Here is a 228,350-nt window from a genome sequence, read left to right as displayed (position 1 = left end):
CGGTCCTCGCAGGGCTGGGGCACCCCGAAGCAGATCCTGGACCCGGCCTACGCGGCGGGCATGTTCTACGCCCATCTGGCCAAGGTGCGCGACTACGAGACCCTGCCGCTGACGGTGGCCGCGCAGCGCGTGCAGCGCAGCGGTTACCCGGAGGCGTACGCCAAGCACGAGACCGACGCCACGCTGCTCGCGGCGGCCCTGACCGGGCAGGCGGCGGCCACGCTGACGTGCGACGGGCGCCCGGCGGCCACCACCGAGGCGGCGGCGACGGGCCCGGACGCGGTACGGACCGCGCTGGTACGGGACTTCGGGCGGGATGCGGTCGAGGAGGCCGGCGCCGAGGTGAGCCGGTCGGCCGCGCCGACTCCCACTCCCAGCGTGACCGCCACGGCGCACGGGCGGACCGTGACCGTGCCGGTGCCGGAGGGGAAGAAGACCGACAAGTCGGGGCGCACCGAGAGCGAGCGCGGCTGGCAGCTGGCGCACTGGGCGGTGGCCAACTCGTCGGCGCTGCACATCCAGCGGGTGTCGTACGCGGGCCGGGAGTGGGACGCCGGCAGCACGGACAGCCAGTGGCAGCCGGCGTCCGGCGCGCAGGGCGCGGGCGGCGCGGAGCAGTCCGCGGGCTCGGTGCGGATCGTGACCGGGCAGTAGTTCGGGGATTCCCTCCGGCGGGTCAGCCGGGACGCGAGGCGTGCGCGGTGTGCTCACGTTTTCGCACGGTCACTCGCGCATGCGTGAAATCCCTTGGGAGCGCTGGGACGTAAGGATTCCGCGGCGCCTTCGACAGGAGACCGTTTGCCCGTTTTTATCCACACCCGATAATGCGATGCGTTATCAATTCTTTACCTTGGGCCTCCGCAACCTTCGCGGCCTTCGAGCGGTAGTCACGGCGATCACGTTCCCTCCCGTCGAATGGAGCACCATGTCCCTCCCTCTGACCCGCCGGATCGCCCGTGCCGCGCTGCTCGTCGCAGCGGGGGCGGCTGCCGGGGTCGGTGCGGCCGGCTCCGCCGGCGCGGCCCCGAGCCTGCCGGCCACCCCGAACCTGGGCGGCCTGACCGCCCTGGACGGGGCGAACGTCGGCAACACCGCCGACGGTGCGGCGCAGACCGTCACCGGGGCTGTGGGCCACACCGGCGGCAAGGCCGTCGAGTCGGCGGTGCCGGCCGCGGGCAAGACCGGCGGCAAGACCGCCAAGAAGGCGGCGCCGGTGGTGCAGCACACCGCGGGCGACGCGGCGGGCTCCGCCGGTGGGCTGCTGGGTGACACGGCGTCCACCGCGACGAAGGGTGGGCTGCCGACGGGTGGGCTCGCCAAGGGGGGCCTGCCCGTCAAGGGTCTGCCGCTGGGGTGACTTGCCTGACCGGCAGCTGAAAGGGACCCGGGGTTTTCCCTGGGTCCCTTCCGTTGTGCTTCGGCTGCGGGTTGTGGGGGTCGTTCGCGCAGTTCCCCGCGCCCCTGAAGGGGCGCTCCAGCTGAGGCGCGTTTCAGGCGAGCCTCTCCACCGCCGCCCGCACCCGCTCGTCCGTCGCCGTGAGTGCCACGCGTACGAAGTTCTCGCCCGCCGCGCCGTAGAAGTCGCCGGGGGCCACCAGGATGCCCAGGTCCGCCAGGTGGGACACCGTCTGCCAGCAGGACTCGTCCCTTGTCGCCCACAGGTAGAGGCTTGCCTCGCTGTGCTCGATGCGGAAGCCGTGGGAGAGGAGGGCCTCGCGCAGGAGGCCGCGCCGGGCTGCGTAGCGCTCTCGCTGCTCGTGGACGTGGGTGTCGTCGGAGAGGGCCGCCACCACGGCCGCCTGGGTCGGGGCCGACGTCATCATGCCGCCGTGCTTGCGGATCTCCAGGAGGGGGCCGAGCACCGCTGGATCGCCGGCCAGGAAGGCCGCGCGGTAACCGGCGAGGTTGGATCGCTTGGAGAGGGAGTGGACGGCCACGATGCCGTCGTACGAGCCGCCGTTGACGTCCGGGTGCAGGACCGAGACCGGGTCGGCCTCCCAGCCGAGTTCCAGGTAGCACTCGTCGGAGAAGAGCAGGACGCCGTTGGCGCGGGCCCACGCGACGATCTCCGTGAGTTCCCGCTTCGACAGGACCTTGCCGGTCGGGTTGGACGGGGAGTTCAGCCAGAGCAGCTTCAGGCCGGCCGGGTCCAGGTCGCGCGGGTCGTCGTAGACCTCGTGGCCGGCGCGGGCGAGGCGGGCGCCGACCTCGTAGGTGGGGTAGGCGAGGCGCGGGTGGGCGACCCGGTCACCGGGGCCGAGGCCGAGCTGGGTGGGGAGCCAGGCGACGAGTTCCTTGGAGCCGACGATAGGCAGGACGTGGCGGTGGGTGACGTCCCGGGCGCCGAGGCGGCGCGTGACCCAGCCGGTGATCGCGTCGCGCAGCGCCGGGGTGCCCCAGACCGTGGGGTAGCCGGGCGAGTCGGCCGCGTCGATCAGGGCCTTCTGGATCAGGTCGGGGACCGGGTCCACCGGGGTGCCGACCGACAGGTCGACGATGCCGTCCGGGTGCGCCGCTGCCGTCTTCTTGTACGGTTCCAGCTTGTCCCAGGGAAAGGTGGGCAGACGGTCGGAGACTGCGGACACGGTTGCTTGCTCACTTTCTTCGGTACGACCGGTACGGCAAACGCCTCGGCCCCGTACGGCGCCGATCGGGCGTGATCAGGCCGTACGGGACCGAGGCGGCACGGTGGTGCGGCGGGCCGCCGGTGCGGACTACTCGGCCTGCGGGGGCAGCGCGGCGATGAACGGGTGGTCCCGCTCGATCAGGCCCAGCTTGCTGGCGCCGCCCGGGGAGCCGAGGTCGTCGAAGAACTCGACGTTGGCCTTGTAGTAGTCCTTCCACTCCTCCGGGGTGTCGTCCTCGTAGAAGATCGCCTCGACCGGGCAGACCGGCTCACAGGCTCCGCAGTCGACGCATTCGTCCGGGTGGATGTACAAGGACCGCTGGCCCTCGTAGATGCAGTCGACCGGGCACTCTTCGATGCACGCCTTGTCCTTCACGTCGACACAAGGCTGCGCGATGACGTAGGTCACGCTGTCGTTCCTCCTCGATTGGGCGCTGGCGGGCCTCCGTAGGCTCCGCCGCCTGGCGCGCGGGGGCGCGGCGTCGTCGATGCCCGCCCCTAGTATCTCCGTTCCTGGGCATGATCCGAACAGGAGGGGTGAACTGACCAGTGGAAATCTCGGCCGCAGGACGCTTCGAGGTCCGTATCACCACTGCTGACGTGGGTAAACGAGTATCGGTGCGCCGTTTGACCGGAAATGGTGTCGGCGCGGAGAAGTTCACCGACACGGTGGGTGTTCTCACATCATGGGACGACGACGGCATGCTGACGATCACACGGCGGGACGGGGAGATCGTCCGGATACCGGAGTCCACGCTGGTGGCGGCGAAGGTGGTGCCGGCCGCTCCGGCACGTCGGCGGGGGCCCGCGGCCTCGTACCCGGAACTCGCGCGGGTCGCGTCGCGCGGCTGGCGGCCGGTGGAGAGCGAGCGGCTCGGCGAGTGGGAGTTGCGGGCGGCCGCCGGGTTCACCCGGCGGGCGAACAGCGTTCTGCCGCTCGGTGATCCCGGGCTGCCGCTGGACGCGGCGCTGACGGCCGTACGGCGGTGGTACGGCGCACGGGGGCTGCCCGCCTACGTGCAGACCGCGACCGGCGCCGAGGGCACGCAGGAGCCGTTGTGCGCGGAGCTGGAGCGGCGCGGATGGGTGCGTGAGGTGAGCTCGGAGCTGTGGACCGGGGGGCTGGCGCCGGTGGCGGACCGGGCGGCGGGGGCCGGGGTGGTGCTCTCCCGGGAGGCGGGCGAGGACTGGCTGGCGCGGTACCAGCGCAAGGGCGTGAGCGAGATCGCGCTCAAGGTGCTGGGGGGAGGGCCGTCGGTGTGGTTCGCGACCGTGCCCGGCGAGCCCTCGGGAGCCACCCCCGCGGCCATCGGGCGGCTGGTGGTGGACGGCCGGTGGGCCGGGTTCGCCGCCGTCGAGGTGGATCCGGGGCTGCGGCGGCGGGGGCTGGCCACCGAGGTCATGGCCGCGCTCGCGCGGCGGGCGCTGGAGGAGGGCGCGTCGGCGGCCTGGCTCCAGGTGGAGACCGGCAACGAGGGGGCGCGGGCGCTCTACCGGCGGCTGGGCTTCGCGGCGCATCACGCGTACCACCACTACCGGGCACCGGAGGCGGACGGCTCCTGAATCCGGGAGCCGAGGCGGTACCGATCATTCCGAAGGGGCACGAAACAGCTATGGCTTCCGCTCAGCCGCATCCACGTCCGCCGTCGTCGGGTCGCGCCGCCGAGGTACGGCGGCGGTTCGCCGAGGAGGCGCGGTCCGAGCGGCCCGACCTGGCGACGCTGTGCCTGCTGCTGGGCGCGGTGGCGGACGGCTCGCTGGACGAGGCCGGGATCGACGCGGCGCAGATGGGCCTGGACCGGCTGGCCGGGCAGCTGCCGTACCGGCCGGGCGGGCCGCACGCCTGGGCGACGGCGGCGCACCGGCTGCTGGGCGAACGGTTCGGGTTCCGGGGGGCCGCCGCGGACTACCAGCGGCTGGAGTCCTCGCTGCTGCACGAGGTGCTGCGGCGCCGGCGCGGGCTGCCGATCCTGCTGTCCGTGGTGTGGCTGGAGGTCACGCGGCGGGCGGGGGCGCCGGTGTACGGGGTCGCGCTGCCGGGACACTTCGTGGTCGGGTTCGGGACGGCGGAGGAGCAGGTGCTGGCCGACCCGTTCGACGGCGGGCGGGTGCTGACCGGGGCGGACGCCGAGCTGCTGGTGGTGGGGGCGGCCGGGGTGCCGCTGGAGCCGGCGATGCTGGAACCGGCGGATCCCCTGGACGTCGTACGGCGGATTCTCAACAACGTGCGGTCGTGGGCGGCGGCTCGTCCGGAACGGTCGGATGTGGGCCTGTGGGCGGTGGACCTGTCCCTGCTGCTGCCGTCGCATCCCGCCCGACTGCGGTACGAGCGGGCACGGTTGCTGGTCGAGCGGGGTGACTTCGTCGACGGGGCCGAGGAGTTGGAGGAGTACGCCGAGCTGATCGACGTGGTCGACGAAGGTGCGGCGGAGAAGGTCCGGGGGGAGGCTCGCGCGGCGCGGGCCCGTCTCAACTGAGGCAGTTCGTGAGCCGGTTCGCCGTAGCGATGGCGGTGCATGGGCGGCCGCGGCTGTGTGGGGGCTCGTCGCGCGGTTCCCCGCGCCCCCCCCGGGGCGGCTGCCGGGGCCGGGGCCTGCAGGGCACCGCCGGGCTCTCCGGTCCGCCGCGACGCCGATCAGCCGAGCCGGCGTGGTCCGGCGGTGTCCGGCCGGCCGCACCTCCTGACCGGCTACAGCCAGCCCTTCTCCCGCGCGATCCGCACCGCTTCCGCCCTGTTGCGTACCGCGAGCTTCTGGATGGCCGTCGAGAGGTAGTTGCGGACCGTCCCCTGGGAGAGGTGCAGTGCTGCCGCCAGCTCCGCGTTCGTCGAGCCGTCGGCTGCCGCGCGCAGGACCTCGCGCTCGCGGTCGGTGAGGGGGTTGGCGCCCTCGGCGAGAGCGGCTGCCGCGAGGGTGGGGTCGATGACGCGTTCGCCGGCGAGGACCTTGCGGACGGCCTCGGCGAGCTGGGCGGCGGGGGCGTCCTTGACGAGGAAGGCGTCGGCACCCGCCTCCATCGCGCTGCGCAGATAGCCGGGGCGGCCGAAGGTGGTGAGGACGACCAGCTTCACGGCGGGCAGCGCCTTGTGGAGCTGCGCCGCCGCCTCGATGCCCGTGCAGCCCGGCATCTCGATGTCGAGCAGGGCCACGTCGACGGCGTTCGCCCGAGCCGCGGCCAGCACCTCGTCGCCGCGCGCGACCTGGGCCACGACCTCGATGTCGTCCTCCAGGCCCAGCAGGGCGGCCAGCGCCTCACGGACCATCGACTGGTCCTCGGCGAGGAGGACCTTGATCGTGCTGCTCATGCCCCGGATCCTACGGCCACGCCGGAGCCGAGCGGGACCCGGGCGACCAGCCGGAAACCACGCTTCACACGACCCGCCTCCAGCGTGCCGCCCGCCTTCTCCAGGCGCTCGGTGAGCCCGGTGAGCCCGTTGCCGGGGCCCTTGCCGGAGCCGCCCGAACCGTTGTCCTCGACGGCGAGTTCGAGGACCGGCCCGTCCAGGGTCTGACGGCGCAGCAGCTCCACCGTGCAGACGCCGGCCCCGCTGTGCCGCACGACGTTGGTGATCGCCTCCCGCAGCGCCCACGCGAGGGCCGCCTCGCCGTCGTCGGACACGCCGGCGAGGTCGGGGTCGGCCGGGACCTCGGCGGTGACCGCGGCGGCGGTCAGGGCCACCTGGGCGCCCGCGAGTTCGGCGGCGAGCCGGGGCCGCCGGTAGCCGGTGACCGCCTCCCGGACGTCCACCAGGGCCTGGCGGCTGACCTGTTCGATGTCGGAGACCTGCTGAGCCGCCTTGTCGGGGTGGTCCGGGAGCATCCGGCCCGCCAGCTCGCTCTTCAGCGTGATCAGGGAGAGCGAATGGCCCAGCAGGTCGTGCAGGTCGCGGGCGAGCCGCAACCGCTCCTCGTTCGCGGCCAGTTGGGCGACGGTGGCCCTGGCCTTGCGCAACTCGACAGTGGTGGCGACGAGTTGCCGGATGCCGGTCATGGAGTAGCCGACCAGGAGCACCACCAGGAACAGGCCCCAGGCCTCGTCCAGGTCGCGGGCGTGCCACCCCGCCAGCATCATGGCGGCCGTGGTGGCGGGGATCGTCCAGTAGGCGACGCGCAGCGGGAAGGTGACCCCGCACATCACGGAGACGTACACGAACAGGCCGAGCCAGGAGCTGCCGAGGCTGAAGGCGAGGACGACCGCGAGCACCCACTGCACGGCGACCGCGACGCTGACGATCCCGCCGCGGAACGGCCGGCCCATCTGGCGGAAGACGATGGTCAGGTAGATCCCGACGAAGGCCGCCAGGCCGGCCCAGCCGGCCACCGTGGCACCGGTGGTGTGGTGGCCGGCGGTCAGGTCGCCGACCGGGGAGGCCAGAAAGACCAGCCAGGGCAGGACCCACACCAGCTTGCGCAGCGCCTCGCCCCGGTTGCGGGGCGGCCGGCCGATGCGCACCAGCCGGTCCGCCCGTGCTTCCTCGTCGGGCCGCAGGTCTTCCGTCATCGCGCTCACGCCTTCAGCGTGTCCTTCCGGTACAGCCACGCCGCGCCGCCGACGAAGAGGGCGAAGAAGACGACGAGGATGGCGATGTCCTGGGCTTTGGGGGCCTGGCTCTGTTCGATGGCCCGCCCGAGTGCAGCGTACGCGTGCGTGGGCAGCCACTTCGCGATGTCCTGGAGCCAGGCCGGGAAGGAGGAGGACGGCCACCACAGGCCGCCGAGGATCGACAGGCCGAAGTAGGTGATCATCGTGATCGGGCGGACCGCGTCACCACTCGCCAGGTACCCGATGGCGACGCCGAGCGCGGCGAAGACCAGGCTGCCGGCCCAGATCGCGCCGGTGAGCGCGAACCACTGCCAGGCGTCGAGACGTACGTGCTTCACGGACGCGGCGACCAGGAAGACGACCACGATGGACGGCAGGCTCACCACGGCGGCGCTGGCGGTCTTGGCGAGGACGTAGCCGCGCCCGGGCAGGGTGGTCAGCCGCAGCTGCCGTACCCAGCCGCTCTCGCGCTCCTTGGCGATGCGTTCGCTGTTGCCCATCAGGACGGCGGTCAGGGCACCGAAGGAGGCCATCGACACCATGACGTAGGCGGCGACGGACAGGCCGGAGTTGTCGACGGTCCGGCTGGTGCCGCCCTGGCCGGCGACCAGCAGGAAGATGATCGAGGGGTAGATCACCGAGAAGAACAGGAACTTGCGGTTGCGCAGGGCGCGGGCGAGCTCCAGCCTGATCAGGGCGTTCATGACTGCGTGACCTCCTTGGCCTCCTCGGCCTCCGTGATGGCGACGAACGCCTGCTCCAGGCCGAGCCCGGCGACTTCGAGGTTGCGGGGGTAGACGCCGAGGCCGTACAGCGCGTGGACGGTGGCGTCGGCGTCGGACGACTGCATGCGGACGGTCTGGCCGCTTACGTCGACGACGGTGAGGAAGGGCAGCGCCCGCAGCGCGGCCTCGTCGATCTCGCCCTCCAGGTCGAAGGAGATCCGCCGCGCGCCCGCCTTGGCCTTGATCTCGGCGGCCGTGCCGTCGGCGAGCAGCCGGCCCCGGTGCAGCACCAGCACCCGGTCGGCGATGGCGTCGGCCTCTTCGAGGTAGTGGGTGGCGAACAGGACGGTACGGCCCTGGTCGGCCTGTTCGCGCATGGTGGCCCAGAACGCCTGGCGGGCGGAGACGTCCATGCCGGTGGTCGGCTCGTCCAGGACGATCAGGTCGCTGTCACCGGCGGTGGCGAGGGCGAAACGGACCCGCTGGGACTGGCCGCCGGAGAGCTTGTTGACCTTGCGGTCGGCGATCTGCGAGATGCCCGCGCGGGCGAGGACGTCGGTGACCTTGTACGGCTTCGGGTGCAGATCGCAGGCCAGCTTGACCAGTTCCTGGACGGTGACCTCGTCCATCAGGCCGCCGCTCTGCAGCATCGCGCCGACGCGCCCGGCGACGATGGCCTCCCGCGGGCTCAGGCCGAAGACGCTGACCGTGCCGGCGTCGGCCTGCTTGAGGCCGAGCAGCAGGTCGAGCGTGGTCGACTTGCCCGCGCCGTTGGGCCCGAGCAGGGCCACGGTCTCCCCCGGGTGCAGCCGCAGCGAGAGCCCGTCGACGGCCCGCACGTTCCCGTAGGTCTTGCTCACTTGGTCGAACCCGACCACCACCGGGGTCCCGGTGGCCGTCGTCGCCGCTGTCGTTGTCATGCGTCCATGCTGGCCGGGCGGGCGGGGGCACGGGCAGTGTCGGGCGTCCGGAGAGCCGCATGACAGATGTCATGAACAGCGCCTGACAAGCGCGAGGGGGCACCCGGTGATCGCCGGGCGCCCCGCTGCGGGCTCAGGTCAGCTGGGGTTGGTGTCGATGACTCCGATGCGCTGCGCCGCCGTCTTGCCGACCAGCGCCTTGCGCAGCGCAGAAGCGACATCCTGCGGGGTGACAGCCGTCTTCTGGCCGGTGCCGCGGGTGATCAGCACGCCGTCGAAGGTGCTGCCGTACGCCTCCTTGAGCGCCTCCAGGTTGTACGTCTCCACCAACTTGCCGTCGACGGCCTTGAAGCCGAGGATCTTGGGCAGTGAAAGGGAGCCGAACTGGATGCTGTGCACCGCGTCGGTCTGGATGGTGACCCGTTCTGACATCGCCGGCTCCGCGAAGGCCTTCATCTCGCGGTCGACCTCCGCGTTGGAGACCGTCGGCTGCACGGTGGTCGTCGGCACGCTCACCGCGGAGGCGGTGCCGGTCTCGACCATCGTCTCGTACGCCTGCTCGACCGCCTTCATCGAGCCGGCCGCGTCGATGCCCTTGCCCGCCTTGCCGTACACCGCGACGGCCTTGCCGGAGGTGAACTTGATCGTGCCCTCGGTGACCGAGCCGGAGCTGCCGCCGAGGTCCTTGAGGGCGGCCTGGAGCTTCTCCTCGTCGACCGGCATGACAGGGGCGACGACCCGCTTCTGGCCGAACAGGGAGCCGACCACGGAGACCGGGTTGTAGTCGCTCTTGGCGGCCGCCTCGACGGTGTTCTGCATGTCGAACTGCAGACCTGCCTGGTCCGGCGGCAGCGAGACGGTCTTGCCGTCGACCGACAGCTTCAGCGGCTTGTGCACGTTCTTGCCGAACGCGTCGTCGAGCTTCTTGACCGCGTCGTCACGGGTGCCGCCGCCGATGTCGACGCCGAGCACGGTGGTGCCCTTGGGCACGTCGGAGTGGTTCATGAGCAGCCCGGCGCCGTAGAGGCCGACACCGGCGACCACCACGACACCGCCGAGCAGCGGCAGCTTGCCACGCTTCTTCTTGGCCTTCGCCTTGCCCTTGCCCTTGGCCTCGGCCGGGGGCGGCGAGACCGGCTCGGGCAGCTTCGGGGGCGTGTGCGGCAGCGGCCCGTCGGTGCGGGTACCCGGCGCGAACGGGGACTTGGCGCCCGGCGGCACGACCGGGACGCCGCTGGTGACGGTGTGCCCGGACACGTTCTCGGCCGGGGTGCCGTAGCCGGGCATGCCCGGTTCGGGGGCGGGCTTCTGCGGGGTGAGGATCGCGGTGTCGTCGCTCAGACCGCCGCCGGGGACGGCGAGTCCGGGACCGCCGGGGGTGGTGCTCGCGCCGGGTCGGCCGTGGCCGCCGCGGGCGCGCGGGCCACCGGGACCGCCGGGGCCGGCCGGGCCGCCGCCGGGACCCGCGGGGCCGTTCGGGGTGCCGAACGGCTCGCCGCCGTTGAAGGCCCCGCCCGCCGGGCCGCCGGGGCCGCCCTGGCCGCCGAAGGGTTCGCCGCCGTTGGCCGGCGGGACGAACGGGCCGTCACCGGTGACCGGGCCGCCGGTGGGGCCCGCCGGGCCCTGTGGGCCGCCGAGGCCGCCCGGACCGCCCGGCCCGTTGAAGCCGCCGGGGCCGTTGAAGCCGCTGGGGCCGGCCGGGCCGCCGCCGGGCGCGCCGGGTCCGGCCTGGGCGCCGTTCTGGCCGCCGTTGTCGGAGAAGTAGGGCAGGTCGTCGCGGCCGCCCTTCGCGCCGCCCCGGGAGCCGCCGAGCGGGCCCGCGGCGAGCGCCTCGGTCACGTCGAAGGAGCCGGTGCCGCCACCGTGGCCGGGAGCCACCGGCCCGCCGGTCGCACCCGTGGGCAGCCCCGCGCCGTTGGTCGCGCCGGGCCGGGACCCGCCGGGCACGCTCATGGAGCCGACGACACCGCCCGGACGGCCGCCGCCCGCACGCGCACCGCCCTGGGTCGCCGGGCCGCCGGACGGCGGGCCGGCCGGCGTCGCGCCGTTGCCCGCCGCGGCGGGCGAACCGGTGGGCGTTCCGGCGCCGTTGGTGGCGCCGCCGCGCGGACCGCCCTTGGCGGGGGCGGACTTGCGTGGCGCGAACCACTCGCTGGCCTTCTCCTCGGCGGCCGGCGTGGCCGCCTGCTCGGGAGCGGGCGGTTCGACGGTGCCGGTGGACATGGCGGTACCCGCCGGCCGTGCGTGCGTGCCGGTCTCCTCGCCCGCGCCGCCGACGCCGGCCGCGGCGCCCTCGACATCCGCGACGGGGGTACGGACGACCACGGGCGGAATCGGCCGGGAACCGGGGATGTTGATCCGGATCCGAGTCGTCAGCGTGGTCTCGGTCTTGCGTTCCTCCGGCTGCGCGGCCGAACGGGCCGCGCCCGTGGCGTCGTCGGAAGCCATGGGGGTCCCGTACGGCGGCGTGCCGGAGGGGTATGCGGATCCACCGCGCCCGTTGGGCCCGGAGGACGGAGTGTCAGTTTCACGACTCAAGGCAGGTTCTCCCGGTTGGCTCCACCGCCCGTGACGACCTTGCTCGGGCGGTTCGGCGGCGCGCACCACCATACTGGCCACTTCTGACGCTTATCCCATGACCGCTGGGGAAACCCACACCGGACTCGCACGGGCGCCCCACGGCGAAGCGGTACGTCACTTGCCAAGTCGGGCGTCGTCCGCTTGAGGTTGCCGCCCCAAACCCATTGTGGCGCAGATCACAGCCAACGCCATGCCGCCGAGCAGGAAGAGGTACGAGCCGCCTCCCGCGCCGAACAGGAAGTCACCTTCCGGCCTGCTGGCGGTGAGAAAGATGACGGCGACGACCCAGCCGAAGGCGGGTGCGACGGCCCCGGAGCGGCTCGCCACGGCCCTGGCCCCGCCGAGGAAGAGCCCGGCGGCGCCGGCCAGGGCGAGCAGGAGCCCGCCCGGGAACCAGCCGGCCTGGACGAGGGCCCCGGCGATCCCGACCACGGCTCCGAGCACGACCAGCCCGAGGAGGGCCGCGACCCGCCCGGCCGAGGGTGCCTGCAACGGTTGCGCGAGCATCGCCCCGCGGCCACCGGAACTCATGACGCCTCCCCGAGGCCCGCGAAGAGATCGGTCTCGCGCGGCGCACCGGGCTCGCCGCCCACCAACTCGTAGTACTCCGTGGTGAACACGGGCTGCGCCAGCTCGTTGGAGAGCGCGAAGTAGCGGGCGCCGTGCGGTGCCACCTCGACCTGGGTGGCGTGGGCGGCCATCGCGGCTGTCTTCGCACCGGCGTACGCGGCGCCGTCGATCTCGGTGGTGATCCGGCCGTCCGCGACCACGCCCGGCACGTCGTCGACGGCGGCGGACTTGGCGAAGGGCAGCGCCGGCAGGTCCTCCTGGAGGCGGGCGAAGGCGGCCTCGGCGACCGTGCGCGGGACGCGGTTCCAGTACACCTTGGCGACGCGGTGGCCGGCGTCGGCGGCGAGCTCGACGGCTCTCATGGCGACACGGTGGGCCTGGATGTGGTCCGGGTGGCCATACCCGCCGTTGTCGTCGTAGGTGACGAGGACCTGGGGGCGGGTCTCCAGGATCACCTCGGCCAGGTGCCCGGCGGCCTCGTCGAGGTCGGCCTGCCAGAAGCAGTCGGGTGTGTCGTTGTCGGGCAGACCCATCATTCCGGAGTCGCGGTAGCGGCCGGCGCCGCCGAGCAGCCGGAAGTCGCCGACGCCGAGCTCGCGCAGGGCGGCGGTGAGCTCGCCCAGCCGGTACTCGCCCAGCGCGGGGCCGGTGAGATGCCGCAGCTCGGGCGGGATCACCTCGCCGCCCTCGCCGAGGGTGCAGGTGACCAGCGTCACATGGGCACCCTGGGCCGCGTAGCGGGCCATGGTGACGCCGTTGTTGATCGACTCGTCGTCCGGGTGCGCGTGCACGAGCAACAGACGCCGGGAGGGCAGTTCCGTCATGTGCCCACCCTACGAAACGCCGCCGACAGTGCCGCGCAGCCCCGGTCTCGACGGGGTCAGAACTTGATGCTGCCGATCATGCTGGCGACATTGGTCGTCAGGTCGCTGATCGTCGGTGCGACGGTAGAGGAGGCGAGATAGAAACCGAGCAGCATGCACACCACGGCATGACCGCCCTTCAGACCCGACTTCTTGATCAACAAGAAGACGATGATCGCCAGCAGCACCACCGCCGAAATCGAGAGTGCCACGGCGGCTCACCTCCAAAGATCCCAGGGACGCGGGGGGTTCGGACTATGGGGGTTGTAGATCGGTACAGCAACTCCATGCGCAAGCCAGCAGGTTCATACCCACCTGGCGGTAGTGATCATAACTATGCGTGCTCGCGCATCGCTCGGCGCACGGCCGCACAAGGGGGCGCATGGCCAATATGGTCGGGGCATGACGACCGAGGCTGTCTCATTCCCCCGCCGGCACGCCCGCACCCTGCGTTTCACGCTCGGCGCGCCGCGCGCGTTCACCGTGGCCCCCGACGGCTCCCGCGTGGCGTTTCTGCGCTCCGGTTCCGGCACCGACCGCGCCAACTCCCTCTGGGTTCTCGATGTGCCGAGCGGCGAGGAGCGCCTCGCGGCGGACCCGCGCACCCTGCTCAGCGGCGCCGAGGAGCATCTCTCGCCCCAGGAGCGGGCCCGTCGTGAACGCAGCCGTGAGGGCGGCGCCGGCATCGTCGGCTACGCCGCCGACGGGGCCCTGGAGCTGGCGTCTTTCGCCTTGTCAGGGCGGCTTTTCACGGCCGAGCTCAGGGCCGGCACGGCACGCGAACTCACCGTCCCCGGACCGGTGATCGACCCGCGCCCGTCCCCCGACGGCCGGCATGTCGCGTACGTCACGGAGGGCGCCCTGCGCGTGGTGGGCGCCGAGGGTGAGGGCGACCGGGCGCTCGCGGAGCCGGAGTCGGAACAGGTCACCTACGGATTGGCCGAGTTCATCGCGGCCGAGGAGATGGGGCGCACCCGCGGCTTCTGGTGGTCGCCGGCCTCCGACCGGCTGCTCGTCGCGCGCGTGGACGACACGCCGGTACAGCGGTGGTGGATCGCCGACCCCGCCCACCCGGAGCGTGAGCCACATCATGTCGCCTACCCGGCAGCGGGCACCGGGAACGCGGACGTACGCCTGTTCGTGCACGACCTCGACGGGAAGCGCACCGAGGTCTCCTGGGACCGGGCGCGCTATCCGTACGTGGCGCATGTGCACTGGTCAGAAGCGGGTGCACCGCTGCTGCTCGTACAGGCGCGCGACCAGCGCAGCCAGCTGTTCCTGGCCGTGGATCCGGGGTCGGGGGCGACCCGGATGGTGCACGCCGACGAAGATCCAACATGGCTGGAACTGTTCGGTGGAGTGCCCTGCTGGAGCCCCTCCGGACAGCTGGTCCGGATCGCCGACGAGGGTGGCGCCCGGGTCCTCGCGGTGGGTGAACGGCCGCTCACGGGACCCCAGTTGCACATCCGTGCGGTTCTCGATGTCACCACCGATGACGTGCTGGTTTCCGCGTCCGCCGGCGAGGAGGCCGAGTCCCCCGAGATCGGCGAGGTACACGTCTACCGCGTGAACGAGCTCGGCGTGGAGCGCGTGTCGCAGGAGCCCGGCGTGCACACGGCGGTGCGCGCCGGGGGCGTGACCGTACTGGTCTCCGCCACGCCGGACAGCCCGGGCACCCGCACGCAGGTACTGCGCGAGGGAAAGCGCCTGGCGACTGTCACCTCGTACGCCGAAGACCCCGGTTTGTCCCCGCGCGTGACGCTCACCGAGGGGGGCGCACGCCGAATTCCGTGCGCCGTGCTTATGCCACGGGACTACCACGGCGACACTCCCCTTCCGGTTCTGCTCGACCCCTACGGCGGTCCGCACGGCCAGCGGGTGGTCGCCGCACACAACGCCCACCTGACCTCCCAGTGGTTCGCCGACCAGGGCTTCGCGGTGATCGTCGCCGACGGCCGGGGCACCCCGGGCCGCTCCCCCGCCTGGGAGAAGTCCATCAAGGACGACGTCGCGGCGACCGTCCTCCAGGACCAGGTGGACGCCCTCCAGGCGCTCGCCGCCGACTTCCCTCTCGACCTGACCAAGGTGGCCATCCGCGGCTGGTCCTTCGGCGGCTACCTCGCCGCCCTCGCGGCCCTGCGCCGCCCCGACGTCTTCCACACGGCGGTGGTCGGCGCCCCGGTGACCGACCTGCGCCTGTACGACACCCACTACCAGGAGCGCTACCTCGGCGACCCCGGCGAGCAGCCGGAGGTCTACCGCCGCAACTCGGTGATCGACGACGCGGGCCTGGTCGACGCGGCCGAACCCCACCGCCCGATGATGATCATCCACGGCCTGGCGGACGACAACGTGGTGGTCGCCCACTCCCTGCGCCTGTCCAGCGCCCTGCTGGCCGCGGGCCGCCCGCACGAGGTCCTCCCGCTGTCGGGCGTGACCCACATGACTCCGCAGGAACAGGTGGCGGAGAACCTCCTGCTGCTCCAACTGGACTTCCTGAAGAGGACGTTGGGCCTGGCGCCCCTTTAGGGGCGCGGGGAACTGCGCGTCAAGCCCCCACCGGCCCGCAGATCCCCTTCGGCCGCACCCAGCGGAGCGAACGGCAACGGGCCGGGACGACATGGCGCGTCCCGGCCCGTTTACGGCACCCGCACGGCCGTACGCTGAAAAGCGTGCCGCGTCCGTATATCGAGACCGGGTCAGAGAAGTTGCCTATGTGTTAACGCAATTGGCCCACATATGCCCCGCTACGCACCCCCGTTACCAAGATCGTCCACCGTCTCCCCGGCCGGCTCCTCCGGAGGAACCACCCGCTTCTCCTCCGCGAAGTGGCAGGCGGAGTCATGGGCGGCCGGCCCCGGCGCGAGCCGGAAGACGGCCGGCACCGCGAGCAACGGCACCTCCAGCGCGCACCGCTCCTCGGCCTTCCAGCACCGCGTGCGGAACCGGCACCCCGACGGAATGTTCGTCGGCGACGGGACGTCCCCGCTCAGGATGATCCGCTCCCGGTGCTCCCGCGCCTCCGGGTCCGGTACCGGCACCGCGGAGAGCAGTGCCTGGGTGTAGGGGTGGGTCGGGTGCTCGTAGATCTCCTCGTCCGTGCCGATCTCCACGATCCGCCCGAGGTACATCACCCCGACCCGGTCCGAGATGTGCCGCACGATCGACAGGTCGTGGGCGATGAAGACGTACGACAGGTCGAAGTCGTTCTGGAGCCGGTCGAGCAGGTTGATCACCTGGGCCTGCACGGAGACGTCGAGCGCGGACACCGGTTCGTCGGCGACGATCACCTCGGGACGCAGCGCGAGCCCCCGCGCGATGCCGATGCGCTGCCGCTGGCCGCCGGAGAACTGGTGCGGATAGCGGTTGATGTACTCGGGGTTGAGCCCCACCACGTCCAGCAGCTCCCGCACCCGCTGGCGCCGGTCGCCCTTGGGAGCCGCCTCGGGATGGATCTCGTACGGCTCCCCGATGATGTCGCCGACGGTCATCCGGGGGTTGAGGGAGGTGTAGGGGTCCTGGAAGACCATCTGGATGTTGCGGCGGACCGCTTTGAGCGCACGGCCGCTCAGCTTCGTGATGTCCTCGCCCTTGTACTTGATCAACCCCGCCGTCGGCCGCTCAAGGTTGACGAGCATCTTGGCAACTGTTGACTTGCCGCAGCCGGACTCCCCGACGATACCGAGGGTCTCCCCTTTGTTGAGCACGAAGTCGACACCGTCAACAGCCTTGACGGCACCGATCTGCTTCTTGATCAAGATGCCCCGGGTCAGGGGGTAGTACTTGACCAGTCCACTGACTTCCAGGATCGGCTCAACCACCCTGTCAACCATTGAGGCACTCCCTCCAGAAGTGGCAGGCGCTGCCCCGGTGCTGATCCACCTCGTACAACGGTGGTTCGTCGGTGCGGCAGACGTCCTGGGCCATCGGGCAGCGCGGGTTGAAGGCGCACCCCGGAGGGATGTTCATCAGGTTGGGCGGCAGGCCCTTGATGGCGTAGAGCTCCTGGCCCTTCTGGTCGAGGCGCGGGATGGAGTCGAGGAGCCCGCGCGTATAGGGGTGGGCCGGCGCCTTGTAGATGTCGTGCACGGGCGCGGACTCGACGATCCGCCCCGCGTACATCACGGCGATACGGTCCGCCACGTCCGCGACCACGCCCAGGTCGTGGGTGATCAGGATCAGCCCCATGTGGTACTCGCGCTGCAGCTCCGCGAGCAGGTCCATGACCTGGGCCTGCACGGTCACGTCCAGGGCGGTCGTCGGTTCGTCGGCGATGATGAGCGCCGGTTCCAGGGCCAGCGCCATGGCGATCATGATGCGCTGGCGCATGCCCCCGGAGAACTGGTGCGGATAGTCCCGGACCCGCTGGGCGGCGCCCGGGATCCGCACCCGGTCCATCAGCTCGACCGCCCTGGCCCGCGCGTCCTTCTTCGACATCCCCCGGTGCACGACGAACATCTCGCCGAGCTGGTCGCCCACGCTCAGCACCGGGTTCAGCGCCGACAGCGCGTCCTGGAAGATCATCGCCATCTCGGCGCCCCGGATGCTCCTTCTCTCCTCTTCTTTCAGTTTCAGCAGGTCGCGGCCCCTGAAGAGGATCTCGCCCCCGCCGATCCGCCCGGGCGGCGTGTCGAGGATCCCCATCACGGCCTGCGCGGTCACGGACTTCCCGGACCCCGACTCGCCCAGCACGGCCAGCGTCTCGCCGGCGTCGACGGCGTACGAGACGCCGTTGACCGCCTTCGCCACCCCGTCCCGGGTCCGGAACTCCACATGCAGATCGCGTACTTCGAGCAGCATGTCGCCGGCTCACCTCAGCTTCGGGTCGAGGGCGTCGCGCACCGCGTCGCCGAGCATGATGAAGGCCAGGACGGTGAGCGCGAGCGCCCCGGAGGGCCACAGCAGCGCGTGCGGGGCGTTGCGGATGTAGGGCGAGGCGGCGGAGATGTCGATGCCCCAGGAGACGCTGGGCGGCTTCAGGCCGACGCCGAGGTACGACAGGGTCGCCTCCAGGGCGATGTAGGTGCCGAGCGCGATGGTCGCCACGACGATCACGGGGGCGACGGCGTTCGGCGCGATGTGCCGCAGCAGGATGCGGGAGTTGGAGGCGCCGAGGGCGCGGGCGGCCTGGACGTAGTCGTTCTGCCGGGCGGTGATCACCGAGCCGCGGGCGATCCGGGAGATCTGGGGCCAGCCGAGCAGCACCATGAACCCGATGACCGGCCAGACCGTATTGCTCGTCACCACCGAGAGGAGGACGAGACCGCCGAGGACGACCGGGATCGCGAAGAAGACGTCGGTGATCCGGGACAGCACCGAGTCCCAGAACCCGCCGAAGAACCCGGCGAGCCCGCCGAGCACCGACCCGAGCAACGCGACCCCGAGCGTGGCGCAGACTCCCACCGTGACGGACGTACGGGCGCCGTACACGGTCCGCGTGTAGACGTTGCAGCCCTGGCCGTCGTACCCGAAGGGAGCGCCCGGCTGGGAGCCCTCCTGGGCCTTGGCGAGGTCGCACGAGAGGGGGCTGCCGGAGGCGATCAGGGACGGCCACAGGGAGATGACGACGAGGAAGAGGATGACGAGGGCGGAGACGATGAAGACCGGGTTGCGGCGCAGGTCCCGCCAGGCGTCGGACCAGAGCGAGCGAGGCTTGGCCGCCGGGCCGGTGCCCAGCGGTCCGCCCGGTGTCCTCTCCAGCGTCTGCGCCTCGCTCGTCGCGAGGTCCATCGCCCCGCCCGCACCGGTCCCCGCGATCGCCCGGTCGGGCTCGAACGGCTGCTCAGGCATAGCGGATCCTCGGGTCGAGTACGGCGTAGAGCAGGTCCACCAGGAGGTTGGCCACCAGGAACACCAGGACCAGCACGGTCACGAACCCCACCACGGTCTGGGTGTTCTGCCGCAGGATCCCCTGGTAGAGCTGGTAGCCGACGCCGTGGATGTTGAAGATCCGCTCGGTGACGATCGCGCCGCCCATGAGCGCGCCGATGTCGGTGCCGATGAAGGTGACGACGGGGATGAGGGAGTTGCGCAGCAGGTGCCGGGTGATGACCCGGCTGCGGGGCAGGCCCTTGGCGACCGCCGTACGGACGTAGTCGCTCCGTTTGTTCTCGGCGATGGAGGTGCGGGTCAGCCGTGTGACATAGGCGAGCGACACGGAGGCGAGCACCAGCCCGGGCACGATCAGCTCGCCGAAGGTGGCCTCCGGGGAGACGGAGGGTTTGATCCAGCCCCATTCCACTCCCAGGAGGAGCTGGAGCAGCAGGCCGGTGACGAAGGTCGGTACGGAGATGACGACCAGGGTGGCGAGCAGCACCCCCGTGTCGACGGGCCGCCCGCGCCGCAGCCCGGTCACCACGCCCAGCGTGATGCCGATGACGATCTCGAAGACGATGGCCACGACGGTCAGCCGGATGGTGACGGGGAACGCGGTGGACATCAGCTCGGTGACCGGCTGCCCGTTGAACGCCGTACCGAAGTCCCCGGTGAAGACGTTCCCCATATAGGTGAGATATTGCTGCCACACCGGCTTGTCGAGGCCGAACTCCTTCTTCAGCTGGGCGGCGGTCGCGGGGTCGCAGGCCCGCTCGCCGCACAGGCCGGCGATCGGGTCGCCCATGACATTGACCATGAGGAAGATCAGCAGCGTGGCCCCGACGAACACCGGGATCATCTGGAGCAGCCGCCGGACGACGTAGCGCCCCATGCCGGTTCAGCCGACCTTGATCTCGTTGTAGACAGGGACGCTGAACGGGTTGAGGGCCACGTTCGACAGCCGCGTGGAGTACCCGGCGCTGCCGTTCTGGTACCAGAGCGGAATGGCGGCCATGTTGTCGCGGACGACTTCCTCGGCCTGCTGGAAGGTGGACACGGCCTTGGCGGTGTCGGTCTGGGCGTTGGCCTGGTCGACGAGTCTGTCGAAGTCCTGGTTGGACCACTTGCCGTCGTTGGAGGAGGCGTTGGTGTAGTAGAGCGGCTGGAGGAAGTTCTGGATGAGCGGATAGTCCATCTGCCAGCCCGCGCGGAACGGCCCGGTCATCTTGTGCTGCCCGATCTGGTTGCGGAAGTCGGCGAAGGTGCCGATCGGATTCCCGACGCATGCCTTGTCGTTGCCCAGTGCGTTGTTGATGGAGTTGCACACGGCGTCCACCCACATCCTGTGCGAGCCGGTGTCGGCGTTGTACGTGATCTTGAGCTGTCCGCCGGGCAGCCCGCCGCCCTCCTGGATCAGCCGTTTGGCCTCGGTGGGGTTGTAGTCACAGGCGCTCCCGCACAGCCCCTCCTTGAAGCCGCCGTCCGCGCCGAGCACCGGCGAGGTCCAGTCGGTGGCCGGGGTGCGGGTGTTCTGGAAGATGGTGTCGGTGATCTGCTTCCGGTTGATGGCCATGGACAGGCCGGTGCGGACCTTCTCCGCGCCGCTCTTGCTCCAGGCGCTGTCGTAGTAGGGGAAGGCGAGCGCCTGGATGATGCCGGCCGGGGTGTTGATGTAACGGTCACCGAGGTCGCTCTTGACGTTCTTCAACTGGGACGCGGGAACGTCGTCGACCAGGTCGAGGTTGCCGGCGATGAGGTCGGTGTAGGCGGTGTCGCTGTCCGTGTAGACCTTGAGGGTCACTCCGGCGTTCTGCGCCTTGTCGCTGCCGGGATAGCCGTCCCACGTCCTCAGGGCCATCTGCGAGCCCTTGGTGTACGACTGGATGCGGTACGGCCCGTCGCCGACCGGTTGCTCCAGCCAGCCGGCGTGGTCGGTGAAGAAGGACTGCGGGAGCGGGGCGAAGGCCGCGTAGCCGAGGGTGTCGGGGAAGCTGGAGAACTTCTGGTTGAGCTGGACGGTGAAGGTTCTGTCGTCGACGACCTTCAGGCCGGAGAGCGTGTCGGCGCTCTGCGAGCCGCCGGCCGGGTGGACCTTGTCGTAGCCCTGGATGTAGCCGAAGAAGTAGGCGTTCTTCTGGTTGTTCTTGAGGCTCGCTCCGTAGTTCCACGCGTCGACGAACGACTTGGCGGTCACCTTCTCGCCGTTGCTGAACGTCCAGCCGTCCTTGATCGTGATCGTGAAGTTCTGCGAGTCGCTCGTGTCGATCTTCTGGGCGAGCATGTCCGTCGCCTTGCCGGTCTTCGGGTCGTACTTCTTCAGGCCCCGGAAGATCATGTCGAGGACCTTGCCACCCTGGACCTCGTTGGTGTTGGCCGGCTCCAGGGGGTTCTGCGGGTCGCCCCAGGAGGAGCTGAGCACGCCGCTCTCGCCTCCGCCGCCCCCGCTGCCCCCGCCACCCCCACAGGCCGTGGCGGCGAGCGCCACCACCACCGCGCAGACCGCCCCTGGGGCGTGCGTGGCTGAACGCATGGCGTGCCTCCTCCGTGAAGGGTGATCGGCGGATCCGCAGATGATCCGCTATCGGTCAATATCGACCAAACAGGTCGATATCGCTCACCCACTGCCCCGAACGGAGGCCCCGCGGGGACCCCATGGGGACCTTTAGAGGGACACGTCACCCGATTGCGGACGACCCCCCGGGAGCCTCTGGAGGATCTTGCGACGACGGCGCAATGGATCTCCGCGCAACGATGCCGAAACGTTGGATTACGGACCGCCGATGTACGCATTTCGGCACCCACGCGTCCGCATAACGAACTCCTTGCCCGTTTCGCGCAGTTCGCCCGAACTAAAGCACGGTGCGATTACGAGGCGCTACCCGCGTAGCTACGGAACGGTCAAGCCCGAGTAAAGAAGGTAAAGACAAAACCAAGGCGCCCGAGAATTTATTGACCTTGAATGAATTGCGTTGAAAAAGTCCGGCGTAGCCCGTAGGGGAGTGTGCCCTGCGGAGTCATCAGACCCTCCCTTGGGCCAGGAGCACCATGACCCCCCCAACTCCATCCGCGGCTGCCCCGCTTGAGGTGACCGACGAGAGCGCCGAGAAGTCGATCACTTCTCCCGACTCGAAGGCCAGCGAGAGCAGGTCCCCGGGCCAGCTCGCGTGGCGCCGCTTCAAACGCGACCGTACGGGCGTCATATCCGCGGTCATCGTGATCTTCTTCTTCGTGATCGCGCTGGCCGCGCCGCTGATCTCCAAGCTGTACGGGAAGGATCCGTACACGACGTACGCGAGCCAGGACCCGAGCCTGCTGGACGCCTTCTCGTACCCGGCGGGCGCGAACGGCGGCATGAGCTCGCAGTTCTGGTTCGGCATCGAGCCGCAGCTGGGTCGTGACGTCTTCACCTTCCTGCTCTACGGCATCCGGACCTCGCTGGGCATCGCCCTGGCCGCCACCCTGATCACCACCGTCGTCGGCGTTGTGATCGGTGTGACCGCGGGCTACCTGGGCGGCAAGACGGACTACCTTGTCGGCCGGATCATCGACGTCGTGCTGTCGATCCCCTCGACGCTGTTCATCATCGCCTTCATGCCGGTGGTGTTCGGCCTGTTCGTCGCCGCCGACGACAACATCCCGACCTGGCTGCGGGCCGTCACGCTCATCTTCATGATGTCCTTCTTCGGCTGGGCGTCGATCGCCCGCCTGCTGCGCGGCCAGGTACTCGGTCTGCGCGAGCGGGAGTTCGTCGAGGCCGCCAAGGTGACCGGGGCGTCACCGGCGCGCATCGTGTTCAAGGAACTGCTGCCGAACCTGTGGACCCCGATCCTCATCCAGTCCACGCTCATGCTCCCGGCCTACGTGACCGCGGAGGCGGGCTTCGCCTTCCTCGGTGTCGGCATGATCGACCCGACTCCCGACTGGGGCGTCATGATCCAGCGAGGCGCCCAGTTCTACACCCAGGACTTCACCTTCATGCTCTTCCCGGGCCTGTCCATGGTGATCTTCGTCCTGGCGTTCAACCTGCTCGGCGACTCGGCGCGCGACGCGCTCGACCCGAAGTCCAAGCGCTGACCCATCTCTCATCTGCCGGTCCGGTCAACGTCGTCCGGCTGGTCCCGTCCCACCCATAAGGCAGGGTTGCTGTGTCTTTTTCCCGCAGAAACTTCATGATCGCCACCGGCGTGGTCGCCGCGTCGAGCACGGTGCTGACCGCGTGCGGCGGCGGCGGCAGCAAGTCGTCGGACAACAAGATCCCCTCGGTCAGCAAGGCCAAGCAGAGCAAGATCGCGGTCGGTACTAAGGCCGACTCGACCGGCCCGGCCCCCGAGGTCGCCGGCGCGGTCAAGGGCGGGACGATCTACGGGCTCGACCAGTTCGACATGGACCACCTCGACCCGGCCCAGATCTACGTCTCCACCGAGATCCTCATCACCACGCCGATCATGCGCGGCCTGACCGGCTACAAGCTCGACTCCAAGGGCGGCGCCACCCTCGTCGGCGACGTGGCCACGGACGCGGGCACCGCCAAGGACGGCGGCAAGACCTGGTCGTTCACGATCAAGGACGGCATCAAGTGGGAGGACGGCTCCGACCTCACCATGGATGACGTCCGCCACACCTTCGAGCGCCTCTTCGCCTCGTTCGTGACCGAGGGCCCGCGCTATGTCCAGCAGTTCCTGGTGGGTGGCGACAAGTACAAGGGCCCCTACGAGGGCAAGCACCTCGACTCCATCGAGATCGACGGCAAGACCATCACCTTCCGCCTGAACCAGGCTCGTGGTGACTTCAACTTCACGCTCGCCGAGCGCGCGTACTCCTTCGTGAAGAAGTCGAAGGACACCAAGGAGAAGTACGACAAGCAGCCGTTCTCCTGCGGCCCGTACAAGATCTCCGCCCGTGACATCGGCAAGTCCCTGACGTACACCCGCAACGAGCACTGGGACGCGGCGACGGACCCGATCCGCAACGCCTACCCGGACAAGTACCTCTTCCAGTTCGGCTTCGAGCTGCTGGCCTCGACCGACCGCTACATCGCGGACAAGGGCAACGACCAGTACACGATGTCGATCTTCAACGAGATCGCCCCGGAGCGGATCGCCACGGTCCTCACCAACGCGAAGCTCAAGCAGCAGGTGCTCACCGCGGTCGACACGGTCACCTACTACTGGCCGATCAACACCACCCGGATCACGGACGTCAAGGTCCGCCAGGCCATCAACTACGCCTGGCCGAACCAGCAGCTGCAGACCATCCGCGGCGGCGCGTCCACCAGCGAGATCGCCACCACGATCTTCAGCCCGGTGACGCCCGGTTACACCGACTTCGACCTCTACGGCAAGAAGACGAAGCCCGGCGGCGACCCGGCCAAGGCCAAGGCCCTCCTCAAGGAGGCCGGCAAGCTCGGGCAGAAGCTGGTCATCGCCTACCAGACGTCGGACAACGCGGTGAAGCAGGCCGTCGCGATCAAGAACGCACTGGAGGCCGCCGGCTTCACAGTCGTCAACAAGCAGATCGACAAGTCGACCTTCTACACCCAGATCGGCAAGATCGACAACACCTACGACCTGTTCGCGGCCGGCTGGAGCCCGGACTGGCCGGGCGGCTACTCGGTCTTCTACCCCTGCTGGGACGGCGACAACATCGGTGACGGGCGCAGCAACTACGCCCAGCTGAAGAACGCGAGCGTCGACAAGGCCATCGCGGCCGCCTCCCTGATCACCGACGCGGACGAGGCCAACAAGGCCTGGGGCGCGATCGACAAGCAGGTCATGGAGCTCGCGGCCTGCGTCCCGGACTACCACGCCATCCGCAACTGGATGCACGGTTCGAAGGTCGGCGGCTTCGTCTACGACGCGGGCAACACCGGCATCGCGCTCACGAGGCTCTACGTCAAGGCGTAGGCGCCACACGGCATCAGGGGGCGGCCCCACCGGGCCGCCCCCACCACCGGCTCCACACCCCTCACGCCCCGGCAACGGCGCCCCGTCCGGAAAGTCCTGACCCCATGTTCCGCTTCCTTGTCCGCCGTACGGTCGGCGCGCTGGTCATTCTGCTGATCATCAGCGCCATCACGTTCTGGCTCTTCTACGCCGTCCCGCGTGACCCGGCCATGATGTCCTGCGGCAAGAACTGCACGCCGGCCTCGCTGGCACAGATCCGGCACAACCTGGGCATCGACCATCCGATCCCGGTCCAGTACTGGTCCTGGCTCAAGGGCATCTTCGTCGGGCGTGACTACAGCGGCTTCGGGCACTGCAACGCGCCGTGCCTCGGCTACTCCTTCGCCAACAACGAGCCCGTCTTCGGCACAATCATGGACCGGCTGCCGCTGACCCTCTCGCTCGCCTTCGGCTCGGCCGTCATCTTCCTGACCTTCGGTGTGGGCACCGGCATGATCGCCGCGCTCAAGCAGGGCAAGTTCCTGGACAAGTTCGCGAGTTCGGCGTCGCTGCTCGGCTCCTCGCTGCAGATCTACTTCGTCGGCTACATCGCGCTGTACTTCCTGACCTTCAAGACGGGCATCCTCGACCAGCCCTCGTACACGGCGCTGACCGACAACCCCGTCCAGTGGTTCTCGGGCCTGCTGCTGCCGTGGATCGTGCTGTCGATCATCTTCACGGCCAACTACACCCGTATGGCCCGCTCCCAGCTGGTCGAGCAGCTCAGTGAGGACTACGTCCGCACCGCCCGCGCCAAGGGCCTCTCGGGTACGAACGTGTTCCTGCGCTTCGCCTGGCGCGGCGCGATGGGTCCGATCGTCACGCTGTTCGGCATCGACCTGGGCACGCTGATCGGCGGCGCGATCATCACCGAGCAGGTCTTCAGCCTCCAGGGCATCGGCCGCCTCGCGGTGACCTCTGTCAACCAGAGCGACCTGCCGATGCTGCTCGGCGTCACGGTGCTGTCCGCGGCCGCGATCGTGTTCTTCAACATCATCGTCGACGCCGCCTACGCCTTCATCGACCCGCGGATCCGGCTCGCCTGACCTCCGCCCCCACTCCCTACCTCTCGCATCACCCCCAGGAGCGTCCCCGTGACGAGCACCGATCAACAGCCGTTCCTCTCCGTCAAGGACCTCAAAGTCCACTTCTCCACCGAGGACGGCATCGTCAAGGCCGTCGACGGGCTCAGCTTCGACCTCGCCAAGGGCAAGACGCTCGGCATCGTGGGCGAGTCGGGCTCCGGCAAGTCCGTCACCAACCTGACGATCCTGGGTCTCCATGACCGCGACCGTACGGCGATCGACGGCGAGATCCTGCTCGACGGCCAGGAGCTCCTCACGGCCTCCGAGCGGACGCTGGAGAAGCTCCGCGGCAACAAGATGTCGATGATCTTCCAGGACGCGCTGGCCTCGCTGTCGCCCTACCACACCATCGGCACCCAGATCTCCGAGGTGTACCGCAAGCACACCGGCGCCTCCAAGAAGGACTCGCGGGCGCGGGCGATCGAGATGCTGAAGCGGGTCGGGATCCCGCAGCCGGACGTCCGGGTCGACGACTACCCGCACCAGTTCTCCGGCGGCATGCGCCAGCGCGCGATGATCGCGATGGCCCTCGTCTGCGACCCCGAGCTCCTGATCGCCGACGAGCCGACCACCGCGCTCGACGTGACGGTCCAGGCCCAGATCATGGACCTTCTCAAGGACCTCCAGCAGGAGTTCGGCACGGCGATCGTCTTCATCACCCACGACCTCGGAGTCATCGCCGACATCGCGGACGACGTCCTGGTGATGTACGGCGGCCGGTGCGTGGAACGGGGCACCAAGAAGCAGGTGCTCGGCAATCCGCAGCACCCGTACACGCTTGGCCTGCTCAACTCCATGCCGGCTCTGGACGGACCGGTCGACGTGCCGTTGTCGCCGATTCCCGGCTCCCCGCCCTCGCTGCTCAACCCGCCGTCCGGCTGCCGCTTCCACCCGCGCTGCGCGTTCGCGGAGAAGGTCCCGGGCGGCAAGTGCTCCAGCGTGAGCCCGGTACTCGAACTGACCGAAGGCCGCGGCTCCGCCTGCCACCTGGAACTGAGCAAGCGCGACGAGCTCTTCGCCGACTACGCGGCCATCGCCGGCCACAACTGACGGACACGAGACGGGACTTCACGACCATGAGCAACACCAACCCCCTCCTGGACGTCTCCGGGCTGACCAAACACTTCCCGATCAAGGGCGGCTTCCCGATCAAGCGGACCGTCGGCGCGGTGCAGGCGGTGGACGGCCTCGACTTCCAGGTCGCCGAGAGCGAGAGCCTGGGCCTGGTCGGCGAGTCCGGCTGCGGCAAGTCGACGACCGGCCGTCTGATCACCCGTCTGCTGGAGCCGTCGGGTGGCAAGATCACCTACCGCGGCCAGGACATCACGCACGCCAACCGCCGGCAGCTGGCGCCGATCCGGTCCGAGATCCAGATGATCTTCCAGGACCCGTACGCCTCGCTGAACCCCCGCCAGACGGTCGGCAAGATCGTCGCGGGCCCGATGGAGATCAACGACATCAACCCGGCCGGCGGTCGCGAGAAGCGCGTCAGGGAACTGCTGGAGATCGTCGGTCTCAACCCGGAGCACTTCAACCGCTTCCCGCACGAGTTCTCCGGCGGCCAGCGCCAGCGCATCGGGGTGGCCCGCGCCCTGGCCCTGGAGCCGAAGCTGATCGTCGCCGACGAGCCGGTCTCCGCCCTGGACGTCTCCATCCAGGCCCAGGTGGTGAACCTGCTCCAGAAGGTCCAGCGGGAGCTGGGCATCGCCTTCGTCTTCATCGCGCACGACCTCGCGATCGTGCGGCACTTCTCACAGCGCGTCGCGGTCATGTACCTCGGTAAGATCGTGGAGATCGCCGACCGCGAGGACCTGTACGACAACCCGCGTCACCCCTACACGCGGGCGCTGCTGTCCGCCGTACCCGAGGCGACGGTGGAGGTGGAGCCGCGCGAGCGCATCCGCCTGGTCGGTGACGTCCCGTCCCCGATCAACCCGCCGTCCGGCTGCCGCTTCCGCACCCGCTGCTGGAAGGCGACCGAGAAGTGCGCGACCGAGGCACCGCCGCTGGTCCAGGCCGACGGCAACAAGCCCGGCCACCTCACCGCGTGCCACTACCCTGAGGTGCGCGACGCGATTCCTGCCCCGCGCCTTGCCAAGGACCCCGAGGCAGCGGCCTGACACACCCCTTTCCGTCAGCCGCCGCCTACGGACGGACTTTCACCGGCCCATTGACCCGAGCCCTGAACGTCCGCTCCAGGGGAGCAAGGGCCCGCACCTCCCCAGGTGCGGGCCCTTCTCATTGCCGTTCGGCATCCTCAGGAAGCGGCAGTGGCTTCGAGGAGCTCGGGCCGGTCCGCATCCGGCGCGGCCCGCAGCGACCGCACCCCGGGAGACAGGAGCGCGGCGAGGGTGGCCGCGACGATCAGGATCGCGCAGACGATCAGCATCCGGTCGGTGCCGAAGGTGTCGGCGGCGGGTCCTGCCAGCGCGAGGCCGAGCGGAGCGAGGGCGAGCGAGCCGAACCAGTCGTAGGAGCTCACCCGGGACAGGGCTTCCTCGGGGACCTCACGCTGCATGGTGGTGGCCCACAGCACGCCGAAGAAGTCCAGGCTGACACCGGCGGTGAAAGCACCCGCGGCGACAGCCCACAGCGGCGCTCCGGCCCCGAGGAGGGCAGGCGGCAAGGCGGACGGGAGGGTGAACAGGACCGCCGCCAGGATCGGCCGGGTGACGCGCGCACGGGCCGCGATCCCGGCGCCCGCCACGGCCCCCAGCGCCTGCGCGGCCACCACCACCGACCACGCGCGGGCCCCGCCGAAGTGGGCACGCGCGGCCAGCGGCCCCAGTACGCCGGCGTTGGCGTTCGTGGCGGCCATCACCAGGGCGAACTGGACGACGACCACCCACAGCCACTGCCGGGAGGCGAACTCCCGCCAGCCCTCGCGCAGATCGGCCCAGCCCGAGGCGGACTTCCGTTGCCGACGCGGCAGCCGCAGGGAGGAGGTGAGCGCGGCGCTGACCACGAATGAAAGACCGTTGATGGCGAGCGCCCAGCCCGCGCCGACCCACGCGACCGTCACGCCCGACAGGGCCAGCCCCAGCAGGAGGGAGGTGTTGGTGCCGACCCGCAACAGGCCGTTGGCCCGCTGGAGGGCCCCGGACGGCACCAGCTGCGGGATGACCCCGTCCATCGCCGGCGAGAAGAGAGCGGTCGCGGTGCCCGCCGTGACGGCGAGCGCGCAGAGCGCGGCGACGGGGGCGTGGCCGCTGAGCACCATGGCCGCGAGTCCGCCGTAGGAAAGGGCGCCGAGCACGTCCGACACGGCCATCAGCGCGGAGCGGGAGACCCGGTCCGCGATCACTCCGCCCACCAGCACCAGCGCGAGCTGCGGGACCGCCTGGCAGGCGACGACGAGCGAGAGGCCGCCCGGGGTCGCGCCGGGCAGCGAGAGCACCGCGAAGGCCAGCGCGATCCGGGCGAACCCGTTGCCGAGGACGGAGATGATCCGGGCGCACGCGAGGCGCACGAAACCGGTGTTGCGCAACAGGGAAGGGGGGTGCTCAGCGGCAGACATGGACGCGCACCCTACGCCCTTGCCGCCTCGGGCCGGTCACCGTCACGCGCCCTTCCCGCCAAGTACGGATCACGGGTCAGGCTCCCCCGACCCGCGCCCAAGCCCCGCCGTTCACTCCCCGACGAACAACTCCGCAGCGTCCGTGACGTGCACCGCCCGCTGGGCCCAGGTTTCGAGCTGGTCCAGATCGGTACAGGCGCCCACCCGCTCGCGCACAGGGTCACTCACCGCGATCCCCCGCCACTCCAGAACACGCAACACCATCTCCGCACGCTCCTGAACACGCCCCTCCTCGCGCCCCTCCTCCCGCACCTGCTCCGCCAGCGGGTGCCGCCAGAAGTACTGCATCGCCGTCATCAGGTCCCTCCACATCTGCTTCGCCTGGGGATCGACCAGGCACGAGTCGACGAACTGCACGAACACCGCGGCACTGTCGCGGTCGATGGTCTTCAGGGCGGCTGCCAGCGACTCCAGTATGGCCGCAGCGTTCCGGCCCCGCCCGTGTGTCATGGCCGAAAGCACCGCAAGGGGTACGTCCTGTACCGCCTCCCGCTCATCCGCGATCACCGGCACGCTCTCCGGCCCCAGCACCAGCGGCCGCACGGTCAGCGACTCCCACCCCCGCAGGCCGAGCCTGATCGGCTGCGAGGCCCACCGCGCGGTCGCACTGCTCTGCGTGATCACGATGAGCACCGGCTCACACCGGTACTTCTCATACAGATACGACAGGTAGTACGGCCAGCTCCCTCGCTTACGGCCGTCTACCTCCCCCTGCGACTCGACCACCAGGCCGTGATCCACGAAAGCGGCCCTACGCCTCAAGGTGGCCGGACGCGACGCCTCCAGGGCCCAACTGACGCGCATCCTGGACATGTCCGAGGCCGACCATGTGATCGTTCGGGTCGTCCCGTTCGCCCTCGACGACTTCGCCGGCGCCGGCAGCAGCATGGTGCACCCGGGAGGAGCGGTCCCCCGGCTTTGGAGTCGCGGACGGATATGTGGGTCCCCCGGTGGGCAACTTCTACGCAGTCGTTTCCCTCGCCTCCGCCGGAGAATGACGACTTCTTCCACGCGGTGGGGGTGATCATGCCGATCCTCACAGCTCCTTGGCCAACTGATGAATGCATTCGCGCGATTGCAAAGCCCCCGCCAGAGCCACCCTCACCTTCCGCCGACGCGCCTTCGTCGCCTTCGTCGGCGCCCTGCAGGCCGTGGTCCGGGCCCCGGCGAACGGATGGCGGTCCGGGAACAGCAATGTCCACCCGTGCGCCGGAGCCGCTCCCGTCAGCGTGTCGACCGTCGTCCGGCCCGGTGCGTGGAACGCCAGGTGGTTCAGGCCCGGCCGCATACGGTCGTACCCGGCGCCGCCGCCCCGCATCGCCGGTGGTCGCTCGACCACCACGTACGTCTCCCCCAGCCGCCGGCTCCGCCCGTCCGGCCAGTTCTGGTACGGCGTCCAGCCCAGGCTTCCCAGCAGCCAGCCCCAGGAGCCCGTCGCCCGGTCCAGGTCCGGCACCCACAGCTCTATGTGATCAAGCACCTGCAGTCCGATGGAAGTTGATAGAAGTTCAAGAAGAAGGCCGTTCCTGACCCTGTGTTCAACATCATGTGGCACACTGCCGCGGTGGTCGATCATTCGTACGCGGATCTCTCGCTCGCCGCGCTCTACGACAGCCTCAACCCGTGGGGGCCGGGTGACGACTTCTACCTGGACCAGGTGATGTCCGCATCGTCCGTACTCGATGTCGGCTGCGGTACCGGGCGGTTGCTGCGCGGGGCGCGGGCCGAAGGGCACGAGGGGCGGCTGATGGGGCTGGAGCCGGCCGCGGCGATGCTCGTGCAGGCGCGTCGGGCCGAACCCGGTGTCGAGTGGGTGCTCGGTGATCTGCGTACCCGCCGCTGGGAGGGCCACGGCTTCGATCTCGTCGTGATGACCGGTCACGCCTTTCAGGAGCTGCTCGGCGACGAGGAGTTGCGCGCCGCGCTGACCGCCGTACGCACCGCCCTCTCGCCCACCGGGCGGTTCGTCTTCGAGACGCGTAATCCCACCGCGCGGACCTGGGAGACATGGACGCCGGACCGCGTGCACCACGCCACCGCCCCGGACGGCCGTCAGGTCCGCGTCTGGCACGAGGTCGACGGTTCTCCGGTCGGGGACCGGGTGACCTTCACGGAGACGTACGAGGGTGGAGCCTTCGCGCACCCCCAGGTATGCCGCTCCACCCTCCGTTTCCTCGCCCCCGACGCCCTCGCCGGCTTCCTGGACGCTGCCGGTCTGGAGGTCGTCGAACAGTACGGCGACTGGGCGCGCGGGCCGGTCACCTCGGGGAGCCCGGAGATCATCACCGTCGCGCGGCAGGGGTAGGACGGTTACGGCGGTCCGGCGGCCGCCGCGGTGAAGCGTGCCCCGAGTGCCGCGACCGCGGTGCGCAGTTCCTCGCCGCCCTCGACCCGGAAGGCGAACGGCACCCTCGCCAGCCACTCCTGTGCGTACATGTCAGGGTTGCGGGTGCTGCCGACCAGCACACACCGGTCGTCCCCGAGGGTCTCGACCCGTCCCATGGGCGGCCGGATCCACGGGGCCACCTCGGCCAGGGGGGCGTCGAAGACCACGCGGGTGGAGAGCTCCCAGCCCAGGCCGAGGTTCTCCTCCAGCACCGCGACCGGGTCGAGCCCCTCGGGTGGATCGAATCCGTGTGGGGTCGGCCGGACCTCGCGGACCCGGTCGACCCGGTAGGTGCGGATCCCGTTCACGCGGTGGGAGTGGCACAGCAGGTACCAGCGCCCGTAGCGGACGACGAGGGACCAGGGATCCACTTCCTCCTCCCACTCGTCGCCGGCCTCGCTGCGGTACCCGACCGAGATCCGGCGCCGGGCCGCGACGGCGTCGACGAGTTCGCTGGTGACGGCCGGGTCCGGACGCGTCGCATACGGGTCGGGCGCGGCCGACGCGTGCTCCCGCAGCAGGGCCGCCTGGTGGCCGACGCTCTCCGGCAGTGCCTTGACGACCTTGTCCAGGGCGGTGCCGACCAGATCACCGGAGTCGTCGGCGTCGGTCACGGCCGGCTGGCGGCCGAGCACCGTCATCACCAGTCCCAGCGCCTCGGCCTGTGTGAAGTGCACCGGTGGCAGTCGTGTCCCGCGCCCCAGCCGGTACCCGCCGTGCGGCCCGCGGGTCGACTCCACGGGGATGCCCGCCTCCCGCAGGATCCCGACGTACCGGCGCGCGGCCCGCTCCGTGACGCCGAGCCGCACGGCGAGTTCACCGGCCGTCGTACCGGGGCGGGCCCGGAGTATCTCCAGGGTGCGTATCGCTCGCGCGGTGGGGCTGAGGTCGTTCGGCACGGGAGCAGGCTAAGCGCTCCGCTGGAAGTGCCGCGATGCGCCGTCGTTCGTCCACGGCATCGTCGTGGCTGGTCGCGCGGTTCCTCCCCCAGCCTTCGGCCGGGGATACCCCCAGCGCCTCTTCGGGGTGCCGCCGAGCGGCAGCGGGCTCACCCGACCCGCTTGGTCCGCGCCGCCGGAGCCCGGCCGACGACGGAAGGACAATCCGGCAGTGGATCGTCCGGATCTCCTTCTACGGTGAGGCTCCTGAAGCCGGAGAAGGGGAACTGACCATGGATATTCTGCTCGTCGGCGGCCTGTGGCTGGACGGATCCGTGTGGGGCGGCGTCGCGTCCGCGCTGGAGCCGCTGGGGCACCGCCCGGTGCCGATCACACTCCCCGGTCAGGGGGACGGCTCCGCGTCCGCGACGCTCGACGACCAGGTGGCCGCGGTGCTCGCCGCGGTCGACGCGGCGCCCGGCAGGGCCGTGGTGGTGGGCCACTCCGCCGCCTGCACCCTGGCCTGGCTGGCCGCCGACCGGCGGCCGGAACGGCTGGCCGGGGTCGTCCTCATCGGTGGCTTCCCGTCCGCCGACGGTCAGCCGTACGCCGACTTCTTCGAGGTACGCGACGGGGTCATGCCGTTCCCGGGCTGGGAGCCGTTCGAGGGGCCGGACGCCGCGGACCTCGACGAAGCCGCCCGGCGTGAGTTCGCGGCTGCCGCGATCCCGGTGCCCGTGGGCGTGTCCAGGGGTGTGGTGCGGCTGACCGACGAACGGCGGTTCGACGTCCCGGTGGTCGTCGTGTGCCCGGAGTTCACGCCCGCGCAGGCACAGGAGTGGATCAAGGGCGGAGACGTCCCGGAGCTCGCCCAGGCCAAGCACGTCGATTTCGCCGACATCGACTCGGGTCACTGGCCCATGGTCACCCGGCCCACCGAGCTGGCCCGGATCCTGGCCGCGGCGGCGGGCACGGACTGACCGGCCCGCCACCGTCCGGCAGGAGAGGGCTACTCCCCCTCCAGCGCCACCAGCGCCGGATCCAGCACGATGTCCTCGTCGCGGGCCTCCGTCGTCGGGTCCTCCGGGAAGTGACAGGCCGTGAGGTGGCCCTCGTGGTTGCCGGAGAGCTGGATCAGCGGGGGTTCCTCCGCCGCGCACTTGTCCTGGGCCTTCCAGCAGCGCGTGCGGAAGCGGCAGCCGGACGGCGGGGAGATCGGGGACGGGACGTCGCCGGCCAGGCGGATGCGTTCGCGGCCGACCGCGTCCGGCTCGTCCGTGAGGTTGACCTCCGGTACCGCCGAGAGCAGGGCGTGGGTGTAGGGGTGGCGGGGGCGGCTGTAGATCGCCTCCCGGTCGCCCACCTCGATGATCTTGCCGAGGTACATCACCGCGACGCGCTGCGAGAAGTGCCGCACGATCGCGAGGTCGTGCGCGATGAAGAGGAACGCGATGCCCAGCTCCCGCTGGACCTTCTGGAGCAGGTTCACCACCTGGGCCTGGATGGAGACGTCCAGGGCGGAGACCGGCTCGTCGGCGACGATCAGCTTCGGCTCCAGGGCCAGGGCGCGGGCCACCCCGATGCGCTGCCGCTGGCCACCGGAGAACTCGTGCGGGAAGCGGTTGTAGTGCTCGGGGTTGAGGCCGACGATCTCCAGCAGTTCCCTGACGCGCTTCTCACGGCCGCCGTCCGGCTCGATCCCGTTGATCTCCATCGGGCCCGAGATGATCTTGCCGACGGTCTGGCGGGGGTTCAGCGACGAGTACGGGTCCTGGAAGATCATCTGTATCTCGGAGCGGATCGGCGCCAGCTGCCTGCGTGAGGCGTGACCGATCTCCTGGCCGCGGTAGCTGATCGTGCCGCTCGTCGGTTCCAGCAGGCGGGTGATCAGCCGGCCGGTCGTGGACTTGCCGCAGCCGGACTCGCCGACCAGGCCGAAGCTCTCGCCCACCCCAACGGTCAGGTCGATGCCGTCCACGGCCTGGACGTGCCCGACCGTGCGCCGGATCGGGAAGCCGCCCTTGACCGGGAAGTACTTGGTCAGGCCGGAGACCTCCAGCAGCGGTTCGCCGGCAGTCGCCTCGCGCGGGGCGGGAAGGACCATGTCCTGGGTCATGACGTGTCGTCTCCTAGCCCAGACGGGGCTTGATCTCTTCGATGAAGATGGTGCGTTTCTGGTCCGCCGTGAGGTGGCAGGCCGAGGATCGGTCGGGGCCCAGCAGCGGGCGTTCGGTGACGCAGCGGGTGCCGCCGACCCGGTCCTGGAAGGTGCAGCGGGGGTGGAAGCGGCAGCCTGAAGGCGGGGTCAGCAGGGAGGGCGGGGTGCCGGGGATCGGGTGCAGCGGCGTGTCCAGGTCGGAGTCCAGGCGCGGCATCGAGTTCAGCAGGCCCCAGGTGTACGGGTGCTGGGGCGCGCGCAGGACCTCGTCCGTCGTGCCGCGCTCCACCGCGCTGCCCGCGTACATCACCATGATGTCGTCGGCCATGTCGGCGATCACCCCCAGGTCGTGGGTGATGAAGATGATGCCCGATCCGAACTCCTGTTGCAGGTCCTTGAGCAGGTCCAGGATCTGCGCCTGGACGGTCACGTCCAGGGCGGTGGTCGGCTCGTCGGCGATGAGCAGGTCGGGGTCGCAGACCAGGGCCATCGCGATCATCGCGCGTTGCCGCATACCGCCGGAGAACTGGTGAGGGTAGTCCCTCGCCCGCTCCTTCGGGTTGGGGATGCCGACCTTCGCCAGCATCTCGACGGCCCGGTCCCAGGCCGCCCGCTTGGAGGCGCCCCGGTGTTTCATGAACGGCTCGGCGATCTGCCGGCCGACGGTGTAGTACGGCGACAGCGCGGTGAGCGGGTCCTGGAAGATCATGGCGGCCTTGTTGCCGCGCACCTTCTCCAGCTCGGACTCCCGGGCGGTGATCAACTCCTGGCCGTCCAGCAGGATCTCGCCCTCGACCGTGGTGAACTGGGGGTTGTGCAGGCCGAGAATGGTCAGGTTGGTGACCGATTTCCCGGACCCCGACTCGCCGACGATCCCGAGCGTCCTGCCCCGCGCCACGTCGAACGACAGCCCGTCCACGGCCCGTATCACGCCGTCCTCGGTCTTGAAGCTGACGTGCAGGTCCCGCACCGAGAGGAAGGCACCCGCGTCGGCCGGTGCGGGGGTGCCGGCGTCCTTGGTCAGAGTGGTCACGACAGTTCTCCTCTTACCCGGCCTAGGCCAGCCGGACGCGCGGGTCGATGAACGCGTAGGCCGCGTCGACGATGATGTTGAACAGCAGGATCATGGCGGCTGAGAACAGCATCACGCCGAGGAGCAAGGGCAGGTCGCTGAAGAACACGGACTGTACGGCGAGTTGGCCGAGACCCGGCAGACCGAAGGTGTTCTCGGTGATGATGGCGCCGCCGAGCAGGGAGCCGAGGTCGATACCGAAGATGGTGACGATCGGGATCAGCGAGCCGCGCCAGGCGTAACGGAAGAAGACGTACTGCCGGGACATGCCCTTCGCGCGGGCCGTGCGGACGTGCTCCTCCTGGAGCTGCTCGATCATCGACGAGCGCGCCATACGGGTGTACTGCGCTGCGAAGATCGTGGACAGCACCACCCAGGGGATGATCAGCCCGGTGAACCAGGTGACGGGATCTCCGGTGAAGTTGTTGTACGCCGGTTTGTCGAACCAGTGGGTCTGGTAGACGAGGACGGCGAGCGCGAGCGGGCCGAGGAAGTAGATCTGCATGGAGCTGAGCACCATGGCTCCGGCCGTGGCGGTCTTGTCGATCAGCGTGCCGCGCTTCCAGGCGGCCAGGAGACCGGTGCCGAGACCGATGATCAGGAAGCAGACCGCACCGCCCAGCGTGAGGGAGACCGTGGTGGGCAGCCGGTCCATGAGCGTCTGCCAGACGAGGTCGTTGGTGTGGTACGAGTACCCGAAACAGGGGGCGGGGCAGGGGCCCTGGTCGAACTGGTTGCTGCCCAGTACCAGGTTGTGCAGGAAGATCCAGTACTGCTCGGGGATCGGCTTGTCCAGGCCGAGCACATGGTGGATGTTCGCGAGCGACGTCGGGTTGCACGTCTTGCCGCACATCAGCAGGGCCGGGTCCCGGGGCATCCCGAAGAACAGCAGGAACGTGACGATGCTCAGCAGGAACAGGATGACGATCGCACCGAGGGTCCGGCGGACGAGGAAACGCAGCATGACAGGGGCAGCTCTCTCGCGTCTGCGGGCCGGGCGGTACCCGGTACGTCCTGAACCGCGCGGGGCGGACGGACGTACCGGGTACCGGACCGACGGCGGCGGTTACTTGATGTAGAGGCGACGCGGGTCGATGCCGCCGATCACGTTGTCGTAGACGAGCCCGCCGACCTTGGAACCGGCGATCTGGACCTGCTTGTAGTACGCGGTCGGGACGACGTTGACGACGTCGGTGAGCAGGTACTTGTCGATCTTCTCCCAGGCCGCGGCCGACTTCGCCGGGTCGGTGATCGCGTTGGCGGCGTCGATGTCGGCGTCGACCTTGGGGTCGTTGACGTGCGAGTAGTTCGCCGAGCCGTCGGCGACCGCCCGGCCGTCGTACAGCGGCGGGATCACGGTCGAGGCGGACGGCCAGTCGGCACCCCACGCGGAGTGGTAGATGTCGTAGTTGTTGTTGACCTTGCCGATCTGGTCGTAGTACGTCTCGGCCGGGATCTCCTGGCGCTGGACGTTGAAACCCGCCTTCTTCAGGCCCGCCGCCATGGCGGTGGAGTACTGCTGGCCCTCGGGGGTGTTGATGTAGCCGAAGGTCAGCTTCATGCCGACCTTGCCGGCCTCCTGGAGGAGCTTCTTGGCCTTGACGGGGTCACCGGCGGGCTTCGCCTTCTTGCCGAACGGGTCGAACGAGGAGTCGTACCCGGTGACGGTCGGGGAGATCAGACCGCCGGCCACCTCCATGGCGTCGCTGCCGCCGTAGGCGCGGATGAACGGCGTGATCGGCAGCGCGTACGCGATGGCCTGGCGGATCTTCTTGTCCTTGATGTGGTTCATGTTGATGTTCATCTGGCCCACGTACGGCTGGTAGCCGGCGACCGTGCGGGACTTCAGGGTCGCGTCGCTGAGGACCTTGGAGAGGTTGCCCGCGTCGACCTGGTTGTTGAAGCTGACGCCGGCCTGGTCGGCGCCGCTGTCCGCGAGCAGTGCCTTGGTGGACGTCTCGAACTGCTGGTTGAAGGTGAAGTCCATCTCGTCGACGTACTGGTTGCGGATCGGGTCCGTCTTCGGGTCCCAGTTGGTGTTCTTCACGAGCACCATCGACTTGCCGGACTTGAACGACTGGATCTTGTAGGGGCCGCTCGTGACCGGGTTCTTGTCGTACTTCGCCTGGGTGTCGCCCTTCTTGGACACCACCGCGTAGCCCGCCATGGCGAGCGCGTAGGGCAGGTCCGGGTGGGGGGTCTTGAAGTGGAAGACGATGGTCTTGGCGTCGGGCGTTTCGAGGACGCTGTCGGGCAGGTGCTTGCCCTTGTACGGGCCGTCCGGCAGCAGCTTGCGGTAGTCGGCGCCCGTGGTGCCGGCGAGCCACTGCTGGAGGTAGGTCGGGCCCTGGTTGATGAACGGTGCGAAGAGCCGCTCGAAGGTCTGCCGGAAGTCCGCCGACGTGATGGGCGTGCCGTCGGCGAACTTGATGCCGTCCTTCAGGGTGTACTTCCAGGTCTTGCCGCCGTCGGTGGTGGTGCCGGAGTCGGTCGCGAGGTCACCGACGACCTCGTGGCCCACGCCCTTGGCGTCGGTCGACTTGTAGCCCGTGAGTCCTCTGTGGATCAGCGTGGCCAGCGATCCCTCGTCGGAGACGTAGATCTGGGCCGGGTCGAGGTGCGCGTAGCTGTCACGCTGGAGCACCTCCAGCTTGCCGCCGGTCTTGGCACCCGGCACCGCCTTCGCGGGCCCCGTGGAGTCCGCCGCGTCGCCGAACTTGATGGCCGCCTGCTGTGCCTTGGCGTTCTTCTGGTCCTGCTTGTTGTTGTCGCTCGCATCGCTGCCCCCCTTGCTGCAACCGGTGAGCACGAGAGCTCCGGCCGCGAGCGCTGAGACCGCCGTGTATACGTGGCGTCCGCCCCTACTCATCACTGAAATTTCCACCTATCTCCGTGTCACCGGTACACAAACGGGAATTGCCGTGCGGTATCCGGGCGAGGACGCCCACGATCAGTCGGTCAGCGCGCCGTCTTGGGGTCGAAGGCGTCGCGGACCGAGTCCCCGAGCAGGTTGAAGGCCACGATGAAGATGATCATCGAGACGCCGGGGAAGAACATGTAGGTGATGTCGTTCTGCAGAACGAGCTCGGTCGATGCCTTGGAGAACATCTGGCCCCAGTCGGGGGTCGGTTCGACCACGCCGACGCCCAGGTAGGACAGGCCCGCCTCGATGGTCACGAAGCTCGGCAGGAGGTATGTGGCCTGCACCAGCAGGGGCGTGACCACGTTGGGCAGGATCTCCCTGCGGATGATCCGCCACGCGGACGCCCCGCTGACCCGGGCCGCCTCGATGAACTCCCGTTCCCTGATGGACAGAGTCGTACCGCGCAGGATGCGGGCGAGACTCATCCAGCCGAGCACCCACTGGACGACGATCAGTGCGACCACACGCACATAGGTCGGCGTCTCGTCACGCGGGCTGACGAAGAGCGAGACCACGACCGGCATGCTGGCGATGAAGAACAACTGCGAGGGGAAGGCGAGCAGGAAGTCGATCAGCCGGCCGATCCAGTAGTCGGTCCTGCCGCCGAGGTAGCCGGCCGTGACGCCGAGGAGGATGCCGGTGAGGACCACCGCGACGGTCACCGCGAGGGAGATGAACAGCGAGGTCCGGATGCCGTAGATCAGCTTGGTGAACACGTCGTAGCCGTTGCCGGGTTCGAGGCCGAACCAGAACTCGCTGCTGATGCCGCCGTTGGGCTGCACCGGCACACCCGCGCTGTCGAAGAGTTCGGGGCGTTCGTCTGCGTACACGGTGTACGGGTTCTTGCCGTACAGCTTCGAGATGAGCGGGGCGAACAGGGCGATCAGGAAGAAGAAGCCCACGACGTAGGCGGAGATGACGCCGGTGCGGTCGCGCTTGAAGCGCAGCCACATCAACTGGCCCGGGGACCGGCCGGCAAGCTGTTTGGCCTCGGCCTTCGTGTCGGGCTCCGGTCCGCCGTCCATGACGACCGACCGTCCGCCACCCTCAATGTCCGTAGGACTTGTCACAGTTCGTCCAATTCACAGGTGTGGGTGTGCCGAACCGGCGGCCGGCACGGGTGCGCGACCGCTGTGGCATGATCCGATGAGGCGTGATCCGATGAGGCGTCAGGGCATGACCGCATGAGCGGCAATGCCGCAGCCGGACGCGCGTAGGCGAGCGACGGCGCTACGCGGCCGGCCGCCGCCTCAGGACCAACCGCCGGACGAACAAGGGCAGTCGGACGCAACGGCCGGGACGCACGGCGCGGACGACGATGGAACCCACCTGGTGCCTGTGACACTGCACATGGGACTTCTCCTCATGACTTCACGTGTTCGCCAACAGGAGGTTTCCGTCCATACCCTCCGACACCCCTGACGGAGGGTCAGACACCCCCTGATGCTCGTGAGTCGGGCGCTGTCCCCACAGCGCGAGACCCATTGACCCGAGCGCTACGCGGCTAACTATCTGCCATGAGCCAGGTGCCGACCACTGTCTTTAAATCTCAATTCAGTCACAGCTGGCGCGTAGTTCTTCCGAAAAATGGACAAAGCGTTCGACGGGAGAAGGCCGCGAAACGGACTTGTTACATGGCTATCGGGCGCGGATCTCCGCATTTCGGACACCGGTCCGACGGTGGCCGACTCCCGCTCGCTCGAAAAAGGGTTGCAAAAAACCCGGGCACCCCCATCATGGGGGCACCCGGGCTCGGATGTCCGGCGATCAGGCCCGATCAGCCGTGCTTGGCGCGGCTCGCGGCGCGGGCCCGCTCACGGGCGTCCAGGTTCACCTTGCGGATGCGAACGGCCTCCGGGGTCACCTCGACGCACTCGTCGTCACGGCAGAACTCCAGCGACTGCTCCAGCGAGAGCTTGCGCGGCGGCACGATCGCCTCGAACGAGTCGGCCGAGGACGACCGCATGTTCGTGAGCTTCTTCTCCTTGGTGATGTTGACGTCCATGTCGTCGGAGCGGGAGTTCTCGCCGACGATCATGCCCTCGTACACCTCGGTGCCCGGCTCGGTGAAGAGCACGCCACGCTCCTGGAGGTTCGTCATCGCGAACGCGGTGACGGCACCGGCGCGGTCGGCGACCAGCGAGCCGTTGTTACGGGTCTGCAGCTGGCCGAACCAGGGCTCGTGGCCCTCGTGGATGGAGTGGCCGATGCCCGTGCCGCGCGTCTGCGTCAGGAACTCGGTGCGGAAGCCGATGAGGCCGCGGGACGGCACCACGAACTCCATGCGGACCCAGCCCGAGCCGTGGTTGGACATGTTGTCCATCCGGCCCTTGCGGACACCCATGAGCTGCGTGACCGCGCCCATGTGCTCCTCGGGCACGTCGATCGTCATGCGCTCGACCGGCTCGTACGTCTTGCCGTCGACGACCTTGGTGACGACCTGCGGCTTGCCGATGGTCAGCTCGAAGCCCTCGCGGCGCATCTGCTCGACCAGGATGGCGAGCGCCAGCTCGCCACGGCCCTGGACCTCCCAGGCGTCCGGACGCTCGGTGTCGAGCACCCGGAGGGAGACGTTACCGATCAGCTCGCGGTCCAGGCGGTCCTTGACCTGACGGGCGGTGACCTTGCGGTCCTTGACCGCGGCCTTGTTGTCGGCACCCTTGCCGGTACCGCCACGGCCGACCAGCGGCGAGGTGTTGGTGCCGATGGTCATCGAGATCGCCGGCTCGTCGACCGTGATCAGCGGCAGCGGGATCGGGTTCTCGGGGTCGGCGAGGGTCTCACCGATCATGATGTCCGAGATACCGGCGACGGCGCAGATGTCACCCGGGCCGGCCATCTCGGCGGGCCTGCGGGTGAGCGCCTCGGTCATCAGGAGCTCGGTGATGCGCACGTTGGACATGGTGCCGTCACGCTTGATCCAGGTGACGGTCTGGCCCTTGCGCAGCTCACCCTGCTCGACGCGGAGCAGCGCGATACGGCCGAGGAAGTTGTCGGCGTCCAGGTTGGTGACGTGCGCCTGGAGCGGGGCCGCCTCGTCGTACTCCGGAGCCGGGACGTGGGAGAGGATCGTGGAGAAGAACGGCTCCAGGCTGTCGCTGTCGGCCGGGACCGTGCCGTCCTCCGGCTTGGTCAGCGAGGCCACACCGTCACGCGCACACGCGTAGACGATCGGGAACTCGATCTGGTCCTCGTCCGCGTCCAGGTCGAGGAAGAGGTCGTAGGTCTCGTTGACGACCTCGTCGATCCGGGAGTCCGGGCGGTCCGTCTTGTTGATGCACAGGATGACGGGCAGGCGCTGCTGGAGGGCCTTGCGCAGCACGAAACGGGTCTGCGGCAGCGGGCCCTCGGAGGCGTCGACCAGCAGGACCACCGCGTCCACCATCGACAGACCGCGCTCGACCTCGCCACCGAAGTCGGCGTGGCCCGGGGTGTCGATGATGTTGATGGTGATGACGTCGCCGCCATCCTTCGGGTGGTACTTCACGGCCGTGTTCTTGGCCAGGATCGTGATGCCCTTCTCACGCTCCAGGTCGTTCGAGTCCATCATTCGGTCGTCGAGCGACTCGGCGGCGTGCGCCGCGAAGGCACCGGCCTGCTTCAGCATGGCGTCGACGAGGGTCGTCTTGCCGTGGTCGACGTGGGCGACGATGGCGACGTTGCGGATGTCGTGGCGCGTGGCCATAGTGCGGCGTACTCCCGGGGTGTTGAGAAGGCCCTCTTCGTACGTCCGTGTGACGCGGGCCTGCCGGGCTGAACACGCCACGGCCTTACCCCCATGGTACGTGCACCGCCCAGCAGGGGCTCGCCCGGCCGACGCAAAGGGCCCGACCAGCCACGACCGGCCCGCGCCCGGCAGCGCACCGCTCCCCTACCCCTTGGTCGGGCTCGGCGACACCTTCGCCCCCTTCTTCAGGAAGCCCATGTCCTGGTAGACCGGCGTCTGGAAGCCGAAGGCGCCCACGTTCACCAGCCCCTTCCGGGCGCCCACGATCTGCGGCCGCTGGTACAGCGGCAGCGACCCGGCCGACGCCCAGATCCTGGAGTCCGCCTTGCGCAGCAGCCCGTCCGCCTCGTCCTCGTCCAGCGTGCCCAGCGCCTGGTCGAAGAGCTGGTCCACCTGGTCGGTGCCGACCCGCGTGTAGTTCTGCTCGACGTTCAGCGAGCCGTCGGCCGCCACCACCGGCTTCGCGTAGATCGGCCGCGCGTCCGTCGCCGGGAACGCGGACGACGGCCACGAGTACAGCGCGAGGTCGTACTGCCCGGACGCGACGTGGTCCTTGAAGTAGCTGTCGTCCGGCACCTTGTGGATCTCGGTGGCGATGCCCACCCGGTCCAGCATCTTCGAGATCTGGTCGGCGACCGACTGGAGCGTCTCCGAGCCCGGCCCCGACGGCACCACGAACCGCAGCGAGAGCGCCTTCCCGTCCTTGGCCAGCGGCCCGGCCGGAGCCCCCGCGCCCCTGGGTGCCGCCGTGCCCTTCGGCGCGTACGCCCCGGGCGCCCCGTGGGCGTGGTCCTTCTGGTGGTCGCGGGTGTCCCTGTCGTCCGTACCCTTGTCGTCCTCGCCGACGATGTACTGCCCGTCGTGCCCGCCGTCCGACTCGTCGCCCTGCTCGCTGTCGTCCTTCTTCTTGTCGCCCTTCTTCTCGTCCTCCGCGCCGGCCGCCTTGCCGGGGTTCTTGACCGGGCCGCCGGCCACCCAGCCCGCGTCGGCGAGGAGCGCCTGCGCCTCGTGGGTGTCGAGGCCGCCGATCGCCCCGCTGCCGTCCGTGTAGGCGGCCTGGCCGGACAGGGCGACATGGCTGCCGACCGGGACGGCGGGCAGCCCGAGCGGGGTCAGCACCAGCTTGGCGAGCGCCTGCCGGTCGAGGGCGCGGGCGACGGCCCGGCGCACCCGCTCGTCGGCGAGCGGGCCCTCGGAGCCGTTGAGGGCGAGCTGGGTGTAGGCGGGCTCCAGCGACTTGCGGACGGCGAAGTCGCGCAGCTCGTGCTGCTGCTCCAGCCACTTGGCGATGCTCCTGCGGAGCTTCTTCGGCCCCTCGGGCAGCTTCTCCTCGTCCATGCCGAGGGTCAGCGCCCAGGACCGGAGCTTCTTGGCGGAGGTCTTCCCGGCGCCCTGCAGCGGCAGCCCGGTGCCCTTCTCACGGCCGGCGATGGTGATCCGCTCGGCCTCGGCGGCGTCGATGTCGGCGACGTCGACCGTGCCGTCGGCGAGCGCGGACGCCCGCTTCGCGCGGTCCACGGCGTGCAGGTCGATCTCGTCGAGCTTGGCCGGGCGGCCCCACCAGCGCGGGTTGCGGGTGAGGACGACGTCCTTCTTGGCGGTGTCGACCCTGTCGACCCGGAAGGGGCCCGCGGTCACGGTGAGCTTACGGCGAGCGCCGTCGTTGAAGGCGTCCGGGGTGCCCATGACGTCCTTCGGGTACAGCGGCGAGAACAGCGACTTCCAGTCGGCGTACGGCCGCTCGAAGGTGACCCGGACCTCCAGGTCGTTGGCGCCGCGCTCGATCTGGGCGATGCGGTCGTAGCCGGCGTTGCGGGCGGTCCAGTAGGCGGAGTCCTTGCCGGACAGGGCGCGCCACTGGGCGGCGAAGTCGGCGGCGCCGATCTCCCGGCCGTCGCTCCAGACGGCCTGCTGGTTGAGCTTGTAGAGGACGACCTGGCGGGGCTCGGTCTCGATGACCTTCGCGGACTCCAGGTAGTCGGGGTTGCGGACCGGCTTCCCGGTGGCGTCGATGGTGAACATCGACGGCAGGACGGCCTGGGCGACCCGGGTGGTGCCGGCGTCGGCGTCGGCCTGGAAGGTGTTGAGGGTCTCCGGTACGGCGTCCACGGCCATCTTCAGGGTGCCGCCCTCGGCGACCGCGTTCCGGGCGACCGGCACGATGTCCTGCCCGGCCAGCGGCTTGCTGCCCTCGTCGTCGGAGCCGCAGCCCGCGAGGAGGGGCACGGCCAGCGTGCCCGCGGCGAGGAAGGCGAGGCTCCGCCGGTAGCGCCGTGACGTGCCGCCGTCGTTCGGCCGACGCGCCGTCGTGGCTGGTCGCGCCCCGCTGCGGAGCCGCATATCGACAGGGCCCTGCGCCCCTTCGGGGCGCTGCTCAGCGCCGACGCCATGGTGCGACATCTCTGCTACCTCCGAAGGCCCGATCACACGGGTGCGGTCTGTTCACATTTGGGGGTATTTTGGAGTTGATCACATGTACGTCAGAAGTACGGACCCCACTGAAATGGACGGGGTCCGTCGGCCGGGTACGACACGGCGGCGGGGACTGTCAAAGGCCACCCGTGCGGCGCAATGTCCCGGCGCACACAGAGCGCGTGCGGGCGTGCGACTCAGGCGCGCAATCCGCCAATCGCTGCACATGGCTTCACATCAGTAGGTGTGACGCGCAACACTCGCAGGCGCATGAACGTCGCCGTCCTGGACCATCAGGTCCGCGGAAGAGAGGTCACGTCATGTCCGTGCACGACGACCTGACGTCAGTCCAGCGTTGCCTAGCCGACCTGACCCGGTCCGTCGGCCGCCTGGAGCAGCAGCTCGGGAGCGGCGGACTGGAGATGCGCCGCGTCCGTGCCGACGCCGATCACCTGCGCGAGAGCGTGGCACTGCTGCGGGAGACGGCCAGCGCCGGCACCCCGAGCAAGCGCCCCGAGCTCGTGACCATCTCCGACGATCCGTACGACATCAACCTGTGGACGGACTCGGACGACGAGGGTCTCGGCGCCCGCGACCGGCACGCCCCCTAGGAGCGCTGACCGCAGGCCACCTCCCCCGACCCCGACCGGAGTCATCCATTGGCCACTGGTACGGAACCACATCCGAACAGCGGCGGCGTACGCACCGGTACGCGCGCCGCGATCTCCGCCCCGCACCTGCGGACCGACCGCTGGTGGCTGGCGCCCGCCGTCACCGCGGCCGGTCTGTTCGCGTTCGTCGTCTACTCGACCTGGCGGGCCTTCGCGAACGCGCACTACTACTCGGCGCCCTACGTCTCGCCGTTCTACTCGCCCTGTCTGGCCGAGAACTGCAAGACCATGCCGTCCGGCCCGAACGCCGACGTCTTCGGCAGCTGGTGGGCGATCTCCCCGGCGATCATCATCCTGATCTTCCCGCTGGGCTTCCGCCTGACCTGCTACTACTACCGCAAGGCGTACTACCGCAGCTTCTGGGCCTCCCCGCCCGCCTGCGCGGTGGCCGAGCCGCACGCGAAGTACACCGGTGAGACCCGCTTCCCGCTGATCCTGCAGAACGTCCACCGGTACTTCTTCTACTTCGCCCTGCTGGTCGCCTGCGTACTGACCTACGACACGGTCCTCTCCTTCCGGGACCCGCACGAGCACTGGGGCCACATGGGCCTCGGCACTCTCGTCTTCCTGGTCAACATCGTGCTGATCTGGGCGTACACGCTGTCCTGCCACTCCTGCCGGCACATCGTCGGCGGCAAGCTCAAGCACTTCTCCAAACACCCCGTGCGCTACAAGGCATGGCAGTTCGTGGGCCGGCTCAACGCCCGGCACATGCTGCTCGCCTGGGCGTCGTTGGTGAGCGTGGCGCTCGCCGACTTCTACGTCTATCTGCTCGCGTCCGGTGTCTTCGACGATCCGAGGTTCTTCTGATGGCAGCGGTGGAGCGGCAGCAGTGGGACGTCGTGGTCGTCGGCGCCGGCGGGGCGGGCCTGCGCGCCGCGATCGAGGCGCGCGAGCGGGGCGCCCGTACGGCGGTGATCTGCAAGTCGCTGTTCGGCAAGGCCCACACGGTGATGGCCGAGGGCGGCATCGCGGCGGCGATGGCCAACGTCAACGAGCACGACAACTGGCAGGTCCACTTCCGCGACACCCTGCGCGGCGGCAAGTTCCTCAACCAGTGGCGGATGGCCGAACTGCACGCCAAGGAGGCGCCGGACCGGGTCTGGGAGCTGGAGACCTGGGGCGCCCTCTTCGACCGCACGAAGGACGGGAAGATCTCCCAGCGCAACTTCGGCGGCCACGAGTACCCGCGCCTCGCCCACGTCGGCGACCGCACCGGGCTCGAACTGATCCGCACCCTCCAGCAGAAGATCGTCTCGCTCCAGCAGGAGGACGAGAAGGAGACCGGCGACTACGAGTCCCGGCTCAAGGTCTTCCAGGAGTGCACGGTCACCCGGATCCTCAAGGACGGCTCACGCGTGAGCGGCGTCTTCGCGTACGAGCGGGAGACCGGCCGTTTCTTCGTCCTCGAAGCGCCCTCCGTGGTCGTCGCGACCGGGGGCATCGGCAAGTCCTTCAAGGTGACGTCGAACTCGTGGGAGTACACCGGCGACGGGCACGCGCTCGCCCTGCTGGCCGGGGCGCCGCTGCTCAACATGGAGTTCGTGCAGTTCCACCCGACCGGCATGGTCTGGCCTCCCTCGGTGAAGGGGATCCTGGTCACCGAGTCGGTGCGCGGCGACGGCGGGGTGCTCAGGAACTCCGAGGGCAAGCGGTTCATGTTCGACTACATCCCGGACGTCTTCAAGGAGAAGTACGCCGAGTCCGAGGAGGAGGGCGACCGCTGGTACGAGGACCCGGACCACAACCGGCGTCCCCCCGAGCTGCTCCCCCGCGACGAGGTCGCCCGCGCGATCAACTCCGAGGTGAAGGCGGGCCGCGGCTCCCCGCACGGCGGGGTCTTCCTGGACGTGTCGACGCGGATGCCGGCCGAGGTGATCCGGCGCCGGCTGCCCTCCATGTACCACCAGTTCAAGGAGCTGGCCGACGTCGACATCACGGCGGAGGCGATGGAGGTCGGGCCGACCTGCCACTACGTGATGGGCGGGGTCGCGGTGGACTCCGACACCGCCGCCGCCCGCGGGGTGCCGGGACTGTTCGCGGCCGGTGAGGTGGCCGGCGGCATGCACGGCTCCAACCGGCTCGGCGGCAACTCGCTCTCCGACCTCCTGGTGTTCGGGCGCCGGGCGGGCTGGCACGCGGCCGACCACGCGGCGGACCTCGACGAGCGGCCGACGGTGGACGACGAGCAGATCGACGCGGCGGCGGCCGAGGCGCTGCGGCCCTTCTCCGCGGAGAGCCAGGAGCCGGACTCCGGCCCGCCGGAGAACCCGTACACCCTCCACCAGGAGCTCCAGCAGGCCATGAACGACCTGGTCGGCATCATCCGCCGGGAGGGCGAGATGGAGCAGGCGCTGGAGCGGCTCGCCGCGCTGCGGGTGCGGGCCCGCCGGGCCGGGGTCGAGGGGCACCGGCAGTTCAACCCCGGCTGGCACCTCGCCCTGGACCTCAGGAACATGCTGCTGGTCAGCGAGTGCGTGGCCCGGGCGGCGCTGGAACGCACCGAGTCGCGCGGCGGGCACACCCGCGAGGACCACCCGACGATGGACCGCCGCTGGCGCCCCGTGAACCTGCTCTGCCGGCTGGCCGATCCCACCGGCGGGCTCGCGGCCACCGACCCGGAGCGCGGCCAGATCGACCTCACCCGCGAGACCACCGACCCCATCCGAGCCGACCTGCTCGCCCTCTTCGAGAAGGAGGAGCTGGTCAAGTACCTCGCCGAAGAGGAGCTGTACGAATGAGCGGCTACACAGCCCACTTCCGGGTGTGGCGGGGCGACGTCGAGGGTGGCGGCCTGGAGGACTTCAAGGTCGAGGTGAACGACGGCGAGGTGGTCCTCGACATCATCCACCGCATCCAGGCCACCCAGGCCGCCGACCTGGCCGTCCGCTGGAACTGCAAGGCCGGCAAGTGCGGTTCGTGCTCGGCGGAGATCAACGGCCGCCCGCGCCTGATGTGCATGACCCGCATGTCCGTCTTCGAACAGGACGAGACCATCACGGTCACCCCGCTGCGCGCCTTCCCGGTGATCCGCGACCTGGTCACGGACGTCGGCTTCAACTACCAGAAGGCCAGGGAGGTCCCGGCGTTCGTACCGCCGGCCGACCTCGGCCCCGGCGAGTACCGGATGTTCCAGGAGGACGTGGACCGCTCGCAGGAGTTCCGCAAGTGCATCGAGTGCTTCCTGTGCCAGGACACCTGCCATGTCGTGCGCGACCACGAGGAGAACAAGACGGCCTTCGCCGGCCCGCGTTTCCTCATGCGGGTGGCCGAACTGGACATGCACCCGCTGGACGCGGCCGAGAGCTCCGGCCTGGACCGCAAGCGCACGGCCCAGGACGAACACGGCCTCGGCTACTGCAACATCACCAAGTGCTGCACGGAGGTGTGCCCGGAGGGCATCCACATCACGGACAACGCCCTGATCCCGTTGAAGGAACGGGCGGTCGACCGCAAGTACGACCCCCTGGTCTGGCTCGGCTCGAAGATCAGGAGGCGCCCCGCAGGAGGCTGAGCACCTGCCGGAGGTTGAACTCGGCGATGTCCTGCATGGGTTCGCGCTCGGGGAAGTCGCCGTCGAGCAGCCTGAGCGGCCCGGCGACGAGGTTGAGGTGCATCGCCAGCCGGTACAGCTCCGTCCGGTCCTCGTCGAGGTCGGCGGTGCGCAGCACGTCGTAGGCGGGCCCGAAGCGGAGCTGGAGGAAGACGTGCTCCCATTCGGCGTCGAAGTACATCAGGCCTTCGATGTCGATGAGTGCGGGATCGCCCTCCTCGGTCACCAGGACGTGGTCCGGGCCGAGTTCACCGTGCACGAGGGAGGCGTGGTCGCGCGGTTCGACCGCGTCGTAGAGCTGGTGCACGCGCTCGGCCAGCGCCTGCCGCACCCGGCGCAGGCGGGGGTCCCGCTCGGCCACCTCCGCGATGTCGCGCATCGCGCGGTCCGCGACGACCTGCTCGCAGGAGCTGCCGAGCGGTTTGCCGCCCTCCTCCACGAGGGCGGCCTTGCCGTACCCCGAGGAGACGCACTCCCGGAGTACGCCGAGGGTGCCTGCGAGCCGGGCCAGCGGCACCCGGGCCGCGCCCGGGTCGCTGCGCAGCAGCATCTCCAGGCTGCCGCCGCGGACGTCCTCGACCACCGCGGCGTAGGCGGGCAGGTGTTCGGCGTCCTCGTCGGCGAAGAGCAGGCGCGGGGTGCGCACGCCGAGTTCGGTCAGCAGGTCGTGGGCGGACAGGAAGAGGCCGAGACCGGACGCGTGCGCGAAGGGGTCACGGATGTCGGCGTCGGCGGGCCCCCAGTAGTCCTCCTCCGGGGACCAGACGTACGCGATCGCGCTCCGGCCGTTGTCGAGGGCGAGCCGGTAGACGCCTTTCTTGCTCCCTCCGCGCAGGCGGGTGACGGCAGCGGGAACACGGCCGAGGGCCTCGCGGGAGAGCGACGCGAGGTCGTCACGGGTGAGGTGGGCACGAGCGGTTGTCATGGCGTACGAACCCAGTCCTTCCGATAAGAGGTCCAGTCATCCTCGGTGGCGGCGAAGTCGACGTACAGGGCGACGCCGAAGGTAGCGCGATCCGGGTCCGTCCGTGACAGTCCCAGCCGAACCCCTCGCACGGCCGCCGGCACGGTCTCGGCGTGCGCCCAGTGCCCGAAGCGGTTCTCGTGGTAGAAGGGCAGCCCCATGAGGAGATCGGTGTCCGGCGGTGTGACCTCCAGCGCAAGGCTGGTCTGCTGCGCGACATACCCGCCGTACAGGCTCTGCAGGGGCTGCATGGTGTCGTACGACATCACCGCGACCTGATCCACCCGACGGGCGACTTGCCCGAAATACTCCTGCGACCACCATTTGGGATGACCGGTGACAGTACCCCAGAAGGAGTGAAAGGCCGGCAGCGGGTCGATCTGGTGTGCGGCGACGGAGAGCAGCGGAGTGGCGGGGCGCAGGGCGTCGAGGAGGGCGAGGTAGTTCCGGTCGCCGGAGTGCAGAGGCTCCAGGTCGAAGTGGACCCCGTCGAACCCGACGGCGACGACCTGCCGGGCCGACGCGACGACGGCGTCCCGCGTCTCCTTCTTCTCCAGATGCATGGCATACGGCTTCTCGGGCGCGACCTCGTCCCCGAGCCAGGCCTGCACCCGGACCCCGGGGAGTTTTCGATGCACGGCTGTTATCAGCCAACGGGCCTTGGGACAGGCCGATTTGGGCAGCGTGCCGTTGTGTTCCAGTGGTCCCGCATGGACGTAGAGGTCGCGTATGCCGGTGTCCGCGAGCCGGGCGGCGAGGGCGGTGACGTCGGCGTCGGTCCTACGACCGTCGACCCATGCGTGACCGAGCCACAGGGCGTCCCGGTTCCGGCTGTGCGTACCGGCCTTCGGGTCGCCGGCGTAGTTGATGCGGAGGGCGGTCTCGGCGATGAGGAGGGGGAGCAGCAGCACGAGGGTGACGCGTAGCGTCCAGATGCCGAGTTTCCTCTTCTTCCCGCCCGCCCGACCCGTGCGACGTCCGCCGTCGGGTGCGGGTGGCCCCTGCGCGGGCTCGGACGCGTCGGCGACTGCGGGTCGGACCGGCAGGGGATCCGGTACGTCGGCCGGTCCGGGTGGGACCGGCAGGGGATCCGATGCGTCGGCCGGTGCGGGTGGGACCGGGGTGGGTGCGGGTGGTGGTGTTGCGGGGTCCGGGTCGGTGGCCGGTGTCGGGTCGTTCTCCGGGTTCGGGCTCCGTTTCATGTTCTGTCCCCCTTTTCTCGTCGTCCCCCGGCTGTCTCCGCCCCGGTCGCGAGGCCGCCTGGCTGCCCATACGCTCCGAAATGTGACGTCATCCTTGATCCGGGGTCGGCCGAGGCATGCCACCGGGCACATAGGTGTGCGGGTGGGGCATGCGGTGCTGGGCGGGGTCACCGGGGTGGTCTGGCTGGTGTTGCCGGTGATGACGAGCACCGCTCAAGATCCGGTTCCCGTGGCGGGGGGTGGCACGGTCGCCGCGGCCGAGGCGGCGGACGGGGGGTCGGCCACCGATTACGTCCTGCCGCTCGTCGCCGTCGCGGCGGCCGGCGCGCTGGGCGGCTACGGATACGTACGGCGGATACGGCGGGCCCGCTCACGCACCACACCGGGGATCGTCTCCCCCGCGCCGCCGGCGCCGTCGGCCGTCGACGTCGAGCGGCAGGCCCGGTCCTCCCTGGTCCTCGCCGACGACTGCGTACGCGCCGGCCGGGAGGCCCTCGGATATGTCGACGGGGGCGAGCCCGTCGTACGGGCCCTGCGGGCGGCCGAGACCGAGCTGGCGGCCGCGTTCGCGATATGGCGCCGGTACGAGGAGGGGGTGCCCGGGGATGCCGTCGGCCGGCGGCAGGCACTGGTGGGGGTGGTCGGGCGGTGCGCCGAGGCGGGGCGGCGACTGGACGCGGAGGCGTCGGTCTTCGACGCCGAGTGGGACGCGGGGGACGCGCTGGCGGTGGCCGAGGGGCGGTTCCGGGAGCTGGCGGCACGCACCGGTGGGGTGGCGGGCGCACTGGCCGAGGCGGGAGCGCGGTACGGGGCAGCCGCGGTCTCCTCTGTCGTCGGTTACGTCGAACAGGCCAAGGACCGGCTGGTGTTCGCGACGACATGGCTCAACCAGGCTCGTCAGGACCGGGATTCGGGTGACGATGCGGGGTCCCGGCGGGGGGTGCGGGCCGCCGAGGGGGCCGTGGCGCAGGCCGGGGTGCTGCTGGGCGGGGTACAGCGGCTGACCCAGGAGCTGCGGACGGCGGCGGGGCTGCTGCCGGCCGCCCTGACGGGTGCGGAGGCGGAGCTGGCGGGGGTGCGGGCGACGGCCCTGCCGCCGCGGCGGGCGCATGCCGACGCGGTGCTGGCCGCCGTACGGGAGGAGGTGACCGGTGGGCCGTACGACCCGCTGGACGCCCTGCGCCGGGTCGTGCGGGCGGTGGAGGGGACGGGGGGCGGGCGGTCCGGGGTGATCGCGGCGGGGGCGGAGCTGGTGGCGCGGAGCGCACTGGGGGCAGCGGATGACTTCGTGGGGACGCATCGGGGGGCGGTGGGGGTGGAGGCACGGGCGTTGCTGGCGGAGGCGGGGCGGGCCGCGCCCGCGGACGCCGACAGGCTCGCGCGGAAGGCGCGGGAACTGGCGGAGCGGGACGTACGGGCGCACGGGAACCCGTTCGCCGGGGACGCCGCCCATGGGAGCGGGGTGGCGGGGGCGGTGCTCGGGGGTGTGCTGCTGGGTGAGGAGGGGGACGGGGGGCCGGTGGTGGCCTTCGGGGGGCCGGAGAGTCGGGGGCGGTTGGGGTAGCGCGTCAGGGAGTGGGGCGGTAGGTGTGTCGGGCGGCTGCGGGTGCGTGGGGGGTGGTCGCGCAGTTCCCCGCGCCCCTGTGGGGCGCGTTCTTCTGGACGTCAGCCGTAGCGCCCCGTAGGGGCGCGGGACTGTGTCTGATATGCGGCTCCGCCGCGTGGGCGCGATCAGCCCCCCGCGGCGGCGCGGCGGACCACCGGGCGGAGGGCCCCTCCTCAGAACAGGCTGAGCAGAGCCTCCGCGGGGTCGGTGAGGCCCGTCTCGCCGTCCGGCAGCGGGAGTTCGAACCACACCGTCTTGCCGCGCGGCGTCCGGCGTGAGCCCCACGCCGCGCTGAGGAGGCCGACCAGTTGGAGGCCACGGCCGCCCTCGTCGGTGTCACGGGCGCGTCGACGCCTCGGCTGGACCAGGCCGGAGTCCCAGACCTCGCACACCAGGGTGCGGTCGAGCAGGAGGCGCAGCCGTATCTCGCCCTCGCCGTACCGCAGCGCGTTGGTGACCAGCTCGCTGACCAGGAGTTCCGCCGTGTCGACCAGCGGCTCCAGGTCCCATGTGAGGAGCTGGCCGCGGGCGTACTCGCGGGCGCGGCCCACACTGCGCGGCTCGCGCGGCAGCGTCCAGTCGCCGACCGACTCGGCCGGCAGCCCCTGGACACGCGCCATCAGCAGCGCGATGTCGTCCTCTCCGTGATGCGTGTCGAGGGTGTTGAGGACGTGGTCGCAGACGTCCTCCAGGGGCTGGGACGGGTCGGTGAGGGCTCCTACGAAGGCCTGGAGGCCCTCGTCGAGGGGGTGGTCGCGGGATTCGACCAGGCCGTCGGTGTAGAGCGCGAGGAGGGAGCCCTCGGGAAGGTCCACCTCCACCTCCTCGAAGGGCTCGCCGCCGACGCCGAGCGGCATGCCGGGCGGCACGTCGAGCATCAGAGCGGCTTCACCGGGTTCCACGAGGACAGGCGGCAGGTGGCCCGCGTTGGCGAACGTACAGCGCCTGGTGACGGAGTCGTAGACGGCGTACACGCAGGTCGCGAGGTAGACCTCGGAGAGGTCGGCGTCGCGGGGCTGGCGGGCCGTGCGGGTGGCCTGCTGGACCCCGCCGGGGGTGCCCAGGCCGCGGGCGATCTCGTCCAGCGCGGAGAGCACCTCGGCCGGTTCGAGGTCGAGCAGGGCCAGCGTCCGGACGGCCGTGCGGAGTTCGCCCATCGCGACCGCCGCGCGCAGCCCCCGGCCCATCACGTCGCCCACCACCAGCGCCGTGCGGTGGCCGGGGAGTTCTATGACGTCGAACCAGTCGCCGCCGACCTCGGTGGCCGCGTTGCCCGGCAGGTAGCGGCAGGCGATGTCCAGGCCGGAGGCCTCCGGGTCGCCGGGCGGGAGCAGGGACCGTTGCAGTATCAACGCGCGTTCGTGTTCGCGCCGGTAGAGGCGGGCGTTGTCGATGCAGACGGCGGCGCGGGCGGCCAGCTCGACGGCGAGGTCCCGGTCGCGGTCGCCGAACGGCTCGCTGCCCTTGGTGCGGGCGAACTGGGCGAGGCCGACGACCGTGTCGTGGGCGACCATGGGCACGGCCAGCGTGGACTGGACGAGGCCGCCCTCCTCCGCCGGCACGTGCTGCGGGCGGGCGGTGCGCAGGGCGTCCGCGCACGGGGAGTTGAAGGGGTAGTGGTGGACCGCGCCGACGGCGACCGGGGCGCCGCCACCGACGAAGGGCGCGTCGGAGACCGCGCTGGCGAAGGCGACCCGGCGCAGTTCGGCGCTGCCGTCGGCCAGTCCGGGCGGGGTCTCGTCGCCGGCCAGCAGGCCCTGGTAGAGGTCGACGGTGGCGAGGTCGCAGAAGCCGGGGACGACCACGTCGAGAAGTTCGCGGGCGGTGGTCTCCAGGTCGAGGGAGTTGCCTATGCGGGCGCCGGCCTCGTTGAGGAGGGCGAGATTGCGCCGGGCCGCGGCGGCCTCGCGGGCGGCGGCACGGCGGGCGGTGATGTCGAGGCCGAGCCAGGCGATTCCGATCGGGCGGCCGGTGCCGCTGTGCACGCGATAGAGGTTGATGGACCAGTGCCGGCGCTCCTCGGAGCCCGGTACGAAACCCGTGACGTGCATGTCCGTGATGGAGTTGCCGGTCTCCAGGACCCGCCGCAGGGTGGCCGCGACCCGCTCGGCCTCGGAGCGCGGCAGATAGTCGTGGACACCCTTGCCGCGGTGGTCCTCGGGGGTGCCGCCGAAGATGGAGGAGAACCGTACGTTGGCGCGGCGGATCCGCAGGTCGGTGTCGATCAGCAGGAAGCCGAACGGAGATTGACCGAATATCGACTGCGAGGCAGCGAGGTCGGTCTCGATGCTGCGCAGGGTGCGGACGTCGACCACGATGCACACGGCCGCGTTCTCGCCCTCGGCGGTGCGGGTGGGCATGACGTAGACCTCGGCGATGCCCTCCTCACCACGCTCGCCGTCCGCCGTGTCGGGCATCCGGAACGGGACCACGCCGGTCCACTCCCGCCCGTCCAGGATCTCGGCCATCTTCCGCTGGCCGCGTTCGCGCAGGTCCGGGTCGACGAACGCCTCGATGGGGTCCATGCCGACGGCGCGCTCGGCGGGGATGCCGAAGATCTGCTCGGCGCGCAGGCTCCACTGGTCGACCAGGCCGCCGGCGCCGATGGAGAACGAGGCGACCTTGATGTAGTCGTAGATCGAGCCGGGCGGGCTGCTCTGCCACATGGCGTCGCCAGGGGCCGCGGCTGTCTCCGCGGTCCCCGCCCTCACGCCGTCCGACGGGTCCTCGGACTCCGTGGCCCTAGCTGGTATCTCGCTCACGCGAACCGTCCCCTCCAGCTCACCGCGCCCGGCACCGGTCACCGGGTGCGGCTGCCCGCAGTATCCAGCACTACGGCGCCGCCTGACACGGTGTTCACGATCACAGCACGGTCCCGACGATTTCCGGACCGGACCGTGACAACACTTCCAGTCTTCTAACCAGGGAACACGCCGTCGAACCACGTACTCCGGCACGCGTTGATCAGCCACTCTCGCGGGTGGACCGCGCGGCGTCCCGTGTACACCCCGTTCACCCGGGTACGGCCAGCTCGAACCAGACCGTCTTGCCGTTGTCACCGGGCCGGGTGCCCCAGCTGCGCGAGGAACCTGCCACCAGTTGGAGACCGCGGCCGCTCTCGTCGTCGGGGCTGGCGGCGCGTTCGCGCGGCGGGTCCGGCAGCGGGTCGGAGACCTCGACGCGCAGGGGGGCGCCGAGCTGTGGCGGGCGGAAGAGGCGGACGCCGATGGGGCCGGTGGCGTGCCGCAGCGAGTTGGTGACCAGTTCGCTGACGAGCAGGGCGGCGAGGTCGGCGAGGCCGTCGAGGCCCCAGCCGCGCAGTTGGTCACGGACCGCGGTCCGGGCGGTGCGCACGGCGCCCGGTTCCGCGGGGAAGGTCCACTCGACGGTGTCACCTTCGGTGTCGATCACACCGATCACTTCCCGTGCAGCGTGCCCACCCATGCCCGGTTTCATGGGGTTAATGGGCACATACCCGATTACTCGGGGGCAGTACCGCGAGAGAGGGCGCACTGTGGTGCGGATGGCTTACGCCGGGGGCCGTGCGCCCAGGAGCTCGGGGCGTGCGGGTGTGTGGGGCGGGTGCGGCGCCGTGGGGGCTTGTCGCGCAGTTCCCCGCGCCCCTTTCGTCGGGGCTGCGCCCCGCACTCAAGCAGCCCGCCGCGCCCGCGCGGCGGTAGCCGCATGTTCGGCACAGCCCCGCGCCCCCTTCGTCGGGGCTGCGCCCCGCACTCAAACAGCCCGCCGCGCCCGCGCGGCGGTAGCCGCATGTTCGGCACAGCCTCGTGCTCAATCGGGTTGCCGGGTCCATCCCGCGGCTACCTCGCGTACCGCCGGTACGTCCTGGTCGAGCCAGGGCACGTGCCAGAGTTCCTCCGGCGTCAGCCAGCGCAGTTCGTCGTGGTCCTGGAGGGGCTTGGGTTGCGGGGAGGCGGGGTGGAGGCGGGCCGTCCACACCTGGAGGACGTACGGGGGGCGCAGCGGCCACTCCCCCGGCACCCGGGTCAGCGTCTGCGGCTCCACGCCCAACTCCTCGCGCAGTTCGCGCACCAGGGCCTGCTCGGGGGTCTCGCCGGGCTCGACCTTGCCGCCGGGGAGTTCCCAGCGGCCGGCCAGTTCGGGGGGTGCGCTGCGGCGGGCCGCGAGGAGGCGGCCGGCGTCGAGCAGGGCGGCTGCGACCACCACGATCCGTTCGCTCATGGGCCGGAGCCTACGGGAGGCTCAGTTACGGGTGCCGCCGTCCCCGTTGCCGTTGCTGAGGCCGATGCGCTCGACCCAGTAGAGCTGCCTGTGCCCGCGGTCGTCGAGGCTGTCGGCGATTTTCTGCGCCTCGGCCCGGGTCGCGTACCGGCCGACGCGGTAGCGATTGCCGTTGTCGTCCTGCCGTATGACGAGCCAGGGGAGAGAGACCGTGCCTTCCGTCATCGCGCCCCTCCGCATCTCCCGGCCCCCGCCCGTCCCCGCCCCGCTAAGGAAACCGCACTCCGCATATGCCCGAGCGTACGCCTAACCTTTACGCAGCGAATACGCCTTTTCACAAAGAGGTACGCAACCAGCCAGAACGGCGGGGGCGCACGACAGCGAACGCGCCGTTCGCGCGCCTGCTGTTCGGGGTCGCGGGCATGGCGAGAAGAGCCGGGTCACCTGGGAGAACGGCCGGATTGCGGCGGCCGTGCGGAGGTCAGGACCTGAGTGGTGAAGGCGTCAACCATCGCAAGGGTGTGCGCTACTTCACGCAGAGGTGGTACGGACGCTACTTCACCGGCAGATGGTAGGAGACCTGGTAGCGGTCGGCCGGGATGACGACGTCCGCGGTCTCCACCGGTCGACCCGAGGCGTAGTACGTCCGCTGGATCACCAGGACGACATGGCCGGGGACCCCGCCCAGGACGAGCAGCTCCTCGGCGAGGCCGGGGCGGGCGCCGACCTCCTCGGTGACGTTGTCCACGACGACGTCGATGGCGCGCATCCGCTCGACCACGCCCATTCCGCCGAGCGGGCCCTCCTCCGGCAGCATCACGGGGGTGCGGCCGGTGACGGCGAGGGGCTCCCAGGAGGTGGAGAGCATCATCGGGTCGCCCGCGTCCCGGAACAGGTACCGGGTGCGCATCACGCGGTCGCCGAGGTGGATGCCGAGCCGGTCGGCGACGGCCGCGCCGGCCTCGGTCTGCTCGCTGCTGGACTCCCAGGTGCCGCGCGCGGCCGCGTCGCACTGCTCCTGCCGGAACGGGGTGGCACCGCCGGCCGGGCGGAACCCGGAGCGGGCCACCCGCCGGGGCACGGGCCGCTCACGCACGTAGGTCCCGGAGCCGGACCGGCCCTCGACCAGCCCCTCGGCCATCAGCACCTTGCGGGCCTCCAGGGCGACCGTGTCCGAGACGCCGTACTCCTCACGGATGCGGGCCTGGGAAGGAAGCCGGGTGTGAGGCGGCAGCGAGCCGTCGACGATCTTCTTGCGGAGATCACCCGCGACACGCAGATACGCCGGCTGCTCACCGAAAGTCACTGGCCGCTCCCATCAGGTTGTACAGACAGCAACAGCGTGGCAACCGTGGGTTGAGCAGTGCAAGCAAAGGCCAGAGAATCACTCGATGTGATGACATGCGGCCCGGGGAGGCTTTACGCAGGCACTTTCTCCCCGTTATGGCCGTGATCACACCTCCACGCCGGAGCCGCTTCCTCCGCTGCCGGAGCCGCCGCCCCCGCCGTCGTCCGAGGGCGGGGTCGTGGCCAGGCCCAGAGCCTTGCGCGCGGTGACGGTCCGCTTCGGGTCGAGCAGCGTCGAAGCCTTGTCGTAGTGGGCGTAGTACGTGTCCGCGTCCGTGGCCCGCGCGGCCTTCGCCCACTCCGCCCGCGCCTTGTCGAGGTCCGCGACCAGGTCGTTCACCGGCTGCTTCGCGTCCGGGCCCCAGCCGTGCGCGCGGAGCATCGCGGTCTGCCTGGCGAGGGCGTTGGTCACCCGGGCCGCCCACTTCCGGTAGCCGGGCAGGTCGTCCTCGACGTACCGCGCCTCGGGGACGCTGCCGAGGGCGGAGTTGAGGACGTGCGCGGCGTCGAGGTAGGCGACCTGGTCGGCGTCCAGCACGCTCTCGTCGTTGCGCAGCGAGCCGGACAGGGTCCTGCCCTCGGTCGTGTTGCCGAAGACGCAGGCCACCTCCCGGTCGCCGTACTGCCAGCTGTCCTCGCTGGGCGTGAAGTAGTACACGTCGACGTCGCCGGGGATCGCCCAGCCGTCCATCGCGTAGCCGTCCTCCAGCGCGTAGCAGCGCTGGTCGGCGGTGTCGCCGACGCGGTCGTCGCCCGGGTAGGACGAACCCTTGAGCTGGTACGTGGCGAAGACCTCGCCGTCGTGCGCCTTGGCGCAGTCCACGACGTCGACGTCGGAGACCAGGTCGCCGGTGAGCGTGCCGTCGGGGGTGTCGAAGCAGTCGCCGGTGGAGAGGGAGAGGCTGGAGCTGTCGTTCACGCCCTCCTTGACGCCGTCCCAGAACTCGCCCGCCCCGCCGGAGGCCAGCACCAGCACCCACAGGGCCAGCCCGATCGACGAGAACACCGACCCGATGACCGCCATCGCCGTGCCGCGCTCACCGCGCCTGCGGATCTGGCTCAGCCCGATCAGCCCCAGCACCAGCCCGACCCCCGGCAGGCAGCACAGCAGCCCGAGCACGAGGGAGGCGATGGCGAGCCCGTTGACGGGCGGCTGGGGGGTGTAGGGCCCGTAGCCCTGCCCCCAGGGCTGGTACGGCCCCGGGTACGGCCCCGGCGGCTGCTGCCCGTACGGTCCCTGCGGGTACTGCGGGTACTGCGGCTGGCCCGACTGGGGCGGTTGGTAGGGCCCTTGTGGCTGGTGGGGGCCGGGGGGCGGAGGTATGGACACCGGTACCGTGCTCCTGAGGGGGCGTCGGGCCGCGTGGAAACGCACGGCTGAACTGATGTACGACTGCGCGCATCGTAAGCGCGCCGTGAACGGGGGCGGAATGAGGGTGGGGAAGGCGGCCGTGCGCGCGGCGAACGGCCTGACCGCGCGCTGGGCTTCCAGGCGGCGGCGGTGACGGCCTTCGGGACGGTGGCCGCAGGTCCCCCGCCCGAGCGGCGTCACGTCACCGCCCGGCTCGGCGCCGCCGTCGACCGCCCCTTCGGCTTCCTCGCCCCGCACCGCCACACCCGGCTCGTCCTCGCGGCGGGCCGGGCGACGGATCCCCCGCCCTTCCCCGAACACCCCTGGGAGCACTCCGAATGAACGACACCGTCCGCGCCGTCAACGCGCTCACCGCACGCTGGGCCCTGCAGACCAGGCAGGGCACGGTCTTCTCGGCGGCCGGTGTCTGGCCGCTGCTGGCCTTCCTCGCCGACGGCGCCACGGGTCCGGCGCGGGACGAGCTGACCCGGGCCGTGGGGCTGCAGGCGGACCAAGCAGCCGCCGGTGCACGGGAGTTACTCACGGGGCTCGATGCGATGTCGGGCGTCGGGTCGGCTCTGGGGCTGTGGACCGACCCGGCGCTGGAGCTGCGCGAGCAGTGGGCGGCGGGGCTGCCCGCCGACGCGCACGGGGTGCTCGGCGCCGATGTCGCGGCCTCCCGGGAGGCGCTGGACGCGTGGGCGGCGAAGCGCACCGAGGGGCTGGTCGAACGGCTGCCGGTCCGGCTCACCGAGGGCGCCCGGATGGTGCTGGCGACCGCGCTGGCGCTGGGTACGAAGTGGCAGCACCCGTTCCGGGAGACGGTGCTGCGGCCCGGCTCCGGGCCCTGGCAGGGCCGTACGCTGGCCGGTCTGCACCGCAGCAGCGTCCGCCCGGACCGGATCGGCGTGACCGCGGGCCCGGACGGGCACGTCACCACCCTGAAGGTCCTCGGCGACAACGGCCTCGACGTGCACCTGGTGCTCGGCGCGGAGGGGATGGCTCCGGGGCAGGTGCTGCACACCGGCATCGGCGTCCTGGAGCGGACCCTGCCGGTGACGACCGGCGGGCAGCTCCCCTACGGGCCCGCCGGACCCGGCGTGGTCGTCGAACGGCAGCCGTCCGTCACTCCGGACCCGGTCCGGCTCGACGTGACCACCCCGGGCTTCACGGTCCGCGCCGACCACGATCTCCTCCAGCACCACGGCCTGTTCGGGCTCTCCACGGCCGCGGACGCCCGCGAGGGGCACTTCCCCGGGATCAGTCCCGCGCCGCTCGCCATCGGGGCGGCCGGGCAGTCCGCGGTCGCGGAGTTCGGGCCGCTGGGCTTCCGGGCCGCCGCCGTGACGGCGGTGGTGGCGGCACCGGGCGGCGGCCCGCCGCAGTACCGGCACGAGTCGACCGTGGTCCGGGCCGGCTTCGACCGCCCGTTCGGCTTCCTCGCCGTGCACCGCGGGACACGGCTGGTCCTGGCGGCGGGCTGGGTGACGGAGCCGACAGTGGTGGGCTGAGCACTCCGGAAGTACCGCGGTGCGCCGCCGTTCGTCCAGCCGACCGCCGTCAGCCGTCAGCCGTAGGGGAGTTCACGTCCGATGGGTTTCCGGAGCGGGTTCACCGTCGGCCTCCCCCGCCCAGACGTTGTCGAGGAGTTCCGCCCGGCCGAGGACCCGGCCGGTGTGCCGCATGAGGTAGCGCAGCAGCTCGAACTCCCGGGCGGTGAGCCGGACCTGGGCGCCGGCCCGGTGCGCCTGCCGGGTCTCCTCGTCGAGGGTCAGGTCGTCGAGGACCAGCGGCGAGGCGTCCGGCCGTAACACGTCGCAGCGGCGCAGCAGGGCGCGCAGCCGGACCACGACCTCGTCGAGGTCGAAGGGTTTGGGCACGTGGTCGTCGGCGCCCGCGCACAGGCCGGCGACCCGGTCCTCGACGCTCTCGCGGGCGGTGAGGAAGAGCACCGGCAGGTCGGGCCGCCGGGCCCGGAGCCGCCGCAGCACCTCCAGGCCCTCCAGGTCGGGCAGCCCGCGGTCCAGGACCACCGCGTCGGGCCGGAAGCCGCGGGCCGCCCGCAGCGCCGTGGTGCCGTCCGGCGCCGGCTCGGTCCGCCGGCCCTCGGCCCGCTCCACCGTCACCAGCAGGCCGTCAGGTCTTCCTCGTCGTCCACCACCAGGATGCGTGGGGTACCGGTGGACAACTTCATGGCCGGTGACCGTCCGCCTCCCGGCCGTGAGACGCGCGGGTGCGGACTTGAAAGACCTGTCGGGTCCTGCCGGCTCAGGCGTCCGCTCGCTCAGGCACCTGCTCGCTCAGGCGCCTGCCGTGATGCGCAGCCTGAGGGTGCGGGCTTCGGGGCGCAGCGCGAACTCCGGCCACACGTCCGGCCCGCAGGCCCGGGAGCCGAGGCCGTGCTGGGCCGCGTCGATGATGAGGTGGCTGGTGGTGGACTCCGGGAGTTCGTGGGGGTGGGCGGCCCGGGCGAGCTGCTGCGGGGTGTGGCGGGCGAGGGTGAAGCCGGGGCGCCGCCCGCGGGTGTCGGGGAGGGCCTCGATGCGCAGGGCCCCGGTGCCGCCGCTGGTCAGTGTGAGGTGGCGGACCTGGGAGCGGTGGCCGGTCTCCTGGGGGCGCGCGTACTGCACCGACAGCTCGTGGACGGTGGCCGAGTAGCGGCCGGTGCGGGCCGCCCGCATGCTGTCCGGGTAGGACTCCAGCGGGCCCGGGCCGAACCACTCCGCGCCGTCCACGGGGGCTGCCCCGTCGGGCAGTTCGAAGCGGACCCCGGTCCGCGGCCACACCGTCGACCAGCCGCGCGAGGGCTCGATCTCGACGCGCAGTTCCAGCTCGCCGTCCTCGACCGACCAGACCGACTCCACCGTCACCGAGAGCGCGGAGTCCGCGGCGGAGACCCGGTCGACGGTGCGCAGGGCGTCCGTGGCGTGCTCCACACTGATCCGCCGGGTGGTGAGGCGGTCGAGTCCGTCCCGGCGCCACAGTTCGGCGCTGGAGACCCCGGCGGCGCTGGCGTCGCTGCCCTCCAGCCGGTCGGCCGTGCCCTCGTCGTTGTCGGTCGGGGCGCGGAACAGCTCCAGCCGCGGCCCGGTCACGGCCCGCCCGGCGAGCCCGGTGAGAGAGCCGCCGGTGAACTCGGCGATGCCGAGGGTGCGCGTCCCCTCGCCCGGCCGCCAGCCGGTCCGGGGCCGGACGGCGGGCACCGGCCGCCGTACCGAGCGGTCCAGTTGGGCGGTGGCGACCTCGTGTCCGGCCGGGGCCCAGGCCGTGTCCGCCGCCAGCACCGCCTCGACCGTCAGCCAGGTCTCGGCGTCCTCGGCCACCGCGACCGGCGGCAGCGGCACCCGTCCGGACTCGCCCGCCGCGAGGAGGGGTGTCTTCAGCTCCCCCGCCGCCGTGGGGATCCCGTCGAACTCGACGCGCCAGCGGAAGCTCAGGTCGGAGGTGTCGGCCGAGTGCCGCAGGTTGGTGATCACGAGCTCGTCGCTGTCGAAGGCGAACCGGATCGGCTGGACGACCGCCTTGAACTCGTGGAGGCCGGGCGTCGGCACGTCGTCGCTGAGCACCATCCCGTCCATCACGAAGTTGCCGTCGTGCACGACCTCCCCGAAGTCGCCGCCGTAGGCGTAGTACGGCGTCCCGTCCGGGGCGGTGGCCAGGATGCCGTGGTCGCGCCACTCCCAGACGAAGCCGCCGTGCAGCCGCGGGTACTGATGGACCAGGGCCTCGTACTGGTCGAGGGCGCCCGGTCCGTTGCCCATCGCGTGCGCGTACTCGCACAGCAGGAACGGCTTGGTGCGCTGCCGGGCGCCCTGGGCGGGCGTGCAGCCGAGCAACGGCGTCCGGGAGCCGTCGGTGCCGATCTGCTCGGTCTCCGGCACGGTCGCGTACATGCGTGAGTAGACGTCGGTGTAGTCGCCGGTGTAGTCGCCCTCGTAGTGCACGGGCCGCTCGGGGTCGCGGGCGTGCACCCAGGCGGACATGGCGGCGAGGTTGGCTCCGGTGCCGGCCTCGTTGCCGAGCGACCACATCACGACGCCCGGGTGGTTCTTGTCCCGCTCGACGGTGCGCTCGACGCGGTCCAGGCAGGCCGCGCGCCATGCGGGGTCGTCGGTCGGGTTGCCGGCCCAGCCGCCCTTCTCGAAGCCGTGGGTCTCCAGGTCGCATTCGAGGACGACCCAGAAGCCGAGTTCGTCGGCGAGGTCGAGCAGCCGGGGGTGCGGCGGGTAGTGGCTGGTGCGGATGGCGTTCACGTTGAACCGCTTCATCCGGGCGAGGTCCGCGCGGGCGTGCGCCTCGTCGAAGACCCGGCCGCGCTCGGGGTGGGCCTCGTGGCGGTTCATGCCGTGGAAGACGACCCGGCGGCCGTTCACGAGGAACTGGTCGCCGCGGATCTCGACCGTGCGGAAGCCGACCCTGAGGGCGATGCTCTCCGCGGCGGAGGAGACGGTGGCGTCGTACAGCCGGGGCAGCTCGGCCGACCACGGCTCCACCTCCGGGAGGTCGACGGGCGCCACGTCGGCCGCCGTCTCCCAGACCCGCTCCACGCCCAGTTCGGGGATGCGCAGCGTGACCGGGAACGCGGCCGCGCCTGCGGTGACCTCCGTCTCGACGCGACCGCGCCCGCCGTCGTACCCGGTGCGCAGCCAGACGTCCTCGATGCCCCCGGCCGGGCGGGCGAGCAGGGTGACGTCCCGGAAGATGCCGGGCAGCCACCACTGGTCCTGGTCCTCCAGGTAACTGGCCGCCGACCACTGGTGCACGCGCACCGCGACGACGTTGTCGCCGGGGCGCACGGCGGAGGTCACGTCGAACTCGTGGGCCAGCCGGCTGCCGCTCGCGCCGCCGATCTCCACGCCGTTCACCCACACCCGGAACAGCGACTCGACGCCGTCGAACCGCAGGACGACCCGCTCGGCGTCCCGCCACCCGGCGGGCAGGTCGAAGTGGCGGCGGTAGTCGCCGGTGGGGTTCTCGTCGGGGACGTGCGGCGGGTCGATCGGGAACGGGAACTGCACGTTCGTGTAGATCGGCCGGCCGTGCGCGCCGTCGCCTTCCAGCACCCAGTGCGCGGGCACCGGGATGCCGTCCCAGCCCTGGTCGTCGAAGTCCTCCGCCGCGAAATCCTCGGCCACGGCGGCCGTGGGCGACAGCCGGAAGCGCCAGGGGCCGTTCAGCGAGAGGGACGGGGCGTCGGAGTGCAGCCAGGAGCGGGCCGGGCGCAGGGCGCCGTGCCAGGGGGCGGGGTCCGATACGTACGCGGGGAGCTCGGAGGGCAAGACGTCACAACTTTCTCTGTGCTGGGGCGTTGTTTTCCGGCGTCGGGGGCGTGGTCGGCCAACGGAGGACCATCGGGCCGTGAGCGCTCACGGGAGCGGTAACGGGAAGCGATTGGGAGTGTGTGCCGCCGAACGCCGGAGTGTCAAGGTTTCTCCGCATCGGGGCATACTCGGTGTCCCTGCGACGCTGGCGCGTCGGCAACAACGCGGAGGTGAGTGATGGCGTCGTCGGGGACCGGACCCCGTAGGGTCACGATCGACGATGTGGCCCAGGCCGCGGGCGTGTCCCGGCAGACCGTGTCACGGGCGCTCAACGACAAGGGCGAGATCGGCGTCTCCACCAAGCAGCGCGTTCTCGACACCGCCCTCGCGCTCGGCTACCGGCCCAGCCGGTTCGCCCGGGGGCTGGTGCGGCAGGACACCGTCAGCGTCGGACTCGTGATCCCCGACCTGCTCAACCCGTTCTTCACCGAGGTCGCCGCGGCCGCGCTGGAGGCGGCCCGGGACCGCGGCTGGCACGTCGTCGTGTACGACACCGGCGACCGGACCGAGGAGGAGCGGGGCACGCTGGAGGTGATCGCCACCCAGGTCGACGCCGTCGTGGGCTATCTCAGCCTGCCCGAGGACGAGATCGACAAGCTGACCCGGGGACTCCCCGTGGTGCTCATCGACCGCGAGCACCACACCCAGCGGTTCAGCTCGATCCGGATCGACGGCGAGAGCGGTGTGTACGCGGCGGTCAGGCACCTGACCGAGGCGGGACACCGGCGCATCGGCATGCTCGACCACGCCGAACGATCCGAACCGAGCACCCGGCACCGGTGGTTCGACGCGGCGATGTCCGCGTGCGGACTGGACGCGAGCTCCGTGGCCCGCGCCGAACAGAGCGTCGAGGGCGGCGAGAGCGCGCTCCAGGAACTCCTCGGCCTGCACCCCGAGATCACCGCCGTGTTCGCGTTCAACGACATCATCGCCATCGGAGCTCTGCGCGCCGCGCGCCGGACCGGCAGGCACGTCCCCCGGGACCTCGCCGTGATCGGCTTCGACGGTGTGCGGCTGGGCACGCTCGTCGAACCCCCGCTGACCACGGTGGCCCTGGACACCCGCCGCCTCGGCGCGCTCACCGTCGAACACGCGGCCCGGCTGCTGACCGGCGGCGGCCCCGTGCCCGCCGGCGAGCTGACGGTGGGAGCGGAACTGCGGCTTCGCGAGTCGGCGTAGGGGGTCGGGGACCGGCGTAAGAGGTCGGGCGTCGGCGTGGGAGGTCCGGGGGGGTCGAGGCGCCGACGGTGGTCAAGGTCGGGTAGGGGACCCCTTGAGAACCATTGGAGGTACGGCCCTGCGCCGGGGGCGCCCTGGCACTCCGGCCGCCGTTGTTGGCAGACTTGGGGCTCCGACGAGATGCCCGTGGTGAACGCCGCGTTCGACGACGCGGAGGCAGGGAAGCCGTTCGCCGGCGAACCGCGGTCCTGGCGCGCGCCGGACGGCGGCCTGCCCCTCACCCCGGCCCGGACCCCCTGCTGGAAGGCAGCTGTCTGTGAACGCGTTCCTCTACGTGCTGACCGTGTTGATCTGGGGTTCCACCTGGCTGGCCATCAAGGGCCAGCTCGGGGACGTGCACCCCACGGCGTCGATCGCGTACCGGTTCGCCCTGGCGGCCGTGATCCTGCTCGCGTGGGCGCGGCTGCGCGGGCTGCCGCTGCGCTATCCGGCGCGGGTGCACGGTCAGTTCGTCCTCATGGGCGCGACGATGTTCTCCACGAACTTCGTCTGCTTCTACTTCGCCGAGCAGCATCTGGCCACCGGCCTGACCTCGATCATCTTCGCCATGTCGCTGGTGGTGAACATGGTGTTCGCCCGGCTGTTCTTCAAGCGTGTGGTCGCCAGGAAGATGCTGGTCGGCGCGGCGATCGGGCTGCTCGGGATCGTCACCGTGTTCTGGCCCCAGTTCCGGGAGTTCAGCCTCACCTCCGGCTCGGGGCGGGGCATCGTGCTCTCGGCGCTCGGCACCCTGGTCTTCTGCCTGGGCAACGTGGTCTCCGCCAAGACGCAGGCCGCGGGGGTCCCGGTGGTCCAGGGCACCGGGTACTCGATGGCGTACGGGACGCTGATCATGGCCCCGTTCGCGGCGGTCCTCAGCCGACACGACCTGTTCGACGCCACGCCGAAGTACGTCGGCTCACTCCTCTACCTGGCGATCTTCGGGTCGGTGATCGGGTTCGGGGCGTATCTGACCCTGCTCGGCCGGATCGGCGGCGAGCGGGCGGCCTACGCGATGGTGCTCTTCCCCATCGTCGCGCTCCTGCTGTCCACCGTCTTCGAGGACTTCCACTGGACCGCGCGGGATCTGCTGGGCGTGGTCCTGATCCTGGCCGGCAACGCGGTCATGCTGACCAGCCCGGCCCTCCTGCGCCGCCTCACCGGCCGTCGCCCCGCCACCCCCGCGGAACCGGCCCCCGACCACCCGGCCCCGACCACCGAACCCGGGGCACGCCACAGCGGCAACTGAGGCTTTCTGCCCTGTTCCGGCCGCGCCTCCGATCAGGACTGCGGTCAGGACTGCGGTCGGGCATGCCGGATGGGCCCCCGCACCCCGGTGACCGGTGCGAACGCGGTCGCGGCGACCCGGAAGCGCGGATCCAGCGCCGCCCACAGGTCCGTCAGCAGCGCATCGGCGTCCTGGGCCGAGGTGTTCAGGTCGAGGTGGTGCCGTGCGGTCGACACGGAGTCGCCGTCCGAGTGGTAGGTGCTGAGCAGGACCGCCTGCCCGGGAGCGAGCTCGCCCAGCGCGACGACCGTGACGTCCGTGCTCTGCCGGCCGCCTTCGGGCCGGCGTGCCGCACCGAGCCAGGACCGCCGGCCGGTCCGGTCCACAACGGCGGTGATCCGGGGTGTGCAGATCGGCGGATCCGGCTCGTAGTCGAGATCCTCCAGCGCGCTGGGCGGCGCGAGCCCCTTCGCCAGCCGTCCGGCGACCTCCGCCACCTGTTCGCCGTTGCCGTAGACGGTCCAGCGCCGGTCGGCGGTCGCGGCGACGTAGTGCCGGAGGGCGTCGTGCCCGGCGACGCCACCGGATACGGCGGACACGGCGGACACGACGGGTACGACGGGTACGACGGGTACGACGGCCAGTTCACCGGCCGGAGTGGCCTCGATCCGGCGGGCACGGGAGGCCTCGCTCCGCCCGGTGAGCGCGTACCCGGCGGTCAGGTCCCCGTCCAGCGTGCGGGCCAGCAGGATCAGCCGACCCGGGTAGGGGTTGTCCCGCAGGGCTTCCAGGATCGAGGTCATGCGTCGGCGCCTTCCTGATGTCCGCTCGGTACGAGATCATCCAAGCCGAAGTCCGAGGTGCCGGGAAGCCGGGGCGGACCAGGGACGCGGTCACGCCGCCCGCGCCCGGGACGACGCATGCCGCGCACGAGTTGAACGGCCCCACCTTTGCCCATGCCGTCTCCGCCGCGGACGAGGACGGCGCCTGAGAACGCGTCAGCCACTGGCCCCGGGGACCGGCACCGTGCCGTTGAGGATCGCGTCGAGGGCCTGGCGGACCTCGCGGCCCGGCCCGACCGCGAGTCCCTCCCCCAGCCGATGGGCGAGACGCGCGTATACCGCGTGGGCGTCACGTGTCCGGCCCTCGCCGTGCAACGCCGTCATCAGAAGTGCGACTCCGCGCTCCCGGAGCGGGTGCTCCCCGACGTGCCGCAGAAGGCGCGGGATCACCCCGCTCCCGCGACCGGCTGCGATCGACAGGGCGAAGCACTCCTCGGCCGCGATCATCCGCTGCTCCTCCAGCGCCGCCGCATGCGAGGCGAAACTCGGTACATCGAGCCCGTCGTACACGCCGCCGCGCCACAACGCGAGTGCGCGCTCATACAGCACGAGGCTGGACTCGACCCGGCCGAGCACCTTCGCCGACTCCGCCTCGACGTAGAGCCGGGAGAACACGACATGGTCGATCCGTTCGGCGTCGATGCCTAAAGCGTACCCGTCTCGAACCCGGTCGAGACGCACATCGGCGGCACCCGACGCAGCGATCGCCCGCCGAATGGAGCCGAGGCAGTTCATCACCTGCACGCGTGCCGTCCGCGGCGGATCGGCATCCCACATCGCGTCGACAAGCGCATTCGTGGAAATGAATGCGTTCGGCCGCGTCATCAGAGCCGAGAGAATGACCCATTCCCGCCTGCGATTCGCGCCGATGCTGGACTGGAGAGGCTCGGCGTACGGCTGTCCGAGAATCCCGAAGTCGGGCATCGGCCGTCCTTTCGGCAGGTGACAGGACCAGGAAGGTGCGCACAACGCCATACAAAATCACGCGATCGCGTGTTCGAAAGTATAGATGCAGCGGAATCCACTGCCGTGCCCGAGTGCGACTATTTATTATTTTTTAAGACTGTCCCGACATCCACCCCGCCCCCTCTGGCAAATTCAGTCAATCCAGGCGCATTGGACGATTTCACGAGCCCTGGCCTGTGCGACTGCACGGCCCACGCGACCCGCAACCGCCTTTCGGCGGTGCGGCGATGATCCGGCGATGGAGCCGCGATGAAGCGAGCTGCCATCTTCGTGCGCATCGGGTCACCGGCATCGAGAAGGACCACCCTATGGATCAGATGGTTCTCAAGGCGCAGCAATGGGTCAATGCGACATACACAGGTATATCTGGGTACAACCCGTGCACCGAGAACGGAATAACCGGCTGGGCGACGATCTACTGTCTCACCCGAGCACTCCAGCACGAACTCGGCATCACCGCGCTGTCCGACAACTTCGGGCCGACGACATGGACGGATCTGAACGCGTACGGCCCGGTCGGGCGGGATTCCGCCAACATAAACATGCGGACCATCGCAGAGGCGGCTCTCTACTGCAAGGGTTACAGCGGCGGCGACATCGACGGCGGCTTCAACGTGGACACCGGCGCCGGCCTGACCGCCCTGGTGGCGGACATGGGCCTGCCGGGTCCGCCGCCGGACACCCAGCTCTACGACGTGGAACCCAAGGTCTTCAAAGCACTGCTGACCATGGACGCGTACGTGAAGACGGCCGGCGGCTCCGACGCGATCCGTACCTGCCAGCAGTGGCTCAACAGCGCGTACTACCAGAAGGGCCAGTTCTTCATCGGCCCGTGCGACGGGCACTTCTCCCGCAACGTCCAGCAGGCCCTGGTGCTGGGCATCCAGTACCAGATGGGCCTGACGGACAGTCAAGTGACGGGCTCCATCGGACCGACCACCGAAGGGGCGCTCAAGACGGTCGCGAATGTGTCCAGCGGCTCACAGGACTCGGGGTCGGCCGGCTGGGTCCGTTTGTTCCAGTGTGCCGTCGCGTTCAACAACTACGACGCGCACTGGGGGGACGACGGCGGGACATTCACCTCTGACCTGGCCTACACGGTGACGCGCTTCCAGCAGTTCTGCTCGCTCGACACCACCGGGGCCGCCGATTACGAGACGTGGATGTCGCTGCTGGTCTCGACCGGGGACCCGGACCGCCAGGGCACCGCGTTCGACTGCATGTATCCGCTGAACGCGACGACGATCCAGACGGTGAAGGACAACGGGTACTCGACAGTCGGCCGCTACCTCATCGGCGGCACGAGCAAGGTGCTGACCAACTCCGAGATCGCGCTCATCTTCGACAACGGCCTGTCCCTCTTCCCGATCTATCAGGACGAGGGGAACGTGATCACCGACTTCGGCCCCGAACTGGGGGTCGCGGCCGGAAACGACGCGGCCGGAGCCGCGATGGCCTTCGGTATCCCGTACGGCACGGTCATCTATTTCTCGGTCGACTTCGACGCGACCGACGACGACATCACCAGCGTGATCATTCCGCACTTCCAGGGCATCAACGACGGAGTGAGCGCGTACGGCAGCCAGTACGCGATCGGTGTGTACGGGTGCCGCAACACCTGCATCCGTCTGGCGGCCGAGGGCCTCACCACCCGGAGCTTCGTCAGCGGTATGTCGACCGGCTACAGCGGCAATCTCGGCTATCCGCTCCCGGACAACTGGGCCTTCGACCAGATCAAGGACTTCACACTGGCCCCCGGCACCAGTGGCGCGGTGGAGATCGACAACGACATGGTCTCCGGCCGGGACCTGGGCATCAACAGCGTGACCCGGCCGCGCGACGCCAACGACGGCTTCTACACCTACCTGATCTGGCTCGAAGCCAGGGCCGGCCAGTGGATCGACCAGGGACACACCGACCGGTCCGCACCCGTACTGGTCGCGCAGTACCTCCGGGCCCGCGACGGGCTCTACAAGTTCACGGGTGCCGACACCACCTTCGGCTCGCTCGACCAGGATTTCGTCGACTTCGTGAACGCCTATCCCGACGAACCGTTCGCGAGCCCGCTGCGCGACCCCGACCTGCTGTGGGATTCCGACGTCGCTCACTTCGGTGCGTCGTTCGGCGCCGTCATCACCACCGGCCTTGACGACGACCTCACATCGGCCAACCTGGCGGACTTCGGGACCTGGGGCGGCGATCTCGTCAGCGTGCTGGGGCAGTTCCACCAGAGCGGGCTCTCCGACGACCAGGCATACGATTTCGCCGCCGGTTTGATCGCCGGCAAAGCCGACGGCACGTACTTCTCGCTCGGCGACGTCCTCGCCGATATCGACGCCTGGGTCCTGGGCCACGCCGCCCTGCAGGACTCCAGCCAGAAGCTGTCGGCGGGATTCCAGGCGAACTACGCGACGCCGGCCGATTCCGTCGCCCGGCGCAAGGCGTTCTACGCGCTCCGGTTCGGCAGTTCGAGCGACACACTCGGATCGGCGGCCGTGAGTGCGATGGTCCGCGGCACCGACGAGATGGCCGCCATCCGAGGAGCCTTCTGGTTCGATCAGTTCGGATCGGTGACCTGCCCCTCCCCTGAGTTCATGTCCGCCGACGCACTTGGCGGTGTGGCGGCGGCATTCCGCGACGCCATCCTCCAGTACTGCTCATGACGAATCGAGGACGTGACATGAACGACCCGAAGGTCACCCGTCGGCAGGTCCTGGCCCTCGGAGGTCTGACGCTGGGCGTCGCCGCCGTCACCGTCGCCGGTGTGGGCGGCCCGGCGTGGGCCGATTCCGCCACCGACGTGGTGCTGGTGCCGGTCGGCGCGAGCCCGGTCGCGGTCCTTCCGGGAGTCGGTGTCCAACCGGCGGCGTTCCCCAGACAGTTGGCCGTGCAGGTCCAGCACACGGGCGCGGCTCTTCCGGCCGGGACCGAGGTGGCCGTCACCTACGACCCTCGGCTCTACTCCCCGCTGCCCGCCGCGGTGGCCACCGTCGACGACCGTCGGCTGCGCACGACGAGCACGATCACCACCGACCCCAGGACGACGCTCGCGACCTGCACGGTCACCCTGTCCGAAACCGTCGCCGCGGGCAGTGATCCGGTGGTCGTCGTGGGAACCGCGTACCCCGTGCTCTATCCGCGCGACCTCGTCGTCGCGCCCGCGGACGCGACCGCCGCCGTGAGCCGGAAGAACGCGAAGGCGAGCGGCCGGCGGAGCCTTCAGCCGCACCGGCCGAGCACGTTCGGCGGTGTCGCCACACCGTGGGGCCTTGAGGTCAGCGGTGTGTGGGGCCGCCACGAGTGGGCGAACGGAAAGCGGTGGTACTACTATCCGGTACAGGTCACGGTGCACAGCGTCGGACCGGGCCCGGCCCCCGCGGCCGCGTCCTTCTCCGTCGCACTGGACCCCCAGATCGTGAGCGACGTCAAAGTCGCCACCGCCCGGCTCAATCACAAGGTCCACGACGCCGGTGTACGACTCCTTTCGCGTACCCGGACCGCGTCGCTGTTCGAAACCCACTGGAGCACAACGGTGAAGCTCAAGCCCGGTGACCGGCTCGATCTGGGCCTGGAGGTGACGACGCGGAAGCCGGCGGGCGATCTGGCGACCATCAAGCACCCCTTGGTAGGGCTGATCGACATGGGCAACCACGTCACCCAACGGCAGACCGGCCGGAACTCGATGTCGCGGACCGATGCAGTGTGGCGATGATCAGTGGCTACGTGTGGATCCTGCCGGCGGTGACCATCGTCGGCTGGATCCTGTCGTGGTGGGGAACACGACGGATCCGGTGGTGCCTGCTGGCCACCGCGACCGTCATCTCCGTGTCCTGCCTCGTCATCGGGGACCGTGAGAAGGGGCCGCAGATCAGCCCGGGAACCGTCGGCTGCTCACCGGCCCTTGAGTGCATGGACTGGCATGGGATCTACTGGCTGGAGGCCGGACTGATCGGCTTCGTATGCTGCCTGGCGCTGCTGATCGTGACCACCGTGGCCGAACTGGTGCTCTGGTTCGATCGTCGCGGGGCGGCCTCCGCGGAGTCACCGGGCTGACCTGACGACCGACGCGCGGTGCCGCCGCGCCGACCGCGTCGGCCTCGAAACCGCCGAAGCCGCAGGCGCTCTCTGCGGCAATCGAGGAACGTCCGGAGCCGGCCAAGGCGCTCACCCTGGCGCGCGGGATCAAGGCGGCAGCGCCCGGCCAGCCGGTCATCCTGACCGTGGTCGAGATGAAGCGCTTGGCACGCAACGCGGCTGAACTGATGACGCTGTCCGGCCCTCTCCAAGAGGTCTACGACCCGCACGGCGCGGGTGAAGCCGTCGAACAGATCGCCCTGGACCACGATGCTTTTCTTCTCGGTGCGGTACACGTTCGGGCAGTCGCCCTGGCCGCACTCCCCGCTTCCGTCGCCGTTCTTGTCGTCTCCGCCCGTCAGCCGGGTCGATCCAGTGTGCTCGGACACGTGAACCCCAAGTCCGCAGCCTCCTGCCGGATCCGCCCAGAGCGACGGTACGGACGCCATGCACGGCCGTCGCCGCTGAGGGCTTCGGCCCTCCTCGCCTCGCCAGGGCCATCCCGGCGCCCTCGCTGCCCCCTCGAAGCCCAGGTCGTCGCCGGCCCAACCCCCTCCGCAGGGTCAGCACCAAGTCAGCACACGACCCGGAAAAGGGCTGATCCACCGGAGAAACAGGAAGGGGCCATACCCGAAGATCTGGCCCCTGACCTGGGGTTTCCTCCCTGACGAGCCACTTTCGGCGATCAAGGAATCAGGCACTACACGTTGAAACGGAACTCCACCACGTCCCCGTCCTGCATCACGTAGTCCTTGCCCTCCATGCGGGCCTTGCCCTTCGCGCGGGCCTCGGCGACCGAGCCGGTCTGCACCAGGTCGGCGAAGGAGATGACCTCTGCCTTGATGAAGCCCTTCTGGAAGTCGGTGTGGATGACACCGGCCGCCTCGGGGGCCGTGGCGCCCTTCTTGATGGTCCAGGCGCGGGATTCCTTGGGGCCGGCCGTGAGGTAGGTCTGCAGGCCGAGGGTGTTGAAGCCGACACGGGCGAGGGTGGCGAGGCCGGGCTCCGCGGCGCCGACCGACTCCAGGAGCTCCAGGGCGTCCTCCTCGTCGAGTTCGGCGAGGTCCGCCTCCAGCTTGGCGTTGAGGAAGATCGCCTCGGCGGGGGCGACCAGGGCGCGCTGCTCGGTCTTGAAGTCCTCGTCGAGCAGTTCGTCCTCGTCGACGTTGAACACGTAGAGGAAGGGCTTGGTGGTGAGAAGGTGCAGGTCGTGCAGGAGCTCGGCGCGGTCCGAGCCCTGGACGATGCCGTGGGCGAAGAGCGTGTCGCCCTTCTCCAGGATCTCCTTGGCCTCCTCGACGGCCTTGACCTTGGGCGCCACGTCCTTCTTGATCCGCGACTCCTTCTGGAGGCGCGGCAGGACCTTCTCGATGGTCTGGAGGTCGGCCAGGATCAGCTCGGTGTTGATCGTCTCGATGTCGTCCTTCGGCGAGACCTTGCCGTCGACGTGCACGACGTTCTCGTCCTTGAAGGCGCGGATGACCTGGCAGATCGCGTCGGACTCACGGATGTTCGCGAGGAACTTGTTGCCCAGGCCCTCACCCTCGGAGGCGCCGCGCACGATGCCCGCGATGTCCACGAAGTCGACCGTCGCGGGGAGGATGCGCTCCGACTTGAAGATCGACGCCAGCTCGGCCAGGCGGCCGTCGGGGACGCCGACGACACCCACGTTGGGCTCGATCGTGGCGAACGGGTAGTTGGCCGCCAGCACGTCGTTCTTGGTCAGGGCGTTGAACAGGGTCGACTTGCCGACATTGGGCAGGCCGACGATTCCGATCGTGAGCGACACGTTGCGACTTCCCGTAGTGAGAGGGTGAGCGGGCCAGGGGCTGCCCGTACCGGCGGGCCGGCCGATCCACCAGTTTACGGGGTTCGGGCCCCTGGCCGGCGGCCGCGTCGAACACCTGGACAAGCTCTGCTCTTCGGCTTGGTTTCGGCGTGTCTGGGCCGCGATTGGGCACATAAACCGACCTAGGTTGGTCCGATGGAGCATCACCGGACCCGTCCCCGAAAGCCCGGACCGCGCCGAGGCGCCCCCCGCGCGCCGCTGCCGCCGCAGGCGAGACGGCGGCCGGGGACGGCCGAGCGCCGGCCCGCCGCGGGGAGGCCGCGTCCGGCACCGGCGGCGGGGCCCGCGCGGCTGCCGAACCCACGGCTCACGGGGCTCGGCTGCGGCCTCTTCTGCATGGCCGTGATGTTCCTGCTCGGCTTCCTGGACGACCTGCTCCTCGGGGCGTCCCTGACCGCGTACGGCGTGCTCTTCCTGCCGGCGTCCGCGCTGACCGCGCTGTGGGTGCGCGGGGGCGATCTGCTGACCGCCCCCGTCGTCGTCCCGATCGCCTTCGCCGTCGGTCTGCCGACCGTCGCCGACGACGGTGGCGGCGGTTTCCTGGGCGCGGTGATGGGTCTGGTGACGGCCCTGTCGACGCAGGCGGGCTGGCTCTACGGCGGGACGCTGATCGCCGGGGTGATCGTCATCGTCCGCCGGATGCGGCTGATCCGGCGCCGCCGCAGAGCCTGATCCGGCCTACCTGGCGTGGTGCGCCGCGCGCATCGCCGCGCCCACGATCCCCGCGTTGTTCTGCAACTGGGCCGGGACGATCTCGGCCTTGATGCCCTCGATGTACGGCAGGAACTTCTCGGCCTTGCGGCTCACCCCGCCGCCGATGATGAACAGGTTCGGGGTGAAGAGCATCTCGACGTGCGCCAGGTACTTGTTGACCCGGCGGGCCCAGTGCTCCCAGCTCAGGTCGCCGTCTTCCTTGGCCTTGCTGGAGGCCTTCTTCTCGGCGTCGTGGCCGTCCAGCTCCAGGTGGCCCAGCTCGGTGTTGGGGACCAGCTCGCCGTCGGTGAACAGGGCGCTGCCGATGCCGGTGCCGAAGGTGAGCAGGATGACGACACCCTTGCGGTCCCGGCCGGCGCCGAACTCCATCTCGGCCACGCCCGCCGCGTCCGCGTCGTTGACCACGGTCACCGGGAGTCCGCCGAGCCGCTCGCTGAACAGCTTGCGCGCGTCGGTGTCGATCCAGCTCTTGTCGACGTTCGCCGCCGTACGGATGTGGGTGCCGTCGGAGATCACCCCGGGGAAGGTGAGCCCGACCGGGCCGCTCCACCCGAAGTGGTCGACGACCTGCTTGACCCCGTCGGCGACGCCGTCCGGCGTCGCCGGGTGCGGGGTGAGCACCTTGCACCGCTCCTGGGCCAGGTCGCCCTTGTCCAGGTCCACGGGAGCGCCCTTGATCCCGGAACCACCGATGTCCACGCCGAAGATCTGCATGGCTCCACGTTACGTGGTACGACTGACAGTCACGACGTCGGACGGCCGCCGGTCATACGGCCGTACGACGGAGGCTCACGCCTCGGCGCCGCTGCCGCCGCGCTCGGCGACCAGGGTGGCGGCCTCCTCACGCAGGTCGCGGCGGAGTTCCTTGGGGAGCGAGAAGGTGATGGACTCCTCGGCCGCCTTGACGATCTCGACGTCGCCGTAGCCGCGCTCGGCGAGCCACTCCAGGACCTCCTCGACCAGGACCTCGGGCACGGAGGCACCGGAGGTGACGCCGACGGTCGTCACGCCCTCCAGCCATGCCGCGTCGATCTCGGCGGCGAAGTCGACCAGGTAGGCGGCCCGGGAGCCGGCCAGCTTGGCGACCTCCACCAGCCGCTTGGAGTTGGAGGAGTTGCGGGAGCCGACCACGATGACCAGCTCGGCCTCGGCGCCCATCTGCTTCACGGCGAGCTGACGGTTCTGCGTGGCGTAGCAGATGTCGTCGCTGGGCGGGGAGATGAGCTGGGGGAACTTCTCCTTGAGCGCGTCGACGGTCTCCATGGTCTCGTCGACGCTCAGCGTGGTCTGGGAGAGCCAGACGACCTTGGACTCGTCGCGGACCTCGACCTTGGCCACGTCCGCCGGGCCGTCGACCAGCTGGATGTGGTCGGGGGCCTCGCCGGAGGTGCCGATGACCTCCTCGTGGCCCTCGTGGCCGATCAGGAGGATGTCGTAGTCCTCGTTGGCGAAGCGGACGGCTTCCTTGTGGACCTTGGTGACCAGTGGGCAGGTCGCGTCGATGGTGGCGAGGCGGCCGCGCTCGGCCTCCTCGTGGACGACGGGGGCGACGCCGTGCGCGGAGAACATCACGATGTTCCCCGGCGGGACCTCCTCGGTCCGCTCGACGAAGATCGCGCCCTTCCTCTCCAGGGTCTGTACGACGTACTTGTTGTGGACGATCTCGTGCCGGACATAGATCGGGGCCCCGTACTGCTCCAGGGCCTTCTCGACGGCGATCACGGCGCGGTCCACACCCGCGCAGTAGCCACGGGGGGCGGCGAGCAGGACACGGCGGCCAGGCGAAGCGGTCATGGGTCCCATCGTAAGGCCGTGTTCGGGGGGTCGAAGATCGCGTCCGGGTGACGATCCGGGGGCGACCGGTGGTGGCGGCAGTGGCGTGCGCCCCCGCCGCCCCTACCCGTCCCGTCCTCCAGGGGTGGGCCCCCTTCGACCGCCCGTTCCGGGGGCTGCCGCCCCCGGACCCCCGCATCGGCCTGAACGGCCTCGTCATCACACGCAGGACGGGCTGGAGGGTGGGGGTGAGAACCGGTCTTCGTCCTCAGGCGTAGGAGGGCTGGAGAGTGGGAGGTGCCGGCCGGTCTTCGTCCTCACACGCAGGACGGGCTGGAGGGTGGGGGGTGCCGGCCGGTCGTCGTTCTCGTATACCGGACGAGTGGAGGGGGCCGGCCGGTCTTCGTCCTCGCGCACCGGACGGGTGGAGGGGCGGGCCTGCCGGTCTTCGTTGTCGGGTGCCGGATGGGATGGTGGGGGCCTGTCGGTGGGCGCCGTTACGCTCGCGGCATGGCTTTGAACACGTCCGCCGAGACACCTGTGCCCGTCGGTGAGATCTCCCGGCTCATCGGGGGGTGGATCGACCGGCTCGGGGCCGTGTGGGTCGAGGGGCAGATCACTCAGCTCTCGCGGCGGCCGGGGGCCGGGGTGGTGTTTCTGACGTTGCGGGATCCGTCGTACGACATCTCGATCGGCGTCACCTGCTATCGGCAGGTGTTCGACGCCGTGGCCGATGTGGTCGGCGAGGGGGCGCGGGTCGTCGTACACGCGAAGCCGGAGTGGTACGCGCCGCGTGGGCAGTTGTCCCTGCGGGCTGCCGAGATAAGGCCGGTCGGGGTCGGGGAGCTGCTGGCTCGGCTGGAGATGCTCAAGAAGGCGCTGGCCGCGGAGGGACTGTTCGCCGCCGGGCGCAAGAAGCCGTTGCCGTTTCTGCCGCAGTTGATCGGGCTGGTGTGCGGGCGGGCCTCGGCCGCCGAGCGGGACGTGCTGGAGAACGCCCGGCACCGGTGGCCGGCGGTGCGGTTCGAGGTGCGGAACGTACCGGTGCAGGGCGTGCACGCGGTCCCGCAGGTCGTGCAGGCCGTGAAGGAGCTCGACGCGATGGAGGAGGTGGATGTGATCATCGTCGCGCGCGGCGGCGGCAGCGTGGAGGATCTGCTGCCGTTCTCCGACGAGCAGCTGGTGCGGGCGGTCTCCGAGTGCCGTACGCCGGTCGTCTCCGCCATCGGCCACGAGCCCGACAATCCGCTGCTCGACCATGTCGCCGACCTGCGTGCGTCCACCCCTACCGACGCCGCCAAGAAGGTCGTCCCGGACGTGGGGGAAGAGGCGGAGCGGGTGCGGATGCTGCGGGACCGGGGGCGGCGGTGTGTCGAGGCGCTGGTGGCGCGGGAGGAGCGGGGGCTGGCGCACGCGCTGGCACGTCCGGCCATGGAGGATCCGCACCGGATGGTCGACGAGCGGGCCGATCACGTCGCCTCGCTGGTCGATCGTTCGCGGCGCTGTCTCGGCCATCTGCTCGACCGCGCCGACTCCGAGCTGACGCACACCCACGCGCGCGTGGTGGCCCTCTCCCCCGCCGCCACGCTGAAGCGCGGTTACGCCGTGCTGCAGAAGAGCGACGGCCACGTGGTGCGCGACGGCGCGGAGGTCGAGCCGGGCGAGGCCCTGCGGGCGCGGGTCGCGGACGGGGAGTTCACGGTACGGGTGGACGGCTAGAGCCATGTCCTACGGGCGGATGAGAAAGGTGGACGCATGAGCGGCAAGGCGGAGGAGACGCTCTCCTACGAGCAGGCGCGGGACGAGCTGATCGAGACCGTACGGCGGCTGGAGGCCGGCGGAACGAGCCTGGAGGAGTCCCTCGCGCTCTGGGAGCGGGGCGAGGAGCTGGCCAAGGTGTGCCGGCGCTGGCTGGAGGGGGCCCGGGCCCGGCTGGACGCGGCGCTGGCCGAGGAGGAAGCGGGAGAAAAGGCCGAGGAGGAGGACTGAGCAAGGGGGGCGATGTGAGGCGGATCACCACGGTCCGGTTTTTGTTGAAGCTTGAATCTTCTCTGTCGTATGGTCGTGCCGTCAGCCTATCCGGACCGCGGTCCGGATTTAAACCGGGACGCGACCTCTAGGAAGATCAACCATGTCTCTCGTTCTCGACCCCACCGCTCAGGACCTGCTGTTCCGCGAGGCCCGCACCGCCAACACCTTCACCGACGAGCCGGTGACCGACGAGCAGGTGCAGGCGATCTACGACCTGGTCAAGTACGGCCCGACCTCCATGAACCAGTCGCCGCTGCGCGTGGTCCTGGTCCGCTCCCCGGAGGCCCGCGCGCGCCTGGTGCAGCACATGGCGGAGGGCAACCAGAAGAAGACCGCCACCGCCCCGCTGGTCGCGATCCTCGCCGCGGACAACGAGTTCCACGAGGAGCTGCCGCAGCTCTTCCCGCACTTCCCGCAGGCCAAGGACCTCTTCGCCGGCAGCCGGGAAGCCCGTGAGAAGAACGCCACCCTGAACGCCGCCCTCCAGGCCGCCTACTTCATCATCGGCGTCCGCGCCGCCGGTCTCGCCGCCGGCCCGATGACGGGCCTCGACCTCGCGGGCGTCCAGAAGGAGTTCCTGGACGACGACCACACCCCGCTGATGGTCGTCAACATCGGCCGTCCGGGCCCGGACGCCTGGTTCCCGCGCTCCCCGCGTCTGGCCTACGACGACGTCGTCACCACTGTCTGACAACCCCCCGCACGCGAAAGAGGCCCCCGGCAACGGCGCCGGGGGCCTCTCGCGTGCGCGTCCGACGCTCCGGGTCACGCCGCTCGGGTCAGGACATCTTCAGTGCCGCCGCCATCTTCGTCAGCTCGGTGAAGGAGGCCGTGCCGGCCACCACCGTGGTGGAGGCGGTGGCGCCGTCCATCACCAGCGCGCGGTAGCGGCCGCCGGTGTAGTGCGTCCAGGTGCGGTCGCCGATCTTCTCGGTCGTCTTCGTGGCCGACGCGCCCTGACTGGCGTCGTCGATGAAGTCCGCGCGCTTCTGAGTGGACTGCTCGACCTGGACGTACTGTCCGTCGGGGGTCTGGTAACCGAGGTGCCAGCGGTCGCCGTTCTCCCCCTGGAAGCGGACAGAGGTGGCCTTCCAGGTGCTGGGCAGGCCCTGCGGCGCGGCCACCGGATAGCTCGCCGCGCGCCGTGCCGTCAGCAGCTCGACCCGGTAGTCGACCCGCTGGATGTCGGGAGCGTGATCGTCATGCGGGACGAGCAGGTAGATGAAGCCCGCCGCGAGGCCGATCAGGGCCAGGGAGAGAATCATGTCCCGGACCGTCTTCTGCTTGCCGTTCGTGCCTGCCACGCCCCCTATCGTCGCAGGTGCCCATCGCGCTCATCCGTGGGGTCCCCTGCTCATTTTGTCAGCCTGGCGATAGAGTCGACGGGAAACCCTCATCCGGCCGTCGTCGTATCAGAAAGGTGCGCTCCGATGACCGAGAATCATCATCATCTGCCGTCCGAACTCGATGTTCCCTCCGAGGCCCCCGACCGTAACCTCGCCCTGGAGCTCGTCCGGGTGACCGAGGCCGCCGCGATGGCCGCCGGTCGCTGGGTGGGCCGCGGCGACAAGAACGGCGCCGACGGCGCCGCGGTGCGCGCCATGCGAACCCTCGTCTCCACCGTGTCGATGAACGGCGTGGTCGTCATCGGCGAGGGCGAGAAGGACGAGGCCCCGATGCTCTTCAACGGAGAGCGCATCGGGGACGGCACCGGGCCCGAGGTCGACATCGCCGTCGACCCGATCGACGGGACGACGCTCACCGCGAAGGGCATGCCCAACGCGATCGCCGTGCTGGCCGCGGCCGAGCGCGGGGCCATGTTCGACCCGTCCGCCGTGTTCTACATGGACAAGCTGGTCACCGGCCCGGAGGCGGCGGACTTCGTCGACATCGACGCGCCCGTCTCCGTGAACATCCGGCGGGTCGCCAAGGCGAAGCGGGCCACGCCGGAGGACGTGACCGTCGTCATCCTCGACCGGCCTCGACACGAAGGGATCATCAAGGAGATCCGGGAGGCCGGCGCGCGCATCAAGCTGATCTCCGACGGTGACGTCGCCGGGTCGATCTACGCACTGCGCGAGGGCACGGGCGTCGACATGCTGCTCGGGATCGGCGGCACGCCCGAGGGCATCATCTCGGCGTGCGCGGTGAAGTGCCTGGGCGGGACCATCCAGGGCAAGCTGTGGCCCAAGGACGACGAGGAGCGGCAGCGGGCGATCGACGCCGGGCACGATCTGGACCGGGTACTGACGACCGAGGACCTGGTGACCGGGGAGAACGTGTTCTTCGTCGCCACCGGGATCACGGACGGGGAGCTGCTGCGGGGCGTGCGGTACCGGTCGGAGACCGCGCTGACCGAGTCCATCGTGATGCGGTCCAAGTCGGGCACGGTGCGGCGGATCGACTCCGAGCACCGGCTGCGCAAGCTTCGGGCGTACAGCACGGTTGATTTCGACAGGCCGAAGTAGCGGGTCGGGGGCTGCCGACCGTACCCGAGCACGGGTGCGTTGCGGCTGGTCGCGCCCACGCGGCGGCAGCCGCACATCGGCACAGCCCCGCACCCCTGGGGGGTGGGGTTGCGCCTGCGGCGCTGCGAAGTGCCGTCGGTCGCACCCGCGCGGCAGCCGCATGTCGGCACCGCCACGTGCCCCTGAAGGGCGCGCTGCCCCTCAGGCCGATCAGAAAGGCGCCCTCTGTGCGGAGAGGGCGCCTTCTCGTCAGCCTGCCTGGGGTATGCGGTTCGCCGCTGCCGCCCTCGCCGCCTTCTTCAGTTCCATGTCGCGGCGCCTGCGGCGGGCCAGGACCACGCGGCGTTCCGCGGCCGTGAGGCCGCCCCAGACGCCGTAGGGCTCGGGCTGGAGCAGCGCGTGTTCGCGGCACTCGACCATCACCGGACAGCGGGCGCAGACCCGCTTGGCCGCCTCCTCCCGGGACAGCCGGGCGGCGGTGGGCTCCTTGGAGGGTGCGAAGAACAGGCCTGCCTCGTCGCGCCGGCACACCGCCTCGGTGTGCCAGGGTGCGTCTTGGTCCCTGTCGCGCGCTGGCACCCGCTGGGCCGGAACGGCGGCTACCTGCAGGGACGAATGCGGCGGTTGCAGCACGGGTCTACTCCTGACGACGGCTTCGCGAGCGAGAGACGATGCAGCAAGGCCTACCCGCTGTGCGCGGGCCTATGCACAGCGTTCTCAACAGCCGTAGTACCGCGGCCTGTTCACGACCCCTGGTGCCGCTGTGCCGGGAGTGATTCGCGACCGTCAACGGTCCAGGTGTTTGCGCAACTTCCTGTCGACCTTGTCCTGAACCCGGTCCAGGATGTCCTCGATGAGCTTTCCGCGCTTCGGCCGCGCCTCCACGTTGCCGAGGACGGCCCAGCCGTCGATGTAGACGACCGGCGCGTCGGAGTCGACCGAATCCAGCGTGTCCGCCTCGAAGTTGCCCAGCACGCCACCGCCGGTGCCGCGCAGCGACACGTTCTCCGGGACGCGGATCTGGATGTCGCCGAAGACCGAGATCGCCTTGATGACGACCTGCTGGTACTCGAAGACCGCCTCGGTGAGGTCCAGTTCGACGGAGCCGAAGACCGCGTAGGCGTGCAGCCGACGGCCGGCCCGCCAGCGGCCCCGGCGGCGGGCGCTGCTGAAGACGGCCACCACGTTGCTGTCCGCCTCCACGGGGATCGCGCCGGGCGTCGGCCGGGGCGGCACCGGCGTGTAGGCCGGGCCGGCCTGGCGGGCGTGGGCCGCGGGCAGGTCCCGTATGAAGACCTCCAGCTCGCCGACCGTCTTGGCGTTCAGCACCCCCTCCACGCGCTCGGCGTGCTCGTCGGCGGTCAGGCGCCCCTCGGCGAGGGCCTCCCGCAGGATGTCGGCGATGCGGTCACGGTCGGCGTCCGAGGCGCGCAGCTCGGCCACCGGCGCTCCGGCGTGCTCCTGAGGGGTGTGCTTCTGAAGGTCCACGGCAGCAGAGTACCGAAACGCGATAGATCGCGACTAGGGGTAGGGGCCGGTCCGGGCGTGTCGAACTGAGCCTTACCTCACAGGTTCCCTGTCAGCGGCAGGTTCTACGCTGGACAACGCCCGCCAGCGTCGGCGGGCGGCCGTCCGTCAGAGTGAGGAATGGGCTGAGATGCCTGAGTTCGCGTACACCGATCTGCTCCCCCAGGGCGAGGACACCACCCCGTACCGGCTGGTGACCTCGGAGGGTGTGTCCACCGTCGAGGGACCGGACGGGCGGACGTTCCTCAAGGTGGAGCCGGAGGCGCTGCGCAAGCTGGCCGAGGAGGCGATCCACGACATCCAGCACTACCTGCGGCCCGCCCACCTCGCCCAGCTGCGGCGGATCATCGACGACCCGGAGGCGTCGAGCAACGACAAGTTCGTCGCGCTCGACCTGCTGAAGAACGCCAACATCGCGGCGGCCGGCGTGCTCCCCATGTGCCAGGACACCGGCACGGCGATCGTGATGGGCAAGCGCGGCCAGCACGTGCTGACCGAGGGCGGCGACGAGGCGGCGCTGAGCCGCGGCATCTACGACGCGTACCTGAACCTCAACCTGCGCTACTCGCAGATGGCTCCGCTCACCATGTGGGAGGAGAAGAACACCGGGTCGAACCTGCCGGCCCAGATCGAGCTCTACGCGACCGACGGCGGCGCCTACAAGTTCCTCTTCATGGCGAAGGGCGGCGGCTCGGCCAACAAGTCGTTCCTCTACCAGGAGACGAAGGCCGTCCTCAACGAGGCCTCCATGATGAAGTTCCTGGAGGAGAAGATCCGTTCGCTCGGTACGGCCGCCTGCCCGCCGTACCACCTCGCGATCGTCGTCGGCGGTACGAGCGCCGAGTACGCGCTGAAGACCGCGAAGTACGCCTCCGCGCACTACCTGGACGAGATCCCGGCCGAGGGCTCGGAGCTCGGGCACGGGTTCCGGGACAAGGACCTGGAGCAGAAGGTCTTCGAGCTGACGCAGAAGATCGGCATCGGCGCGCAGTTCGGCGGCAAGTACTTCTGCCACGACGTGCGCGTGGTGCGGCTGCCGCGGCACGGCGCGTCCTGCCCGGTCGCCATCGCCGTGTCCTGCTCCGCGGACCGTCAGGCCGTCGCGAAGATCACCGCCGAGGGCGTCTTCCTTGAGCAGCTGGAGACGGACCCGGCGCGGTTCCTGCCGGAGACCACGGACGAGCACCTCGACGAGTCCTCGGACGTCGTCAAGATCGACCTGAACCAGCCGATGGACACGATCCTCGCCGAGCTGACCAAGTACCCGGTCAAGACCCGGCTCTCCCTCACCGGCCCGCTGGTCGTGGCCCGTGACATCGCGCACGCCAAGATCAAGGAGCGGCTCGACGCGGGTGAGGAGATGCCGCAGTACCTGAAGGACCACCCGGTGTACTACGCGGGCCCGGCCAAGACCCCCGAGGGCTACGCCTCCGGTTCCTTCGGTCCGACCACGGCCGGGCGCATGGACTCCTACGTCGAGCAGTTCCAGGCCGCCGGCGGTTCCAAGGTGATGCTGGCCAAGGGCAACCGCAGCAAGCAGGTCACCGACGCGTGCGATGCGCACGGCGGCTTCTACCTGGGCTCCATCGGCGGTCCGGCCGCGCGCCTCGCCCAGGACTGCATCAAGAAGGTCGAGGTCGTCGAGTACGAGGAGCTCGGCATGGAGGCCGTCTGGAAGATCGAGGTCGAGGACTTCCCGGCGTTCATCGTCGTCGACGACAAGGGCAACGACTTCTTCCAGGACCCTGCCCCGGCTCCGACGTTCACCTCGATCCCGGTCCGGGGCCCCGGGCTGGCGTAGCACGCCTGGCGCGGCGGGGACGGATGCCGCCCCCGCCGCCCCTACCCGTCCCGTCCTCCAGGGGGTGGGCCCCCTTCGACCGCCCGTTCCGGGGGCTGCCACCCCCGGACCCCCGCATCGGCCTGAACGGCCTCGTCCTCACACGCAGGACGGGCTGAAAGTGGGGGTGGCGACCGGACTTCGTCCTTAGACGCCGGGCAGGCTGGAGGGTGGGTGCCGACCGGACTTCGTCCTCAGACGCCGGACAGGCTGGAGGGTGGGTGCCGACCGGACTTCGTCCTCGGAGGCCGGAAGGGCTGGAGGGTGGGGAGTGCGGACCTGCCCTCGCCCTCAGGCGCAGGACGGGCCGGTGAGGGTGTGGACCGGCCTCGTCCTCGGCCGTCGGACAGGCCAGTGAGAGGCAGACCCGCCTTCGCCCTCGAACGCCGGGCAGGCCAGTGGGAGGCAGACCCGCCTTCGGTCTCAAACGCCGGGCAGGCCAGTGAGAGGCAGACCCGCCTCCGCCCTCGAACGCCGGGCAGGCCAGTGGGAGGCAGACCCGCCTTCGGTCTCAAACGCCGGGCAGGCCAGTGAGAGGCAGACCCGCCTCCGCCCTCGAACGCCGGGCAGGCCAGTGGGGGCTGGTCCGCCTTCGGTCTCGGACTCCCGGCCGGCTGGTGGGCGTGGGTCAGTGGGGTGTGCAGCCGAACCAGTTCAGGGTGTCGCCGTCGGTGGTGTAGCCCATGCACCTGATGGTTCTGTCGTGCAGGGTCTCGGTTCGGTCGACCGGGCCGTTCAGGTACTCCGTCGTGTGCTCGGGCTGTACGAGGTCGTCCACCTCGACGCGGTACCAGCGGCGCTCGCCGGACGGCACGCTGCAGCCGTGGCCGGTCACGTTGCGGCTGGGGTCGCCGCTCCAGACGGGCCGTTCGGCGCGGTCGCAGTGGGCGCGGCCGGCCGCGGCGGCGGTGCCGGTGCCCACGCCCAGCAGGGTCGTCGCGCCTATGGAGACCGCCGCGACGGCGCCGAGCACGCCCTTTGGAGTGAAGTTCATCGATTGGCCCTCCTGCCAGCAGTGGTGACGGCGGGGAGTCGCCCTGTCACCTTGGGGCGATCGTCACATCTGTCCGTGCTGTTCGGCTCGGCGGCCGGGGGCGCGGTCCCCCGACCCGGTGACGTCGGTGGTGCCAATGCAGCAGGCGGCCGGAACAACCACCGCTCCCCGATCGCTGACAACGACATGAGCGACTACCGCATCGAACACGACTCCATGGGCGAGGTCCGGGTCCCCGCCCACGCCAAGTGGCGGGCCCAGACACAGCGGGCCGTCGAGAACTTCCCCGTCTCCGGGCAGCGCATCGAGCGCGCGCACATCGAGGCGCTGGCCCGGATCAAGGGCGCGGCGGCCAAGGTGAACGCCGAGCTGGGGGTGGTCGACAAGGACATCGCGCAGGCGATCCAGGAGGCGGCGGCGGAGGTGGCCCGGGGTGACTGGGACGAGCACTTCCCCGTCGACGTGTTCCAGACGGGGTCCGGCACCTCCTCGAACATGAACACCAACGAGGTCGTCGCGACGCTGGCCACGGAGCGGCTCGGGCGGGACGTGCATCCCAACGATCACGTCAACGCCTCGCAGTCCTCGAACGACGTCTTCCCCTCGTCCATCCACATCGCCGCCACCGCCGCCGTCACCCACGACCTGATCCCCGCCCTCGACCACCTCGCCGCGGCCCTCACCCGCAAGTCCGGGGAGTTCGCCGACGTCGTGAAGTCCGGGCGGACGCATCTGATGGACGCCACGCCGGTCACGCTGGGGCAGGAGTTCGGCGGGTACGCGGCGCAGGTGCGGTACGGCGTCGAGCGGCTGCGGGCCTCGCTGCCCCGGCTCGCGGAGCTGCCGCTCGGCGGGACGGCGGTGGGCACCGGGATCAACACGCCGCCCGGGTTCTCCGCCGCGGTGATCGAGGAGGTCGCCCGGGTCACCGGACTGCCGTTCACGGAGGCGCGCGACCACTTCGAGGCGCAGGGCGCCCGGGACGGGATCGTGGAGACCAGCGGGCAGCTGCGGACCATCGCGGTCGGACTGACGAAGATCGCCAACGACCTGCGGTGGATGTCCTCGGGGCCGCGCACCGGGCTCGCCGAGATCGCGCTGCCGGATCTGCAGCCTGGTTCCTCGATCATGCCAGGGAAGGTCAACCCGGTCGTCCCCGAGGCCGTGTTGATGGTGGCCGCACAGGTCATCGGGAACGACCAGACCATCGCCGTGGCCGGCGCGGCCGGGAACTTCGAGCTCAACGTGATGCTGCCGGTCATCGGGAAGAACGTGCTGGAGTCCGTCCGGCTGCTGGCCAACGTCTCGCGGCTGCTCGCCGACCGGACCGTGGACGGGATCACCGCGCACCGGGAGCGGGCGCGGGAGTACGCCGAGTCGTCGCCGTCCGTGGTCACGCCGCTCAACAAGTACATCGGGTACGAGGAGGCCGCCAAGGTCGCCAAGAAGGCGCTGGCGGAGCGGAAGACGATCCGCCAGGTGGTCCTGGAGGGCGGGTACGTCGAGCGGGGCGATCTGACGGTCGAACAGCTGGACGAGGGGCTGGATGTCCTGCGGATGACACGGCCGTAACCGCCCGCGAACGATTCGCACCGCCCGGCCAGAACCGTGACGTCCGCCGCAGCGTCGTATGCCTGTGGCACCTAATATCTGTGCATGGCAGACGGTGGAGCGGTGAGACGCGTGATGCGCGGGGAAACGGGCGGTGCGACCGGTGACCGGACCGGTTTCTGGACACCCGGAAGCCAGATCCTGTGGCGGTACCGGGAGAACGCCGGAGAGGGCTTCCACATCGCGCGCCCCGTCACCGTCGTCCGGGACGACGAGGAGCTGCTCGCCGTCTGGCTGGCCCCCGGCACCGAGTGCGTCAGGCCCGTGCTCGCCGACGGCTCGTCGGTCGGTGAGGAGCCGCTGGAGTCCCGCTACACCAAGCCTCGGTCCGTCACACACGGCCACTGGCGCGGCACGGGCGTGCTGAAGCTGGCCCGGCCCGGTCAGCCCTGGTCGGTGTGGCTGTTCTGGGAGCCGGGCTGGCGGTTCAAGAACTGGTACGTCAACCTTGAGCGCCCGCTGGTCCGTTGGGGCGGCGGAGTGGACTCGGAGGACCACTTTCTGGACATCTCCGTGCACCCGGACCGCAGTTGGCACTGGCTCGACGAGGACGAGTTCGCGCAGGCCCAGCGGGACGGGCTGATGGACGCGGGGACGGCCGCGGCGGCCCGGACGGCTGGCCTGGCCGCGGTGGCCGCCGTGGAGGCCTGGGAGCCGCCCTTCTCGGACGGCTGGCAGCACTGGCGCCCCGACCCGTCCTGGGGAGTACCGTCGCTGCCGAAGGACTGGGACCGTACACCCGCGCACGTGTCCTCATGAGACCCTTGATGCGCCCCCGGCCCACAACCGTAGGATCGTCCTCCGCAAGGAAGCGTGCGCACAACTCCCGGAGCATGTGCCGGGCTTGACCGAACGTCACCGAGGGGCGGCAGGACGTGAGCGAGGGGTACGACGGCAACACCGGCGAGCGGTGCGCGGGCCGCAGATCGTTCGCCGGTGGCACAGGAACAGCCTCCAGCCACGCCGAAAATCCGTTCCTGGGACACGTAATCCGGGTATCGGCACTTCGGCGGGACCACCTGCGCGCCCGGCGCGCAGCCCCGGACGGACGGATTCGACACGCGTGACGGAGCACCCCACCTCCTACGAACGCCCACAGCCGGGCGTCGACCCCGCGGAGGACCGCGGGGCGCTCCTGCGTTCCCCGCAACCGCAGCCCTGTCCGCGCGGCGGCACCGCCTTACCGGCACAGGCCCGCGCCGGCGAGACGCCCTCCGGCCCCGGTACCAGCACGTCCAAGGAGCACTCCGTCAACGGCCCCGAGCACGCCCAGCCCACCAGCGCTGAGCCCGATCCGCACCGGCCGCGCCCCACCCCGGAGGGCATCCCGCCGCAGCCCGGCACCGAGCCGGAGCGGGCGGTGAGCGCCCAGGAGCGCCGTACCGGACGCGGGCTGCCGCCGGGCAGGCCGATGCCGATGCGGCGCGACGGCGACCGGCTGCGCTTCGTGGGCGCCGCCACCCGGCGGATCGCCCGCGGCATCGACCTGGACGAGATCGTGATGGGGCTGTGCCGGGCGACCGTGCCGACCTTCTCCGACGCCATCCTGGTCTACCTGCGCGACCCGTTGCCGGTCGGCGACGAGCGGCCCGTCGGCCCGGTGGTGCTGCGACTGCGCCGCACCGACCGGATCCCGGAGGAGCGGGACACCGAGGGCGGCTTCCTGCCGGTGCCGGTCCCGGAGCCGGATCCGGCCGACATCGGCCTGGCCGTGCTCACCGCGGAGCTGTGCGAGGTACGGCCGGGCGGGGCGCTCAACGAGGTGCTGCGCGGCGTACGACCGGTCTTCGCCGACTCCCCCGCCGCCCGCGCCGCCCTCCCCGAACTCCTCGGCGAGGGCAACGAATCACACGTCCCCGGCGCCCAGCACGCGATCCTCGCCCCGCTGCGCGGCCGGCGCCGGGTGATCGGCGCGGCCCTGTTCCTGCGCCGTCCGGAGCGGCTGGCGTTCGAGGCCGACGACCTGCTGGTCGCCGCCCAACTGGCCACGCACAGCGCGCTCGGCATCGACAAGGCGGTGCTGTACGGCCGGGAGGCCTACATCGCCGACGAGCTGCAGCGGACCATGCTCCCGGAGAACCTGCCGAGCGCGACCGGCGTGCGGCTGGCGTCCCGCTACCTGCCCGCCGCCGAGACCGCGCGCGTGGGCGGCGACTGGTACGACGCGATCCCGCTGCCCGGCAGCCGGGTGGCGCTGGTCGTCGGTGACGTCATGGGGCACTCGATGACGTCGGCGGCCATCATGGGCCAGCTGCGGACGACCGCGCAGACACTGGCGGGCCTTGATCTGCCGCCCCAGGAGGTCCTGCACCACCTCGACGAGCAGGCCCAGCGGCTGGGCACCGACCGCATGGCGACCTGCCTGTACGCCGTCTACGACCCGGTGTCGCATCGCATCACCATCGCCAACGCCGGCCATCCGCCGCCGGTGCTGCTGCACCTGGGCGGTCACGCGGAGGTGCTGCGGGTGCCGGCCGGGGCGCCGATCGGCGTCGGCGGGGTCGACTTCGAGGCGGTCGAGCTGGACGCGCCGGCCGGAGCGACGCTCCTCCTCTACACCGACGGGCTGGTGGAGTCCCGGCTGCGGGACGTGTGGACCGGCATAGAGCAACTGCGCGAGAAGCTCGCCGCGACCGCGCAGTTGACGGGGCCGGACCATCCCCCGCCCCTTGAGGCGCTGTGCGACGAGGTGCTCGACATGCTCGGGCCGGGTGACCGGGACGACGACATCGCGCTGCTCGCGGCCCGGTTCGACGGGATCGCGCCGAGCGATGTGGCGTACTGGTTCCTGGAGCCGGAGGACGCGGCGCCGGGCCGGGCCCGGCGGCTGGCGCGCAGGGCGCTGGCCCGCTGGGGGCTGGAGGAACTGACCGACTCCGTCGAGTTGTTGGTCAGCGAGGTCGTCACGAACGCGGTGCGGTACGCGTCGCGGCCGGTGACGCTGCGGTTGCTGCGGACCGACGTGCTGCGGTGCGAGGTCGGGGACGACGTGCCCCAGCTGCCGCGCCTGCGGCAGGCCCGGGCGACGGACGAGGGCGGCCGGGGACTGTACCTGGTGAACCGGCTGGCCCGCCGGTGGGGAGCGACCCGGCTCAGCACCGGGAAGGTCGTCTGGTTCGAGCTGAACAGGTAGCGCCGCAGGACTTGGGGTCGTCGGGGAGCTGCTGGCCGGTGGGGGCGGCGCCCCGTAAGGGGCGCGGGGAACCGCGCGATCAGCCACGACGCTGCCGCACCCGGCGAAGTACCGGGGTGCGGCAGCGGCTTTGTTACTGGTCGTCGGCCGGGTCCAGCGGGTTGTTCGTGTCGCCGACTGTTGGCGTGTCCACCGGGGTCGACGGGGCGCTGGTGGTCGGGGCGGGGGACTTCGTGGGGGTCGAGCTCGGGGTCTGGGACGGGGTCTGGGACGGCGTCGCGGACTTCGTCGGGGTCGAGCTCGGAGTCTCGGACGGGGTCTCGGACGGGGTCGAGCTGGGAGTCGGCGTGCTCGTCGGCTGGACGGCCGCGCCCAGCTCGGTGTCCAGGTCGAACTTGGCCTTCTTCGTGACGCCGAAGGTGTACGCCGCCCAGATCTGCGCCGGGTAACCACCACCGTTGATACGGCCGGTACCGGGGATCAGGCCGGTGGCACCGGTGAGGGACACCTGGGCGTGGGACTTGGCGTCCTCACCGAACAGGCCGACCGAGGTCACCAGGTCGGGCGTGTACCCCGTGAACCAGGCCGACTTGTTGTTGTCGGACGTACCCGTCTTGCCCGCCACCTGCTGGCCCTTGCGCAACGGGTTCTGGGCCACCGACACCTTGGCCGTACCGTCGTCCACCACACCGGTCAGCACCGACGTCACCTGGTCGGCCGCCTCACGGCTGATCACCTGGTCGCCGATCGGGTCCGGCAGGTCGACCTTGCGGCCGGTCTTCTCCGCCGACGCGAGGAGCGTCGGGGTGACCTTCTGGCCGTGGTTGTCGAGGGTGGCGTACACCGAGGCCATCTCCAGCGGGCTCGCGCCCATGCTGCCCAGGGTCATCGCGGGCACCGCCTGCAGGCCCTCGGTGTCCAGACCGAGCTCGTCGGCGGTCTTCAGCACGTTCTTCATGCCGACGTCCACGCCCATCTGCGCGAACACCGAGTTGACGGACTTGTTCATCGCCGTCTGCACGGTGATGTTGCCGTAGTCCGCGTCGTCCTCGTTCGGCGGCGAGAAGGCGATGTCGCTGCCCTTCACCGCACGGCCGCTGGTGCCGTCGTAGATGGTGTTGGCATTGATGTCCTTGCCGTCCTGGGTCTTGGCGTCCTGGTCCAGCGCGGCGGCGAGGATGATCGGCTTGAAGGTGGACGCCGGCTGGTAGTCGGCGCGGGTGGCGTTGTCGGTGTAGTGCTTGTAGTAGTCCACACCGCCGTACAGGGCGAGGATCTTGCCGGTCTTGGGGTCGACGGAGACGGCGCCGGCCTGGACGTTCTTGTCGACCTTGCGCTTCTTGCCGTCCAGCTTGCTGGTGAGCTGGCTCTTGACGGCCGCCTCCAGCTTCGCCTGCTTCTTCGGGTCGATGTTCAGGGTGATCGTCCAGCCCTGGTCGACGACCTGGGCCTCGGCCTCGGACCGGGTGATGCCCTGTGACTTCATCAGCTGGTTCTCCAGCTGGGTGTTGGCCAGTTCGACCAGGTAGCCCTTCTGGCCCTCCAGACCGGACGCGGCCTTGGGCGCCTTGGGCACCGGGAACGTCAGGGAGTCACGCTTGGACTTGTCCAGCCAGCCCTGCTTGACCATGTTGTCCAGGACGTAGTTCCAGCGTTCCTTCACCAGCTTCTTGCCGATGGGCCCCGCCACCGCCCAGTCGTACTGGCTGGGCGCCTGGAGCAGCGCGGCCAGATAGGCGCCCTGCTGGACGTTGAGCTTCTCGGCGTCGACGCGGTAGTAGGCCTGGGCGGCGGCCTGGATGCCGTACGCGCCGCGGCCGTAGTAGCTGGTGTTGATGTAGCCCGCGAGGATGTAGTCCTTGGACTTCTCGCGGTCCACCTTCAGGGAGATGACCAGTTCCTTCAGCTTGCGGGTGACCGTCTGGTCCTGGTCGAGGTAGTAGTTCTTGACGTACTGCTGGGTGATCGTCGAACCGCCCTGGGTGCCGCGGCCCCGCGCCGTGTTGTAGAGGCCGCGGGCCATGCCCTTGAGGTCGATGCCGTTGTCGTTGTAGAAGGTCTTGTTCTCCGCCGCGACGAAGGTGTGCTGGACTTCCTTCGGGACCTTGGAGAGGTCGACGATCTCGCGGTTGACGGTGCCCTTGCGGGCCAGGAGCGAGCCGTCGCTGTACTCGTAGACGTTGCTCTGCGTCTGCGCCAGCGCGTTGCCCTCGGGGACGCTCACCATCATGTACAGCGCGATGAAGGCGCCGATGCCCAGCAGGCAGAAGGTGAAGAAGGCGCCGAGCATCTTCTTCCAGGTGAACAGCCTGCGTATCCGGCCCTTGGCGGGCTTGCCCGGCGCACCCGGATTTCCGGGCGGACCGGGCTTGCCCGGCTTCCGGGCGGCGGCCCGGCGGCGCTCCGCGCGGGTGGCACCCTCGGCGGCCGGACCGGCCGGTCCGGCCGGTGACTCGACCGTCGTCGTGGTGCCGCGCTCCGCCGTCGTCGGCGTCTCGGGCTCGGCCTGCTGGGACGTGCGGTTCCGGGGCGCGGCGCGGCGGCCGCCACGCTGTCGCGCTCTTCTCTCGTCCGCTCGTCCCATGAGTCCGTCTGCTCCGCTTCGTCTCGGCTGTCACACGTGTGTACGGGTGTCACACAGGTACGTGGCTCAGGTCAGTCCAGAAAGCTAACACCGCTCTCTATGACAAACGACGCACGATCTGCCCTTTTTCGGACGTGACAATCAGCACCCCCACCCGACGGAACCGACGAACGGAGGAGGCGGAGGGTTGCCCGGCGCCGCAAGTGATATCACTTTGATATAACAAACCCGGCCAGAACATGGACAATCGGCGCGGGCAGGTGCCGCCGCGGCCGGTGCTCACGCCAGCTCCTCCTTGAACCCCTGCCGCCACGAGGGGTACCGCGGCTCCCAGCCCAGCCCAGCTCGCGTCGATGTCGAACACGCCCCGCGCTTGCCGCTCCACCGCGAGGACGGTCGCGCCCGCCGCGTCGTCGAGGTGGATCCAGCTGCCGTGCCCCCTCGGCCGGGCCGGCCGGCGGGCGCTGGCGCCTGCGGATCAGTTCCACCTGGTCGTCGACGGCGCCGGGGCCGTAGCAGGCGCCGTAGCGCAGGGCCGCGCCGCCGGTCCGCAGGACCGCGTCCTCCAGGTGGCGCAGCGCCGGCATCCCGCCGTGCGCGGGCGTCCCCTCCATCAGGTCCAGCGGATCCTCCTCCGTCTTCACCCAGCCGCCCTCGCGGACACCGTTCCAGCTGGCGTGGCTCTGCGCGACGACGTGCCGTACGCCGGTCGCCCCGGCGGCGGCGAGCAGATGGTCCGTGCCCTCGGTGCGCAGCCGGCTGGTGAGAGCGAACCAGCGGCCGGGGGGCCTGATGTCGGGCTTGCCGGCGTGCGCCACGGAGATCTCGGTCAGCTGATGGACGATCACGTCCGGGCGGGCGGCAAACGACCGCCGCACCGACCGACAGCGCGTCCAGGCCGTCCATCACGACCTCGTCCGCGCCCAGTTCCCTCAGCAGCCCGAGCCTGGCCGCGCCGGTCGTGGTGACCGTCGCCCGATGCCCCCGCGCCACCAGCTGCGGTACCAGCCGCCGTCCCAGAACCCCGCTGCCCCCTGCCACGAACACCCGCACGGCCGTCCCCTTCCTGAGCCGGGAAACCCTTTCCGCAGCCGAGACCGGACGGACCCCCGCCGCTGTGACATCGCGCTGTCGCAGAACCGTGACATTCGGCCCCCACCTGCGCCTGCGCACAGCGGACGCACAGCGGGCCATGGGCTGCACACGGTGCGTATACACACTGCGTATACACCGTGTGTAGAGTGCTCGGCATGTCCATCGGTCACACCCTCCTGGGACTCCTGGAGTCCGGCCCGCGCCACGGTTACGACCTGAAGCGGGCCTTCGACGAGAAGTTCGGTCACGACCGGCCGCTGCACTACGGCCAGGTCTACTCGACGATGTCCCGGCTGCTGAAGAACGGGCTCGTGGAAGTCGACGGCATCGAGGCCGGCGGCGGACCCGAGCGGAAGCGGTACGCCATCACCGACGCCGGGGTCACCGACGTCGAGCAGTGGCTGGCGACGCCCGAGAAGCCGGCGGAGTACCTCCAGTCGACTCTGTACACCAAGGTCGTGCTCGCGCTGCTGACGCACCGGAACGCCGGCGACATCCTCGACAGCCAGCGCTCCGAGCACCTGCGCAGCATGCGCATCCTCACCGACCGCAAGCGCCACGGCGACCTCGCGGACCAGCTCATCTGCGACCACGCCCTCTTCCACCTGGAGGCGGACCTGCGCTGGCTGGAGCTGACCACGGCTCGGCTCGACAAGCTCCGTGCGGAGGTGGCCAAGTGAACGCCCCCGCCGGTTCGCTGCTCACGGCCGAGGGACTGCGCAAGGCGTACGGCCCGACCGTCGCGCTCGACGGCGCCGAGTTCTCCATACACCCGGGCGAGGTCGTCGCCGTGATGGGCCCGTCCGGGTCCGGCAAGTCGACGCTGCTGCACTGCCTCGCCGGGATCGTGCCGCCCGACGCCGGTTCGATCATGTACGCGGGCCGGGAGATGGCCACCATGAACGACGCCGAGCGCAGCGCGCTGCGGCGCAGCGAGTTCGGGTTCGTCTTCCAGTTCGGGCAGCTGGTGCCCGAGTTGACCTGCGTGGAGAACGTCGCGCTGCCGCTGCGGCTGAACGGCACCTCCCGCAAGGAGGCCGAGAGGACCGCACTGGGCTGGATGCAGCGCCTGGAGGTCGACGACCTCGCGAAGAAGCGTCCCGGCGAGGTCTCGGGCGGTCAGGGGCAGCGGGTCGCGGTGGCCCGCTCGCTGGTGACCGGGCCGCGGGTGCTGTTCGCGGACGAGCCGACCGGTGCGCTCGACTCGCTCAACGGCGAGCGGGTGATGGAGCTGCTGACGGACGCCGCCCGCTCCACCAACGCGGCCGTCGTCCTCGTCACCCACGAGGCCCGGGTGGCCGCCTACTCCGACCGCGAGATCGTCGTACGGGACGGGAAGTCCCGGGACATGGAGCGGGCGGTATGAACGTCAGAAGGGGGCACCGCCCGCGCGAGCGAAGCCGAGCGTGGGGGAGGTCGAGGGATCTGGCCATGGGGGTCCGGTTCGCCTTCGCGGGCGGGCGCGAGGGCTGGTTCCGGGCCGCGATGACCGCGGTCGGCGTGGGCCTGGGGGTGGCGCTGCTGCTGCTCACCACGGCCATCCCGAACGCGCTGGCCGTGCGCCACCAGCGCGACGTGGCACGGGCGGACTACACGTACGTCTTCGGCCACCCCATGAAGGCCGGCGAGAAGACGTTCGTCATCGCGGACATCGACACGCCCTACCGCGGCAACGACATACGCGGCCGGCTCATCCAGCGGGAGGGCGCGAAGGCGCCGGTGCCGCCCGGGCTCACCGCGTACCCGGCGCCCGGTGAGATGGCCGTCTCGCCCGCGCTGAAGCGGCTGCTCGGCTCCCCCGACGGTGCGCTGCTGCGCGCCCGGCTGCCGTACCGGGTCACCGCCACCATCGTGGAGAAGGGGCTGACCGGCTCCCAGGAACTCGCCTACTACGCGGGCTCCGACGACCTCGCCGGCCACATCGACCCGCCGAACGTCGCCCGGATCGACCATTTCGGCAGCCCCCGGTCGCCGGACGCGGAGAGCGACCCGGTCCTCACGCTGCTCGTCCTCGTGGTCTTCCTGATCCTGCTCATGCCGGTCGCCGTGTTCGTCGCGGCCGCCGTCCGCTTCGGCGGTGAGCGCCGCGACCGGCGGCTGGCCGCGCTGCGGCTGGTCGGCTCCGACGGCCGGATGGTACGGCGGATCGCGGCCGGCGAGGCGATGGCGGGCGCCCTGCTCGGCCTTGTCCTCGGCCTCGGCTTCTTCCTGGTCGGCCGTCAGCTCGCGGGCACCGCCGAGGTGTTCGGTATCAGTGTGTTCCCGAGCTATCTCAACCCCTCCCCCGTGCTGGCCCTGCTGGTGGCGGTCACCGTGCCGGCGGCGGCCGTGCTGGTGACCATGTTCACGCTGCGTGGGGTGGTCATCGAGCCGCTCGGCGTGGTGCGTACGGCGAAGCCCGCCCGCCGCCGGCTGTGGTGGCGGCTGCTGCTCCCGGTCGCCGGTCTGGCGGCGCTCTACCCGATGATCGGGCAGGGCCGCGGCGACGGCGACTTCAACCAGTACCTGGTGACCGGCGGCGTCCTGCTCCTCCTGGTCGGCGTCACGGCTCTGCTGCCGTGGGTCGTGGAGACGGTCGTCGGCCGGCTCGGCAGGGGGGCGGTGGCCTGGCAGCTGGCAGTCAGACGACTCCAGTTGAGCAGCGGTACGGCGGCCCGCATGGTCAACGGCATCGCGGTGGCGGTGTCCGGGGCGATCGCGCTCCAGATGGTCTTCGCCGGTGTCGAGGCCGACTACACCAAGCGGACCACCAACGACCTCGACCGCGCGCAGATGTCGGTCCAGGTGCCGAACGGCGTGTCGGTGCCCGAGGTGGCCCGGGCCATGACCGCCACCAAGGGCGTGCTGAAGGTGGTCTCGATCGCCGACGGCGAGGCCGGCGACCGGAGCAAGGATCCGAGCCGGACCGCTTCGGTGAGCGTCGGCGGTTGCGCCTCGCTGCGGGAGATCGCGACCCTCCCGTCCTGCCATGACGGCGACGCCTTCGTGCTGATGGGCTCCGACTCCGACTCCGAGACGACGAAACTGCTGACCGCCGGGGAGAAGCACAGCCGGACGCTCTACCTCGACCCCGCCTACAGCGGTGACGACGACGGCCCGGCGAGCCGCTGGACGGTACCGGCGGGGCTGAAGCAGGCCGAGACCCGCGAGGACCCCACCGGCTACAAGCGCGGCGGCTTCCTGCTCACCCCGGGCGCCCTGCCGAAGGGCGCCAGTACGGCGGTGCAGGGCGTGGTCTATCTGTCCATCGACTCCGGGGTGCGCGACGTCCACGAGTACGTGATCAACACGGCGGTCCGGATCAACCCGCTGATGCACGCGGAGACGCTGACCTCGATCGAACGGGACAGCCAGTTCGAGTCCATCCGCACCGGGCTGTTCGTCGGCGCGGCCGCCGTACTGGCGCTGATCGGGGCAAGTCTGCTGGTCGGCCAGCTGGAGCAGCTGCGCGAGCGCAAGAAGCTGCTGTCGGTCCTGGTCGCCTTCGGCACCCGGCGCCGCACGCTGAGCCTGTCGGTGCTGTGGCAGACGGCGATCCCGGTCGGACTCGGCCTGCTGCTGGCCGGGGTGGTGGGGCTGACGCTGGGCACGGTGCTGCTGAAGATGGTCGGCTCCACGGTGCGCGTGGACTGGGCGGGCGTGCTGGCGATGACCGGCTTCGGCGCGGCGGTCGTCCTCGCGGTGACCCTGCTCAGCCTGCCGCCCCTGCTGCGGCTTATGCGTCCGGACGGCCTGCGCACCGAATGACCGGACCGGGGTCAGGCCCCGGCGCCGAGGCCCCGGACGGGCAGCGGCCGCAGCGCCTCGCGCAGCGCGGCCGCCAGCTCCCGGTACTCGACGCCGCGCGCCGCCCCGGCGCGCATCGCGAGGGCGATCCGGCGGCTCGGGGCCGGCTCCGCGAAGGAGCCGGTGAGGAGCTGCTCGCTGCGTCCGGCCTCACGCCCGAGGCGTACCGGGCGGCCAAGTCCGCCGCCGCCGTCATGGCGATGAACAACGTCTTCCGCCGCACCCGCCATCTGCTCTCCGACCACGAGTACGGCACCCTGCGCGCGGGTCTGCGGATGAACGTCATCGCCAACCCCGGTGTCGACAAGGTCGACTTCGAGCTGTGGTCGTTCGCGGTGTCCGCGATCAACGGCTGCGGGATGTGCCTGGACTCCCACGAGCAGGTGCCGCGCAGGGCCGGGGTCGACCGCGAGGTGGTCCAGGAGGCGTTCAAGATCGCCTCGGTGGTCCAGGCCGTGGGCTCCGCCCTGGAGGCCGAGGCCGTACTGGCCGGGTTCGAGTAGGCGCTGTCGCTCTGTGGACCCCGCTCACCGCCGGTGGGCGGGGTCTTCCGCGTCTTCGGGGGCTGCGCCCCCGGACCCCCCTTCGGCCTGAACGGCCTCGTCCTCAAACGCCGGACGGGCTGAATTGGGTGGCTGAGCGCCGTCGTCGGGCGCCGGGTGGGCTGAATTGGGTGGCTGGTCGCCGTCGTCAGGCGCCGGACGGGCTGAATTGGATGGCCGGTCGCCGTCGTCAAGCGCCGGACGGGCTGAATTGCGTGGCCGGTCGCCGTCGTCAGGCGCCGGGTGGGGTGGCTGGTCGCCGTCGCCGGGGCCGGTGCCCTCGTAGCGTTCGTGCGAGTACTGGTGCAGATAGCTGACCACCGTGTTCGTCACCGCCACCAGCGGTACGGCCACCACCGCGCCGCCGATGCCCGCGACCATTCCGCCGGCCGCGACCGTGAGGACCACCGCGAGGGGGTGGACCCGGACCGCACGGCCGAGGATGAACGGCTGCAGGATGTGGCCCTCGATCTGCTGGACCGCGAGGACCACGGCCAGGGTCATCACCGCGGCGAAGACGCCCTGGGTGACCAGTGCCACGATCACCGCCAGCGCGCCGGAGGCGACGGCGCCGACGAGCGGGATGAACGAGAACAGGAAGATGAAGACGGCCAGCGGCACCGCCATCGGGACATCCAGGAAGTAGATGCCGATGCCGATGAAGATGGCGTCGATGAGGGCGACCAGCACCGTGCCCCGGACATAGGCGGTGAGTGTCCGCCAGGCCCGCGGGCCGGCCCCGGCCACCCCCTCGCGGGCGGCGGAGGGCACGAGCTTCAGGAACCACTGCCAGATGCGCGCGCCGTCGTACAGCAGGAAGAGCGTCGAGAAGAAGACCAGCAGGATGCCGGTCAGGGCCTCCACGATCACCTGGACGCCTTCCAGGCCGAACGAGGTGATCTGGTCGGTGTTGGCGCCGATCGCCTCGCGGAGGTTCTTGGCGATCTGGTTGATCTGTTTGTCGGTGACGTGGAAGGGGCTCTTCAGCAGCCAGTTGCGCAGGTCGTCGATGCCGTTCTGGACCTGGTCGGAGAGCGTGTCGATGTTCTCCATGACCTGCCACGTCACGAACCAGCCCATCAGGCCGATCACCACGAAGCCCAAGATGGCGGTGAGCGCGGTGGCCGGGCCGCGGGGCATGCCGTAGCGGCACAGCCGGGCGACCGTCGGCTGGAGCAGGGCGGTGATCAGCAGCGCGATGACGAAGGCGAACACGACGAGTTGTACGGCGCTGATGACCCGCATCAGGATCCAGACCGTGCCGGCCAGCACCAGCAGCCGCCAGCCGGCCTCGGCGGCGACCCGCACACCCCAGGGGATGGCCGTCACCGGGTCGGGACGCGGCGGCACCGGCTTCCGGACGGGCGCGGGAGCCTGCGGGGCCGGGGGCGGGGCGGGTGCCGGAACGGACCCGGCCGGAGCGGGCGGCTCCGGCTCGGCGTGCTCCCGCTCCACCTCGGACCGGCGCTCGTCCAACCGCTCGCCCATCTCGGTCAGTCCGGCACCGATGCGACCGAGCCACTCAGGCACGCGCGACATGATCCGCCCTCTCCCCACCGCTCCCCCCTGGAGTCGTCCGCAACGACCGTACAGGGCAACAGCCCCTCCCCCTAGGACGGGGAGGGGCTGTCGAAGGTTGAGAGGAGCCTCGCTGCAGCGAGCGCCCCTGAAGGGCGCGGGACCGTGTCGACTTGCGGATCCGCCGCGTGGGCGCGACAAGCCCCCGCCGGTCCGCGGACGCCTACGAACCGCAGCGCCGTTCGTCGGCCGAACCCCGGCGGAGCGCCTAGTACCAGTGGTTCGCCTGCCAGAACGACCAAGCCTCACAAGGGCTGCCGTACCGGGAGTTCATGTAGTTCAGGCCCCACTTGATCTGCGTGGCCGGGTTGGTCTGCCAGTCGGCGCCGACGGAGGACATCTTGGAGCCGGGCAGCGCCTGGAAGAGGCCGTACGCGCCGGAGGAGGCGTTGACCGCCTGGTAGTTCCAGCTGGACTCGTGGTCCACGATGTTGCTGAAGCACTGGAACTGGCCGCTGGCCACCATCTGCTGCGCCATCGCCTGGATCTGCGCCACGGTGTACGAGCTCTGGACCGGGAAGCTGGACGCGGAGGAACGGCTGGCCGCTTCCTTCGCCTCGGCGCGCTCCTTGGCCTCCTTCGCCGCCTTCTCCGCCTCGGCCTTCTTGGCCTCGGCGGTCTTGGCCGCGGCCACCCGGGCGGCCTGCTCGGCGTCCTTCTTGGCGGTCGCGTCCGCCTGGATCGCCACGGCGTCGGCCTGCTGCGTCAGGGACGCGGTCTGCACCTGGGCCTGCTGGCCCGCGGGCAGATCCGCGAGGAGCGTGGTGTCGGCTGCCGTAGCCTCAGCGTCGTTGTTCGGCTGGGCGACACTGCCCGAGGCGACGCCTACGACGCTTCCGACGGCGGTGACCGCGGTGGCCGAGGCCACTGCGAATCCCCGGACCGAGATCCGGCTCACACGGTTTCCTTCCAGCATCGCCCGCTTCGGTGACCCTGGCGGACGCAATCTTGCCCCTGAACACTGGTCTCCTCACTACTGGGTCACGGGAGACACGGGCCCGGTGGGCAACTCCCTGCTGGGAGCGCCGCGTGGTCCTCGGGCGGCATACGACGTCGCTATGGAATTAGCAGTGATGCTTATGTTGTTCCGTACCGCTGGGGGTACAGGTGTGTCGTATGCGGGGCCTGACAGGAGTGAGACTCTGCCGTAACCCGACGCCGGGTGGCAATTCAGAGTTGCGTGTGAAAGCTCACATCCGGTTTCTCCCCGGGGATTTCAGGAAACCGCCACGCACGAAGGCGCCGCCCGGCTAGGCTCGGGGCCTTTGCCGGACGGCGCCAACGGATGGGTAGTCAACCCAAGTTGGACACTCCGATCAGATGGTTCAGATGTGCCCGTCCTCCAGCATTTCGGTCACAAGGGCGGCGATCTGGGACCTCTCGGACCGGGTGAGGGTGACATGCGCGAAAAGCGGATGCCCCTTCAGCTTCTCCACGACAGCGACCACACCGTCGTACCGTCCCACTCGCAGATTGTCCCTTTGCGCCACATCGTGGGTCAGAACCACCCGTGAATTCGCCCCGATCCGGGACAGAACGGTCAGCAGGACGTTCCGTTCCAGCGACTGGGCCTCGTCCACGATCACGAACGCGTCGTGCAGGGAGCGGCCGCGGATGTGGGTGAGCGGCAGCACCTCCAGCATCCCGCGGGCGGTGACCTCCTCGATGACCTCGCGACTGGTGACCGCCGAGAGGGTGTCGAAGACCGCCTGCGCCCAGGGGCTCATCTTCTCCGCCTCGGAGCCCGGCAGATAGCCCAGTTCCTGCCCGCCGACCGCGTACAGCGGACGGAAGACCATCACCTTCTGGTGCTGCCGGCGCTCCAGGACCGCCTCCAGCCCCGCGCACAGCGCCAGCGCGCTCTTGCCGGTGCCGGCCCGGCCACCCATCGACACGATCCCGACGTCCGGGTCGAGCAGCAGGTCGAGCGCGATGCGCTGCTCGGCACTGCGGCCCTTGATGCCGAACGCCTCGCGGTCACCGCGCACCAGCCGGACGTTGCCCTCGGCCGTGACCCGGCCGAGCGCCTTGCCCCGCTCCGACTGGATGGTCAGGCCGGTGTGCACGGGAAGGTCGGCGACCTCGGGGACGTACGCGTGGCCTTCCTCGAAGAGGATGTCCACCTGCTCGCCGGACAGGTTCAGTTCGGACATTCCGGTCCAGCCGGAGGAGTCCGTGATGGCGAGTTCGGCGCGGTACTCCTCGGCGAGGAGGCCGACCGACGAGGCCTTGATCCTGAGCGGCAGGTCCTTCGAGACGACGGTGACGTCGTACCCCTCGGCCTGCAGGTTGCGGGCGACCGCGAGGATGCGGGAGTCGTTGTCCCCAAGGCGGTAGCCGGTGGGCAGCACGCTGGGGTCCGAGTGGTTGAGCTCGACACGGATGGTGCCGCCGAGTTCGCCGATCGGAATGGGGGCATCGAGGCGGCCGTGCCGGACCCGGTAGTCGTCGAGCAGGCGCAGCGCCTGCCGGGCGAAGTAACCGAGTTCGGGATGGTGCCGCTTGGCCTCCAGTTCCGTGACCACGACGATCGGAAGCACGACCTCGTGCTCCTCGAAGCGGGCCATGGCGTTCGGGTCGGCCAGCAGGACGCTGGTGTCGAGAACATAGGTGCGCCGGTCGGACTTGCGGCGCGTTGTGCTGGTCACCACGGAAGGACGTACCCCCTCGGATGAGGTCGGGGAGCGACGAAGGCGAGCTGGACCGGTTGACGGCCGCCTTGCACGGGCCGAAAACCGGCCCCCCGCGGCTTCTTCCGTGCCGTGACCGCACGGTCGGGCTGGTGCAAAGGGCCTCCCGGGCGGACGGCCCCGAGCCGCCCGCTGAGAACCGATGCCCGTGGTTCGGGCATCGACCTGCTTGGCTTATGCCCTCGAACATGCGCCGCCATGCAACGGTCTGCAACGACGCGCAGGTGAACTCCGCGTTACTCACGCCCCGAAATGGGTGATTTACGCCTCATGGGTGAGGTGGGGTTATCCAGCGTAACGAGGCGGTTATCCAGCGTGGCGACGGTGGCATGGGTCGTATGCCGTGTTGACGTCCGTCGTCACGAAGACGTCACCCCCCGTAGCGGCGGTGGCGGGCGGCGTAGTCACGCAGGGCGCGCAGGAAGTCGACCTTGCGGAACGCGGGCCAGAAGACCTCGCAGAAGTAGTACTCGGAGTGGGCGGTCTGCCAGAGCATGAATCCGGACAGCCGCTGCTCGCCGCTGGTGCGGATCACCAGGTCCGGGTCGGGCTGGGCGCCGGTGTAGAGGTGCCGGCCGATCATGTCGACGTCGACGGAGTCGGCGAGGTCCTCCATCGCGACGCCCTTGTCGTGGGCGTCCAGGATCATCGAGCGGACGGCGTCGGCGATCTCCTGGCGGCCGCCGTAGCCGATGGCGACGTTCACCAGTATTCCGTCGACGTGCGCGGTGGCCTCCTCGGCCTCCTTCAGCGCGGTCTGCATCGGGGAGGGCAGCAGGTCGGGGGTGCCGACGTGGTGGACGCGCCAGCGGCCGTCGGCGGCGAGGGTGCGCACCACGTCCTCGATGATGCCGAGGAGCGGGACGAGTTCCTCCGGCGGGCGGTTGAAGTTGTCCGTCGAGAGCAGCCAGAGGGTGACGACTTCGACGTCCGTCTCGGTGCACCAGCCGAGAAACTCCTCGATCTTCTCGGCACCGGCACGGTGGCCGTCGACGGGGGTGGAGCCGGCGGCCTTCGCCCAGCGGCGGCTCCCGTCCACGATGACACCGATGTGCTTGGGCACCTGGGCGTGGTCCAGGTGGCCTTCCACCCGGCGTGCGTAGAGCCTGACGAGCAGGCCGCGCAGCTTGTCGCGCAGGTTCACTTGAAGTCCGCCCCTCGTGATTCGGATGCGGGAGTCCGCGTGGAGTCCGCGTGCTTGGGGATGCGGGAGTCCGCGGGCCGAAGCCTACCCCGCTGGGAGTTGACGGAGGGTCGGCGGGGACCGCGCCCACGGGAGGGTGGCTTGGGCCGGCCGGCGGGTGCGGGCGGCCGGTGGCCCTCGGGGCGCCCGGAAAGCGGGTGAGGACTGCGGACAGAAAAACGGGCCGGTCCGTGGGGGGGAGACGGACCGGCCCGAGGGGGGGGTTCCACCATAACCCTTCGTAAGTGATGCTGCGCGCATCAGCACGCATCAACTACTCTCCGGAGTCGGCCGACGACGCCCCGGTGGGCCTGAAACGCTCGATCCAAGCGTCCCGGATGGCCGATTCACAGCGGAATCCCAGGGAAAGTGACCGCCCACGGGGAGATCAAGAGGGTTTGGGCCGTCCTGGGGACGCCTCGGCGAGTTGCGCGCCCGTCCCCCCGACGGGCTACCCCGGGCGCGAACGATGACTTGACGCGAACGGGAGGGGCGTTACGGCACCGCGCAGCCCCCTCCACTGCGCGGTACCGCCCGCGCAGCTTTGCTCACGCGAATTGCCTTGGTCTGAACTTACGTGAGCCAACCGGGTGATACGAAGCAAAAAAGGTAACGATGTGGGAACGCTGTGAAAATAAGAGATGAACAGTGAAGTTTTGCGTTCGCTTATGCGCAGATCCATCCCCTAAGACGGAAGTTGACCGTATTGATGCGAGGCGTCATGAGATGCCCCACCTTGATCATTTGACTGTCTCTCCGGCCCGGCGGGGGTCCGGAAGCCAGGACGGCAGTTCTTGGCCATTCTTCGCCGCCTGGCATTGCAAGGCGGGTGGATCAGGGCCGGCGCACCGGCTTGCGGGCCTCGAACAGGTGCCGGGAGCTGTGCGCGACGAACGGACCGTCCGTCTCGATCCGCCGGTGCAGGGCGCGGAGTTGGGGCTCGTACTCCTCGGCCGAGAAGCCGGGTACCAGCCACACGACCTTCCGCAGGAAGTGCACGACGGCCGCGATGTCGTGGAACTCCATCCGCAGCCGCTCCGCCCGCAGATCCACGATGTCCAGGCCGGCCGCCTGAGCCGCGGCACGCTCGCCGTCGGGGTGGCGGCCGCCGCGGACGGCCTCCGGCTGCGGGCCGAGGAAGAACTCGACGAGTTCGAAGACGCTGGCGGGCCCCACGTGCTGCGCGAAGTACGTGCCGCCGGGCCGCAGCACGCGCGCGATCTCGGCCCAGTGGGCCCGCACCGGGTGCCGGCTGAGTACCAGGTCGAAGGTCTCGTCGGCGAACGGCAGCGGGGCGTCCTCGGGTGCGGCCACGACCACGACACCGTGAGCACTGAGCAGGTCGCTCGCCTTCGTGACGTTCGGCGGCCAGCCCTCGGTGGCGGCGAGCAGCCGGGGCCGGTCCGGGGTCTCCGCCCGAAGGGCCTGGGACCGGCCCGAGGCCGCCGCACCGAGGGCGAAGTCGAGCACCTCGCCGCCGCCTGTCTGGATGTCGAGCGCAGCGGTGGCGCGGGCCAGGCGGCCGCCGGCCGCACGGGCGTACCCCCAGGAGGGACGGGCCTCGGTGGCCCGGCCCTCGAACCAGGAGAAGTCCCACCCCGCGGTCGGCACGGCGGCGCCCTCGGCGACGAGGTCCTCGAACGTGCGGTGCGTCTGCTCTGCCATGTCCCGCATGGTCGCAGCGGATTGTCAGTGCCCGCTGATATTTTCGGCCGCCATGACGACCGATGAGACGTACACCGCCGCCGAGAAGGAAACCCTGCACGCGAGCCTGGACCGGCACCGGGACGCGGTCCTGTGGAAGCTGCAGGGCCTGGACGACGAACGGCTGCGCCGCCCGATGACCCCGTCGGGGACGAACCTCCTGGGGCTGGTGAAGCATCTGGCGTCGGTGGAGTACGGCTGGTTCGTCTCGACCTTCGGCGGCGAGGTGGAGCCGCTGTGGTTCGACCCCTACACCGACGAGGACCTGACCGTCGGCCCCGGCGAGACGACCCGGCAGATCACCGACTTCTACGGCCGTGCGCGGGCCGCGGCCGACGCGGTGATCACCGGGCATCCACTGGACGCGCTGGGCCGCCCGGACTGGCGGGACCACCCGGTCTCGCTCCGCTGGGTCCTCGTCCACATGATCGAGGAGACGGCACGGCACGCCGGGCACATGGACATCGTGCGGGAGCTGATCGACGGGGCGACGGGGGACCATCCACGCGGCACGGAACCGGCGTGACGAGGCCTCAGGCCCGGGGCCGAGGTGGCGCAGGCGCCCCCTCGGCGTCATCGCCCAGGACGAGCAGCACATACCCCTCGTCCACGGGGTGCTCCGGGTCGTCGTACGGCACGAAGCCGCTCTTCTCCAGCAGGCGTACGGAGGCGGTGTTCTCGGCGAAGGGGTCGGCGAACAGCGGCCGTACGGTCTCCTCCTGGAGGAAGAGGGCGAGGGCGCGGCTGCCGACGCCTCTCCCCCAGTAGGCCCGCCCGAGCCAGTACCCGGTGAACCGGCGCTCGCCGTCCCACCAGGCGACGATGTTCCCCGCGACCTGACCGTCCACGTCGACGGTCCGCACCAGACCGCTCGGATCGCCGAGCACGCGCTCTCTCCAGTGCCGCAGGAAGGCCTCCCGCGGCCGGGGTGTGAACCTCGACCGCCGGACGGCTTCCGCGTCGTGCTCGTAGGCGAGGAAGAACTCCAGGTCGTCGTCCCGAACGGGCCGCAGCCGAACGTCATTGGTCGTCATACCGGCGAGTGTGGCACCCGCCACTGACAACGCCGGGCGGCCGACGCTCACCGACGGCCCTACGGCACCAGCGGCCGGACCTCCTCCGCCGTGAACCGTACGAAGCCCTCGGGGTCGGGTTCGTCCGCCGTCGGCTGGAGGATGACGGTGTCGGCGCCGGCCTCCACGAGCCGCCGCACGGCCTTGGCGACGGCGCCCGCGTCACCGGCGACACCGAGGTCGGGGACCGACTCAAGCCCCTCCGCGGCGAGTTCGGCACGGAGCCGGGCGGGGGCGTCGGGCCCGGTGGCGGTGAGCAGATAGACGACGACCTTGTGCGGCTCGCCCGCGTCGCGCCCCGCGGCCAGCCGCCCCTCCTCGATGAGCCGCAGGGCCCGGCGGACGCGGTCGGGTGAGGTGGCGGCGGTGAGCACGGTCCCGTCGGCGGCGGCGCCGGACAGACGGAGGGTGCGGGGGCCTTCGGCGCCGGCGAGAACCTCCGCCGGGCCGGCGGGCGGCCAGTCGAGCGCGACGTCGTCGAGCCGCACGTACCGCCCACCGACCGTGACCCGCTCCCCGCGCAACAGCGCGCGCAGCGCGTCGAGATGCTCGCGCAGCAGGGTCAACGGGGACTCGGCTCGGGCGCCTACCTGGCCCATCCAGTCCTGCACGCCGTGTCCGACGCCGACGATCGCGCGCCCCGGGAACATCCGGTGCAGCGCGGCGACCTCCATCGCGGTGACGGCGACGTTCCGCAACGGCACGGGCAACAGCCCGACCCCGACCCGCACCCGCTCCGACCAGGCGAGCGCGGCCGCGGCAGCGGAGATCCCACCCTCCCGAAAGCAGTCCTCCCACAACCACAACTCTTCAAGCCCCACCCCGTCAGCAACCCGAACAAGACCCCGCAACCGCTCGGGGGGAAGCTGGGGACGGAAAACGGCGCCGAGTGATGTCATGGGGGAGGTCTTACCCGGGGGCCGCGGCCGCGACAACTCCATTGGCCACCAGAACGTTCACCCGGTCGCCGAGTTCGCGTCCGGTAGCCGCACTCCGGCACAGCGAGCGCGTTCAAGAGCGGCCGGACTTGCGTCACGGGGGTCGGCGACGCCTCGTCTGTTCATCGGACGCTGCTGGACGACATGGAAGCGACGAGGACCGGGAGCAGCGATGACGGCGGCGAAGCGTGGGTCGCCAGCGAACCACACTTCCCTGATCTGCCTGGTCTTCTCGGTGGTGTAGCCCCGCCCGAGACGCCGCCTCCACCACATGGACCGAACGTGCACCTTCAGGATCATCGGCAGCTTCTCGTCCAGGCGCTCCGGGTTGGGGAAGCTCAGCCAGACATCCCCGGCGGTGGCTCCCGGGACCTTGCCGATCCCGTTTTCCGGTTCCTCGAACACCTGCCATGGGTACGCGCGCAGCAGACGCCGCGTGTGGAAGGCCCAGGAGATGTAGGACGGCTGGAGAAACGCCCGGTAGAACGAGTACAGCAAGGGAACGAAGAAGAGCCACAGCGTCCAGGTCAGCGACATGGTCACGTACCAGACCAGCAGCCCCAACCACGCGGCGAGCCACAGGATCTGCCCCAAGAGCGCGCAGGTGACCAGCTTTACCCAGGCGCGGCGGGTCGCTGGATCGTCCCAGGCCGTGGGGTGGTGCGTGGGGGGCATGTCAGTCCTTGTCGGATACATCGTCGGATACTTCTGAAAGTGGATCTTCGAAACTGACCGTACTGGCGATGTCCCGGAGCAGGGCGCGGTAATGCTGGGCACGCTCGACCGCCGTTGTGGCCAGTGAGAGGATCGCGATACGTCGGCCGTCGAGGCACGGAACGTATGCCGTGACCTGGAGCAGTCCGCTCGGGGCGCCGAGTCCCAGCTCTGGCGGCTCGTTGAGACGCGTCTGAACGAGCGAGGCCGGACCGCACGGCAGGTCCAGCGTTTCGATGTGGTCGGCCCCTTGCGCACCGACGGCCGCCCGGCCCGCGAGGACACTGCGGGGAGCCCAGTCGGTGCCGCGCCAGGCAAGCGTGAAAAGAGACAGCAGCGGTCCGCAGTCCCCCTCGTCGTCCGCGTGCAGACCAAGGCAGCAGTGCACGGCGTCGGTTTCCAGAAGCAGTTGGGCGAGTCGGAGCACCGGGCCGCTCCCGGTCATCGGATCCTCCGTCTGTGCCGTATCACGCGCTGCCGCCGCCAGTTCGTTGAGCGGAAGTGACACGAATCCCGGGGGCAACGCGAACCAGACATCGGCGTCCTCGCTCCGGGCGGAGTCGTCGATCACGTAGGCGGCACCGCTCATGACGCTTCACCCGCCCCACGCAACAGGAAGTGCAACGCACCCGCTGTCGCCGGGACGTCGACTCCCACGGTTCGCGGTCCGTCGAGGAGGTTGCTGACCGTCTTGGCCGTGCCGGTGTCCAGGGCATCGACGAGGCTGCTCGCGACGCCGTAGACGGCCGTGCCGGCCCCCAGGATCGTCGCTGGTTTGTCGACCTTTTCGACGATCGGTGCCAGCCGGCCACCGAATACGCGGGGATGAAACAGGAGACTCACAGCTCCCTCTGCCGCCGCGGCCTCTGTCCGGATCGAGACGCTCACCACCTTGATCGAAGTCCCCGCCCTGACCCCGGCCTTGGCGATCTTCTGCCCGAGGGTCAGCACTTCCTCGGCCTCGCTGGCCAATCCGGCCGTGGCGGCCAGCAACTCGGGGGCTTTCATGGCTCCCTTGGCCACCGCCCCCAACCCCGGCAGCATCCCGAGGAAGTCTCCGGCGACTCCCAGCAGGTTGCCCCAGAAGTCGATGTCCAGTTCGCCCTTGGTGAAGCCGTCCTCCAGTGATGCCAGGACTTCCGGGTCACTGACCCGCAGGCCGAAGGCCATTCCGCTGAGCAGGCCCGCCGCCAGGAACAGCATCCAGGGTGCGATGGCCGTGAGGCCCAGCAGGGCGATCACGCCCAGTACGGCGGCGCACGTGCTGAGGATGTCAGGGAGGTTGTCACCGAGCCAATCGGTGAACTTTTCCCACGCGTTCGGTTCGTGCGGCACCAGCTTGTGCGTGGCGTCGGTGATGCGCCGGGCGCGCGTGCGCGCAGTCTCCTCGTGCTCACCAGCGAGGGAGCGGGCGCGCTTCAGTACGTCGTCCAGGTCCCCCTGCGCCGCCGTGACCTGGCTGTTCGCCTTGTGCAGAGCGGAGGCGGCGCCGTCGTGTGCCTTGCCCTCGTCCAGGTGTCCCTGAGCCCGCTGCAACGCCTCGCGGGCGTCCTTGGCCTCGCCGTCGAGCTTCCTCGCGCGTCGCTGGAACTCCTCCAGCTCGGTGCACCAGAGGCCCAGTTGCCTCGCCGCCTTGTCGACGGAGTGCGCGCCGTTCTTCAGGTTGAGCGGCAGCGGGCCGCCCTCCAGCTGTTCCCGGAAGGCGACGGCCGCGTCTCCCTCCCAGTAGCTGCCGTCCATCAACTTCGTGACCTTGGAGCGCGCCTTCTCCATCTCCCTGACGCAGTCGGACAGCTTGCGGTGGATCTCCCGCACCAGGTCGGTGCTGCCGGGCACCGGGTCGTACCCAAGGTGGGGGTAGGGGTCCGCGACCGTCACTTGCCCCCGCCCTTGCTCCGTGCCTTCGCCAGCGCCTTCTCCAGGGCCACGTCCACCTCGTGGAAGTCGTCCTTCGCCTTCTTCGTGATGTCCGTGAGCTCCCCGATCTGCTCGGCGATCTCCTTCGCCCCGTAGTGCCAGTCCTCCTGGAACCGGTCGCACGCCTTGTCCAGGTCGTCGGTGCCGAGCCCGCTCACCCCCGGGTCGTGCAACACCTTCTGCAAGGCGGTGAACGACTGCTGTGCCTTCTTCAAGTCCTTGTAGAAGCGGTCAAGTTCGGTGCCGTCGACCTTCAGCCGGTCAGCCATGTGCATCCCTCGTCAGAGCGGTTCACTGGGAACTCCAGGTGGGGGCTGGAGGTCTCTTGATCCACTCAACGATTGCCACGCGCTCGGGTGACACGTGTCCAGGCCCGGACGGCAGAAAACTGCCGAGCGGACGGCTGTCACCCGCATGGTGGATACGGTCAGTACGAGTAACTGCGGCGGAGCCAGGATGAAAGGGGTGGGGTGTGGGGCGCTGGCGGGACGGGCGTGGGACGTTGCTCGTGCACGGTGTCGGGGGTGAGGTGAAGGCTGTGCCGTTGGAGATCGCTGCCTCGTATCGGGCCCGCACGAGAGGGTTGCTCGGGCGTGATGGGCTTGACGGGGCGATTCTGCTGTCGCCCGCGAGCGGGATCCACACCTTCCGGATGCGGATGGCGATCGATGTCGCCTATCTGGACCGCCGGCTGAACGTCATCGCCGTGCGGACGATGCCGCCGGGCCGTCTCGGCAGGCCACGGCTGCGGTCGCGGCACGTGCTGGAGGCGGAGGCCGGGGCCATGGCCGGGTGGGGGGTGAGGACCGGCGCGCGGGTGACCGTCGAGGTGGAGTAGGGCTTGCCGACCCGCGGTGCAGGAGCGGTCACCGCCGCCTCGGTCCTCCGTCAGCGGGTCAGGTCCATGACCCCGACTCCGAGACCGGCGTAGGCCTCCGGTGCGACCGTCGCCACCAGCGCCCCCTCGGGGAGCATCGGGTTCGGCCGCGCGACATGTGCGGCAGCCGCAACGCCGAAGTCGACGTCGGCTCGACGCAACTCGGCGACCGTCACTGCTGTCGCGTAGTCGTCGTCGACGAAACGGAGGGCGTCCAACAGCACCCCGGCGTGAGCGGCGATCCCCGAACGCCCCCGCTCGGCCTCCAAGCTGGCGGCACTCAGCTCCCCGTCCGCGGGAACGTCACCTCCACCCGGCGGTTCTTCTTCCTTCCCTCCTCCGTCGAGTTGTCCGCGATCGGGTACTGCTCGCCGTAGCCGCGGACGTCGAAGGTGATGTTCGGGTCGTTCAGGTCCTGGTCCAGGACGCCCTGTACGGCGTTGGCGCGCTGGCGGGAGAGAACGTCGCCGTGGGCCGAGGAGCCCAGGTTGTCGGTGAAGCCGAAGACGCGGACCTGGGTCGCGTTCTGCTTCCTGATCTCGTCCGCGATCGCCCCGATCCGCGCCTTCGCCGCCTCGCTCAGCTTCGCGCTGTCCTTGCTGAACAGCACCTCGGCCTGGAGGGCGAACGTCACGTCCGCGTTGGTGTCCGTACGGCGCTCGTCACCGCTCTGGTCCTCCACGACCGACTTGATGTCCAGGACCTTGGGGTCGGCGAGGGTGGCGCCCTCGGGGAGCTTCAGGTCGGGGTCGGTGGGGTCGATCTTCACGGGGGCACTGGCCGAGGGCTCCGTGCCCGGGGGGACGCTCGGGTCGGTGCCGTCCGCGTGGGCGGCCGTCGCGCCGTAGAGATTGGTGACGAGGAGGAGCGTGGCGGCGCCCAGGGTGAGGGGCAGGCGTGGTGTGGTCACTTCCGCCTCACCCGGAGATCTTGATGGTGCCGCTGGCGAAGGTGGGGAGCTGCAGGGTCACTTCGGTGGTGCTCGCGGGTGGGGCCGGGAACTGCATGAAGACGGGGATGGTCTGGCCGGCGTCCACATTCGTGATGCCGGTGCTGGTGAGCGGTCGGCCGTCCGTGTCACGCAGGACGTAGTAGCGCTTCTTGCCCTTGGAGTCCACCAAGGTGGCCCCGCCGAGGGAGAAACCGTGTTTGGTGATCTCCGTTTCGTCACCGCTGACCTGGGCGGGGATGACGACCGAGTTGGTGCCGTCGTTCTTGATGTCACCGTTGACAGTGACGAAGCCACCTGAGTCCCGCTGAGCAGATGTGACCTGAAGGAGCAGGCCGTCTGTTCCCTGGAGTTCGGCCATCGGCGCCTCCGACTGGCCTTCCTGAGCACTCGGGTTCGATCCGCCGCCCTTCGAGACGGAGGCCGAGGCCTGGGGCTTGTCCGACTTGCCGTCGCCTCCACCACCGCAGCCGGTTGCCGCGGCCAGACCGGCCGCGACCAGCAACGCGACCGTCCCCCTGCGAGCCATCGCAGTGAACCGAATGCTCATCGCACCGCTTCCTTCTTCGCTCGTCGATTCGCTTGTCAGTCGGCCAGATGGACGTCGAAGAGGTCCTCGGGGCCCGGGAGATCCGTGAGGTCGCCAGGGTCCAGGGTCCAGTTCCGGTCCTTGCAGGTGAGTTCGGGCAGTATGCCGTCCGCCCCGGACAGCGTGAACGTGCAGAGCGGCTCGATCACGGCGGTGGCGTGGGCCGTCGACCTGATGTTCTCGGTGCCGGGCACGACAGAGTCGCCCACGGTCTTGTTCGTCTGGGCATCGACCTTGTACCTCAGGGGCGGTTCGGATGTGCACTGTGCCGTCGCGTCGTTCTGGGCCGCCAGTTGGGCAGCCCGCCAGCAGGAGTCCGCGACGTCCACTTTGCCGTCGAAGATGTCCTGCCACTTCGTCGGGTCGAGCACGTCCCGTACCCACAGGTCCGCCAGCTCGTCACGCGTGTTCACGGCCGCGGCGAGCGCCGACGCGTCGGCGGCCGTCTGGGCACCGTTCCGGTTCACCGCGGCCTGGCCGACCGCGAAGTACGCGAACGCGAGAAAGAGCAGGCCTCCCACTACCGTGATGTAGATAGGGAAGGCCTGCCCCGAATCGCCGTAACGGCGAACACGCATCACGTGATCTTGTTGATTTCCGCAGTGATCTTGGTGAGGATCGTCTGGCCGATGCTCGTACCCGTGACCGCCAGCACGATAGCCACCACCACCGCGATGATCCCCAGATACTCGACCGCGGTCTGGCCCCGGTCGTCGGCACGGCGCTGCATTGCGACAAGCATCCTCAGCATCAGGTCGCTCATGGTGCTCCCCTCCGGGTTCGGTTCCGATCCTGGCAACGTATGACGGAACATACCCATCGGCGGAGGGTCCCAGGACCCAAATCCGGACCCAGTTCACCCGGTTCATCTCAGGCCACCCCCAGCCACTTGGCCGTCGCCTGGGCGCGGGTGGTGGTGTGGAGCTTGGCGAAGATGCGGTTGATGTGGTTCTTGACCGTCTTCTCGCTGATGAAGCAGACGGCGGCGATCTGCTGGTTGTTCATGCCGGACGCGATGAGGTTCATGATCTCCGCCTCCCTGCTGCTCAGTTGAAACCGGGACTGGGATGACTGTCCCATGGGTGATTGCAGTTGCGAAAGTCCTATGGGGGAAGATTTCCTTGGGAGAGCGTACAGTTCGGGTTTTGTGTGTGCAGTTGCGTTGCCTCTGACGTGGTCCAGCAACGCGTTCGTCGCCGTGGGGGTGAAGTGCGGACGGCCTCGGCCCACGTCCCGTACGGCCTGGGTCAACTGCTGTGTCGTGAACTCGCCGTGGACCAGGTAGCCGCCGGCGCCCAGCCGGACCGCCTCCTGTACGAGGTCCGCCTCGTCGCTGTACGTCAGCATCATGACCGGGGCGACGCGGACCAGGTGGGGCAGTGCCGCCATGCCGTCCACGCCGGGCATGCGGACGTCCAGGAGGATGACGTCGGGGCGATGGCGCAGCGCTGCCTCGCAGGCCGCGCGGCCGTCCTCGGCCTCCGCCACCACGGTGAGGTCGTCCGACGCGGAAAGGACGGTCGTCAGGCCCGCGCGGATCACCGGGTTGTCGTCGGCGACCAGGACGCGCAGGACGCGCGGGGCGCTCGGGGCGCTCGAGGCGCTCGGAGCGCTCGGAGCGCTCGGGGCGCGTGTCTTCTCGGTCATGTCAGCGGCACCTCCACTCGGACCTCCGTGCCCTTGTCGGTGATCAGCTGGATGCGGGCGCCCACCGCCGCCGCCCGTTCCGTCATGCCGAGCAGGCCGAAGTGGCCGGTGCGGCGCAGGTCTTCGAGCGTCGTGTCCGGGGGGAGGCCCCGGCCGTCGTCGTGGATCGTCACCACCAGGTGGGTGGGGGTGGCGGCGGCCCGTACGTCGACCCTCGTCGCCCGCGCGTGGCGGTGCGCGTTCTCCAGGGCCTCCGCCGCGATGCTCAGCAGCTGCCGGACGGTCGGGGGCGGGAGCGGGACCGGGGTGGCGGGGCCGTCGTACCGGGCGGGGAGGGCCGTGCGAGCGGTGAAGCCGGTCGTCAGTGACTCCAGTCGGGACAGTACGTCGGTCTCGGTTCCGCCGCGCAGGTCCGTCAGGAGTTCGCGGGACTCCGCCGCCGCCCTGCGGGCCGCGCTCGCCAGCAGTTCCGCCTGCTGTCTGATCAGGGCCGGGTCCAGGCGGTCCGGGGCCGCGGCCGCCGACTGTGCGAGGCCGTCGGCGACCAGTGCCACGCCGTACAGCGTCTTGGTCACCGAGTCGTGCATCTCACGGGCCAGCCGGGCCCGTTCGGCGCTCGCCGCCTCGGTCGCGGCCAGGCGGGCCCGGGTCTCGGTCAGGGCCTCGGTGGCGGCGCCGAAGCGGAGCATCAGGTTGCGCAGGGTCGAGCCCATCGCGCCGGTGATGACGCAGAGCCCTGGGAGGAGGAGGGATTCGGCCAGCAGTGAGTGGTGCTTCAGCGTCTCCTGCACCACGAGGAGGATCAGCGACTGGAGGGAGGCGAACACGGCCGCTCCGCGCCAGCTGTAGAGGAGACCGGCGAGGAGGGGGGTGCAGACGCTGACGTAGGCGAGGGTGGTGTCGGGGCCCGCCGAGATCAGCAGGAAGGAGCCGAAGAGGGTGTCGGCGGCCAGCAGGGTCGGGTGGCGGAGCAGGAGGGGGCCGAAGCGCTGCCAGTCGCGGAAGAGGACGTACGAGATCATGAACGTGACGACCACCGCCGAGCCGACCAGGCGGGTGCCGAGGCCGGGGGTGGCGTTGAGGAGGGCGGCGGGGGTCGCCACGGCGATCATCGCCAGGCGCAGGCCGAAGACCTGGCGGCACAGCGCCTGGAGGGCCCGGATCTCGACCTTCTCACGCACCTGGCCGACTTGGCCGGCCTCTTCCGCTTCGGCGGCCACTCCGACCTCTCCCGCCGCTCCGGCCTCGCCGACCGCTCCCGCCTCGCCGACCACTCCGGCCTCGTCGACCTCTCCAGCCGCTCCCGAATCGCCGACCACTCCGGCCTTATCGACCACTCCGGCCTCGTCGACCTCTCCAGCCGCTCCCGAATCGCCGACCGCTCCCGACTCGCCGGCCGCTCCGGCCTCCCTCATCGTCACGGTCGTCACCTCCGCCTACTTCCCCGTGACCGACCCGAAGTCGATCCCCGAGCCCAGCAGCAGGCCCGCGGCCAGCAGCAGCATCGTCGCCGGGACCATGAACGTGGTGATCATCAGCGTGGCCTTCGGTACCGCCCGGGCCGCCTTGCGTCGCGCGTTCTGGGCGTCGGTGCGCCGCATGTCCCTGGCCAGCGCGACCAGGGTGTCGACGATCGGCGCGCCGAGTTCCTCGCCCTGCTGCAACGCCGTCACGAACATGGCGACCTGTTCGGAGTCGTTGCGGCGGCGGAGTTCCGCGAAGGCCTGGCGGCGGCTCATGCCCAGGTCCATCTGGCGCAGGGTGATACGGAGTTCGTCGGCCCAGGGGCCCTCGTAGTGGGTGGCCACCCGGTCCAGGGCCTGCCGGAAGCCGAGGCCGGCGCCGACCACCACCGCGAGGACGTCGAGGAAGTCCGGCAGGGTGCGTTCGATGACGTCCTTGCGGATGCGGATCGCCGACCAGATGCCGACCTCCGTCCAGAACGCGCCGAAGAGGAGGAGCAGTACGGCCACCAGCCACTGACCGCGCAGCAGGAAGACCAGGAAGCCGGTGCCGCCCAGGGCGCCGTAGACAGCGCGGCGGGCCGCGTAGCGGTCGATGGTCAGGCCGCCGGGGTTGCCCGCCAGGTCGATCTTCCGGCGGTACCTCGCCACCTGGCGCGGGCCCATCAGGCGCAGCACGGCGGGGGCGTACCGCATGCCCATGCGGTCGATGAGGGAGTTGGCGGCGCCGGTGCGGGTGGCGCCCACCTCCAGGGCGATCGCCAGGTCGGAGGGGAGCTTGGCGTCCGCGCGGTACATGCGGACGCCCGCGAAGACGCCGTAGACGGCGAGGGCCATGAGAAGGGCCAGGAGGAGTGTCATGCGACCTGCCACCTCTCCCTATACGTCGATGCGGCTGAGGCGGCGGATGAGGACGAACCCGATGACGTACAGCCCGAAGGCGATGACCACGGCCGCCTGGCCGAGGCCGGTGCCCGTCATGCGGTCCAGCGTGCCGTCCTTGACGCTGTTCATCAGCAACAGGGCGCCGATGCCGAGCACCGGGACGGCGTACGACGTCATCGTCACCTGGGAGAGCTGGGTGCGGATCTCCCGGCGGGTCTCCTTGCGCTCCTCCAGGGTCTCGGTCAGGTTGCGCAGCGCGGACACCACGTGGCCGCCCGCCCGGTTGGAGAGGACGAGCGTGGTGACGAGGACGACCAGCTCGCGGGAGGGGAGCCGGTCGGCCAGCTCGCCGAGCGCCTCGTCCATGGAGTGGCCGATCGCCAACTGGTCGGCGACCTTGGACAGTTCCTCGCCCGCCGGGGCTTCCAGCTCTTCCGCGGCCATGCCGACGGCGGTGCGCAGGGCGAGGCCCGCGTGGGTGGCGTTGGCCAGGATGCGGGCCAGTTCGGGGAGTTGGCCGATGAACCGCTCGATGCGTCTCTGCCGCTGCCAGTTGAGGAACTGGACGGCGGCGAAGACGCCGAGCAGGCCGGCGATCGGGCCGAAGAAGGGGGCCAGGGCGGCATCGCCGATGAGCCAGAGGGCCGCGACCGTGGCGAGCATGTAGACGAAGAACTCACCGGGTGTGACGTCCAGGCCCGTTGCCGCCAGGCGGAGTTCGAGACGGCGGCCGATCGACGTGCCGCGCAGCCGGCGGTCGAGATTGCGGAACCGGCGGCGGCGGCCGGTGAGCCGGGCCGGGCCGGTGTAGGAGAGGCGGTCCACCAGGGCGGCGCGCTGGGCCCGGCCGGAGGCGTAGGTGTGCAGGCCGACCACGGCCAGGAGACAGGTCAGCAGGGTGACGCCGGTGGTGAGCGTGACGAGATCGTGGAGGGACATGGGCCGCCTACCGGGCTTCTCGGGTGGTGAGCTGGTCGAAGTGCTGGGCCACGCCGAAGGCCTGCGGGATCGGCTGGCTCGCCATGTAGAGGCGGTCGGCGGTGCGGCGCGGGAGCGGGAAGTACTGGAAGGCGCCGTGGACCCGGCCGTCGTGGGTCATGGGCTGGGCTTCGAAGCGGGCCACGGTCGCCAGCCGGTACGGCTCGCTGCCATGGCTGTCGAGCATCGCGATCTCGGTGATCCGGCGGGCGCCGTCGGCGAACCGGGTCAGCTGGACGATCACCTCGACCGCGCTGTTGATCTGGTCGTGCAGGGCGACGAAGGGGACCTCGACGTCCGACATCGAGGCCAGGGTCTGGAGCCGGGTCAGGGCGTCCTCGGCGCTGTTCGCGTGGACGGTGGCGAGCGAGCCGTCGTGGCCCGTGGACATCGCCTGCAGCATGTCGAGGGACTCGCCGCCGCGGACCTCACCGACCACGATCCGGTCGGGCCGCATCCGCAGCGAGTTGCGGACCAGGTCGCGGATGGTCACCTGGCCCTTGCCCTCGACGTTCGCCGGGCGGGACTCCAGGCGGACCACATGGGTCTGCTGGAGCTGGAGTTCGGCGGAGTCCTCGATGGTGATGATGCGTTCGTGGGCCGGGATCAGGCCGGAGAGGGCGTTCAGCAGGGTCGTCTTCCCGGTGCCGGTGGCGCCGGAGACGATGATGTTGAACTTCGCCTGCACCAGGCCGGCCAGCAGGAACACCATGTGCTCGTCGAGCGAGCCGAAGCCGATCAGCTCCTGGAGGGTGAAGGAGCGCGGGAAGCGGCGGATGGTGAGGGTGGGGCCGGTCAGGGAGAGCGGCGGGATGATGACGTTGACGCGTTCGCCGGAGGGGAGGCGGGCGTCGACCATCGGGTTCGACTCGTCGACCCGGCGGTTGACCGTGGAGACGATGCGTTCGATGGTCTGCATCAGCTGGTCCGCCGAGACGAAGCGGAGCGGCAACTGCTCGACCCGGCCGCCGCGTTCGACGAAGATCGCGTCGGGGCCGTTCACCATGATCTCGGTGATCGACGCGTCTTCGAGGAGCGGTTCCAGGATGCCGAGGCCGAGGGCCTCGTCGACGACCCGGCGAATCAGCTGGGAGCGTTCGACGGTCGACAGGACCGGGCCCTCGCGGCTGAGGATGTGGCCGAGGACGCGTTCGAGTCGGGCCCGGCGCTCGGCGGCGGCCAGCGCGCTCATCTCCGCGAGGTCGATCTCCTCCAGGAGTTTGGCCCGGTACGAGGAGACCAGGTGGCCGTCCTCGCCCCGGCTGCCGTTCTCCTCGGGGGAGTTGATGCGTGCCCGCAGGCTCATGTTTGCCGTGCTCCTCGTTCAGTGGTCGACGGGCATCGTGGCGGACTTGGTGGCGTTGCCGAGGTCCCACAGGATCTTCGGGATGTGGACCGTGGCGGTGACGGTGACCGAGTCGCCGCCGCCGGAGGACGCACAGCTCACGTCCATTCCGCTGCTGACCGCGGACGAGCAGGCGGCGCCGACGTCCTCCTCCAGCGAGGCGGCGCGGGCCCCCGCGCGGGCCGCCGTGCCGGCCTGCTCGGCGGCGTAGGCGACGGCGCCGAGCTGGATTCCTGCCAGGCCGACGACGAGGAGGACCGGGAGGAAGCCGAGGTACTCGACGGCGACCTGGCCGCGGTCGCGGTGCTGCCGACGGGAGGGCATCTCAGTTCTTCACCTCCTCGACCGTGCCGGCGTGGCCGTGCACGGTGACGGGGAAGTCGATCGAGCCGGGGAAGAGGACCGGGACGCGCAGGGAGACGTCCGCGGTCACCATGCCGGTGCCGCCGCACTCCACCGTGGCCCCCTCCCGCCAGGCGTCGGAGAGGTCCTCCAGCGCGGCGCGCTCGCAGACGCCGGAGCGTTCCCCCCGGGGGACGGCCGTGCCCGCCCGTACGCCCTCGTCGGCAGCGTTCCCCGCGAGGGTGAAGGCGTACCCCACGAGGACGGCCTGCCACATGAGCACGAGGGTGAGGATGATGACCGGGGTCATGCCGAGGAGCTCTATGGAGACCTGGCCGCGGTCGTGGGCGGGCCGGGCGGGGGCACCGGGTCGTCGGTCGCGTGCGGCCCGGTGGGGGCTGGTCACGCCCGCGCGGCGGTAGCCGCATATCCAATACAGCCCCGCGCCCCTTTGGGGCGCTTTCCTGCGGGGCGTTTCAAGGACGCGTTTCGCTGAGGCGCGCCCAAGGGGCGCGGGGAACTGCGCGCTCAGCCCCCACGCACCGGCACCCGACCGACGACCCGGTGCCCCCGAACCCGACCCACGGCCCCTCATGGAAGTTCCCTCCGCCGCCGGAACCCGACCGCCGCCCGCTCCCCACTCCGCCCACGCCGCGCAGGTGCCGGTCCGCCCTCTGCCGTCCGCACCAGCCCCAACTCCCCCGCCAGTGCCCACAGCGCCTGCTTCACCGTGCTCCGCGAGTCCAGCTCGTGCATCCGTCCCGCGTCCACCGCGCCCTGAAGCTCCTTGAAATTGGCCGGAATCGGCGTCCGCGCCATCGCCGTCCCGGTGATGCGGGCGATCAGCGCCGGCTGGATCTCCGTGCCGCGCGTGTGCCGGTTGACCACCACCGTCGTCTCCTCGGCCTTGCGGATCTGCAGCCGGTCCCACATCCGCACCGTCCGCTTCGCCGCGCGTACGGCGACCACGTCCGGCGTGGTGACCAGCAGGGCCAGGCCGGCGGTCTCGACGGCCGCCGCGCCCGCTCCGCCGAGCTGGGCGCCGCAGTCGACGACCACCACCTCGTAGCGGGAGCGCAGGGCGCTGAGGATCTGGCGGGCGGCGCGGTCGGTGACCTCCTCGCCGCGTTCGCCCTCGGCCGGAGCCAGCAGCAGCGCCAGCCCGGAGTCGTGCCGGAAGACGGCCTCGGCCATCACCCGCGGGGAGATGTCGTTGACCGCGGCGAGGTCGGCGACCGAGCGGCGGAACTGGACGTCCAGGTAGGAGGCGACGTCCCCGGTCTGGAGGTCGAGGTCGACCAGGGCGGTGGAGTGGCCGGATGCCTGCGCGGCGAGGGCGATCTGGACGGCGACGAGGGTCGCGCCGGTCCCGCCCTTCGCGCCGCTGACGGTGACGACGGTGCCGCCGACGCCGGCGAACACGTCGGCGCCGTGGCCGAGATGGCGTCGTACGCCGGTGGACCACTGGGCGACGGCCTGGACCCGGGCGGCCAGCTCCTCGTAGCTCAGCGGGAGGGCCACCAGGCCGCGGGCGCCGGAGTCCATCGCGGCGGCGAACAGGCCGGGGCTGGTGTCGGTGGTGACGAGGACGACGCCCACGGCGGGGAAGCGCAGGGCGACCTCGCGGATCAGTTCGAGGGCGGGGACGGGGCCGATGCGTTCGTGGACGACGACGACCTCGGGGAGTTCGTCGACGGACTCGGCGGCGGCCCGGGCGAGGGTGTCGACGAGCCCGGTGGAGTCGACGACGGGGGCCAGCGGTTCGGCGTCCGGGAGCTGGCTGAGCAGGGAGACCAGGGAGCGGACGGCGTCCGCGTCACCGACGGCGGGGAGGATCCTGATGGGCATGGAAGGCGCCTCTCACTTGTCCGTCGCGAGTTCGTAGGTGCGGTCCTTGTCCGGCACGGTGGTCGTCGTACCGGGGGCGACCAGGGCGAGCCGGACCCGCTGGGCGAAGGACTCCGCGTAGGTGAGGCGCTGGGCGTCGAGCGTGGACAGCGCGAAGGTGATGGGGACGGCGTCGGTGGGCTGCTGGTTCTTGTTGTCCGGTTCCAGCGAGGTGAGTTTGCCTACGTCCAGGACCTGGGCGTTGGTCACGATGATCTTCGACTGGTCGGGGTCGCTCTGCTGCTTGCCCTCGAAGGTGGCGTAGACGTTGACCCGGGAACCTGGGGTGATCTTGCCGGCGACCCCGGTGGCGGCGTCGATCATGATCGCGACCTCCTGCTCGCCCGGCTTCAGCTCGGGCTGGTCGACGATCATGTCGGTCTGGAGCAGCGAGCCCTTCTTCAGCGTGGTGATCGCGATCTTGCCCTGGATCTGGCTGAGGCTGGTGACGGCGTTGGCGGACAGCCACCGCTCGGGCATCGAGATCTTCTTGAACTGGCTCGCGCTCAACGTGGTGTACGGCGTGACATCGGACCGCAGTTCGTACGCGGTGACCTTGGGACCGACCTCGGACTTCGCGTTGTCGATGACCGAGAGCACACCGGCGAACGCGACGAGCGCGCAGATCACCGACAGGATCAGGAGTATCACGCCGCGGCGCTGACGGGAGTTCATGGACCGTGCGACCTCATCGGGGAAGCGGGAGAGTGGGGGAACCGAGCGGTGGTGAGAGGTACGGGTCAGGCGGGCGTCCGCTGTTCCAGCGCGCGGGGCGCGGGCGGGTCGTAGTCGGGCGGGGTGGCGGAGCAGAAGACGCAGCGGTCGCCGATGACGTCGACGCCGCACCAGTGGCAGCTGTTCTGCCGTACCGAGGTGACCAGTTGGTAGAGGACCGACAGGTCGGCGAGGTAGCTGGTGAACTCGATCATCCGGCCGGTGCCCCACCACACGGACGACTCGGCGGGCAGCGGGGTCTCGCGCAGGCCGTGCGCGCCCCAGGCCTTGGCGAGGCCGCCGATCCAGTCCGACTGGAGCTGCCCCTTGGCGACCAGCATCCAGGTGCTGAACTCGGGGCCGTTCAGGACGGCCTCGGGAGCGACCCGGACGAGCTGCGGCTCGGGGTGGGCGACGACCGCGAACTGGGTGCCGGGCATCCAGGACTTGGCGTGCGCCTTGAGGCCGACCGGGACGCGGTCCAGCTTGGCGACGGAGCCGAGGACGGCGCCGGAGTGGATGTAGTGGGTGAGCAGCCGGCCGGCCGACGCGAGCACGCCGGGGCTGAGGTCGCAGGAGGCCAGCTGCCGCAACTGCCGGGCCAGCACGGCGATGCCGAGCGGCGGCAGGTCGGGGCAAAAGAGCGCGATCCGGTCGCTCTCAAGGAGGGAGCGGAGGGTGTGCAGCCGCCGGACGACGGCCTGCGGTACGGCGTCCGAGTACACGACGATCACATGTCCGTGCTGCTCGATGAGGGCCACGAACTCGGCGACGGTCTGGTCGAGCGGACGCTGGTCGAGGTCCCGGAGCACGACCGCGGGCATGGTCCGCTCGTCCTGGATCGGCAGCGCCATGTCGGCACTGGTCACGGCAATGGCAGTTGGCACGCGCAGCTCCCCGCTCTTCACACCCGGCGGCCCACCGGCGTTACTCCAATGAGCCGGGACGACTTCATTGCGTGACTTCCTCAGCACTGTATCCACGCCTCTGTGACCGGAGAACAGCGTTTGTGCAGCTGTCTGGGATCCGTGACCGCACAAGTAGCGTCAAATCAGGACAGGTTGAGCATATGACCGAGGCTTGTTCAGCCCCGGGGAGGCTTCCACCGGCCCTAAATTTGGTCTGGACCTATTGACACGTGAATTGGTCTGGACCAACTTGTTGTCATGCCCAGACTCATCCCCCGGCTCGTGTCCCGGCATGCCGGACAGCGACGCATCCGCACCTGGTCGGCCGTGGCCACTCTCGCCACGGCACTCGCGATGGCGGGCCTGGCCTCCGCACCGGCCTCCGCCGCCGACGTCAACAACGCGAAGAACCCCGGCTTCGAATCGGGCCTGTCCAACTGGACCTGCTCCGCGAGCAGCGGTACGACCGTCTCCTCCCCCGTCCACTCGGGCGCCGCCGCGCTGAAGGCGACCCCGGCCGGGCAGGACTACGCCCAGTGCAGCCAGACGGTGGCGGTGAAGGCCAACTCGGCCTACACGCTGAGCGCGTGGGTGCAGGGCTCCTACACCTACCTCGGTGTGACCGGCACCGGCACCACGGACGTGTCGACCTGGACCCCGAACACGTCCTGGACGCAGCTGTCGACGACCTTCACCACCGGCGCCTCGACCACCTCGGTGACGGTCTGGACCCACGGCTGGTACGGCCAGGCCGCCTACTACGCCGACGACGTCTCGGTCTACGGCCCCGACGGCGGGGGCGGCTCCGACCCGGCCCCGACCGTCCCCGCGACCCCGACGGGCCTCGCGGTCTCCGGTACGACGTCGTCCTCCGCGTCCCTGTCCTGGTCCGCGGTGTCGGGCGCGACCGGCTACAACGTCTACCAGAACGGCACCAAGGTCTCGGCGGTCACCGGCGCGTCGGCGACGATCACCGGGCTCGCGGCCTCGACGTCGTACTCCTTCCAGGTCACCGCGACCAACTCGGCGGGTGAGTCGGCGAAGTCGTCGGCGGTGACGGCGACCACGACCGCGTCCGGCGGCACCGGCGGCGGCACCCTGCCCAAGCACGCGGTGACGGGCTACTGGCAGAACTTCAACAACGGCGCGACCGTCCAGAAGATCTCGGACGTGCCGTCCGCGTACGACATCATCGCCGTCGCCTTCGCGGACGCGACCGGCACACCGGGCGCGGTGAGCTTCACCCTCGACTCCGCCGGGCTCGGCGGGTACACGGTCGACCAGTTCAAGGCCGACATCAAGGCCAAGCAGGCGGCAGGCAAGAAGGTCATCATCTCGATCGGCGGCCAGAACGGCACGATCTCGGTGAGCGACTCGGCGTCCGCGACGAACTTCGCCAACTCCGTGTACGCGCTGATGCAGACGTACGGCTTCGACGGCGTCGACATCGACCTGGAGAACGGCATCAACGCCACCTACATGACCCAGGCGCTGCGCTCGCTGTCGGCGAAGGCCGGCTCGTCGCTGATCATCACGATGGCCCCGCAGACCATCGACATGCAGTCGACGTCCAACGCGTACTTCCAGACGGCCCTGAACATCAAGGACATCCTCACGGTCGTCAACATGCAGTACTACAACAGCGGTTCGATGCTGGGCTGCGACGGAAAGGTGTACAGCCAGGGCTCGGTGGACTTCCTCACCGCGCTGGCCTGCATCCAGCTCCAGGGCGGCCTGAGCCCGTCCCAGGTGGGCCTCGGCCTGCCGGCCTCGACCAGCGCGGCCGGCAGCGGCTACGTCTCGCCGACCGTGGTGAACAACGCCCTGGACTGCCTGACCAAGGCCACCAACTGCGGCTCCTTCAAGCCGTCGACGACGTACCCCGGCCTGCGGGGCGCGATGACCTGGTCGACGAACTGGGACGCTGCGGCCGGGAACGCGTGGTCGTCCTCGGTGGGCGCCCACGTGCACGCACTGCCGTAACGGCAGTGCCGGCGCACGGGTGGTGGACTCCGGCGGCTGGGCAGGCCGCCGGAGTCCGGGCTGCGGGGTGCTATGGCTGTCGCCGACCGCAGCCGTCGCACCCGCAGGTACCGAACTCGAACCACACGGTCTTGCCCGGCCCGTCCTGTTGGCAGCCCCAGCGCCGGGCAAGCGCATCCACCAGGTACATCCCTCGGAATACCTGATCCCGTACCCGCGTATGCGCCGCGACGGGAGTACGCGCGTACGGCATCTCGCTCACGCGTACTGGACGCGGATCTTCGCCCCGTCCCCCGGCGCCCCGTCCCGGACATCGACGTACGCGCACACCTGGCGCGTGAACCACAGCCCCTGTCCCGGCTCCGGCTCCTCGCCGGGCGGCGGCACGAACCCGGCCAGCGGATCCGCCACCGCCCGGTACAACCGCAGCTCGCAGACGCAGGCCGGGGCCTGGCCCCAGGCGAGGATCTCGACCACCGGCCCGTGCGCGGCCGCCGCCACCTCGACGGCCCGGCCGAACCGCCCGGCGTCCACGGCCGGGAGCCCGCGCCCGGCGGCCCAGGCCCGGACCGCCTCCGGCGCGGGCAGCCGGGCCGCCGACTGCGGCGGCGGACGCAGCGGTACGGCGTCCAGCTCGCGCACCAGGACCGACGGCTGTTCGTACACCCCGGAACCCGGGTGGGCGCGGCGGGCCGCGTCGACGACGGCCGGGCCCGCGGTCCGGGTGTCGTACGCGCACAGGGCGGTGGTGGCGAAGGGCGCGAACAACAGGTTGGCGAGGGACTCGTAGCGGATCCACTCGGTGCTCTCCCGCGCCGAACGGCCCGCGCGGCCCGCCCAGTCGGGCTCCATGAGGAGGTGGATCCGGCCGCCGGGCCCGGCGTTCGCGGCGAGGTAACCGGCGCCCTGGGCGACGGCGTTGGCGGCCGTGCCGGTGTACCAGTCGGTGTGGTCGATGAAGCCGACGTCCCGGGCGTCGGAGCCGAGCGCGTCACGCAGAGCGGCCAGCAGGCCTGGGGCGGCGATGGCGACGGGCGGCGGCTCGTCGGGGGCGGCGAGGCCCTCGGCGAGGAAGGGCAGGGCGGCGGCGACGAACGCGTCGTCCGAGCCGAACACGGCCATCCGGTGGTCGAACTGCCCCTGGGCCGCGGCGGTGCGCGCGCCCGTACTGGTACTCATCGGGTCTCCTGTGCGTCAGCGCCGGGCGGTCACCCAGGCGGCGATCTGGCTGCGGTTGCTGAAGCCGAGCTTGCCGAGGACGCGTTCCAGATGGCCCTCGGCGGTGCGGCGGGCGATGACCAGGCGGTCGGCGATCTGCTGGTTGCCCAGCCCTTCGGCGACGAGCTCGGCGACCTCGGTCTCGCGACGGGTGAGCCGGACGGGTGCCGTCCGCGACTCCGCCTGCCCGGACGGCGGTTGCGCCTGCTCGTCGAGGGCGTACGCCACCAGGTCCGCCAGGCCGAACGCCCCGCCCCGGCCGTACGCCCGCTCGTACGCCCCCTGGCCCAGAGCCGCGCGGGCGTGCGTCGCAGCCGCGGCCGGCCGAGTTGAGGGTGGTGGAGCCCCGGCGGTCGCGGAGCCGCTCCACCAGCGTGGCCAGGGGCGGCCGGTCAAAGTGGTCGTGCAGGCCCAGGGCGTCGGCGGCGGCGGGCGCGACGCGTGCCGGATCGGGCAGGCCGGCGAGGGCGACGTAGCGGACGCCGTCGGGGAAGGCGCACTCGACGCGGGCCGCGACATGGGCGGCGAGCCGGGTCCTGCCGGCCCCGCCGGGGCCGGTGAACGTGACGAGGCGCGCCTTTGCCAACGGCTCGCGGCCCGCGGCCTGTTCCTCTCTCCGGTCGACGAAGCCGGTCGTCGCGACCGGCAGATGGCAGCCCCCGCGCGGCGCCGGTCCGCCCATGATCAGCCAGCCCTCCTCTTGGCCGTCCGACCACGGTCTCCCGGCGGACCGGGAGAACGCATCCCGACGTCACGCTGGGGAGTGCACTTCGGCAGGGGTGACTTGCGGGGACAGGTACGCGCGTACACTGCGCGGCCGGTTCGCGCGGCCGGTTTTACCGTCTTGACCTGTCCATGCCATTCCGTGGACGATGAGCGGCACTCGCACAGCAGACCCACAGGTACGCAGCACGTCGCACTGAACCACCCCCACCTCTCCCCCAGGAGACTTCATGCGACTTCGCACCCGCGGCTCCGGTGCCCGCGCCGGCAGACGGACCGCCGCGCTCGGCGCCCTGCTGGCCCTCGCCCTCGCGGCCCCCGCGCCGGTGACGGCGACCCACGCGAGAGCCGACAGCGCCCGCCCGTCCGCCCCCTCGGCCGACGACGTCCGGCAGTACGAGATCCACCAGAGCACCACCCCGGTGACCCGCGCGGCGATCCAGCGGACCGGCGTCTCCGTGGACGAGGCCGACGAGGAGACGGTGGTGGTCTCCGGACGGCCGGCGCAGATCGCCGCGCTGCGGCGCCTCGGCTACGACGTCACACCGCTCGGCGCGGCCCCGGACCGGTCCTCCGCCGCCGACCAGCTGCGCCTGTTCGACTTCCCGACGGCCGACTCGAAGTACCACAACTACGCCGAGACGAACGCCGAGATCGACCAGCGGCTCGCCGCCTACCCCTCGATCATGAGCCGGCAGGTGATCGGCAAGTCCTACCAGGGCCGGGACATCGTCGCGATCAAGGTCAGCGACAACGTGGCGACGGACGAGAACGAACCCGAGGTCCTTCTCACCTTCCACCAGCACGCGCGCGAGCACCTCACGGTGGAGATGGCGCTGTACCTGCTGCGTGAGCTGGGCGCCGGATACGGAACGGACTCCCGGGTCACGAACATCGTCAACAGCCGCGAGATCTGGATCGTCCCCGACCTCAACCCCGACGGCGGCGAGTACGACATCGCCACCGGCTCGTACCGCTCCTGGCGCAAGAACCGGCAGCCCAACTCCGGTTCCTCGTACGTCGGTACGGACCTGAACCGGAACTGGAACTACAAGTGGGGCTGCTGCGGCGGCTCCTCGGGCTCCACGTCCTCCGAGACCTACCGGGGCTCGGCCGCCGAGTCGGCGCCTGAGGTCAAGGTGGTCGCCGACTTCGTGCGCGGGCGGGTCGTCGGCGGCAAGCAGCAGATCAAGGCCGGGATCGACTTCCACACGTACAGCGAGCTGGTGCTGTGGCCGTTCGGCTACACGACGGCCGACACCGCAACCGGGATGACCGCGGACGACGCCGCCGCGTTCAAGGCGGTCGGGCAGAAGATGGCGGCGAGCAACGGCTACACGCCGGAGCAGTCGAGCGACCTGTACATCACCGACGGCTCGATCGACGACTATCTGTGGGGCACCCAGAAGATCTTCGACTACACCTTCGAGATGTATCCGACGTCCAGCTCCGGGGGCGGCTTCTACCCGCCCGACGAGGTGATCGAGCGGGAGACCTCCCGGAACCGGGACGCGGTGTTCCAACTGCTGGAGAACGCGGACTGCATGTACCGGTCGATCGGGAAGGAAGCGCAGTACTGCGGCTAGCCGGTTCGCGGGAGCCCTCCGGCCGTGGGGCAGCCACCAGGGCCGGAGCGGCTCCGATGCGAACGGGACGGACTACTGGGCGTCGAGGCCCTTGCCCTTGGCCTCGGCCTTGTCCTCGGCCTCGGTTTCGTCCGCGGCGGTGTCCTCGGCCTCAACCTCCGACTCCGCCTTCAGGGCGTCTTCTTCCTCTTCCTCGCCGTCGTCGAAGTAGGCGTCGAGGACCGCGTCCAGCTGCTCCTCCCACTCCTTGAAGCGGGAGCGGGACGCCGCCTCGATCTCGATCGGGTACCAGCGGCGTTCCGGGGTGTGGACGGTGATCGTGAAGCGCTTGCCGAAGCGCGGGGTCTCGGTCTCGACCGCGCCGATCTCGTCCCAGCGGAACTCGCACTTCTCCTCGTCGAGGCTGAGGCGCACGCCCTGGTGGTCGGCGACTATCCGGGCGCGACGGTCGGCCGCCTCGAAGACGGGACCCTCGGGGGCCTCCTCCTCGTCCGCGGCACCTTCGGCGTCCTCGGCCACGGTGTCCGCGACCTCGGCCTTCGCCTCGGCCTCGGCAACCGGTTCCGCCACCGCCGCCACGTCCTCGGCCTCCTCCGGCCGGGCGTCCTGCGGCTGGGCGGACGCGGGTGAGGTGAGCCCGGGGATGAAGGCCGGGTCGAATCCGGCGCCCTCCAGGGGCTGGCTGTTGGCTCCTATGCGCTGCTCCACAGCGGGCAGTATGGTCCAAGAACCTGTGCCGGACACAGCCAGCCCCGACTTCGTTATCAGACGCCTACACGAAGACGCCGAGCACACCCGCCACCCCGAACCCCACCACCGACAACACCGACTCCGGCACGGTCCACGTCCTCAGCGTGTCGCGCTCGCTGATGCCGAAGTACTTGGCGACCATCCAGCCGCATCCACCGGCGCCCTCCGGGCGCGGGCACCGTCGTCGACGTGCGAGGCGAAGACGGAGCCCGCCGAGACGAAGACCAAGCCCGCGCACCAGCCACCCACCCCGCACAACCCCCTACACGAACACGCTCAGCACACCCGCCACCCCGAACCCCACCACCGACAACACCGACTCCAGCACGGTCCACGTCCTCAGCGTGTCGCGCTCGCTGATGCCGAAGTACTTGGCGACCATCCAGAATCCACCGTCGTTGACGTGCGAGGCGAAGATGGAGCCGGCCGAGATGGCCATGATGACGAGGGCGACGAAGGCCTGGGAGTGGTGGCCCTCGGTGAGGAGGGGGGCGACGATGCCGGCCGTCGTCACGATCGCCACCGTCGCCGAGCCCTGGGCGACCCGCAGGACCACCGAGATCAGGTACGAGAGGACGATCACCGGGAGGCCCACGCCGTTGAAGGTGTCGGAGAGGGCCTGGGCGACACCGCTCGCCTTCAGGACCGCGCCGAAGATCCCGCCCGCGCCGACCACCAGCAGGATGTTGCCGACCGGCTTGAGGGACGCGGTGGACACGGTCTCCAGGGACTTGCGGGACCAGCCGCGCCGGATGCCGAGCAGGTAGTAGGCGAGGACCAGGGCGATGGTGAGGGCGACCATCGGCGTGCCGAAGAATTCGAGCACCGAGCGGCCGGTGGAGGGGTCAAGGGCGATCGAGGAGAAGGTCGCGGCGAGGATGAGGACGAGGGGCGTGCCGATGATGGCCAGGACGGTGCCGAGCGGTACCGGCTTCTCCTGCGGCTCGACCCCGGCCGCCCGCTGCTCGGCCACCACCGCCTGCCTGGCCTCCTCCGCCGCCTCGACCATGTCCTGCGGTACGGCGACGAAGATCCGCCCGCCGATCCACGCCGAGTACGCCCATGCGGCCAGCACCGCCGGGATGCCGCAGACGACGCCCATGAGGATGACCCAGCCGAGCTGGACGTGCAGCAGCGCGGCGGCGGCCACCGGGCCGGGGTGCGGCGGCAGGAAGGCGTGGGTCATGGAGAGGCCGGCGAGGAGGGGAAGGCAGTAGAGGAGGATCGACCTGCCGCCCCGCTTGGCCGCCGCGTAGACGAGGGGGGCCAGGACGAAGATGCCGACGTCGAAGAAGACGGGGATGCCGAAGATCAGGCCGGTGAGGCCCATGGCGAGCGGTGCCCGCCGCTCCCCGAAGGCGTCGAGGAGCCGGGTGGCCAGCACCTCCGCCCCGCCGCTGACTTCGAGGATCGCGCCGAGCATGGTGCCGAGGCCGATGATGATCGCGACATGGCCGAGGATGCCGCCCATGCCGGACTCGACGGTGGAGACGGCGTCGGAGCGCTGGACCGTGCCGAAGAGTTCGGTGACGGACAGCCCGGCGAGCAGGCCGACGGCTATGGAGACGGCGAGGAGGGCCACGAAGGGCTGGAGCCTCGCCTTGATGATGAGGAAGAGGAGCAGGGCGATGCCGATGGCGGCGACGGTGAGGAGACCGGCGGTGCCGTCGAAGAGGAGGAGCAGTCCGCCGGTGTGGGGTGGGGCGGCGGGGGTGGCGGCGGACGCGGCGAGCGGTAGGGACATGTGGGGGGTCCTCTGCGTAGGAACATGGTCCGTGGGGTTGGGAGGTGTCCCCCCTGAGGGCACAGCCGGGCAGGGGGGATCGCGGCACGGCATCCGAGGGGTGCCGTGCCGTGACTGGTGTGCGGTGTGCGGGAGTTGCGGGCCGTCAGCCGAGGACGGCGAGGGCGTCGATCTCGATGAGGAGACCGGCGGGCAGACCGACGTACACGGTCGTGCGGGCGGCGGGCGGGGCGGTGAGGCCCTGCTCCTCGAAGTAGGCGTTGTAGATGCCGTTCATCTCCGCGAAGTGGTCCACGTCCGTCAGATAGACGCGGATCATCACGGCGTCGTCCCAGGAGGCGCCGCCCTCCTCCAGGATCGCCTTGACGTTGGCGAGGGTCTGGAGGGTCTGCTCGCGCAGGGTGGGGCCGGCCGGGGTCGGGGGCCTGCCCTCCTCGGCGGGCAGGAAGCCGACCTGGCCGGCGACCTGGAGGATGTTGCCCTTGCGGATGCCGTGCGAGAACCTGGCGGGCGGGGTGGTGTGGGTCGTGGGGGTGAGCGCGGTCTTCTCGGTCATCGGTTGCCGGCTTCCTTGATCGGTGTTCTGCCTGAGTACTCGCCGCTGATCGCGTCCGCCGTACGGCGCACCTGCGGGAGCAGGGTGAGGAGTTCGTCGGCGGTGACGACGACGTTGGGCGCGGAGACCGACATCGCGGCGACGACGCGCCCGTCGGCACCGCGGATCGGTGCGGCCACGCAGTTGATGGACTCCTCGTGGCCGCCGAGGTCGGTGGCCCAGCCCTGTTCGCGCACCTTGGCCAGTTCCCTGCGGAACGCCTCCGCGTTCGGCGTCGAACGGGCCGTGTACATGGGGTAGTCGAGCTTGTCGGCGAGGGCCCGCCGCTCGGGCTCGGGCAGATCGGCGAGGAGCAGCTTGGCGACGGCGGCGACGGTGATCGCGACGGGCTTGCCGATCCGCGAGTACATGCGCACCGGGTAGCGGCTCTCGACCTTGTCGATGTAGAGGACCTCGCCCTCCTCGAACACGGCGAGGTGCACGGTGTGGCCGCAGGCCGCGTTGAGGCGGGCCAGGTGGGGGTGGGCGATCTCGCGGACGTCGAGGTTCTCCATCGCCTCCTGGGCGAGGGCGAAGAGGCGGGCGCCGAGGCGGTAGCGCTGGTCGGACTGGCGGTAGACGAGCCCGTGTTCGTGGAGAGTGCGCAGCAGCCGCAGTGCGGTCGACTTGTGCACGCCGAGGCGGTCGGCGACCTGGCCGAGGTCGGCGGGGCCCTCGGCGAGCAGGGGCAGGATGCTGAGCGCTCGGTCGACGGTCTGGCTCATGGGGTGCGTACCTCCTCTTCGGCCGCGTCGGCTTGCGTCCAGCCGGGGCCGAGTCGAAGTCTCTCCCACCCGGTGGAGTCGAGGGCGCCCAGCCGGTCCGTGGTGTCGCGGTCGGGAGGCGGTGCGAGGTCGGCGGGGGTGGTGAGGGCGGCGGCGGCGAAGAGGTGTCCGAGCCGCAGCCTCTGCCGTACGGGCAGTCCGCGCAGGGTGCCGGAGAGGAAGCCGGCGGCGAAGGCGTCCCCCGCGCCGACGGTCGCCACGACGTCCACGGCGAGGGCGGGTTCGAAGGTGCCGGGGACGGGGGCCGGGGGCGGGGTTTCACTCACCCGCGCTCGCGGGGTGCCTCCCCCGCAGCTGAGTGAGTCCGCCGCGCCGGAGGAGTCCGCGGCGCGGGAGGAGTCCGCCGCGGCTGTGTGAGACACGGCTGAGGAGCGCCCCGTAAGGGGCGCGGGGAACTGCGCGCCCAGCCCCCACGCACCCGCGGCCGAGGAACCGTCCGCGCCGCCCCGCTGAAACGCCGTCGCCCCCTTCGCGCCGTCCTTCACCACCAGCACCTCCGGCTCGGGCAGCAGCTCCCGAACGGCCGTCGGTCCGCCCGCCACCCCCCACGCCAGCTCCGCCTCGTCCTCCCCCACAAAAACGATGTCGGCCCGGCGCGCCAGCTCCAGCAGCACCTCCGCGCCCCCGGAGCCGGTCCACAGCCCCGGACGGTAGTTGACGTCGAACGACACCAGCGGCGGCCGTACCCCGGCGGGAGCCGTCAGCTCGCGCAGCAGCCCGAGACAGCCCTCCGACAGCGCAGCGGTGATCCCCGACAGGTGCAGGATCCGGCCCGCGCGCGCCGCCGCCAGGTCCACCGTCGCCGCCGACATCGCGGACGCCGCCGATCCCGCCCGGTAGTAGGCGACCTCGTGGGCGTCGGTCGCCCGGTCCCCCGCCGTACGGAAGTAGACCCCCGTCCGCCGCACCGGATCCCGGCCCACGCACGAGACGTCCACGCCGTACGAGGCCACGCTCTCCACCAGATGGTCGCCGAACCCGTCCGCCCCGACCCGGCTGACCCACCGCACGGTGTGCCCGGCGGCGGCCAGCGCACACGCGACGTTGGACTCCGCGCCGCCGATCGCGCGGTCGAAGGACGGTACGTCCGCGAGCCGCCCCGGCCGGGTGGGCAGGAACGTCACCATGGACTCGCCGAGCGCGACGACGTCCACCACATCCTTGGCGTCAACGGCGTCCGTGGCGTTCACGATGGTGGTGGCTCCTCGTCGTCCCGGGTCGCTGCGGGCTCCATTGACCCGGCGTTGGCGTGGATGTTAGACAGCGGTAAGCGATATACGCAATGGACGTTGCACACAATGCAACCCACCTGATCAGGGAGGCTCCGTGTCCCTCGACACCGGCACCGAAGCGCTCGCCCGGCTCGCGGAGGAACGCGTCGACCACCGTTTCAAGGGCCTCCCTCCGGACGCCGAAGGGCTGACCGTCGGCGAACTGGCCGCCCAGCGCCGAAACCTCTTCGAGGACGGCTTCGCGACCCCGGTACTGGCCCTCTCAGCCGAGCGCCTGGAGCACAACCTCGCGCTGATGGAGACGTACACCGAACGGCACGGCCTCGCCTTCGCCCCGCACGGCAAGACCTCCATGGCCCCGCAGCTCTTCCGGCGGCAGACCGAGCGCGGGGCGTGGGGCATCACCCTGGCCGTGCCCCATCAGGTGCGGGTGGCGCGGGCGTTCGGCACCCGGCGGGTCTTCCTCGCGAACGAGCTCGTGGACGCCCCGGCGCTCCGCTGGATCGCCGCCGAACTGGAGCGCGACGCGGACTTCCACTTCGTCTGTTACGTCGACTCCGTGCGCGGGGTCGAGCTGATGGACGCGGCGCTGAGGACGACGGGGACCCCGCGCCCCGTGGAGGTCGTGGTCGAGCTCGCCGCCGGGGAGAGTGCCCGTACCGGCGTCCGTACGGAGGCGGAGTGTGCGGCGGTCGCGGACGCGGTGGCCCGGACGGGGACCCTGCGGCTGGTGGGGGTGGCCGGGTACGAGGGCGAGGTCCCGCAGGCGGACCCGGACCGGGTGCACGCCTATCTGCGCCGGCTGACCGCCCTCGCCGTCGAGTTCGACAAGGCGGGCCGGTTCGCGGGCTTGACGGAGATCGTGGTGAGCGCGGGCGGCAGCGCCTGGTTCGACGCGGTCGCCGACGTCTTCGCCGACCTACCGGAACTCTCGCTCCCTACGCTGAGGTTGCTCCGCTCGGGCGCGTACGTCTCGCACGACGACGGCCGCTACCGGGCGGTCACCCCCTTCAACCGGGTACCCGAGGAGGGCGCCCTGGAGCCCGCCTTCCGGCTCTGGGCGCAGATCGTCTCCCGCCCCTCACCGGAGCAGGCCTTCGCCAACGCGGGCAAGCGGGACGCGGCCTACGACCTCGACCTCCCCTTCGCCCAGGTGATCCGCCGGGCGGGCACCGAGCGTCCGGCGACCGGGGTCTCGGTCACCGGCCTGTCCGACCAGCACGCCTGGCTGCGCACCGGTCCCGAGGCGGATGTGGAGGTCGGGGACTGGATCGGCCTCGGCCTCTCCCACCCGTGCACGTCGTTCGACAAGTGGCAGCTGATCCCGGTCGCCGAGGCGGACGGGACGGTCGTCGACTACATCCGCACGTTCTTCTAGGGGGGGTCGTGGAGCAGCTCGTCATCCGGGACGCGGACGTCGTCGACGGCAGCGGGGAACCCTCCTACCGGGCCGACGTGGTGGTCGACGGCGGCCGGATCGTGTCGATCGTCAAGGAGGCCGCGGCGGCGGGCTGCCAGCGCCCGCGCGCGATGCGCGAGCTGGACGCGGAGGGCCTGGTCCTCTCCCCGGGCTTCATCGACATGCACGCCCACAGCGACCTCGCCCTGCTGCGCGACCCCGACCACAGCGCCAAGGCCGCGCAGGGGGTGACTCTGGAAGTGCTGGGCCAGGACGGCCTTTCGTACGCCCCGGTCGACGACCGCACGCTGGCCCAGGTCCGCCGGGCGATCGCCGGCTGGAACGGCCACGGGGACGACATCGACTTCGACTGGCGGTCGGTCGGCGAGTACCTGGACCGCCTCGACCGTGGCATCGCCGTCAACGCGGCCTATCTGATCCCGCAGGGCACGGTGCGCGCGCTCGCCGTCGGCTGGGAGGACCGCGCGGCGACCCCGGCCGAACTGGACCACATGCGCCGGCTGGTGGCCGAGGGCATGGCTCAGGGCGCGGTCGGCCTGTCCTCCGGTCTCACCTACACCCCCGGCATGTACGCGGCGGACGCCGAACTGACCGAGCTGTGCCGGGTGGTGGCCCGGTACGGCGGCTACTACTGCCCGCACCACCGCACGTACGGGGCCGGCGCGCTGGAGGCGTACGCGGAGATGGTGGCCCTGGCCCGGGAGGCGGACTGCCCCCTCCACCTGGCCCACGCGACGATGAACTTCGGCGTGAACGAGGGCCGGGCCCCCGAGCTGCTGGCCCTCCTCGACGAGGCCCTCGCCGCCGGCGCCGAGATCACCCTCGACACCTACCCCTACACCCCCGGCAGCACGACCCTCGCGGCGATGCTCCCGAGCTGGGCGCACGAGGGCGGCCCCGAGGCGGTCCTGACCCGGTTGGCCGACGACGAGACGGCCGACCGCATCCGCCACCACCTGGAGACCCTCGGCTCCGACGGCTGTCACGGCGTCCCCATCGAGTGGGACACCATCGAGATCTCGGGCGTCGCCGACCCGACCCTGGCCGGCTTCGTCGGCCGCACGGTCGAGGACTCGGCGCGTCTGCGCGGCGAGCCCCCGTGGGCGACGGCCCGCCACCTGCTGCTGGCGGACCGGCTGGCGCCCGCCATCCTCCAGCACGTCGGCCACGAGGAGAACGTCCGCACGATCATGCGCCACCGCGTCCACACCGGCGGCTCGGACGGCATCCTCCAGGGCGCCAAGCCCCACCCCCGGGCCTACGGCACGTTCCCGCACTACCTCGGCCACTACGTACGGGAGCTGGGCGTCCTCTCCCTGGAGGAGTGCGTCGCCCACCTCACCGCCCGCCCCGCGGCCCGGCTGCGCCTGCCGGACCGCGGCCTCGTACGCGAGGGCTACCGGGCCGACGTCGTCCTCTTCGACCCGCGGACGGTGGCGGCGGGCTCGACTTTCGAGAACCCACGCCAGCTGCCGACGGGCATCCCGCACGTCCTGATCGACGGCCGTTTCGTCATCGAGGACGGCCGACGGACGGACGTCCTGGCGGGTCGGGCGATCCGGCGTACGAAATGATCGCCCCGAGCAGGAGCGCCCCGTAAGGGGCGCGGGGCTGTGTGCGATGTGCGGCTGCCGCCGCGTGGGCGCGACCAGCCCCGCGGCGCCGCACCCGAGAACGGCGCCCCCAGCGGAGCGCTACGGCTTGGGCAAGGTGCAACCACTCGCACTCAGGTTCAGCACGTTCCCCGTCGTGAAGCACGCCGGAATGATGTACGTCTCCTCGGCGTAGTTGATCCCCTGCCGCACCGTCACGTTCCCGTTCTCGTCCACCTCGCACGGGTTGTCGACGGTGCACTGCTCCCCGTCCTCGTTGCCCGTGTTGTTGACGGCGACGACCTGGCCCGTGCTGGTGTCGATCACCGGCGACCCCGACGTCCCCCCGATCGTGTTGCACGCGGAGGTGTAGCGGACGGAGTCCTTCCAGGTCCAGTCGCCCTCCTTCAGCCGGTACACGAACCCGTCGATGTTGCAGCTGTAGATCGTCTTCCAGTAGCCGGAGACGACCTTGATGGCGCTCCCGGCGACGGGGTGCGCGGCGCTGACGGTGAGCGGGCTGATGCCGTAGGAGCTCTTGATCGCGGCGTACGTCGTGGTGGTGCGGTAGATCGTGATGTCCGTGTCGGTCATCGTCGAGTAGACGACCTGGTTGGCACGGAGCGTGGCGACCCTGGTGCCGGAGGAGTTGAGCAGGCCGAAGGTCCGGCTGGAGGACTGGCCGGTGATGACCTCGCCGGGCTCCGGGAAGCCGGTCTCCAGGCAGTGGCCGTTGGTGAGGACCAGTGCGGGGTCGCTGTCCGCGGAGTTCGGGAAGCGGATGACGGAGCCGGAGCAGTTGCTCAGCGAGACGGTGCCCGCGAAGTTGACGGTCACCGCCGCGGCCTTGGCCGTCTGCGGCGCGGCGACCGCCGGTGCCACGCCCATCCCGGTGATGGCCAGGGAGGCGAGCGCGGCGACGAGAGGCTTGTTCATGTGGGGGTCCCCTCTATACGACGAGGTGACCGGAGATCTTCCGGTCACCCGCTTTTTGTCATGCACATTTTTACCGCAGAGGCGCACGCGGGCAAGGAGTTGTTTCAGGAACGCCGTTGGCGGATTTCCGCACAGGCGGCGTCGATGTGCTGGAAGAGAACCGAAGAGCCGGACGTGATGCGCGCGCCGAGTTCCCGGCTGCGCTGCTCGCGGGCGGGAGTGACGCGGCCGACGAAGAACACGACGGGGCCGTCGAAGAGGCCCCTGGTCCGCCAGGCGGCCAGGTCGGCGAACCCCGCGTCCCGTTCCGTGCCGCGCGTGACATCGGAGATCACCAGGTCCACGGGGTGGGTGGAGAGGATCCGGTCGGCGGTCGGACCGCTCTGCGCCACCAGAACATCCGCTCCGTGCGCCCGGAGGTGGCGCACGTGGGTCGCGTTCTGCTCCGGGTAGTCGTCCACCCACAGGACGCTGACGTCCCGGTACTCGTCCCGCCCGTCCTCCTGACCGGTCGGCGGGTCCTCCTCCGGGCGCCCGGCGACAGGCGCCGCGCCGCCCTCCTGCAGACGCCTCACCAGCGCGTCCACCTGCGGCAGCCGCATCCACTCCTCGACGAGGTGCACGAACCCGTGGTCCCGCGCCAGCACCGGAAACGCCGTGGGCAACTCCTCCTCCAGCCGGGCCAGTACGGTCTCCCACTTCTCCGGGTCCCCGGACTCCGGCGCCGCGAGCCCGTGCCCGGTCACCGACGCCACCGTCGTATGCCATGCCTCCTCGTCGGCATGGGCCACCCGGCTCAGCACCCGCCGTGCCGTGCGGTACTCCAGGAACTCCCGGGCCGCGTGCGCATACGTGCCGTCGCCGGAGACGAGCAGGCGGTAGAAGTCGCCGTACAGGTGCTGCAGCAGAAGTGTCCGGACGACGGCCTCCGGCGCGAACCTCGCCCATACCGGGTTGAGCGCGCACTCCAGGCCGAAGCCGTTGATGAGCCGTTTGATCCGGCGCGGATTGCGGGCCGAACGGGCGGCGATCAGCCGTACCAGGCCGTCGTCCAGCAGCTCGCGCAGACCCGAGCGCTCGGCGCAGTGCCGGACGTACGCCTCCAGGTGCTCACCGGCCGCCACCGGCAGCCGGTAGCTCGTCTGGAATATCTTCTCCATGAACGCCGAACCGGCCGGCCGCAGATCGCGCAGCAGACCCGACGGTCCGAGCGCCGACCGGTCGCAGCCGATCACGAAGGCGAGGCCCGGCACGTCCAGATAGACCTTCACCGCCTCGCACACCGCGAGGACCGTCTCCTCGGCACAGCGGTCGAGGTCGTCGACGAAGACGACCAGCATGCGGCGGGGCCGGTCACCCGTCTCCTCCGCCCAGGCCGTGGCGACCTTTCGCAGCTCGTCCCGCAAGTCGTTACGGGCCTTCGCGTCGACCGACAGCTCCTCCCAGAACCGGTCGACCAGGCCCGCCAACCCGACCGTCGCGCCGGCCACGGTCAGCGTCGCCCGCGCGGCCGCGAGCCAGGGCTTCTTCCCGGTGAGCCCGGCCACCGCGCGCCGCATCACCCGCTCGTCCAGTTTCATCAGGACGGTCTTGATGAGCCCTTCGAGGGCGTCAGTGCCGGTGGAGGTCCAGGCGTTGTACCAGACGGTCTCGACGCCCTTCTGCCGCAGCTCCACCTCGACCAGCCGCATCAGGCTGCTCTTGCCCATGCCCCAGCCGGCGTCCACGGCCAACGTCAGCGGAGTCGCGGCCCGGGAGTCGTGCAGCAGCCTGGCCAGCTGCCGGGCGGCCTGCCCGGCGCCGAGCAGATCGGCCGAAGGGCCGGTCACGGGCTCGTCGTTGAGCAGCGAGAATTCCATGAGGCCCCCTTCACTCAGGGGGCCAAACTATATATTTCCGCGGCGACTTGGGGCCGAGTACACCGCCCGTCCGCTGGGCTCGCCGCTAACGGCCCCTGCCGCCGCCCTTCCCGTACCCCCACCCGTGGCCACCCCAGGAGGCAGGGGGCGTGGTCGGTGTCGTGGTGATCGGCGAAGGTGTCGCGCTCGCGCCGCGCACCGGGGTGGTACTCGACGAGGGGGCCGCCGACGCCGGTGCCCCGGCCGTGGACGTAGCGCGGGCCGACGGCGACTCGGCGTTCGGCGCGGCCGACTTCACCGAGGGCCTGACGGACGCACTGCTCGGGCTCTCCCCCGGCGCCTGCGCCAGCGCCGACGACTCACCGACCGTGTGCTTCGTACGGTCCTGCTCCACCTGACCGCCGCCGGACGACGAGGAGAAGGCGAAACCGGCGACCAGCGCGGCCACTGACGCGGCGCCCACCGCACCCACGGCGACCACCACGTGCTTCATCCGCACGCCACTCGCGCCACGGGCCGCCCGCCGTCGCTCCGCCCGGCCCGGCCCCGGTGCGCCGTGCGCGATGCGGGGCAGCTCGCGCGTCTCGTCGTACGCGTTGAGCCAGCCGTGCGCGGACGCCGGATCCCGGTACCGCTCGTACACCGGGGCCGGTCCGCCCTGGTTCTGGTAAACGCTGGGCGCCCCTGTTTCGTCCTCGGCAGGTCTCGGCATGGACGCGAATTCTAGGGAGAGGACAGCCTTTGAGACAGCTACCGGCGATAACAGGCCAAATCGATCCCCCGCACCGAGCCCCAGAAGGACGGCCGCTTCACCGACCAAGGAAGCCCTCGTCGACGGCGTGGGCGACTGGTACGCGTCGTCCGTCGCGCCTGGCCGGGTCGAGCCCCTGCCCGCCACCGGACCGTCGCCCGGTGTGGACTGGGGCGTCAAGGAGATCGCGACCACCACCAGCGACACCCACGATCCCGTCCACTCCGAGCACGGCAAGAAGGCCAGAGCCGAGCTGTCCCGGTACGACCGCATGATGGCCCGCCGCAGGCCCAGGAAGGGCCAGCTGCGTCAAAGGGCTGGAGGCAAAGCGGTGGCGGGCGAGGGCTTACCGAAAGATCGCCCGGCAGCGGCAGGCCCCCGCTCGAAAGTGGGCGAAGAAGGTCGTCCGAGATCATGACGCGATCGCGGGAGAGGACTTCCGGCGCACGGGCGTGACGTACGCCTGGTCCATCCCGCGCACACCACCATGGACCGCGGACGCTGCGGTGCGAGAACCAGGCACGCGCTCCCGCTGCCGGAACGTCCCTGCACCTGCACCGCATGCGGAGCCGCCTCCCCAAGGGACAAGAACGCCTGAGCCAGAAATCCCCTCCCACCAGGGACGAGAGCAGCCAAGTGGTGGAAAACACGACCCCGTGAGCGGCACCGCGCCGTAAGCTCACCACCATGCAGGTGATCCAGTCGACCAAGCTCGCCAACGTCTGTTACGAGATCCGGGGTCCGGTTCTCGAGGAGGCGATGCGGCTTGAGGCGGCGGGGCACCGCATCCTCAAGCTCAACACCGGCAACCCGGCCGCCTTCGGCTTCGAGTGCCCGCCGGAGATCCTGGAGGACATCCTCCGCAACGTCTCCACGGCGCACGGCTACGGCGACGCGAAGGGTCTGCTGGCCGCCCGGCGCGCGGTCGTCATGCACAACCAGACCATCGGCATCGAGACCGACGTCGAACACGTCTTCGTCGGCAACGGCGTCTCCGAGCTGATCGTGATGGCGATGCAGGGGCTTCTGGACGACGGCGACGAGGTGCTGGTCCCCGCGCCGGACTACCCGCTGTGGACCGCGGCCGTCTCGCTCTCCGGCGGCACGGCCGTGCACTACCGCTGCGACGAGCAGTCGGACTGGATGCCCGACCTCGCCGACATCGAGCGCAAGGTCAGCGACCGCACCAAGGCGATCGTCATCATCAACCCGAACAACCCGACGGGCGCGGTGTACGACGAGGCGATGCTGCGCGGGCTGACCGACATCGCCCGCCGCCACAACCTGCTCGTCTGCTCGGACGAGATCTACGACAAGATCCTCTACGACGGCGCCACGCACACCCCGACCGCCGCGGTCGCCCCGGATCTGCTGACGCTCACCTTCAACGGCATGTCGAAGGCGTACCGGGTGGCCGGCTACCGGGTCGGCTGGATGTCCATCTCCGGGCCCCGGGCGCACGCCGACTCCTACATCGAGGGCCTGACGATCCTCGCGAACATGCGGCTGTGCGCGAACATGCCCGGTCAGCACGGTGTGGTGGCGGCGCTCAGCGGGCGCCAGACGATCAACGACCTGGTCCTGCCGGGCGGGCGGCTGAAGGAGCAGGTGGACCTCGCCTACGACCTGCTCACCCAGATCCCGGGCGTGAGCTGTGTCCGCCCCAAGGGTGCGCTGTATCTCTTCCCGCGGCTCGACCCGCAGGTCTTCAAGATCAAGGACGACCGGCAGATGGTCCTGGACCTGCTCCGGCAGGAGAAGATCATGGTCGTGCAGGGCAGCGGCTTCAACTGGCCGGAGCCGGACCACTTCCGGGTGGTGACCCTGCCGACGGTCGGGGATCTGCGGGACGCGATCACCCGGATCGGACGGTTCCTGGACGGGTACGGCCAGCCATAGGTAGCCGCCGGGCCACCGTCCGTGACCCGGGTCAACTTTAGACGAAATCTAAGCTAGGATGGCTTCCTGCCAGAACACTGGAGGCCATCTCCCATGTACGAACCGATCCGCACCAAGTCGGTCCACAGCACGATGGCCGGCACGCCTTCCGACTTCCCCCACCGGACGCGCGAGGAGGAGCTGGACATCCAGCTCGCCGGACACCTCGCGGCGCTGCTCGCCGTCACCGACGAGCTGCGCGCGCTCACGCCGTCCACCGACCTCGACGCCGCCGCGACCCGGCTGGCCGAGCAGGTGGCCCGGCTGCGGGGCGGACGTACACCGGTCCGCGCGTCGGTGACGGCGGTCCAGGAGCCGGCCGCGCTCCACGAGCGTGCGCACGCACTCGCCGGCCGGGCCCTGGTGGTGGCGGCGTCCCGGGCGGACACCGCGGCGGCGATCCTCGCGGCGGAACGCATGGACGCGCACGCCGCCCTCACCCCGGCGAGCTGACCCGCCACCCCCCGACGGCCCCGGTCCGCGCGCTCCCGCAGCGACGCGCGGACCGGGTTGCCACAACGGGCTACCGCCGAAGAGCCGCAACCTCCCCCTCCGCACCTTCCCCCACCGCACCCTTCCCCGACGCGGCCACCCCTTCCTCGCGCACCCCTTCGCCGCCCCGCTCTTTCCGCCGCGACGGCGACCAGCCACGACGGCGTGATCCGGCGGTGCCACTCCGCCCGATGTCCGGCACCGCCGAAATGCGCCGCAGGGGCTGAGCGCCGTCGCGGCGGGTTGAGCAGTGGACGTCGGCCCCCACCATCGCCGCACCGGCCACCTGAAGCCAGCCCGCACAGCCGCCCCCTGGCCTGATCCCCGCCGCGGCGGACCGGGTAGTGGGGGGCGGCCCCCGCAGTCGGCGCTGTCGGGTGCGCTTGGCCGGTGGCGTACCGCTGAGCGGTTTTCGGCCGCCAGTTGCAATCCGGGACGCCCGATTCACCCCCCGTTCATCCAGGTCGCCCAGGAACGTGGGGTTCCGCGAGCACGCTCCCCTGCGTGAGACGTATCGCGGGAATCGTCCTCGCGGTGCTGCTGATCGGTGGCGTGGTGGCTGCCGTCGTCGCAGGCCGGCAGGGGGACGACAAGGGCACGGCAACGAAGACCGTGCGTGGTGTGATCGGTTCGGAGAAGTCGGACTTCTTCGCCGATCCCGATGTGGTGAAGGCCCTCGCCGCCAAGGGCTACACCGTGAAGACGGAGGCGTCGGGCTCCTGGGCCATGGACGGCCTGGACCTGAAGGGCTATGACTTCGCCTTCCCGTCCAGTTCGGCGCCCGCCGACGAGCTGGCCGAGAAGTACCACGCCCGCCAGCCCCTCCCCCGCCCCTTCTACTCGCCGCTGGTCGTCGTGGCCCACCGCAGCGCCGCCGAGGTACTGGCCGCCAACGGGCTCGCCGTGCTCGACGGGAAGGGCAGCAAGGGCACCCTGAAGATGGCCGCCTACCTGGACGCCGCCCGGCACGACCGGACCTGGCAGCAGCTCAAGGGGGCCAAGGCGCACGGGGAGTTGTCGGGGACGCTGTTCATCACCAGCACCGATCCGGAGACCTCCAACTCCGGCGCCCTCTACCTCGCCGCCGCCTCCTATGTCGCCAACGGCGGCCGGGTGGTGGCGAGTGACGCCGACATCGCGAGGACCGCGCCGCTGCTCAAGAAGCTGGTCAGCGTGCAGGGTGCGCAACAGCCCAGCAGCGACTCGGTGTTCCGCGACTTCATCAGCGGCGCCGGCAACCCTCTGGTGTGCCTGTACGAGTCGCAGGTCGTGTCGCTGCTCGCGGACACGCACGGCACGGACGACCTCGTGGTCCTCTACCCGGACACCACGGTCAACAGCGACCACACCATCGTGCCGCTCGACGACGCCGGCCGGGAGCTCGGCGAACTCCTCAGCACCGACCCGGCCCTGCGCAAGCTCGCCGTCAAGCACGGCTTCCGGCCCCAGGGCGACTCCGCCGAGTTCGTCACGGCCACCGCGGACCGCGCCGCCTACCTCAACCAGACACTGACCGGCGTCCGGCAGGCGCCCGTGCCCACCTCCGCGGTGCTGCACGAGATGGCCCGCCGGGCGCGCGGCTGACGGGGGGATCCTGTGAGCAACTTCGACAAGATGGTGCCGAGCGGCGGTGAGCCCACGCCCACGCTCAGCGGCGACGACGTCTTCACGCTGACCCCGCCGGAGGCGGTCGCGCCCGTGCCGCGGGAGAAGGCCGGCGGACTCGTGCCGGTCGACGACAGCGTCCGTACGGACATGGCGCAGAAGGCCACCGCGTACGTCCGGGGACTGGCCTCCCTGGACGCGCGGTCACCGGAGTTCGCGAGCAAGGTCGGCGAGATCACCGGCCTGGGCGCCGGCGAGATGCGCACCGCCGCCGCGCAGTCCAACCGCATGCTGGAGCGTGCCGTGCGCAGCCTGCCCGACAAGGGCGGTGACGCCCAGGCCAAGGTGGCCGGCTCGCTGGTCGAACTCCGCAGGGTCGTCGAGGACCTGGACCCGCGCGACCTGCCCGCGAGCAAGGGCCGCAAGTTCCTCTCCCGGCTGCCCGGTGGCAACAAACTCCGCGATCATGTCGCCAAGTACGCCTCCGCGCAGGGGACGCTGAACAGGATCGTGGGGTCGCTGCGCGGTGGGCAGGACGAACTGCGGCGCGACAACGCGGCGTTGCAGACGGAGCGGGTGCGGCTCTGGGAGACCATGGGCAAGCTCCAGGAGTACGTCGTCCTGACCCAGGCCCTGGACACCGCCGTCGAGCAGCACGCCGGCCGGCTCACGGACCCCCAGGAGGCCGACGCCGTGCGCGCGGACGTGCTCTTCCCGGTCCGGCAGAAGCACCAGGACCTGCTCACCCAGCTCGCGGTGGCCGCGCAGGGCTACCTCGCGATGGACGTCGTACGGCGCAACAACGACGAGCTGATCAAGGGGGTCGAACGCGCCGCCACCACCACGGTCTCGGCGCTGCGGATCTCGGTGATGCTGGCGTCCGCGCTCGACACCCAGAAGAAGGTGATCGAGCAGGTCGACGCGTTGCGCGGGACGACCGAGGAGCTGATCCGGGGCAACGCCGAGATGCTCGCGAGCCAGAGCGGGGAGATCCAGCGCATCGCCGCCGACCCGGCCGTGGGCGCCGAGACGCTGCGCGCCGCGTTCCAGCAGATCTACCGGACCCTCGACGCCATCGACACGTACAAGGTGCAGGCGACCGAGACGATGGCGAACACCGTGCAGTCCCTCACGGACGAACTCCAGCAGGCGAGCGCCTACCTGGAGCGCAGCCGGGCGAAGGGTGCGCTGGAGGGCGGCCTCGCATGAGCAGACGCCCGCTCCTCGCCCTCCTAGCGGTGGCGGCCGTCGTGCTGGCCGGCTGCACATCCGAGGACCACGGCGACGACTCCACGGCCCCTGAGCCCGGCACTCTGCGGGTCCTCGCCTCCTCCGAACTCAGCGACATGACGCCCGTCTTCGACCGGGTCCGCAAGGACACCGGCGTCACGATCCGCCCGACCTACATGGGCACCCTGGACGCCGTCGACCTGCTGGCCAGGGGGAAGGCCGACGGCAGGTACGACGCGCTGTGGCTGTCCTCCGACGACTATCTGCGGCTGCGCCCGGAGGCGGCGAAGAAGGTCGTCTCCGAGACCTCGGTCATGTCCAGCCCGGTCGCGATCGGCGTGAAGACGGCCACCGTCAAGGCGCTCGGCTGGAAGCCGGACGCGGTCACCTGGTCACAGATCGAACGGGCCGTGGTGGCGGGCAGGCTGAGCTACGGCATGACGGATCCTGCCCGCTCCAACTCCGGGTTCTCCACGCTGATATCGGTCGCGTCCGCTCTCTCCGGCGCCCAGTCGGCGCTCACCGACGCGGACGTGGCCAAGGCGACCCCGAAGCTGAAGGAGTTCTTCAAGGGCCAGAAGCTGACGTCCGGTTCCTCGGGCTGGCTGGCCTCGGCGTACCGGCGGCGCGGTGACGTCGAAGCGCTGCTCAACTACGAGTCCGTGCTCAAGGGCATCCCGGGTCTCACGGTGATCCGTCCCAGCGACGGCGTGGTCACCGCCGACTACCCGTTCTCCTCCCTCGCCGGCACCTCCGCGGCAACCCGCGAGGACGTCCGCAAGGTCACCGAGGACCTGCGCACCACGGCCGTGCAGAAACTCATCACCGACACCACCCACCGCCGCCCGGTGGTCGCCTCCGTCCCGCCGGCCGCCGGTCTCGACACCGCCCGTCGCCGCGAACTTCCGTTCCCCGGGAGCCAGTCGGTGGCCGACGGGCTGATCTCGGCGTACGAGAACGAACTGCGCCGCCCCTCCCGCACGGTCTACGTCCTGGACACCTCGGGCTCGATGGACGGTGACCGGCTGGACCGGCTGAAGAAGGCCCTGACCGAACTCACCGGCGACTTCCGCGACCGCGAGGAGGTCACCCTGATGCCGTTCGGCTCGGCGGTGAAGAGCGTCAGCACCCACGTCGTCGACCCGGCGGACCCCAAGGACGGTCTGGACGCCATCCGCAAGGACACCGAGGCCCTGCGCGCCGACGGCAACACGGCGATCTACACCTCACTGGAGAAGGCGTACGACCATCTGGGCAACGGCGCGGACACCTTCACCTCGATCGTGCTGATGACGGACGGCGAGAACACCACGGGCGCCAAGGTCGGCGACTTCGACGACTTCTACCGCCGGCTGTCCCCCGGGCAGCAGAACATCCCGGTCTTCCCCATCCTCTTCGGCGACTCCTCCCGTGCCGAACTGCAGCACATCGCCACCCTGACCGGCGGCCGTCTCTTCGACGGCCGGGAGGGTTCCCTGGACGGCGCCTTCGAGGAGATCCGTGGCTACCAGTAAGGCACTCGCCTATCTCGAATCCCGTAAGAACCTCACCGGTTCGGCGGGCGGCCTCCTCGGCCTGGTGCTGACGTTCACGGGCGTGGCAGGCCCGTACTGGCCGGTGGTGGTGGCGGGCCTGTACGGCGCGGGTGCCCTGATCGCCCCGCCGGAACGCCCGCCGCTGCCGGACTTCCCGACTCCCTCGGCCCAGCTGGAGGAGGTGCGGGCCGACTTCGGCCGCCTGGAGACCTACCTGGCGGAGGTCGGGTTGCCGGCCTCGGCGGCGGCACGGCTCGCCGAACTCACCGATCTGCTCACGGCGTTGCTGGATCCGGGCTGGGCGGCCGAGCTGCTGGCAGAGGACCCGGAGGGCGTCCACGTCCTCTCGCGGACGGTACGGCAGGACATCCCGGAGGCGGTCGACAGCTTCGTACGCACCCGGTGGTGGACGCGTCTGGCACCCGGACAGGAGCCGCCCGAGCGGCACCTTGAGCGTCAGCTGGCCGTGCTCAGGGAGGAGGCGGAGCAGTTGGCGGCCGCCCTCAGGGACGCCGAGGCCAGGCGTCAGGAGACGCACACCCGCTATCTGGAGGACCGCAACAGCTGAGGCCGGAGCGGAGGGCTCAGAGGCAGCTGACGCGGCCGCCGCCCGGGCCGGTGGCGCAGGTGCCGAAGCCGAGGCCGCCATGGGCCGTGTCGTTGCCGGAGACACCGTCGGTGGTGATCACCCGGTCGTTGCCGGCAGACCAGACCCGTTCACGGTGTCGTCGCCGGGACCGCCGTACAGCGTGTCGTTGCCGGCGCCGCCGTCGATGGTGTCGGTGCCGTAGTCGCCGTGGACGGTGTCGGCGCCGCCGTTCCCGTCGAGGGTGTCGTTGTCTCCCGGGCCGCAGCTCACGGCGTTGCCGAACGTGCCGTTGAGGGGGTCGCCTCCGAAGTCGGTGAGGACCGTGCCGGTGCCGCCGAAGCCGGTGTCCAGGCCGCCGGGGGCTGCGACCGCGGTGCCGGGCAGGGCCAGGACGAGCGCCAGGAGGGTGGCTGAACACGGTTCCGGCCCGGACCGCGAGCGGTCGAACACCAGGTGCGCTCGATCAGGCCGACGCGGCACGAGTCGCCTTGCGCTCACCGGCCGCAGTAAAGCAGTCCGGCGGGCGACCGGGGCCCGCCCACACAGGCGAAGGCCTGCCGCCCCCGCGTCCGTCGGGGCAGACGGAGGCGGCTGACGGCAGGCCGTCGGCCGCACACGCCGTTGTGCGCGGCCTCGCCGGTTCACACCGCGGCCGGTGGTGACGATCGCTGGTCAGGGCTCATCCCCCAACCGGCCGCGGAGCCTTGCCGGAGGCGTCTCAGCCCAGCCGCTCCACCAGCGCCCGGTACTCGGCCCACAGCTCCTTCGGCGTCTGCTCGCCGAAAGTGTTGAGGTGGTCGGGGACGAGCGCCGCCTCCTCCCGCCAGACCTCCTTGTCGACGGTCAGCAGGAAGTCGAGGTCGCTGTCGGCGAGGTCGAGCCCGTCGGTGTCGAGGGCGTCACGCGTCGGCAGCACGCCGATCGGCGTCTCCACCCCGTCCGCCTTGCCGTCGAGCCGCTCCACGATCCACTTCAGGACCCGGGAGTTCTCGCCGAAGCCCGGCCAGACGAACTTGCCCTCGTCGTTCTTGCGGAACCAGTTGACGTAGTAGATCTTCGGCAGTTTGGACTGGTCCTTGTCCTTGGCCACGTCGATCCAGTGGGCCATGTAGTCGCCCATGTTGTAGCCGCAGAAGGGCAGCATCGCGAACGGGTCCCGGCGCAGCTCGCCGACCTTGCCCTCGGCGGCGGCGGTCTTCTCGGAGGCCACGTTGGCGCCCAGGAAGACACCGTGGTTCCAGTCGAAGGACTCGGTCACCAGCGGGACCGCGGTGGCGCGGCGGCCGCCGAAGAGGATCGCCGAGATCGGCACGCCCTTCGGGTCCTCCCACTCCGGCGCGATGATCGGGCACTGCGCGGCGGGGACGGTGAACCGGGCGTTGGGGTGGGCGGCGGGCTCCGCGGACTCCGGCGTCCAGTCGCGGCCCTTCCAGTCGGTGAGATGGGCCGGGGTCTCCTCCGTCATGCCCTCCCACCAGATGTCGTCGTCATCGGTGAGCGCCACGTTGGTGAAGACGGCGTTGCCCCACAGCGTCTTCATCGCGTTGGCGTTGGTGTGCTCACCGGTGCCGGGCGCGACGCCGAAGAATCCGGCCTCGGGGTTGATGGCGTAGAGGCGGCCGTCCGCGCCGAACCGCATCCAGGCGATGTCGTCGCCGATCGTCTCGACGGTCCAGCCGGAGACGGTGGGCTCCAGCATGGCGAGGTTCGTCTTGCCGCAGGCGCTCGGGAAGGCGGCGGCGACGTACTTGGACGCGCCCTGCGGGGGCGTGAGCTTGAGGATCAGCATGTGCTCGGCGAGCCAGCCCTCGTCGCGCGCCATGACGGAGGCGATGCGCAGGGCGTAGCACTTCTTGCCGAGCAGGGCGTTGCCGCCGTAGCCGGAGCCGTAGGACCAGATCTCGCGCGACTCGGGGAAGTGCGAGATGTACTTGGTCTTGTTGCACGGCCAGGGGACGTCGGCCTGGCCCGGCTCCAGCGGGGCGCCGAGGGTGTGGACGGCCTTCACGAAGAAGCCGTCGTCGCCGAGTTCGTCGAGGACGGCCTGGCCCATGCGCGTCATGGTGCGCATGGAGACGGCGACGTACGCGGAGTCCGTGATCTCCACGCCGAGGGCGGAGAGCGGCGAGCCGAGGGGGCCCATGCAGAACGGGACGACGTACATCGTCCGGCCCTTCATCGAGCCGCGGAACAGGCCCTTCTCGCCCGCGAAGATCTCCCGCATCTCGGCGGGGGCCTTCCAGTGGTTGGTCGGGCCGGCGTCCTTCTCCTGCTCGGAGCAGATGAACGTGCGGTCCTCGACCCGGGCGACATCGGTCGGGTCGGAGGCCGCGTGGTACGAGTGGGGGCGCTTGATCGGGTCGAGCTTCTTGAAGGTGCCCTTCGCCACGAGCTCTTCGCACAGTCGCTCGTACTCTGCCTCGGATCCGTCACACCAGACCACGCTGTCCGGTTGCGTCAGTTCGGCGATCTCGTTGACCCACGAGACCAGTTCCTGATGGTGGGTGGGGATGACGGTGGGAGCCGCGATGTCGCGCGCCACGATTGCTCCTAAATGAGGGATTTTTGATCTTGTGGCCCTGTTTCAGGCCTTGCTGCCCCGTGGGGGCCGCGACCCGGATGCTTCGTAGCCGCTCATCCGGTGCCGACCGCACTCATTTGATCCTGCGACGCGATCACCCATCTGTCCAGAGGGAGTCACAGATGAGCGACGTGAGGAAGGCCACGGTTTCTGCGTCGACCTGCGTTTCTTTGCGTCCACATTGAGTTCGCCTCAAGGTCTTTTTGCACACCGCTGCGCACGTGACCGAGGCCCGTGAGACGATGGCCACTCCGCGACGCCCGTCGAGCGAGACTGATCCGTAACTTACGGTTCCGTAGGTACGATGGCCCTCATGACTGCGTCCGCCCCCGACGCGCCCACGGAACCGCCGGCCGCCGGCCGCGGTTCCGCCGCGCTCTCCTCCCTGTCGCAACAGGTCAAGCCCAAGCTGCGCGGCTGGCTGCACCTGGGCATGTTCCCGGCCGTACTCATCGCGGGCCTCGTCCTCACCGCTCTCGCCGACTCGCCGCGCGGCCGCATCGCCTGCGGGATCTACGCCCTGACGGCATGCCTGCTGTTCGGCGTGAGCGCGCTGTACCACCGGGGCGACTGGAGCCCGCGCATGGACGGCATCCTGCGCAGACTCGACCACGCCAACATCTTCCTGATCATCGCGGGCACGTACACCCCGCTGACCCTGCTGCTCCTGCCGGGCACCAAGGGCCAGTGGCTGCTGTGGGGCATCTGGGCCGCGGCGGCCGCCGGCATCGCCTTCCGGGTCTTCTGGGTCGGCGCACCGCGCTGGCTGTACACGCCCTGCTACATAGCGATGGGCTGGGCGGCGGTCTTCTACCTGCCCGACTTCATGCGCACCGGCGGTATCGCGGTCCTGGTCCTGGTCATCGTCGGCGGCCTCCTCTACAGCGCGGGCGGCGTGATCTACGGCATCAAGCGCCCGAACCCGTCACCGCGCTACTTCGGGTTCCACGAGGTGTTCCACTCCTTCACGCTGGCCGCGTTCGTCGTCCACTACGTCGGCATCTCCCTGGTGGCCTACCAGCACGCGTGACCCCACCGCCGCTTCTTCGAGTGGCCACGGCTTCCGAGCCGTGGCCACTTTTTTCATGCCCTCACCCATATTACGACATCGACTCGCTATTGACAGCTACTAGATTTTGAGAGTTACTCTCATTTCATGGCTACTGTCACTCACCTTGAAGAGACGCACCAGAACCCCCGCCGCTGGTGGGCCCTGGGTGCCCTGGTCGCGAGCATGCTGGTGCTCGGCTTCGACACGACGATCCTCAACGTGGCGCTCCCGACGATGGCCCGGGAGCTCGGCGCCACCACCAGCCAGCAGCAGTGGATGGCGGACGCGTACGTCATCGTCTTCGCGTCGCTGATGCTCCCCGCCGGACTCCTCGGCGACCGCTTCGGCCGCCGCCGGATGCTCGTCGTCGGCCTGCTCGTCTTCCTGGCCGGCTCGGTGGCGGGCTCACTGGCCGGCGACGTGAACTGGGTGATCGCCGCCCGCACGGTGATGGGCGTCGGCGCCGCGCTGGTGATGCCGCTCGCGATGTCCGTGCTGCCCTCGCTGTTCGGACCCGCCGAGCGCACCCGGGCCGTCGGCATCGTCTCGGCCACCTCGGCGCTGGGCCTCCCGCTCGGCCCGATCATCGGCGGCTTCCTGCTCAACCACTTCTGGTGGGGCTCGGTCTTCCTGATCAACGTGCCGATGGCCGCCATCGGTGTCGCCGCCTGCGTCTTCCTGCTCCCCGAGACCAGCGACCCCGCCTCCCCCAAGGTGGACGCGCTCTCCACCGCGCTCACCGCGATCGGCCTCGGCGCCCTGGTCTACGCGATCATCGAGGCCCCCGACCGCGGCTGGGGCGACCCGCTGGTGCTGGCCCTGCTGGCGATCGCCGTCGTCCTCGTCGCGGCCCTGGTGCTGCGCGAACGCAAGGCCGACCGCCCCATGCTCGACATGGAGCTGCTCACCCACCGCGGCTTCCTGCTCAACGCCGTCGCGGCGACGCTCGTGATGTTCGTGCTGTCCGGCCTGATGTTCGTGCTGCCGCAGTACCTCCAGGCGGTCCTCGGCAACGACGCCTTCGGCACCGGCCTGCGCCTGCTGCCGATGATGGGCGGCCTGATGGTCGCCGCGCGGACCGCCCAGCCGGTCGTCGCCCGCTTCGGCGCCCGCGCCGTGGTCACCGCGGGCCTGGTCGTCCTCGCCTTCGCCGCCCTGCTCGGCAGCCGTACGTCGGTGAGCGACGGCTACGGCTTCACCGCCCTGTGGCTGTCCATCACGGGCCTCGGCTTCGGCTTCTCGGTGGTCCCGTCGATGGACGGCGCCCTCGCCGCCCTGCCCGCGGACCGGGCCGGCAGCGGCTCCGGGCTGCTGATGACCCTGCGCCAGGTCGGCGGCGCGATCGGCATCGCCCTGCTCGGCAGCCTGCTGGCGGGCGCCTTCCGCGACCGCCTGGACGTGACCGGCCTGCCCGCCCCGCTCGGCCACACGGCCGGCGAGTCGGTGGTCGCCGCCCACCTGGTCGCCGCGAGGACCGGTTCCACCCACCTCGTCGACTCCGCGAACGCCTCGTACGTGCACGGCATGGACCTCGTCCTGATGGTGTGCGGCATCGCCGGACTCGCCACCGCCCTGCTGGCCGCCGCGCTCCTGCCCAACACGCCCACCGAGCACCGTGCCGAGGGGAACGAGATCCCGGACGTGGCCCCCACCACCGCCGATGCCGGACAATGACCAGCATGACGGCACCGCGCACCTCCCCCCAGCCCGGCCTCCGCGAACGGAAGAAGATCAAGACCCGCGAGGCGATCCGCGCGGCCACGTACGCGCTGGTCGAGGAGCAGGGCTGGGATGCCACGACGATCGAGCAGATCGCCGAGCGTGCCGAGGTGTCGCCGTCGACGGTCTTCCGGTACTTCCCGACCAAGGAGGACATCGTCCTCACGGACGAGTACGACCTGTTGATCATGGAAGAGCTCCGGTCGCGGCCCGCCGACGAGCCGTGGCCGGAGTCCCTCCGCTTGGTGATGCACCGGGCGATCCGGATGGGCGTCAAGGACGATCCGGTGGTCTCCCGGCTGCGCACCCGGCTGATGGTCGAGGTCCCCTCGGTGCGCTCCCGGATGATGGAGAGCATGTCGTCCACCGGGCGCCTGCTCTGCCAGGCCATCGGGGAGCGCACCGGCCGCGCCCCGGACAGCCTGGAGGTCCGGGTCTACGCGATGTCCTTCATCGGCGGGCTGATGGAGGTCTCGATGTTCTGGGCGGAGAACGAGCACGAGGGCGACTTCGAGGCCCTCGTCGACCGCGCCCTGGACGTCATCGAGCACGGCCTGCCCCCGGAAAACCACTGAGGCCGGGGCCGTCCCCCGTGCCATCCTGACCAGGTGAACGCTGCCGAGATCCACGTCGAAGTCGCTCCCGAGCTGGCGCTGTTCGTCCCGCACGCCCGCCGCGCCGGCAGCCATCCGCTCGCCGTCGACGGCGTCTCGACCCTCGGTCACGTCATCGAGTCCCTGGGCGTCCCCCTCACCGAGGTCGGCGCCCTGGTGGTGGACGGCCGCGAGGTCCCCGTGGCCCACATCCCGGCGGACGGCGAGCGGGTGACCGTACGCCCGGTCACCCGCCCCCAGCAGATCCCCGGCGCTCCGCTCCGCTTCCTCCTCGACGTCCACCTCGGCACCCTCGCCCGCCGCCTGCGCCTCCTCGGCGTGGACACGGCGTACGAGTCGACGGACATCGGCGACCCGGCCCTCGCCGCCCGCTCGGCGGCCGAGAAGCGCGTGCTGCTGAGCCGCGACCGGGGCCTGCTGCGCCGCCGCGAACTCTGGGCGGGAGGCTATGTCTACAGCACCGGCCCCGACGACCAGCTCCGCGACGTCCTCGACCGGTTCGCCCCCGACCTGCGCCCCTGGACCCGCTGCACCGCCTGCAACGGCCTGCTCAGGGAGGCGACCAAGGACGAGGTGGCGGACCAGCTGAAGGGCGGGACGCAGAAGTCGTACGACGTCTTCGCGCAGTGCGCGGAGTGCGGCCGGGCGTACTGGAAGGGCGCGCACCACCAGCAGCTGGAGGCCATCGTGGCGCGCGCCCTCGCCGAGTTCGCCTGACCCCGGACGGGCTTGGGTCCGCGGTCAGTTGCGGCCCAGTGCCCGGTACTCCCAGCCGGCCGCACGCCACTGGGCGGGGTCGAGGGCGTGCCGGCCGTCCACGACCCGGCGCCGGTTCACCACGGCGCCCATGGCCTCCGGGTCGATCTCCCGGAACTGCGTCCACTCGGTGAGCAGGACCACGACATCCGCGCCCGTGGCGGCCTGCAGCGCGTCGGTCCCGTACGCCAGCTCGGGGTGGGCGCGGCGGGCGTTGTCCATCGCCACCGGGTCGTAGACCGTCACCTGGGCGCCGGCCCGGTGCAGGGCGGCGGCGACGTCCAGCGCGGGCGCGTCCCGGATGTCGTCGGAGTTGGGCTTGAAGGCCGCCCCGAGCGCGGCCACCTTCGTCCCGGCGAGATCGCCGCCGACCAGCTCGCGGACCAGGTCCACGGTGCGGGCCCGGCGGCGCTGGTTGATGGCGTCCACCTCGCGCAGGAAGGCGACCGCCTGGGCGACGTCCAGTTCCTCGGCGCGGTGGATGAAGGCCCGGATGTCCTTGGGCAGGCAGCCACCGCCGAAGCCCAGCCCCGGCTTGAGGAACCGGCCCCCGATCCGGTCGTCGTAGGCCAGCGCCTCCGCGAGCCGGTGCACGTCGGCGCCGGTCGCCTCGCAGACCTCCGCCATGGCGTTGATGTACGAGATCTTCGTGGCCAGGAAGGAGTTGGCGGCGACCTTGACCAGTTCGGCGGTCGGCAGGTCGGCCACCACCACCGGGGTGCCCTCGGCGATGACGGGCGCGAACGCGGCGCGCAGCTGCTGCTCCGCCCACGCCGACTCGGTGCCGAACACCAGCCGGTCGGGGTGCAGGGTGTCCTCCACGGCGAAGCCCTCGCGCAGGAACTCCGGGTTCCAGGCCAGCTCCACGGCGTCCCCGGCCGGGGCGGTGCTCCGTACCAGCTCGGCCAGCCGGGCCGCGGTGCCCACCGGCACCGTCGACTTTCCGACCACCAGGGCCCGGCGGTTCAGGTGCCGGGCCAGCTCGGTCACCGCGCCCTCCACATGGCGCAGGTCGGCGGCGTAGGAACCGGACTGCTGCGGGGTGCCCACGCAGACGAAGTGGATGTCGCCGAACTCCGCGGCCTCGGCGAGGCTGGTCGTGAAGTGCAGCCGGCCCGAGTCCTGGGCCTTGACCAGGAGTTCGGGCAGCCCTGGCTCGAAGAACGGCACCTGCCCGGCTCTCAGCAGCTCGATCTTGCCGGGATCCACGTCGACGCCGAGCACCTCGAAGCCGAGGGCCGCCATGCACACGGCGTGCGTGGCGCCCAGGTAGCCGGTGCCTATGACGGTCAGGCGGGGAGCTTCGGCGCCGGCGGCGCCGACAGTGCCGTCGACGCCGTGGGGAAGAGTGTCCATGATGCCTCCGAGGAGATGCCGATATGCGGATGAAAGGTGCATGCCGGTGCGTGCTTGACGCAGAGCGGTGGAGGTGGGGCGAGCGAGCGGGGCCCGGGGTGGACCGGGCCCCGTCGCGTCAGGAGGAGCAGGCGACGTTGGCGAGGCCCTTCGCCGCGTCGGTGACCTTGTTGTCGCAGGTGACCTTGTTGTCCTCGGCGGGCGCGAAGTGGAAGCCGTAGCCGGGCCCGTCCACCTGCGCGGTGTTGTCCTGGAACACGTTTCCGGTGCCCCAGCCGTCGAGGATCCGGTGGGTCTGGAAGCCGTCCTCGCGGGAGTGGCTGCCGACGTTGCCCTTGATCAGCCAGTCGTTGCCCTTGACGTCGACCCAGGAGTCGTTGTGACCTCCGCTGAGGCCGGCGCCGTCGAAGGTGTTGCCGATCAGGGAGCCCCCGGTGGTGCCCTCCTTGATGTCGACGGACTCCGCGGTGGTGTCGCTGATGTGGTTGCCGCGGATCACGTTGTCGTCGCTCTTGTCGGGCTTGCAGCCGGTGACGGTGCACCAGTTGGACTGGGCGGACCCGACGTAGATCCCCTCGCCGAACGTCTCCTTGCGCTTGCCGGTGGCGCGGACGGTGTTGTCCTCGACCACGTTGCCGGAGCTGAAGTCGCGCAGGTGGATGCCCTCGTCGCCGATGTTCTCGACGGTCAGGCCCTGGATGACGGTGCCCTGGACGCCGTCGGCCATGACCCCCTTCTGGCCGTCGCGCACGGTGAAGCCGATCAGCCGCCAGTGGCTGGCGCCGTCCAGGTGGAAGGCGTAGCCGCCGTCGACGTCACCCGCGTCGATCACCGCGCCCGGGCCGCCGCACAGGAAGATCGGACGGTCCGCCGTACCGGGGGTGGTGGCGGTGAAGCGGTCCGCGTAGACGCCGTCCTGCATCTGGATGACGGCACCGGGCTGGGCCTGCTCCAGCGCCTTCTTCAGGGACTTGGCGTCGCTGACGGTGACGGTGGCGGCCGGGCACTTCACCGGCCCGGAGGCCGCGGCCGAGCCTGACCCGGTGGGTGCGGCCGTCCCGTCGGTGGCCGCCGTGTCGCCCGGGGCCGGGTCGGAGGCCGTGGCGCCGGAGCCGGCGCTGTCGTCCCCGTCGTCCGTGGCTCCGGCGACCGGGATGGTGGGACCGGCGGTGGGACCGGCGCCGTACACGACGGACCGGTCGTCGCCTGCGGAGACCCCTGCCACGATCAGTGCCACCACCGAGATCAGCAGGGCGGCCGAGGCCACCCACAGCGGCGGACCGCCGGAGACCCAGATCCGGCGCAGCCGCTCCGCGGCGGGCTCGCCCGCCGGAGAGCCGCCGCCGGGCCCGTCAGCACCGGGCCCGCCGTCACCGGGCGCCCCAGGGAGGTCGTCGCTCATTCGCTCATCACCGGCTCCCGTCGGCGGCCTGCCACGGCGATCTCGTCCGGCGGCGGGGCGGGCAGCGGCGCCTTGTCGGAGTACGGGTGGACGATGCCGGTACCCCGTCCGTTCGCCCGCCGCCGGCGTCTGCCCATGACGGCCGAGAACAGGATGAGCAGCAGGATGCCCGTCCACAGCAGGGTCATCGGACTGGCGTAGTGCTTGACCTTGACCCAGAAGGAACTGGTGTCGTACCAGGCGAAGGTCTGGTTCTCCTTGATGTCGGCACCGCCGTGGGAGCGGCTGGAGTCCAGCGCGCTGGGGCCGACCCCGCCGATCACGTTGAACGAGACCGTCGTGCCGGACACGCCGCCGACCAGGCTGACCCCGTGGTTGCTGGCGTCCTGGACGGTGTTGCCGCGTATCTCGGCGGCCGAGTCGCGCACGTACACACCGGTCTCGGGCCCGTCGATGATGTTGCCGGTGACGGTGGCACCGGTGACCCCGTCGCGCACCGAGATGCCCTGCCGGTTCTGGCCGGTCAGGCGGTTGCCGGTGATGGACACCTTGTCCGCCGCCAGGCGGGCCACGATGCCCATGTCACCGCCCTCGATGCGGTTGTTCTGCACCCCGACGTCGAAACCGCCCAGCACCTCGACGCCGTACCGGCCGTTGTCCTTGGCCACGCTGTTGGCGACCGAGTTGGAGCCGTAGCTGTCGACGGTCTGCCCGGAGGCGGAGGGGCCGTCCGCGAGGGGCTTGCCGCTGAGCGTGTAGCCGTTGCCGCCGTTGCCCTCGGCCGTGGAGCCGCTGATGCGCACCTGCTGGGTGGCCCGGGAGAGGATGAACCCGTCGCCGCCGTTGTCCTTGGCGACCGTGCGCTGCACCAGCGAGCTGGAGACGAAGCGGTGCAGCACCACCCCGTCCTCCAGGCTGTTCTCCACGGTCGTGTCGCTGATCTCGATCCCCGTCGCGCTGGAGATGAAGATCCCGAAGGCGTTGCCGGTGATGGTCGAGTGGGTGATCGACCCGGAGACGTAGGAGAGCCCGGCGGTCGAGAACCGTGCGTCGGGGGTGGTCAGGGCGCCCGAGGGCATGGCCGTGATGTCCCCGCTGCTGGTGTTCTGGTCGTCCTGCGCGTTGCCCTGCGCGTCGGCCCGCTCGCGCGCGGTCTTGCCGTGCACCTGGCCGGTGTCCTCCAGCGAGCCGGTGTTCGGCCGGTCGGTGCCGGTGAGGCTGAGCCCGCCGGTGCGGCCGCTCCAGAAGCCCAGGTTCGCGAGTTTCGTGTGTGTCATCTCGAACTGGCCGCCGATGGTGCGGATATAGGCGCGGCCGTCCCCGACGTCGGTGTCGGCCTTGTTGGCCTGCGGGTCCCAGCTGGTGATGGTCAGCGGCGCCTGGGCGGTGCCCTGGAGGGACAGTTCGCCGCCGAAGGAGACGATGGAGACGAAGCCGCTGCGGTTGCTGGCCATGCGCAGGGTGAGGCCGCCCGGGTTGGACAGCTTCAGCTTGGCACCGACGTTGAGGTAGATGTTCTCGGTCAGCACGTACGAGCCGTCCTTGCGCCGCACGAAGGTCTGCGGGGCGAGCTTCAGCAGGTCGGCGATGGTGTAGGCGTTGCTGCGCTCGGTGAGGACCAGGGTGTACCCGTTGTCGGTGTCCAGCCGGAACGGCACGGTCCACTTGGTGCTCTGCAGGGGCGCCACCGACGTGAACGCCCGTACCTGGTTCAGGCGGTGGTCCTCGTCGGCGACCAGCGCCGCCTGGGTCTCCGCGTCCTCGGAGGCCAGTTTCTGCTTCTTGTCGGCGTCCCCGTCGGCGTGGGCCGTGGCCGAGGCGCCGAGCAGCAGCGTCGCCGCCACCGCGAAGGCTCCCAGCAGGGCCGCCGTCCTGGCGCCGGCCCGGCGCAGCCGGGTGCCGGGGCCGGGTCTTCTCTTCGTCATGGGATGCGTCATGAGGGGGGTGGCCATGGCGTCAGATCACCTCTGGCTGGAGGGCGGAGTGGCTCTGGCCGCCTCCGGCGGATCCGGAGAGCGTGGCCGCGCTCTGGCCCTCGCCTCCGATGCTGGTGCTGGTGCGCGTGAGCCAGCCCTGCTTGTTCATGGTGGCGAAGGCGTACAGCTTGATCGGCAGCGAGATCATGATGACCACGAGGGCCGTCAGCGGCAGCAGGAGGATCTCCTGCGGGTGCCTGCGCAGATGCGAGTAGCCGCGGACGGCACGGCCGAGCAGCAGCCAGATCAGGGTGAGGACGATGCCTCGGACGCTGAGGTCCAGCCGGCTCGTCAGCAGATAGCCGAGGGCCATGCCCATGGTCACCGGGGTCAGCAGGATCTGCAGCACCGTGATCTTGGTGACCAGCGGGACCCGCCACAGCCAGCCCTTGTACAGCGCGGTCAGGTAGCACCGGTAGGAGTTGCGGCTCCACCGGACGCGCTGCTTCACGAAGGCCCTGAAGGACGACGGGAACATGGAGATCGCCCGCGCCGAGGACTGGTGCACGGTCTTGTAGCCCGAGGCGAGCACCAGCCAGGTCAGCCTGCCGTCGTCGCCCGCCACACAGCGGCGGCCGAGGAAGAACTCGTTCTCCAGGTTCTCCAGCACGGGCAGGACGGCCGCGCGACGGTAGGCGGCGGTACGGCCGGACAGGCAGGCCACGGCACCGGCCCGGCCCATGGCCGGAACGTAGTCGTAGTAACGGAGGTTGACCAGCCAGTCGGCGATACGGCGCCAGACGCTCGTGGTGCGCTGGTAGACGTTCTGCTGGGTGCCCACCCCGCCGACCGCGGGGTCCTCGAAGGGCATCTGCACGGCGGCCAGCAGCCCCGGCTCCCAGCGGGTGTCGGAGTCCACCAGGACGAGGATCTCACTGGTGGCGGCCCGTATGCCGACCCCCAAGGCGGAACGTTTCCCCCTGTGCTCGAAGGCGAGCACCCGGACCCGGGGGTCCTCCACCAGCGACAGCCGGTGCAGTACCTCGTGGTCCTCCACGTCGGGGACGATGATGATCTCAGCGGGATCCTGGGCGAGCCAGGTCTCCAGGCATTCCAGCAGGATCTCCGGGTCCTCCCGGTAGGCCGGGACCACCACGGAGACGCTGGTACGGAAGTCGTTGACGACCGGCTTGGCGAACCGCGAGAGCACTGCCCGGTACAGCCAGAGCGCCCAGACGAACAGTCCGGCAAGCCCCAGCGGCATCAGCTCTCGCCACGAGGTTTCCCCCACAGCCTCGACGATCCACGACCAGACCTGGTCGAAGAACTCGGACAATGTTGCGCTCTCCCCCCACATGACACGTCTGCCACGGTCCGAAATCAGACAGAACCGGGCACTGCTCCAGCGATGCTAGGGGCTCTCGGGTGAACGGCGATCACACAAAGCGCAAACTTCACTTACAAAGTCTTCACACCTATCCCGCCCCAACCGTGACGGCAGGTCACACCAGTCACGGCATGGGGCGGATCTTATGAGGGAGATGTGAAGAACGCGAACTCCCCCGATAAATGGCATGTTTCAAGACAACGCGGAAACGACGGAGCGAAGGAGCTTCAGCCTCCCAGCGCCGCCTTCAGCCGTTCCGGGTCGGTGGTCGGTGCGTCGCAGGTGAAGTGGCGGCACACGTACGCGGCCGCCTCCCCACCGACGAGCGGACGGTCGGCGAGCAACGGGAACTCGTCACTCTCCAGAGTGCCCACGGCCACGACCGCACCGGGCGCCGTGCCCAGGAGCGCGATGCGATGCAAGGCCGCCGTGCGCGGATCCGCCGCGTCCGGTCCGACCACCGCGACCTCGCGCGGACCGTCCAGCAGCGCCTCGGCGACGGCGAGCCCCCAGCCGATGAAACGGGGCACGCGCGGTCCGAGCGTCCCCACGATCCCCAACGCCCTCTCCGCGGCCGTGCGATGAGGCTCGGCGCCGGTGTGGGCCGCATAGCCGAGCAGGGCGCCGGCCGCGGCGGTCCAGCCGGAGGGGGTGGCGTTGTCGGTCGGGTCCTGCGGCCTGCGGATGAGCTGTTCGGCGTCGGCGGCGGTGTCGTAGAGGGCGCCGGACTCCGGGTTCTCCTGGTCGGTGAAGCGGGCCAGGACGTGGTCGAGGAGGAGCCCGGCGAACTCCAGCCAGACACCCTCGCCGGTCACGGACGCGAGCGCCAGGAAGCCCTCGGCGACATTCCCGTAGTCCTCCAGCACACCCGCGTTGGCGCCGGCCCGGCCGGCCCGGCTGGTGCGCGCGAGCCGCGCGTGGTCGTCGAGATGGAGCCGTACGAGGAGATCGGCGGCGCCGACGGCGGCCTCGACCAGGTCGGGGCGGTCGAAGTAGGCGCCGGTCTCGGCGAGCGCGGCGACCGCGAGGCCGTTCCAGGCGGCGACGACCTTGTCGTCACGGCCCGGGGCGGGGCGCCCGGCCCGGGCGGCGAGCAGGCGCCGCTTGACGGAGGCGATCCGCTCGGCGTCGAACACACCTTCCTGCTGCGGAAGTTGCAGAACCGACTGCCCCTCCTCGAAGGTGCCGTCCTCGGTGACGCCGAAGTACTGGGCGGCCAGGTCCGCGTCCTCGCCCAGTACCTCGCGCAGCTGCGCGGGCGTCCACACGTAGTACGCGCCCTCGACGTGCCGTCCGCTCCCGTCGTCGCTGTCGGCGTCGAGCGCGGAGGCGAACCCTCCCTCACCGGTGCGCAGTTCGCGGACCATGAAGTCGGCGGTCTCCAGCGCGACCCGGCGGGCCAGGCCGGAGCCCGTGGCCCGCCACAGGTGCGCGTACACCCGGCAGAGCAGGGCGTTGTCGTAGAGCATCTTCTCGAAGTGCGGGACGGTCCAGTCGCGGTCGACGGAGTAGCGGGCGAAGCCGCCGCCGAGCTGGTCGTAGAGGCCGCCGCGGGCCATCCGCTCGCAGGTGTCCACGGCCATCTGCAGGGCGCCCTCGGCGCCGGTGCGGGCGTGGTGGCGCAGCAGGAACTCGATGACCATGGACGGCGGGAACTTGGGGGCGCCGCCGAACCCGCCGCGCTGCGGGTCGTACTCGCGGGTGAGCCCGAGCAGCGCCTGCGCGAGTTCCTGTTCGCCGGGCGGCCGGCCGCCCTGGTGGCCGAGCTCCCGCTGGGCGAGGTCGCGGACGACCTTCCCGGCGACCTCGGCGACCTCGTCCCGCCGGTCGGCCCACGCGGCCCGGACGCCCTCCAGGACCTGCCGGAAGGAGGGCATGCCGTGGCGGGGGGCGGGCGGGAAGTACGTGCCGAAGTAGAAGGGTTCGGCGTCGGGGGTGAGGAAGACGGTCATGGGCCAGCCGCCCTGCCCGGTGGCGGCCTGTACGGCCTCCATGTAGACGGCGTCCACGTCCGGCCGCTCCTCGCGGTCGACCTTGACGCTGACGAAGTGCTCGTTGAGGAAGTCGGCGGTGGCCCGGTCCTCGAAGGACTCGTGGGCCATGACATGGCACCAGTGGCAGGAGCTGTACCCGACGCTCAGCAGGACGGGCTTGTTCGCGGTCCGCGCCGCCTCGAAGGCTTCGGCCGACCACGGCCACCAGTCGACGGGGTTGTCGGCGTGCTGGAGGAGGTACGGGGACGTCTCATGGGCCAGTCGGTTCACCCTCCCACTCTCCCACGGGGTCGGGAGCCGCGTAGAAGCGCAGATTCACCCGGCGCGCCCCCTCGGGGACGGCGTCGTCGGGGTGGCCGTAGCGATCGAGGAGTTCCTGGTAGGCGCGCACGAAGTCGTGCAGGTCGCCCTTGGTCATCCAGGTGCCGGTGCGCTGCACCTGCGCCCAGCCCTGCGGGCCCCGGTACTCCTCGTGGGCGCGGCGGAAGAGCCTGGTGTCGACCTCGATCTTCAGGAGGGCGAGGTGCTCGGCCGCCGCGTACTCCTCCGTCGTCATCGTGGCCGGGTCGGGTGTGGTGTGACTGAAGGGCAGGTTCCGCCACCAGCGCTCCCGGCCGCCCGACTTCTCCGGGATCTCCTCGATGAGCTTCTGCTCGGCGAGTTTGCGCAGGTGGTAGCTGGTGGTGCCGGAGCTCTCGCCGAGTTCACGGGCGAGCACGGTGGAGTTCGCCTCGCCGTGCCGGCCGAGGTAGTCGAGGATCCGGCGGCGCAGGGGGTTGCCGAGGGACTTGTAGAGAGCGGTGCGCTCCAGGCTGGTCAGCTCGGCGGGTGCGGTGGACGGGTCGGCGGGTACGGCGGACCGGTCCGCGGGAGCGGCGGGCGTGTCCCCGGATGCGGCGGGCGTCCCGGCGTCTGAGGCGGGCGTACCCGCGGGAGCGGCGGGCGTCCCGGCGTCTGAGGCGGGCGTCTCGGTGGGCGCGGCGGGCTCGGGGGCTCCAGCCGTCCGGGGCGTGCCGTCGGTCATGCGGCCACCGTAACCCTGAGAACCCTGAGACATCCCTGACCCTCCCCCGATGTCCGCCGAATTTTCTTTGCAGAATTTTCTCTGCGGTCTAGCGTGAAGGCAATGGCGCGGGAGCCGGGCGATTCACAGGTTCCACAGCCACGGATCCGGAACAAGGCGAGGGGGACCAGGTGTTGAACGGGTTGACGGTGAAGCGGACCCGAAGGACGAAGCGGATGAGGCAGCTGAAGCGGTGGGCACTGATCCTTCTCGGATCGTCCTCCGTGCTGCTCGTGCCGTGGATGGTGGTGCTGGCGCTGACGCTGCCCACCAGCACCGAGGTGCACAACTGGTCGCTGGCCTGGATCGGCCTGGACGTCCTGATGGCGGCGGGCTGCGCGGCGACGGCGGTGCTGGGGCTGCGCGGCGATGCCCGGGCCCGCCTCACGGCGTCCGCGACGGCCTCGGTCGCCGTCCTGGACGCGTGGTTCGACATAACGACGTCGGCGGTGGGCACGGCGTTGCTGGAGGCGCTGGCGAGCGCCGTGGCGGAGGCGGGGCTGGCGGCTGCCTGCGTGTACCTGGCCCTGTCCAAGGGGTGGGGCCGGATGACCGCCCAGCCCGGCCGGGCCGCCCGATAGCCGCGACCACCACGGAACTCTCACGGATCGCCTGATCGTCGCCCCCTCGCCATCGCGACCCTTCACAAGGACACTCGTACACAACGGAGTTGCCGCTGGAGGGGGACGGGACATGCGGGACGCCCATCGGGCGGAAGCCGATCGGCTGCTGGTGCGGGCCGTGGAGGAGGAGGTCCGCCGTTCGGGCGGCCGCGTCGACGGACAGGTGCTGCTGTCCCGCGCGCGCGGCGGGCTGGAGGAGATGGAGCGGACGGCCGCCGAGGAGTACACGGCCTACACCCACGCCCTCGACGAGACGGAGGCGGGCCGCCCGAGCTTCGGCCGCCGCTACGCCAAGGAGGGCTCTGGAACTCCCCTGCTGGTCGCGGCCGTCGCGGCGGTCGCCGCCACCGTCGCCGACCTCTCGCTGGGCACCGGGGTGGCCACGGCGCTCGGCGCGGGCGTGGCCGTCGGGGTGGTCGGGGCGGCTGCCACGGTCGTCAAGGTCGCCGGTTCCCATCTGCCCGCCGCGCATCACCACGCCGGCGCGGCTGGTCAGCCCGGCGGTCCGGAGCAGTTGCGGCTGCAGTGGCTGACCGCGCTTGAGGTGCGGGGCATCCGGCCGTTCCTCGATCAGCAGCGGGTGCTCAGCGCCTCCACGGGACCGAAGAAGCAGGGTCCCGGGCTGCGCGGCGCGGACAAGAGCGCGGCCGCCCGCAGGCGTACGGTGCTGGAGCAGTCGTTCGGTCAACTGCCCACTCGGGACGGCCCGTTCGCCGGACGGCAGCAGGAGCTGGCGCGGATCCGGCAGTGGGCGCAGGCGGCCCGGGCGGCCACCGAGACCCGGCCGACGGTCGTGGTCCTGCACGGGGAGCCCGGTTCCGGCCGCACCGCCCTCGCGGTCCGGGCCACCCACGAGCTGCGGGACCTCTTCCGGGGCGCCGTCGTCGTGGACCTGCGCGGCGCCACCCAGGACGAGCCGCCGCTGCCCACCCGGGACGCCCTGCTGCACCTGCTCAACCGGCTGGGCGCGCCGCGTGAGCAACTGCTGTTCCGTGAGCGCTCCTCCGCCGACCAGCAGGTCAAGCGGCTGAGCGAGCTGTACCACCAGCACCTGACAGGTCTTCCGGTGACGATCGTGCTGGACGACGCCTCGGACCCCGAGCAGGTGCGCACCCTGGTGCCGGAGCGCTCCGACAGCCTGGTCCTGGTCACCTCCCGGGACCAGCTCGACCTGCCCGCCGACCTGCCGGCCTGGGTGCACCAGCTGCCGGTCACCGCGCTGGACGCGGCCGGCGCGGAGGAACTGCTGGACGCGGCGGCCGAGGACGCGTCGGGGCCGTACGACGCGCAGTCCGCGGACCGGATCAGGGAGTTGTGCGGCGGGCTGCCGCTGGCACTGCGGGTGGCGGGTTCCTCGCTGGGCTCGCGGTCACCGCTCCAGCTCGCCACCGACCTGGGCGCCTACGGTCCGGTCGGGCCGGTGGAGCGGGTCCTGTGGCTGCGGTACACCGACCAGCCGGAGACCGGGCGCCGGCTGCTGAGAAGGCTGGCCCTGGCGGGCCGCGCCTCGATGGGCGCTGCGGCCGCGGCCGCCCTGCTGGGCGCGGACGAGGCCGAGGCGACCCGCCATCTGGTCACGCTCGCCCGGGCCGGCCTCATCGACCACGTCCGCGGCAGCCGCTACCGCCTGCACGACCTGGTCCGCTCCTTCGCCCAGGCCCGTCTCCTGGACGAGGAGACCCCGGCCGACCGCACGGCGGCGCAGGAGCGGCTGATCGTGAACTACGCGGAGCTCGCCGATTCAGTGCTGCGCCTGGTCGACGGCAACATGTCGACCCGTTCGGACCGGTTCAGCCCGCACGGCTTCACCTCTCTCGACGAGGCGCTGCGCTGGCTGGACGACGAGTCGAGCTTCATCACGGCGGCCCTGCGGCACGCGGAGGGCGTCGACCAGACGGCCGTGCAGAACCTGCTGGGCGCACTGTGCGACTACTGCCTGCTGCGCGGCGACCTCTACCGGCTCGGTGAGATCAGCGAGCTGGCCCAGGCCGTGGACCAGGGCCTCCTTGTCCGCTCGGTGCAGTGGCGTACCGGTATCGCGGCCCGTCAGCTGGGTGAGCTGGACAAGGCCCGCACCACCCTGACCTCCGTCGTCGACCTCTATCTGGAGGCGCATCACGACGCCGGTGCGGCCCGTGCGCTGTGCTCGCTCGGGATCACCCTGCACCACCAGGGCAACCTCACCGAGGCGGCGGCCAGGCTGCAGGAGGCGCTGGACCTCCAGGCGGCTCCTGGGCTGGCCACCGACCGGGCGTGGACGATGCACGCCCTGGCGGCGGTGCAGCGGGACCGCGCCCGGCTGCCGGAGGCCCTCGACCTGCTCACCCGCTCGCTCGTCCTGCACCGGGAGGGTGGTTCGGTGCACGGTGAGGCCTGGGCGCACTTCCAGCTCGGCCAGCTGGCGCTGCGCATGGGCGACGTACCGCGGGCGGAGCGGGAGCTCGGGGCCGCCCTGGACCGCTACGGCCGTACCCGCGACGCCCGTGGCGAGGCCTGGGCGCTGACGCAGCTGGCCCGGGCCCGGCTGGTGGACGGCGACGCGTCCCCCGCGGTCGACGGACTGCGCGCGGCGGCGGCCCGGCACCGCGAGAACGAGGACGCGCGCGGCGAGGCCTGGACGGTGTACTACCTGGGCCAGGCTCTGGAGGAGGCCGGCACCCTGGACCAGGCCGTCCGTGAGCTGGAGCGCTCGCGGACGATGTTCTCCCGGATGCGGGACGTCTACGGCCTGGCCTGCGCCCGCCACCACTCGGCCCGGGTCACCCGCGACCAGCGGGCGGCCCAGACCGGCTCGCTGCGCAACTCGGGCTTCGCCCGCCAGCTCCTGGTCGACGCCCGCGCCGACTTCCAGCGCATCGGCGTGGTCCACGGCGAGGCCTGGACCTGCCTGGAGCTGGCAGTCGTCGACGCCGGGAACAGCCGGACCCCGCAGGCCCTCGCCCTGTGCGACGAGGCGGTCACGCTGTTCACGTCGTGCGGCGACCGGCGCGGCGAGGACTGGGCCCGCTTCCTGCGCTGCACCATGCTCCCCTACGCCGCGCCCGGCGGCGTGGAGGTGGGCACCGCCGTCGCCCAGGAGGACCTGGCGCAGCTCGCCCGCGGCGCCCACCCACTGCGCGACGAGAAGCTGACCGAGTACGTCACCGCGTACGGCCTGCTCCTGGAGCGCGGGGTGCACCTGGAGTCGGGCTGGCAGGCCTGGCGTCTGGGCATGGTCCCCAGCCGGCACTCCCGTGAGGTGATGGGAGTGCCGGTGCCGGCCCGGGCGTGACGCCGGTCAGCTCTTGGGTTCGGCGGCCGGCGCCTTGGAGTCCGCCCCGGTCTGGGCGGACTCCTTGAAGTCGACCTTCTGCATGTGCTTGTTCATGGACTTCATCAGGCCCCAGACCGCCAGGGCCATCACCGCGAAGACGATGAAGCCGAGGACGCCGGGGGTGACCTTGTTCTCGTCGACCTCCTTGGCGAGGGGGACGAGGTGCGTCAGTGCCAGGCTTGCGCTCATGTCAGGCATTGTCGCGGATGCCCGCAAAGAGGTCGTCCTCGGGGAGGGAGGTATCGACGAGCGACTTCGCGAGCTCGTACTCCTCGGTCGGCCAGACCTCCTTCTGGAGGTCCATCGGCACCTTGAACCAGCCGCCGTCCGGGTCGATCTGCGTGGCGTGCGCGATGAGCGCCTTGTCGCGGATCTCGTAGAAGTCCGCGCACGGAATGTGCGTGGTCAGGGTGCGCTCGGCGCGCTCGAACTCGCTCCACCGCTTCAGCCAGTCCCCGTACGGCGACTCCAGGCCGCGCTCCAGCATGGCGTTGTGCAGCGCCTCGGTGCGCGGGCGGTTGAAGCCCTGGTTGTAGTACAGCTTCCCCGGCTGGAAGACCGGCCCGAACTCGGCCTCGGGGTACTTCTCGGCGTCCGCCGCGCCCTCGAACGCCACCATCGAGATCTTGTGGGTCATGATGTGGTCGGGGTGCGGGTAGCCGCCGTTCTCGTCGTAGGTGGTGATCACCTGCGGGCGGAACGCGCGGATCCTGCGCACCAGCTCACCGGCCGCCTTGTCGACGTCCTCCAGGGCGAAGCAGCCCTCGGGCAGCGGCGGCAGCGGGTCGCCCTCGGGCAGGCCGGAGTCGACGAAGCCGAGCCACTCCTGCTTGACGCCGAGGATCTCGCGGGCCTCGTCCATCTCCTTCTTGCGCACCTCGTGGATGTGCTCCTCGATGTACTTGTCGCCCTGCAGCTTGGGATTGAGGATGGAGCCGCGCTCCCCGCCGGTGCAGGTCACGACCAGCACGTCCACCCCCTCGGACACGTACTTCGCCATGGTGGCCGCGCCCTTGCTCGACTCGTCGTCGGGGTGGGCGTGGACGGCCATCAGTCGCAGCTGGTCAGTCAAGACTCAATCCTTGGTAAGTCGGCGCCCCGGTAGCTCGGGGGCAATCGGCGGCTTCTATAGTGACCGAATCGGAGGGCGAATAATTCCAGGGTCCGGAGGACGATCATGAGTACCGCGAGCACGCGGCTGCCCGAGGGCCGTTACGGCAGCTCCTCGGACGAGCGCGCCGACCGCAGACTCAAGGTCGCAGGCGCGGTGCTGGGCGCGCTGCTGCTCGTCCTGGTGGGCTACTGGGCCTACCACTACGTGGTGCAGAACAAGATCAGCGCCCAGGTCGTCACCTTCGACGCCTCGGACAGCGCGGTCAAGGTGCATCTGGAGGTCCACAAGGACGCCGGCGCCTCCGGCTACTGCACGCTGCGTTCCCAGGCGGCGGACGGCTCAGAGGTGGGCCGGGCGGACTTCCACTTCACCGGTTCCGCGACCGAGATCGACCGGGTGGTCACGCTGCGCACGACGGCCCGGGGCACCACGGCGGAGCTGCTCGGCTGCCACGCCGACTGACATCAGCCGGAATACGTAGGCACTGACCTGCGTTGACGTGATTCTGATGGCTTATGTCCTCCCCCTTCTGCCGTTGAATTGTTAGGCTCGTGGTTTCGCCCTTCCATGAAGGAACATGCTTCTGGGTAGGGCGATGCTTTGTATTCCCAGTACCGACGAGGAGCACCTGTGACCCAGACCAGCGAGAACGTCACCTGGCTGACCCAGGAGGCGTACAACCAGCTCAGGGCCGAGCTGGAGTACCTGTCTGGTCCTGCGCGCACGGAGATCGCCGCCAAGATCGCGGCCGCGCGCGAGGAGGGCGACCTGCGCGAGAACGGCGGGTACCACGCGGCCAAGGAGGAGCAGGGCAAGCAGGAGCTCCGTGTGCGCCAGCTGACCCAGCTGCTGGAGAACGCCAAGGTCGGCGAGGCCCCGGCGTCCGCGGACGGCGCCGTCGCGCCCGGCATGGTGGTGACCATCGCCTTCGACGGCGACGAGGACGACACCATGACCTTCCTGCTGGCCTCGCGCGAGTACGCCAGCGCCGACGTCGAGACCTACTCCCCGCAGTCCCCCCTGGGCACCGGCGTGATCGGCCACAAGGTGGGCGAGGACGCGGAGTACGAGCTGCCGAACGGCAAGAAGGCCTCGGTGAGGATCCTGAAGGCGGAGCCCTACTCGGGCTGACGCGAACAGACACCTGCCCCCGGCGTCCCGCGGACGCCGGGGGCCTTTGTCGTCCCGGGCGTCAGGCGGTGGCGGAGCGGTACTTGCGGACCGCCAGCGTCCGGAATATCGCGATGATCAGGACCGAGTAGATCAGCGAAGCCCATACCGGGTGCTGCATCGGCCAGGCGTTTGACAGGGACTGGCCGGGGTTGCCGAAGAGGACCCGGCAGGCCTGCACGGTGGCACTGAACGGGTTCCACTCGGCGATGTGCCGCAGCCACGGGGTCATGTGGCTGGTGTCCACGAACGCGTTCGAGATGAAGGTGACCGGGAACAGCCAGATCAGTCCGCTGGAGGTGGCCGCCTCGGGGGTGCGGACGGACATCCCGATCAGGGCGCCGATCCAGGTGAACGCGTAACCGAGCAGGAGCAGCAGGCCGAAGGCGGCGAGGACCTTGCCGGCGTTGGTGTCACCGTCGGTGCCCACCCGCCAGCCGACGATCAGGGCGACCACGGCGAGGACCACCAGGGTCAGGGCAGTCTGCACCAGGTCGGCGAGGGTCCGCCCGGTCAGCACCGCGCCCCGCGCCATGGGCAGCGAGCGGAAGCGGTCGATGAGGCCCTTGTGCATGTCGTCGGCGATGCCGGCTCCGGAGCTGGCCGTCGCGAAGGTGACGGTCTGCGCGAAGATGCCGGCCATCAGGAAGTTCTTGTAGTCGGTGGCGCTGGTGCTGCCGCCGATCTGCATGGAACCGCCAAAGACGTAGGTGAACAGCACCACGAACATGATGGGCTGAATAAGCCCATAGATAATCATCTCGGGAATCCGGGACATCCGGATCAGGTTTCTCTTCGCCACCACCATCGAGTCGCGGAACGACTGGGTCACGGCGTTGCCGGGGGCGGCCGGCACCCGTGCGGTGTCGCTGACGGCACTCACTTCGCGGCCTCCTTGCGGCTGTCCTTGCGGGTGTTCTTCTTGTTCCCCTGCTCGCCGCCGCCCTCGGGCTTCTCCTCGGCCATGTGTCCGGTCAGGGACAGGAAGACGTCGTCGAGGGTGGGGCGGCGCAGGGCGATGTCGTCGATCTCGATGCCCCGGGAGTCCAGCTCGCGGATGACCTCGGCGAGCAGCTTGGCGCCGCCGGTGACGGGCACCGTCAGCTTGCGGGTGTGCTCCTCGACGGTGGTGTCGCCCTTGCCGAAGCCGTGCAGCACCTCCGAGGCGGTCCCGATGTGCTCCCGCTCGTGCACCACGACCTCGACGCGCTCGCCGCCGGTGCGGGCCTTGAGTTCGTCGGAGGTGCCCTTGGCGATCACCTTGCCGTGGTCGACGACCGCGATGTCGTGGGCGAGGTGGTCGGCCTCCTCCAGGTACTGGGTGGTGAGCAGCAGGGTCGTACCGCCCAGGACCAGCTGCTGGATGACCTCCCACAGCTGCTGGCGGTTGCGGGGGTCGAGGCCGGTGGTCGGCTCGTCCATGAACATCACCGGCGGGGAGACGACGAGGGCGGCGGCCAGGTCGAGGCGGCGGCGCATGCCGCCGGAGTAGGTCTTGGTGGGGCGGTCGGCGGCGTCGGTGAGATTGAACTGCTCCAGCAGCTCGACCGCGCGGGCCTTCGCCTGCCGGGCCCGCATCTGGTAGAGCTGGCCGACCATCTGCAGGTTCTCGCGGCCGGTGAGGTACTCGTCGACCGCCGCGAACTGTCCGGACAGGCCGATGGAGCGGCGTACGGCGTCCGGCTGCTTGAGCACGTCCACACCTGCGACGACCGCCTTGCCGCTGTCGGGGCGCAGCAGGGTCGTCAGACAGCGGACGGCCGTCGTCTTGCCCGCGCCGTTCGGCCCGAGCAGGCCCAGGACCGTGCCTTCGGGGACGTCCAGGTCGACGCCGTCCAAAGCCCTTACGTCACCGAAGGTCTTGACCAGACCCTCGGCATAGATGGCGCCTGGCATATGGGTCTCCACGTCGTCGGGGATGCTGCGGAAAAGGCTAGGTATGCGGCGCTCGGTCCGCCTATGGTTTTCGCCGGTGCGACGGCGGGCGGGGGCAACGGCGGCCACGCGACACACCATAACGCGATGTATCGCGTTCGTCGACAGATTTCCCCGAACGAGTGAATGAATGGGCACTGACCTGGGGTTTTCCGGCCGAGAACGGCAGCCGCGCTCAGTCGATGACCGTGTAACCGGCCTCGCGCAGGGAGTGGCCGACCTCGGTGCAGTGGGCGGGGCCCTTGGTCTCCAGGTGGAGTTCGACCTCCGCCTCCGCGAGCCCGAGCCTGGGGTCGGTGCGGACGTGGCTCACGTCGAGCACGTTGGCGTCGACCGCCGACAGCACCCCCAGCAGGGTGGCGAGGGCGCCCGGCCGGTCGGTCAGCCGCAGCCGTACGGCCAGGTAGCGGCCCTGCGCGGCCATGCCGTGCCGCAGCACCCGCTGCATCAGCACCGGGTCGACGTTCCCGCCGGACAGCACGGCGACCACCGGTCCGGCGAAGGCACCCGGCTCGCCCAGCAGCGCCGCGACCGGACTGGCCCCGGCCGGTTCCACGACCATCTTGGCCCGCTCCAGGCACAGCAGCAGCGCGGCGGACAGCTGGTCCTCGCTGACCGTGCGGACCTCGTCGACCAGTTCCTCCACGATCGCGAACGGCACGTCACCGGGCCGTCCGACCCTGATGCCGTCGGCCATCGTCGCCGGGTTCGCCACCGTGACCGGGTGCCCGGCCGCCAGCGAGGGCGGATACGCGGCCGCACCCGCCGCCTGGACGCCGACGATCCGCACGTCCGGCCGGACCGCCTTCACCGCGACCGCGATCCCGGCCGCGAGCCCGCCGCCGCCGACCCCGACGACGATCGTGCCGACCTCGGGGCACTGGTCCAGGATCTCCAGCCCGACCGTGCCCTGACCGGCGATGATGTCCGGATGGTCGAAGGGGTGGATGAACACCGCGCCCGTCCGGGCCGCGTACTCCTCGGCGGCGGCCAGCGTCTCGTCGACCACCTGACCGTGCAGCCGCACCTCCGCGCCGTACTCCCGGGTGGCGCTGATCTTGGGCAGCGGGGCGCCGTTGGGCATGAACACCGTGGAGTGCACCCCGAGCAGCGACGAAGCCAGCGCCACGCCCTGCGCGTGGTTGCCGGCGCTCGCCGCCACGACCCCGGCGGCGCGCTCCTCCGGCAGCAGCCCCGCGATCCGGACGTAGGCGCCGCGCAGCTTGAACGAACCGGTCCGCTGGAGGTTCTCGCACTTGAGGTGCACCGGCGAGCCGACCAGCTGGGACAGATGCCTGCTGCCCTCCATCGCGGTCGCCCGCGCCACGCCCGTGAGCATCTTCTGGGCGCCGCGTACGTCGTCGAGGGTGACATGGCGCAAGGAGTCAGCCGTGCTGTAGCTCATGACTCAAGTCTCGCAGTTCACAGGCCGAGGGCGCGGGTGTGACCAACCTCCGAGACCGCTTTGCGCAGCGCCGGTACGGCCCGCCCCCTGTCCGCGTACTCTGTCCCCCACCACAGCACTCTTCATGAAGTGAGCCCCCCGCCATGCCCACAACACCTGAAATGTCGATGGACATGACGACCGTCGGTGACAGCGGTCTTCTCGACACGCTGCAGCACGAGGTGGCGGTGTTCGCCCGCCGTGCCGAACAGACCCGGCTCGGCGGCGTCGGCCAGGTGCGCAACTCCATGGACCGCGCCGCGTACCTGCTGCTCAACCGCCTCGACAAGGAAGGCCCCATGGGGGTCAAGGCGCTCGCCGCGAGCATGGGGATCGACTCGTCCACGGTCACCCGGCAGGTGGCTCCGCTGGTCGACACCGGGCTCGTCAAGCGCACCTCGCACCCAGAGGACGGCCGGGCCGTGGTGCTCCAGCTGTCCCCGCGCGGGCTGTCGCGGCTGGAGGAAGTGCGGTCGTCGCGGCGTCAGTTGATGGCGGAGCTGACGCAGGACTGGGAGCCGGAGGAGCGCGAGACGTTCTGCGCGCTGCTCACCCGCTTCAACAGCGCGCTGTCCGCGCGCATGGCCGTAGCGCCGGGCACGGACACCTCGCCGGCCACCTGAAGATCCGGACGAGGACTCCCCCAGGCTCCCGGACATCCGGATGCGGATTCCCCGCGGCTTCCTCGGCATCCGGCACGCGCGTGTGCCGCGTGGCTCTTGACCGTGGGCCCGCCCCTGGCCTCATATGAGACCGGGCCCCGCCGTACCCGTGTACGGGGCCCCGCAGTCGGGGAGGCACGGTGCACGATCGGCAGGCGCTGCGGGACGCTCGCCGGGCCCGGGAGTTCGAGGCGTTCGTCGCGGGCGCGGCAGGACGGCTGCTGCATGCCGCCACCCTGCTGACCGCCGAGGCGCCGGACGCCAATCCCCGTGCGCGACGCCTGCTGGCCCTCGCGCTCGCGCACACGTACGCGTACTGGGACGGGCTGCGCGGCGAGGACCCGTACGACCGGGCCCGTCAGTACCTCGCCCTGCGCTTCGCGAACTCCGCCTGGCACCAGTACGGCGGCCCGCTCAGCCGGACGCGTCCGCACCCCGCCAGCGCCCTCGCGGTGCTCACGCCCCGGGAGCGTCTGATCCTGGTGCTGCGGCTGTACGAGGGGGTCGCCGAGGAGCAGACGGCGGCACTGCTCGGCATGCCCACGGAGCGCGTGCACGCCCTGTGCGACCGGGCGACGGCGACCCTGCTGCATCCGCCGCGGAAGACGGCGGCCCCGGTGCTGGGAGCGAAGGTGGCCCCGTCGTGAACCGTGTCGAACGCGAGGCCGCGGCCCGGCGGATCATGGAACGGACGCCGCCCCCGGTCCCGCCCGACCTCTACGGCGAGGTCCTGCGCCGGGGCGGCCGGATGCTGCGGCGCAGACAGCGGGCCCGCCGCCTGCTGTGGCTGCTGCTGTGCGCGGCGGCCGTGGCGTTCACGGTCTGGGCGGCGACGGTGCATCCATGGGTGGAGCCGCCGTCCACGACGACTCCGCCCATCGTCGGCTGGTGAAACGCTCAGCCGAGGGCCTGCTGGAGGTCTTCCAGCAGGTCGTCGACGTTCTCGATGCCCACGGACAGCCGCACCAGGTCGGCGGGCACCTCCAGGGCGGAACCGGCCGCCGAGGCGTGCGTCATCCGCCCCGGGTGCTCGATCAGGGACTCGACGCCGCCCAGGGACTCGCCGAGCGTGAACACCTTGGCGCGGTTGCAGACCTCGACGGCCGCCTCCTCGCCGCCCGTGACCTGGAAGGACACCATGCCGCCGAACGCCTTCATCTGCTTGGCGGCGGTCTCGTGCCCCGGGTGCTCGGGCAGGCCCGGGTAGAGGACCCGCGTCACGCGCGCGTGCCGGCTCAGCATGTCGGCGATCCTGGTGGCGTTCTCGCTGTGCCGGTCCATGCGCACCGCGAGCGTCTTGGTGCCGCGCAGCACCAGCCAGGAGTCGAAGGGACCCGCGACCGCGCCCATCGCGTTCTGGTGGTAGGCCAGTTCCTCGCCGAGCGTCTGGTCCGACACGATCAGCGCGCCGCCGACCACGTCCGAGTGACCGCCCATGTACTTCGTCAGCGAGTGCACGACGACGTCCGCGCCGAGCGAGAGCGGCTGCTGGAGGTAGGGCGTGGCGAAGGTGTTGTCGACGACGAGCCGGGCGCCCGCGTCGTGGGCGACCTGGGCGACGGCGGCGATGTCGGTGATGCCGAGCAGCGGGTTGGAGGGGGTCTCCACCCAGACCGCCTTGGTCCGCGGGGTGATCGCGGCCCGCACGGCGGACGGGTCGCTGGTGTCCGCGACGGACCACTCCACGCCCCACCGGGAGACGACCTTCGCGAACAGCCGGAACGTGCCGCCGTAGGCGTCGTTCGGGATGACCACGTGGTCGCCGGGGCTGAGCAGGGTGCGCAGCAGGGTGTCCTCGGCCGCCAGCCCGGACGCGAACGCGAGGCCGCGCCGGCCGCCCTCCAGGGCGGCGAGGTTCTCCTCCAGGGCGGTCCTGGTCGGGTTGGCGCTGCGGCTGTACTCGTAGCCGCCGCGCAGGCCGCCGACGCCGTCCTGCTTGTAGGTCGAGACCTGGTAGATCGGCGGTACGACCGCACCGGTGAGGGGGTCCGCCGTGTTGCCCGCGTGGATGGCGAGCGTCTCGAAGTGCTGACTGATGTGCCTGTCGCTCATGGTTGACGAGCCTAGTGCTCCGACGGCCCCGGCGCGTTGTCCACAGCTCGGGGCGGCGGTTGTCCACAGGTCGGGGCACCGGTTGGCCAATTGTCGGCGCCGTCTGGTTCGCTTGACGCATGGCGATTCTCTGGGCCCTGATGGCGGCGCTCCTGCTGAGCTTCGCGCTGCTCCCCGTCCTGCGGCGGCGGCGCGGCATGATCGAGCAGGTCCACCCGAGCCACCCGGACGCCGCCGACCCGGCGGACTACGGTTTCGTGCGCGAGGAGGACCTGGACATCCGCATGCCCGGCCCCGACCAGGACCTGCTGGACGTCCTGGACGTCGTGCAGCACACCCAGGACTACCGCGCGGCCTCGCAGCTGCTCGCGGGCACGGAGATCACGGGCGAGCTGCGCTGGCAGCGCGTGCAGGCCTTCGCCGGCGCGGCGGCGCTGGAGCTTCAGCAGCGGCCGGGCGGGGTGAGCGAGACACCGGGCGGCCAGTGGCTGCGGGTCTGGCGGGCCGAGCAGCCCAAGGACGCCGGTGGCGCGGCCGTGCACGCGGAGTTCCTGGTCCAGCAGGCGTGGCGGACGTCGACGCCGGGCACCGACGACTTCCGGATCATCATGGAGGAGGCCAGGGACGCCTGCGGGCAGGCGGCGCTCCTCTCCCCCGGGGACCCGGTGCCGTACATCATCGAGCTGTCGGTGGCACGCGGGCTGAACTACCCGCAGCCGGAGTTCGAGCAGCTCTGGCTGAAGATCCTGGACCGCGCCCCCGCGCACATGGGGGCACACCTGGCGGCGCTGCACTACTGGTGCGAGAAGTGGCACGGCTCGCGCGAGCTGGCGTACTCCTTCGCCGAGGCCGCCGCCGCCCGCGCCCCGCGGGGCTCGCTGCTGGCCGCGATGCCGTTGTTCGCGGTCTTCGAGCACCTGCCCGAGGTGAACCTGGTGGCGAGTTTCTACCAGAGCGAGGTCGTCACCAAGGCCGTCCACGGCGCCCTGCACGCGGTGCACTCGGCCCGCGAGGACGACCCGATGCTCGCGCACGTCCGGCATCTGCTGGTCTTCTTCCTGGTGCGCTCGGAGCGCTGGGCGGAGGCCATGGCCGAGCTGATACGCGTCGACGGGCATGTGGGGGCCCTGCCCTGGACGCTGTCCGCGAACCCGGCCGCCGAGTTCGCCCTCTACCGCGCGCTGGCGGTGGCGGGGTACGAGGCGAACGGGGGCAGTCCGGCGACGCTGCACAGCTGAGGGGCCGACGAAAAGACGTCGCGTGTCGGCTGCGGGGCCGGTGGGGGCCGGTCGCGCAGTTCCCCGCGCCCCTTTGGGGCGCGGAACACCGAGGACGCTCCATCGGCTCCGCATCCCCCACGTTCCCGTTCGTACTCCGTGTCGTTGTCGGTTCCCCGTTTCCCGGGGTCCTGTGGGGGGATCTGCCCGATGGGCGCAACTCTGCGGGCGCTGCGCGCCCTTGTCCTGCTCTGTGGTTTCTATCTGCTGAGCCTCGTCCTGCTGGCCGTGGCGGCCGTCGTCGACGTGATGGCGGTGCAGTGGGCACCGGACGCCTTCGCCGGGAAGATCGTGATCGTCTCCCTGCTGCTGGCGGTCCCGGTCGTCAGGGGCATGTTCATGTTGCGGACACCCCAGGGCGAGGGTCCTCCCGGCCTCCCGGTCACAGCGGCCGACGAGCCCCGGCTGTGGGCGCTGGTGCGGGAGCTCGCGGCGGCCACGGGCACCCGTGCGCCGGACACCATCGTGCTCACCGGTGACGTCAACGCGGCGGTCAGCGAGGAACCCCGGCTGCTCGGCCTGCTCCCCGGCCCGCGCCGCCTCTACCTGGGCGTGCCACTGCTGACGGGACTGACCGAGGGCCGGCTGAAGGCCGTACTCGCCCATGAGTACGGCCATTTCACCGGCGGTGACACCCGGCTGTCGGCGGTCGCCGTGCGGGGCCGGGTGCAGATCGGGCGGACCGTGGAGCACTTCCACGCGCGGGCCGACAGCACGGCGGCGGCCGAGCGCGCCCGGCAGGAGAAGGCCGCCGCCAAGCGGACCGCGAAGGGCAAGCGGGCCAAGGGGATCGACACCGCCGGCGCCGGGATCACGTACCGGCTGATGGCGGTCGTCTACACGGCGTACGCGAAGCTCTACATGCGGGCCACGCTGTCGACGGCCCGCGCGCAGGAGTACGCCGCCGACCTGACCGCCGCGCGGATCGCCGGCCGGGACGCGACCGCCTCGGCGCTCCGCGAGATCCCGGTGCTCTCCGCTGCCCACGGCTTCTACCTCGACTCGTACGCAATGCTGGGCCTCGCGGCCCGGCAACTGCCGCCGCGCGGGCAGTTCTTCGGCGGCTTCGGCCGGCTGCTGACGGCACGCGGGACGGAGCTGGCGGGGCTGCGGGAGGAACTGCCGACGGAGCCCGGATCGCCGTACGACTCGCATCCGCCGATCGCCGACCGGGTGCGGCGGATCGAGGCACTGCCCGCCGACGGGCGCGGCGCGCAGGACGCCGGCCCGGCCCTCGCGCTGCTCGCCGACCCGGCCCGGACCCTGGCCGCGCTGGAGGACGCGGTGCTGACCGACGAGGTACGGCAGTTCGAACGGGCCGGAGGGTGGGAGCAGTTGCTGAGCTCGTCGATGGCCGTGGGGCTGGCCTCGCTCGACACCCCGCTGCACCGGGCACTCGCCCTCCACACCGAGGACCGGCCGACGCTGCCCGCGCTGCTCAGAGTGATCGACGACGGCCAGCTGTGGCAGCTGGCGCAACGACTGCCCCTGTCCGAGCAGGCGGCGACGACGGCGACGACGCAGGATCCGGCGTTCCGGGAGTCCGTACGGCCGGTGCTGCGGGACTCCCTGCAGAGCATGGTGCTGGCCGAGTTCAGCGTACGGTCCCTGCTGAACTGGGAGTTCTCCTGGTCGCGGCCGGCGGCGGTACGGCTGCCCGGTTCCGCTTCCGACCTCGACGGCGAGACGGGCACGGAGGCCGCGCTGCACGCCGCGGTCTCCGCCGCGCTGGCCGACCGCCCCGACACCGGCCCACTACGAGCACTGCTGCCACCGACCCCACAGCCGACCTGACCCGACCACCGACGCACCCGGAATTCCACGGCTTCTCCCCCACGTTGTCCGGGATACCGCGACACAGCAGCGGCCCCCGCTGCACCCCGCGCCGCCCCATCCCGTCACGGCCCGACAGGGAGACCCATGTTCTTCGGCCGCACCCCTCAACTGCCCACCCCCGAGCAGGCCCTCAAGGGCCGTCCCGCGCCGGTGTTCGAGGTACCCGACCGCCACACCGTCCTGGGCACCCCCCTCCTCGGCCCCTACCCCGAGGGCCTTGAGGTCGCCGACTTCGGCCTCGGCTGCTTCTGGGGCGCCGAACGGAAGTTCTGGCAGCTCCCGGCGGGCGTGTGGACGACGCTCGTCGGCTACCAGGGCGGCCACACCGAGAACCCCACCTACGAGGAGGTCTGCTCGGGCCTGACCGGCCACACCGAGGTCGTACGCGTGGTCCACGACCCGAGGCTGATCTCGTACGACCGCCTGCTGAAGACCTTCTGGGAGTCCCACAACCCCACGCAGGGCTTCCGCCAGGGCAACGATGTCGGTACCCAGTACCGCTCGGCGATCTACCCCCACACCCCCGGCCAGACGACAGCGGCCGAGGCGAGCCGCACCACCTACCAGAAGGCCCTGACCGCCTCCGGCCACGGCACCATCACCACAGAGATCCTCCCCGCCACCAACCGCCCCTTCTACCCCGCCGAGGCCTACCACCAGCAGTACCTCGACAGGAACCCGGCGGGCTACTGCGGTCTGGGCGGGACGGGGGTTCGTGTTCGGTGATCGTCGCGCTGGTGAGTTCAGCTTCAGGGAACACCTGGAGCTGATCAGGACAGGGCCCGGCATGTACGGCCTGGCCGGCTCCTACGGCAACTGCGTGACCAGCTACGCACTTGTGGCCTCGTCGGCTCCGCCTTCCGATGCACCGACGGAGACCGCCAGGTAGCGGAACTCGCGGAACTCTCCACCTGCTCCGCTCGGCTCGGAGTACGTCTCCCACTTGAGGGGGTACGTGCCTCGCAGAGTGCAAGTGTTCGGCTCATAAGTCCCCTCGGCCCAGAGCAGCGTCCCGGCGAGTCCTCGTCCGTGGTGAATCCGGAAGTCATGATCCCGAGTGCGTCGACGGCCTGGGCCCGGCGGAGTCCACAGTGACGCCTCGTTGGACAGCATGAGGGCAAGACCGTTCTGATCGGGTCGACGGCAGAATCGCTCCAGCCTCGCTATGTCACGAACGAAGTGCAGACGGGCAAGGTCGGTGGCGCCATGCGCTTTCAGAGCGTAGTCCTCGACCGGAGTGCCGGCCTTGCCGGTCCAGCCTCGGGTGAAGTACTTGAATTCGATCGCAGTGCGGCCCTCAGGCCCGAGGCACAGGAGGTCCAGATACTCGGTCTTACCGGGCCCTCGCTGCGGCACCTCAAGCCGCGAGTGCACGTCCGGCGCCAGCTCCCAGAGGACCCGGGCAAAACTGTGCTGAAGGTCGGCTTCGGAGTGGAAGACCGGCCTGTGCCGGGACAACTCCGCCATGACGTCGTCGAGTGAGACCCGTCCGGCAATGATTCTCATGGGATCCGTCGTCGCCATAGTCACGGTGCCATTGAAATGGCCGTTCGCCTCAGCTCTCAAGCCCTGCCGACGTCATGCACGGCACCGGCCGCTTTCGAAAATGAATGGCTGGCGGGGATCCAGGAGCCCCACTCTGTACGTCATGGACGAACCGCAACACAGGATCCGCGCACTGCACACGGCATCCACGATCACCGTCTATCAGGCGTACGCCCCGGAAATCGGCCTGCCCGCCGTTCACGAGGGCCGTTTTCCCGCCGTGTGGAAGCGCGACAGGATGACACGGGTCTTCAAGCCGCGTTCACAGACCCTTCCGCGGCAGTGGTGGCACGCAAGGGATCGCTCGCTGGGTTGTGGGGAGGCTCTGCGCAGTCAGTCGAACGCCACGACCAAGCGGACTCCGTCGTCACCGAATCGGCCGGCCAGAGCCTTCATCACAGCGAAGACGTGCGGCCACTGAGTCTCCGAACCCAAGACAGCGCCCGCGGTCAGTGGTTCGTAGACACAGACCAGATCGTCGGTGGACCACTCAACACGTTCTGAAGGGTTGCGACCCTCCAGAGGCGGCAGGCCCACCAGGGACACGAACTCCGACGGCCACTGATGGGATACCGGTTGGCGGTGCAGTATCGACGGCAGCGACTTCTTGTACCAGGTCACGCGGCCGACGAAATGCTCAGGCCCGGTCGCGGGATCGAGGGAAGCAAGCTCGTCCCAGCTGACCCAGCTCGCAGCGTCCATCTCACCCCGCTCGATCCAGGAGCCCAACTGCAAGCGCATACCGCTCGACAGATCAGCGGGAAGACCACGACCGGGTGCAAGCGGCGGGAAGCCCGCGTAGTTGCGTACTCCGAAGAGAAGACCGAAGGCCGTGTAGTCGGTCTCGTCATACAGCGGCCACAGATCCATGGCAGCCACCCATGGCTCGCCGTCGTAGTCGTCGGTGCCGGCATAGGTATGACGAAACTCGATCCCGCCGTATATGTCCGTGCCCATGACGGCGCACCCTAACGGCCTTGGCCTGCACGACGCACATCACCATAGAAGATCAGCGACAGAGCGAGTCCGCGTCCCGCTTGATGCGCAGCCTGCCGCAGCCCCGGCCCTCATGTCGATACCAGTCAAAGGTCTGCGGACGAGGCTTGACATGGGTCATCAACCACTTTCACGGACTCCAGGGGCTTGTACCTGCTCCCTGGCTTGTATCAACTCTGTTGGGTGAAACCGCCGGAGTGTGGATCATGGCTGCGTGACGAAGTGGACGAAGAACGCGCCTCCGGTCGAACAGCCAGGTCGTGAGCCGGAGCTTTCCGCGTACCAGCAGGCGATGCGGGAGAGGATCCTCGCGGCTCCCGTAGTGCCGGCCCCCGAGCCCTGGCGGCGCATCGCGTACACCTCGGTCGGCGGCCTTCTCGGGATCGGCTTCGCCTCGCACCCCGACACCGGCGAGGACTTGGTGGAGGTCGTCTCGCACGACGGGCTCGGTCTTTTCGACGCCGTCACGGGGGAGAAGATCGCGCGGGACCGTGACCCGGACACCGAGGACGGCAACCGCGACGCGGATCCCGCTCTGCGGTGTCCTGGATTGGGACCGGTCGCGGGAAGCAGGGTACGCATCGCCGGGCTTTTCGGAGGAGGACTGCACACCACCAGCGGAGACGGTTGGAAGCTGGAGGTCGTTGCCCCGACCTGGCCGAACGAGCGTGTCCTGCTCTCTCGCGACGGCGGTCTGCCGCACTCCGGACCGCACGGGGAGCGCTGGTGGCACATCTTCCACTCCCACTACTCCGAACTCCGCGCCGCTGGATTCTCGCCCTCCGGGCAGACCCTTGCCGTAGCGACGAGCAGCGACCTGTCCCTGTGGACTCGCGGCACCGGACACACCCGCAGTGCCGGCGGCTGATGATCAGCTGGGAACTGGGAGCCGAGGTCGTCGGCAACAGGGGGCGCGGCCCCGCTTGCTCTGCGAGCGCGTCAGTTCCCTTCGCCTCTTGCTATCCCCCGGTGAAGTAATCGTACGGTGCCACCGAGACTGTTTCCGAGACCGCGCGTTCGTCATCCTCGTCGGCTTCAGGGTCGAGGTCACCTGCCCACAATGAGTGCATGGACCACACGGAGAAACCGACGTGAAAGTCGTGGCCGATGTCCGAGGGCGTACTCGTGTGCCCCAGGGCATGGAGATCCGCGACGACGTCATCCAGGAAGCGATGGGTCAATTGAACCCCGCCATAGTGCACTTCGGTATCGCCGCCTTCACCGCTGTAGCGGATCTCAACGAGTTCGACCGTCTCGTCCGCCGCATATGTGATCACCAGCGTGGGTGAGGTGGTGTAGACGGCCCGCCGGCCGCCGGGACCGTGATACGGCGGACCGATGCGCGCTTCGACCCGCGAGCGTTGATCGCCGATCTTGACGAGGTCGATGCCGAGCCCCGGGGTGATCTCCATGCCGGCCATCCTGTCAGGGAAGGCGAGCCGTCGATGATCCATCGGTTGGGGCAGGTAGATCAGCCCCTCGGCTGCTTGCCCTGCAAGGGTCTGTGAACACGGCTTGACGTGGTTCATCAAGCCGCGTTGACAGACTCCTGTGCGTCGCAGACCGCAGCCGCAGACAGGTGCGCCACGATCCATCCGCGCTCGCGGACAGGCCAGCCGCTGTGCAGACCCTTCAGATCGAGCACGGATCGAGTCAACCTTCGTGGCTGTGACTTGGACAGTCAGGCACATGGGCATGTTTCCCTGCTGAGCAACGGGGGTGGGGGAACGATGGCACACAAAAAGTCGCTGACGTCACAGTTGGTCCAGGCCTACCGGGATGCGCAAAAGGCCAAGGAAGCCGAAGCCAAGCGCCAACAGCAGCTAGCGGAGCGGGCGGCACGCGCGGCCGAGCAAGCGCGGAAACGACGGGAGCGGGAACGCGCGCGTCAGGAGCGAGAGCAGGCTCAGGAGTGGACCCAAGCGCAGAAGGCCGCAGAGCGTGAGCGCTTGGCGCAAGCGCGAGCCGCTGAGCAAGTTGAGCGTGGCTTGGCTAAGCGAGAAGCAGAGCGAGCCCGGCAGGCTGAGGCGAAGAAGAAGGAGGCACAGCGGCAAGCAGCTGGCCAGGAACGCCTTGCCAAGCTGCAGGCCGTCCAGGAGATGCGGGCCGAGGCCGAGCAGCGAACGGCAGACCTAAAACAGAGGGTCGTGGAGCTGAACTCCGTTCTGTCGTTCCCGCACGCACCGTCGCTCGCGCTGCGGAAACAGGTAGAAGCCGCTTTGCTTCAGAGTGACCCCGAGGCACTCACCGACGCGGTAGAGGCCGCGTTGATCGAGGCTGCGTACCCTGCGGGCCTGCGCGACTCGTGGCGATGCGCGTTCGTCCCAGAGACACGAGAACTGCTCTTGGAGGTGGATCTCCCGGGACAGTCGGTCGTGCCCACCGCTGCTTCGTACCGGTACAAGGCATCAACTCCACCAGCAGTGGCTGTCCTGCCACGCAAAGAGGCCGAGATCAAGCAGATGTATCGGTTGCTGATCGCCCGCCTGGCCCTACGCGCCATCAATGAAGTGTTCACGCTGACCCCAGCAGCCTTGGTCGACATGGTCGCTTTCAACGGTCATGTAAACGCGAAGAATCGCGCCACCGGCAAAGCAATCCGCCCTTGCCTCATCAGCGTGCGGGCGACCAGGGAGACCGTGAACGACCTGGTTCTGGATGAGCCTGAGCTCGACCCGGTCGAATGCTTGCGGCACCTCAACGCTGTCGTCTCTCAGCATCCCTACGATCTCGAACCCGTCCGGCCCGTCGTCACCTTCGACCTGACGAAGTACAAGTGGGGGCCGGACATAGACGTCGTCTCCGGACTCGACCACCGCCCCGACCTCATGGAACTCGACCCGATCGCATTTGAGCACCTCGTCCGACGGCTGTTCGAGGCCATCGGCCTCAAGGCTTGGGTGACTCAGGCCTCCCGCGACGACGGCATTGACGCCGTCGCCACCAACGAGGACCCCATCGTGGGCGGGCTGTGCATCATCCAGGCGAAGCGCACCCGCAATGCCGTACCAGCCGATACGGTGCGCGCTCTGGCCGGCGTCATGCACGACAAAGCCGCAGCGAAGGGGATCATCGTCACCACCGCGTGGTTCGGGAAAGCCAGCAAAGATTTCGCCTACCGCACCGGCCGCATGGAACTCATCGATGGCCGCGGGCTCAAAGCTCTCCTCCTGGAGCACCTAGGGATCGATGCCCTCATCAGCCTGCCCAAGACCCCACCCGGATGGGAGACCCGTGACCAACGCTGATCGCTGAATCGGAGTGCTCTGGGCTGCTGCCCGATTGAAGACCCCAACGGTCTGTGAGCGAGGCTTGACATGGGTCATCAAGCCGCGTTCACAGCCTTCAGAGGCATACGTCTGAGCCTGGTCCAGCTGGACAATGATCAGGTTGGCGGTGCTGGGGTAGCTGGGAGGCAGAGTTGAGTGTCACGGGCGTATGGGTGGTCGGCGCGGTGCCCGACGAGAAGATACGTGGTTTGCTGAGCACTGCGGGTCAGGAATCGTCGTTGACACCAGGGACGGTGCCCGGCGATGTGCCCGGGGGGCTGGCTTGGTGGCGGGGCAAGGCGCAGGAATCCCTGTTCAGCGCGTCGACGACCGCGCCCCGCAGTTGGAGAGCTGACGATGACGCCTATCGGCTGAGCGCCTTCATCGACTCCTGCTACGACGACTCCGAGCACGCGGAGTCCCTGCGCGACGCCATCATGGACCAGTTTCCGCCCGATGCCGAGGAGGGCCTGTTCGCGGCCGTGGCCCGCAAGGCCAGCCCCTTTTCAGCCTTGGCCTACGCCCTCGGTCCCGATGCGGTAATGCGGCTGCCGGGCCGGTTCGGCGACTTCCTTCTCGACCCCGAGCAAGTGCGCACCCAGCTACCTGCGGCTGAGGAAACCCTTGCCCTGACTGGGGTCAGGAGGCGCGACGTGGTCGAGCGAATCCACGCGTGGATGACCGGCTTGGGCGACGATCCCGACCACGACGCGGACGAGTTGCTTGACGGCCCCCTGCGCGTACTTCACCACGCCATCAGCACAGGCCAAGGAGCGGCCGGCCACGTCCGCTGGTACTGACGGAGCGAGCAGCCCAGAGCGGGCGGGCGTCCGAACGCACTCCTGCGCACAGGTCCGCGCCACCTGGCTGAAGAAGTTTGTGAGCTCAGTGGTTCTGGATTTGTCTGAGTTGATGGTTTACCGGGCTCTGCGGGACGTGTCTGCCTCGGTCAACGGGGAGCAGCGGGCCCGGTGGGAATGCTGCAGGTAATATCCGCGAACGCTCAGGCCTGTTCGGGCTGTTAAACCATGTGGGTGGGGGAGTTCTCGATGTCGTTTCGGCTGCGTGCTGTCCGCGCGTTCGCGTTGCTGGTCGGCTTCTTTCTGATGGGCACAGTGCTGCTGTCGGCCATGGCGGTGCTCGACTGGCTGCTGATGACACGGCTGTTCACCGCGCGGGCGGCCTGGCTCGAAGGCACGGTCCTGACCGTCACCGTCCTGCTGGCGGCCGCGATCGTGCGGGGTATGTTCGCCTTTCTGCGAGCGGGACGTCTGGGCCCGGTGCCGCACGCGGTGGCGGTCACTCCTCAGGACCAGCCCGAGCTGTGGGAACACATACGAGTCGCTGCCGAAGTGACGGGGCAGCGGCTGCCGGATGAGCTCTACCTGGTCGCTGAGGTCAACGCGGGTGTTACCGAACAAAGCCGCCTGCTGGGGCTGCTGCCCGGGCGACGCCGTATGCTCCTCGGTCTGCCGCTGCTCGCCGGGCTGACCGTTCCCCAGTTGCGTGCCGTCCTCGCCCACGAGTTCGGGCACTACGCGAACCTCGACACCCGGCTCGGCGGTGTCACGATGCGCGGCCGGGAAGCCGTAGTCCACACGGTGGAGGCCTTCCAGGAGGGCAGCACTCGGCTGCACTACGTGATCGGCTCCCTGTACATCGGCTACGCCCGGATGTTCCTGCGCACCTCGCAATCCGTCGCCCGCCACCAGGAGTTCGCCGCCGACCGGATGGCCGCCCGGTACGCGGGGCGTGACACAACGGCCGCCGCCCTGCGCATCATTCCGGTGCTCGACGGTGCGTACGCCCACTACCTGGAGACGTACGCCGGGATGGGCAGGTCGCAGGGAGCGCTACCGCCCGTGGGCGAGGTGCACGGCGGTTTCCGCCGGTTGCTCGCCGCCCGTACCGGGGAGCGGCTCGCTGAGCTCTCCGGCGGGCAGCGTCCGCCGCGGCCACACCCGTACGATTCGCACCCGCCGACAGCCGAACGGATCGCCCTGATCGAGAAGCTGCCCACCGACGACCGGCCCTCTGAGCCGGCCAATGGTTCGGCCGCACTGACCCTGCTGCACGACACCGACCGGGTGTTCGCTGCACTGGAGGAACGCACTCTGTCGCAGGAGGCGGCGCACCTGCGGCGGACGAGTTGGGACGACCTCGCCATGGCCCGCGCGGTCGCCGACGCCGAGGGCTGGTCCCGGCCGCTGCGGATCGCCGTGGCCAGGGCGCTTCGCTCATCGGCCCAAGGCGCAGAGGGTACGGTGACCGCACGCCGAGATGCCACGGCCGAGGAGGTGGCGAATGACCTCTTGCCCGACTTGGAGGAGATACTCGACGCGTTCGACCGCGGCCTGCTGTGGACGGATATCGCCGACCGCATGCCCAAGCCGCATCAGGCGTCGCGACTGGTCGGGCCGTCCGCCCGCAACTTCATTCGGCCCAAGATCTTCGATGGGCTCGCGGGCATGGTCCACCTGCACCTCGCCGAGTCCGGACACGCCACACCGGACATCGCCTGGTCGGGGCAGCCTGGACTCTTTCTGCCCGAGTCGTGGGAGAAGGGCATGGACGACGCCATCGACGCGGCCGTCGCCGACACGCCCGACACCACTCCGCTGCGCGCCCTACTCGCCGACCCCCACTGCATGTCCGCATAGCCTCCGGGCTGCCGGGCAATGGAACGATCCGCATCCGCTTCGACTCGACAAAAGTTTTGTGAACGCGGCTTGACATGGATCAAGCCGTCGTTCCTGTGGATGATGTACCGCTGTGGCTGGGGCGCCAAGGAGGGGCAGGAGACCGTGCTGGCTGTCGAGATCAGCCGTGACGGTTTCGACTGGGCGCTGCGCAACGCCTGTCTGTCGGGCTATGCCCGCGGGGTGCATGCCGACCGAGCCACCTGGCAGCGTCAGTTGAAGCGGGCGCCCGCTCGCGTGCAGTGGGACCCCGAGCGGGATCTGCACCAGCGGCCCTTGCCGTACCGATCTCTGCAGCTCGGCCTTTCCGGTGAGGCCGCACAACGCTACGCGGACGAGTGGACGGTCGCCATCCGGGACGTCACACCACTCGCCCACGAGATCCACGCCCTCGTCCGCAGCGGTGACCTGGGCTCAGCCAACCGACTGCTGCCCCAGGAACACCCCTATCCCGTTGAAGGCGCATCTCTTGCCCATCTACAGGGATGACCGCCTGATCCGTCTGTCCGCACTGTGGCAGCGCCAGTTCCCGAAGGGGCCTCCGATCGCCCATGAACTGCGCGCTGCCTATGGGGACCGTTGGGTGCGCTTCCACAGCCTGCCGGACTCTAAGCGCTACCCGGAGACCGAGGACGAGTACGCCATCGTCCTCCACCGGTACAACACGGTCCTGGACGAACTCTTCGCAGGCACCGACGTCTACGTCATCACCGTGGCCTGGTCCTGGGAACCGGGAGGACCGGAACTCCCGCCGGAGCGGCACGAGGTGCACCCCCAGGGAACCCGATGGACGACGTTCGCGTACGACGACGATCCCGACCCCGAACTCCACAGCTACACGCACCTCTACGCCGACCGCCGCCCCTGGCGACGGGGCACGGTCGACGCCGTCCTCCGCGAGGTCGCGGACGACGTACTCAGCGAAGTGATCATCACCGACATCGGACTCAGCCGCATCCACCATCCGTACGACGGCGGCGCAGACGTCATCGCAACAAGTTCCGCAGAACGCGACCGAATGCGTGACAGCCACCATGACTGGCTGCCTCGAAACCCCGCCGGCCTTTGAAACGGCCTTTGAGAAACGGCGATCGGGGAGCGACCAGCCGCTGCCCGGCCGGTATCGCGTCGGCGCCGGAGGCAGCGGAGAAGCAGCCGGCAGTACGGTCCCTGGCACTCGACGACGAGGACGAACTGTGGCGCAGCGATGCGTTCGTTGTCACGGCCCGACTCCCCCGCGCAGTCCCCACTCGTCGAGGCCCGAGTAGATGAGCGCCGTTCGGCCCCGGGGGAAAGGACAGGCACTCGGCCTGCCCGGAGTAGATCGCCACCAATGAGTCTCGTCCCCGCCGACATCTTTCCTTCCGACTACTCCGAGCTGCGAGCCGCAGGCTTCTCACCGTCCGGCCAGACCTCGCCGTGGCGACGAGTAGTGATCTTTTTCTGTGGACCCGCAGGACGGACGACCGTGGCGTCCGCAGTGCCGGGAGTCGGCCGAGGTTCACCCGGAGGGGCAGCAGGAGGCGGAGTCGAGCATCACGGGCGCGTGGATGACCGGCCTGGGTGACGATCCCGACCACGACGCGGACGAGCTTCTTGCCCACCTACGTGGATGACGGGCTGCTCCGGCCCATGGGTCCGCCCGACCGCTAGGCCGGATGCCGTCTTGAGGGTGCGTGCCGGGGCAGGCCGCCACAGGATCCTGCTCATGCGGACATCTGCTGAGATACGGCCCTGCCCTGCTCCGGCGCGGCGCGGTGGTGCGCGTCATGCCATATCCGCGGCTCTTGCCTGCGGTCTGCTGCTGGCCGGCACCGCGGCGTGCTCCGGAGCCGACGGGCACAGGAGTCACGTCGGTGCCCCGGGCGTCAACAACCCCGCCGCGCCCGGCTCCGCCGGCCCGGAAACGGGCCCGCGCCTTCCTGGCGTCGGAAGCCGCATGGGCAGGCGCGTACCGGCCGACGCCCACCAGGTTGTGGTCGTCTACGGCGACGGCACGGACTCCGCCGGGAGCACTGTCGTGCTCTACGAGAAACAGGGCACTGCCTGGAAACGCACCGGCAGCTGGCCTGCGCACAACGGCAGACTTGGCTGGACGACCGACCATCGCATGGACGACGAGCGCAGTCCCGTCGGTGTGTTCTCCCTGACGGATGCGGGAGGGTCGCTCAGGGATCCGGGCAGCCGTCTGCGCTACTGGTACGACGACAATGCTTTCGCCTCCATGATCGAGGATGGCGACGACCACATCCACGACTTCGACTACGTCATCGCCGTCAACTACAACCGGCTCACGGGTGTCCCGCCGTTCGACTGGAGTCGTCCCGATGGAGTGGAGAAGGGCGGCGGCATATGGCTGCACCTGGACCATGGCGACGGCACGTCCGCCTGTGTCACCGTCCCCGAGTCCGGCATGAAGACCCTGCTGCGCACCCTCGATCCCCGCCTTCACCCGGTCGTGGTGATGGGCGACCGTGAGCGGCTGAGCGCCTGACGGCCGGCCCCTGCCCCGCTCCGCTGCCGGTTCGGGGCGGCGCTTCGCCCCGGACCGTGCCGACGCCGCGAGCTGCCCTCTACGGCTGGACCAGGAACAACGCGTCCTCGTCGAGCAGCGTCTCCTTCACCCGGACCGACCGGGACCGGCTCACCCCGGGAAATGTCCGCTACGACAGCGTCTCGGACGACGGCGACGAAGCCGCCGTCACCGTCCCCATGGCGGAGTTCGAAGCCAGGGCCTGCCGGAACACGTGACGCCACCCGCCTTCGGCCGGGCCGAGGCACTCCCGCAGAAACTTGGACCTTCGGCGCTGTGCCCACGGCGCTACGCTGTCGTGGCATGCAGGGGACGCGTCTCGACACCGCTCGGATCCGGGCGGCTCGCCAGCTGATCGACCCGGTGTTTCTGGACACTCCGCTCTATCGCTGTGAGGCACTGGAACCCGGCCTCGGATGCGCGGTGAGCATCAAGCTCGAAACGGCGAACCCCGTCCGCAGCTTCAAGGCCCGCGGCACCGAGGTGGTCACGAGTCTGCTCGCCGAACGGGGGTCGTCGGCCGTGGTGTGCGCGAGTTCGGGCAATCTCGGGCAGGCCCTCGCCTGGTCCGGTCGCGGCCGAGGACTCGACGTGACCATCGTGGCCTCCCGCCATGCGACCCCGGTCAAGCTCGATCGAATCCGCGCCTTGGGGGCCACGCTGGAACTGGTGGACGGCGACCACGAGGCGGCTCGTGAGCGGGCGGTGGCCATCGCGCGCCGCGACGGCATCCGGCTGGTCGAGGACAGCCTGGACATCGAGACCTGCGAGGGCGCGGCGACCATCGGCCTGGAGCTGGTGGACACCGTGCCGTCGTTCGACGCCGTTCTGATCGCGCTGGGCGGCGGGGCCCTGGCCACCGGCGTGGGGCATGTGGTGAAGGCGGCGGCGCCCCATGTCGAGGTGATCTGCGTCCAGCCGCTGGGCGCACCGGCGATGACGCACTCGTGGCGCGGGCGGCGCGTCGTCACCACCGACTCGGCCGACACCATCGCCGACGCCGTCGCCGGCCGGCGTCCCATCCCGGCGGTCCTGGACGACCTCCTCCTGGTCGCCGACGACGCCGTCCTGGTACGGGAGGCGTCGATCGTCGCCGGTATGCGGATGCTCCTCGACCACGCCGGCCTCGTCGTCGAACCGGCGGCCGCGCTCGGCGTCGCGGCGATCCTCGAAGACCGCGACCGTTTCGCCGGCCGGCACGTGGTCACCATCGTGTGCGGCGGCAACGTCGATGTGGACGCCTACCATCGCTGGGTCGGTGCGGGCGGGATCGGGACAGGGCCGGCCGGCCGGCGGTGAGCGGAGCCCGGTGCACGCGCCTGGCCGGGCAGGCTCAGGGGGCTGCCGGGGCGGAGCCGGGTTTTGGGTGCCATGGACTTCCCGAGCGCCCTGCGCGAACGTCGTACCCGCCGTCATGTCAGCCGGCTCGATCTGGCCCTGCGGGCGGGGACCACCCATCGGCACGTGAGTTTCATCGAGTCCGGCAGGTCCGTGCCCGCCCGGAACTTGGTGGTGCGCCTGGCCGGGTCGCTGGAGCTGCCGCTGCGGGCGCGCAACGAACTGCTCATGGCCGCCGGGTACGCGCCCCTCTACACGGAGACCTCGCTGGACGACCCGGTACTGGCGCCCGTGCGTACGGCACTCGACCACATCCTGCGCGGGCATCTGCCGTATCCGGCGCTGGTGGTGGACCAGGGGGGCGGCCTGGTCGCCGCGAACACGGCGTTCGACCTGCTCACCGAGGGGGCCGCCGCCGAGCTGGTGGGACCGGGCACGAACGTCTACCGGCTGGCGCTGCATCCGGACGGGCCGGCTTCCCGTATCGGCAATCTCGCGGAACGGGCGCGGCACGTCCGCGCCCGGCCCGGGCATCTGGCGGAGCTGCGGGCGGAGCTGGCCGGGTACGTTCCCGAACCGGGGCCGTCCGACGGCGTGCTCGGCTTCGCGGTGCCGCTCCGTCTGCGGTCCCCGTACGGTGAGCTGCGTCTGATGACGAGCGTGACGACGTTCGCCACCGCCGTCGACGTGACGCTCGCCGACCTGAAGCTTGAGGCGTTCCTGCCGGCCGGTCCGGCGACGGCGACGGCTCTGTCCCGGGCGGCCGGAGCGGCGGCCGGAGCGAGGGGCTGCGCCGCCGTGCGTCAGGCTCCCGGGAACATGTAGTCGGTCCTGATCCGGCACGTCACCGGTCCGGGTGGACACCGTCTCCCAGCCGAACTGCTGCGCACCAGATCCTGCGGTGCCCCGCGGAGACCGGCAATTCCCCGCGGGGAACGCGTGGACGAGCCGTCACGCCCGCCCGTCGTCCGCCACCGCGTAGCCGGGCACGGACGGCCATCGGACCGTCAGGACCACCGACTCCTCCTCCGCGAACCATGAGTGGTCGACTCCGCGGCCCCATACGACGTAGTCGCCCTGTTCTTCCAGCAGGACGCTGCGGCCAGGGAGTTCGACGCGGAAGCGGCCGCTGACGAGGACCAGGAGGGCGGTGCGTTCCTCGCCCTTCACCCACTGCGCGCGCTCATCGCCCCGGGGGTGGACGCCCCACTTGATCTCCACGTCCTCGCTGTGGCGCGGATCGCCGGCATCCTTGAAATGCCCGAGGAGCCATCCCCGGTCCAGTGGCGCGTCCTTGCCCGCGTTGCCCACGTACACACGGTCGTTCACAAGCCCTCCCTGCTCCCCTCCGCCGCGGTCACGCCCCGTGGCGCCGTTCCCGTACTGCCTTCATGAGGTCCTCCATGGCGGACCGGGTCTCGCGGTCGCCCCCGTCGTCGATCGCTTCGAGAGCGGCGGCCGCGGCCTCACGGATCTCATGGGGGAGCCCCTCGGCGGCGGTGAGGCGGTAGGCGGCCCTGCGGCGCGCCACGCGTTCGGCGGCGTCCACCGCGTCGGGGCCGGACAGCGGGAAGACGGCGGCCCGGTATGCCGATATCCCGAGCACCATCATGTCCGCGATCGCGTCGGCGTATCCCAGCGCGGCGGCGTTGCCCTGGCCCTCCTGAACGGCCGCCATGATCCGTCGGCGGGACAGGATCGTGCCGACAGCGCCGCCGCCCGCAAGGGAAAGAGCACAGGTGACCGCGAGGAACGGGCCGTCCCATGCGTAGCCGGTGAATCCTCCGAGGATCGCGAGCGCGACGGTCCAGGCGGCGGCTGTCCTGGCGCTTATCTGCTCGGGTGTGGTGTCCATGACGGCAGTGTCCCAGCGGGTACGGCCGGTACCCGCGCCGGGTCGCGGTCGGGGCCGCGGTAGGAGCCGGCCGGGGCCTCGGTTGGAGCCCGGTCGAGGCCGCGGTCGGGAGCCCGGCCGGGGCCGCGGTCGGGAGCCCGGCCGGGGCCGCGGCCCGGTCGCGGAGCCTCGGCTGCCGGGCTCCGCCGTTCGCCGGGCCGCCTCGCGGTCAGCCCTCCGCGCGGGCGGGCAGCTTCCAGCCGGGGCGGGGGAAGTGGCAGGTGTAGCCGTCCGGGTAGCGCTCCAGGTAGTCCTGGTGCTCGGGCTCGGCCTCCCAGAAGGGGCCTACCGGCTCCACCTCGGTGACCACCTTGCCCGGCCACAGGCCGGAGGCGTCCACGTCCGCGATGGTGTCCTCGGCGATGCGCTTCTGCTCGTCGTCCACGTAGTAGATCGCCGAGCGGTAGCTGAGGCCGATGTCGTTGCCCTGGCGGTTCCTGGTGCTCGGGTCGTGGATCTGGAAGAAGAACTCCAGGAGAGCGCGGTAGTCGGTCTTCTCCGGGTCGAAGAGGATCTCGATGGCCTCCGCGTGTGTGCCGTGGTTACGGTACGTCGCGTTCGGCACGTCACCTCCGGTGTATCCCACCCGGGTCGCCGTCACGCCCGGGAGCCGGCGGATCAGGTCCTGCATCCCCCAGAAACATCCGCCCGCCAGCACGGCCCGCTGCGTCTGAGCAGTCATCGCGGCCCCTCCAATACTCGTCGGCCCATACTCTCGGGCTGATCACTCGGGCTTCTCGGCCCGCACACCGTCGTCTTCCGGTGCCCACCCTCCTCAACGCGTGCGGGTTCCCGACGATTCCGCGCACCGTACCTGGCCGGCCGGGCGCTGCCGAACGAGCGGGGCCGCCGCAGCACCCGGGTCTCCCGGCCGGGTCAGTGGGTCGGCGGCGGGCCCGCCGCCGGGGCCGGTTCCTCGCCGAGCCCGAGGCTGCAGACGCCGACGGCCTACTGGATCGGACGTGGACGACGGGACGGTGGGACAACGGGGCAACGGAACGGCGGCCCGCGCCGCGGCGCTTACTGGCTGCTACCGGCGCACGGATATTCGGTTGCCGGGGCGCGCTCCTGCGGGCTCAATGGCGTACATGGCCGACATCCATGGCTCGTACGACGAGCTGTTCACCGCCGTGCCCACCGCGCTCGCCGCGCTGCTCGACGACGGCGACCTGGGCGGTGCCGTGGCCGTCTTCGTGGACGGTGAGCCCGTGGTGGACGTGTGGGGCGGGTTCGCCGACGCCGGGCGGGTCCGGGCGTGGGAGCGGGACACGATCGTCAACGTGTTCTCCGTGACCAAGACGATGACCGCGCTGTGCGCGCTCGTCCTGATCGACCGGGGCGAGCTGGATCCGGACGCGCCGGTCGCCCGGTACTGGCCCGAGTTCGCCGCGGCCGGCAAGCAGAACGTGCTGGTACGGCATCTGCTGTCGCACACCGCCGGGCTGCCCGACTGGGAGGGACCGGTCGAGGAGGTGTACGACTGGACGACCGCCACGGCCCGGCTCGCCGGGCAGGCCCCGCAGTGGGAGCCGGGGACCGCGGCCGGGTACCACTCCCTCACCCAGGGGTTCCTGGTCGGCGAGGTGCTGCGCCGGATCACCGGGCGGAGCGTGGGCGAGTTCTTCGCCGCGGAGGTGGCCGGGCCGCTGGGCGCGGACTTCCACCTCGGTCTCGGCCCGGAGGACGACCGGCGGGTGGCGCTGACCGTGCCGCCGCCGGGCAAGGACGAGGACTACGCGGCGAGCGCGCCGGGCCGTGACGCGACCCCGACCGCCGCCACCACCCTCCGCGTCCGGGACGGCAACAGCCTCGCCTGGCGCCGCGCCCAGATCCCCGCGGCGAGCGGCTACGGCAACGCCCGCTCGGTCGCCCTCGTCCAGTCGCTGCTGGCCTGCGGCGGAACCGTCGGCGGGGTTCGGGTGCTGTCCCCCGAGGGATGCGCGCGGGCGCGGGAGGTGCAGTTCGAGGGCGAGGACCGCGTCCTCGGCATGCCGGCCCGGTACGGCCTCGGCTACGGCCTCTTCGGTGGCGCCCTCGGCTGGGGCGGCTGGGGCGGCGCGCTCGTCTGGGTCGATCCCGACGAGCGGCTGGCGATGGCGTACGTGACGAACCAGATGCGCGAGCCGGCCGCCGACAACCGGGGCATCGAGCTGGTCATGGCCGCCCAGGACGGCATCAAGGGACTGCGGGCCTGAGCGGCGGGGGGCGGAGGAGAACCGAATGAGCGGTGGGATCTTTCTCGTCGGCGGGGGCTGGGACGCGCCCGAGGTGTACGCGCCGTTCCTGCGGGCCGTGGGCGGGGACCGCCGTGTCGGGTGCGTGATCGTCGACGAGGGGGACGGCGAGGAGCAGTTCGCGCGGTACGCGGGGGCGTGCGTGCCGGTGCCGTGGGGCGGCTGGTCGCGGCGGTGGCGCGCGGGTCGGTGCCGTACGGCGTGGCGGTCGACGAGAACACCGTGCTGGAGGTGGCGGACGGGTGGGGCCGGGTCGGCGGACGCGGGCGCGTCCATGTCGTACGGCCGACGGACGGCGGCGGCGCGGCGGGTGCGGTCGTACGGTCCTACGCGCCCGGTGAGTCCGTCCCCGTGGGTCAGCCGCCGCTGCCGTAGGGGCGGGTGAGGATCTCCAGGCGGTGGCCGTCGGGGTCGTCGAAGTAGGCGCCGCGGCCGCCGTCGTTGGTGTTGATCTCGCCGGGACGGCTGTGGGACGGGTCGGCCCAGTAGCTGAGGCCGGCCTCCCGGACCCGGGTGAAGATCTCGTCGAAGTCGTCCTCGGAGACCAGGAAGGCGTAGTGCTGCGTCGGGATCTTCCCGGGGGTGTCCATGTAGTCGAGGGTGACGCCGTTCGGCAGGGCTACCGGGACGAACGGGCCGTATTCCGGGCTGACTTGGAGACCGAGGATGTCGGCGAGGAACCTGGCCGACGCGTGCTTGTCATGTGCGGCGACGATGGTGTGGTTCAGGTTCACGGTCATCGTGGGACCTCCTCCCGTCCAACGTACTCCCGATAAAAACCAAGGTAAGGCTCACCTTAGTCGCCCTCCTGTGGCCGACGGCCGCCCTCGCTGTGGCCGTCGTCGCCGTCCTCAGCCTCGCCGTCGGCACCCGTGCCGTACCGCCGGCCACCGTGTTCGACGCCCTTCTCCACGGCGGCGCCACGCCCGACGCGCTGGTCGTACGGTCCCTCCGCCTCCCTCGCACCGAGATCGGCCTCACCGCGGGGGCCGCGCTCGGCCTCGCCGGTGCCACGCTCCAGGCCGTCACCCGCAACCCGCTCGCCGACCCCGGCATCCTCGGCCTGAGCCAGGGGGCGGCGGCCGGGGTCGTGCTCGCCATCGTCCTCGGCGGCTCCGGGTACGGCTTCGGGGCCTACGTCTGGTACGCCTTCACCGGCGCCGTCGTCGCCGCCTGCCTGGTGTACGGCGTCGCGGCGCGGGGACGGGGCGGGGCGTCCCCCGTGAAGCTGGCGCTCGCGGGTACCGCGCTGTCCGCGATGACCGCGGGGGCTACGACCGTCGTCCTCACCTCCAGCTCGGCGACGCTCGACCAGTTCCGGTTCTGGCAGGTGGGGGCGCTCAGCGGGCGGGACGCGGGGACGGTCGCACGGATGCTGCCGTTCCTGGCGGTGGGCGCGGTGCTGGTGCTGTGCTGCGCCCGGGGACTGGACGCGCTGGCGCTGGGCGACGAGACGGCGCGCGCGCTGGGGCATCGGGTGCGGGTGGTCCGGGGCTGCGCGGCGCTGGGCGCGACGCTCCTGACGGCCGCCACGGTGGCGGCGGCCGGGCCCATCGCCTTCGTGGGGCTGGCGGTGCCCCATCTGGCACGGCGGCTGGTCAGGGGTGGGGGCTACGGGCGGGTACTGCCGCTGTCGGCGCTGCTGGGGGCGGGTCTTCTGGTCGCCGCCGATGTCCTTGGCCGAGTGGTACGGGCTCCTGCGGAGGTGCCGGCCGGGGTGATGACGGCGTTGGTGGGGGTGCCGGTGCTGGTGTTCCTGGTACGGCGGAAGGGGGCCGTGACGTGAGGCGCACCCGGGGCTGGGGCCGGGGGGGCAGGGACGCTTACCGGCGCTGACCGGGTGCCGCCGCGCCCACCCGTGCCGCCCCAGCGGCACGACTGCCCGCAGCTAAGAAGCCCCGCAAGGGGCGCGGGGAACTGCGGGGCCACCCCCCACCGGGCCGCAGGCATGGTGCTACGGCCCCACCCCCGTTTTTCCGTCCTCCTCCACCGCCGTTCGATCCTCGTCGCACTCGCGCTTATCGGCCTCCTCGCGGTCGCGATGACCGCCGCCGCCTCCCTCGGCCAGACCTACATCTCCCCGGCCGACGTGTGGCGTACCCTCCGCGGCGCTCCCACCCCCTACGGCCTGGTCGTCAACGAGCTGCGGGTCCCGCGGATCGTGCTCGGGGCGCTGGTCGGCGGCGCCCTCGGGCTTGCCGGGGCCCTCGTGCAGACCGTCACCCGGAACCCGCTGGCCAGCCCCGATGTCATCGGGGTGAGGCACGGCGCCGCCGCCGCGACCGTGCTCGCGCTGGCCACGGGAGCCGTCTCCGCCCCCGGGGCGATGCCGCTCGTGGCCGTCGGCGGCGGACTCGGCGCCGCCGCCCTCGTCTACGCGCTCGCCTGGCGCCACGGCATGCGGCCCAGCCGTTTCGTGCTCACCGGCGTCGGGATCGGCGTCGCCCTGTCCGCCGTCGTCCAGCTGTATCTCACCGACAGCGAGCTGGACGCCGCAGAGCAGCTCAAGCTGTGGCTGACCGGGAGCCTGAACGGGCGGGGCCGGGAGCAGGCCGGGCCGCTCGCCGTCGTACTCGTCCTCGCCCTGCCGGGACTGGTGTGGGCGAGCCGGGCGGCGCGGCCACTGGGGCTCGATCCCGACACCGCCGCCGCCCTCGGCCTCCGTGTCGACCGGGCCCGGCTCGGTCTCACCGTCCTCGGCGTCGTGCTCGCCGCCGCGACCGGTGCCGCCGGGCCGATCGGGTTCGTCGCGCTGACCGCGCCACAGCTGGCCCGGTGGCTCACCCGCACCCCTCAGCTGCCGCTGGTCTGCTCGGCGCTGACGGGCGCGGTCGTGCTGGTGACCGCCGACCTGGTGGCCCGCACCCTGGTGCCTCCGCTGGAGATCCCGGTGGGTGCGCTGACCTCCCTGATCGGCGGCCCCTATCTGCTCCGCCTGCTGGGCCGCGGGCGGGAGCGCTGACTCAGATCGTCGCCGTGTCGATCACGAAGCGGTAGCGGACGTCGCTGTTCACGACCCGGTCGTACGCCTCGTTGATCTGGTCGGCGCTGATGAGTTCGATCTCGGCGCCCAGGTCGTGCTCGGCGCAGAAGTCGAGCATCTCCTGGGTCTCCGGGATACCGCCGATGCCGGAGCTGCTCAGGCTGCGGCGGTTGCCGAAGACGGAGGACAGGAGGATGTGGACCGGCTCCTCGGGGATGCCGACGTTCACCATGGCGCCGTCGGTCTTCAGCAGCGCCAGGTAGGCGTCGAAGTCGAGCGGGGCCGACACCGTGTTGAGGATGATGTCGAAGGTGCCCCTGAGGTCCTGGAAGGTCTTCGGGTCGCTGGTCGCGTAGTAGTGCGTGGCGCCCAGCTTCAGGCCGTCGTCCTTCTTGCGGAGCGACTGGGACAGGACGGTGACCTCCGCGCCCAGGGCGGCGGCGATCTTCACGCCCATGTGGCCCAGGCCGCCGAGGCCGACGACCGCGACCTTCTTGCCGGGACCCGCGTTCCAGTGCTTCAGCGGGGAGTAGGTGGTGATGCCGGCGCAGAGGAGGGGGGCGGCGACGTCGAGGGGAAGGGCGTCCGGGATGCGGACGACGTAGTTCTCGTCGACGACCACCTTCTGCGCGTAGCCGCCGTAGGTGGGCTGCCCGTCCTTGCCGACGGCGTTGTACGTCCAGGTCGGGCCGGAGCCGGTGCAGTACTGCTGGAGACCGGCCTTGCAGTTGTCGCACTCGCGGCAGGAGTCGACCATGCAGCCGACGCCCACCCGGTCCCCCACCGCGTACTTGGTGACACCCGGGCCGACCTCCGAGACGACGCCCGCGATCTCGTGACCGGGCACCATCGGGAAGATCGCCGTACCCCAGCCCTCGCGGGCCTGGTGGATGTCGGAGTGACAGATACCGGCGAACTCGATGTCGATGAGGACGTCGAACTCGCCGACCTCGCGCCGCTCGATCGTGGTCCGCTCCAGCGGGGCCTTCGCGGCGGGCGCGGCGTAAGCAGCAACAGTGGTCATGAGGGGGGCTCTCCTAGAGATGTCTTCGCGCCCGGCTGCCTTCTCACGTCCCGGGCACACTGCCAGCCTCCACCACGCTACGTCCGTCACCCAGCCCCCGCTTCTGCGTACGTCCGCCGTGCCTACCACTGGCGGGGTCAGGTTCCGGTGCGTACGACCGTGAATACTGGATGTATGGAAGACCAGCCCCTGCCCGCCACCTCTCCCTCGACCTCTCCCACCGCCTCCCCGTCCCTGGACCGGCGTGCCGAGCTCAGCGAGTTCCTGCGCACCCGGCGGGCCCGGCTGCGCCCCTCGGACGTGGGGCTGCCCGACTTCGGGCGGCACCGCCGGGTGCCGGGGCTGCGGCGCGAGGAGCTGGCGCAGCTGGCCGGGGTGTCGGTGGCGTACTACACGCGCCTGGAACAGGGCAACGGGCGGAACGTGTCGGCGGAGGTGCTGGACTCGATCGCCCGCGCGCTGCGGCTCACCGACGCCGAGCACGCGCATCTCACCCATCTCGCCAAGGGCAAGCAGCACAAGAAGAAGGCGTCGGGGCGGCCGCAGCAGGTGCGGGCACCGCTGGCGCAACTGCTGGACGCGATGGAGGGCGTGCCGGCGTACATCGTGGGGCGGCGCTCGGAGATCCTGGCCTGGAACCGGATGGCGGCGGCGGTCTTCGGTGACTGGGCGGAGCTGCCGGCCGCGGACCGCAACTGGGCGCGGCTGACGTTTCTGCGCCCCGCCTACCGCGATCTCTTCGTGGAGTGGGAGCAGAAGGCGATCGACATCGTGTGCCAGCTGCGGATGGACGCCGGCTGCTATCCCGACGACACCCGGCTGTCCGCACTGGTGGGCGAACTCTCGGTCAAGAGCGAGGAGTTCCGCCGACTGTGGGCTACCCACGACGTCAAGGAGAAGTCGTACGGGGTGAAGCGGATGCACCACCCGCTGGTGGGTGAGCTGTCCCTGAACTACGAGTCCTTCCGCATGGCCGGCGACCAGGACCAGGCCCTGGTCACCTACCACGCGGAACCGGGCTCGGCGTCGGCCGACGCCCTGCGCCTGCTGGCCAGCTGGGGCAGGGACGCCAACCGGGTCGCCCCGGCCCCCTGAGCGACGGCATGGAGAACGGCCCGCCGGAAGCCGCGCTTCCGGCGGGCCGCTCGCTGGGGTGCTACTCAGCGCCTACGGCTCACTTGGCGTAGTACGCGTTGTAGATGGAGATCGTCGACTTGTTGCCCTTCTTGTCGGCGATCTTGGCGTGGAACGAGATGGCCTTGCCCTTGGCCGGGTTCCTGACGGTGATCCTGCCGTGGCTCACCGTCAGCTTCTTCCAGGTCTGGCCGTAGTCGTAGGACACGTAGACCGTGAGGGACTTGAGGTTGCGGCCCGCGGCCGCGCCCTCGACGGTGACCGGGAAGGTGACCGTCCTGCCTGCCTCGACGCGGCTGTCCTGGCCGGTCTGGGCGCCGAAGTGGACGGTGGAGGCCGGGAGCTGGGCCAGCGGGGTGCTGCTGCCGGGCTTCTTCGAGTGGAAGGTCCAGCTCGCGTCGATCCGGGTGGAGGCGGCGGCGACCTTGACCGAGCGGATGACCGAGGTGGTCAGCTTGTACTCGGAGTCACCGGACGGCACCGTGAACACGCCGTCACCGAAGAGCGGGTCCTTGTTGGAGCCCACCTTGGTGCCGTTGCGGTAGAGGGTGGTGTTCACCGACAGGAAGTCGGAGGACCCGGCGTGCTTGGCGCTGTCGGAGAAGAGCGGGACCACTCCGAAGATCTGGTTGCCGTCCCGGAACAGACCGTACTCGCTGCTCAGATGCGGACCGAAGACGGCCCTGTTGAAGGTGTTCCGGTAGGACTGGCCGGCCTTGTACGTCTTCGGGTCGCCCAGCGTGTAGAAGGCGTCCGCGATCGGCAGGCCCTGGGCGTCGTGGCCGGAGTACTGCGTGACGTCGAAGGCCCACTGGGCGCTGTCCACGGTGGACACGTGGAAGGTGCGCGTGGCCGGCAGCTTCTGCTCCACCGCGTCGCCCATGACGAGGTCGTCGCCGACGATGCCCCACGGGGCGACCGACCCGGTCTTGTTGGGGGCGGAGGCGCCGACGACGTTCTTGACCGTGGCGAGCTCGCTCGTCCTGAAGTGCCGGACCTTGTCGCCCTGGACCTTCTTGACCTGGGCGCTGGTGGCGACGTCGTACTCCTCGCCCGCGCCCTTGGTGAACTGGCCGCTCCAGGTCTGGGTCAGACCGCTCACCTCGCCGCCCAGCGGTGCGACCCGGATCTTGTCGAAGCTGTCGAAGCCGACCCCGAACCCGACGCCGGCCGGGTCGTACATGTAGTCGACGGTCGCCGAGTGCGGGGTGGCCTGGGCGTCCGGCACGGTGATGTCGGCGGACTTGGTGGTGCGGGCGTCGATGGTGAGCGTGAGGTCCTTGGTGACGCTCAGCTTCGGGTTGACCAGCCAGTCGAGACCGCCGTCGAAGGTGGTGAAGTCCTTGGCGATCCAGGCGTCGAGCAGGTACGTGCCCTTCGGCACCCGGATCGTGGCGGTCCCGGTGTCGGAGGGCGGCACCAGGTAGTCGTCGCCGTTGCCGAGGCCCGAGTAGCCCATGAGGTCGGTGCTGTAGACACCGGCCGGATTGCCGTCGCGTCCGATGTGCTTGACGGTGACGCTGTACGACTGCACCTCACGCTGGACCGCGGCCGCCGTGCGGACGCTCTGGCCGCCGCCGGTCGCCGTCACGTACGCCGAGTAGGCGCCGTCGAGGGTGCCGCCCAGCTTGGTGTTGACGGTGAGGTCGACGGAGGCCTTGCCGCCCGCCGGGACGGTCACCTTGGTCGCGCCCAGCTTGAAGAAGCCGGCCGGAGCCGCCGCGCCCCTGGGGTCGGTGGCGGTCGCCGCGAGGCTGAGGGTGACGTCCTTGGTGCCGAGGTTGCGGTAGGTCAGCTGCTTGGTGACCGGGGTGTCGTCGGTGTGCGGCCACTGCTGCACACCGAAGCTCACCGACGACGGGTCGGCGATCACGGTCTGCTTGATGGCCTTGTCGACGGCGATCCGTCCCGAACCCTGCTCGAACGGCGTGTACTTGCCGCCCTTCGCGGAGCCGGTCAGGGCCGCCTTCAGCTCCTGGAAGCCCCAGTCGGGGTGTTCCTGCTTGAGGATGGCGGCGGCGCCGGCGACATGCGGGGTGGCCATCGACGTACCGGAGATGGTCAGGTAGCCGGCCGGGTTCTCGCCGACCTCCTGGTCGATGACGCTGCCCTTGGCCGCGGCCGCGGTGATGTCGACGCCCGGTGCGGTGACGTCCGGCTTGATGCCGCCCTCGGCACTGGGACCGGTGGAGGAGAAGTCGGCCAGCTTGTCGTTGCCGTCGACGGCGCCGACGGTCAGCGCGTCGGCCGCGCTGCCCGGCGAACCGATCGAATCGGGGCCCTCGTTGCCCGCGGCGATCGCGAACAGGATGCCCTTCTGCTCGGAGAGCTTGTTGACCTCCGCTTCCAGCGGGTCGATCTCCGGAGTGTCGTAGCCGCCGAGGCTGAGGTTGACGACGGAGGCGCCCTCGGCCGCCGCCCACTCCATGCCGGCGAGGATGCCGGAGTCGTCACCGGAGCCGGTGTCGTCCAGGACCTTGCCGTTCAGGATCTTCGCGCCGGGCGCGACACCCGTGTACTTGCCGTGCGACTTGGCGCCGGTGCCGGCCGCGATGGACGCGACGTGCGTGCCGTGGCCGAAGTGGTCCATGGCGTCGGCGGCGGTGGTGAAGTTCTTGGACTCGATCACCTGGTCCTTGAGGTCCGGGTGGGTGGTGTCCACACCGGTGTCCAGGACGGCGATCTTCACGCCCTTGCCGTTGTAACCGGCGGCCCACGCCGTGGGGGCGCCGATCTGCGGCACGGACTTGTCCAGGCTGACCTTGCGGACGCCGTCGAGCCAGACGTGCGCGATGCCGGAGGCGGCCTTGTCCCCGTTGGTGACGGCGTCCCACAGCTCGGGCGTGTCCTTGACCGGGGTCTGCACGGCGTCCGCGTTCAGCGCCTTCAGGCTGTGCCGCAGGGTGCCGGCGTCCCGGACGTCGGCCTTGGTCGCGGTGGCGGCACCGCTGTAGCCGACGATGACCTTCAGGCCGTTCTTCTGCGCCTTACGGGTCGCGGCCTTGTTCAACTCGGTGACGTCGAAGAGCCGTTGGTCCAGCTTGCCGGAGGCCACCAACTGGACGGCGTCACCGGGGACGACGAGGGTGTGCCCGCCCGCCTTGCTGATCCGGAAGGGTATGTGCTGGCGCCCTTCGGCCCGCTCCAGGCCGACGACGCGCCCCTTGGCGTCGAGGGCGACCCGGTCACCGGTGATCAGGGTGACGTGGTGCTTTGCGGTGAGCGAAGAGGCGGCCGCGGCCGTGGCGGCGCGCGGTTCCGGCTTCGCCGAGGCCGGGCTGGTCATGCCCGCGGCGAGCGCGACGGCCGCCGCCGTGGCCACCGTGGCCGCGGCGGCTCTTTTCACTTGTCTGCGCAAGACTCCCCCTGGGAGACGGTGTCCCGGGTGAATTCCCCGTTCACCCGGCCGGGGGAAATCCCGTACGCACATGCGTCAACCCCCCGGAACACGGAGTATGCCGGGGGGTGATCAGCGGGCTCAATAGATGAGAGACCGGTAAGAGGAGTGCCTGAGAACTGTTACGCGCCGGGGCGGACACCGTTACACAACCGCGCGGTCGCACAGGGCACTCCGGTGTTATGCGCCCGCGTTCTCCTTGACGGTGATCTTGCCCTTGCGGATGGTCGCGAGACGCGGGGCCTTCTTCGCGATCGCGGAGTCGTGGGTGACCATGATGAAGGTCAGCCCGTGCTCCTTCCACATGCGCTCCAGTACCTCCATGATCTCGTCGCGCATGCCCTCGTCGAGGTTGCCGGTGGGCTCGTCGGCGAGCAGCACCTTGGGCTGCTTGACCAGGGCCCGGGCGATGGCGACGCGCTGCTGCTGGCCGCCGGACATCTCGCCGGGCAGATGGCCGAGGCGCTCGCCGAGACCGACCGACGTCAGCGCCTCGGCGGCGCGTTCACGCCGTTCCTTGGTCTTGACGCCGAGCGGGACGAGGGCGGTCTCGACGTTCTCCTGGGCGGTGAGCGTCGGGATCAGGTTGAACGACTGGAAGACGAAGCCGATGTTCGCGCTGCGGACCGAAGTGAGCTTCGCCTCGGAGAGCTTGGCCAGGTCGGTCCCGTCGAGGACGACTTCACCGGAGGACGGGCGGTCCAGGCCGCCCAGCATCTGGAGCAGCGTGGACTTGCCGCCGCCGGTGGGGCCCTGGATGACCAGGCGGTCGCCGTCGGCGATGGCGAGGTCGACCCCGTCGAGAGCACGGACCGTGTCCTTGCCCCGGGTATAGACCTTGGTGACGTTTCTGAGTTCGTACATGGTGGCTCCAGGAGGTATATGGGGTGGGGCGGTCGGTTGTCGGCTGCGGCTGGGTGGGGGCTGGTCGCGCCCGCGCGGCGGAGCCGCATATCGGATACAGCCCCGCGCCCCTTACGGGGCGCCTTGGCTGCGGGCAGTCGTGCCGCTGGGGCGGCACGGGTGGACGCTGGGGGTACACCCTCTGGGGGGGCACCCCGCAAGCGCGGGCGAGCGACACCCCCGCCCAGCCCCCAGCCGACGTCAGCTACTCGACCCGCCGCAGCGCGTCCGCAGGCCGCAACCTGGACGCACGCCAACCGCCGAACGCGCCCGCGATCAGGCCGCCGGCCACCGCGAGGCCCACCGCCAGGACGATCGTCGTGACACTGACCGGGGCCGTGAGGGCGACCTCCAGGGTCTTGGCGGCCTGCCGGCCGGGACCGCCGAAGCCGCCGCCACCCGGGCCGCCGCCCGCGTTGCCACCGCCGCCGCCGCCGAGGGACGCCTGCAGGGTGGGGCTGATCGAGGTGACGACGTACGCGCCGGCCAGGCCGAGCGCGATACCGAGCGCACCGCCGACCAGACCGTTGACCATGGCCTCGCCGATGACCTGCCGGGTGACCCGGCCGGACTTCCAGCCCAGCGCCTTCAGCGTGCCGAACTCACGGACGCGGCGGGAGACCGCCGAGGAGGTGAGCAGGCCGGCGACCAGGAAGGCGGCCACGAGCACCGCGATGGACAGCCACTTGCCGACGTTGGTGGCGAGCGAGGACGCCGTGGACAGCGAACCGGAGACGGTGTCCGCGAGGTCGGCGGAGGTGGTGACCGTCGTACCCGAGACGTTGCTCTGGATGGTCTTCTTCACCGAGGAGATCTGCTTGGAGTCGGTCGCCTTGACGTAGATCGTGGTGACCTTGTTCTTCTCGTCGGCGAGCGTCTGCGCCTGCTTCAGCGGCATGTACAGGTTGGCCGCCGCGTCACCGCTGTCGGCCGTCGCGATGCCGATGATCGTGAACTTGACCTTGTTGATGGTGACGGTCGAACCGACCTTGTACTTCTTCTCCTTGGCGTACGCCGAGTCGGCGACCAGCACCTTGGCGTCCGTCTCGGTGGACTTGAAGGTACGGCCGCTGGTGATCTTCGACGAGGTCAGCGGGCCGATCTCGGTCTGGGTGACGTCGGTGCCGTAGACCGTGTACGAGTTGACGTCGAAGTTGGCGCCACCGCCCTGGACCTCGCCCTGCGGCTGGCCGTTGCCACCGCCGCCGAAGCCGCCGCCGTTGCCGCTGCTGCCGGAGCCCTGGTTCTGCTGGAACTGACCCCGGGTGAACTGGCCGCTGATCTTGACCACGTTGAGGTTCAGCCCGCCGACCGCGGTCGCGACGCCCTTCTGGTCGCCGACCTTGGTGACGGTGGTGGAGGCGAGGGTGGTGAAGCCCTGCACCATGACACGGTCACTGCTCTGCGTGCTCGACGAACCGTTGTTCTGCGCGTCGAAGTTGAAGCGGGGCCGCTGGGAGGCGCTCGTGGTCGCCGACGCGGCCTTGGTGACCGTCATGTCCGTACCCAGGCCGTACAGCGACTGGAGGACCTTGTCCTGGGCCTTCCCCATGCCGTTGGACACGGAGTTGACCACGATGACCAGTGCGATGCCCAGCGCGAGGCCGGAGGCGACGACGAGAGCCGCCTTTCTGCGGCGGCGCAGTTCGCGCCTCAGGTAGGTGAAGAACATGACCGCACGGTAGGGACGCACCGTGATGGCTCGATAAGGCCTAAATAAGAGATGCATGAGAAGGCTGTACAGAAGCCAGGAACAGCCCCGCACCGGGCTGTCAGAGCGCGCGGAGACCCCGGCCGGGCGGGGGAATCACCGGCCGGGGCGGCTCGACGGCTGGACGCCGTTTCCTCAGCGCTCGCCGAGGAGTACGTCCGCGGCGCGTTCGGCGAGCATCGTGACGGGGGCATGGGTGTGCGCCCGTACGAGGCTCGGCATCGCGGCGGCGTCCACCACCCGCAGACCGCTCACGCCCCGGACCGCGAACGACGGGTCGACGACGGCCTGTTCGTCCGTGCCCATCCGGCAGGTGCTCACCAGGTGGTGGATGCTGCCGCCGGTGGAGCGGATGTACGCGGTGATGTCGTCGAGGTCCTCGGAGAGCGCGCCGTCCGTGAGCGGCTTGCCCAGCCACTGCGCCAGGTCCGGCTGGCGCAGGATCCGCTGGGCCGCGCGCACGCCGGCCACCAGGGTCCCCAGGTCCTCCCCGGCCTCGTCGCTCAGGTAGCCGGGGTCGATCAGCGGGGCGTCGTACGGGTCGGCGCTGCGCAGGGTGACGGTGCCGCGGCTGTGCGGGCGCATGAGGATGACGCCCAGGGCCATGCCGTGCGCGGCGGGCCGCTGGTGTTCGCCCAGCGGCACCACGAGGTGGACGATCTCGATGTCGGGGGCGTCCAGTTCCTCCCGGGTGCGCAGGAACAGCAGCGCCTCGGAGATGATCGAGTCCAGGGAGCCGTGGCGGTCGCGCAGGTACTGGCCGATCTGCTCGGGCGAGGTGCCCGAGCCGGGCGACCAGAAACCCTGTGCCTCGAAGGCCAGCGGCACGAGCAGATGGTCCGTCAGGTCGCGGCCCACCCCCGGCAGGTCCCGCACCACCGGGACGCCGTGCGGGGCCAGTTCGGCCGCGGGGCCCACGCCGGACCGCAGCAGCAGGTGCGGGCTGCCGACGGCGCCGGCGGAGAGGACGACCTCGCGTTCGGCGCGCAGGGTCTCGATGCCCGACTCTCCTTCGACCTCGATCCCGACGGCCCGCGTGCCCTCGAACAGCACCCGGCGCACCAGCGTGTCCGCCAGCACGGTCAGGTTGGACCGCTCCCGGGCCGGCGTCAGGTAGGCGTCGGCGGAGCTGTGCCGCAGGCCCTCGCGGTGGGTCGCGCGGGCCAGGGCGTAGCCCTCCTGGACCTCGGCGGCCGGGGTGTGCCCGAGGCGCGCGCAGGCGTCGACGAACGCGGGGGTGACGGGGAGCGGATAGCGCAGTCCGGACAGGCTGATCCGCTGCTCGGCGCGGTCGAAGTAGGGCTGCAGGTCGTCGTGGCCGAAGCCGTCCAGGCCTGCCCGGGCCCAGCCGTCGTAGTCCGCGCGGTGGCCGCGGGTCCACAGCTGGGCGTTGATCACCGAGGAGCCGCCGACCGCCTTCCCGCGCGGGATGGGTATCGCGCGGTCGGCGAGACCGGGCTGGGGCACCGTGCTGAAGTTCCAGTCCAGGTCGCCGCCGAACAGCCGCGGGAAGAGGATCGGCACCTGGACCTCGGGGCGGGTCCCGGCGGTCGCCGTGCCGGCCTCGACGAGGAGCACCTGTGCGGTGCCGTCCGCGCTGAGCCGGTCGGCGAGCACGCAGCCGGCGGAGCCGGCCCCGACGATGACGTAGTCCCAGCGGCTCACCGGGCGACCGCCTCTCGGCCCTGGGCGGTACCGGCCGGGGGCGTGGTCAGGCCCCAGGTGGTGCTTTTCCGGCGGGGGGTGTCGGCCATGACAGCTCCTTGTGTGTGCGGTGGCTGGGTGACTGCCGCGTGACTGGGCGGACGGTGTGTCAGCGCGCGGCGGAGGCGGAGGTGGAGGCGGTGACCTGCTCCGTCGCGGGGGCCGCGGCCGGGCGGGCGCGCAGGACGTGCCGGAGGAGGGCGAGGCCGGCCAGGAGCACGACCAGGCCGCAGACGCCGTTCCAGCCGAAGGCGGAGTACGCCCGCACGCCCAGCCAGGAGCCGGCGCTGCCGCCGAGGAACGCGCAGGTCATGTACGCGGTGTTGAGGCGGGCGCGGGCCTCGGGGCGGAGCGCGAAGATGCGCGCCTGGTTGGCGACCTGGCCGGACTGCATGGCCACGTCGAGCAGGAGCATCCCGGCGCCCAGGCCCACCAGGCCGACGGCACCGCCGATGTGACCGGTCAGCAGCAGGGCACCGGCGGCGATGGCGCCCACCATGCACACCAGGTTGACGGCGTCGGGGCCCTGCTTGTCGGTGCGGCGTCCGGCGATCGGGGTGGCGAACATGCTGGCCGCGCCCACCAGGGCGAGCACGCCGACGGCCGGGGTGCCGAGGTGGTAGGCGGGTCCGGTGATGTACAGCGCGAGGGCGGTCCACGCGGCGCTGAAGGCGGCGAACACCAGCACCTGGTTGAGGGCCGAGCGGCGCAGCAGCGGCTCGGTGCGCAGCAGGCGCACGGGTGCCGCGAGCAGGGCCGGATAGCGCTGGTCGGTGCTGGGTGTGGTGGTGGGGAGCGCGGCGGCCAGGGCCAGGGTGAGGACGAGCACCAGGCCGGCGGCGACCAGGTAGGGGGCGCGCCAGCCCAGCCACTCGCCGAGAGTGCCGGAGAAGGTGCGGGCCAGCAGGATGCCGCCGATCAGGCCGGACAGCAGGGTTCCGGTGACCGCGCCGCGGCGCTCCGGGGCGGTCAGGCCGGCCGCCATGGGGATGAGGATCTGCGGGACCACGGTGGTCAGGCCGACCAGCGCGCTGGCGACGGCGAGGACGGGCAGGGAGGTGGCGGTGCCCGCGAGCACCAGCCCCGCGCAGGTCACCAGCAGCAGGGTGGTGACCAGGCCCCGGTGCCGCAGCCGGTCGCCGAGCGGGACCAGCAGGAAGATGCCGGCCGCGTAGCCGAGTTGGGCGCAGGTGACCACGACGGCCGCGGACTCCGGGGAGACGTGCAGGTCGTCGGCGATGAGCGGGCTGATCGCCTGCGGGAAGTAGATGTTGGCCACCGCGACGCCGCAGGCGACGGAGAGCAGCAGGATCAGGCGCCGGCTCAGCGTCGGCGACGAGGGGGAGGGAGGCCCAGCGGACACGACACACCTCTGGCGAGGAAGGGGACAGAGACAGGGAGGAACAGAGAAGAGGGGCGGAGCCACGGGCTCCACCTGGAACCGTTTTAACCGGTTCCTCGACGGTACCAGTAAAACCGGTTCCGCAGTAGGGTGGTTCCCATGCCCGACACACCCGCGCTCACGGCCGCCCGCTTCCGCAGCGGCGCGGGCCGGATCTGCCTGGACTTCATGCGCACGCTCAGGCTGCGCGGCATGGACGGCGCCACCGAGGAGCTGGACACCCCCGAGGCCCTGACCGCCTGGGTCGCCCAGCTGGGCCCCTATCCCGACGGCGCTGCCGTCCCGGTCCCGGCACCGGACGTGCTCCACGAGGCGCGGGCGGTACGGGAGGCGGTGCACGCGCTGCTGACCTCGGCCCGCTCGTCCGCCGGCCCGGCCGGCTGCCCGCCCGAGGAGCGGGGCCTGCTGAACCGGGCCGCCGCCGCGGCTCCCCCGGTGCCGGTGCTCGCCGCGGACGGCACGGTGACCTGGACCGCCGCGGACCCGGTGGGCGCGGTCCTCGCCGACATCGCGCGCGACGCGCTCGCGCTGGCGACCTCGCCCGCCCTCGACCGGGTGCGGGCCTGCTCCGGACCGCACTGCGCCGCCTGGTTCCTCGACACGTCCCGCCCGGGGAACCGCCGCTGGTGCTCGATGGAGACCTGCGGCAACCAGGCCAAGAAGCAGACCTGGCGCAGCAGGCACCCGAGCCCGGCCGGCAGCTGACATCCCGTCACCCCGGTGGTGCGGCAGCCTCGGCGATCTCCTCCAGGACGCGGGCGCAGGCCACGGCGTCCGCCGGGCCGGCCGGCTCCCCGGCGCCCGTCAGGAACGCGGTCATCGCGTCGCCGGCCGCCGGTGGCCGGTGGACCTCCGTCAGCGTCCCGTCCGCCGTCGCCAGGGTCAGCTCGCCGCCGGCCACCTGGAGCGTGCCCAGCGTGCCCTCCAGGCGCAGCCGGACACCCCCGGGGCGCGACATCCATCCCGCGTGCAGGGCGGCCGGTACCCCGCCCCACTCCAGCAGGGCAGTGCCGCCGGCATCGTCCGGCAGGCCGGCCGGCGGCGGGTGCCGGACGGCGCCGCGGACCCGGAGACCGGCCTCGGGCCGCAGCCAGCGCAGCAGGTCCACGAGATGCACCCCCAGGTCCGCGAAGGCGCCTCGGGCGCCCCACCGCGCATCGCGCATCCAGGCAGCACCGGTACCGGTGAACCGCCCGTCCAGCAGGCCGGGATGGGTGAACCACGCGTCGCACGCCACGAGCCGCCCGAGCCGCCCGTCCGCCACCAGCGACCGGGCCCGGCGCAGCGCGGGGGCCTGGCGCAGGAACATCGCCGTCGTCACCGCCGTACCGGCCGCCGTGAGCCGCTCCGCCAGCTCCCGGGTCTCGGCGAGGCCGACGGCGAGGGGCTTCTCCACCAGGGCCGGGAGGCCGGCCCGGGCCACGGCCGTGAGCAGTTCGGAATGCTCGGCGGTCGTGGCGCAGACCAGGGCGAGCTGCGCGCCGGCGAGCGCGGCCGCGGCATCGGGTACGACGGGCACCCCGCGCAGCCCGGGATGCGGGCCGGACCCGCCGCCCGGCCGGCGTCCTTCGTGTACGGCGACCACCTCCGCGCGTCCGGCCAGTGCGCGAAGGTGGTCGCCCAGGTGCGGGTGGGCCGTACCCAGGACCGCGAGCCGCGGGCGGGGCGGGCCCGGGTCGGGCGCGCAGTCAGCCGACACGGGCGGCTTCCGGTGCGGCGGGGCGTACGAAGCCCCGGTCGACGTAGACCAGCGCCTCCCGCTCGTGGGAGGTGACGCAGTCCAGGACCCGGCCGACCAGCATGCTGTGGTCGCCGCCGTCCACCACCTCGTGCATCCGGCAGGCCAGCCGGACCACCGCCCGGGGGATGCCGGGCAGTCCGCGTTCCAGGGGCTCGGTGTCGCCCGCGGCGAACCGGTCGACACCCGAGGTCGCGAACCGCCGGGCGATCTCCGACTGGTCGTGCGCCAGGACGTTGACCATGAAGTGCCCGGCGACGGCGAACGCGGGATGCGTACTGGCCTTCTTGTCCAGGCTCACCGTCACCAGGGGCGGGTCGAGGGAGAGGGAGACGAAGGAACTCGCGGTGAACCCCCAGCGGCGTCCGCTGTCGTCGACCGTGGTGGTGACGACCACCGGACCGGGGACCCGGGCCATGGCGCGGGTGAAGTCGAGGTCCTCGGCGGCGTTCTCGGCGGCTTGTTCTGCGGCTTGTTCTGCGGCTTGTTCTGCGGCTTCTTCGGCAGCGACGGACATGGGATACGGCGCCTCCTCGGGCGTGGTCACGAACAGTGCTATGGCGGCGGTGCGGTCGGTCAGCCGGCGAGTTCCGCCGTCGCGAAGTGCCGCAGCCAGGCGCGGAACTCCGGGCCGATGTCCTCGCGGCGGCAGGCCAGCCGGACGGTGGCGCGCAGGTACTCCCCGCGGTCGCCGGTGTCGTAGCGGCGGCCGGTGAAGACCACCGCGTGCACCGGGCCGCCGATCCGCGGATCGCGCGCCATGGTGCGCAGGGCGTCGGTGAGCTGGATCTCGCCGCCGCGCCCGGGGCCGGTCTTGGCCAGCACCTCGAAGACGGCCGGGTCGAGGACGTAGCGGCCGATGACGGCGAGGGAGCTGGGCGCCCGGCCCGGCTCGGGCTTCTCGACCAGGTCGGTCACGCGCACGACACCCTCCCGGTCGCCGGGCTCGACGGCGGCGCAGCCGTAGCGGTGGATGTGCCCGGCGCCCACGTCGAGGAGGGCGATGACGCTGCCGCCCAGTTCGTCGCGCAGCCCGGTCATGAACGGCAGGAGGGGATCGGCGGGGTCGATCAGGTCGTCGCCGAGGAGCACCGCGAAGGGCTCGTCGCCGACGTGCGGGGCCGCGCAGAGCACGGCGTGCCCGAGGCCCCTGGGGTCGCCCTGGCGTACGTAGTGGACCGTGGCGAGATCCGTCGCGGCGCGCACCAGGTCCAGCCGGGCCGTGTCGCCCTTGCCGGACAGGACGGCCTCCAGCTCGGCATTGCGGTCGAAGTGGTCCTCCAGGGCCCGCTTGCCGCGTCCGGTGACCATGAGGACGTCGTCGAGACCGGCGGCGACGGCCTCCTCCACGACGTACTGGATGGCGGGCTTGTCGACGAGGGGCAGCATCTCCTTCGGGGTGGCCTTGGTCGCGGGCAGGAAGCGGGTGCCGAGCCCGGCGGCCGGGACAACGGCCTTGCGGACGCGCGGCGTCGGTCGGGTCATGGTGGATGCGTCCTCTTCGTGAAAGGGCGTCAAAGGGCGTCAGCGTGCGTCGGGTGCGTCGGGGCGGTCCGCCGGTGTCAGGCGACGTTCGCGCGCGTGGCCGGATCGCCGGTGTCCGGGAGGAGCGAGCCGTGGCCGGCGCCGCCCAGGGCGGTGAGGAAGGAGCGGGCCCAGTGGTGGACGTCCCGCTCGCGCAGGTGCCGGCGCAGCTCCTCCATACGGCGCCGGCCGTCCGCCGGATCCAGGGTCAGGGCGGTGGCCATGACGTCCTGTAGCTCGTGCAGGTGGTGCGGGTTGACCAGCAGGGCCCGGGTGAGTTCCTGCGCGGCACCCGCGAACTCACTGAGCACCAGCGCGCCTCCCAGGTCCGGGCGGGCGGCGACGAACTCCTTGGCGACCAGGTTCATGCCGTCGCGCAGCGGTGTCACCAGCATGACGTCGGCGGCCCGGTAGAGGGCGGCGAGTTCGGTGCGGTCGACAGTGGTGTGCAGGTAGTGCACCGGGACCTGGCCGACCTGCCCGAAGGCGCCGTTGATGTGCCCGACCCGGGCCTCGATGCGGGCGCGCTGGAGCCGGTAGTGCTCGACGCGTTCCCGGCTGGGGGTGGCGATCTGCACGAGGACCGTGTCCCGCGCGGCGGCCCGGCCGTCGGCGAGGAGTCCCTCGAAGGCGCGCAGCCGCTGGTCGATGCCCTTGGTGTAGTCGAGGCGGTCGACGCCCAGCATGATCCTGCGGTGCTCGCCCAGCTGCCGGCGGATCTGCCGGGCCCGCTCCCGCACGGTCCGGCCACCGGCCAGCTCCTCCAGGCCGGCCGCGTCGACCGAGATCGGGAAGGCGCCGACGCGGACCTCGCGGTCGCCCACGCGGACGGTGCCGAGGACGGCGGAGCGGGCTGCGTGCCCGACACTCTCCGCCCGCCGCAGCCGGCGCACCAGGTGCAGGAAGTTCTGGGCACCGCCCGGGAGTTGGAAGCCGATCAGGTCGGCGCCGAGCAGGCCGTCGACGATCTGGCTGCGCCAGGGCAGCTGGAGGAAGAGTTCCGGGGGCGGGAAGGGGATGTGCAGGAAGAAGCCGATCCGTACGTCGGGCCGCAGGGCGCGCAGCATTTCGGGGACGAGCATCAGCTGGTAGTCCTGGACCCAGACGGTCGCGCCGGGGGCGGCGAGGGCGGCCGCGTGCCGGGCGAAGCGCTGGTTGACCCGCTGGTAGCTCTGCCACCAGCCGCGGTCGAAGTCGGGCGGCACCACCACGTCGTGGAAGAGCGGCCACAGCGTGGTGTTCGAGAAGCCCTCGTAGTACTCCCGGTACTCGGTCTCGTCCAGCGGCACCGCGTGCAGCCGGACGTCCTCGTCGGGCAGGCCTGCGGGGGTGCCGCCGGCGGCGGTTCCGGCCCAGCCCGCCCAGGCGCCCCGGCGGGCGCGCAGGATGGGCTCCAGGGCACTGACCAGTCCGCCCGGGCTGCGCCGCCAGCGCGGCCCGTCCGGGCCCTGGCTGTCCAGGTGGACCGGGAGACGGTTGGCGACGACGACGAAGTCCGCGTCGGCCGCGCCGGGCTGACGGATCCTGGGCGTGTCCACGTCCTTGCTTTCCCTTCTGGGAGGGGTGAACGCGCCCCAAAGGGGCGCGAGGCTGTATCAATATGCGGCTCCGCCGCGTGGGCGCGACCAGCCACAACGAACCCGCGGTCGCCTCGCGGCCCCTCCAGCGGAGCGCTACGCTCGGAAGTCGACGATCGTCTTGAGGTCGGTGGTGCTGCGGTAGTTCTTGAAGATCTCGACGAGGCCGTCGTAGTCGCGGAAGCTGTGCACGGTGGAGAGCAGGCGCCGGCCGTCGACGATGCCGGACAGCAGCATCTGCATGGCCGTCTGGATCACGTTCGCGGAGTGGTGCATCGGGAACGCGGTCACGTCGAAGGGCGAGGCGCTGATGTTGATGCCCTTCGCGAGCATCAGCCAGGTGTCGAACTTCTGCATCTCCTGGGAGGCCCCGTACAGCACGTACCGGCCCTTGGGCTTCAGCCGGCGCATCGCCACCCGGCGGGGGTCCTTCTCCTCGTCGTCGACACGTACGGTGGGCAGCGCGTCGAAGACGTAGTCGAAGGTGTTCTCGGGGACCTCCGCGATGAGTTCCTCGGGCAGGTAGGCGCGCTCGGAGAAGTGTTCGGCCGCGTGCTGGTTGCGCATCGGGTTGGCGTCGACGGAGACCACCTGGTTCGGGGCGAACAGGCGCCTGATGACACTGCCGGCGATGATGCCGATCGGGCCGGTGCCCATGATGAGGACCTTGTCGCCGATCTTCGGCGGGTTGCCCAGGAGGGAGCGGAGCGCCCCGGTGGTCGGCTCGATGAAGGACGCCTGGAGGTCGTCGAGGGCGTCGGGGATCTTCACGGCGGCGGCCCGCAGGTCGTCGGAGAAGTTGCGGTCGGCCCAGAACACGTCCTCCTTGACCTCGCCGGAGAAGACCGGGCGCAGCGTCCGGTACTCGGCGAAGCCTCCGAAGTCGGTCTGCCCCCAGTAGACGATCCGGTCGCCGATCTCGATGTCGGAGCGAGTGAACTCCGGCCCCTTCTCGACGACTTCGCCGAGGTATTCGTGGCCCAGGATCACCGGGTACTCGGAGGGGAACAGGTGCCCTTCGAAGAAGGAGATGTCGGTCGAGCAGATCGACACGCAGCGGGTGCGCAGCAGCAGGCCGTCGGCGGGCGCCACCGGGCGCGGCACGTCGGCGAGCACGGTCTGGCGCGGGGCGAGGAGCTGAAAGGCCTTCATGGTCTGCATGGTTGTCCTTCCGGGCAGGTCGCGGTTGAGGAAGTCGGGCCGGTGGCGAGGCGGGTCAGCGGCGCATGGCGAGGCCGCCGCCGAGCAGGTACTGGCCGGCCATCTCGACGTTGGTGGGCGAGAGGGTGATGTGCTTCGCGGCCGAGTGGGCGTCGCGGAAGTAGCGTTCGAGCAGGCTGCTCGCGTACAGCGAGGAGGTGCCCGCCACCGTGAACAGCGAGGTGATCGCCGCGCAGCTCAGCTCGGCCACGGTCGCCGCGGTCAGCCGGACCGTGGCGCTCAGCGCGTCGCCGCCGGTCTCGCCGTACTGCTCGGCGTGCCAGCCCGCGTCCGCGAGCAGCAGCCGGGCGGCCCGTACCGTCGCCTCGGCGCGGGCGTACCGGTCCTGGACGGTGTGGCTCGCGGCCAGTGTGCTCGTGCCGGCGGCCGGCCGCTTGGTCAGGGCGAGCCGCTGGAACTCGCGCAACGCACCGCGGGCCGCGCCGAGCACGGTCGACGAGGAGCCGAACAGCCCGAAGTCGTAGTAGCTGATGCCGTAGCCGCGGGAAGGGCGGGCGGGCGGCGCGGCGAACATGTCCCGCTGGTCCACGGTGTACTGCTCGGCGACGAAGACGTCGTCGACCTCGTAGTCCTCGCTGCCGGTGCCGCGCAGGCCGAGGGTGTGCCAGTTGTCCAGCATCCGTACGGCGGACTTCGGGACGAACAGCATCCGGATCTCCGGGCCGCCCCCGGCTGTCGTGCGGGGTGCGCCGCCGGTGGTGACGCGGGCCGCGCACACCAGCCAGGCGGCGTGCGCCGAACCGCTGGCGAAGCCCCAGCGGCCGGAGAGGCGGTAGCCGCCGCCGACCGCCTCGGCCGTGCCGGTCGGGTTGACCGAGCCGACCACCAACGCGTCCTGGTCGAGGAAGAGTTCACGGGCCTGCGGCTCCGGCAGGTAGTCCGAGAGCCGTCCGATGGCCGCCTGCACCCCCATCTGCCAGCCGATCGCCGGGTCGAGCCGGGCCAGCGCCTGCAGCGCCTGCGACCCGGTCTCCAACGGCACCTGCGCGCCGCCCAGTTCACGGGAGACCAGCATCCGGGGGAAGCCCGCGTCCCGCAGCGCCTCGAACACCGGGAGCGGCGAGAACCGCTGCCGCTCGCCCTCCTCGCGCCACTTCTCGATGACGGGGGCGATCGTGTCGACCCGGCCGAGCCAGTCGGCCGTCTGCGCCGACACGGGTTTCCCGTCGAGCAGGGCGAGGAACTCCCCGCCGTCGTGGTTGTGGTCCATACCCACCTCCTTCAAGTCGCTGGGAGCGTAGGCAGGCCGAACACGTGTGCAATACGGGAAACCGGACGGTACGAGCGCTCACCGTCCGCCGGCTCCGACCCCGGTCCGCACCGGGCAAAGAGCGGCACGCAGGGACGGCAAGGAGCGGGCAAGGGACGGCAAAGGGAGCGGGCCGACGAAAGCCCGGGGCGGCCGCGACGGCGTCCCGCGGCACAGCATCCGCGACGGCGGGGCGGGGCGGCCCGCGGCACGACCCGCCCGCGGCACCCCTCGCCGGACAACAGACACGCGGGCGACGCACGCCACCGCACCCCGGGCGACAAGGAGGGGCGGCCCGCACGCGACTGCGCGGGCCGCCCCTGGGCGGGTGAGGGAGGGTCAGCCGGTCTGTTCGAGGAGGCCGGCGAAGGCCAGCCACAGGTCGATGTGCTGGTGGACGGCGGCGATCAGTACGGCTCGGCAGTGGCCGGGCACGGCGTCGGCCAGTACGGCGCCCTCGGCGCCGAGGAGTGCGCGGTTGTCGAGCATCCGCAGCAGGTGCCGTCCGGGGTCGGAGAAGCGGACGGAGGGGTCGCGGGCGAGTGCGGCGAGGGGGTCCTTGGCCAGGACGCGGCGCCGCACCGGGCGGGCCGGGGCGTCGACGGGACCGACCGCGGCCAGCGGCGTGGGTTCCCCGGACACGGCGGACCGCCGTGCCTGGACGGGGTCCTCGCCACGCTCCACGCGCGCTCGCACGTCCCGGGCGGTGCCCACCGACACACCGGCCGCGGCGGCGATCCGGCGCAGGGAGGCGTCCGGATGCTCACGCAGATACGCGGCCGCGCGTTCCCGGCCGGCGGAGGGGTCCACGGGACGGGCCCGGCCGTCCCGTCCCACCCGGGTGTTCAACTGGGGTCCGTCCCCGGATGAACGCGTCCGCAGGGTCGCGACGGTCTTCGTGGACAACCCGGTGGCCTGGGCGATCGCCCGGTTCGACCACTCCGGGTAGGCGGCCAGGATGCGGCGGGCGGCCGCCGAACGCTCCTGCTGGTTGAGCCGCCGCCCGTGGTGCAGGTTCGCCCGTACGGAGGCCACGAACGCCTCCCGCTCGTCGCCGTCGAAGAACCGCACCTCGATCTCGGGGCGTCCTGCCAGCATCGCCGCGGTGAGCCGGTGCATGCCGTCGACGACCCGCAGCGTGCGCCGGTTCACCAGGATCGGGGGCAGTTCGCCGATCTCCATGAGGGATCTGGCGTAGGCCAGGTCCACGTCCTCGGCCCGGGGCGAGTCGGCGGGCGCCAGTGCGGCGACCGGCACGCTCTGCACCGGGGACAGTGCCGGGACCGGCCGGGTGGGGGGCTGGGATGTGGTCATGGCCGGCGGTCCACGAGCCCTCGGCCGAGGACGGCGAGCAGCGCGGCCACCCCGCCGGGTCCGGGCACCCGCAGGTCGCAGTGGTCGCGCAGCTCCGGGACGGCCTCGTCGGGAACGGCGGGCACGCTGTAGACGGTGACGGAGGGCAGGCCCTGGGCGCGGCGCCGGGCCAGCAGCCGGAGCACGGGAAGGTCGGCGAGGTCGTCACCGGCGTACAGCACGGCGTGCGCGGGCCGTTCGGCGAGGAACCCGGTCAGGGCCGTGGCCTTGTCGACGCCGTGCGGCCGCACCTCCAGGACCAGGCGCCCGGCCTCAACCCGCAGCCCGAGGTCGTCGGCCAGCGCCCGCACCGGTGGTTCCAGGAGGCGCAGCGCGGCGCCGGGGTCCGGACAGCCGCGGGTGTGCACACCGATGCTGTGCGCCTTGTCCTCGATGCGGGCGCCGGCGCCGTGCCGGGCCACCAGCGGGCGCAGCTCCCGCCGCAGCCGGTCGATCGCCGGGTGCGGTGCGGGGGTGTGCAACCGGCCCGTCGCCGACTCCCAGCGCTGGAGGCCGTAGTGGCCGAGCACGGTGATCCGCGGTGCGCCGGTGCCGTTGCGCAGGGCGGCCGCGGCCACCACGTATCCGGCCGGGCGGCCGGTGACGATCACCACCCGCACGCCGTGCCGGGCGAGGGTGACCAGGGCCGCGAGGGCCTGCGGCAGCGGGCGGGCGGTGGCGGGGTCGGTGACGACCGGGGCGAGCGTGCCGTCGAAGTCGACGGCCACGACCGCCTCCCCGGGCCGGTCGAGGAGGGCCCTCAGGCCCTGCGAACCCGCGGGCGAGATCCCCGCGGAACCGGCCCTGCGTAAGGCCGGCCAGAGTTCTTCGTCCGCCGTGCGGACAGGGCGAAGCGATGACGTGCTGGTCATGGTCGGTCTCTCCGTTGACGTCCACATGTGGAAGGACGGGCGCTGAGGCAGCCGGGAACATCAGCGGTCCACGGCCGGTAGGCCCTCGCCCGGACGGCCGGCCGCCTGACGGCAGGTCATCGGTCACCGGTGCGGAGGGAGGCGCGGCGGTTCACATACGCGGGGAGGTTCACATACCCGGGGAACGGGTCCTCGGGTGAGAAGACGTCACATGGCTGGGCAGTACCGGCGACACCGGAGTTCGGTGCCGGGCGACCGTAGCGGCACCGCCCTCGGCGCACTTTCGGCCACGATCGTGCTGCTGCTGTACATGCTCGACATCCCCCGTCGTGTATTCACACGTACTTCTGCGCAGTGGCGAGTTCACAGGGCACCGGTCTTCGAGGGCCAGGGGAAGTTGTGGCCGATTGGACACCAACGGCCAACTCCCCGGCCGAGGGCCCCTGTTCATTCGCTCCCGCCCCGCCCGGACGCCGGGCTTCCGGTCGGGGGCGACGACGGCCACTCTTCCGGCCGCACCTCACTGACCTGCGACGACGCCCTCCGTCAGGCATTTCGCACTACCATCCGGCAGGTTCGGGGAGTCCCTACGGACCCTCCCTGGATGTACAGAATTCAATGAAGCAAACGGGGAGGAAGATTGTGGACAGCAGGCCACCGGGAGACGCACGACTCATTGACAGATCCGTCGGTTTCTCCACCGCGGCCTCGGAGCTCCTCGACCAGACCGTCAGCACCCTGACCGCGCTGACGGGTTCCGGCATCGCCGCGAGCTACCGCACCCTGGCCGAAACGGACGGTCCGATTCCATTGGCGGACGCCGACCGGCGGCTCGGCGGCCCGGGAAACGCCGTACGCCTGCTGGACCTGGGCCTCGCGCACGTCCTGCCGCACGACCCGCCTGTTCTCGCCGCGGCGGCCCCGGTACCGGCCCTGGAGGCCGCGCTGGCCCACAAGCAGCACGAGCTCAACGCCCAGTACGACCTCGTCGCCCGCTCCCAGCGCGAGGCCGCGCACATCCGCCAACTCGCCCACCGGCAGGCCCAGGAGGCCACCTCGCACCGGCTCGCCCGGGTGCTCACCGACTCCGACGACATCGCGGCCCTGTCCAACACCATCGGCACGGCGGCCACGGCGGAGCACCTCACGCTGGAGACGTTCCGCTACGACCTGCCCCTGTCGGACGGCTCCGCGCAGCCGCCGACGGCCGCCTCGATCGCCCGGGGCGTACGGCACCGCAGCATCTACGAGGCCGCCTTCCTGAGCGACCCCGTGGGAGCCAGGATCATCGAGCGCTGTGCCGCGGCCGGCGAGGAGATACGGCTGCTGCCACGGTTGCAGATGAAGCTGAAGGTCACCGACGGCGCCCAGGCCCTGCTGGCGCTCACCCCGACCGGCTCCAGCGCGGCCCTGCACCTGACCTCGCCGGTCGCCGTGGACGCGCTGCGCCACTACTTCGAGCTGCTGTGGCGCGAGGCCCGGCCGCTGACGCTCTCCGGCTCCTCCGGCTACGGGGACCGGGAGGGACAGCGCCACGAGATCGCGGCACTGATGCGGCAGGGCCTCAAGGACGAGGCGATCGCCCGCCGCCTCGGGCTGACCCCGCGCACCGTGCGCCGCCGGATCAGCGAGTTCATGGAGGAACTCGCCGCCGAGACCCGGTTCGCCGCGGGCGCCGAGGCCCAGCGCCGCGGCTGGTTCGACGCGCCGGCCGAGTAGTACCCGCGAACGCCGAAGGCGGCCGCCCCCGGGGGACGGCCGCCTTCCCTGGCAGCTCTCGGGTGGCTCAGACCGCCGAACCGGCCTTCCATTCGGCCCAGTTCATGTTCCAGCCGTTGAGGCCGTTGTCGGGGGCCACGGTCTTGTCGCCGGTGTTGGAGACGACCACGACATCGCCGATGATCGAGTGCGTGTACATCCAGTAGGCGGGCGTGGTGGTGTCGTTGGCGCCCTTGGTGTCGGACAGGCCCACACAGCCGTGGCTGGTGTTCACGGAGCCGAAGATGGACTTGGCGCCCCAGTAGTTGCCGTGCAGGAAGGTGCCGGAACTGGTGAGGCGGATGGCGTGCGGCACGTCCTTGATGTCGTACTCGGCCTTGCCGTCGTTGTCCGTGAAGCCGACGGTCGTGCCGTTCATGCGCGTCTGCTTGTACTTCTCGGACATCACCATGATGCCCTCGTACGTCGTGTGCTCCGGCGAACCGGCCGAGATCGGGATGGTCTTGATGGTCTTGCCGTCCTCGGTGACCTTCATCTCCTTGGTCTTGGCGTCGACGTAGGAGACCTGGTTGCGGCCGATGTGGAAGGTGACCGTCTTCTGCTGGACGCCGTAGACCCCGGAGGCGCCCTCGACACCGTCGAGCGCGAGCTTCAGCGTGACGGTGGAGTTCTCCTTCCAGTAGGTCTCGGGACGGCAGTCCATGCGCTGGGTGGAGAACCAGTGGCAGACGACCTCCTGGCCGCTGCTGGAGGTGACCGTGATGCCCTTCTGGACGGCGGCCTTGTTCGTGATCTGCTTGTCGAAGTTGATCGACACGGGCATGCCGACGCCGACGGTCGAGCCGTCCTCGGGGGTGAACGTGCCTATGAAGCTGTTGGCCGGGGAGACCGTGGTGAAGGAGGCGTTCTCGTGCGCGACCAGGCCGGCGGAGTCCTTGGCCTCGGCGGCGACCTTGTAGGTGGTTGACCGCTCCAGCTGGGCGTCGGGCTTCCAGCTCGTCTTGTCGGCGGACAGGGTGCCGGCGACCGCGGTGCCGTTGGCGGTGGTCATCGTCACGCCGGTGAGGGTGCCCTTGCTGACGGTGACGGCGGCGGAGTTGTTGATGGACGCGTTGTCCGAGCCGTCCTTGGGTGTGATCGTGATGTCGGCCTGGGACGACTTCTTGGCCGCCGCCGCGTCCGCCTGGGACTGCGAGCTCTCGCCGCTGCCGGACGCCTTGTCGTCGCTGCCGGAACACGCCGTGAGCACCAGTACACCGCCGAGCAGTGCGGACGCGGTCATCAGACCCTTGCGCCGCTTACTGTCCGTCATCACACGCTTCTCCATCGTTGCCGAGTCCGCGAACACACCGAGAGTCCCCGTCAGGAAAGCTCAACGCTGCGGCCACGTCGTCCCGTTCCACATTCTTCGGATCTGTGGGGCACACCACGTCCGCAGGGGCGGCTGGTGCGGGAGGGGCCGGTCCGCGCGCCCTCTGAGACGACGAAACCCCGGACGGCGGTTGCCGCCCGGGGTCACCGGTTCCCCGGATCGCTCAGCCGATGCCGTCCTCTTCGTCGTCGCCCTCGTCATCATCCTCGTCGAGATCCCAGTCCGGCGAATCCGGATCGTAGGAAATCCGCTCGCTGGACCAGGAGGCCTGCTGGAGCTCGACTCCGGGCACCTCGCTGACCAGGTCGAACGGGTCGACGAGATAGGCGAGCGCCTCGGCGGTGTCTTCCGTCACAGCGGCCTCGGCCTGCGTCCGCTCCTCGTCGGGCAGCTCGGGATCCTGGGCGATCCGCCGCAGCGCGGCCTTGGTGACCTCGCCACCGTCCTCCACCTCAAGGACCAGCTCCACCCGAAGCCGTACAAAACGTGATGTCTCTGGAGTGCTCATGGCGGGAGCGTACGACCGAATCGTCCCGTGACTTTCCCGTGACCCGCGATTTTCACTAACATCGGCCCACACGGCCAATTCGCCAGCGTCACAAGGGGATCGATATTCCGTGTCATCCGCTCGCCGCCCGTTGCTGACCGCCACCGCCGCAGGCACGCTCCTGTGCGCGCTGTGGTTCGTCCCGTCCGCCCACGCGTCCCAGGACGCCCCGGCGAGAACCGGCACGTCGGAGAGTGCGGCGAGTACGGCGACCCGTGTCACCCAGCAGGCCAGGGCGCTGTCCGAGGCCACCTCGGAGGCGACCGGGGACGCCACCCGACTCGCCGACACCGGCAGCCCGGACACCACGCCCTACGTCGTCGGCGGCACCCTTTTCCTCGCGGTCGGCGCGGGCTTCGTGGTCTATTCGGTCCGCCGGGAACGACTGGAGTTTTAGGCGACTTGCCCCCTTTGACCGGGAGGGCGCGGGACTGTGCCGGATGCGGCCGCCACCGCACGGGCACGACCAGCACACGGCGAGACAGGCCCCGGAGACCGGCCAAGGGCCGCGGGACCGTGCCGACATGCGGCCGCCACCGCACGGGCACGACCGGCCCCCACGCACCCGCGGCCGAGCGGCCACCCGCCTCGTACCCGCGGCCGAGCCACTACCGTGAACGGCGGCCGAGCTAGCGCAGCGCCCCCGTCACCTTCTCCGCCGCCGTCACAACTCCCCCGCCCCGCACGAACTCCTCCGCCGCGGCCAGGTCGGGGGCCAAGTACCGGTCAGGTCCGGGACCCTGCACCCCCGCGGAGCGCACCGCGTCGATCACGGCCCGGGACGCCGGCGCCGGCGTGAGGCCCTCCCGCAGCTCGATCGCCCGGGTCGCCGCGTACAGCTCGACGGCGATGACCCGGGCCAGATTCCCCACGGCCGTCCGCAGCTTGCGCGCCGCCGACCACCCCATCGACACGTGGTCCTCCTGCATCGCCGAGGACGGAATCGAGTCGGCCGACGCCGGAACGGCAAGCCTCTTCAGCTCACTGACCAGCGCCGCCTGCGTGTACTGGGCGATCATCAGCCCCGAGTCGACACCCGCGTCATCGGCCAGGAACGGCGGCAGCCCATGGCTGCGGTTCTTGTCCAGCAGCCGGTCCGTCCGCCGCTCGGCGATGGACCCGAGGTCGGCCACCGCGATGGCGAGGAAGTCGAGGACGTAAGCGACCGGCGCCCCATGGAAGTTGCCGTTGGACTCGACCCGTCCGTCGGGCAGCACCACGGGATTGTCCACGGCCGACGCCAGCTCCCGCTCGGCCACCAGCCGCGCATGCGCGAGCGTGTCCCGACCGGCCCCGGCCACCTGCGGAGCACACCGCACCGAGTACGCGTCCTGGACCCGCGGCGCGTCGTCCTGGTGATGCCCGGTCAACTGGGAGCCCTGGAGCACGGCGAGCATGTTGGCGGCGCTGTCGCCCTGCCCCGGGTGCGGCCGGATGGCGTGCAGCTCGGGAGCGAGCACCTTGTCCGTGCCGAGCAGCGCCTCAAGGCTCAACGCGGCCGTGACGTCGGCGGACTTGTACAGCATGTCCAGGTCGGCGAGGGCCATGACCAGCATGCCCAGCATGCCGTCGGTGCCGTTGAGGAGCGCCAGCCCCTCCTTCTCGCGCAGTTCGACCGGGGCGATCCCGTGCTCGGCGAGCAGCTCACCGGCGGGACGGACGCTGCCGTCGGGCCCCTCGGCCTCCCCCTCGCCCATCAGCGTCAGCGCGCAGTGCGACAACGGGGCCAGGTCCCCGGAGCAGCCGAGAGAGCCGTACTCGTGCACGACCGGGGTGATACCCGCGTTCAGCACGTCGGCCATGGTCTGGGCGACCTCGGGACGCACACCGGTATGTCCGGAGCAGACGGTCTTCAGCCGCAGGAACATCAGGGCCCGTACGACCTCGCGCTCCACGCGCGGGCCCATGCCGGCCGCGTGCGAGCGGACGATGTTGCGCTGCAGCTGGGCCCGCAGCTCCTGGCTGATGTGCCGGGTCGCCAGGGCGCCGAAGCCGGTGCTGACGCCGTAGACCGGGTCCGGCTTGGCCGCCAGCGCGTCCACGATCCCGCGGGCCGCCGCGAGGGCCGCGACCGCCTCCGCGGCCAGTTCGATCCGGGCGCCGCCGCGCGCCACGGCGAGAACGTCGGACGCGGTGACACCGGACGTCCCCACCACCACAGTGTGCATATCCATATTCAGGAGCGTACGCAGTGAATGCGGCCGCTGTCACTACTGGGGCGCGGGGTTGCCCCTTACTTCTACGTCACAGTCCCCGGCGCCCGCGGAAGCTCCGCCGCTCGGCCCGCTCCGGTGGCGGCGCGTCCGCCAGTCGTACGACGGGATCGTCCGGGCCCTCCCGTCCGGCCACCACCGGACGGTCCGCGCGCAGCGCCTTGGCACGGTACTGGGCGGCGTCCGCGAGCCGGAAGAGGCGGCGGGCGGAACGCACCGGCCCGATCGGGTCCGCGGTGCAGGCGACCCCGCACGCGACCCCCTCCCCCAGCTCCAACTCCCCGGCCCGGCGGCAGAGTTCGTCGGCCGCCTTGACCACGTCGTCGGCCGGCGGGCCGAGGGCCAGCAGACAGAACTCGTCCCCGCCGAGCCGTGCGGCCAGCGCACCCGGGAGCATCGCCCCGCACAGCGACAGCACCGAGCCGAACCGTTCGAGGAGACGGTCGCCGACGGCGTGCCCGCAGGTGTCGTTCACCTTCTTGAGCCCGTTGAGGTCGCAGACGACGAGGCTGACCACGGCCCCGTCCGCGCGGTGCTGCTCGATCGCCTCGTCGAGGCGCACGTCGACGGCCCGGCGGTTGGCGAGCCCGGTCAGCGAGTCGGTGTACGCGAGCCGGCGCGCCTCCTCCAGCTGCTCGGTCTGCGCGATCCCGGCGGCGACGACGGAGGCGAGGACGGTGGCGAAGTCGGCGTCGCCACGGCCGAAGACGGGGGCGTGGGCGGCGCGGGCCACGTACAGCTCGCCCCAGGCCCTGCCGTGCAGCACGATCGGGGCGACCAGGCAGCAGCCGCGGCCCCGGCGGCGCAGGGCGGCGACGCGCTGGTGGGAGTAACCGGGGCGGCCGGCGGCGGGGCCCTCGGCCGTCTCGACCCAGGCGTTGGGGCCGCCGCCGCCCGCCCAGCGTTCGTGCAGGAACTCGGTGATCTCCGGGAACTGGTGCACCGGATAGGCCTCGGCTTCCGGGAACTCCTCCTCGTCCGGGGCGCGGCCCCCGACGTTCACGAGGACCCGGAGCCGGCCGAGCTCGCGCTCCCAGACGGAGAGCGCGGCGAAGCTGCCGTCCAGGGCGCGGCAGGCACCGGCCGCGGCGGCGTGCCAGCACTCACGTGGGGTGTGAGCCGCAGCCATGCCCTGAGCCAGCGCGACGACGGCTGCCAGCCGGTGGTCCTCACCCATTACTCCAGATTAGGGAGGATTTGTGTTGTTCGGGACATTGGTGCGGCGAACAGGTGCTGCGACGACCTGTTTCGTCGCGGACTGCGGGGGCCGGTGGGGCTTCTTGCGCCCACGCGGCGGAGCCGCATATGTCTCAGCCCCGCGCCCCTGAAGGGGCGCTCCAGTCGGCGCCCCTCTCCAGCCGCGGGCAGTCGTGCCGCTGGGGCGGCACAGGTGGGCGCTGGGGGTCCCCCCCTGGGGGAGGCACCCCGCAAGCGCCGGTAAGCGTCCCCACCCCCGGCCCCCCATCCGCGTCTCACTCCCCCGGCCACTCCGGCTGCCGCTTCTCGTTGAACGCCGCCACGCCCTCCGCCCGGTCCCCCGAGAACGCCACCGCCCGCCAGGCCGCGTCCTCGACCTCCAGCCCCGTCCGCAGATCCAGCCCGTGCCCCAGCCGCAGCGCCCGCTTCGCCGCCCGCAGCCCCACCGGCGAGTTCGCCGCCATCCGTGCCGCCAGCGCCAGCGCCGCCTCCCGGTCCTGCCCCGCCGCCACCAGCTCGTCGACCAGGCCCAGCTCACGCGCCTCCGGCGCCGCCACGCGACGCGCCGAGAAGATCAGCTCGGCCGCGCGCGCCGCCCCCACCCGGCGCGGCAGCAGCTGTGTACCGCCACCGCCGGGAATCACACCCACCGACACTTCCGGCAGGCCCACCACGGCCGTGCCGTCGGCCACGATCACGTCGCAGGACAGGGCCAGTTCGAAGCCCCCGCCGAGCGCGTAGCCGTGCACGGCGGCGATCGTCGGCATCGGCAGCTCCAGTACGCCCGTGTACGCCCCGCGCGACAGCGGCCGCGCCCGGAGCAGCTCCGCGTCGGTCATGGAGTTGCGCTCCTTGAGGTCGGCGCCGACGCAGAACGCCCGTTCGTGCGAGGAGGTCAGCACGACCACCCGGGCGTCCCGGTCGGCGCCCAGCGCGGCGCACGCGGCCACGATCGAACGCGCCATCTCCGCCGACACCGCGTTCATGGCCTTGGGCCGGTCCAGCACCAGCTCCGCGACCTGGCCGTGCCGTCGTACCAGCACGAACTCCCCGAACCGCTCCTCGCTCACGACACACCCTCCGGTTAACGTGGGTTAACTGCCCGGCCTCGATCATCGCAGCCGAGTTGCGAACGGGAAAGGGCAGTCGCCCGGTTCCCGCACCAACCCTCGGCAACCCGTTCGAGTGACATCCCGCCCAAGTCCCGCCGCACCGCCCAGGGGAGCGCATAACGTGCGCTCGCCACGGCGCATCGGGGGCGCGAGTGCATCGGGGAGGGATCGTGATGACCGAGACGTGGACGCAGCCGACGCGAGACACCGGCCTCACGGCCACAGAGGCGACCCGGCCGGCACGGCCGACGTCGGCCACGGACACCGTCCCGGCCGGCCCGCGCCTCTTCACCAGCCACCGTCGAGGCCGGCACCGCCGCCCCCGTCCCCGTCGGGTCCTGCTCGTCGCAGGCGGTATCGCACTGGCCGCCGGGGCCCTGAGCCTCGTCCG

Annotated in this window: 205 protein-coding genes and 6 pseudogenes (2 of these 211 cut by a window edge); 86 read left to right on the top strand and 125 right to left on the bottom strand. The window is 70.8% G+C overall.

Going from position 1 to position 228,350, the window contains the following annotated elements:
• Both OHB00_RS33150 and OHB00_RS33145 read left to right on the top strand, forming a co-directional pair.
• On the top strand, nt 1–654 hold the 3' portion of the coding sequence (locus OHB00_RS33150) for a heavy metal transporter (protein ID WP_406440241.1). It extends 342 nt beyond the left edge of the window; the window shows 654 of its 996 coding nt (coding positions 343–996); its start codon lies beyond the left edge, outside the window; it ends in the stop codon at nt 652–654.
• A gap of 271 nt (nt 655–925) precedes the next feature.
• Nucleotides 926–1,357: an ATP-binding protein gene (locus OHB00_RS33145; RefSeq protein WP_406440239.1), complete on the top strand. Its 432-nt coding sequence runs from the start codon at nt 926–928 to the stop codon at nt 1,355–1,357.
• A 133-nt stretch (nt 1,358–1,490) separates the two neighbouring features.
• Here OHB00_RS33145 and OHB00_RS33140 read toward each other — a convergent pair whose 3' ends face one another.
• A complete protein-coding gene (locus OHB00_RS33140; protein WP_406440237.1) occupies nt 1,491–2,585 on the bottom strand; it encodes a bifunctional succinyldiaminopimelate transaminase/glutamate-prephenate aminotransferase in 1,095 nt (364 codons plus the stop codon).
• Nucleotides 2,586–2,714: 129 nt separating this feature from the next.
• Nucleotides 2,715–3,035, bottom strand: coding sequence for a ferredoxin (gene fdxA, locus OHB00_RS33135; protein ID WP_089098949.1), 321 nt, complete (start codon nt 3,033–3,035; stop codon nt 2,715–2,717).
• A 140-nt stretch (nt 3,036–3,175) separates the two neighbouring features.
• Here fdxA and OHB00_RS33130 point away from each other — a divergent pair, with 140 nt between their 5' ends.
• The gene (locus tag OHB00_RS33130; protein WP_406440235.1) at nt 3,176–4,189 is read left to right on the top strand and encodes a GNAT family N-acetyltransferase; all 1,014 of its coding nucleotides are present in this window, start codon (nt 3,176–3,178) and stop codon (nt 4,187–4,189) included.
• Between the two features lie 50 nt (nt 4,190–4,239).
• On the top strand, nt 4,240–5,103 hold the full coding sequence (locus OHB00_RS33125; protein ID WP_406440233.1) for a transglutaminase-like domain-containing protein: 864 nt from the start codon (nt 4,240–4,242) through the stop codon (nt 5,101–5,103).
• Between the two features lie 212 nt (nt 5,104–5,315).
• On the opposite strand, the gene OHB00_RS33120 is transcribed toward OHB00_RS33125, so the two are convergent.
• From OHB00_RS33120 to OHB00_RS33085, 8 genes are all read right to left on the bottom strand, one after another.
• The gene (locus OHB00_RS33120) at nt 5,316–5,930 is read right to left on the bottom strand and encodes a response regulator transcription factor (protein ID WP_406440231.1); all 615 of its coding nucleotides are present in this window, start codon (nt 5,928–5,930) and stop codon (nt 5,316–5,318) included.
• Complete coding sequence (locus OHB00_RS33115) at nt 5,927–7,126, bottom strand: sensor histidine kinase (RefSeq protein ID WP_406446096.1); 1,200 nt, start codon at nt 7,124–7,126, stop codon at nt 5,927–5,929. Before OHB00_RS33115 ends, OHB00_RS33120 begins: the two co-directional genes overlap by 4 nt.
• A 5-nt stretch (nt 7,127–7,131) precedes the next feature.
• On the bottom strand, nt 7,132–7,872 hold the full coding sequence (locus tag OHB00_RS33110) for an ABC transporter permease (protein WP_406440230.1): 741 nt from the start codon (nt 7,870–7,872) through the stop codon (nt 7,132–7,134).
• The gene (locus tag OHB00_RS33105) at nt 7,869–8,813 is read right to left on the bottom strand and encodes an ABC transporter ATP-binding protein (protein ID WP_406440228.1); all 945 of its coding nucleotides are present in this window, start codon (nt 8,811–8,813) and stop codon (nt 7,869–7,871) included. Before OHB00_RS33105 ends, OHB00_RS33110 begins: the two co-directional genes overlap by 4 nt.
• Nucleotides 8,814–8,951: 138 nt before the next feature.
• Nucleotides 8,952–11,351 (bottom strand): hypothetical protein, encoded by a 2,400-nt coding sequence (locus OHB00_RS33100; RefSeq protein WP_406440226.1) that lies wholly within the window; start codon nt 11,349–11,351, stop codon nt 8,952–8,954.
• Between the two features lie 156 nt (nt 11,352–11,507).
• Nucleotides 11,508–11,924, bottom strand: coding sequence for a DUF6113 family protein (locus OHB00_RS33095; protein ID WP_406440224.1), 417 nt, complete (start codon nt 11,922–11,924; stop codon nt 11,508–11,510).
• Nucleotides 11,921–12,787: an N-acetyl-1-D-myo-inositol-2-amino-2-deoxy-alpha-D-glucopyranoside deacetylase gene (gene mshB / locus OHB00_RS33090; RefSeq protein WP_406440222.1), complete on the bottom strand. Its 867-nt coding sequence runs from the start codon at nt 12,785–12,787 to the stop codon at nt 11,921–11,923. Before mshB ends, OHB00_RS33095 begins: the two co-directional genes overlap by 4 nt.
• Before the next feature lie 56 nt (nt 12,788–12,843).
• Nucleotides 12,844–13,038 (bottom strand): hypothetical protein, encoded by a 195-nt coding sequence (locus tag OHB00_RS33085; RefSeq protein ID WP_046733847.1) that lies wholly within the window; start codon nt 13,036–13,038, stop codon nt 12,844–12,846.
• Nucleotides 13,039–13,228: 190 nt separating this feature from the next.
• Between OHB00_RS33085 and OHB00_RS33080 the strand changes: the two genes are divergently transcribed.
• Entirely contained in the window at nt 13,229–15,355 is a 2,127-nt protein-coding gene (locus OHB00_RS33080; protein WP_406440221.1) for a prolyl oligopeptidase family serine peptidase, read from the top strand.
• A gap of 218 nt (nt 15,356–15,573) precedes the next feature.
• Here OHB00_RS33080 and OHB00_RS33075 read toward each other — a convergent pair whose 3' ends face one another.
• The 5 genes from OHB00_RS33075 to OHB00_RS33055 are packed head-to-tail and all read right to left on the bottom strand — an operon-like array spanning nt 15,574 to nt 21,170.
• Entirely contained in the window at nt 15,574–16,659 is a 1,086-nt protein-coding gene (locus OHB00_RS33075; protein WP_406440219.1) for an ABC transporter ATP-binding protein, read from the bottom strand.
• On the bottom strand, nt 16,652–17,626 hold the full coding sequence (locus OHB00_RS33070; protein ID WP_406440217.1) for an ABC transporter ATP-binding protein: 975 nt from the start codon (nt 17,624–17,626) through the stop codon (nt 16,652–16,654). Before OHB00_RS33070 ends, OHB00_RS33075 begins: the two co-directional genes overlap by 8 nt.
• Before the next feature lie 9 nt (nt 17,627–17,635).
• Nucleotides 17,636–18,616: an ABC transporter permease gene (locus OHB00_RS33065; RefSeq protein WP_406440216.1), complete on the bottom strand. Its 981-nt coding sequence runs from the start codon at nt 18,614–18,616 to the stop codon at nt 17,636–17,638.
• Nucleotides 18,609–19,532, bottom strand: a complete 924-nt coding sequence (locus OHB00_RS33060) for an ABC transporter permease (RefSeq protein ID WP_406440214.1) — start codon at nt 19,530–19,532, stop codon at nt 18,609–18,611. The genes OHB00_RS33065 and OHB00_RS33060 overlap by 8 nt, the downstream gene beginning before the upstream one ends.
• A 6-nt stretch (nt 19,533–19,538) precedes the next feature.
• Nucleotides 19,539–21,170, bottom strand: a complete 1,632-nt coding sequence (locus tag OHB00_RS33055) for an ABC transporter substrate-binding protein (RefSeq protein ID WP_406440212.1) — start codon at nt 21,168–21,170, stop codon at nt 19,539–19,541.
• Between the two features lie 515 nt (nt 21,171–21,685).
• Between OHB00_RS33055 and OHB00_RS33050 the strand changes: the two genes are divergently transcribed.
• The 5 genes from OHB00_RS33050 (at nt 21,686) to OHB00_RS33030 (ending at nt 27,787) form a co-directional block, all read left to right on the top strand.
• Nucleotides 21,686–22,714, top strand: a complete 1,029-nt coding sequence (locus OHB00_RS33050) for an ABC transporter permease (protein WP_406440211.1) — start codon at nt 21,686–21,688, stop codon at nt 22,712–22,714.
• A gap of 95 nt (nt 22,715–22,809) precedes the next feature.
• Nucleotides 22,810–24,543, top strand: a complete 1,734-nt coding sequence (locus OHB00_RS33045) for an ABC transporter substrate-binding protein (protein ID WP_406440209.1) — start codon at nt 22,810–22,812, stop codon at nt 24,541–24,543.
• 104 nt (nt 24,544–24,647) lie between these two features.
• Nucleotides 24,648–25,628, top strand: a complete 981-nt coding sequence (locus tag OHB00_RS33040) for an ABC transporter permease (protein ID WP_406440207.1) — start codon at nt 24,648–24,650, stop codon at nt 25,626–25,628.
• A 48-nt stretch (nt 25,629–25,676) separates the two neighbouring features.
• Entirely contained in the window at nt 25,677–26,717 is a 1,041-nt protein-coding gene (locus tag OHB00_RS33035) for an ABC transporter ATP-binding protein (RefSeq protein WP_406440205.1), read from the top strand.
• Nucleotides 26,718–26,743: 26 nt separating this feature from the next.
• Nucleotides 26,744–27,787, top strand: a complete 1,044-nt coding sequence (locus tag OHB00_RS33030; RefSeq protein WP_406440203.1) for an ABC transporter ATP-binding protein — start codon at nt 26,744–26,746, stop codon at nt 27,785–27,787.
• Between the two features lie 137 nt (nt 27,788–27,924).
• On the opposite strand, the gene OHB00_RS33025 is transcribed toward OHB00_RS33030, so the two are convergent.
• Together OHB00_RS33025 and OHB00_RS33020 are read right to left on the bottom strand one after the other, a co-directional pair.
• Complete coding sequence (locus OHB00_RS33025; protein WP_406440201.1) at nt 27,925–29,184, bottom strand: MFS transporter; 1,260 nt, start codon at nt 29,182–29,184, stop codon at nt 27,925–27,927.
• A 111-nt stretch (nt 29,185–29,295) separates the two neighbouring features.
• Nucleotides 29,296–29,985 (bottom strand): hypothetical protein, encoded by a 690-nt coding sequence (locus OHB00_RS33020; RefSeq protein ID WP_406440199.1) that lies wholly within the window; start codon nt 29,983–29,985, stop codon nt 29,296–29,298.
• 22 nt (nt 29,986–30,007) lie between these two features.
• Between OHB00_RS33020 and OHB00_RS33015 the strand changes: the two are divergent.
• A pseudogene (locus OHB00_RS33015) lies at nt 30,008–30,073 on the top strand (hypothetical protein); the annotation flags it as partial.
• Between the two features lie 88 nt (nt 30,074–30,161).
• Here OHB00_RS33015 and OHB00_RS33010 read toward each other — a convergent pair.
• Together OHB00_RS33010 and OHB00_RS33005 are read right to left on the bottom strand one after the other, a co-directional pair.
• Nucleotides 30,162–30,272, bottom strand: a pseudogene (locus OHB00_RS33010) (DUF397 domain-containing protein); the annotation flags it as partial.
• Nucleotides 30,273–30,280: 8 nt separating this feature from the next.
• Entirely contained in the window at nt 30,281–30,820 is a 540-nt protein-coding gene (locus tag OHB00_RS33005) for a VOC family protein (RefSeq protein ID WP_406440197.1), read from the bottom strand.
• Between OHB00_RS33005 and OHB00_RS33000 the strand changes: the two genes are divergently transcribed.
• A complete protein-coding gene (locus OHB00_RS33000; protein ID WP_406440195.1) occupies nt 30,809–31,549 on the top strand; it encodes a class I SAM-dependent methyltransferase in 741 nt (246 codons plus the stop codon). The two genes, OHB00_RS33005 and OHB00_RS33000, sit on opposite strands and share 12 nt — an antisense overlap.
• Nucleotides 31,550–31,554: 5 nt before the next feature.
• On the opposite strand, the gene OHB00_RS32995 is transcribed toward OHB00_RS33000, so the two are convergent.
• The gene (locus OHB00_RS32995) at nt 31,555–32,529 is read right to left on the bottom strand and encodes a helix-turn-helix transcriptional regulator (protein ID WP_406440193.1); all 975 of its coding nucleotides are present in this window, start codon (nt 32,527–32,529) and stop codon (nt 31,555–31,557) included.
• A gap of 272 nt (nt 32,530–32,801) precedes the next feature.
• Between OHB00_RS32995 and OHB00_RS32990 the strand changes: the two genes are divergently transcribed.
• Nucleotides 32,802–33,488 (top strand): alpha/beta fold hydrolase, encoded by a 687-nt coding sequence (locus OHB00_RS32990; protein ID WP_406440191.1) that lies wholly within the window; start codon nt 32,802–32,804, stop codon nt 33,486–33,488.
• Between the two features lie 29 nt (nt 33,489–33,517).
• Here OHB00_RS32990 and OHB00_RS32985 read toward each other — a convergent pair whose 3' ends face one another.
• From OHB00_RS32985 to OHB00_RS32955, 7 genes are all read right to left on the bottom strand, one after another.
• Nucleotides 33,518–34,624, bottom strand: a complete 1,107-nt coding sequence (locus OHB00_RS32985) for an ABC transporter ATP-binding protein (protein WP_406440189.1) — start codon at nt 34,622–34,624, stop codon at nt 33,518–33,520.
• A gap of 13 nt (nt 34,625–34,637) precedes the next feature.
• Entirely contained in the window at nt 34,638–35,699 is a 1,062-nt protein-coding gene (locus OHB00_RS32980) for an ABC transporter ATP-binding protein (RefSeq protein ID WP_406440187.1), read from the bottom strand.
• Nucleotides 35,700–35,721: 22 nt separating this feature from the next.
• Nucleotides 35,722–36,702: an ABC transporter permease gene (locus OHB00_RS32975; RefSeq protein ID WP_406440185.1), complete on the bottom strand. Its 981-nt coding sequence runs from the start codon at nt 36,700–36,702 to the stop codon at nt 35,722–35,724.
• Nucleotides 36,703–36,804: 102 nt separating this feature from the next.
• Nucleotides 36,805–38,607 (bottom strand): ABC transporter substrate-binding protein, encoded by a 1,803-nt coding sequence (locus OHB00_RS32970; RefSeq protein WP_406440183.1) that lies wholly within the window; start codon nt 38,605–38,607, stop codon nt 36,805–36,807.
• An 89-nt stretch (nt 38,608–38,696) separates the two neighbouring features.
• A complete protein-coding gene (locus OHB00_RS32965; RefSeq protein ID WP_406440181.1) occupies nt 38,697–39,731 on the bottom strand; it encodes an ABC transporter permease in 1,035 nt (344 codons plus the stop codon).
• Between the two features lie 707 nt (nt 39,732–40,438).
• Nucleotides 40,439–42,346 (bottom strand): translational GTPase TypA, encoded by a 1,908-nt coding sequence (typA, locus tag OHB00_RS32960; RefSeq protein ID WP_406440179.1) that lies wholly within the window; start codon nt 42,344–42,346, stop codon nt 40,439–40,441.
• A gap of 186 nt (nt 42,347–42,532) precedes the next feature.
• Nucleotides 42,533–44,728 carry an ABC transporter family substrate-binding protein gene (locus OHB00_RS32955; protein WP_406446094.1) on the bottom strand — a complete coding sequence of 732 codons (2,196 nt, stop codon included), beginning with the start codon at nt 44,726–44,728 and terminating at the stop codon, nt 42,533–42,535.
• 392 nt (nt 44,729–45,120) lie between these two features.
• On the opposite strand from OHB00_RS32955, the gene OHB00_RS32950 reads away from it, so the two are divergent.
• Genes OHB00_RS32950 through OHB00_RS32935 form a run of 4 tightly spaced genes read left to right on the top strand, consistent with a single transcriptional unit; the run spans nt 45,121 to nt 48,985 of the window.
• The gene (locus OHB00_RS32950; RefSeq protein ID WP_406440177.1) at nt 45,121–45,411 is read left to right on the top strand and encodes a hypothetical protein; all 291 of its coding nucleotides are present in this window, start codon (nt 45,121–45,123) and stop codon (nt 45,409–45,411) included.
• Nucleotides 45,412–45,459: 48 nt separating this feature from the next.
• Complete coding sequence (locus OHB00_RS32945; protein WP_406440175.1) at nt 45,460–46,281, top strand: hypothetical protein; 822 nt, start codon at nt 45,460–45,462, stop codon at nt 46,279–46,281.
• The gene (locus tag OHB00_RS32940; RefSeq protein WP_406440174.1) at nt 46,281–48,212 is read left to right on the top strand and encodes a fumarate reductase/succinate dehydrogenase flavoprotein subunit; all 1,932 of its coding nucleotides are present in this window, start codon (nt 46,281–46,283) and stop codon (nt 48,210–48,212) included. The genes OHB00_RS32945 and OHB00_RS32940 overlap by 1 nt, the downstream gene beginning before the upstream one ends.
• Nucleotides 48,209–48,985 carry a succinate dehydrogenase/fumarate reductase iron-sulfur subunit gene (locus OHB00_RS32935; RefSeq protein WP_406440172.1) on the top strand — a complete coding sequence of 259 codons (777 nt, stop codon included), beginning with the start codon at nt 48,209–48,211 and terminating at the stop codon, nt 48,983–48,985. The genes OHB00_RS32940 and OHB00_RS32935 overlap by 4 nt, the downstream gene beginning before the upstream one ends.
• Here the strand turns inward: OHB00_RS32935 and OHB00_RS32930 are convergent.
• A complete protein-coding gene (locus tag OHB00_RS32930; protein ID WP_406440170.1) occupies nt 48,960–49,949 on the bottom strand; it encodes a phosphotransferase family protein in 990 nt (329 codons plus the stop codon). The genes OHB00_RS32935 and OHB00_RS32930 overlap by 26 nt on opposite strands.
• A complete protein-coding gene (locus tag OHB00_RS32925) occupies nt 49,946–51,190 on the bottom strand; it encodes a glycoside hydrolase family 18 protein (RefSeq protein ID WP_406440168.1) in 1,245 nt (414 codons plus the stop codon). The genes OHB00_RS32930 and OHB00_RS32925 overlap by 4 nt, the downstream gene beginning before the upstream one ends.
• 82 nt (nt 51,191–51,272) lie before the next feature.
• Here OHB00_RS32925 and OHB00_RS32920 point away from each other — a divergent pair, with 82 nt between their 5' ends.
• Entirely contained in the window at nt 51,273–52,754 is a 1,482-nt protein-coding gene (locus OHB00_RS32920; RefSeq protein ID WP_406440166.1) for a hypothetical protein, read from the top strand.
• A gap of 215 nt (nt 52,755–52,969) precedes the next feature.
• Here the strand turns inward: OHB00_RS32920 and OHB00_RS32915 are convergent, their stop codons facing one another.
• From OHB00_RS32915 to OHB00_RS32890, 6 genes are all read right to left on the bottom strand, one after another.
• Nucleotides 52,970–55,558: a SpoIIE family protein phosphatase gene (locus tag OHB00_RS32915; protein WP_406440164.1), complete on the bottom strand. Its 2,589-nt coding sequence runs from the start codon at nt 55,556–55,558 to the stop codon at nt 52,970–52,972.
• 250 nt (nt 55,559–55,808) lie between these two features.
• The gene (locus OHB00_RS32910) at nt 55,809–56,252 is read right to left on the bottom strand and encodes an ATP-binding protein (protein ID WP_406440162.1); all 444 of its coding nucleotides are present in this window, start codon (nt 56,250–56,252) and stop codon (nt 55,809–55,811) included.
• A gap of 333 nt (nt 56,253–56,585) precedes the next feature.
• Nucleotides 56,586–56,996 (bottom strand): (deoxy)nucleoside triphosphate pyrophosphohydrolase, encoded by a 411-nt coding sequence (locus tag OHB00_RS32905; RefSeq protein WP_406440160.1) that lies wholly within the window; start codon nt 56,994–56,996, stop codon nt 56,586–56,588.
• 21 nt (nt 56,997–57,017) lie between these two features.
• Nucleotides 57,018–57,221, bottom strand: coding sequence for an SPOR domain-containing protein (locus OHB00_RS32900; protein ID WP_406440158.1), 204 nt, complete (start codon nt 57,219–57,221; stop codon nt 57,018–57,020).
• 328 nt (nt 57,222–57,549) lie between these two features.
• Nucleotides 57,550–58,302, bottom strand: a complete 753-nt coding sequence (locus OHB00_RS32895; RefSeq protein WP_406440156.1) for a GntR family transcriptional regulator — start codon at nt 58,300–58,302, stop codon at nt 57,550–57,552.
• Nucleotides 58,303–58,449: 147 nt separating this feature from the next.
• On the bottom strand, nt 58,450–59,673 hold the full coding sequence (locus OHB00_RS32890) for a DUF4190 domain-containing protein (RefSeq protein WP_406440154.1): 1,224 nt from the start codon (nt 59,671–59,673) through the stop codon (nt 58,450–58,452).
• 171 nt (nt 59,674–59,844) lie between these two features.
• Between OHB00_RS32890 and OHB00_RS32885 the strand changes: the two genes are divergently transcribed.
• Together OHB00_RS32885 and OHB00_RS32880 are read left to right on the top strand one after the other, a co-directional pair.
• Nucleotides 59,845–60,036: a hypothetical protein gene (locus tag OHB00_RS32885; RefSeq protein WP_406440152.1), complete on the top strand. Its 192-nt coding sequence runs from the start codon at nt 59,845–59,847 to the stop codon at nt 60,034–60,036.
• Entirely contained in the window at nt 60,033–61,205 is a 1,173-nt protein-coding gene (locus tag OHB00_RS32880; RefSeq protein ID WP_406440150.1) for a serpin family protein, read from the top strand. Before OHB00_RS32885 ends, OHB00_RS32880 begins: the two co-directional genes overlap by 4 nt.
• Before the next feature lie 72 nt (nt 61,206–61,277).
• Here OHB00_RS32880 and OHB00_RS32875 read toward each other — a convergent pair whose 3' ends face one another.
• Nucleotides 61,278–61,820 carry a response regulator transcription factor gene (locus OHB00_RS32875; RefSeq protein WP_406440148.1) on the bottom strand — a complete coding sequence of 181 codons (543 nt, stop codon included), beginning with the start codon at nt 61,818–61,820 and terminating at the stop codon, nt 61,278–61,280.
• A 174-nt stretch (nt 61,821–61,994) separates the two neighbouring features.
• Nucleotides 61,995–64,973 carry a glycoside hydrolase family 2 TIM barrel-domain containing protein gene (locus OHB00_RS32870; RefSeq protein ID WP_406440146.1) on the bottom strand — a complete coding sequence of 993 codons (2,979 nt, stop codon included), beginning with the start codon at nt 64,971–64,973 and terminating at the stop codon, nt 61,995–61,997.
• Nucleotides 64,974–65,192: 219 nt separating this feature from the next.
• Here OHB00_RS32870 and OHB00_RS32865 point away from each other — a divergent pair, with 219 nt between their 5' ends.
• On the top strand, nt 65,193–66,194 hold the full coding sequence (locus tag OHB00_RS32865) for a LacI family DNA-binding transcriptional regulator (RefSeq protein ID WP_406440144.1): 1,002 nt from the start codon (nt 65,193–65,195) through the stop codon (nt 66,192–66,194).
• Between the two features lie 316 nt (nt 66,195–66,510).
• Nucleotides 66,511–67,482 (top strand): DMT family transporter, encoded by a 972-nt coding sequence (locus OHB00_RS32860; RefSeq protein WP_406440142.1) that lies wholly within the window; start codon nt 66,511–66,513, stop codon nt 67,480–67,482.
• A 44-nt stretch (nt 67,483–67,526) separates the two neighbouring features.
• Here the strand turns inward: OHB00_RS32860 and OHB00_RS32855 are convergent, their stop codons facing one another.
• On the bottom strand, nt 67,527–68,264 hold the full coding sequence (locus OHB00_RS32855) for an IMP cyclohydrolase (RefSeq protein WP_406440140.1): 738 nt from the start codon (nt 68,262–68,264) through the stop codon (nt 67,527–67,529).
• A gap of 195 nt (nt 68,265–68,459) precedes the next feature.
• Nucleotides 68,460–69,227, bottom strand: a complete 768-nt coding sequence (locus tag OHB00_RS32850) for a BTAD domain-containing putative transcriptional regulator (RefSeq protein ID WP_406440138.1) — start codon at nt 69,225–69,227, stop codon at nt 68,460–68,462.
• A 350-nt stretch (nt 69,228–69,577) separates the two neighbouring features.
• On the opposite strand from OHB00_RS32850, the gene OHB00_RS32845 reads away from it, so the two are divergent.
• Genes OHB00_RS32845 through OHB00_RS32835 form a run of 3 tightly spaced genes read left to right on the top strand, consistent with a single transcriptional unit; the run spans nt 69,578 to nt 73,322 of the window.
• On the top strand, nt 69,578–71,932 hold the full coding sequence (locus OHB00_RS32845; protein ID WP_406440136.1) for a glycoside hydrolase domain-containing protein: 2,355 nt from the start codon (nt 69,578–69,580) through the stop codon (nt 71,930–71,932).
• 17 nt (nt 71,933–71,949) lie between these two features.
• On the top strand, nt 71,950–72,981 hold the full coding sequence (locus tag OHB00_RS32840; RefSeq protein ID WP_406440134.1) for a hypothetical protein: 1,032 nt from the start codon (nt 71,950–71,952) through the stop codon (nt 72,979–72,981).
• Complete coding sequence (locus tag OHB00_RS32835) at nt 72,978–73,322, top strand: hypothetical protein (RefSeq protein ID WP_406440132.1); 345 nt, start codon at nt 72,978–72,980, stop codon at nt 73,320–73,322. The genes OHB00_RS32840 and OHB00_RS32835 overlap by 4 nt, the downstream gene beginning before the upstream one ends.
• A 721-nt stretch (nt 73,323–74,043) precedes the next feature.
• Here the strand turns inward: OHB00_RS32835 and ychF are convergent.
• Nucleotides 74,044–75,132 (bottom strand): redox-regulated ATPase YchF, encoded by a 1,089-nt coding sequence (gene ychF / locus OHB00_RS32830; RefSeq protein WP_406440130.1) that lies wholly within the window; start codon nt 75,130–75,132, stop codon nt 74,044–74,046.
• Between the two features lie 195 nt (nt 75,133–75,327).
• Between ychF and OHB00_RS32825 the strand changes: the two genes are divergently transcribed.
• On the top strand, nt 75,328–75,864 hold the full coding sequence (locus tag OHB00_RS32825) for a DUF6542 domain-containing protein (protein ID WP_406440128.1): 537 nt from the start codon (nt 75,328–75,330) through the stop codon (nt 75,862–75,864).
• A gap of 6 nt (nt 75,865–75,870) precedes the next feature.
• On the opposite strand, the gene ppgK is transcribed toward OHB00_RS32825, so the two are convergent.
• Nucleotides 75,871–76,620 (bottom strand): polyphosphate--glucose phosphotransferase, encoded by a 750-nt coding sequence (gene ppgK / locus OHB00_RS32820; RefSeq protein ID WP_406440126.1) that lies wholly within the window; start codon nt 76,618–76,620, stop codon nt 75,871–75,873.
• 75 nt (nt 76,621–76,695) lie between these two features.
• A complete protein-coding gene (locus tag OHB00_RS32815) occupies nt 76,696–77,709 on the bottom strand; it encodes a 4-hydroxy-3-methylbut-2-enyl diphosphate reductase (protein ID WP_406440124.1) in 1,014 nt (337 codons plus the stop codon).
• A 480-nt stretch (nt 77,710–78,189) separates the two neighbouring features.
• Between OHB00_RS32815 and xseA the strand changes: the two genes are divergently transcribed.
• The 3 genes from xseA (at nt 78,190) to OHB00_RS32800 (ending at nt 80,401) form a co-directional block, all read left to right on the top strand.
• On the top strand, nt 78,190–79,398 hold the full coding sequence (gene xseA, locus OHB00_RS32810; protein WP_406440122.1) for an exodeoxyribonuclease VII large subunit: 1,209 nt from the start codon (nt 78,190–78,192) through the stop codon (nt 79,396–79,398).
• 36 nt (nt 79,399–79,434) lie between these two features.
• On the top strand, nt 79,435–79,668 hold the full coding sequence (locus OHB00_RS32805; protein WP_406440120.1) for an exodeoxyribonuclease VII small subunit: 234 nt from the start codon (nt 79,435–79,437) through the stop codon (nt 79,666–79,668).
• A gap of 142 nt (nt 79,669–79,810) precedes the next feature.
• A complete protein-coding gene (locus tag OHB00_RS32800) occupies nt 79,811–80,401 on the top strand; it encodes a malonic semialdehyde reductase (RefSeq protein ID WP_406440118.1) in 591 nt (196 codons plus the stop codon).
• Nucleotides 80,402–80,489: 88 nt separating this feature from the next.
• On the opposite strand, the gene OHB00_RS32795 is transcribed toward OHB00_RS32800, so the two are convergent.
• The gene (locus OHB00_RS32795; protein WP_406440116.1) at nt 80,490–81,014 is read right to left on the bottom strand and encodes a DUF4245 domain-containing protein; all 525 of its coding nucleotides are present in this window, start codon (nt 81,012–81,014) and stop codon (nt 80,490–80,492) included.
• A 126-nt stretch (nt 81,015–81,140) separates the two neighbouring features.
• Here OHB00_RS32795 and glpX point away from each other — a divergent pair, with 126 nt between their 5' ends.
• Complete coding sequence (glpX, locus tag OHB00_RS32790; RefSeq protein ID WP_093499329.1) at nt 81,141–82,178, top strand: class II fructose-bisphosphatase; 1,038 nt, start codon at nt 81,141–81,143, stop codon at nt 82,176–82,178.
• Between the two features lie 249 nt (nt 82,179–82,427).
• On the opposite strand, the gene OHB00_RS32785 is transcribed toward glpX, so the two are convergent.
• Both OHB00_RS32785 and OHB00_RS32780 read right to left on the bottom strand, forming a co-directional pair.
• Nucleotides 82,428–82,811 carry a WhiB family transcriptional regulator gene (locus tag OHB00_RS32785; protein WP_406440114.1) on the bottom strand — a complete coding sequence of 128 codons (384 nt, stop codon included), beginning with the start codon at nt 82,809–82,811 and terminating at the stop codon, nt 82,428–82,430.
• A 153-nt stretch (nt 82,812–82,964) separates the two neighbouring features.
• Nucleotides 82,965–83,666 carry a DUF1707 domain-containing protein gene (locus tag OHB00_RS32780; RefSeq protein ID WP_406440112.1) on the bottom strand — a complete coding sequence of 234 codons (702 nt, stop codon included), beginning with the start codon at nt 83,664–83,666 and terminating at the stop codon, nt 82,965–82,967.
• Between the two features lie 169 nt (nt 83,667–83,835).
• Here OHB00_RS32780 and OHB00_RS32775 point away from each other — a divergent pair, with 169 nt between their 5' ends.
• Nucleotides 83,836–85,506, top strand: coding sequence for a fumarate hydratase (locus OHB00_RS32775; protein WP_406440110.1), 1,671 nt, complete (start codon nt 83,836–83,838; stop codon nt 85,504–85,506).
• 667 nt (nt 85,507–86,173) lie between these two features.
• On the opposite strand, the gene OHB00_RS32770 is transcribed toward OHB00_RS32775, so the two are convergent.
• A complete protein-coding gene (locus tag OHB00_RS32770) occupies nt 86,174–86,539 on the bottom strand; it encodes a hypothetical protein (protein WP_406440108.1) in 366 nt (121 codons plus the stop codon).
• A gap of 186 nt (nt 86,540–86,725) precedes the next feature.
• Here OHB00_RS32770 and OHB00_RS32765 point away from each other — a divergent pair, with 186 nt between their 5' ends.
• From OHB00_RS32765 to OHB00_RS32755, 3 genes are all read left to right on the top strand, one after another.
• Nucleotides 86,726–88,111 carry a class II fumarate hydratase gene (locus OHB00_RS32765; RefSeq protein ID WP_406440106.1) on the top strand — a complete coding sequence of 462 codons (1,386 nt, stop codon included), beginning with the start codon at nt 86,726–86,728 and terminating at the stop codon, nt 88,109–88,111.
• 84 nt (nt 88,112–88,195) lie between these two features.
• Nucleotides 88,196–88,909, top strand: a complete 714-nt coding sequence (locus tag OHB00_RS32760; protein WP_406440104.1) for a DUF402 domain-containing protein — start codon at nt 88,196–88,198, stop codon at nt 88,907–88,909.
• A gap of 304 nt (nt 88,910–89,213) precedes the next feature.
• Entirely contained in the window at nt 89,214–91,283 is a 2,070-nt protein-coding gene (locus OHB00_RS32755) for a SpoIIE family protein phosphatase (protein ID WP_406440102.1), read from the top strand.
• Nucleotides 91,284–91,416: 133 nt separating this feature from the next.
• Here the strand turns inward: OHB00_RS32755 and OHB00_RS32750 are convergent, their stop codons facing one another.
• Nucleotides 91,417–93,867, bottom strand: coding sequence for a transglycosylase domain-containing protein (locus tag OHB00_RS32750; protein ID WP_406440100.1), 2,451 nt, complete (start codon nt 93,865–93,867; stop codon nt 91,417–91,419).
• 209 nt (nt 93,868–94,076) lie between these two features.
• A complete protein-coding gene (locus tag OHB00_RS32745) occupies nt 94,077–94,745 on the bottom strand; it encodes a hypothetical protein (protein WP_406440098.1) in 669 nt (222 codons plus the stop codon).
• Nucleotides 94,746–95,117: 372 nt separating this feature from the next.
• Here OHB00_RS32745 and OHB00_RS32740 point away from each other — a divergent pair, with 372 nt between their 5' ends.
• The 4 genes from OHB00_RS32740 (at nt 95,118) to OHB00_RS32725 (ending at nt 99,251) form a co-directional block, all read left to right on the top strand.
• The gene (locus OHB00_RS32740; RefSeq protein WP_406440096.1) at nt 95,118–95,642 is read left to right on the top strand and encodes a PadR family transcriptional regulator; all 525 of its coding nucleotides are present in this window, start codon (nt 95,118–95,120) and stop codon (nt 95,640–95,642) included.
• On the top strand, nt 95,639–96,328 hold the full coding sequence (locus tag OHB00_RS32735; RefSeq protein ID WP_406440094.1) for an ABC transporter ATP-binding protein: 690 nt from the start codon (nt 95,639–95,641) through the stop codon (nt 96,326–96,328). Before OHB00_RS32740 ends, OHB00_RS32735 begins: the two co-directional genes overlap by 4 nt.
• 65 nt (nt 96,329–96,393) lie before the next feature.
• Complete coding sequence (locus OHB00_RS32730) at nt 96,394–98,709, top strand: ABC transporter permease (RefSeq protein ID WP_406440093.1); 2,316 nt, start codon at nt 96,394–96,396, stop codon at nt 98,707–98,709.
• Entirely contained in the window at nt 98,706–99,251 is a 546-nt protein-coding gene (locus OHB00_RS32725) for a carboxymuconolactone decarboxylase family protein (protein WP_406440091.1), read from the top strand. The genes OHB00_RS32730 and OHB00_RS32725 overlap by 4 nt, the downstream gene beginning before the upstream one ends.
• Before the next feature lie 327 nt (nt 99,252–99,578).
• Here OHB00_RS32725 and OHB00_RS32720 read toward each other — a convergent pair.
• From OHB00_RS32720 to OHB00_RS32700, 5 genes and pseudogenes are all read right to left on the bottom strand, one after another.
• Nucleotides 99,579–100,829 (bottom strand): annotated as a pseudogene (locus tag OHB00_RS32720) (AI-2E family transporter); the annotation flags it as partial.
• Nucleotides 100,830–101,076: 247 nt separating this feature from the next.
• Nucleotides 101,077–101,766, bottom strand: coding sequence for a transglycosylase SLT domain-containing protein (locus OHB00_RS32715; RefSeq protein WP_406440089.1), 690 nt, complete (start codon nt 101,764–101,766; stop codon nt 101,077–101,079).
• A 427-nt stretch (nt 101,767–102,193) separates the two neighbouring features.
• Nucleotides 102,194–103,519: a PhoH family protein gene (locus OHB00_RS32710; RefSeq protein WP_406440087.1), complete on the bottom strand. Its 1,326-nt coding sequence runs from the start codon at nt 103,517–103,519 to the stop codon at nt 102,194–102,196.
• Between the two features lie 409 nt (nt 103,520–103,928).
• Entirely contained in the window at nt 103,929–104,702 is a 774-nt protein-coding gene (locus OHB00_RS32705; RefSeq protein WP_406440085.1) for an isoprenyl transferase, read from the bottom strand.
• 873 nt (nt 104,703–105,575) lie between these two features.
• Nucleotides 105,576–106,406, bottom strand: coding sequence for a methyltransferase domain-containing protein (locus tag OHB00_RS32700; protein WP_406440083.1), 831 nt, complete (start codon nt 106,404–106,406; stop codon nt 105,576–105,578).
• Nucleotides 106,407–106,458: 52 nt separating this feature from the next.
• Here OHB00_RS32700 and OHB00_RS32695 point away from each other — a divergent pair, with 52 nt between their 5' ends.
• Nucleotides 106,459–106,971 carry a DinB family protein gene (locus OHB00_RS32695; protein ID WP_406440081.1) on the top strand — a complete coding sequence of 171 codons (513 nt, stop codon included), beginning with the start codon at nt 106,459–106,461 and terminating at the stop codon, nt 106,969–106,971.
• 7 nt (nt 106,972–106,978) lie between these two features.
• Here the strand turns inward: OHB00_RS32695 and OHB00_RS32690 are convergent, their stop codons facing one another.
• The 6 genes from OHB00_RS32690 to OHB00_RS32665 are packed head-to-tail and all read right to left on the bottom strand — an operon-like array spanning nt 106,979 to nt 111,356.
• On the bottom strand, nt 106,979–107,479 hold the full coding sequence (locus OHB00_RS32690; protein ID WP_406440079.1) for a GNAT family N-acetyltransferase: 501 nt from the start codon (nt 107,477–107,479) through the stop codon (nt 106,979–106,981).
• Between the two features lie 59 nt (nt 107,480–107,538).
• Nucleotides 107,539–108,417 (bottom strand): LLM class flavin-dependent oxidoreductase, encoded by an 879-nt coding sequence (locus OHB00_RS32685; protein ID WP_406440077.1) that lies wholly within the window; start codon nt 108,415–108,417, stop codon nt 107,539–107,541.
• A 57-nt stretch (nt 108,418–108,474) separates the two neighbouring features.
• Nucleotides 108,475–109,131: a hypothetical protein gene (locus OHB00_RS32680; protein ID WP_406440075.1), complete on the bottom strand. Its 657-nt coding sequence runs from the start codon at nt 109,129–109,131 to the stop codon at nt 108,475–108,477.
• A gap of 1 nt (nt 109,132) precedes the next feature.
• Nucleotides 109,133–109,759, bottom strand: a complete 627-nt coding sequence (locus tag OHB00_RS32675) for a hypothetical protein (protein ID WP_406440073.1) — start codon at nt 109,757–109,759, stop codon at nt 109,133–109,135.
• Nucleotides 109,756–111,048 (bottom strand): putative T7SS-secreted protein, encoded by a 1,293-nt coding sequence (locus OHB00_RS32670; protein WP_406440071.1) that lies wholly within the window; start codon nt 111,046–111,048, stop codon nt 109,756–109,758. The genes OHB00_RS32675 and OHB00_RS32670 overlap by 4 nt, the downstream gene beginning before the upstream one ends.
• Entirely contained in the window at nt 111,045–111,356 is a 312-nt protein-coding gene (locus OHB00_RS32665) for a hypothetical protein (protein ID WP_406440069.1), read from the bottom strand. Before OHB00_RS32665 ends, OHB00_RS32670 begins: the two co-directional genes overlap by 4 nt.
• A gap of 203 nt (nt 111,357–111,559) precedes the next feature.
• On the opposite strand from OHB00_RS32665, the gene OHB00_RS32660 reads away from it, so the two are divergent.
• Nucleotides 111,560–111,925 (top strand): DUF192 domain-containing protein, encoded by a 366-nt coding sequence (locus OHB00_RS32660; RefSeq protein ID WP_406440067.1) that lies wholly within the window; start codon nt 111,560–111,562, stop codon nt 111,923–111,925.
• 50 nt (nt 111,926–111,975) lie between these two features.
• On the opposite strand, the gene OHB00_RS32655 is transcribed toward OHB00_RS32660, so the two are convergent.
• The 15 genes from OHB00_RS32655 to OHB00_RS32585 form a co-directional block, all read right to left on the bottom strand.
• Nucleotides 111,976–112,233, bottom strand: coding sequence for a hypothetical protein (locus OHB00_RS32655; protein ID WP_406440065.1), 258 nt, complete (start codon nt 112,231–112,233; stop codon nt 111,976–111,978).
• 11 nt (nt 112,234–112,244) lie between these two features.
• Nucleotides 112,245–112,874: an OmpA family protein gene (locus tag OHB00_RS32650; RefSeq protein WP_406440063.1), complete on the bottom strand. Its 630-nt coding sequence runs from the start codon at nt 112,872–112,874 to the stop codon at nt 112,245–112,247.
• Between the two features lie 7 nt (nt 112,875–112,881).
• Nucleotides 112,882–113,463, bottom strand: a complete 582-nt coding sequence (locus OHB00_RS32645; protein WP_406440062.1) for a hypothetical protein — start codon at nt 113,461–113,463, stop codon at nt 112,882–112,884.
• 35 nt (nt 113,464–113,498) lie between these two features.
• Nucleotides 113,499–114,080 (bottom strand): pilus assembly protein TadG-related protein, encoded by a 582-nt coding sequence (locus tag OHB00_RS32640; protein ID WP_406440060.1) that lies wholly within the window; start codon nt 114,078–114,080, stop codon nt 113,499–113,501.
• A complete protein-coding gene (locus OHB00_RS32635) occupies nt 114,080–114,265 on the bottom strand; it encodes a hypothetical protein (RefSeq protein ID WP_217551317.1) in 186 nt (61 codons plus the stop codon). The genes OHB00_RS32640 and OHB00_RS32635 overlap by 1 nt, the downstream gene beginning before the upstream one ends.
• Nucleotides 114,266–114,372: 107 nt before the next feature.
• Nucleotides 114,373–115,149 carry a response regulator gene (locus OHB00_RS32630; protein WP_406440058.1) on the bottom strand — a complete coding sequence of 259 codons (777 nt, stop codon included), beginning with the start codon at nt 115,147–115,149 and terminating at the stop codon, nt 114,373–114,375.
• Complete coding sequence (locus OHB00_RS32625; RefSeq protein ID WP_406446092.1) at nt 115,146–116,564, bottom strand: sensor histidine kinase; 1,419 nt, start codon at nt 116,562–116,564, stop codon at nt 115,146–115,148. Before OHB00_RS32625 ends, OHB00_RS32630 begins: the two co-directional genes overlap by 4 nt.
• Nucleotides 116,565–116,585: 21 nt before the next feature.
• The gene (locus OHB00_RS32620) at nt 116,586–117,473 is read right to left on the bottom strand and encodes a DUF5936 domain-containing protein (RefSeq protein ID WP_406440057.1); all 888 of its coding nucleotides are present in this window, start codon (nt 117,471–117,473) and stop codon (nt 116,586–116,588) included.
• Between the two features lie 18 nt (nt 117,474–117,491).
• Nucleotides 117,492–118,436: a type II secretion system F family protein gene (locus OHB00_RS32615; protein ID WP_406440055.1), complete on the bottom strand. Its 945-nt coding sequence runs from the start codon at nt 118,434–118,436 to the stop codon at nt 117,492–117,494.
• Nucleotides 118,437–118,443: 7 nt separating this feature from the next.
• Nucleotides 118,444–119,781, bottom strand: a complete 1,338-nt coding sequence (locus OHB00_RS32610) for a CpaF family protein (protein WP_406440053.1) — start codon at nt 119,779–119,781, stop codon at nt 118,444–118,446.
• Between the two features lie 18 nt (nt 119,782–119,799).
• Nucleotides 119,800–120,144 (bottom strand): TadE/TadG family type IV pilus assembly protein, encoded by a 345-nt coding sequence (locus tag OHB00_RS32605; protein ID WP_406440051.1) that lies wholly within the window; start codon nt 120,142–120,144, stop codon nt 119,800–119,802.
• Between the two features lies 1 nt (nt 120,145).
• Nucleotides 120,146–120,472: a pilus assembly protein gene (locus OHB00_RS32600; protein WP_406446090.1), complete on the bottom strand. Its 327-nt coding sequence runs from the start codon at nt 120,470–120,472 to the stop codon at nt 120,146–120,148.
• 281 nt (nt 120,473–120,753) lie between these two features.
• Nucleotides 120,754–122,010, bottom strand: coding sequence for a CpaE family protein (locus OHB00_RS32595; protein ID WP_406440049.1), 1,257 nt, complete (start codon nt 122,008–122,010; stop codon nt 120,754–120,756).
• Between the two features lie 12 nt (nt 122,011–122,022).
• Nucleotides 122,023–122,724 (bottom strand): Flp pilus assembly protein CpaB, encoded by a 702-nt coding sequence (cpaB, locus tag OHB00_RS32590; RefSeq protein WP_406440047.1) that lies wholly within the window; start codon nt 122,722–122,724, stop codon nt 122,023–122,025.
• A gap of 65 nt (nt 122,725–122,789) precedes the next feature.
• Nucleotides 122,790–123,617, bottom strand: coding sequence for a hypothetical protein (locus OHB00_RS32585; protein WP_406446088.1), 828 nt, complete (start codon nt 123,615–123,617; stop codon nt 122,790–122,792).
• A gap of 312 nt (nt 123,618–123,929) precedes the next feature.
• Here OHB00_RS32585 and OHB00_RS32580 point away from each other — a divergent pair, with 312 nt between their 5' ends.
• Nucleotides 123,930–125,654, top strand: a complete 1,725-nt coding sequence (locus tag OHB00_RS32580) for a chitinase (RefSeq protein WP_406440045.1) — start codon at nt 123,930–123,932, stop codon at nt 125,652–125,654.
• 70 nt (nt 125,655–125,724) lie between these two features.
• Here the strand turns inward: OHB00_RS32580 and OHB00_RS32575 are convergent.
• The 3 genes and pseudogenes from OHB00_RS32575 to OHB00_RS32565 form a co-directional block, all read right to left on the bottom strand.
• A pseudogene (locus OHB00_RS32575) lies at nt 125,725–125,850 on the bottom strand (ATP-binding protein); the annotation flags it as partial.
• Nucleotides 125,851–125,912: 62 nt separating this feature from the next.
• Complete coding sequence (locus OHB00_RS32570; RefSeq protein WP_406440043.1) at nt 125,913–126,833, bottom strand: anti-sigma factor RsbA family regulatory protein; 921 nt, start codon at nt 126,831–126,833, stop codon at nt 125,913–125,915.
• 15 nt (nt 126,834–126,848) lie between these two features.
• A complete protein-coding gene (locus OHB00_RS32565; RefSeq protein ID WP_406440041.1) occupies nt 126,849–127,268 on the bottom strand; it encodes a LuxR C-terminal-related transcriptional regulator in 420 nt (139 codons plus the stop codon).
• 557 nt (nt 127,269–127,825) lie between these two features.
• Here OHB00_RS32565 and OHB00_RS32560 point away from each other — a divergent pair.
• A complete protein-coding gene (locus tag OHB00_RS32560; RefSeq protein ID WP_406440040.1) occupies nt 127,826–129,181 on the top strand; it encodes a M14 family metallopeptidase in 1,356 nt (451 codons plus the stop codon).
• Nucleotides 129,182–129,253: 72 nt separating this feature from the next.
• On the opposite strand, the gene OHB00_RS32555 is transcribed toward OHB00_RS32560, so the two are convergent.
• From OHB00_RS32555 to OHB00_RS32530, 6 genes and pseudogenes are all read right to left on the bottom strand, one after another.
• Nucleotides 129,254–129,889: a hypothetical protein gene (locus OHB00_RS32555; RefSeq protein WP_406440038.1), complete on the bottom strand. Its 636-nt coding sequence runs from the start codon at nt 129,887–129,889 to the stop codon at nt 129,254–129,256.
• Between the two features lie 64 nt (nt 129,890–129,953).
• Nucleotides 129,954–130,159: pseudogene (locus tag OHB00_RS32550) on the bottom strand (hypothetical protein); the annotation flags it as partial.
• Nucleotides 130,160–130,193: 34 nt separating this feature from the next.
• Nucleotides 130,194–131,675, bottom strand: coding sequence for a GntP family permease (locus OHB00_RS32545; protein ID WP_406440036.1), 1,482 nt, complete (start codon nt 131,673–131,675; stop codon nt 130,194–130,196).
• Nucleotides 131,676–131,820: 145 nt separating this feature from the next.
• Complete coding sequence (locus OHB00_RS32540; protein ID WP_406440035.1) at nt 131,821–132,231, bottom strand: RidA family protein; 411 nt, start codon at nt 132,229–132,231, stop codon at nt 131,821–131,823.
• Nucleotides 132,228–132,995 (bottom strand): IclR family transcriptional regulator, encoded by a 768-nt coding sequence (locus OHB00_RS32535; protein ID WP_217551285.1) that lies wholly within the window; start codon nt 132,993–132,995, stop codon nt 132,228–132,230. The genes OHB00_RS32540 and OHB00_RS32535 overlap by 4 nt, the downstream gene beginning before the upstream one ends.
• Entirely contained in the window at nt 132,992–134,245 is a 1,254-nt protein-coding gene (locus tag OHB00_RS32530) for a sugar kinase (protein WP_406440033.1), read from the bottom strand. Before OHB00_RS32530 ends, OHB00_RS32535 begins: the two co-directional genes overlap by 4 nt.
• A gap of 136 nt (nt 134,246–134,381) precedes the next feature.
• Between OHB00_RS32530 and OHB00_RS32525 the strand changes: the two genes are divergently transcribed.
• Both OHB00_RS32525 and OHB00_RS32520 read left to right on the top strand, forming a co-directional pair.
• Nucleotides 134,382–135,665: an amino acid deaminase gene (locus OHB00_RS32525; protein WP_406440031.1), complete on the top strand. Its 1,284-nt coding sequence runs from the start codon at nt 134,382–134,384 to the stop codon at nt 135,663–135,665.
• Nucleotides 135,666–135,673: 8 nt separating this feature from the next.
• The gene (locus OHB00_RS32520) at nt 135,674–137,281 is read left to right on the top strand and encodes an amidohydrolase family protein (RefSeq protein WP_406440029.1); all 1,608 of its coding nucleotides are present in this window, start codon (nt 135,674–135,676) and stop codon (nt 137,279–137,281) included.
• Nucleotides 137,282–137,401: 120 nt separating this feature from the next.
• Here OHB00_RS32520 and OHB00_RS32515 read toward each other — a convergent pair whose 3' ends face one another.
• A complete protein-coding gene (locus OHB00_RS32515) occupies nt 137,402–138,235 on the bottom strand; it encodes a trypsin-like peptidase domain-containing protein (protein ID WP_406440028.1) in 834 nt (277 codons plus the stop codon).
• Nucleotides 138,236–138,339: 104 nt separating this feature from the next.
• Nucleotides 138,340–140,094: a P-loop NTPase fold protein gene (locus OHB00_RS32510; RefSeq protein ID WP_406440026.1), complete on the bottom strand. Its 1,755-nt coding sequence runs from the start codon at nt 140,092–140,094 to the stop codon at nt 138,340–138,342.
• Between the two features lie 149 nt (nt 140,095–140,243).
• Here OHB00_RS32510 and OHB00_RS32505 point away from each other — a divergent pair, with 149 nt between their 5' ends.
• The 8 genes and pseudogenes from OHB00_RS32505 to OHB00_RS32470 all read left to right on the top strand — a co-directional run bounded on the left by OHB00_RS32505 (nt 140,244) and on the right by OHB00_RS32470 (nt 148,213).
• Nucleotides 140,244–140,492: a hypothetical protein gene (locus tag OHB00_RS32505; RefSeq protein ID WP_406440024.1), complete on the top strand. Its 249-nt coding sequence runs from the start codon at nt 140,244–140,246 to the stop codon at nt 140,490–140,492.
• Between the two features lie 435 nt (nt 140,493–140,927).
• Nucleotides 140,928–141,440: pseudogene (locus OHB00_RS32500) on the top strand (RNA-guided endonuclease TnpB family protein); the annotation flags it as partial.
• A 92-nt stretch (nt 141,441–141,532) separates the two neighbouring features.
• Nucleotides 141,533–142,744, top strand: coding sequence for a pyridoxal phosphate-dependent aminotransferase (locus OHB00_RS32495; protein ID WP_406440023.1), 1,212 nt, complete (start codon nt 141,533–141,535; stop codon nt 142,742–142,744).
• A gap of 93 nt (nt 142,745–142,837) precedes the next feature.
• The gene (locus OHB00_RS32490; protein ID WP_406440021.1) at nt 142,838–143,236 is read left to right on the top strand and encodes a hypothetical protein; all 399 of its coding nucleotides are present in this window, start codon (nt 142,838–142,840) and stop codon (nt 143,234–143,236) included.
• Nucleotides 143,237–143,779: 543 nt separating this feature from the next.
• Nucleotides 143,780–144,859, top strand: coding sequence for a hypothetical protein (locus OHB00_RS32485; protein ID WP_406440019.1), 1,080 nt, complete (start codon nt 143,780–143,782; stop codon nt 144,857–144,859).
• Between the two features lie 30 nt (nt 144,860–144,889).
• A complete protein-coding gene (locus OHB00_RS32480) occupies nt 144,890–146,089 on the top strand; it encodes a toxic anion resistance protein (RefSeq protein ID WP_406446086.1) in 1,200 nt (399 codons plus the stop codon).
• Complete coding sequence (locus OHB00_RS32475; protein WP_406440017.1) at nt 146,086–147,624, top strand: substrate-binding domain-containing protein; 1,539 nt, start codon at nt 146,086–146,088, stop codon at nt 147,622–147,624. The genes OHB00_RS32480 and OHB00_RS32475 overlap by 4 nt, the downstream gene beginning before the upstream one ends.
• Complete coding sequence (locus tag OHB00_RS32470) at nt 147,611–148,213, top strand: hypothetical protein (RefSeq protein ID WP_406440016.1); 603 nt, start codon at nt 147,611–147,613, stop codon at nt 148,211–148,213. Before OHB00_RS32475 ends, OHB00_RS32470 begins: the two co-directional genes overlap by 14 nt.
• Nucleotides 148,214–148,330: 117 nt before the next feature.
• Here OHB00_RS32470 and OHB00_RS32465 read toward each other — a convergent pair whose 3' ends face one another.
• On the bottom strand, nt 148,331–148,684 hold the full coding sequence (locus OHB00_RS32465; RefSeq protein ID WP_406440014.1) for a calcium-binding protein: 354 nt from the start codon (nt 148,682–148,684) through the stop codon (nt 148,331–148,333).
• Nucleotides 148,685–148,952: 268 nt separating this feature from the next.
• Nucleotides 148,953–150,776 carry a phosphoenolpyruvate carboxykinase (GTP) gene (locus OHB00_RS32460; RefSeq protein WP_406440012.1) on the bottom strand — a complete coding sequence of 608 codons (1,824 nt, stop codon included), beginning with the start codon at nt 150,774–150,776 and terminating at the stop codon, nt 148,953–148,955.
• A 352-nt stretch (nt 150,777–151,128) separates the two neighbouring features.
• On the opposite strand from OHB00_RS32460, the gene OHB00_RS32455 reads away from it, so the two are divergent.
• From OHB00_RS32455 to OHB00_RS32440, 4 genes are all read left to right on the top strand, one after another.
• Complete coding sequence (locus OHB00_RS32455; RefSeq protein WP_406440011.1) at nt 151,129–151,845, top strand: hemolysin III family protein; 717 nt, start codon at nt 151,129–151,131, stop codon at nt 151,843–151,845.
• Nucleotides 151,846–151,971: 126 nt separating this feature from the next.
• On the top strand, nt 151,972–153,540 hold the full coding sequence (locus OHB00_RS32450) for an MFS transporter (protein WP_406440009.1): 1,569 nt from the start codon (nt 151,972–151,974) through the stop codon (nt 153,538–153,540).
• On the top strand, nt 153,537–154,160 hold the full coding sequence (locus OHB00_RS32445) for a TetR/AcrR family transcriptional regulator (protein WP_406440007.1): 624 nt from the start codon (nt 153,537–153,539) through the stop codon (nt 154,158–154,160). The genes OHB00_RS32450 and OHB00_RS32445 overlap by 4 nt, the downstream gene beginning before the upstream one ends.
• A gap of 33 nt (nt 154,161–154,193) precedes the next feature.
• Entirely contained in the window at nt 154,194–154,916 is a 723-nt protein-coding gene (locus OHB00_RS32440) for a Mut7-C RNAse domain-containing protein (RefSeq protein ID WP_406440005.1), read from the top strand.
• A 24-nt stretch (nt 154,917–154,940) separates the two neighbouring features.
• Here the strand turns inward: OHB00_RS32440 and OHB00_RS32435 are convergent, their stop codons facing one another.
• The 6 genes from OHB00_RS32435 to OHB00_RS32410 form a co-directional block, all read right to left on the bottom strand.
• Nucleotides 154,941–156,311: a UDP-glucose dehydrogenase family protein gene (locus OHB00_RS32435; RefSeq protein WP_406440003.1), complete on the bottom strand. Its 1,371-nt coding sequence runs from the start codon at nt 156,309–156,311 to the stop codon at nt 154,941–154,943.
• A 118-nt stretch (nt 156,312–156,429) separates the two neighbouring features.
• On the bottom strand, nt 156,430–157,713 hold the full coding sequence (locus tag OHB00_RS32430; RefSeq protein ID WP_406440001.1) for a right-handed parallel beta-helix repeat-containing protein: 1,284 nt from the start codon (nt 157,711–157,713) through the stop codon (nt 156,430–156,432).
• Nucleotides 157,710–159,638: a right-handed parallel beta-helix repeat-containing protein gene (locus tag OHB00_RS32425; RefSeq protein WP_406439999.1), complete on the bottom strand. Its 1,929-nt coding sequence runs from the start codon at nt 159,636–159,638 to the stop codon at nt 157,710–157,712. Before OHB00_RS32425 ends, OHB00_RS32430 begins: the two co-directional genes overlap by 4 nt.
• A 31-nt stretch (nt 159,639–159,669) precedes the next feature.
• The gene (locus OHB00_RS32420) at nt 159,670–160,965 is read right to left on the bottom strand and encodes a glycosyltransferase family 2 protein (protein WP_406439997.1); all 1,296 of its coding nucleotides are present in this window, start codon (nt 160,963–160,965) and stop codon (nt 159,670–159,672) included.
• Nucleotides 160,966–161,243: 278 nt separating this feature from the next.
• Nucleotides 161,244–163,280 carry a thioredoxin domain-containing protein gene (locus OHB00_RS32415; RefSeq protein ID WP_406439995.1) on the bottom strand — a complete coding sequence of 679 codons (2,037 nt, stop codon included), beginning with the start codon at nt 163,278–163,280 and terminating at the stop codon, nt 161,244–161,246.
• Nucleotides 163,261–164,034: a helix-turn-helix domain-containing protein gene (locus OHB00_RS32410; RefSeq protein WP_406439994.1), complete on the bottom strand. Its 774-nt coding sequence runs from the start codon at nt 164,032–164,034 to the stop codon at nt 163,261–163,263. The genes OHB00_RS32415 and OHB00_RS32410 overlap by 20 nt, the downstream gene beginning before the upstream one ends.
• A gap of 215 nt (nt 164,035–164,249) precedes the next feature.
• On the opposite strand from OHB00_RS32410, the gene OHB00_RS32405 reads away from it, so the two are divergent.
• Nucleotides 164,250–164,654, top strand: coding sequence for a hypothetical protein (locus OHB00_RS32405; RefSeq protein ID WP_406439993.1), 405 nt, complete (start codon nt 164,250–164,252; stop codon nt 164,652–164,654).
• Between the two features lie 112 nt (nt 164,655–164,766).
• Nucleotides 164,767–167,967 carry a tetratricopeptide repeat protein gene (locus tag OHB00_RS32400; RefSeq protein ID WP_406439991.1) on the top strand — a complete coding sequence of 1,067 codons (3,201 nt, stop codon included), beginning with the start codon at nt 164,767–164,769 and terminating at the stop codon, nt 167,965–167,967.
• A gap of 6 nt (nt 167,968–167,973) precedes the next feature.
• Here OHB00_RS32400 and OHB00_RS32395 read toward each other — a convergent pair whose 3' ends face one another.
• Nucleotides 167,974–168,207, bottom strand: a complete 234-nt coding sequence (locus tag OHB00_RS32395) for a hypothetical protein (protein ID WP_406439989.1) — start codon at nt 168,205–168,207, stop codon at nt 167,974–167,976.
• Nucleotides 168,200–169,081, bottom strand: coding sequence for a mycothiol conjugate amidase Mca (gene mca, locus OHB00_RS32390; RefSeq protein WP_406439988.1), 882 nt, complete (start codon nt 169,079–169,081; stop codon nt 168,200–168,202). The genes OHB00_RS32395 and mca overlap by 8 nt, the downstream gene beginning before the upstream one ends.
• A 105-nt stretch (nt 169,082–169,186) precedes the next feature.
• Between mca and OHB00_RS32385 the strand changes: the two genes are divergently transcribed.
• Complete coding sequence (locus OHB00_RS32385) at nt 169,187–169,585, top strand: DUF4307 domain-containing protein (RefSeq protein ID WP_406439986.1); 399 nt, start codon at nt 169,187–169,189, stop codon at nt 169,583–169,585.
• A 168-nt stretch (nt 169,586–169,753) separates the two neighbouring features.
• The gene (greA, locus tag OHB00_RS32380) at nt 169,754–170,254 is read left to right on the top strand and encodes a transcription elongation factor GreA (RefSeq protein ID WP_406439984.1); all 501 of its coding nucleotides are present in this window, start codon (nt 169,754–169,756) and stop codon (nt 170,252–170,254) included.
• 61 nt (nt 170,255–170,315) lie between these two features.
• Here greA and OHB00_RS32375 read toward each other — a convergent pair whose 3' ends face one another.
• From OHB00_RS32375 to ilvA, 3 genes are all read right to left on the bottom strand, one after another.
• Nucleotides 170,316–171,176, bottom strand: a complete 861-nt coding sequence (locus OHB00_RS32375; RefSeq protein WP_406439982.1) for an ABC transporter permease — start codon at nt 171,174–171,176, stop codon at nt 170,316–170,318.
• Nucleotides 171,173–172,189, bottom strand: a complete 1,017-nt coding sequence (locus OHB00_RS32370) for an ATP-binding cassette domain-containing protein (RefSeq protein ID WP_406439981.1) — start codon at nt 172,187–172,189, stop codon at nt 171,173–171,175. Before OHB00_RS32370 ends, OHB00_RS32375 begins: the two co-directional genes overlap by 4 nt.
• A gap of 214 nt (nt 172,190–172,403) precedes the next feature.
• The gene (gene ilvA, locus OHB00_RS32365; RefSeq protein WP_406439979.1) at nt 172,404–173,633 is read right to left on the bottom strand and encodes a threonine ammonia-lyase; all 1,230 of its coding nucleotides are present in this window, start codon (nt 173,631–173,633) and stop codon (nt 172,404–172,406) included.
• Between the two features lie 161 nt (nt 173,634–173,794).
• Here ilvA and OHB00_RS32360 point away from each other — a divergent pair, with 161 nt between their 5' ends.
• From OHB00_RS32360 to OHB00_RS32350, 3 genes are all read left to right on the top strand, one after another.
• On the top strand, nt 173,795–174,295 hold the full coding sequence (locus OHB00_RS32360; RefSeq protein ID WP_406439977.1) for a MarR family winged helix-turn-helix transcriptional regulator: 501 nt from the start codon (nt 173,795–173,797) through the stop codon (nt 174,293–174,295).
• Between the two features lie 179 nt (nt 174,296–174,474).
• Entirely contained in the window at nt 174,475–174,981 is a 507-nt protein-coding gene (locus OHB00_RS32355; protein ID WP_406439975.1) for a sigma factor-like helix-turn-helix DNA-binding protein, read from the top strand.
• Nucleotides 174,978–175,226 carry a hypothetical protein gene (locus OHB00_RS32350; protein WP_406439973.1) on the top strand — a complete coding sequence of 83 codons (249 nt, stop codon included), beginning with the start codon at nt 174,978–174,980 and terminating at the stop codon, nt 175,224–175,226. Before OHB00_RS32355 ends, OHB00_RS32350 begins: the two co-directional genes overlap by 4 nt.
• 5 nt (nt 175,227–175,231) lie before the next feature.
• Here OHB00_RS32350 and OHB00_RS32345 read toward each other — a convergent pair whose 3' ends face one another.
• Nucleotides 175,232–176,386, bottom strand: a complete 1,155-nt coding sequence (locus tag OHB00_RS32345; protein ID WP_406439971.1) for a cystathionine gamma-synthase — start codon at nt 176,384–176,386, stop codon at nt 175,232–175,234.
• A gap of 119 nt (nt 176,387–176,505) precedes the next feature.
• Here OHB00_RS32345 and OHB00_RS32340 point away from each other — a divergent pair, with 119 nt between their 5' ends.
• The 3 genes from OHB00_RS32340 (at nt 176,506) to msrA (OHB00_RS32330) (ending at nt 180,225) form a co-directional block, all read left to right on the top strand.
• The gene (locus OHB00_RS32340; RefSeq protein ID WP_406439970.1) at nt 176,506–177,624 is read left to right on the top strand and encodes a hypothetical protein; all 1,119 of its coding nucleotides are present in this window, start codon (nt 176,506–176,508) and stop codon (nt 177,622–177,624) included.
• Between the two features lie 189 nt (nt 177,625–177,813).
• Nucleotides 177,814–179,457: a M48 family metalloprotease gene (locus tag OHB00_RS32335; RefSeq protein ID WP_406439968.1), complete on the top strand. Its 1,644-nt coding sequence runs from the start codon at nt 177,814–177,816 to the stop codon at nt 179,455–179,457.
• 126 nt (nt 179,458–179,583) lie between these two features.
• Nucleotides 179,584–180,225, top strand: coding sequence for a peptide-methionine (S)-S-oxide reductase MsrA (gene msrA, locus OHB00_RS32330; protein ID WP_406439967.1), 642 nt, complete (start codon nt 179,584–179,586; stop codon nt 180,223–180,225).
• Nucleotides 180,226–180,327: 102 nt separating this feature from the next.
• Here the strand turns inward: msrA (OHB00_RS32330) and OHB00_RS32325 are convergent, their stop codons facing one another.
• On the bottom strand, nt 180,328–181,023 hold the full coding sequence (locus tag OHB00_RS32325) for a hypothetical protein (RefSeq protein WP_406439965.1): 696 nt from the start codon (nt 181,021–181,023) through the stop codon (nt 180,328–180,330).
• Between OHB00_RS32325 and OHB00_RS32320 the strand changes: the two genes are divergently transcribed.
• Nucleotides 180,965–181,465 carry a DUF4291 family protein gene (locus tag OHB00_RS32320; RefSeq protein WP_406439963.1) on the top strand — a complete coding sequence of 167 codons (501 nt, stop codon included), beginning with the start codon at nt 180,965–180,967 and terminating at the stop codon, nt 181,463–181,465. The two genes, OHB00_RS32325 and OHB00_RS32320, sit on opposite strands and share 59 nt — an antisense overlap.
• On the opposite strand, the gene OHB00_RS32315 is transcribed toward OHB00_RS32320, so the two are convergent.
• The gene (locus OHB00_RS32315) at nt 181,378–182,001 is read right to left on the bottom strand and encodes a hypothetical protein (RefSeq protein WP_406439962.1); all 624 of its coding nucleotides are present in this window, start codon (nt 181,999–182,001) and stop codon (nt 181,378–181,380) included. The two genes, OHB00_RS32320 and OHB00_RS32315, sit on opposite strands and share 88 nt — an antisense overlap.
• 253 nt (nt 182,002–182,254) lie before the next feature.
• Between OHB00_RS32315 and OHB00_RS32310 the strand changes: the two genes are divergently transcribed.
• Entirely contained in the window at nt 182,255–182,908 is a 654-nt protein-coding gene (locus OHB00_RS32310) for a hypothetical protein (protein WP_406439960.1), read from the top strand.
• A 91-nt stretch (nt 182,909–182,999) separates the two neighbouring features.
• On the opposite strand, the gene OHB00_RS32305 is transcribed toward OHB00_RS32310, so the two are convergent.
• On the bottom strand, nt 183,000–183,569 hold the full coding sequence (locus tag OHB00_RS32305; RefSeq protein WP_406439959.1) for a hypothetical protein: 570 nt from the start codon (nt 183,567–183,569) through the stop codon (nt 183,000–183,002).
• Nucleotides 183,570–183,770: 201 nt separating this feature from the next.
• Between OHB00_RS32305 and OHB00_RS32300 the strand changes: the two genes are divergently transcribed.
• The 9 genes from OHB00_RS32300 (at nt 183,771) to OHB00_RS32260 (ending at nt 192,704) form a co-directional block, all read left to right on the top strand.
• Nucleotides 183,771–185,288 (top strand): restriction endonuclease, encoded by a 1,518-nt coding sequence (locus tag OHB00_RS32300; RefSeq protein WP_406439957.1) that lies wholly within the window; start codon nt 183,771–183,773, stop codon nt 185,286–185,288.
• Nucleotides 185,289–185,461: 173 nt separating this feature from the next.
• On the top strand, nt 185,462–186,109 hold the full coding sequence (locus OHB00_RS32295; protein WP_406439955.1) for a hypothetical protein: 648 nt from the start codon (nt 185,462–185,464) through the stop codon (nt 186,107–186,109).
• Nucleotides 186,110–186,358: 249 nt separating this feature from the next.
• On the top strand, nt 186,359–187,969 hold the full coding sequence (locus tag OHB00_RS32290; RefSeq protein WP_406439953.1) for a M48 family metallopeptidase: 1,611 nt from the start codon (nt 186,359–186,361) through the stop codon (nt 187,967–187,969).
• An 18-nt stretch (nt 187,970–187,987) separates the two neighbouring features.
• Nucleotides 187,988–188,497: a DUF4291 domain-containing protein gene (locus tag OHB00_RS32285; RefSeq protein ID WP_406439951.1), complete on the top strand. Its 510-nt coding sequence runs from the start codon at nt 187,988–187,990 to the stop codon at nt 188,495–188,497.
• On the top strand, nt 188,478–189,077 hold the full coding sequence (locus OHB00_RS32280; RefSeq protein WP_406439949.1) for a hypothetical protein: 600 nt from the start codon (nt 188,478–188,480) through the stop codon (nt 189,075–189,077). Before OHB00_RS32285 ends, OHB00_RS32280 begins: the two co-directional genes overlap by 20 nt.
• An 870-nt stretch (nt 189,078–189,947) precedes the next feature.
• Entirely contained in the window at nt 189,948–190,502 is a 555-nt protein-coding gene (locus OHB00_RS32275) for a hypothetical protein (protein WP_406439947.1), read from the top strand.
• A 56-nt stretch (nt 190,503–190,558) separates the two neighbouring features.
• Nucleotides 190,559–190,759: a hypothetical protein gene (locus OHB00_RS32270; protein WP_406439946.1), complete on the top strand. Its 201-nt coding sequence runs from the start codon at nt 190,559–190,561 to the stop codon at nt 190,757–190,759.
• 85 nt (nt 190,760–190,844) lie between these two features.
• Nucleotides 190,845–191,840 carry a threonine/serine dehydratase gene (locus OHB00_RS32265; protein WP_406439944.1) on the top strand — a complete coding sequence of 332 codons (996 nt, stop codon included), beginning with the start codon at nt 190,845–190,847 and terminating at the stop codon, nt 191,838–191,840.
• Between the two features lie 72 nt (nt 191,841–191,912).
• Nucleotides 191,913–192,704, top strand: a complete 792-nt coding sequence (locus tag OHB00_RS32260) for a helix-turn-helix domain-containing protein (RefSeq protein WP_406439942.1) — start codon at nt 191,913–191,915, stop codon at nt 192,702–192,704.
• A 126-nt stretch (nt 192,705–192,830) separates the two neighbouring features.
• Here the strand turns inward: OHB00_RS32260 and OHB00_RS32255 are convergent, their stop codons facing one another.
• From OHB00_RS32255 to msrA (OHB00_RS32245), 3 genes are all read right to left on the bottom strand, one after another.
• Entirely contained in the window at nt 192,831–193,208 is a 378-nt protein-coding gene (locus OHB00_RS32255) for a signal peptidase I (protein ID WP_406439940.1), read from the bottom strand.
• Between the two features lie 28 nt (nt 193,209–193,236).
• Entirely contained in the window at nt 193,237–193,734 is a 498-nt protein-coding gene (locus tag OHB00_RS32250) for a hypothetical protein (RefSeq protein WP_406439938.1), read from the bottom strand.
• A 208-nt stretch (nt 193,735–193,942) separates the two neighbouring features.
• On the bottom strand, nt 193,943–194,455 hold the full coding sequence (gene msrA / locus OHB00_RS32245; protein ID WP_234535239.1) for a peptide-methionine (S)-S-oxide reductase MsrA: 513 nt from the start codon (nt 194,453–194,455) through the stop codon (nt 193,943–193,945).
• 406 nt (nt 194,456–194,861) lie between these two features.
• Here msrA (OHB00_RS32245) and OHB00_RS32240 point away from each other — a divergent pair, with 406 nt between their 5' ends.
• Together OHB00_RS32240 and OHB00_RS32235 are read left to right on the top strand one after the other, a co-directional pair.
• Nucleotides 194,862–195,968, top strand: a complete 1,107-nt coding sequence (locus OHB00_RS32240; RefSeq protein WP_406439936.1) for a serine hydrolase domain-containing protein — start codon at nt 194,862–194,864, stop codon at nt 195,966–195,968.
• Between the two features lie 177 nt (nt 195,969–196,145).
• Entirely contained in the window at nt 196,146–196,382 is a 237-nt protein-coding gene (locus tag OHB00_RS32235) for a hypothetical protein (RefSeq protein WP_406439934.1), read from the top strand.
• Here the strand turns inward: OHB00_RS32235 and OHB00_RS32230 are convergent.
• Nucleotides 196,364–196,747 carry a VOC family protein gene (locus OHB00_RS32230; protein ID WP_406439932.1) on the bottom strand — a complete coding sequence of 128 codons (384 nt, stop codon included), beginning with the start codon at nt 196,745–196,747 and terminating at the stop codon, nt 196,364–196,366. The genes OHB00_RS32235 and OHB00_RS32230 overlap by 19 nt on opposite strands.
• 92 nt (nt 196,748–196,839) lie before the next feature.
• Between OHB00_RS32230 and OHB00_RS32225 the strand changes: the two genes are divergently transcribed.
• Entirely contained in the window at nt 196,840–197,793 is a 954-nt protein-coding gene (locus tag OHB00_RS32225) for a FecCD family ABC transporter permease (RefSeq protein ID WP_406439931.1), read from the top strand.
• Between the two features lie 162 nt (nt 197,794–197,955).
• Entirely contained in the window at nt 197,956–198,969 is a 1,014-nt protein-coding gene (locus tag OHB00_RS32220) for a FecCD family ABC transporter permease (protein ID WP_406439929.1), read from the top strand.
• A gap of 1 nt (nt 198,970) precedes the next feature.
• On the opposite strand, the gene OHB00_RS32215 is transcribed toward OHB00_RS32220, so the two are convergent.
• Entirely contained in the window at nt 198,971–200,014 is a 1,044-nt protein-coding gene (locus tag OHB00_RS32215; protein ID WP_406439927.1) for an NAD(P)-dependent alcohol dehydrogenase, read from the bottom strand.
• Between the two features lie 174 nt (nt 200,015–200,188).
• Here OHB00_RS32215 and OHB00_RS32210 point away from each other — a divergent pair, with 174 nt between their 5' ends.
• Nucleotides 200,189–201,109, top strand: a complete 921-nt coding sequence (locus OHB00_RS32210) for a helix-turn-helix domain-containing protein (RefSeq protein ID WP_406439925.1) — start codon at nt 200,189–200,191, stop codon at nt 201,107–201,109.
• 79 nt (nt 201,110–201,188) lie between these two features.
• Here OHB00_RS32210 and OHB00_RS32205 read toward each other — a convergent pair whose 3' ends face one another.
• The 5 genes from OHB00_RS32205 to OHB00_RS32185 all read right to left on the bottom strand — a co-directional run bounded on the left by OHB00_RS32205 (nt 201,189) and on the right by OHB00_RS32185 (nt 210,226).
• On the bottom strand, nt 201,189–204,494 hold the full coding sequence (locus tag OHB00_RS32205; protein WP_406439923.1) for a S8 family peptidase: 3,306 nt from the start codon (nt 204,492–204,494) through the stop codon (nt 201,189–201,191).
• A gap of 231 nt (nt 204,495–204,725) precedes the next feature.
• Nucleotides 204,726–205,409, bottom strand: coding sequence for an ABC transporter ATP-binding protein (locus OHB00_RS32200; protein WP_406439921.1), 684 nt, complete (start codon nt 205,407–205,409; stop codon nt 204,726–204,728).
• 244 nt (nt 205,410–205,653) lie between these two features.
• Nucleotides 205,654–207,120, bottom strand: a complete 1,467-nt coding sequence (locus OHB00_RS32195; RefSeq protein WP_406439919.1) for an ABC transporter permease — start codon at nt 207,118–207,120, stop codon at nt 205,654–205,656.
• 174 nt (nt 207,121–207,294) lie between these two features.
• Nucleotides 207,295–208,824 (bottom strand): GMC family oxidoreductase, encoded by a 1,530-nt coding sequence (locus tag OHB00_RS32190; RefSeq protein ID WP_406439917.1) that lies wholly within the window; start codon nt 208,822–208,824, stop codon nt 207,295–207,297.
• A 148-nt stretch (nt 208,825–208,972) separates the two neighbouring features.
• The gene (locus OHB00_RS32185; protein ID WP_406439915.1) at nt 208,973–210,226 is read right to left on the bottom strand and encodes an MFS transporter; all 1,254 of its coding nucleotides are present in this window, start codon (nt 210,224–210,226) and stop codon (nt 208,973–208,975) included.
• A gap of 138 nt (nt 210,227–210,364) precedes the next feature.
• Between OHB00_RS32185 and OHB00_RS32180 the strand changes: the two genes are divergently transcribed.
• Nucleotides 210,365–210,970, top strand: coding sequence for a CGNR zinc finger domain-containing protein (locus tag OHB00_RS32180; RefSeq protein ID WP_406439913.1), 606 nt, complete (start codon nt 210,365–210,367; stop codon nt 210,968–210,970).
• 7 nt (nt 210,971–210,977) lie between these two features.
• Here OHB00_RS32180 and OHB00_RS32175 read toward each other — a convergent pair whose 3' ends face one another.
• The 8 genes from OHB00_RS32175 to otsB form a co-directional block, all read right to left on the bottom strand.
• Nucleotides 210,978–211,964, bottom strand: coding sequence for a Gfo/Idh/MocA family protein (locus OHB00_RS32175; protein WP_406439911.1), 987 nt, complete (start codon nt 211,962–211,964; stop codon nt 210,978–210,980).
• Nucleotides 211,954–212,550: a flavin reductase family protein gene (locus OHB00_RS32170; RefSeq protein WP_406439909.1), complete on the bottom strand. Its 597-nt coding sequence runs from the start codon at nt 212,548–212,550 to the stop codon at nt 211,954–211,956. The genes OHB00_RS32175 and OHB00_RS32170 overlap by 11 nt, the downstream gene beginning before the upstream one ends.
• A 29-nt stretch (nt 212,551–212,579) precedes the next feature.
• Nucleotides 212,580–213,488, bottom strand: coding sequence for a UTP--glucose-1-phosphate uridylyltransferase (locus tag OHB00_RS32165; RefSeq protein WP_406439908.1), 909 nt, complete (start codon nt 213,486–213,488; stop codon nt 212,580–212,582).
• Between the two features lie 77 nt (nt 213,489–213,565).
• The gene (locus OHB00_RS32160; protein ID WP_406439906.1) at nt 213,566–215,065 is read right to left on the bottom strand and encodes a trehalose-6-phosphate synthase; all 1,500 of its coding nucleotides are present in this window, start codon (nt 215,063–215,065) and stop codon (nt 213,566–213,568) included.
• A gap of 135 nt (nt 215,066–215,200) precedes the next feature.
• On the bottom strand, nt 215,201–216,265 hold the full coding sequence (locus tag OHB00_RS32155; RefSeq protein WP_406439904.1) for a zinc-binding dehydrogenase: 1,065 nt from the start codon (nt 216,263–216,265) through the stop codon (nt 215,201–215,203).
• A 55-nt stretch (nt 216,266–216,320) separates the two neighbouring features.
• Complete coding sequence (locus OHB00_RS32150; RefSeq protein ID WP_406439903.1) at nt 216,321–217,535, bottom strand: acyl-CoA dehydrogenase family protein; 1,215 nt, start codon at nt 217,533–217,535, stop codon at nt 216,321–216,323.
• A 378-nt stretch (nt 217,536–217,913) separates the two neighbouring features.
• Nucleotides 217,914–218,888, bottom strand: coding sequence for a ParB/RepB/Spo0J family partition protein (locus OHB00_RS32145; RefSeq protein ID WP_406439901.1), 975 nt, complete (start codon nt 218,886–218,888; stop codon nt 217,914–217,916).
• A complete protein-coding gene (gene otsB / locus OHB00_RS32140; RefSeq protein WP_406439899.1) occupies nt 218,885–219,799 on the bottom strand; it encodes a trehalose-phosphatase in 915 nt (304 codons plus the stop codon). Before otsB ends, OHB00_RS32145 begins: the two co-directional genes overlap by 4 nt.
• A gap of 642 nt (nt 219,800–220,441) precedes the next feature.
• Between otsB and OHB00_RS32135 the strand changes: the two genes are divergently transcribed.
• Nucleotides 220,442–221,518: a helix-turn-helix domain-containing protein gene (locus OHB00_RS32135; protein WP_406439897.1), complete on the top strand. Its 1,077-nt coding sequence runs from the start codon at nt 220,442–220,444 to the stop codon at nt 221,516–221,518.
• Nucleotides 221,519–221,585: 67 nt separating this feature from the next.
• On the opposite strand, the gene OHB00_RS32130 is transcribed toward OHB00_RS32135, so the two are convergent.
• Both OHB00_RS32130 and OHB00_RS32125 read right to left on the bottom strand, forming a co-directional pair.
• Nucleotides 221,586–222,830 carry an Ig-like domain-containing protein gene (locus tag OHB00_RS32130; RefSeq protein ID WP_406439895.1) on the bottom strand — a complete coding sequence of 415 codons (1,245 nt, stop codon included), beginning with the start codon at nt 222,828–222,830 and terminating at the stop codon, nt 221,586–221,588.
• Nucleotides 222,831–223,053: 223 nt separating this feature from the next.
• On the bottom strand, nt 223,054–223,398 hold the full coding sequence (locus OHB00_RS32125; protein ID WP_406439893.1) for a hypothetical protein: 345 nt from the start codon (nt 223,396–223,398) through the stop codon (nt 223,054–223,056).
• Between the two features lie 109 nt (nt 223,399–223,507).
• Here OHB00_RS32125 and OHB00_RS32120 point away from each other — a divergent pair, with 109 nt between their 5' ends.
• Nucleotides 223,508–223,834: an LAETG motif-containing sortase-dependent surface protein gene (locus tag OHB00_RS32120; RefSeq protein WP_406439891.1), complete on the top strand. Its 327-nt coding sequence runs from the start codon at nt 223,508–223,510 to the stop codon at nt 223,832–223,834.
• A 232-nt stretch (nt 223,835–224,066) separates the two neighbouring features.
• On the opposite strand, the gene hutH is transcribed toward OHB00_RS32120, so the two are convergent.
• The 3 genes from hutH to OHB00_RS32105 form a co-directional block, all read right to left on the bottom strand.
• On the bottom strand, nt 224,067–225,605 hold the full coding sequence (hutH, locus tag OHB00_RS32115) for a histidine ammonia-lyase (RefSeq protein ID WP_406446084.1): 1,539 nt from the start codon (nt 225,603–225,605) through the stop codon (nt 224,067–224,069).
• 76 nt (nt 225,606–225,681) lie between these two features.
• The gene (locus OHB00_RS32110; protein WP_406439889.1) at nt 225,682–226,827 is read right to left on the bottom strand and encodes a diguanylate cyclase domain-containing protein; all 1,146 of its coding nucleotides are present in this window, start codon (nt 226,825–226,827) and stop codon (nt 225,682–225,684) included.
• Nucleotides 226,828–227,122: 295 nt separating this feature from the next.
• Nucleotides 227,123–227,917, bottom strand: coding sequence for an enoyl-CoA hydratase/isomerase family protein (locus tag OHB00_RS32105; RefSeq protein ID WP_406439887.1), 795 nt, complete (start codon nt 227,915–227,917; stop codon nt 227,123–227,125).
• Nucleotides 227,918–228,132: 215 nt separating this feature from the next.
• On the opposite strand from OHB00_RS32105, the gene OHB00_RS32100 reads away from it, so the two are divergent.
• A protein-coding gene (locus OHB00_RS32100) for a hypothetical protein (RefSeq protein WP_406439885.1) crosses the window boundary here: on the top strand, nt 228,133–228,350 show its start. It continues 433 nt past the right edge of the window; 218 of the gene's 651 nt are visible here — the first part of the coding sequence; its start codon is at nt 228,133–228,135; the stop codon falls past the right edge of the window.

The organism is Streptomyces sp. NBC_00631, assembly GCF_045206895.1.
Classification (GTDB): domain Bacteria; phylum Actinomycetota; class Actinomycetes; order Streptomycetales; family Streptomycetaceae; genus Streptomyces.
The sequence above is the reverse complement of the archived record's forward strand: the minus strand, read 5'-3'. Positions and strand labels throughout refer to the sequence as shown.

Excerpts from the sequence above, each read along its gene's own strand:
- OHB00_RS32750 (WP_406440100.1), bottom strand. The coding sequence starts at position 93,867 with ATGGGACGAGCGGACGAGAGAAGAGCGCGACAGCGTGGCGGCCGCCGC.
- OHB00_RS32430 (WP_406440001.1), bottom strand. The coding sequence starts at position 157,713 with ATGAGCGACGACCTCCCTGGGGCGCCCGGTGACGGCGGGCCCGGTGCT.
- OHB00_RS32570 (WP_406440043.1), bottom strand. The coding sequence starts at position 126,833 with ATGAGTACCAGTACGGGCGCGCGCACCGCCGCGGCCCAGGGGCAGTTC.
- OHB00_RS32805 (WP_406440120.1), top strand. The coding sequence starts at position 79,435 with ATGAGCGGCAAGGCGGAGGAGACGCTCTCCTACGAGCAGGCGCGGGAC.
- OHB00_RS32680 (WP_406440075.1), bottom strand. The coding sequence starts at position 109,131 with ATGCCCCCCACGCACCACCCCACGGCCTGGGACGATCCAGCGACCCGC.
- OHB00_RS32315 (WP_406439962.1), bottom strand. The coding sequence starts at position 182,001 with ATGGGCACGGACATATACGGCGGGATCGAGTTTCGTCATACCTATGCC.
- OHB00_RS32800 (WP_406440118.1), top strand. The coding sequence starts at position 79,811 with ATGTCTCTCGTTCTCGACCCCACCGCTCAGGACCTGCTGTTCCGCGAG.
- OHB00_RS32495 (WP_406440023.1), top strand. The coding sequence starts at position 141,533 with ATGCAGGTGATCCAGTCGACCAAGCTCGCCAACGTCTGTTACGAGATC.
- OHB00_RS32770 (WP_406440108.1), bottom strand. The coding sequence starts at position 86,539 with ATGAACTTCACTCCAAAGGGCGTGCTCGGCGCCGTCGCGGCGGTCTCC.
- OHB00_RS32230 (WP_406439932.1), bottom strand. The coding sequence starts at position 196,747 with ATGACCGTGAACCTGAACCACACCATCGTCGCCGCACATGACAAGCAC.
- OHB00_RS32605 (WP_406440051.1), bottom strand. The coding sequence starts at position 120,144 with ATGCCCTCCCGTCGGCAGCACCGCGACCGCGGCCAGGTCGCCGTCGAG.
- OHB00_RS32410 (WP_406439994.1), bottom strand. The coding sequence starts at position 164,034 with ATGACCGACGGCACGCCCCGGACGGCTGGAGCCCCCGAGCCCGCCGCG.
- OHB00_RS32665 (WP_406440069.1), bottom strand. The coding sequence starts at position 111,356 with ATGGCTGACCGGCTGAAGGTCGACGGCACCGAACTTGACCGCTTCTAC.
- cpaB (WP_406440047.1), bottom strand. The coding sequence starts at position 122,724 with ATGAACTCCCGTCAGCGCCGCGGCGTGATACTCCTGATCCTGTCGGTG.
- OHB00_RS32475 (WP_406440017.1), top strand. The coding sequence starts at position 146,086 with ATGAGCAGACGCCCGCTCCTCGCCCTCCTAGCGGTGGCGGCCGTCGTG.
- OHB00_RS32725 (WP_406440091.1), top strand. The coding sequence starts at position 98,706 with ATGACCGGACCGGGGTCAGGCCCCGGCGCCGAGGCCCCGGACGGGCAG.
- OHB00_RS32145 (WP_406439901.1), bottom strand. The coding sequence starts at position 218,888 with ATGACCACATCCCAGCCCCCCACCCGGCCGGTCCCGGCACTGTCCCCG.
- mshB (WP_406440222.1), bottom strand. The coding sequence starts at position 12,787 with ATGACGGAACTGCCCTCCCGGCGTCTGTTGCTCGTGCACGCGCACCCG.
- OHB00_RS32480 (WP_406446086.1), top strand. The coding sequence starts at position 144,890 with ATGGTGCCGAGCGGCGGTGAGCCCACGCCCACGCTCAGCGGCGACGAC.
- OHB00_RS32950 (WP_406440177.1), top strand. The coding sequence starts at position 45,121 with ATGTCCGTGCACGACGACCTGACGTCAGTCCAGCGTTGCCTAGCCGAC.
- OHB00_RS32910 (WP_406440162.1), bottom strand. The coding sequence starts at position 56,252 with ATGAAACCGGGCATGGGTGGGCACGCTGCACGGGAAGTGATCGGTGTG.
- OHB00_RS32395 (WP_406439989.1), bottom strand. The coding sequence starts at position 168,207 with ATGCCTGACATGAGCGCAAGCCTGGCACTGACGCACCTCGTCCCCCTC.
- OHB00_RS33050 (WP_406440211.1), top strand. The coding sequence starts at position 21,686 with ATGACCCCCCCAACTCCATCCGCGGCTGCCCCGCTTGAGGTGACCGAC.
- OHB00_RS33105 (WP_406440228.1), bottom strand. The coding sequence starts at position 8,813 with ATGACAACGACAGCGGCGACGACGGCCACCGGGACCCCGGTGGTGGTC.
- OHB00_RS32975 (WP_406440185.1), bottom strand. The coding sequence starts at position 36,702 with ATGCTGCGTTTCCTCGTCCGCCGGACCCTCGGTGCGATCGTCATCCTG.
- OHB00_RS32685 (WP_406440077.1), bottom strand. The coding sequence starts at position 108,417 with ATGACATCACTCGGCGCCGTTTTCCGTCCCCAGCTTCCCCCCGAGCGG.
- OHB00_RS32535 (WP_217551285.1), bottom strand. The coding sequence starts at position 132,995 with ATGAGCCAGACCGTCGACCGAGCGCTCAGCATCCTGCCCCTGCTCGCC.
- OHB00_RS32850 (WP_406440138.1), bottom strand. The coding sequence starts at position 69,227 with ATGCCCGACTTCGGGATTCTCGGACAGCCGTACGCCGAGCCTCTCCAG.
- OHB00_RS32300 (WP_406439957.1), top strand. The coding sequence starts at position 183,771 with ATGGCACACAAAAAGTCGCTGACGTCACAGTTGGTCCAGGCCTACCGG.
- OHB00_RS33115 (WP_406446096.1), bottom strand. The coding sequence starts at position 7,126 with ATGACGGAAGACCTGCGGCCCGACGAGGAAGCACGGGCGGACCGGCTG.
- OHB00_RS32200 (WP_406439921.1), bottom strand. The coding sequence starts at position 205,409 with ATGTACGAACTCAGAAACGTCACCAAGGTCTATACCCGGGGCAAGGAC.
- OHB00_RS32165 (WP_406439908.1), bottom strand. The coding sequence starts at position 213,488 with ATGACCCGACCGACGCCGCGCGTCCGCAAGGCCGTTGTCCCGGCCGCC.
- ppgK (WP_406440126.1), bottom strand. The coding sequence starts at position 76,620 with ATGCAGATCTTCGGCGTGGACATCGGTGGTTCCGGGATCAAGGGCGCT.
- OHB00_RS32250 (WP_406439938.1), bottom strand. The coding sequence starts at position 193,734 with ATGGACACCACACCCGAGCAGATAAGCGCCAGGACAGCCGCCGCCTGG.
- OHB00_RS32400 (WP_406439991.1), top strand. The coding sequence starts at position 164,767 with ATGCGGGACGCCCATCGGGCGGAAGCCGATCGGCTGCTGGTGCGGGCC.
- OHB00_RS32640 (WP_406440060.1), bottom strand. The coding sequence starts at position 114,080 with ATGCGTGTTCGCCGTTACGGCGATTCGGGGCAGGCCTTCCCTATCTAC.
- OHB00_RS32585 (WP_406446088.1), bottom strand. The coding sequence starts at position 123,617 with ATGGCGCTGCCGATCCAGGACGAGCGGACCATGCCCGCGGTCGTGCTC.
- OHB00_RS32360 (WP_406439977.1), top strand. The coding sequence starts at position 173,795 with ATGTCGATGGACATGACGACCGTCGGTGACAGCGGTCTTCTCGACACG.
- OHB00_RS32985 (WP_406440189.1), bottom strand. The coding sequence starts at position 34,624 with ATGACCCAGGACATGGTCCTTCCCGCCCCGCGCGAGGCGACTGCCGGC.
- OHB00_RS33030 (WP_406440203.1), top strand. The coding sequence starts at position 26,744 with ATGAGCAACACCAACCCCCTCCTGGACGTCTCCGGGCTGACCAAACAC.
- OHB00_RS32775 (WP_406440110.1), top strand. The coding sequence starts at position 83,836 with ATGCCTGAGTTCGCGTACACCGATCTGCTCCCCCAGGGCGAGGACACC.
- OHB00_RS32955 (WP_406446094.1), bottom strand. The coding sequence starts at position 44,728 with ATGCGGCTCCGCAGCGGGGCGCGACCAGCCACGACGGCGCGTCGGCCG.
- OHB00_RS32180 (WP_406439913.1), top strand. The coding sequence starts at position 210,365 with ATGCCCGACACACCCGCGCTCACGGCCGCCCGCTTCCGCAGCGGCGCG.
- OHB00_RS32580 (WP_406440045.1), top strand. The coding sequence starts at position 123,930 with ATGCCCAGACTCATCCCCCGGCTCGTGTCCCGGCATGCCGGACAGCGA.
- OHB00_RS33110 (WP_406440230.1), bottom strand. The coding sequence starts at position 7,872 with ATGAACGCCCTGATCAGGCTGGAGCTCGCCCGCGCCCTGCGCAACCGC.
- OHB00_RS32855 (WP_406440140.1), bottom strand. The coding sequence starts at position 68,264 with ATGACCTCGATCCTGGAAGCCCTGCGGGACAACCCCTACCCGGGTCGG.
- OHB00_RS32630 (WP_406440058.1), bottom strand. The coding sequence starts at position 115,149 with ATGACCGAGAAGACACGCGCCCCGAGCGCTCCGAGCGCTCCGAGCGCC.
- ilvA (WP_406439979.1), bottom strand. The coding sequence starts at position 173,633 with ATGAGCTACAGCACGGCTGACTCCTTGCGCCATGTCACCCTCGACGAC.
- OHB00_RS32305 (WP_406439959.1), bottom strand. The coding sequence starts at position 183,569 with ATGAACCACGTCAAGCCGTGTTCACAGACCCTTGCAGGGCAAGCAGCC.
- OHB00_RS33045 (WP_406440209.1), top strand. The coding sequence starts at position 22,810 with ATGATCGCCACCGGCGTGGTCGCCGCGTCGAGCACGGTGCTGACCGCG.
- OHB00_RS32825 (WP_406440128.1), top strand. The coding sequence starts at position 75,328 with ATGGAGCATCACCGGACCCGTCCCCGAAAGCCCGGACCGCGCCGAGGC.
- OHB00_RS32815 (WP_406440124.1), bottom strand. The coding sequence starts at position 77,709 with ATGGGACCCATGACCGCTTCGCCTGGCCGCCGTGTCCTGCTCGCCGCC.
- msrA (WP_234535239.1), bottom strand. The coding sequence starts at position 194,455 with ATGACTGCTCAGACGCAGCGGGCCGTGCTGGCGGGCGGATGTTTCTGG.
- OHB00_RS32730 (WP_406440093.1), top strand. The coding sequence starts at position 96,394 with ATGGGGGTCCGGTTCGCCTTCGCGGGCGGGCGCGAGGGCTGGTTCCGG.
- OHB00_RS32740 (WP_406440096.1), top strand. The coding sequence starts at position 95,118 with ATGTCCATCGGTCACACCCTCCTGGGACTCCTGGAGTCCGGCCCGCGC.
- OHB00_RS32260 (WP_406439942.1), top strand. The coding sequence starts at position 191,913 with ATGGACTTCCCGAGCGCCCTGCGCGAACGTCGTACCCGCCGTCATGTC.
- OHB00_RS33065 (WP_406440216.1), bottom strand. The coding sequence starts at position 18,616 with ATGCCTGAGCAGCCGTTCGAGCCCGACCGGGCGATCGCGGGGACCGGT.
- OHB00_RS32900 (WP_406440158.1), bottom strand. The coding sequence starts at position 57,221 with ATGACGGAAGGCACGGTCTCTCTCCCCTGGCTCGTCATACGGCAGGAC.
- OHB00_RS32625 (WP_406446092.1), bottom strand. The coding sequence starts at position 116,564 with ATGAGGGAGGCCGGAGCGGCCGGCGAGTCGGGAGCGGTCGGCGATTCG.
- OHB00_RS32690 (WP_406440079.1), bottom strand. The coding sequence starts at position 107,479 with ATGACGACCAATGACGTTCGGCTGCGGCCCGTTCGGGACGACGACCTG.
- OHB00_RS32880 (WP_406440150.1), top strand. The coding sequence starts at position 60,033 with ATGAACGACACCGTCCGCGCCGTCAACGCGCTCACCGCACGCTGGGCC.
- OHB00_RS32490 (WP_406440021.1), top strand. The coding sequence starts at position 142,838 with ATGTACGAACCGATCCGCACCAAGTCGGTCCACAGCACGATGGCCGGC.
- xseA (WP_406440122.1), top strand. The coding sequence starts at position 78,190 with ATGGCTTTGAACACGTCCGCCGAGACACCTGTGCCCGTCGGTGAGATC.
- OHB00_RS33055 (WP_406440212.1), bottom strand. The coding sequence starts at position 21,170 with ATGCGTTCAGCCACGCACGCCCCAGGGGCGGTCTGCGCGGTGGTGGTG.
- OHB00_RS32320 (WP_406439963.1), top strand. The coding sequence starts at position 180,965 with ATGACGTCGTCGAGTGAGACCCGTCCGGCAATGATTCTCATGGGATCC.
- OHB00_RS32845 (WP_406440136.1), top strand. The coding sequence starts at position 69,578 with ATGGATCAGATGGTTCTCAAGGCGCAGCAATGGGTCAATGCGACATAC.
- OHB00_RS33080 (WP_406440221.1), top strand. The coding sequence starts at position 13,229 with ATGACGACCGAGGCTGTCTCATTCCCCCGCCGGCACGCCCGCACCCTG.
- OHB00_RS32925 (WP_406440168.1), bottom strand. The coding sequence starts at position 51,190 with ATGAAACGGAGCCCGAACCCGGAGAACGACCCGACACCGGCCACCGAC.
- OHB00_RS33120 (WP_406440231.1), bottom strand. The coding sequence starts at position 5,930 with ATGAGCAGCACGATCAAGGTCCTCCTCGCCGAGGACCAGTCGATGGTC.
- OHB00_RS32210 (WP_406439925.1), top strand. The coding sequence starts at position 200,189 with ATGGAAGACCAGCCCCTGCCCGCCACCTCTCCCTCGACCTCTCCCACC.
- OHB00_RS32385 (WP_406439986.1), top strand. The coding sequence starts at position 169,187 with ATGAGTACCGCGAGCACGCGGCTGCCCGAGGGCCGTTACGGCAGCTCC.
- OHB00_RS32610 (WP_406440053.1), bottom strand. The coding sequence starts at position 119,781 with ATGAGCCTGCGGGCACGCATCAACTCCCCCGAGGAGAACGGCAGCCGG.
- OHB00_RS32930 (WP_406440170.1), bottom strand. The coding sequence starts at position 49,949 with ATGACAACCGCTCGTGCCCACCTCACCCGTGACGACCTCGCGTCGCTC.
- OHB00_RS32275 (WP_406439947.1), top strand. The coding sequence starts at position 189,948 with ATGGGCAGGCGCGTACCGGCCGACGCCCACCAGGTTGTGGTCGTCTAC.
- typA (WP_406440179.1), bottom strand. The coding sequence starts at position 42,346 with ATGGCCACGCGCCACGACATCCGCAACGTCGCCATCGTCGCCCACGTC.
- msrA (WP_406439967.1), top strand. The coding sequence starts at position 179,584 with ATGTTCTTCGGCCGCACCCCTCAACTGCCCACCCCCGAGCAGGCCCTC.
- OHB00_RS32150 (WP_406439903.1), bottom strand. The coding sequence starts at position 217,535 with ATGGACCACAACCACGACGGCGGGGAGTTCCTCGCCCTGCTCGACGGG.
- OHB00_RS32645 (WP_406440062.1), bottom strand. The coding sequence starts at position 113,463 with ATGAGCATTCGGTTCACTGCGATGGCTCGCAGGGGGACGGTCGCGTTG.
- OHB00_RS33075 (WP_406440219.1), bottom strand. The coding sequence starts at position 16,659 with ATGGTTGACAGGGTGGTTGAGCCGATCCTGGAAGTCAGTGGACTGGTC.
- OHB00_RS32595 (WP_406440049.1), bottom strand. The coding sequence starts at position 122,010 with ATGCCCATCAGGATCCTCCCCGCCGTCGGTGACGCGGACGCCGTCCGC.
- OHB00_RS32700 (WP_406440083.1), bottom strand. The coding sequence starts at position 106,406 with ATGGCAGAGCAGACGCACCGCACGTTCGAGGACCTCGTCGCCGAGGGC.
- OHB00_RS32990 (WP_406440191.1), top strand. The coding sequence starts at position 32,802 with ATGGATATTCTGCTCGTCGGCGGCCTGTGGCTGGACGGATCCGTGTGG.
- OHB00_RS32340 (WP_406439970.1), top strand. The coding sequence starts at position 176,506 with ATGGCGATTCTCTGGGCCCTGATGGCGGCGCTCCTGCTGAGCTTCGCG.
- OHB00_RS33070 (WP_406440217.1), bottom strand. The coding sequence starts at position 17,626 with ATGCTGCTCGAAGTACGCGATCTGCATGTGGAGTTCCGGACCCGGGAC.
- OHB00_RS32130 (WP_406439895.1), bottom strand. The coding sequence starts at position 222,830 with ATGACGGACAGTAAGCGGCGCAAGGGTCTGATGACCGCGTCCGCACTG.
- OHB00_RS32675 (WP_406440073.1), bottom strand. The coding sequence starts at position 109,759 with ATGAGCGGTGCCGCCTACGTGATCGACGACTCCGCCCGGAGCGAGGAC.
- OHB00_RS32290 (WP_406439953.1), top strand. The coding sequence starts at position 186,359 with ATGTCGTTTCGGCTGCGTGCTGTCCGCGCGTTCGCGTTGCTGGTCGGC.
- OHB00_RS32560 (WP_406440040.1), top strand. The coding sequence starts at position 127,826 with ATGCGACTTCGCACCCGCGGCTCCGGTGCCCGCGCCGGCAGACGGACC.
- OHB00_RS32195 (WP_406439919.1), bottom strand. The coding sequence starts at position 207,120 with ATGTTCTTCACCTACCTGAGGCGCGAACTGCGCCGCCGCAGAAAGGCG.
- OHB00_RS32865 (WP_406440144.1), top strand. The coding sequence starts at position 65,193 with ATGGCGTCGTCGGGGACCGGACCCCGTAGGGTCACGATCGACGATGTG.
- OHB00_RS32940 (WP_406440174.1), top strand. The coding sequence starts at position 46,281 with ATGGCAGCGGTGGAGCGGCAGCAGTGGGACGTCGTGGTCGTCGGCGCC.
- OHB00_RS33095 (WP_406440224.1), bottom strand. The coding sequence starts at position 11,924 with ATGAGTTCCGGTGGCCGCGGGGCGATGCTCGCGCAACCGTTGCAGGCA.
- OHB00_RS32425 (WP_406439999.1), bottom strand. The coding sequence starts at position 159,638 with ATGACGAAGAGAAGACCCGGCCCCGGCACCCGGCTGCGCCGGGCCGGC.
- OHB00_RS33005 (WP_406440197.1), bottom strand. The coding sequence starts at position 30,820 with ATGATCGACCACCGCGGCAGTGTGCCACATGATGTTGAACACAGGGTC.
- OHB00_RS32370 (WP_406439981.1), bottom strand. The coding sequence starts at position 172,189 with ATGCCAGGCGCCATCTATGCCGAGGGTCTGGTCAAGACCTTCGGTGAC.
- OHB00_RS32445 (WP_406440007.1), top strand. The coding sequence starts at position 153,537 with ATGACCAGCATGACGGCACCGCGCACCTCCCCCCAGCCCGGCCTCCGC.
- OHB00_RS32840 (WP_406440134.1), top strand. The coding sequence starts at position 71,950 with ATGAACGACCCGAAGGTCACCCGTCGGCAGGTCCTGGCCCTCGGAGGT.
- OHB00_RS32455 (WP_406440011.1), top strand. The coding sequence starts at position 151,129 with ATGACTGCGTCCGCCCCCGACGCGCCCACGGAACCGCCGGCCGCCGGC.
- OHB00_RS32615 (WP_406440055.1), bottom strand. The coding sequence starts at position 118,436 with ATGTCCCTCCACGATCTCGTCACGCTCACCACCGGCGTCACCCTGCTG.
- OHB00_RS32220 (WP_406439929.1), top strand. The coding sequence starts at position 197,956 with ATGGTGCTACGGCCCCACCCCCGTTTTTCCGTCCTCCTCCACCGCCGT.
- OHB00_RS32765 (WP_406440106.1), top strand. The coding sequence starts at position 86,726 with ATGAGCGACTACCGCATCGAACACGACTCCATGGGCGAGGTCCGGGTC.
- OHB00_RS32345 (WP_406439971.1), bottom strand. The coding sequence starts at position 176,386 with ATGAGCGACAGGCACATCAGTCAGCACTTCGAGACGCTCGCCATCCAC.
- OHB00_RS32155 (WP_406439904.1), bottom strand. The coding sequence starts at position 216,265 with ATGCAGACCATGAAGGCCTTTCAGCTCCTCGCCCCGCGCCAGACCGTG.
- OHB00_RS32435 (WP_406440003.1), bottom strand. The coding sequence starts at position 156,311 with ATGGACACTCTTCCCCACGGCGTCGACGGCACTGTCGGCGCCGCCGGC.
- OHB00_RS32285 (WP_406439951.1), top strand. The coding sequence starts at position 187,988 with ATGGAACGATCCGCATCCGCTTCGACTCGACAAAAGTTTTGTGAACGC.
- OHB00_RS32110 (WP_406439889.1), bottom strand. The coding sequence starts at position 226,827 with ATGGGTGAGGACCACCGGCTGGCAGCCGTCGTCGCGCTGGCTCAGGGC.
- OHB00_RS32905 (WP_406440160.1), bottom strand. The coding sequence starts at position 56,996 with ATGAGCGAACGGATCGTGGTGGTCGCAGCCGCCCTGCTCGACGCCGGC.
- OHB00_RS32760 (WP_406440104.1), top strand. The coding sequence starts at position 88,196 with ATGGCAGACGGTGGAGCGGTGAGACGCGTGATGCGCGGGGAAACGGGC.
- OHB00_RS32240 (WP_406439936.1), top strand. The coding sequence starts at position 194,862 with ATGGCCGACATCCATGGCTCGTACGACGAGCTGTTCACCGCCGTGCCC.
- OHB00_RS33125 (WP_406440233.1), top strand. The coding sequence starts at position 4,240 with ATGGCTTCCGCTCAGCCGCATCCACGTCCGCCGTCGTCGGGTCGCGCC.
- OHB00_RS32635 (WP_217551317.1), bottom strand. The coding sequence starts at position 114,265 with ATGAGCGACCTGATGCTGAGGATGCTTGTCGCAATGCAGCGCCGTGCC.
- OHB00_RS32835 (WP_406440132.1), top strand. The coding sequence starts at position 72,978 with ATGATCAGTGGCTACGTGTGGATCCTGCCGGCGGTGACCATCGTCGGC.
- glpX (WP_093499329.1), top strand. The coding sequence starts at position 81,141 with ATGACCGAGAATCATCATCATCTGCCGTCCGAACTCGATGTTCCCTCC.
- OHB00_RS32265 (WP_406439944.1), top strand. The coding sequence starts at position 190,845 with ATGCAGGGGACGCGTCTCGACACCGCTCGGATCCGGGCGGCTCGCCAG.
- OHB00_RS32215 (WP_406439927.1), bottom strand. The coding sequence starts at position 200,014 with ATGACCACTGTTGCTGCTTACGCCGCGCCCGCCGCGAAGGCCCCGCTG.
- OHB00_RS33060 (WP_406440214.1), bottom strand. The coding sequence starts at position 19,532 with ATGGGGCGCTACGTCGTCCGGCGGCTGCTCCAGATGATCCCGGTGTTC.
- otsB (WP_406439899.1), bottom strand. The coding sequence starts at position 219,799 with ATGACCAGCACGTCATCGCTTCGCCCTGTCCGCACGGCGGACGAAGAA.
- OHB00_RS32970 (WP_406440183.1), bottom strand. The coding sequence starts at position 38,607 with ATGAGTAGGGGCGGACGCCACGTATACACGGCGGTCTCAGCGCTCGCG.
- OHB00_RS32540 (WP_406440035.1), bottom strand. The coding sequence starts at position 132,231 with ATGACCGAGAAGACCGCGCTCACCCCCACGACCCACACCACCCCGCCC.
- OHB00_RS32450 (WP_406440009.1), top strand. The coding sequence starts at position 151,972 with ATGGCTACTGTCACTCACCTTGAAGAGACGCACCAGAACCCCCGCCGC.
- OHB00_RS32695 (WP_406440081.1), top strand. The coding sequence starts at position 106,459 with ATGACGACCGATGAGACGTACACCGCCGCCGAGAAGGAAACCCTGCAC.
- OHB00_RS32600 (WP_406446090.1), bottom strand. The coding sequence starts at position 120,472 with ATGACCCCGGTCATCATCCTCACCCTCGTGCTCATGTGGCAGGCCGTC.
- OHB00_RS32510 (WP_406440026.1), bottom strand. The coding sequence starts at position 140,094 with ATGGAATTCTCGCTGCTCAACGACGAGCCCGTGACCGGCCCTTCGGCC.
- OHB00_RS32325 (WP_406439965.1), bottom strand. The coding sequence starts at position 181,023 with ATGGCGACGACGGATCCCATGAGAATCATTGCCGGACGGGTCTCACTC.
- OHB00_RS32405 (WP_406439993.1), top strand. The coding sequence starts at position 164,250 with ATGAGGCAGCTGAAGCGGTGGGCACTGATCCTTCTCGGATCGTCCTCC.
- OHB00_RS32125 (WP_406439893.1), bottom strand. The coding sequence starts at position 223,398 with ATGAGCACTCCAGAGACATCACGTTTTGTACGGCTTCGGGTGGAGCTG.
- OHB00_RS33025 (WP_406440201.1), bottom strand. The coding sequence starts at position 29,184 with ATGTCTGCCGCTGAGCACCCCCCTTCCCTGTTGCGCAACACCGGTTTC.
- OHB00_RS32620 (WP_406440057.1), bottom strand. The coding sequence starts at position 117,473 with ATGACACTCCTCCTGGCCCTTCTCATGGCCCTCGCCGTCTACGGCGTC.
- OHB00_RS32335 (WP_406439968.1), top strand. The coding sequence starts at position 177,814 with ATGGGCGCAACTCTGCGGGCGCTGCGCGCCCTTGTCCTGCTCTGTGGT.
- OHB00_RS32515 (WP_406440028.1), bottom strand. The coding sequence starts at position 138,235 with ATGAACAAGCCTCTCGTCGCCGCGCTCGCCTCCCTGGCCATCACCGGG.
- hutH (WP_406446084.1), bottom strand. The coding sequence starts at position 225,605 with ATGCACACTGTGGTGGTGGGGACGTCCGGTGTCACCGCGTCCGACGTT.
- OHB00_RS32545 (WP_406440036.1), bottom strand. The coding sequence starts at position 131,675 with ATGTCCCTACCGCTCGCCGCGTCCGCCGCCACCCCCGCCGCCCCACCC.
- OHB00_RS32935 (WP_406440172.1), top strand. The coding sequence starts at position 48,209 with ATGAGCGGCTACACAGCCCACTTCCGGGTGTGGCGGGGCGACGTCGAG.
- OHB00_RS33040 (WP_406440207.1), top strand. The coding sequence starts at position 24,648 with ATGTTCCGCTTCCTTGTCCGCCGTACGGTCGGCGCGCTGGTCATTCTG.
- OHB00_RS33145 (WP_406440239.1), top strand. The coding sequence starts at position 926 with ATGTCCCTCCCTCTGACCCGCCGGATCGCCCGTGCCGCGCTGCTCGTC.